Consider the following 178,132-nt stretch of genomic DNA (forward strand, 5'->3'; position numbering starts at 1 on the left):
ACTAAACCAGTTAACTGCGAAACAACGCACTAACCGGAACTTGTAAAACTGTTTAAACGAAGCCTCAAAGAACAACGTCATTGTGCCAACAAAGATTGCACCAAACCAACAAACTGGCGCACGTTAACTTTTGGCGCTGCCGTTAAGAAAACCAAACGTGAGCAATGCCAAAATAAAACTACAGACTAAAACCGTTAAAACCCGAAAACCTGCTAACGCCGCAAGCAGCGGCGAGCGTTAGCGAGTCCAGCACCGAAGGTGCGATGCTGACTTGCCTTGTTAGCAATGTTGGTCAAAGCATACTCCGATTACAGTAAGTTGCCTTTTCAAACTCACTGATATTCATAGCAATATTTAGAACATTCGGAAATATTGCCACTAACCTCTCAACAACCGATTGTGACAACTTAGCTCGCTGCTCAGTGGTGCGACCTTGCATAATGCTCGAGAATACGTGGATGAAAAGCTCACGTTTCCCACCCACCGAATATTTACTGTAGGGGTTTATCCGAACTTTAATATCACCGATATCAAACAAATCAGAGGCAACAGCAACCAAGTGAATTTGTTCAGCAATATATTCCTCAGAATGGCTTTCCAATATCTCAACTGAGCAATCGACTACAAAATGTGGCATCTATCTTCCTATATGCACTGAATTGCTAACGCCCGCAACAAACGCGAGCGTAGCGAGTCGAGGGCGACAGCCCGTTTTGATTGCGTTTGTTAGGCCACACAGCTTAAATGACCTGCGTACTTAGAGCTACCTGATGACTACCGGCCTTGTTTTCAGTAGCACTGATTATGATTTCGACAGTTTGACCGGTTGTAGTTTTGGCTTCGAGTCTAAATGTCTCAAGTTCAGTTTCCCCTGCGAAATCGGGAACAATACTCGGTGTGAACGACCAGCCAGTTTTCTTACTAATGCGTGAAAAACTATTGCTCACTTCTTCAACATATTTTTGTGTATTGACACGGCGGACAAATACGGTACAAAGACCAGAATTTAAATAGGTAAGTGCAAATTGCCCATTTGGCGAAGTAAACGACCATGCTTTCCCTGTATTACTTCCCAGGAAATGCAGCGCTTTATCATCAGTCAGCAACGCAACGCCCTGTTGCTTCATCAGAGATTCAATACCTTTTTCGTTTCCAGCATATCTAATACATGATGAGACAGAAAAATTTGCAGCAAAAAATTCGTCTGTAGGTTTACGCGAGTCAGAGCAAGCTACAGAGCTAAGTACTAATAGTGGAATTGCAAAAACTTGGGCTAACTTCATTGTTAAATAATATCCTCTTACGGCCTAACGCAAAGCACACGGGCGGAAAAACGCGTCAGCGTTTAACGTCCCAGTGGCCGCAGGCCACGAGTGATGCGCCTTGTTATGTGTTTTTACCATTATGTTTTTTACTAATCGTTGATTTAGCTAACATGAAAACTGCAATTAATCCCAGCCCCAACAGAGCAGATAGTAGAGGGAGACTAAACTGCTCCCGCGCTTTGAAGAGCAGTATTAAGTAGACAAATACTATGCAAGCCAAAAATATATTACTGATTAAACCAACGTATTTCTTCAAAGCAACTTTATCCATGATGTTTAGACTGGAACACATAACGCCCAAAGCAAGCGCGCGGTACGCGTCGCCGTGCCTTTGTTTGTTAGCAGCCTGCACCATACTTGCGCGGCTTGCCGCACTGGCAAACTTGAATAGCGTCACGGCTGCCTTTAATTAAAACTAAACCAGTTAACTGCGAAACAGTGCGCCAACCGGAACCTGTAAAACAATTTAAGCGAAACCACAAAGAACAACGCCGCTGTGCCAACAAAGATTGCACCAAACCAACAAACTAGCGTACTTTAATGGCTTGGTTTTACTGCTATGAAAAACGAAACGCGAGCAAAGCTAAAATAAAACTACAAACTGAAACCGTTAAAACTCGAAAACCTGCTAACGCCCAAATTTAGCGCGGAAATCCGCGCAGCGGGTTGACGTCGCAGCCAGCGCTTTTTGCTGGCGATAAAATTTGTTTGTTATGTGTTTTTACTTTTGTCTCTGCGACCTAGCCAACTCCACGTTAATTTGGCCGTAATCACTGACAAAATAAAACTGAATGGCACAATTACTAATAAACCCACCAATCCGAGCCCATAATCTTCAGAAAGCGCCTCTCTATTTGGCGCACCTACTTTTTCCATATGCAGCTCTATGTACCATTCACTAATCAAATGCTCAAAGCAAATGAAGCTAAATACCAGTACAGCCAAACTTATAAATATTCTTAGAATCATAGAAACACATAACGCCCAAAGCAAGCGCGCAGTACGCGTCGCCGTGCCTTTGTTTGTTAGCAGCCTGCACCATACTTGCGCGGCTTGCCACACTGGCAAACTTGAATAGCGTCACGGCTGCTTTTAATTAAAACTAAACCAGTTAACTGCGAAACAGCGCGCCAACCGGAACTTGTAAAACTGTTTAAGCGAAGCCACAAAGAGCAACGCCATTGTGCCAACAAAGATTGCACCAAACTCACAAACTGGCGAACTTTAATGGCTTGGTTTTACTGCTATGAAAAACGAAACGCGAGCAAAGCTAAAATAAAACTACAAACTGAAACCGTTAAAACTCGAAAACCTGCTAACGCCCAAAGCAAGCGCGCGGTACGCGTCGCCGTGCCTTTGTTTGTTAGCAGCCTGCACCAAACTTGCGCGGCTTGTCGCACTAGCAAACTTGAATAGCGTCACGGCTGCTTTTAATTAAAACTAAACCAGTTAACTGCAAAACAGCACGCCAACCGGAACTTGTAAAACTGTTTAAACGAAGCCACAAAGAACAACGCCGCTGTGCCAACAAAGATTGCACCAAACCAACAAACTAGCGCACGTTAATGGCTTGGTTTTGCTGCTATAGAAAACGAAACACGAGCAAAGCCGCAACAAAACGATAAACTAAAGCCATTAAAACCCAGAATACCTGCTAACGCCCCGCGCATGCGCGCGAACTTGTGAGCGTCGCAGGGGCCGCAGGCCCCGAATGACGCGGATTGTTAGGCTAAACTACTGCGGCTGCGCCTTAATAACTCGAAAAACTAATGGCTTTATACATACGTGAGAAAACCACGAAAACCCTGCTATTACCAATATTCCTATAAGCGGAATTATTGCTCCAGAAAAAACTATTGAGCCAAATACATATCCAAAAATACACTCCGCTTTGTATATAGGCAGGAACAAACCAACTACTAACAGACCTAAAGACAAGTACATTGCAACGTTCCCGTAGCCCAAAATAACACTGAGTGACTGGACAAGACTCAAGACCAGCATGCAAAAAAAACCAATAAGTACGAATCGTAAAATCTTTACCCTCACTGGCGCGTCACTCGGTTGACTAGGTTGAAGAGTTACACGCTTCTCTATCCGCACTGTTGAAAGCCAAGCTAAGAATGGGAGGATTAATAATCCCCACCAGTTTGATATTGAAGGATAATCAGAATGGTGCATCAAGTGATGGCTCACTATTCCACCATTCAAATGCTCCCACAACAGAAATCCAACTACGAATAATATGGTAATTGCAATCACGTAGTATTTTAATTTTTTGAACTGCTTGTCAGTCATGTTTCTTCTCGGATTACGATGGTCGAAATATTTAGCCTAACGCCCAAAGCAAGCGCGCGGTACGCGTCGCCGTGCCTTTGTTTGTTAGCAGCCTACACCAAACTTGCGCGGCTTGCCGCACTAGCAAACCTAAACAATGGCAGACTGCTTTTAATTAAAACTAAGCCAGTTAACTGCGAAACAACGCGCCAACTGGAACCTGTAAAACTGTTTAAGCGAAGCCACAAAGAGCAACGCCATTGTGCCAACAAAGATTGCACCAAACCAACAAACTGGCGCACGTTAACTTTTGGCGCTGCCGCTAAGAAAACAAAACATGAGCAATGCCAAAATAAAACTACAAACTAAAACCGTTAACACCCGAAAACCTGCTAACGCCCAAAGCAAGCGCGCGGTACGCGTCGCCGTGCCTTTGTTTGTTAGCAGCCTGCACCAAACTTGCGCGGCTTGCCGCACTGGCAAACTTGAACAATGGCAAGCTGCTTTTATTAAAAAACTAAACCGATTAACTGCGAAACAGCGCGCTGACCAGAACCTAAAAAACTGTAAAGCGAAGCCACAAAGAACAACGCCGCTGTGCCAACAAAGATTGCACCAAACCAACAAACTGGCGCACGTTAACTTTTGGCGCTGCCGCTAAGAAAACCAAACGTGAGCAATGCCAAAATAAAACTACAAACTAAAACCGTTAACACCCGAAAACCTGCTAACGCTCAAAGCAAGCGCGCGGTACGCGTCGCCGTGCCTTTGTTTGTTAGCAGCCTACGCCGAACTTGCGCGGCTTGCCGCACTGGCAAACTTGAACAACGGCAGACTGCCTTTAATTAAAACTAAACCAGTTAACTGCGAAACAACGCGCCAACTGGAACTTGTAAAACTGTTTAAGCGAAGCCACAAAGAACAACGCCGCGGTGCCAACAAAGATTGCACTAAGCCAACAAACTAGCGAAATTTATCTTTTAGCGCTGCCGCTAAGAAAACCAAACGTGAGCAATGCCAAAATAAAACTACAAACTAAAACCGTTAACACCCGAAAACCTGCTAACGCTTATTGGGCGGAAAAGTCCGTATTTAAACACGGACTTTTCCGTTTTTGTAAATTTATTGTGTGGAACATTACGTAATAATTTACGAATTTACAATAGATTAAATGCTTAGAATAACTTTTGTTTGGTGTGAAATACGGAAATTTCCATCTAACAAGGCACAAGTAACACTTTCAACTATACTGTTTATTTAAACAGCATATCTTAGGAGGTAAGTTATGCCTGCGTCGTCACCATTTTTGCAATATATCGCCGAAGAAATGCATACTCGCCGTTATGCGAAACGCACTATAGAAACGTATTTATATTGGATTAAATTTTTTATTTTATTCCATAAAAAGCAGCACCCCAAAGATCTGTCTAATGAGCATGTAGAGCAATTTTTAACTCATTTGACCGTAACGCGACACGTTGCGGTGCAAACTCAAGCTTTGGCGCTTAATGCGTTAAGTTTTCTTTATAAAGAGATATTGAAACGGCCGCTGGCGTTGAACCTTAATTTTAATCAGTCTACCAAAGCCCGAAAATTACCCGTGGTGTTAACCCAAACCGAAGTTAAGCGGTTATTGGCTACTATTGATCCGCAGTATTTGCTATTAACGCAGCTACTATACGGCAGTGGCTTGCGGTTAATGGAGGCTATTAGATTGCGAGTAAATGCCATTGATTTTGACTATTTATCGTTAATGGTATGGCATGGTAAAGGCGGCAATGCGGTGAAAAGCCCGTTGTCGCAATTAACGCTTTAACATGTAAGCAGTAAGAAATAAAACCAACTAGCATTTACACCAGCTGGTTTTTGTATATAAGAAAAAACGTTAAAAAGTAGGTATTAGCCTAACCACGGCTGATTGGCTTTACGCTGTTGCTCGTAACTGGCTATTTGTGGGTTTAACTGCTCGCTGCTGCCGATAAAATCTAGCCCTGATAACAGGCGCTGTTTAATATCGGGGTCGATATTAAAGCCCATAGCGGCATTGTTACCGAACAGTATTTCTTGGTTTTCTAAGTCAATTTGCCACTGTTGTGGCCCTTGTTCGCAGCGGTTAAATAGCAGTTCAATATCGGCTTTACTTAATTGAATTAATAACATGCCGTTGTTTACGCAGTTATTAAAGAAAATATCGGCAAAGCTTTGTGCAATAATAACGTTAAAACCAAATTGCTGAATAGCCCACGGCGCGTGTTCTCGGCTAGAACCACAGCCGAAATTAGCACGAGTTAGCAAAATAGAGGCCGCGTTATATTCGGGTTGGTTAACAACAAAGCTAAGGTTGGCGCTGCCGTCGGCTAGGTAGCGCCAGTCATAGAATAGCGCCTTAGCAAAGCCGTCGCGGCTAACACTAGTTAAAAACTGTTTAGGAATTATTTGGTCGGTGTCTACGTTGTTTTTATCTAACGGGCAGACTAAGCCTTGGGCGAAAAAGTGGCTCATGCTGGCTCTCCTTGTGGTTGTTCAATGGCGGCAATGTTGACAAACTTACCGGCAATAGCAGCAGCGGCGGCCATAGCTGGGCTAACTAAATGGGTGCGTGAACCGCGCCCTTGGCGGCCTTCAAAGTTACGGTTGCTTGTAGAGGCGCAGCGCTGGCCGGCCTCTACTCTGTCGTCATTCATACCCAAGCACATGCTGCAACCGGGTTCGCGCCATTCAAAACCCGCCTGTTGAAAAATGCGGGCTAAGCCTTCTTGCTCAGCTTGGCGCTTTACTACGCCAGAACCCGGCACCACTAATGCCCGCACCCCAGCGGCAACGGTTTTGCCTTGCACTACACTGGCGGCAGCGCGTAAGTCTTCAATACGGCTATTAGTACAACTACCGATAAACACCACATCGACCTGGCAGTCGGTTAACTTTTGCCCTGCCTTTAGCCCCATATAAGCTAACGCGCGTTCGGCCGCATCGCGCTTGCTGGCGTCGGCAAAGCTGCTTGGTGCTGGCACGGCTTGGTCTACGGCAATAACCTGCTCGGGGTTAGTGCCCCAAGTAATTTGTGGCGAAACGCTAGCAGCGTCTAAGGTGATAGCTTTATCAAACACGGCGTTGTCGTCTGAATACAGGCTTTGCCAATACTGCACTGCACTTGGCCAGTGTTCGGCTTTGGGCGCATGTGGTTTACCTTTTAGATAAGTAAAGGTTATTTGATCCGGGGCAATTAAACCGGCTTTGGCGCCCATTTCTATGCTCATATTGCACAGTGTCATGCGCCCTTCCATGCTCATGCCGCTAATGGCCGTGCCACAAAATTCGGCAACATAGCCATTACCGCCAGCGGTACCTAGCTTACCAATAACCGCTAAAATAATGTCTTTTGGCGTAACGTGGGCGCTTAATTTGCCGTTAATTTCAATTTTTAGCGTTTTTGCCTGTTGTTGCGGCAAAGTTTGCGTAGCTAATACATGCTCAACTTCTGAGGTGCCAATACCAAAGGCTAAGGCACCAAAAGCGCCGTGAGTTGAGGTATGTGAATCGCCACACACAATAATCATACCCGGTTGCGTTAAGCCTTGCTCTGGGCCAATAACGTGCACTATGCCTTGATCTGGGTGAGTAAGGTCGAACAGTTCAATTAGGTTTTCATCACAGTTTTTTGCTAACGCTTCTAGTTGCTGCCGGGCAATGTCGCCTGCGGCTTCTAACGTGCGAATTTGCGTAGAAACATTGTGGTCCATAGTGGCGAAGGTTAAGTCGGGCCGGCGCACGTTGCGCTTCGCCAGCTTTAAACCCGAAAATGCCTGTGGTGAGGTAACCTCATGAATTAAATGCCTATCAACATACAGTAAGTCGGTACTGGGGTTTATTTTGCCTACTATGTGGCTGGCATAAATTTTTTGAAACAACGTTTTACCCATATTAGCTTGACTCATATTAGTGTGATCCTACGGTTGGCACTGGCATGTTGTTTACTGACAAATTGTGTATGGCGGCAACTACCGCATCACCAACGGCGACGGTGTTGTAGCTAGAATTTGGCTCTATATCTGGTGTAACAATGCGCTGGCTTAGGCATTGCTGCACTGCTTGTTCAATTAATTGTGCGGCCTGTTCTTGGCCAAAACTAAAGCGCAACATTAACGCTGCGCTTAATATTTGCGCTATCGGGTTAGCAATGCCTTTACCGGCAATATCGGGTGCACTACCACCGGCGGGTTCATATAAACCAAAACCACTGCCATTTAAGCTGGCCGAAGGTAATAAACCTAACGAGCCGGCAATGGCGGCAATTTCGTCAGATAAAATGTCGCCAAATAAGTTATCGCACAGCAATACGTCAAACTGTTGCGGGCTGCGAATTAGCTGCATTGCTGCATTATCAATATACATGTGCTCTAAGGTTACGCTAGGGTAGTGCTGAGCCACGCGCTGCACCGTTTCGCGCCATAGCACGCTGGTTTGCAACACATTAGCTTTGTCGATTGAGGTAACCTTGTTATTACGTTTTATTGCCGCTTCAAACGCAACGCGGGCAATGCGTTCAATTTCGGTTATGCTGTAACGCTGAGTATCAAAGGCATCAGTGCTAGTGCGGCCTTTTTCACCAAAATATATGCCGCCCGTTAGCTCGCGCACGCACAAGATATTCATGCCTTTGCTGCTAATGCGCGGGTGCAATGGCGATAAGTCGGCAAACTCTGGATAAATATGGCCAGGGCGTAAGTTACAAAACAAATCAAAGGTTTTACGCAGTGGCAATAATGAACCCCGCTCAGGTTGTTGATCGGGCGCTAAGCCTGTCCATTTTGGCCCGCCAACCGAACCAAACAAAATGGCATCACTGGTTTTACACAGTGCTAAGGTGGCAGCGGGCAATGGCTCACCGCTCGCGTCTATGGCCGCACCACCCACTAAGGCCGTGTTTAGGTTTACGCTAAAACCACATTTGTCGGCTACCGCCGTTAATACCTTTACGGCTTCGGCCATTACTTCTGGGCCAATACCATCGCCCGCTAACACGGCAATATTGTAGTGTTTAGTCATTACACGCCCCCTGCTGCGCTAGTTAATGGTGCCGGCTCAGCGGGTTGCTGCTGTTGTTTATGTGCTTGTTTATACGCTTGCTTATGAACAAAAATGCGCTGTGCCCGCTGAATCATATTTAGCACATGCACATAAGCCAGTACCGAGCTACGTACTATATCGGTAGCTAAACCCGCGCCATGAAAACGCTGGCCTTCATGCTCGGCGGTAATGTCTACTTGGCCTAAGGCGTCTTCACCACTGCCTTTGGCTTGTAAGTTAAAATCGACCATTTTTATCTGTAACTTGCTAATACGGGTTATGGCATTAAATGCCGCTTCAACGGGGCCATTGCCGGTTGCCGCCTCGGTTAGCAATTCGCCGTTACACATTAAGCCGACAGTGGCGCTGGCAACATGGCCGGTATGGGTAGATGAGCTTAAAAACTCTAGCTGATAATAATCGTCAGCTTCTTTTAAGTTTTGAAAAAATACCAAAGCTTCTAAGTCGTAATCAAATACGCGGCCTTTTTCATCGGCCAGCGCAACAAAGCTTTTGTATACCGCTTCTAAATCGTAATCGTGCTGGCTATAGCCCAGCTCGGCCAAGCGATGTTGAATAACATGCCGGCCTGAGCGCGAAGTTAAATTCAGCTCACTTTGGCGAATACCCACTTGTTCTGGCGACATAATTTCATAGGTATTTTGCGCTTTTAACATGCCGTCTTGGTGAATGCCTGAGCTATGAGCAAAGGCATTTTCACCGACAATGGCTTTATTTGGCTGAATAGGCATATTGCAAATTTGGCTAACTAAATGGCTGCTACGGTATATTTCGCTGGTTTTTATATCGGTAAACAACGGCGCCATAACATCTTTTCGCGTATTAATAATCATCGCTACTTCTTCTAACGAGCAGTTACCAGCACGCTCGCCAATACCATTTACGGTGCACTCTACTTGCCGAGCACCGGCCTGAATGGCACTAATGCTATTGGCCACGGCTAAGCCTAAATCGTTATGGCAATGCACACTTAAGCGCGCCTTGTCGATATTGGGCACCTTAAGCCGTAACGCAGTAATAATGGCGGCAAACTCATTAGGAATGGTGTAACCGACCGTATCGGGAATATTTATTGTGGTGGCACCCGCGGCTATGGCGCGCTCGACAATCCAGCACAAATCATCAATCGGGGTGCGCCCAGCGTCTTCACAAGAAAACTCAATATCATCGGTATAACGGCTGGCTAATTTAATAGCCGCAACCGCTTGCTCTGTGGCCTGGGCCAGCGTTTTACGTAACTTATACTGTAAATGCAGAGGTGAAGTGGCAATAAAGGTATGAATACGCCGCCGCTCGGCCGCTTTTAAGGCTTCGCCACAGGCTTCAATATCTGCGGCAACTGCGCGGGCTAAGCCACAAATAATTGGCCCTTTAACTTCGCGAGCTATACGCTGCACTGAATCGAAATCACCCGGGCTAGATACCGGAAAACCCACTTCCATAACGTCAACATTAAGCCTAGCTATGGCCTGTGCCAGCTGGATTTTTTCCTTCTGGCTTAAACTGGCACGCAATGCCTGCTCGCCGTCGCGTAAGGTGGTATCGAAAATCCAAATTCTATTATCGCCGCTCATCTTGTGTATCCTGTTCCGTTAATTCGGTGTGGTTGCAGGTGACAATGGTGGCGGGGCTTAAATGCAAAAAACCCCGGCCAATGGCACGGGGTTTTGCTGTATCGGTTTGGTTACATTTTTACCAATAAGCACAGCCCCGCGCACCGCTACGGAGCACGAGGAGGTTAATAGTAAAAATGCGACGCGTTAAATTCATTTATTGCTCTTATGGTTTAATGCTGCAAATAGGTTTGATCAATTGCAGCCGAGTTAGCAAAGCGCTAATAGTAATAACATGGCTAATTTTTATCTGCAACAGTACAGATGGCTAAAACACTAAAAATGACCCTTTAGCAATAAATTCACATTTGACTCATTGGTACGAAACCCTGGGGTGTCGGCAATACCGTATTTATTCAGCCAATACACGTACTCAACACCAAGATAGAGTTTATTTTTTAAACCTAAAACCGGGTGCAGCGCCCACTTTAGCTGTGAGGTAAAGTTAAGATTTGCCCGTTGGTCAACGCTGCTGCTAGCCCAATCAATAAAGCCATCGTAAACAAACTGCTGGGTACCAACAGCAAAAGGTAGCGCCCAAGTGGTAGTAAGTTGCCAGTTATCGGCCACGCCGTCATTATTACGCCGATAAAAATTTAGGTTTAAATAACTAAAACCCGGTAGGTTGAGATCGGTGGCAATACCATACAAAACGTTAGTTTGCAGTGCCGACATCTCTATAGTGCTGGTAAACAGCACATCTTTTATCAGGCCAAATTGCCAGTCGTTGCTACTAAATTTGCTAAAACTTAGCCGCGGCGACCATTCTGCATAGTTGGTACGCTCACCGTTTTTACCGCGTAAATGATCAAGAAAGAAGAAGCTATCACCCCAACTCGCACCAGCGGCATGTTCAAATGTAAGCACCTGCTGCTTGGCACCGTCTACGCGATAGTTACTGCCATTTAAATAGGTTAGGCTAATGTCTTGCCATAACATATCCGCTTGCGCTTGCGCCGACACCAACAGCATTGTGCTTATAACTAATAATGACCGCATGGCTTATACCTTAAATTGAGTAACAAGCCGACGCAGTTGCTCTGCGCGTTGCTGCAACACACTAATCGCCTTAAGCTGTTGTTCTGCATTACTATGAATGCTAGATGCGCTGTCAGAAATTAAATGTGCCGATTCATTAATGTGCTCTACTACTGTGCCCTGCTCTTCTGTGGCTGCCGCAACCTGATGGTTACCTGCACTAATGGCTTCAAACTTCTGCTTAATATTAATTAGCGCCGCGACCGAGAGCTCGGTGCTATCGGCAACTTGCCGGCTACTGGCCGTGCCCTGTTGTATTGCTGCCGTAGATTGATTCGCAGTTTGTTGTAAGCGGGTAATTTGGTCGCGTATTTCTAAGGTAGACTCTTGCGTGCGTTTTGCTAGGTTTCGTACTTCATCAGCAACTACGGCAAAACCACGCCCTTGTTCACCCGCTCTAGCCGCTTCAATCGCAGCATTAAGCGCCAGTAAGTTAGTTTGTTCAGAAATAGCGTTTATCACTTCAACTACCGAGTTAATCGACGACGCCTGATTAGCAAAATCAACAATAGTGCGCTCTATATCACCCATAATACTGGTTAACTGCTGCATAGTACGCGACGTTAACGCCATGTTATCGTTAGTTTTATGCGTATCTTGCACCGCAAGCTCAGTGTCTTCGGCGGTGTTATGCGCAATACCCGATACCTCTGAAATAGTTTGGCCCATTTCAGTAATAGCAGTAGCAACTTGGTCGGTTTGGGCGCGCTGTAATTCAGTAGATTTAAAGGTGTCGTTCGCCAGCTGTGCAAGCTGTTCTATCTGCACCTTAATGGCTACTTCGGTTTGTTGAATTTCAGCAACCATTTCGCGAATTTTACCAATAATGGCATTAAAACCTTTAGCCAAGTGTCCCAGCTCGTTGTCGTGGCTTTGATCTAAGCGCTTAGTTAGGTCACCACCGTCGCCCGACATCTCAAGTAAATTATCGCCCACTTGGCGAATAGAATTACTCAGCGAATTAGCAAACACCACCGTTAAGCCTATAAAGACTAACGTAAGTAAAATGCTGGCAATGACAGAAAATAAAATAACGCTATTAATGGCACCACTTATTTCCGCCGACGGCAACACGGCGACTAACTTAAGCCCAGTATCGCGAATATCTTGCACGCCAATGTACATTGGCTCGCCTAATAGCTCAGCTTGCTGCAAGCTAAAACCGGTGCTGTGCTTTTGTATTTGCTGCGCCACAGCTTGATACTGCGGTAACTGCTGAATATTTTTTTCTGCTAGTGATAAATCGCGATGCACGACAATCATGCCGTTAGCATCAACTAAAAACAAAAAGCCGTCTTGCCCCAGTTTATAGCTAGAAATAAGACTAGCGATAGTGGATACGTCATAGCCTAAACCGGCTACGGCAACGGCTTTACCATCAACAATAACTTTCACGTTAACAAACAAAGTTAACTTACCGCTACGTTCGTCGGGGTCTAAACTTAACGAGCGTTTAGTATTGCCTTTTAGCATCGAAAAAAACCAATCATCACGCGGTTCAGTAGCAGACACCGTTTTGAATAAACCGGCCTCGGTATAGTAGTTTTTACTGAAATCTGATACCCAAAATAAGGTTGATGCGCCAGAATCTTGCTGTAACTGTTTAAAATATGCCATAACCTGCGCATGATTTGCCGCCGCGATTTCACCCTCTTTCATCCAATTATGTAGCATGCTATTTGCGGCTAAATTTTCAGATAGGTTTATTGATGGCATCAGCTCAGCACGAGTTTGTTCAGCAATACGGCCCACGCTGTTGGGTAAATATTCGTTGGCGGTTTGCTCATAATACAAGCCAGAAAATTGGTTAATATTAATTAAGGTTGCAACCAAGGTAAGTAACACTAGTGCCAAACCAACAAAAGCAATAAATACGGTACGTAGCTTAAACTTTTGCATTACAGCTCCATTTTATGCAGACAGCAAAATTAAGTTGTAGCATTAAGCGCAGATTAAGCAATGGTTACAGTAAAAAATAACAAATAACACCTTGATACATTGCAACAAAATAAACAGCACCAGAACAAAAACTGCAGCTTTTGACGAAAAGTGCTTGCATAATATGAAAAGGTTGCATAAGATGCGCGCCGTCTTACCAAGCGTATTTACGCGACAGCGACTCTGCCCGGGTGGTGAAATCGGTAGACACAAGGGATTTAAAATCCCTCGGGGGAAACCCCGTGCCGGTTCAAGTCCGGCCCCGGGCACCATTTATCTTCCATGTAACAACAAATCAAACTCTTTATAAATCAGTACTACCTAGAATGGCTAAGCGCGAGCTTGGGATCTGTTCCCATACCGCCTGAACCTGTGCTGTGGTTAGCTTATTTTGCTTACGATTTATAGCGAAAAATATTGGCTGACTGTAGAACATAATATCTAACTTCTTTATATTTGCCTGACTTTGCTGCGCGAGCATTTTATCACCGGCTTCTTCGGCTAACACCACACCGTCTACTCTACCACTGCCAAGTAACGATATGCTAGCATTAACACCATCTTGTATCGGTTGTAATACCCCTAACGTTTTTAGTTTGTTTTCTATGACAAAACCTTTGGGTGCGGCCAAGCCATATTTTACATTGTCAAACTTAACGCCGTTCCAGGTCAAAGCGCTGGTTCTCAGGGTATAAATTGGATAATTGACAAAATACAGCCTTAAAGACGCATTGACGCTATTGTCATCTGCGGTTGGAAAAATGAGGTTTTGACTACGCTCTTCGTCCCAGCCCACACCAATTACGCCATCGTATTCGCCATTCATTGTCGCCGACACACACCGACGCCAAGGTAAACGAACAAGAGAAAACGAGATGCCCTGCTGTTGTAACGCGTGTGCTGTTATCGCTGAATGCTGGCCAAAATAAGATTGGTTATCTACTTTGAACTCGGCAAGAAAGGGGTCTTCTGCGGCAGATTCTTGGCATAACTTTAATAGCTCTGCTTGGGCTGGCAAACACACTAAAAAAGTGAGTAGCATGATTCTTAAGTTCATCTGCTGGTTATTACCTTTAACCTAGGCCGCGTTAACAAATTAAAGCTAACGCCAATTGTACAATTAAGCAACACATTGTCGATTTTTGTCCTCATTATTAGCACTACAGAGTAGGTAAGGCTACTTATTTTGCAGTATTGCCCAGCGGCAAAGCGATACGGCAAAATAGACCAGCTGTAAGCTGAATTGCGCCACCCCACTGTAGGAGCCCCGATGACCGACCATATGCCTGATGATTTATCTATTATGGGCCGTGACTTACGCGCCTATACCGATGAATTGCGCCCTAAACATCCCGTGGTGCGAAATGCGTATGGCGAGTGGGTGCTGCTGCGGCATGCCGACGTCGTTACTGCGGCGTTAGATCATCAGCGCTTTTCTAGCAATGCGTCGCGTTTTCTCCAAATACCTAATGGTTTAGATGGTGACAAACATACGCAATACCGAACTATTATTGAGCGCCATCTAAGTCATGAGGCTTTAGCCCCCTTTATACCCGTGTTTAAACAGGTGGCCGCCACATTAGTTGCAGAACTGCCTAAAGGTGTAGTGCTAGATGCAGTACAAGATATTGGCGCGGTATTTGCGGTGCGTGCGCAATGTGCGTGGTTGGGTTGGCCCGCAGCGCTAGAACCGCAATTATTGGGCTGGATGGCGAAAAACCATGCCGCTACCCGTTCAGCAGATCACAATAAGATGGCTGATGTTGCGCATGAGTTTGATAATATTATTCGCTCAGTCATTATGCCAAGGCGCGAGCTAGCGAATGAAAAACAAGACGATGTAACCAGCAAACTATGTCAAGAACGCATTGATGACCGCTTATTAAGCGAGCCTGAACTAGTGTCTATTTTACGCAATTGGACCGGTGGCGATCTGGGCTCTATTGCGCTGTGTGTTGGGGTTATTGTCGCGCATATTGCTCAGAACCCCGAATGCATTCCTACTCTTCGCACAGCAACAAATAGCCAGATAGATGCGTTTATTGATGAAATATTACGCCTTGACGACCCATTTGTCTCAAACCGACGCATTACTACCTGCCCCGTTGATATTGGCGGTCAAACTATTCCCAGTGGCGCTAAGGTTAAATTAAATTGGACGTCAGCCAATCGCGATGAGTCTATTTTTAATAACAACAAATTTGATCCGTCTGGCAATGCCGACGCCAACCTTGTTTACGGTATAGGCAAACACGTTTGCCCAGGGCGACTACTTGCTACTTGGGAGCTGCGCATTGCGCTACAAGCATTACTGGATAGCACGCAAAGTATTAGCTTTGCGCTTAACCAGCCAGTAGAGCGAGAAACTGCACCTGTAGGTGGCTTTCATAAGGTGCCTGTAGTGTTGGGCTAATAGTATTGCGCTAATAGCTTTGCCAGTTAGCGTATAAACGCAGCACGACTAACCGTTAACGCACTAAATGCCAGCCAACGATTACCGGTAGCTAAAGCATCACGTAAGCCTTTTGGTGCCTCTGTTTCAGTATTTTTTAACACATAAGCCACTTACTAGGTGATTATTATTTTTAGCCGACGAAAGCCAGCATATTTGCGATACACTATTCACTGCACAACGTTAAAGGAGCGGTTATGCCACGTTATTCTGCTGAATTTATCAAAGACATGCCTAAGTCGGATTTACATCTGCACTTAGATGGCAGTTTGCGCTTAGAAAGCCTTATTGAAATGGCAAAACGCAGTGGTGTGCAATTACCTGCCGATACTGTCGCCGGTTTAAAAAAATTGGTATTTAAAGATAAATATCAAAACCTTGGCGAATACTTACATTGCTTCCAATATACCTGCGCGGTGCTGCGCGATATGGATAATTTAGAGCGTGCCGCTTACGAACTCGCTATTGATAACCAGCTAGAAGGCGTTAACTATATTGAAGTGCGCTTTGCACCACAGCTGCTGATTGACCTTGCCAAGGGTATTAACTTAGACAAGGTAATGCATGCGGTAAATAATGGCTTAAAACGCGCAATGCAAGAATATAACCAAAGCGCTGACGTTAAAAACGGCCACAAGCCGCCATTTGCTTATGGCATTATTAACTGCGCTATGCGCATGTTTGGTGATAAAGGCTTTTCACCTTATTACACTAATTTGTTTCAATTAATGCATGACTTTGCGCCTATGGACGTGATTAAGCTAGCGGCCATGGAATTAGTACGTGCCAGTGTACGCTTACGCGACACTGAGGGTATTCCAATTGTTGGCTTAGACTTAGCTGGGCAAGAATCAGGCTATCCCGCTAGCAAATTTAAAGAAGTCTATGAATATGCTCATCAACACTTTTTACTAAAAACCCTGCATGCCGGTGAGGCTTACGGTGCAGAAAGCGTATTTGAGGCGCTGACCGAATGCTACGCCGATCGCATTGGCCATGGTTATTCTATGTTTATTCCAGAGATGATTACCGAGCCAAGTATTACCGATAAAGCAGCGTATATCCGTAACCTAGCGTCCTATCTTGCCGACAAGCGTATCGCGGTTGAGGTGTGCTTAACCAGTAACCTACAAACCAACCCCGCGCTTGACGATATCAAAAAGCATAAATTTAAAGATATGCTTGAGCATCGCATTGCCACCGTTATTTGTACCGACAACCGACTAGTCTCGAATACTACAGTTTGCAAAGAATACCAGCTGGCGTTAGATAACTTTGATATTCCACTTAAACGCCTAAAAGATATCGTTGCTTACGGTTTTAAAAAAAGCTTTTTCCCTGGCAGCTATGTAGAAAAACGTGAATATGCTAAACGCTGTTTAGAATATTTTGATCTCGTTGCAAAGCGACACAATCTTACCTAATAAAAACAACAACTTAAACCAAGTGTCGCAAAAAGCATACACTGTAACCATCTGAAATATATAGCATATATTTACAAGCCAGATTAACTGTCGCAAATCAGCAACAGTTAATCTGCTTATCTTAACCCAGCCTAGCAACAACAAAACATAACCCAATGTAATTAAACAACTTAAAAATAAATTTCAGAGTTGGCCTGCGCTTTGCATTAGTAAAGATAAGCGACGTTACAGGAGAATGTCGCAAGTGCAAGTCTCAGAGTTTTAAGCTCAGGTGCCTTTGCCACATTCTCCTTTGAACTGTCTTAACGCAGCGCATTAAAGTAAGCAGGCTGCACTTACCGGAGGTTGTTATGGACTTTTTCTTACTGGGTACAATGCTGTTTTTGCTAGCCAACGTTGCTGTTGTAGTTAGCATGTTACGCCGGGTAAACCTGAACAACGATAGCGTATTAGCTTGGGAGCACGCTCAGTTTGCCGTTACTGCTCAACCAGTAACTATCGAGCTACCAGCACACGCTTATCAAGCCACTTATTTAGCTAAGGCTGCTTAGCACTCGTTACATATTCCCGTTAACTCAGCCTTTGTGCTGATTTTATAGGCCAGTACCCCACTGGCCTTTTTTTTTAATCAGCGAAATGGGTTATGCTTACTGGCCCAGTGTTTACGACAGATATTTATGCGCTTTTCAATACAAACTGCATCTTTGCGTCAATTGGTTTTATTAAGCTTTTTTCTGGCACTGATCCCAGTGGCCGTATTAATGTGGCAAAGCCACCGCGCGTTAAACGGTGTCAGCCAAAATGCCGTAACCGAGGCAGAATCGTCTATTGCCGCAGTGCGTCGTGCAGAAAACATGCAAAATCTCGTGGTCGATATTGAACGTGCAGTGCGCCAGCACGCCGTGGTCAAAACTGATGCGCTGGCCCGAGTAGCGCGTTCGCATCTAAATAACTACCAAGCCTTACTACAGCAGGTATGTGACAACGTCGGCCAACCACAATTATGCCAACAGCAGCAATATCAATTAAGTATTTTACTCGACACCTTTAGTGCGCTTAACAGCAAAGAACTCGAGCCGATAATGCAGCAGTTTCGTTTACAGCAGCAGCAATTAACCCAGCAAATTTGGTTAAGGCTAGAACAAAATTTACAGCATCAGCAGCAGTTTGTGGTTGAAAGCCAGCAGCTATTAGCTTGGCAAACGGTTGTGTTAGTGGTTTTAACTTTGCTATTAGTATTGTGGGCATCGGGCCGCATTACCGCACCAGTGCGCAAACTTGATAAAATGATCCGGGCTATAGGTCAGCAGCATCAGTTTCCTGATGAAAAGCTTACTGGCCCACGCGAGCTTACAGAACTTGGTGAACAATTACGCTGGCTTAGCTCGCGCTTACAGCAATTAGAGGCCCTAAGGCTTATTTTGCTGCGCCATGCTTCGCATGAATTAAAAACACCGTTATCCAGCATTCGTGAAGGTTGTTCGCTATTAAGCGAGCAGTTAGTTGGCCCGCTTAATGCGCAGCAGCTCGAAGTGGTCGGTTTATTAAATGGCAGTGCCGATCGCCTAAGCGTGCTAACCGAGCAGTTACTCGATTACAACCGACTGTTACAGCAAGCTAAGCCTGAGCCTGACTGGCATTCGCCACAGCAAATGTTAAGCGATTGCTTTAACGACCACGCCCTGTCGTTACAGCAACGTGGTCAGGCTATTGAGCTAAATTGCCCACTAAGCACAATTTACACCGACGCGACGCTATTCCGGCGTATACTAGATAACCTGATAAACAATGCCCAAGCCTACGGTAGCCAAGGCAGCCCGGTATGGGTTAAGTTGTATCAGCAAGAACACCAATTAATTTTGGATGTTGCCAATAATGGTAACCCGATACCTACCGCGTTGCGGGAAAAGCTATTTGAGCCATTTCAACGTGGCACCACACCTAGGTTTGACGCAGTGCAAGGCTCAGGCTTAGGTTTATCTATTGTCGCCGACTGCGCCCGCTTACTAGGTGGCCATGCCGACATTGTTGATGTAATTTATGCCGACGTTTGTATTCGGGTAAAATTACCGCTGTTAGAGGAAAAATCAGCATGAAAACCGGACTCATCATCCTGTTCAGCCTAACGTTAGCCGGCTGTCAGCTAACCCCACCCTTGGCACCTGAAACAGCACCGCAAGCTCTGCCACAAATAGAGCCAACAGCGAGCCATTCGCCAGCACTCGAACCCGTTAATACGCCGCTTAGCTTGCACGACGACGCTTTGACACTACAAGCTTGGATTAGCTACCGCGCCAGCATACTAAACCAAATGGACGAAGAGCGAGAACTGCTGGCAAATGACAGCGTGCAAGACGACGTATGGCAGTTAAAGCGCACTATATTGCAACTACACCCTGATACGCCCTACTTAACTCGGTTACGCATACAAATGCAATTGGCCGAACAACTAGCCGCCTTGCCTGCACCTTTAGCCGCATTACTAAGCTGGGATCTGGCTTTTAACCAAAAGTTGCTAGAAGCAGAGTCTGCCGTTAGTGCTCTTACTCGGCTAAATGCGCAGCAGCACGACAATATTGAACGCTTACAAAAAACCAATAAAGAGCTACAAAAGAAAATAGATGCGCTAACGCAAATTGAAGCCCAGCTAAACCAGTCAACCAAACTGCAAGAGGACCATAATGGCCAGCCCTAAGCCCCGCTTATTGCTTGTAGACGACGACCCCAGTTTACTGCGGTTGTTAACACTGCGCCTAGAAGGTGAAGGTTATCAGGTAATTAGCGCCGACAGTGCTGAAGCGGCCTTGCCGCTGCTGACTAAGCACAGTGTAGATGTGGTGCTAAGCGACTTACGCATGCCTGGGTTAGATGGCATGAGCCTATTTGATGAAATTGCCAAGCGTTATCCCGGTTTACCTGTGGTATTAATGACGGCACACGGCTCGATACCCGAGGCTGTTGCCGCAACCCAACGCGGCGTATTTGGCTTCTTAACTAAGCCCCTTAATACCGCAGAGCTGCGCGACATTTTGCAAAATGCGGTGCACTTATCGGTGCCAGAACAAGCCGAGTGGCGTGCAGAAATTATTACGCGCTCGCGCTTAATGGAAGAGGTATTAGAGCAAAGCTACCGCGTAGCTCAACGCGACGTTAGCATATTGATCACCGGTGCCAGCGGTACCGGTAAAGAATTGCTCGCTAAGGCCATTCATAAAGCTAGCCCGCGTGCGGCTAATGCTTTTGTTGCGATAAATTGCGGCGCCTTACCAGAGCATTTACTCGAGTCTGAACTGTTTGGTCATACCAAGGGCGCTTTTACCGGTGCCGTTACCGAGCATGGCGGGTTATTTCGTGAAGCCGATGGCGGCACACTGTTTTTAGATGAAATTGGCGACATGCCGGTATCATTACAAGTTAAATTATTACGCGCCTTGCAAGAGCGACAAATTCGGCCGGTTGGCAGCGCAAAAACCATTCCTATTAACGTGCGTGTGCTGTCGGCCACCCACCGCGATTTACAACAAGCTATGCAAGATGGCAGCTTTCGTGAAGACTTATACTACCGCTTAAATGTGGTTAATTTACAGCTACCGTCATTAGAAAAACGACCAGAAGACATTCCACTGCTGGCGCGCCATGTATTACAACAAAGCGTACGCCGGCATAAGGTCGATGTTACCCGTTTTTCCGACGATGCCATGCAATTGCTTGCCACTGCAAAATGGCCAGGTAATGTGCGCCAACTGGTCAACGTCGTCGAACAATGTGTGGCCTTAACCCATAGCCCCGTTATTGCAGCGGCGCAGGTAGAACAAGCGTTATCGCAAAACAGTAGCTTTTGGCCTACGCTAACCGAAGCGCGTGACCAATTTGAACGCCAATATCTAGTTCGGGTTTTGCAGATGACCGAAGGTAACGTAACCCGCGCCGCAGAGCTGGCTGGGCGTAACCGTACCGATTTTTATAAGTTATTGAAAAAACACGAGCTTAGCGCCGCGCAAATAACTGAACAAAACGATGAAGCTGAGTAATATTGATGACTGCTATTACCCCATCTGACGCACATCTAATTGATGACGAACACAACCCAGAGCTAATAAAAGCGAAAATTATTAGCGAAACCGCACGCATTAACTGGCGAGAACTGCAAAAGTTTTATGCTGCAGGTTCGGTTATTACCGTAGCGCCAAACTTAGATTTAGTTGAAGTGGCTTTTGCCTTTAACCGTGATGATAAAAATGCCGTGGCGAATTGGTTAGCAAGCGGTTTAGTGGCTCGCACTTCAGAGCAACAAGCCAATATGTGGTATCAACAACAAACCGAGCTATGGGCTGCTGTGGTATCACCGTGGATATTAGTGCAAGATAAGCCGTTAGCTAACACCTTAAATTAACGCCTAGCAGAGCAGTATAACAACATGAGCGATATCTATAAAAAAAGCAGTAGTTCGCGGGTTACCTTGTCGCAGTTAATGCTGCCATCACACTCTAATTTTAGCGGTAAAATTCATGGTGGCTATTTGCTGTCGCTAATGGACCAAATTGCCTTTGCTTGTGGCTCTAAATACAGTGGTAAATACTGTGTTACTGCCTCAGTTGATCGGGTAGATTTTCTTAACCCCATTGAAGTGGGTGAACTGGTCACGCTAAAAGCCATGGTTATTTTTGTCGGTAATAGCTCTATGGTGGTGGGTATTCGCGTAGAAGCGCAAAATATTCAAACCGGCAAGGTAAAGCATTGTAACTCCTCATATTTCACCATGATCGCCAAAGACGAACAGGGCAACAATGCGCGAGTGCCCCGGCTAATTTTAAACAGCAAAGAAGAAGTGCTGCGCTTTGTAAAAACCACGCAGCGTTTAAAACTACGTCAAAGCTATGCTGAACTTTGCACCGATTTTGATGGCGACATGCAACAAGCCATAGACAAAATTACCCAAGATTTTGGCGCTCAGGTGCAGCTGCCTTAATAGCTACCCGCAAAATTAACCCTAAACCAGCACGGGGCGGCCACTATCCGTGCTGTTTTGCCTACTTACTGTTAGTAACCGGCTGCTTGACCATCTTTACGTGATTCTGATGCACCTAGCCATACGCCATTTTTATGATCGCGCATAATGGCCTGATAACCACCATAACCGCCTAAACCGTAGCGAACATCATGGCCTTTTTGCATTAGGCCGCGCACTGTTTCATAGGGCACACCGCGCTCCACTTCAATATAACCGCCATTGTCTAAGTACATATCGGCGTTATCGGTTGGCTCGGTATTACCCAAATGTTGCCAACGTGCAGCGTCTCCGGCCTCTTGTAAGTTCATGCCATAATCGGCCATATTCACTACAATTTGTACGTGCCCTTGCGGCTGCATTGCGCCACCCATTACGCCAAAGCTGATAAGGGGTTTGTTATCTTTAGTCACAAAGGCCGGAATAATAGTTTGAAATGGCCGCTTACCCGGTTGGTATACGTTGGCGTGCTTTTTATCCATCGAGAACATTTCACCGCGGTCTTGAAAGACAAAACCTAAGCCCGGTACTACTACACCTGAACCCATACCACGGTAGTTACTTTGAATGAGCGACACCATATTGCCGTGTTTATCGGCGGTGGTCATATAAATAGTATCACCTTGATACAACGCAGGGTTACCGGCGTCTACTCGTTTTGCGGCTTTGTCGCCAATTAATTTTGCGCGTTCGCGGCCATATTCTGCCGAAATAAGCCCAGCTACTGGCACTTTGTTAAAGTCTTGATCGGCATAAAACTTGGCGCGGTCTTCAAACGCCAGTTTTTTTGCTTCAACTAATAAATGTAAACTTTCTACGGTATTAAAGCCTGCCGCCTTTAAATCAAAATTCTTTAATATTTGTAGCATTTGCAGCGCAGCAATGCCTTGGCCATTAGGCGGCAATTCCCATAACGTATAACCTTTGTAGTCAACACCCACGGGCTCTACCCAATCGGAGTGGTGGTTAGCAAAATCGGCAAAGCGTAAATAACCGCCGTTAGCGCGCATAAAGCGGTCTATTTCTACCGCAATATCGCCTTTGTAAAACGCATCACGGCCATCTTTAGCTAGTTTTTTTAACGTACTGGCTAGCGCAGGGTTTTTAAACATTTCGCCTTTGGCCGGCGCTTTGCCATTAATAGTAAAGGTGCCGCTAAAATCGCCCGGTTGCTTGCTTAGTACTGGCACGCTGCGATCCCAGTAATAGGCAATTAGCTCACTTACCGGAAAGCCTTGTTCCGCATAGCTAATAGCCGGTTGTAAAATATCGCTCATTGGCAGGCTGCCAAACTTTTTATGCAGCGCAAACCAACCATCTACCGCACCCGGCACACTAATAGGTAACATACCATGTGGCGGCAAGCTGGTGCGGTTTAGGGTTTTAAGCTCATGTGCCAGCATGTCGTAACTTAAACTAAGTGGCGAGCGGCCAGACGCATTTAAGCCGTGTAATTTTTGCGTTTTAGCATCCCAAACAATGGCGTATAAGTCGCCACCAATGCCGTTACCTGTGGGTTCCATTAAGCCTAATGCCGCGTTGGCAGCGATAGCGGCATCAATAGCATTACCGCCACGTTTCATTACGTCTAAGGCAATTTGTGTCGCAAGTGGCTGGCTGGTTGCCGCCATGGCAGTAGGGGCGATAACTTCAGAGCGGCTAGCAAAATCAGCACCGGTTATTCGGTCATAACTGTGCGCTTGGCCAGCGACGGCCAAGCCAACACTGGCAGCAACAGCAACAATAAGGCTTTTCATAGCAGGGTTCCTAGCATGAGTGTGTTAATGACACTACGTGGCAAGTGGCAAAGCCGCCATCACTTTACGACCAAATAATGGCTAATTGCGGTAGTTATACCGACAGTAAATGCTGATTAAGTAAACGTTTTTGCTCAACTGAGAGCGGTTTTGCTGTATTGGCAACATAATCGAACTGCACCATCACTGCTGTACCCGATACGGTTTTTACACCGTCTTGCCAGGCTTCTTGGTACACATCGAACGAACTACCGCCAATACGGCTAATATAAGTACGTACTTCAACTTCCTCGCCGTATTGGGTTTGGGCGTGATAATCAAGCTTAATACTGGCAATAATAAGCGGCCATTGCTGCAGGTTTAGCTCTGGCGTAAAAATTTTAAATACGCCTTGGCGCGCACCTTCAAACCACACGGCAAATACCGTGTTATTAATATGGCCCAAGGCATCGGTATCAGAAAAACGTGGCTGTAGTACTTCACTAAACATAATATCGTCCTATAAATCGCTAGATATAAATTCGACGATTATCATGCGCCAGCATTAAACTCGATACAAGTAACGCGGTTAGACAAATAATATTGCTAGGTTTGAGCCCACTGTCGCAGCAAGTTATGGTAAACACCGGTAAGCTGCACTATTTCTTGGCTATCGGCTACTTGTTGGCGTAACGACTGAATTGCCATATCCATATCAAATAACAGGCTACGCTTTTCATCACTGGCTACCATACTTTGTAACCAAAAAAATGAGGCTAAACGTCGCCCTCGCGTTACCGGTGTCACCTTGTGTAAGCTGGTTGACGGGTACAACACCATATCACCGGCGGCCAGTTTTACCTTGTGCGCGCCAAAGGTATCTTCAATAACTAATTCACCACCGTCGTACTCATCCGGCTCAGAAAAAAACAACGTCATCGATAAATCGGTGCGTACTTTTACTGGTGTGCCCGGCACTTGCCGAATAGCATTATCAACATGCACGCCAAACGACTGGCCACCTTGGTAACAGTTAAACAAGGGCGGAAATATTTTTAGCGGTAATGCGGCGGACATAAACAGCTTATTTACCGCCAGCGCCTGAAGCACCATATCGCCTAATTGCTTAGCTTCACGGCTACTTTCTGGCAGTTGTAAGTTATGTTTGGCCTGCGCCGACTGATAACCGGCAGTAACATTACCATCAGCCCAATCAGCTGCTAGCAATAACTCTTTGCCAGCAGCTACCTGCGCTTTAGTTAATACCTGTGGAATTTTTAACAGCATTTCAACTCCGGTGAAAATTAACGTGGTATTTAACGGAGAAAACCCCGCACACATTGCTGCTAGCGGGGCTTAACACTCGCGTGTATTTAGAAACTGTAACTTGCGGTTACACTAACATAACGCCCAGCACCAGGAATAAAGTGCCCGCCACCTAACTGCTCGATATAACGTTTATCGGTTAAGTTAACACCGTTTAGCTGTAGGCCTAACTTTTCTGTGGCTTGGTACGACAACATAATATCGTAGCTGGTGTAACCTGGGGCAACTTTGCGCGTTGCGGTAGAACCGTTATAACGCTCGCCCACGTATTGCGCACCACCACCAAAGGCCAGTTGGTCGTTAAAGTCGTAACGGCTCCAAACACTTAACGAATGTTTAGGCGTGCGAGCCAACTCCATTCCCACTTGGTTGGCAGCACTGCCTTCTGCGCTAATTACTTCGCTGTCTTGATAGGTGTAAGAACCAATAACTGTCCAGTTAGGCTGTAAATAACCTACTGCACTTAGCTCAAGGCCTTGCACTCGCTGCTCGCCATTTAGCGTATATTCACCGCTAAAGTCTGGATCTGGTGTGCGCGCATGGTTTTTATCGGTTCTAAATAGGGCCACGCTAGTTAATAGGCGTCCATCTAGCAAGTCCCATTTAGTACCAAGTTCAATACTACGGGTTTCCTCTGGGTCTAATTCCGACATATTGCCAGTAGCTGATACCGTTAAGCCTTCAGCCGATGGGTTAAACGAATTACCGTAGGCAAAGTAAATGCTGCCGTTAGCTGCAGGTTTGTACACTACGCCGGCGTTCCAACTTAAAATAGAATCTTTCGTATCAACCGTTAACGTAGGATCTGCGTAGTTATACTGATAATCAGTTTTAAAGTTGTCCCAACGCGCACCTAAGGTCAGCTCCCATTGCGGGTCTAACGTCAAAGTATCAAACACATATAGCGCAGTACTTTTGCCTTTAGCTTTGGTACTAGTGCCGTCTCGGCCATAAATACCGGTGTAGGCTTTACGTGGGTCTGGGTTATATAAATCGACTAAAACGGGCGTGCTATCTAAATTGTCGTCCACTAAATCAACCGTATTCCAGCGCTTAAAGGTTTCACTAGCCCACTCGACACCAGTGACTAGGTTATGTTTTACGCTGCCGGTTTGGTATTCACCAATTAGATCAAACTGCACTGCCGATAATGAATTTTTCGTATCACGAGTTTTTTCATCGCTTTGCCGCACGTCGGTACTGGTTTTCTGATTAATAAAACGCGGCGCGGTAACAATGCTTTCACGCGCGACTGAGCCTACCCGTGCTTGAACCCGCAAGGTTGTTGTATTGCTTATATCTTGTTCAAACCGCGCGGTTAGCGATTGCCCTTTTATATCTTCGTAATCACGAAATACGTTACCGTAAAAGTTATCAAAGCTTACCGGTGGTGCTTTATTAATATAGGGCGCCAACGCAGGTATTGCTGCCGCATCCGACACCCAAGGTAAGCCATAGTCAGATAAGTTATCTTGTTTTTGATATTCAGCATTAATGCTAAAGCGCTGCTCAGTACCTATGCCGGTTGCCAATGACAATGCTGCGGCATTTTTACTATTAAACACTTCGTTGCGACCAGCAACGTCAATATCGTCCGATAATAAGTTAAGCCGCAGGGCCGTGGTTTCGCCCACAGCAACATTACTATCAAGCATGGCACGATAATCAGACTCTGTGCCTAAACGCAGGCTAACATCGGTAAATTGGTCTAATTTCGCAGTTTTTGATTGTAAGTTGATGCTACCGCCTGTCGCGCCGCGGCCAGACACGGCAGAACCTGGGCCTTTTGCGACTTCAATGCTTTCTAAGTTGTAGGTGTCACGGCTATAACCGGCAATATCACGAATACCATCAACAAAAATATCGGTGCTAGCACTAAAACCACGAATTGACATGCTATCGCCGCTTGGCGCGCCACCTTCACCAGCCGCTAGTGAAATACCCGACACGTTACGCAGCGCATCACGCAAGCTATCAACTGAACGATCTTTCATTACCGCTTGAGGTATAACGGTAATGGTTTTTGCAGTGTCTAGTAATGGCTGAGTAAGTTTGAAATTAGCCGAACGTTCAACTTTTACGTCGCCTTCAGTACTGGTTTTTGCTTCAGCTACGGCCAGCTCTTGTACCGGTTCGGTTTGTTGCGCATGAGCTTGCGCAGCTAGTACAGCACAGGCTAGCGTAACGGCTAGGGCCAGAGGCGCCTTATTAAACTTGGTACCGTTATTGGCAGAATCAGCCTTTAATGTCATGTTTTGCTCCATGTTTTTGTCGTTCTAGCGCTCGAATAGCGCATCAATCCGGACGGTTGTATGCCGGCATTTATTTATCGGCGAATATGCTAGCACTGCGATAATGCAATGTAAATGAGAAAGATTATCAGTTGCGTTCAGTGCACGGTTTTGACATAATGCACCATCTGTTAACCTTGTGGTCACGACCCAAACGCTGGCAAAACATGCAAAAACTTTATCAAAACTCGAAAAATATCGCCTTAAAGCATTGTTTATTAGCTATTTTTCTTATATATCCACTCTCTAGCGCCGCGACTACACCGCAAGCTGTTCAGCAATTAGATGCGTTGGTACAGCAATGGTTAGCCTTAGAGCAGCAACAGCTACAAATTCAACAAGACGGCCAGCAGCGTAAGCAAAGCCTGCAACAGGGCATCAGTTTACTGCAGGCAGAACAAAAGCAGTTGCAACAAGTACTTGAGCGTAACAACAAGCAAAACAATGCCGTTGACGAAAAGCGCAACGAACTGCTGGCCCAGCAGCAGCAACTAGAACAGCAGCAACAGCAAGGCACAAAAAAAATTGCGGCGTTATTACAACAAGTACAAGTAATGCAACCGCAATTACCGCCACCGTTACAACAGTTATGGCAACAAGAGCTAGATAGCTTGTCAGATAGCGCTGATAGCTCAATTAAATTACAACGGGCATTATTTTTACTGGGTAAGCTAGCCGAGTTTCAACAGCGGCTTAGCCTAGATGATATGACGCTAACTACAGCAGAGGGCCAACAAGTACGAGTGCGCCAGCTGTATTTAGGCGCCAGCCAAGCTTGGTTTAGTAGCGCTGATGGCAGCTACACCGGCATAGGTTTCCCAGCCAGCACCGGCTGGACCTGGCAGTTTGATAACAGCATAGATAGCGCACCAATACTTAGTGCCATTGCCATACTAGAAAAGCGTGCCCAAGCTGAGCTTATTAGCCTACCTATTCAGCTTTCTGGCGAAACCTCTACTCATACCGGCGCGGCCGTACAGGAGAAAACGCCATGAAACCAAGCCGTTTTCTGCTTAGTATAAAACAGATTATTACCCTTACCGGTATGGCGTTACTGGCAACAACAACGCTAACTGCAGCGGCAGCCGATGTGAATGCCTCAGTACTAGCCGATATTCAAAAAGCCCAACAAACATTAAGCAGCACAGAAAAACAAATTAGCCAGCAACAACAGCAGCTCACTACGCAATATCAAGCGTTGCAGCAGCAAGTGCAGCAACTTAGAGAAAAAACCGCAGTGGCGCGACGGGCTGAAGATGAAAGCACGTTAGGCTTAAACCAGCTAACTGAGCGCTTAAAAGGTTGGCAAGATCAGCAGCAGTATCAGAAAAATCAGCTGGCCAGCTTTATTCGTCAGCATCATTTAGCCGTTACCGACACTAATCTGAATAACCAGTTACAAGCTGCCAGCGCTTATGCGGCACAGTTACAGCAAAGCCTTTATCCGCAGTGGCAAGCACGCGATATTATTCAGCCAAATGGTGAATTAATTAATGCCAAGGTGCTTAGCGCTGGGCCCATTAGTTGGTACTGGTTAGCACAACAACAGCAGGGCGGTTTATTAGCTCATCGCAGTAATGATGCAGAAGTACCTACCGTTGCGCTGCCATTTAGCGATAACTCGGCGCTAGCGCAATTACAACAGCAATCACGCGCCGAGCTGATGTTTGATCCCAGTTTAAACAAGGCGTTACTGAAAAGTACTCAGCATGAATCAGCGGTTAGTCATATTAGTAAAGGCGGCGTTTGGGCCCTGCCTATTTTAGCTTTTGCCTTGGTGGCCTTAGTTATTGCGCTGCATAAAGCGTGGCAACTTTGGCGCTTACCCGCGGTGCAAACGGCAAGCTTACCTAATGCTCGCGTACAACACACTAGTGGTTTTGCCCAGCAATTAGCCAGTTGTAGCGAAAAACATGCGATTGGCCATCAACGCGACGACGCACTATTTGCCGTGTTGCAACACAGCCGGTTAACGTTAGATGCGAGGTTAGGCGCTATTGCCGTAACCGCGGCTGTGGCACCGTTATTAGGCTTGCTCGGCACGGTTAGCGGCATGATTGAAACCTTTAATATGATGACGTTGTTTGGCTCTGGCGACCCGCAAGTGGTATCGGGTGGTATTGCCCAAGCGCTTATTACTACCGAACTCGGCTTAGTAGTCGCCATACCGGCGCTGGTATTACATGCGCTGCTGTCACGCAAAGCCCGTAGCTACTATCACCAGCTTGAAGCTTTAGCCTTAAGCCTATCGCAAAGCCCGCAGCCTCAGTCTGCCATTACTCAGGAGCATGCAGCATGATCTCAATGTTATTCGACAACCTTGTTTGTTGGTTAATTTTAGCCGCAGCGTTAGGTAGCTATCAGCTGTTATTACAAGAATGGCTATTGCTGCGCCAAGGTAACTGGCAACAGTGCGGGCAATGGCAACAATTTAATACCGTACTTATTGCTAGCATGCCGTTATGCGGTTTGCTTGGCACCATTGTTGGTTTGCTAAGTGTATTTGCTGGTATGGCATCGGGTGGCAGCGGTGCCGCTGATTTAAGTGCAGGCATTGGCGAAGCGCTATTTACCACGCAACTGGGTTTAACTTGCGCCATTCCAGCTTGGCTATTGCAGTCATCGGTAAGCAGCAAATTAAACCGTGCGCGCATTAATCATCTGTGCCTGCAGGAGGCATAATGCAGCAGCGATTAGGCCAACGCTTAGAGCAGCAACATCAGGGCATTGATATGTCGCCGTTGCTGGATGTGGTGTTTATTCTGCTTATTTTCTTTATTGTTACTACGGTGTTTGTGCGTGAAACCGGTGTAGACGTTGATAAGCCACAAGCCGTATCAGCCAGTCAACTTGAGCAATTGGTCATACTGATCGCTATTACCGATCAAGGCGCAGTATATTACGACGGCAGCAATATTGGTGTAGACGGCGTACAACCCACTGTTGAGCAGCTGTTACGTGAACGTACGCGCCCCGTAGTGCTGCAAGTAGACAAAACCGTACCCGCTGACTTATTAGTGAAAGTACTTGATGCCGCTAAACTTGCCGGTGCCAGCCAAGTAAGCCTAGCCACGGTAGCCGAGTAAGATGCACTCGCGTATACGTTTAATCGCCTTTGGTTTAAGTATTTTATTACTAACAGCCGCGCTCGGCATGATGTGGTATTCCCGCCAATTTCAGCCATTAGCCGAACAAAAATTACTGGTGCGGCCAATTGATCTTGCTAGCCTACCGGTACCACCACCACCGCCGCCACCTAGCCCACCGCAGCCAGTTACCAATACACCGGTATTAGATGTGCAAGTAAATACCCATAGCGCAGTGCAAATACCCACACCGGATATTACGCTAACGAAACCGCAATTAGAGCTCAACGCGCCTAAACCACAGGTGCAGCAGCTGCAATGGCAATCGTTACAGATGGAAATAAATGCCTTTAGCCTTGATCAACTAGATGCACTGCCTGTGCTACAAACGCCGCTTAATGCCGTATTTCCACGTAGTTTAAGCCGACAGGGCGTAAAAAATGTTCGCGTAAAACTAGATATACTGATTGATGAGCACGGCAAGATCACCCTGCTTGATATTGTCGAAAACCCGTACCCTGAACTTAAACCTGAAATTGAACGCATTGTACGCAATAGCCGTTTTAGTATGCCAACTAAAGCTAACGAAGCGGTAAGCGCTCGGTTTATTTGGCCAGTAGAATTTAAACCTTAACTGCGGAATGGTTAAACGATGACATCTTTTTATAAAATCGCCGTATTCAATACAAAAGTATTAAAAACAGCAGTAGTGGGTTTGGTTATATTTGCCAGTTCAAGCTGGGCTAACACTTTACAAGTGAAACTGGCCGAGCCGGTATGGCAGGTTATGCTAAATAATACCGCTATTGCTCAACGCACTGCCGCAGTTAGCCCAGTGGAACTTGGTTTTTCGCGCCAACTACAACCGTTATTACAGCAAAAAGATTATAAAGCCATTGCCGAGCTATTTAACCAGCGCCCGCTACAAACTGATAGCGCCGCACTGCAAGTGCTACGTGGTCAGGTATTGCTGTCGCTACAGCGTTATGACGACGCCGTAACGGCCCTGCAAGCCGCACTAAAGCAGCAGCCAGATTTAGCGCTAGCACATCAAGCCATTAGCTTAGTGTTTATGCAACAGCAGCAATATACCCAAGCCCGACCACATTTAGTCGCGGCCATTAATTTAGGCGTTGCCGATGCCCAAGTGTATGGCCAGTTGGCGTTTATTAACCTACAAACCGCCCAGCCGGCCAGCGCCGTCGCGGGCTATCAACAAGCACTAATGCTTGAACCCGATAACAACCAATGGCAGCAAGGTTTACTGTATGCGCTAATTCAAAGCCAAGCGTGGCCACAAGCACAAGCGATGCTTGAACAACTCTTGCAGCAACAGCCTGACAATAAAACGCTATGGTTGCAGCGTAGCCAACTGGCGCTCAGCCAGGGTAATTCAAACCAAGCTTTAAGCAGTATTGAAGTGGCGCTGCGTTTAGGTGAAAACAGCGCAGAAAACCTGCTATTAGCGGCGCAACTACACCTTGCCCACGGTAGCGCCGAGCATGGTGTTAGCTTATTACAACGCGCCATTATCGCTGGTGGTAACAAAAGCGATGCGTGGCATACGCCATTATTGCAGGCCGTACAGTATTTAACTTACCAGCAACAATGGTCGGCTGTACGGCGTTTATTACAAAAACCACACTTACCCACTGAACGCTTAACGGCAAAACAGCAGTCACAATTAGCCTTGGTACAAGCACAGCTAGCAACGGCAGATAAACAACCTAAACAAGCGCTAAAGGCCTTGCAGCAAGCGGTAGCGTTAGACCCACTAGCCGGTGATGCCATATTGGCTTTAGCCCAGTGGTACGAAACTCAGGGCAATATTGAATTAGCCAGCATTAACTACAGCCGTGCCGCTACCATTAGCGAAGTAAAATTGTCAGCATTACAACGGCAAGCGCAACTGGAAATTAATCGGCAACAATATCAAATTGCGCTGCGCTTATTACAACAGGTACGACAATTAGCCCCACAACGCCAAGACATTGCCGACAACATTCGCAGTTTGCAGCAATTGGTGCGGCAACAAAGTTAAAACGAGACTAAATAGTAAGTTAGGCCACTTTCACCCAAGCGCAGAATGCAGTAAGGTAACAGACCATTAACGCACATTGCGCTTTATATTCTACTGTTATTCTGCGCTCTACCTTGCTAAAAATCAGTCCTGAGTAACTGCAATGACCGACTTTATTGAAATTTATGACAATGCCCTATCAACTGATTTTTGTCAGCAACTGATCAACACTTTTGATGCCAGCCCACACACCACACAAGGCCGTACCGGTGGCGGTGTAGATTTAACGAAAAAGCACAGTACCGACCTGTATTTATTTCAACATGCTGAATACCAGCCGTTACTGCAGATTATTTTGCAGGCCACTACCCATTACGCCGCTGAATATTTCAAGAAGTACCATTTTGCCTTAATAGGCCCGGTTGGCTTAACTATTAGCCACCCGCAAACCGGCCAACCCGTGGCTATTACCCAAGATAATTACGCAGAGCTGGGGGCAAATAAAGCGGTTGATTTTATGCGCGCACTGTATCGGCTAGGGCCAATACAAGCGCAAAAATATCAGGCAGGTATTGGCAACTATGGTTACTGGCATAGCGAAGTTTACCCGCAACAAGGCAGCACCGAGCCATTGCATCGTGCCCTATTGTTTATGTTTTATTTAAACGACGTGGCCGAAGGTGGCGAAACCGAATTTTATTACCAGCAAAAGTCGATTAAGCCTAAAGCAGGCCGCATGGTAATTGCCCCAGCCTACTTCACCCACACCCACCGTGGCTGCATTCCCATATCAAACGATAAGTACATTCTTACCAGCTGGATTCTATTTAACCACGCCGAGCAAATTTACGGCGCAGCAACAGCCTAAAGCGGCGGCTGGCCACTTAACAGCCAGCCTTTTAATTCCTACCTATTTTTCAGTAAATTAACTACCCACTGTAATTCACTACTTATTCAACGATTAATTCCAATTGTTGTTGCTTTACTCAATGGTAATAATTATCATTCGCCACATTGTTTACATAGCGATTTATTTCAGCTTTAAGCTAAACCTTTCCCTCAAGGAGTTTCCATGTTGTTTCGTTTAACCACAGTTGCTTGTGCCATTGCTGCAGCTTTTTCGTTACCCTTTGCCCAAGCAGAAAGCGTAACTGCAGCCAGCGCGGCAGCAGCGGATCACAATATAGAAGTTATTGTAGTAACAGCGTCAGGTTATGAACAAAAGTTGGTTGATGCCCCTGCCAGTGTGTCAGTAGTAACACGTGAAGATTTACAAAATAAATCCTTTACCAGCTTAGCTGATGCGCTACGCGATATTGAAGGGATAGACGTCGGCAGTGGCCAAGATAAAAACGGCAACATTAGTATTACTATGCGCGGTTTACCCGCTGATTATACGTTGGTATTAATTGATGGCCGCCGGCAAAGCGACGTAGGTGATATTGGGCCAAATAACTTTGGCAACAGTCAGTTTATGTATATGCCACCGCTTGAAGCAATTGAACGTATTGAAGTAGTACGTGGGCCAATGTCTACACTGTATGGTGCTGATGCTATTGGTGGCGTTATTAATATTATTACGCGTAAACAGCTAGATAGCACCCACGGCAGTATTACCGTTAGTAGCAACCTACAGCAAGATAGCCAATACGGTGATGACAAAAAAGCTGACCTTTATCTAACTGGCCCAACTGGCGCGAGCAGCTTAACCTATGCACTGCGTGGTAGTATTTACGACCGCGATGAAAGTGCGCCAACCTATAGTGCAAACTTGCCTTTGCCTGATGGCTCTACTTGGGTAGATGAAGGTAGCTTTGGCGATAAAAAAATTGTTGCAGCAAAAAACTGGAACCTAGGCGGCACGTTAAACTACGCCCTTAGCGAACAACAATTTATTAGCCTTGAATACGATATTGCCAAACAACGTTACGATAACACTGAAGGTCAAACCGGCACCTTAGACAGTGCAACCAGTTTATGGCGTGCTAGCGGTGCAGGTGTGATCCAACCTCGGGTGGGCTACACGCCATACCAGCGCGTAGAGCGAGAGCAATGGATACTGGCACACGTTGGCCGGTTTGATTTTGGTACACTAACCAGCAGCATTACACAAAGCCGCAGTGAAAACTTTGGCCGCTCTTTACCGCTTACCGTAGAAGAGCGCGGTGAGCTGCAAACCATATGGAACCAGCAAGTTATTGCTCAAGGTAAGAGTAAACCCGCTTTAACGCCAGCATTAGCCGAGCAATTACAGGCGCAATTTTTACCGCGCCCTACCCGTACCCTGCAAATTGATAACTTAATTATTGATACCAAACTGGAGTCGCAATACCAAGATCATTACTTTGTGCTAGGCGCGCAGTACTTTAACGCCGAAATGGAAGATGGTGTATTTGGTATGTATGGCGACGGTTTTCGCGATGGTACCAGCCAAACCCATCGTCAAGTAGCCGTTTTTGCTGAAGATAGCTGGGAGTTTGATCCTGAGTTTACCGCTACCCTAGGTGCTCGCTTTGATAACCATAATATCTTTGGTAATCAATTTAGCCCGCGTGCTTACTTAAACTACCGACCAACTGAACAATGGACGGTTAAAGGTGGCGTAAGTACCGGTTATAAAGCACCTAAGCCTAACCAGCTATTCTCTGGTATTACCGGTTTTGGTGGCCAAGGCGTTAGCCCTTTTGTTGGTACGCCCGATTTACAACCTGAAACCAGCGTAAACTATGAGCTAGCCGCTTACTACAGCAATGATATGTTTAGCGGTAATATTACGCTGTTCTATAACGATTTTAGCGACAAAATTATTAATCAAGACAACCTGCCAAACTGCGAAACGGCCGCAGCAGGTACACCTTGCGTGGATATAGGCCCAGGCTGGGCAGAGCTTGGTTACAACAGCTTTACTCAAGCGGCTAACGTGGACAAAGCAGAAACGCGCGGCGTTGAGCTATCAGGTAAGCTTAACGTTACCGACAGTATTAGCCTAACGGCCAATTACACCTACACCGACAGTGAAGTTAAAAGTGGCCGTGATGCTGGCTTGCCCTTAGTTAGTACGCCAAAAAATATGCTTAATGCTACAGTTAACTGGCAGTTGCTGGACGATTTCAGCATGCAACTGATTGCTGAAGTGCGTGGTGAGCGTTTTCGCGGCACCGCTAATATCAGCGGCCCTACTGGCCCTGAAACCATAAGCCTGTATTACAAATCTTATGAATTACTGCACCTAGGTGCTAAGTATCAGTATTCAGATCAGTTAAGCTTTAGCGCGCGTATTAATAATCTGTTAGACGACGATTTATCTAGCCGTACCTGTTTATTGGCCGACACCCAAGACACTTATAACTGCACCGCCGATTACAATACAACAGAAAAAGCACGCAGCCTGTGGTTAGCATTAAGTTATAAGTTTTAATTCAGAAATAGCAGCACAACAAAACCGGTTAGCTAATGTTAACCGGTTTTATCATTTTTAAATGCGGAATATCGTCTTCTAAATAAGGCTCGCCGGCAGGCTTAAAGCCCAATTCTTGGTAAAACTGTTGCAGGTAACACTGCGCAGAAATATGAATATCGGTATTGGGCCATAAAGAATTTACCACCTTTAGGCTTTCACTCATTAGCACTTGGCCCAAACCTAAACGACGCGCGGTTTGCGCAACACAGACACGGCCGATAGCAGGAAAATCAGCAAAACCAATATCGGGTGCTAATACGCGAGAATAGGCGATAACTTTATCGCCTTTTTGCAAAATAATATGCTGGGTTTGTGGATGTACGTCTTTGTCATCCAGCTCGGGGTAAGGGCAATTTTGCTCTACCACAAACACATCTACCCGTAGTTGCAATAAGCTATATAGCGTGTAAATGTTTAATTCGTTAAAGGTTAATACCTGCCACTGCATTAATACTGGCTCCTTGGCTGCGTAAAATATTACTATACCAGAGCCAGCTAACCGATGCTGTATGTGTATTAGCTTGAACGTGCCAGCGGCCGCTGTCCGTCGCGATGGCCCGGTTTGGCTACCTTGGGTTTCTTCGGTTTATACGGCTTGGTATTAAGCTTTATTTCAGGCACGGTATTTACCGGCGCAAAACCTTCTAACAGCGCGCGTGGAATATGTTGCTTAATTAAGCGCTCGATACCTACCAGCTCTTTGGTTTCATCGGCGCACACTAGCGAAATAGCATGCCCGGCTGCACCAGCACGACCAGTGCGACCAATACGATGTACATAGTCTTCTGCCACGTTAGGTAATTCATAATTTACAACCTGCGGCAGCTGATCAATATCTAAGCCACGCGCAGCAATATCAGTCGCGACCAAGGCTCGCACTTTCCCAGCTTTAAAATCAGCTAAGGCTTTGGTGCGCGCATTCTGGCTTTTATTACCATGAATAGGCGCCGCATTAATACCGGCAGTTTCTAAATGCAGGCTAAGTTTATTCGCCATATGCTTGGTTTTGGTAAAAATAAGCACCTGTTGCCAGTTATTATCCAGAATTAACTTGGTTACTAATGCCGCTTTACGGTTTTTATCAACCGGATAAATAAGCTGCTCTACGCGCTCCGCCGTGGTGTTTTCTGGGCTAACTGATACTTCCAGCGGATCATTTACTAAACCTTTGGCTAATTTACGAATGTCCGCAGAGAACGTGGCCGAAAACAGCAGGTTTTGTCGCTTCTTTGGTAACAAAGCCAGCACTTTTTTAATATCATTAATAAAGCCCATATCTAACATACGGTCGGCTTCATCTAATACCAGCACTTCCAGTTGCGTAAAACGCACTGCATTTTGCTGATACAAGTCTAATAAACGGCCTGGTGTTGCCACTAAAATATCAACGCCGCGGCGCAGCGCCATCATTTGCGGGTTAATTTTTACACCACCAAATACTACCGTACTTTTTAACGGCATATATTTACCGTATACAGCGACACTTTCTGCAACCTGCGCGGCAAGCTCACGCGTTGGCGTTAAAATTAATGCCCGTACTTGGTTCGGCTGCACTTTAGGGCCGTCATTTAATAAGTGTAATAATGGCAATGTAAAGCCAGCAGTTTTGCCAGTACCGGTTTGCGCGGCAGCCATTAAGTCTCGGCCAGCTAACACCGCAGGAATAGCCTGCTGCTGAATAGGAGAAGGTGTAGTGTAGCCTTTTTCAGCAATGGCCTTTAACAGCGCTGGTGCTAGGTTTAAATCAGTAAATTGCATGCGATATCCCGCAGTTATTGCTGCGAAATATATCTGCCGCAGCTGCAGTTGTCTCTAAAACAGAGGGCGCGTATCTTACAGTAAATGTGCGAACACTGCGAGTAACCATTACGCCAGCACCAACTTTACACTGTCGACTTTGTTTACAATTGTATTTAAATGTAAGGCACGAAAGTTAAGCAAAACCAGAAAATACAGCCAGTTAAAACTCTGGCATTAATTATGCTCTATCACGCTTAGAGTACACAACGCATCACAATTTATACCGAGGTTTATATGAAAAGCTTTAAACGGATTTTACTAACAACAGCTGCCTTAGCCTGCTTTTCATCGCAAGCCACATTAATGGTTACCTACGGTGGCCAAGCCGCTACTGATGGCTCTGGCTTAACCAGCAACTATATCGACCCAAGTAATTTATTAGATCCTGCTAATGGCTTCTTTATTGAAACCTTTGACAGCGCTACGCAAATGGTAGGTTTTGGTGCAGGCAGCACCGCCTATAATGACGTTAAACAAAGCGGCCAAAGCGGCTGTGCGGTCAACTCATTATTTGCTGGCTCAGCAATTCAAGTGTCAATGTCGGGTTCAGATGCCTTTAACACTCGCCAGGGTTCTGCCGGTTATGCTGCTGCACCAGCTAACGACAACACCTGTTTTGGCTATACACCAGCCGAAGGTGGCAGCTTACCGTCATCAATTACTATTGATTACAGCAGCATTCTTGCCTCTGGCGCAGGTATTAATTACCTAGGCGTGTACTTTGGTTCTATCGACGTTTATAACTATTTAGAATTTTTTGATGGTAATGGCGATTTAATGGATACGCTGACTGGCCCACAAATTTTAGGCAACAACGGTGGTGTCAGTGGTAATCAGATCGCACCGGGTTCAAACGTGTATGTAAATATCGATTTTACCGGCACGGGTTTTACCAGTTTCCGTTTCACTTCAACCGGCGTCGCTGCTGAATTTGATAACATTGTAGTTGGCACGTCTAATCGCCCAACTCAAGTGCCAGCACCGGCGAGTTTATTATTATTAGGTGCAGGTTTATTAGGCCTTAGCCGTCGTAAAATTTTCGGCTAATCTAATTAGCTCAAAAAAAGCCAGCTTGCTGGCTTTTTTTGTTATTGCCTCGACAATAATGCGCAACGACAGCCACCGCTTAGCTAAAACACTGGTCGCTTTATTCAACTACTAAGATCAGGTATTGTAAGCACCTAACTTATCGCGGAGACGCCTGCTTGCGTTCATCAACTTTGTCTGCTGACAGCAGTTTTATGCGCGAATTAAAACGCTTGCTACAGGCACTTACTTCGGTAGCTGACGCGGATAGCTTAGTCAGCCTAATTAATGATATGCATCACTTTATTCGCATGACTAATAATATGCCGGTTAGTGATGCCGTGATCGCAAAACCAGAACTAATGCCGCAATTAACTTTTTTAGCTGAAAAGGTGTTGCGCTTAAGCGAAGGTAATAACCAAGCTGACACCTTAGTGCGCTCGGCACGTTTATTAGGTAGTCTGCAATTAACCGCCCCAGACTCACCGAGACGTTGGCGCGAACTGCAATTTGGTTACAAACTACTATACCGTGCGGCGCTAACACTACGTTTACTTGAGCATGCGCTTGAGCATAAACTACTAACCGATAACACGTTATTGCACCATTATACTGCTCGCCGCTTTGCCGACGATACCTGCCCCTTTCGTGTAAACGTGCAGCTACCACTAATAATAGCGGTGATGCTACTAGATTGTGGTCAACTGGATATTGATGCTATTACGCTACTTACTGGCTATGCTGGACAATATGACGCTAACCGCAGCATGCAACACCAAGAACGACAGCGCTACCTTGCAACGAGTAAGGTGGCAATGGCTCGATTACTGGATGAGGCTTTACAACTTGTGCCCTATCGCGGTAACAGTAAGCGAGAACAACAACTGCATCAGCTGCAACAACAAAATAATATAAAATTTATTAAACAGTTATTAAGCCAGAGCATTAACTCGGATGGCCCACTAGCCCCTTTACTTAGTCTCCCTCAGGTGTACAGCTCTATTGTGCTGCCAGGTAGAGACCGCTACCAATATGAAGCGCTACCTAAAGCCAGCTTATTATTAAAAGATGGGGTCAATCGTGGCCAATTTCCAGCTAACTGGGTTCAGCAGCTGATTAATATCGTCGGTATCTTTCCGCAAGGTTATGGTATTGCTTTTATACCTACTCAGCATGACAGCGGCTACGCAGAAAAATACGAGCTAGCAATAGTAAACCAGCTATACCCAGCCAAATTAGCTGAACCCTTATGCCGCATTGTCAGCCGCAACTTACAATATCGCCGCGGCGGCCATAATTGTCAGGTTAGCCTTGCGCATAATTTATATTTTAAACCCGCACGTGATCGGCTATCAGTTATTCCCACTGCGCGTTTAAAAGAAATTTTAATGCAGCTTAGCGCCGACTGGGAGCCCGGCCAAATTCGCCGGTTTTTACCGCGCTGCTGGCAACCACAGCAGTTTTTTAGCCAAAGCACACATCAAAATTTATGGAACCAAGCGCCAAACCCAATAACTTACGCCAAAACAAAGTATTAAATAAACTCCATAATATTGCACTAATTCACTTGTATTACTGTCGCCTTTTGCGCAGGATCCCACCAAGCTATTAAGGAGTCTTTGATGAGCAACATATTTAAACGCAGTAAAGCAGCCCGCTTAATTATGATGGTACCGGCAGCCGGTTTAGTATTAGCCGGTTGCAGTGAAAAGCAGGTAGAAGTGCAGGTATTTAATAGCCCTGACGAATGTGCAGCCTATTATAATCCGCCGGCAGAATGTAAAGCTGCTTTTGCTGAAGCACAAACTTTGCACCCGCAGGTCGCACCGCGCTATGCCAGCCAGCAAGAATGCGAAACAGATTTTGGCACTGGCCAATGTGAAAACGCCCCCGTACTGGCGGCAAACAATACTGAGCAGCGGTCACAAAGTCAGCAAAGCAGCGGTTTCTTTATGCCGATGATGATGGGCTTTATGGCTGGGCAAATGTTAAGCCGTGGCGGAATGGCAAGCGCACCAGCGCAACCAACAGCCAGTGCAGCACGCAGCGCTGTCGCAACACAGCCGCTATATAAATCTCGTGACGACCGCAATACCTTTCGCACCGCAAGTAATACTGCTGTAGCGTCAAAACCCGGTGCCACTAGTGTGCGCCCATCTGCGGTACAACCTAAACCGGCAACACTGGCAAAACGTGGTGGTTTTGGCTCTCAAGCAGCCAAGCGCAGTGCTAGTAGCACAGGTGGTTAATTAGCGATGAAACGAGTAAACAGCACCCCACGCCCTGGCTGGCAGGCGTTTGCCGAAAGTGTTGGCTTTAATTTCCATACTTTTGACGGTGAGCCATACTGGGATGAAAGTGCTTACTATCAGTTTAGTTTGCAACAAATAGAGCACGATTTAGAACAGCCAACTGAAGAGCTACATCAGATGGCGCTTGATCTGGTTGCCGACATTGTTACTAGCGAGCAACAGCTACAACAGCTCGCTATACCTGAACAATTTTGGCAGGCAGTGCGCGACAGTTGGCAAAGTCAGCAACCGCATTTATACGGCCGCATGGACTTTAGCTACAATGGCAGCGGCCCAGCTAAGTTGCTAGAGCTAAACTACGACACCCCAACATCGTTATACGAAACGGGCTTTTTTCAGTGGGTATGGCTAGAAGATCAATTAATGCGCGGCGCGCTACCTCAGGGTGCAGATCAGTTTAATTCATTACAAGACAAGCTACAGCAGGCCTTTGCCGAGCTTAATCTGGCACAACCCTTTTACTTTGCTAGCGTCGCCGACAGTACCGAAGATAGAGGCACTGTTGATTACTTAATGGATATTGCGCTACAAGCTGGCGTAAATTGCCGCTACATTCAGCTGGAACAACTAGGCGACATTGACGGCCAATTGGTCGATTTAGACGGCTTTCCTATTCAAGGTTTGTTTAAGCTGTACCCATGGGAATTTATGCTGCAAGAAGAGTTTGCCAGCACGGTTATCAGCAGCCAAACCCAGTTTATAGAACCGCTATGGAAATGCTTGTTGTCAAATAAAGGCATACTGCCAATGTTGTGGCAAAAGTATCAAGGCCACCCTAATTTATTACCAACATTTTTCGATGACGGCAGCACATTAAAACATGGCTGGGTGCGCAAGCCCTTGTTCTCACGCGAAGGGGCCAATATCGAATTAGTAACCAACAGTGGAAAATTATTCAAACAAGACGGGCCTTATACCGATAGCGGCTATATTCGCCAAGAGTTAGCGCCTTTACCAAAGTTTGCTGATAGTTATGCGCTAATTGGCAGCTGGGTAGTTGGCGACAGTGCCGCCGGCATTTGCATTCGCGAAGATAACAGCTTAATTACCAAAGACAGTTCGCGGTTTTTACCACATATTATTCTCGATTAACCTTAACTACCTGAGACAGCAGGTTGTTTTAACCTGCTGTTTACGGCTAACCACGATAACTTTTCTTATTTCCCTACAACTTAAAACAGCATATTTATGCGAAAAGCATGGATATAAAACCAACCGTATTTTAAAATGCAAAAACTATACTGGTGTTAACGTTGGCGTTTTTGCTTCAAGCTGCCATCTTTATATCTTACAAACCAACTCTCTTTGCTAAAAGGACACCTGCTACCCGTGCGAACTACTGAACTTGTTTCCGGTTTTCGGCAATCTGCCCCCTATGTTAACGCGCATCGCGGCAAAACCTTCGTGGTTATGTTGGGCGGTGAAGCCATTACCCAACCTGGCTTTCGCAGCATTATTAACGACATTGCCCTACTAAACAGTTTAGGTATAAAAATAGTCCTGGTTTACGGCGCGAGGCCACAAATTAATGCCGCGTTACTACAAGCGGGGCTTGAGCCGGCTTACCATAATCGGATACGAATTACTGATGACGACTCGTTTAAGCTAATAAAACAGGTTGCCGGCGCTTTGCAGCTTGATATAACCGCACGGCTATCTATGAGTTTAAGCAACACACCGATGCAGGGCGCACAAATAAACGTGGTTAGCGGCAACTTTGTCATTGCCCAGCCGTTAGGAGTAGATGAAGGGGTAGATTACTATCATAGCGGCAAGGTACGCCGGATTGATGCGGCAGGTATTCGCCGCCAGCTGGACAATAACGGCATAGTGTTAATGGGGCCAATAGTAGCGTCCGTAACCGGCGAAAGCTTTAACCTTACAGCCGAAGATATTGCCACCCATGTCGCAATAAAACTAAAAGCCGAGAAGATGATTGGCTTTAGTGAAATTGGCGGTATTTTAGATGAAAATGAAAAAATAACGGCTGAACTAATGCCAAATGCCGCTGAGCGTATATTACAAAATATGCAGCAGCAACCGATTGATTGCCCTAGCACTATGGCATTTTTACATGCCGCTATTACCGCTTGCCGCGCTGGTGTGCCGCGCTGTCACTTAGTAAGTTACGACGAGGATGGTGCCTTACTGCAAGAACTATTTTCTCGCGACGGTATCGGCACACAAATTGTCACTGAGTCGGCAGAAAAGTTACGCGCCGCTACTATTTCCGATATTGGCGGTATTTTAGATTTAATTCGCCCTCTAGAGCAGCAAGGCCTGTTAGTGCGCCGCTCTCGTGAGCAACTAGAAATGGAGATTGATCAATTTACCTTGATTGAACGTGATGGCTTAGTTATTGGTTGTGCCGCACTGTATCCCTTTACAGATGATAATGTCGGCGAATTTGCCTGCTTAGCCGTGCACCCAGATTACCGTGATGCCGATCGTGGTAGTTTGTTACTAAAAAGCATTATTCAGCAAGCGCGCCAACGCAAGTATGAGAAATTATTTGCTCTTACCACGCGCAGTATTCACTGGTTTTTAGAGCAGGGTTTTGAATTGCTAACAGTAGAAGATTTACCCGCACAAAAAAAGCAGCTGTATAACTATCAACGCCGTTCAAAAATTTTAGCAATTACCCTGTAGTTATTTAGTCAGCGTTTTAGCTACCTGCACGGCGACATTTTTACCCAGTGCCCGTGCTGTAGTCCATTTGCCACCCGATACGGTTAATAATTGCCCTTGCCAGTTTAGTTGGTATTCACGGCTGGCTCTGCTTGCGTCGGCACTACCACCAAGTAAAGGCCGCACACCAGCAAAATCGTCCAATACCGCTTCAGTCTGTTGCTGCGGCTGAAAGTAGTGGTTATATACCTTCAGTAAGTAATCTCGCTCTGCTGCAGAGCACTGTATCGGCTCATTTAGCTGTTGACGCACTTCAGTAGTACCTAATAAGGTTTTACCTTGATAAGGTAACACAAACACAATGCGCGCCTCTCCTGGCACTTCAAGCATATGGCCGTAACGGCTTATTGCGGGTAGTAGCAGATGACTGCCGCGCACCAAGTCTAAAGGCTGTTGCGGTAACGAAGATTGCTGTAATAACTGCTGGCTCCAAGGGCCCGCCACATTTACTACGCGATCAAACTGCTGCCAGCCGGTTGCTAGCAGAATTTTTGCCTCTGTTGTTACCTGCAGTACTGGGCTATGTTCAAATAACATTGCGCCCGCTTTAGTGCATTGTTCCGCCATCCACAAACCTAGCTTGGCGTCATCCATCTGACCATCAAAAAATAAGTAGGCACCCTTCAACCCCTCAGGCTGTAACTGCGGCGAACAGCGCAGTGCTTGTTGCGGCGTTAACCAACGATGCCGACCAATACCTTTGCGCCCAGCAAAACTGTCGTATAACCATAAACCTATTTTTAGTTGCCAACGGGCACGACGAGAATCTTGATATAACGGATATAGGATTGGCAGCCTGCGGGTAAGCTGTGGCGCTTTTTTTAGCCACCAGCGCCGCTCTTGCAGCGCTTCACGCACTAAACGAAACTCTCCCTGCTCTAAATAGCGCAAACCGCCGTGCAATAATTTAGACGAGGCTCGGCTAGTGGCCTGCATTAACTTGTCTCGTTCAAATAGGCTAACGTCATGCCCTGCCAAAGCCAGTTGCCACGCACTGCTTAAACCATTGATACCGCCACCTACAACTGCAATTTTCATTGGCAACCCACCTTAATTAGCTAACGCGATATCATCTCGATGCACCACGGCTTCGCTGGGACAAAAACCTAAAACGTCTGCAATTCTTTGGCTGTGCAGACCTTTAATTAACTGCAGTTCAGTGGCGCTATATTGGCTGATGCCTTTGGCTAATTGCTTACCGGCATTGTCGCATAACCAAATTGCATCACCCTTATCAAACTGCCCATCAATGCTCACTACGCCTTTAGCCAGCAATGAGGCACCTTTATGCAATAGTGCTTGGGTTGCGCCAGTATCAAGCATAATACTGCCTTGGCTTTTAAGGCTGTGTAATAGCCAGTGTTTTTTCGCGCTTAGCCGGTCCTGTTGTCGCATAAACAAGGTGCCGGCTGGTTTGCCATACAACAACGCATCAAAACTATCTGCCTTTTGCCCGTTTACTATTAACGTATCGATACCCTGGCGCGTCGCTTTGTCGGCCGCTTGAATTTTTGTTAGCATGCCGCCAGTGCCAATAGCATGGTGGCTACCTCCTGCCATGGCATATATATCGGCATTAATTTGGGCTACTTGGGCGATAAAACGTGCATCTGGCGTGGTACGCGGGTTTGCCGAATATAGGCCGTCAATATCAGAACAAATAATCAATGCATCAGCATCAACAACTATCGCTACCATCGCAGCCAAATTATCGTTATCACCCACTTTTAGTTCAGCCGTTGCCACGCTGTCGTTTTCATTAACAATCGGCAGCACTTCGTTAGCAAGCAAAGTACGCAAGGTATTATCAATATTTAGGTAACGTCGACGGTTAGCAAGATCATCATGGGTAAGCAAAATTTGCGCGCAGCGAAAATCAAATAAATGGCTCCAAGTTGCCATCATTTCTGTTTGGCCAACCGCGGCCATAGCTTGCTTAATATTAATCGGCAACGGTTGATGTGGAAATGCTATTGCGCCCCGACCAGCGGCAACACTACCTGATGACACCAGCACTACTTCGATGCCTTGCTGGCGGCATTCACTAATAAAGCGAGCAATAGCTAATAAATAACGAGTCGAACAGCCTTTTGCGGTAGGAGAAATTAGCGCACTGCCAACTTTAATAACAATACGCCGCCAGCCAGAATTTAACATAACACACCTAAATGCTACCCTTGTAGCAGCAGCTTAGAGCGTAGTTTTAGGTGTGTCTATTTAATTCGTTGTACTTGCCATAGCAATTTCACAATTGCCCGCGGTTAAATGAGTAAAACCACCATAAGCGGCAATAACTAGCTTATCTTCGGTTAATTTTTTCACCTGCCAACTTACTTGGCCACTACCAAAAGCCGGATGATCAATAACAAAAGAGCCGGGTGATTGCCTGATTTGATATTTAAAGGTATCTAAACGCTGACCTTGGGTAATATGCTGCACCATCTGTCGATCGCTAAAAATCCAGGTTTTACGTAGGGCATTGTCTTGTTGCACTAGTCCGTCTGCAACGTTGGACGTGCCTACTTCGCACCAACTTCCTGAAATCAAGTTATCGACAGCGCCTTTCGAGTTCTCAGCAAAACGGATATCTAGTTTTACTTCGTCACCTTCGCGGCACGGCTCACCTTGAAACACAACCTCGCCAGCTGCGTCGGTACACTTATAGACGTCGGCCAAAACCGGCTTGGTCATAAAAATTACACTTAAGGCGATGCCTAAGCCTAAAAACTTGTTCATTGCTAAATCCTTTTCCCACCTTGGCAGCACTGACAGATAACTAAACCCATGTACAATACTGAAAAACCGTTAAAAAGTGAACGAAAGCATTAGAAATAAACAAAGATTAACAGCGAAAAAGTCACTTGCTGATATAGTTCAGCGCAAATTCAGTAGACTTTACTAAAGTAGTGTCTAAATATTGCTAGGAGTTACATATATGCGCAGCTCAATTTTACTCGTTTCATTAGTTTCAGCAGGCCTTGTTCTTTCGGGTTGTGCCTCAACCGAATACTCAAATACCAGTAAGGGTGCAGCCATTGGTGCTGTTGCCGGTGCGGTAGCAGGTAAGGCTACAGGCAATCATAAAAACAAGCGCTTGGCTATTGGTGCCGCAGTAGGTGCTTTAGCCGGGGCCGCTGTTGGTAGCTATATGGATAAGCAAGAAAAAGCCTTAAATGATGAGCTTAGCGGCACTGGTGTTAAAGTTGTTCGTGACGGTGATAAATTACGTTTAGACATTCCAGCACAGCTAACGTTTGATATTAATCGCTCGGATATCCGCTCTAACCTGTTCCCCGTATTTAATGATATTGCTAAGGTATTACGTGATTACGAAAAGACCATGTTAGTTATTGCCGGCCATACTGATGACACTGGTGCTTATCAGTACAATATGAATTTATCGCAAGCTCGTGCCAATAGCGTAAAACAATATTTATTGGCGCAAGGCATAAAAGAAATTCGGGTTGAAACTCAAGGCTATGGCCCTAGTTACCCGATAGTATCTAACACTTCTGAAGCAAACCGCGCATTAAACCGCCGCGTAGAAATTCATATTGAGCCTATTGTTAATTAATATCGCTAAAACAATATAACTCGGTTTTAAATAAAAACAGCGCCCCAAGGCGCTGTTTTTTTATAGGCTTAATATTAGAAGCGGTAAGTTACTTTACCGTAAATATATTGGCCACGAGTATTGTGGACTTTTGACGCATAACCATACAGATCGCCATCACCGTCACCAATAACAAACGGTGGATCTTCATCCAACACGTTGTTCATACCCAGCACTAACTGTAGTTTTTCACTGACATTGTAGCGCCCTTGAATATCTAGCAGTGCATGCGCGTCAACACTACGTGTTTTTGTTGATTCAACTTCGCTAGGCGGAGCATAGTCTTCAAACTGCCCAACATAGCTCAAGCTTGTCGTAACACCCCAGTCACCGTAACTCCAGTCAGCCGACGCTAACCAACGGTTTTTTGGATAGTTATACTCACCAGCGTAGTCTATGCCATTTTTTTCAAATTTATTGATATAAGACCAGTCTAAGCTAAACCGAACCAAACCCATATCTTGCAGCGTTAAGCGATACGATGTAGATAAGTCTAAGCCGGTCGCTTCTTGCGAGCTAATGTTCACATAGCTGTTATACAACCGTGATAAATCACCTAAAGCTTGGCCAGGCAGCGCAGGTAAGCGCACGCAAACCGTGCTGTTTTGGTTATTACACTCAGCGTTATATACGTTTTGATAATCATTTTTATCAATTTTGTTATCTTGCGTAATACTCCAGATATCTGCAGTAATATCAAAGTCTTCTGTTACTTGCCACACCGCGCCTAAGTTATAGGTCTCAGACTCTTCCGGCTGCAAACCTTCACCACCAACAAATACAATAGTGTAGTCGGTAGATGAACAACCTGGGTTAGAGGCATCTGGCGTTGGACAGCGGAAAGTATCAACGAAGAACATGGATTCTTGTGACGGCCCTAAGCCAATTTGTGCCAATGACGGGGCTCGGAAACCTTGGCCAAATGAAGCTCGCAGCGTGAAGGTATCCAGAGGACGCCATTGCATCGTTAATTGCGGGTTAATTGTTGAGCCAAAATCACTGTAGTGGTCATAACGACCGGCCACTGTGAATTCAAGCACATCTGATATGGGCACTAAGAACTCAACATAGGCAGCATACTGATCACGCTCCGCCTGTGCTGACACTGATTCAGTACCAAAAATTAAGCCGCGCTGGAATTGGTCATCCGGTTGATCGAAGGCATCCTCTTTACGGTATTCAATACCCGCTGCCATAGACACCGTTTGCTCGCCCAGCGTAAAGGCTTCGCCACTAATGCTGGCATCATATGAGGTTAAATGTGACGCGCCACGACGCACTAACGACGTCGTAATAGCATCAATCACTTCTGGTGAATTATACGCGCCACCAAACGGGTTATAATTACCTAGGTTAATTTGTTCTTGCAGAAAATCTGTCCGCACCCAACCTTGCTGTTTACTACCGGTTTGCATTGATTCACTGCGACCTTTTTGCGCAGAAACATCCCAATCCCAATCATTAATAGTGCCGCGTAAGCCAACCACCATACGTAAGGTGTCAGACTCAATACTCCACTGCCGCGCGCCCGCATCAACCGTACGGAAACGATTAATACCCACATCAACACCAAACGGATTATTAGGATGAGCGGCAGGTACCGTTAAGCCGGCATCAGCATCTAAAGGGGTCGGAGCGCCCATAGCTTCAGAACGGTTATGCTGCACCGCTAGCTCAATATAACCCTGTATATCGTTACTGAAATTTTGGCTAGCTTGCAACATTGCACCAACACGCTCTGCAGCTGGGTTGGCATAACCATAAGGGCCATAATCAAACAAACAGTTGATGCCTGCTGCACTACCGGCAGGGCAACCTGGATCTATCGTTGTTACACCGTTAACCACAAAGTTACCCGGAAATCCGCGTGATGAACGGTTGTCATCACCACCATAGGGTTCTTGGTTCGCCGTGCCAAAACGGCCCATCTCACCTGCCGTTATTGAGGTGTTTTTAAAATAATCCAAAATTAGAGTAACATTCGAATCTTTACCCTGGGTGCCCCAAACAAAGCTACCTGCGGTTTCATCATAGCTTGGTCCTGTGGTGCCACCATGACTTAGGCTAACTTCTGCGCCCTCGAAGTCTTTACGCATAATAATATTAACAACACCAGCTACAGCATCAGAACCATACACTGCCGACGCGCCGTCTTTTAAAATTTCAATGCGCTCAATAGCCGCAACCGGAATCGAGTTAATATCAACAAAGGAATTAGCGATATTTTCCGCAAACGCACTTACCGCAACACGGCGGCCGTTAATTAGCACTAACGTTGCGTCTGAACCAAAACCACGCAGACTGATCGCCGCACCACCGTTAGCGGTTGAGTCTTGATTATTACCTCGTGTAGAAAATGTGCCTGTACCTGCAACCGGAGTGCGCTCTAATAACTGCTGTAAATTAGAAAAGCCTGACTTAGCGATGTCTTCACGACTAATAACATCAATAGGCGCAGCGCCTTCTAAATCGTTACGCTTAATACGAGAGCCGGTAACTTCAATGCGTTCAACTTGCTGTGCTTTTGTCTGGTCATCACTTTGCTGAGCCAGTGTTAATTGGCTGTAACACAGCGAGCTTACTGCTAGCGCACAAAGAGAATATCTAAATGACTTATTCATAATCATCCTTTCTTGTTATGTATTTGCTACTCACTGTTTTCTACAGTGTATCTGTAGCACCATTTCTTATTTTTAACATGTTCAGTTTTAAAGTTATCACAACGATAACCTAAAAGTTACTTTAAACTGAATTAAACAAAAAAGCCCCGCTAAGCGGGGCTTTTTTATACAAATTTATTAATTTTGTGCGTATTGTCGTTCTAACGTCACAGCTTTTGATTTTAGGCCGGCTAAGCTTATACGCTCAACACCAATTTTTTCATCATAGTGCTCAGTTAAGCGATCAATTTTTTGCTGCAATGCAGCCAACTCTTCAGATTTGGGAAAGCTACGGCGCAGTTTATACAAATCGGCCTTAAGCTCTTCTAAACGTTCTTGTTTTTCTTGTTCAAGTTTAGTTATTTGAAACTCAACAAAGCGGCTTTGGCGTTTAACCGCGTCAACTTGTTGCTTAAATTCACCGCGCGTACCACTCATCGCGGTGCCAATTGGGCGCATATCTACCTGCTCAGCCTCATCGGCACAAGGAAACTGGCTAAATTCGACTACGCCATTTTGTTCACACTTATACACCGCTGCTTGAGCCGAAAACACACCAAATAACAATAAGTAACTAAATTTCATCATTTGCTACCCCGCTAATGAACAGTAAATGTACAGAAAGCTTGCCAGCTTCGCAAGCTAACCATCGCATTTATTTTGAACTTTAACTTAATCTTATTGCTTTACGTGTTATTTTTGCAAAGCAACTTTCATAAAGTTAGGCCAAGCTGAGGCGGCTTTATGAATATCAACGTTATAATAATGTGTATTAAAAGATGCAGCTGCAGCATCGGCTTCGCGAAACCCTGTAAATTCACCATCTTTACGCGCTAAAGTGCACGTCCACCAACCCGATGGATACACCATTTGCGGAAACAGTAAGGTTTGTAAGGCTGCAAAACCAGCGTCTTGCATGGCATCGCGCATCGCTTTAAGCAGTGGCATATGAATAAGCGGTGATTCACTTTGCTGCACTAAAATACCACCCTGACGCAAGGCTTTACGGCAGCTATCATAAAATGCGCAGTTAAATAGACCTTCGCCGGGGCCAATAGGATCAGTAGAGTCAACAATAATGACATCGATAGATTCAGGCGCAGCTTCACGCATAAACTTAATGCCGTCAGCAAAAGCCAAGGTTGCACGTGGGTCGTTATTAGATTGGCATAGCTCAGGAAAATACTTTTCGGCCATGCGCGTAACTTGCTCATCAATATCAATTTGCGTTACTTGTTCGATATTTGGGTGTTTTAACACTTCGCGCAAGGTGCCGCAGTCACCACCACCAATAATAACCACATTTTTTGGCTTGGCGTGGGTAAACAACACGGGGTGACTTAGCATTTCGTGGTATAAAAAATTATCTCGGCTACTTAACATTATGACATCATCAATAACCATAAGATTACCGAAATGTGTGGTTTCATACATTTCAATTTTTTGAAATGGTGACTGCACTTCATCAAGCTTTTTAGTGACTTGCAGGCCAAAAGCGCTGCCGCTGGCAGCAAAAATTTCAGTGTACCAATTGTTATTAAAACCAGACATATTTCTTACCCCTACGGTTACAGGGCGCGTATTGTGCCTTTTACTGCGGTGACACTCAAATATTTCGTGTTTTTTGCTGTATCTTAGCTATATAAACTTTAAACTATACCCATATTAATTTTTAAGGAACAACAATGGCTGACTGGGGTACTGAAAAAGCACGCTCTATCTATAACGTAGCGGTATGGAGTGAAGGGTATTTTGACGTCAACACCGATGGTGATTTGGTTGCTTATCCAGATATGGATCATAGCAAAAAAGGCATCAGCTTTCCTGAGCTTACCGCGCGCTTTAAAGAAGAAGGCTTAACTCTGCCGGTGCTAGTACGCTTTACTGATATTCTGCAGCACCGTGTAGATACATTAATTAAGTCTTTTCAACTGGCGAAAGCCGAAAAAGAGTATCAAGGCGAGTATACGGCGGTTTACCCCATTAAAGTTAACCAACAGTTTTCTGTAGTAAAACGTTTAATTAGCCATGAGAGCGGTAAAGTAGGCCTTGAAGCCGGCAGTAAGCCGGAGCTTATGGCTATTTTGGGTGTAACTGAAACCCCACTACAAATTGTTTGTAACGGCTATAAAGACAGCGAGTTTTTACGCTTAGCGACTATTGGCCAAATGATGGGTCACACCGTTTATGTGGTAGTAGAAAAACTGTCAGAGCTAAAAACCTTGCTGCGCGAAATTGATAACCTAGGCACCGCACCACGCATTGGTATTCGTATTCGCCTCAATTCAGTAGGTAAAGGTAAGTGGCAAAATACGGGCGGTGAAAAAGGTAAGTTTGGTTTGACGGCCACGCAAGTACTGCAAGCTATTGATATACTGCGCGATGCCAATAAGTTGGATTTATTGCAGTTAGTGCATTTTCATATTGGCTCACAAATTGCCAATATCCGCGATATTCATAATGCTATTCGTGAGTGCGCTCGCCATTATGCCGAATTGCGCACCTTAGGCGTGCCTATTACAACGGTAGACGTTGGTGGTGGTTTAGGTGTGGATTACGAAGGGTCGAAATCGCGCTCAGCGTGTTCAATGAACTACACGATGTACGAATATGCTCGTAACGTAGTGAATGGTTTAAAAGAAGTGTGCGACGAGTACGACTTACCGCACCCGAACATTATTACTGAGTCTGGCCGCGCCATGACAGCACACCATGCCGTATTAGTAACGGATGCGATTGATATTGAACGTGCACCCGGCTTAGTAAATTTACCTGAGCCAAGCGAAGACTCGCCAATGGTAATTTTAGGTTTGTGGGAAGCTTACCAAAATGTAACACCGCGCACCGCTATAGAGGCTTATCATGATGCAGTGCATTACTTTACCGATGCCCATGCGCAGTATGTACATGGTTTACTTACGTTAAAAGATTGGTCGCTACTAGAGCAAATTTACTTTGCCACTATTAACAAAGTAAAAGCTAACCTAGATATGACCGCACGGTCACATCGCTCAATTCATGATGAACTGAATGAAAAGTTAGCGGACAAGTTGTTCGTTAACTTCTCACTATTTCAGTCAATGCCAGATGCGTGGGGTATTGATCAGCTGTTTCCAGTCATGCCATTAGAGCGCATGAACGAGCCGCTTGATCATCGCGCCATTATTCAAGACATTACTTGTGACTCAGACGGGCAGCTTAAAAGTTATGCCGATGGCAACGGTATAGAACCTAGTTTGCCACTACCACTATATAAAGAAGACGAGCAATATTTGCTTGGTATGTTTATGGTGGGCGCGTACCAAGAAATTTTAGGTGATCTACATAACTTATTTGGCGACACTGACTCAGTGCACGTTGAACTAACCGAAGACGGTGGCTATAAGCTTACTAATAGTATTAAAGGTGATACCGTAGCAGATGTACTGCGCTATGTGCAATTTGACGCTTTAAAACTGATTGCATCGTACACTAACCAGCTAGCTAAGTTAGATATGGCCGACAGCAAAAAAGATGAACTGTTAGATGAATTAAAAGCTGGCGTTTATGGTTACACCTATTTTGAAGATTAAGGTAAACTAATTACTGATCCGATGTGTTAACAGCAGGCTTGCCTGCTGTTATTATTTTTACGGTACCGTAATTTATAGCGGTTACACATATCAGGTATTATTATGCTGAATTTCTTACCCCACCCTGTTACGGGTACGCTGTCATTACTGCTTTACATTGCTAATACTTTATTTTGGTTTGTACCAATTATGCTGTTAGCTCTATTAAAATTGACACCTATTACTCGCTGGCAAAGCTGGATGACCTATCTATTAGATGCGTGCGCAGTCGCGTGGATCAGTGTTAATAACTTTACTACTCGCCTATTTACACGAATTCATTGGCAGGTATCTGGGCTAGAAAAACTGTCACGAAAAGACTGGTATTTGGTGTTGGCAAACCATCAATCATGGGCTGACATTTTAGTATTACAAAATGTGTTTAATCGTAAAATTCCATTTATTAAATTTTTTTTGAAAAAAGAATTAATTTACGTGCCTTTCTTAGGCCTGTGCTGGTGGGCGTTAGATTTCCCATTTATGAAACGCTACAGCAAAGCCTTTTTACAGCGTAACCCCCATTTGCATGGCAAAGATATTGAAACTACTCGTAACGCTTGTCGTAAATTTGCCTTTAAGCCTGCAGCGATTATGAATTTTGTCGAAGGTACTCGCTACACGCCACAAAAGCATCAACAGCAACAATCACCTTATACAAATTTACTAAAACCTAAGGCCGGCGGAGCAGCCTTTGTGCTGGGTGCAATGGGTGAGCAATTGCATAAAATTCTTGATATTACTATTTGTTATCCTAAAGGTACGCCCAGTTTTTGGGATTACATCTCCGGCAAAGTTCGCGATATCACTGTCCAAATTAATATTATTCCCATTACTCCAGAGCTATTAGGTGATTACAATGACAGCCAGTACCGAGAACGGTTTCAGCAGTGGATCAATCAACTATGGCAGCGCAAAGATCAGCAACTACAAGAATTAAAACCGGGAGTTAAGCGGTAATGTTAAGTTTTTTACCTGGTTGGTTATTACTACCTTTTAGCTTAAGTTTATTTGCTTTAAATTTAGCCTTATGGGGACTGTTAGTTACACCTCTGGGTATTATTAAACTCGTGCTACCATTTAAAATAGTGCGCCGCCTAACTGCGTTTGGTGGCAAAGGCTGCTACCGCGGCTGGACGCTATTTAACACTGCTTTAATTAATGTATTTAACAACGTTAGTTGGCAAATACAGGGCGCTCAAGCCTTAGATCAGCACAGCTGGTATTTGCTTATTTCTAATCATAAAAGTTGGTTAGATATTCCAGTAGTGAGTCGCGTTGCACATCGACGGATCCCTGAACCAAAATTCTTTTTAAAAGACGAGCTTAAATGGTTGCCCTTTTTAGGCACAGGCTGTTGGGCGCTCGATATGCCATTTATGAAACGCTACAGCGCAGCGCAATTGGCAAAAAAACCGCAGTTAAAAGGTAAAGACATAGAAACCACGCGGCGGTCGTGTCAAAAATTTAAAACGGTACCTACAACTATTATCAATTTTGTTGAAGGTACCCGTTTTACCGAGCACAAGAAATTACACAAACGCAGCCCGTTTCAGTTTTTACTGCCGCCTAAAGCCGGCGGTATTGCTTTTACCTTGGCAAGTATGGGCGAACAGTTCGATGCTCTGTTAGATTTCACTATCCTTTACCCCGATAATCAGCAGCACGCAGCATTAGACATGCTAATGGGTAAGTTAAAACGCATTGTGGTGCATGTAGATACGTTACCAATAGATGAAAATGTTATTGGTGACTATTTTAACGACGAATCGTTTCGTCAACGTTTTCAACTCTGGCTTAATCAGCGCTGGCAGCGCAAAGAGCTGTGGATCACGCATTATTATCAAGCTAATAGCACAAGGGAACCTTCGGAGCAATTACCATGTTAAACGATTTCTTAATTACACTAGCACAGCTGCTTATGCTGCCTGAGCAGTGGCATAACACCTTTATTTTTAGCTGTAATATCATTATTGCCATTACTGTCTTTTTTCTTAGTTTTATACTCGGACGTATTTGGATAAAGCCGATACTGGCACATATTTTAGATAAACTAGACGGCCGCCTGACTTATGAAACGGAAACAGAGCGGCGCAAGTTGTCCAGTTATATTACCCACTTACTGCCACCACTGGTATTACAAATGTTAATGCCGTTACTCTTTACCCAGTATCCACAATTATCTGCTGGGCTAAGTGTACTAATCTGGTTGTACTTGTATGTGTTTATTGGTTTAGTAGTTGCTGCTGTAATCGACTTTATTGCCAAAACCTACTCATTATTAGCAACTAATCCCACTATTCCTTATCAAGGCATCGCCCAGTTATTAAAATTATTAAGCGTTATGCTGTTTGGTATCTTAATTGTTAGTACCGCCTTAAATAAGTCGCCTACTTTATTGTTAAGCGGTTTAGGCGCGTTAACTGCAGTGCTGTTATTGGTATTTAAAGACGCCATTCTCGGCTTTGTAGCCAGTATTCAAATTGCGGTTAATAACATGGTAAATGTGGGCGACTGGATTGAAATGCCTAAATACGGTGCCGACGGTGACGTAGTGGAAATTGCCTTAACCACTGTAAAAATTAGAAACTGGGATAAAACCATCACTACCGTGCCTACTTATGCACTTATTTCTGACTCGTTCAAAAACTGGCGCGGCATGCAACAATCAGGTGGCCGACGGATTAAGCGAGCAATTAACATTGATATTAATACCATTCGCTTTATTAATGCCGAAGAGCTAGAAAAACTAGGCCAACAGCAACAACTGAAAGATTTTTTTCAGCTGCCCGATATTAAAACTTTGCTACACAGCAACGACGTAACTAACATTGCCTTATTCCGGCATTATGTGCGTTGGCGTTTAACCTTAAATAAAAACATTAACCAAGAAATGACTTTAATAGTACGCCAGTTACAACCAACAGAAGTAGGCTTGCCGGTAGAGATATATTGTTTTAGTGCTGATAAGCAATGGGCAAACTATGAGGGCATTCAAGCCGATATCTTTGATCGGTTATTTGCTATTTTGCCGGTATTTGATTTAGCGGTATTCCAACGCATTAGCTCACGGCAAGAAATGGTAGTAAGGCATTAACGCTGCTTTGTAGCGCTAAGCAGCAAGTTACGCGGCGTGATCTGGTAGTTACATAACTGGGTCACGCTGACATCATAGCCATGTTGCTGCAAATATAAGGCTCTATCTAATACCAGCCAAAGTTCTAATGGGCGGCGAAACAAATGCCTTACTAATTCTATGCGCTGCACCAACGCAGCGCGTTTTGTGCCACGCTGTAAATATAGTGCCCAATCAACCTCTGCTGGCAACCGCAATTGATGCTGCTGCGCCGCCCATGCGGCAAAATTGGCAAACTCGCCACTAAACCAATGCTTAGCCACTGACGCTAGCGGGCGATACTTTTTATCAGCGCTAATATCGGCGCGTAACTCGTCATAAGCTAGGCGCCACAGCACCTCGGTAAACCTTAACTTTTCAATCCGTTCACCCGCCGTTACTTGGCCTTGTACTACCAGCTTTAAATCATCTTTACTTAGCTGCAAATTAAGCTGCGTACCAATATTGGACATTGGCTGGTACTGCACTTCGCTAATCAAGTGATAACAACAAGGTACTAATTGCAGTTGTTGGCAACCATGCTGTACTGCTTGTTGCAGCATGGAAATATGTAACTGGCCACAAGCATGCAGCGCAACAATGTGCTGCTGGCTATGTAGTACGTTATTCAGCGGCGCTGTTAGTACATCCGCACAAACAAATTGCTGCGCTATGTGGTGTTTTTCTGCCAGCGCGGCACCGTCATCACAGAGCTGTTGTTGCCACTCAATGCTAGTAACTGCTTGGCCAAAGCGATGTGCCAGCATACGGCCTAAATGCCCTTTACCTGCGCACCACTCCAGCACAGGTAATTGGCTAGGACGCCATTGCCGGCATACGGCATCAATTTGCTCTAGCTTGCGCCCAGCAATACCATTTTCTAACCAAAAAGGCATTGCGCTTAGTGCAGTATCATTACTTGGTAAGCTAGGCAACTTAGCTAACTGATACAACTGTGGAAAGAGATCAGCAAAGTATTGCTGTTGTAATTGGCTACTTTGATCAATTGCGTTAACTTGCTCGGCATTAAGTGACAACAAGCGCTGTATTAAGTCTGGCTGCTGCCATGGTAAGACGTCACAAGTAAAAGGTAGCAGCTGCCAATAAGGCTTATATTGTTGTAGCACAGCGCTTAATTGCTGAAACTGCTGCACTAAAGAATTAGCCATAAATAACTGTCACCATTTTGTTAACGCCAAGCTTGAGTTTTATAGTAAGGCCGTTTGTAACAGTGCTATGATAGTTTATACCGCCAGCCACACCAGCAATTTATTACCGCTGCTCGTACTCAGGAATACACATGACAAAATTAGAACGTATTATGCACGTAGAGGACGACCTTTCCATTCAGCAGGTAGCAAAAATTGCTTTAGAAGCCGTTGGCGGCTTTACCGTTTTTACTTGTAGCAGCGGCCAGCAAGCATTAGCCGAATATCCATTAATCACGCCACAACTTCTTTTGCTAGACGTAATGATGCCTGGCATGGATGGCCCTACTACCTTAAAAAAATTGCAACAGCAATATGATTTAACCAAAGTACCAGCAATATTTATGACGGCAAAAGTGCAAGACGCTGAAATAGCATCGTATAAAATGCTTGGAGCGGTAGCTGTGCTAGTAAAACCATTTGACCCAATGACATTGTCAGACCAAATTCGCCAGATTTGGGCCGACTTTCACCACTAACTCGGTTAATACAACAAACTGTATAACTTACGACGATAGTGGCTAGCTACAGCATCCCCTTTGGGCAACGCCGCTAAAATATCTAAATACAGTTTTTTACTGGCACCAAAATTAAGGTCCTGTAGCAATATACTCAGCAATAATGCCAGCGCCTCTTCACTACGCTGCACCGCCTGATACTGCACGGCTAATTGTTCTTTTACTTCATTACTATCTGGCGTGGCCGCCAACGCAGCTTCTAACGCTTGAATTTCTGGCGTATCTGCCGCTTCTTTTGCTAGCTCTAACTTGGCAACAACCGACTTATATAAGCTATCTTGCTGGGCTAATTTAATTTCACCTAATAAGCTTTCAGCTTGCGTTAGTTGACCCAAACCAATTGAGGTATCAGCTAGCCACAGCTTTATTTCAACCCGTTCTGGTGCCAGAGCTAATGCTTCTTTTAGTAACGGATAAGCGCCAGCATAATCTTGAGCCGCCAATAGCTGCTCAGCTTGAGCCAGCAAGTTATCTTCTGGTTTGGGTAAATACGCGGCCAACTTAGCACGAATAGCTTGCTCAGTTTCTACGCCAGCAAAGCCATCAACTGGTTTGCCGTCTTTAATCATCATTACTGTTGGTAACGATTGCACGCCAAACTGCATGGCTAAATCAGGCTCTTTATCACAGTCGACTCTGGCTAATAACAGCTGTTGCGGATACTGTTGAACTATTCGCTCTAGTACTGGGCTTAGCTGCAAGCAGCCCTCACTACGCGTTGACCAAAACTGAAATAACACCAACTTTTGCATAGAAATATCTAGCACTTCGCGAGCATTATTAAGCGACACATCAACAATAAATTGTGACATAAAACAAATCCTGTACTGAGTAGCTAATAAACCTATTACTTAGCAATATGTGGGCTTAAGTGCACCTTTGCAACCCTTATTAAACCTGATGTAAAGTCGTGGTAACTCTGCCTCTGGTATTACTCGGGGTGAGAAAACGCTAGCGCTTTAGTTCAGCATATTGGCTAGCTAAATTACACCGCTAAACCACAGTAAAAATAGCAGCGCAAAGCCACTTAGGTACAATAAGCCCGCCCAGCTGAGCAACCTAAGTGGCCAGCTCAGCGTTATTGCGCCGTTGCCACGCATTAAACTGTAATTTAGCCAGGCAAATATCGGCGTGGTTAAAAAAGCTAAAGTCATAGCAAAGGTTAGCATTGGTGCCAGCGCAGCTTTAAAAAATAGTATCACCGCCATACCACAAGCCGCCTGTGCCAGTAACCAATAGTGTAATGCTGCCTTATGCGTTATCCAACCTAGCTGCGAAAACGACGCATGTAAGGTGCGCGCATAACCATCTAATACGGTAATAGTAGTACCAAACATACATAAGAAAGCGATCAACGCAACTAATGGCCGTGCCCAGTCACCAATGGTACTGGCATACATATCCATAAGTTGCTGGGCAAAAGCACCACCCGCCAAGGCAATACTTTGCTCGTTACCATATTGCACCAGCGCACCCAGCGATAAAAATACCAACGCCAATCCAGCGGTAAGCCAATAGCCTAAGTTAAAGTCGAGCAACCCCTGTTTACGGCTAATAGGCATATCTCGTTGTTTGGCTTGTAACCATAACGAGCTAATAGCAGAAATCTCGATTGGCGCAGGCATCCACCCCATTAGTGCAACTAAGAAGCCTAAACCAGCTAATGTCCATGGCGACGGGCCAATATAACCAACCGGTGCTTGCGCGCCATTTAATACCGCAATAATGGCGGCAATAACGGTGCTAACCGTTAACAGCAGCATAATAACCTTGGCCACGTTATCTAGTGCTTTGTAATGGCCCAGCAGCAAAATAAATAAGCAACTGCCTAAGATTAACCAGCATAATAAAACCACTGATAAATTACCCGGCAGCGCATATTGCAACAAGCTCGCGGTAAGCAGTAACACGCCGGCAGTATTAACCACCGCGGCAATAATATTTAACACAATAAAACTATAAAAATAGCCCCGGCCTTTGCGCTGATAACCCATTAATAGGCTTTCTTGCCGCGTTAGCGTGTATTCAACACCAAAGCGAAAAAACGGGTATTTAAGCACATTAACTAATAAAATTAGCCACGCCAACTGCCAGCCAAACAACGCGCCAGCTTGAGTAGATGCCACTAAATGCGAGCCACCAATAGCGGCGGTTGCCATTAAAATGCCAGGGCCAAGTGCTTGAATGCGGCTGCGCCAAACTGGTATTGCTGCTTGCATCGGGTTATCACTAAAAGAGTATTTCTATTGTGCCCCAGCTTAGCGAAAGCCTTAGCTAAATACTATCCAGCGCCGGTTTTTTCTGTTCAGCATTGGCAAGTTCAGCCAGATATTCCATACTGGTGCACGCACTATAATTAGGAGGCTCGCATGAGCGAAGAGCTACTCGACCAAGCAATGCTATTTGAAGTGGTAGAAAACCAATTAGCCGACAATTACCCAAAACAAGTAACTGAAACACTAATGCGGTTAAGAATGAAAAGCCACAGCAGAGAGCAAGCCATAGAGCTAATTGCCTGCGCTTTGGCGCCAGAAATGATTGATGTAATAGAGCACCAACAAGACTTTAACCTAGAGCGCTATGTTGCTCATTTAGCATTACTACCAGAAACCCCATGGCTTGGAGATGACGCATGACCGATATTACAATTAGCCACCAGCCGGAACAACAACGCTTTGTGCTAACCCAAGGCAACGCTGAAGCCGTGCTGGACTACACACTAAATGGCAGCAGTATTAATTTTCATCACACCTTTGTACCACCCGAATTTCGTGGCAAAGGCTTAGCCGAAAAGCTTGTGCGTCACGGTTTGGCCTGGGCCAACACACAACAATATCAGGTACATGCCAGCTGCTCTTACGTGCAACGGTTTTTGCGTTAGCGATGCCACCACGTATCAGAGTAGGCAAAGGCATTATGTCAAAATAATGCCTCCAGTTATCGCTATAAAGTAGTGATCTACCTTGTGGGCCGCCATCAACGAACGGCTGAGATCTAGCACAGCCCAATGTAAACAATTTGTTTTATTCTTTCTAGTTTCTTGAACAATACTTGTTGCCTGCTACCCTTAATGCAAAGAAACCATTTGAGTTTGGGTTATGCCGCAACGTCACTGGTACGAACCGTTTAAGCTATTCAGTTACGCAATTTTGTTATTAATGGCATTAGCTATTATTTATGCGTTTTCTATTTCATTACTTCACTGGACCGGCATTGCTGTGTAAGGCGACTTTTAGATGAATAATAGACAAGCTCGTATTTTTGCTATTGCCTCAACGGCATTGTCAGCATTGATATTTTTGGTACTAACGCTAGACAGCCACCGGCAATTTCCGACGCTAACCAATGCAGACACCATTACCCCAGAGGTTACTTTAGGTAAAGATGTTTGGCATAAATATAACTGTATAAATTGCCACACGCTGTTTGGCGAAGGTGCCTATTATGCGCCGGACTTAACCAAAATTACTCAACATCGTGGCGAAGCCTATCTCCAAGCTTATATGCGCGACCCGTCGCAGTTTTATGATGAGCAAAAACATCGTAGATTGATGCCCAAACAAGATTTGAGCGAAGCGGAAATTAGTAACCTAATTAAGTTTCTTGATTGGGTAAGTAAGGTTGATAATCAAGGCTGGCCACCTCGCCCTATTCTTGTTACCGGCAGCTTTAATCTGCCAACTAAAACGAGCACAGCTGTCACGTCATTAACGACAGAGACATCAAAACTTGATCCCATTGCTCAGGGTGAAATTGTATTTCGCTCGGCAACACCGGCCTGTAACGCTTGCCATTCAACCGCACCAGGTGCCGATATGGCGGGGCCGACACTTGCTGGAATTGCTAGTCGCGCTAAACAACTAGTGGGTTCACCGCAATATACCGGCGCAGCTAAAGATATTGAAGGTTATATACGTGAATCTATCATGACACCTAGTGCGCATATTGTACCTGGTGCTATGTATTCTGCCGCGGGTACGTCTTTTATGCCCATCGGTTATGAACAAAGTTTAACTAGTGCACAAATTGATCATCTCGTTGCTTACTTAGCAACGTTTAAATAGCAGGCGCAAAAATAACCCACTACTAGGTTGGCCTAAAGCAATGGCCGAACGCAAATAACGGAGAACAACAATGCGGTATAAATCGCAGTCTGTCGCTTATTGGTACTTTGCCGTGGCTATGGCACTTTTTGGCTTACAGTTAGTATTTGGTTTGTTATCAGCGGCAAAATATCTTGGGCCTGATCCTTTGTTATATATACTGCCGTTTGACGTGACAAAGGTAATTCATACCAACTTATTGATTGTTTGGGTATTAACCGGCTTTATGGGCGCAACGTACTGGATGGTTCCAGATGAATCGCGCACCGAATTACATAGCGTGAAGTTAGCGTATATACAGCTAGTTTTGTGGGTAATAATGGGCGTTTCTGCGGTTATTGGCTACCTATTTCGTTACGGCACCGGTAATAAGCTACTAGAGCAACCACTACCGCATAAAATTGTTATTGTGATCTGTATGTTGATATTTATCTATAACATTGGCATGACGATAAAAAAATCAGGCCGCTTTACCACTACTGAAGGTGTGTTAATGCTGGGTGTTGTTAGCTCGGCGTTATTGTTTATTCCTGCGTTGCTTCACTATGAAAATTACACAGTGTCTATTTTTTATCGTTGGTGGACTATTCATCTTTGGGTTGAAGGCGTATGGATGATGATAATGGCGGCTTTTTTAGCTTATTTACTGATTCGATTATCTGGCGCCGACCGAGAAGTAATGGAAAAGTGGTTATATGTTATTGTCGGGCTAGTGTTTATCGCTGGTATTCTTGGTACAGCTCATCATTATTATTGGGTTGGTGTACCAACATATTGGTTACCCATTGGCGGTTTCTTTGGCGCATTGGAGCCGGTGGCGCTCGTTGGCATGGCAATTTACGCCTATAGCGCTATCAAGCGCTCGGGCTTAGCTCACCCAAACACATTGGCGCTACACTGGACTGTAGGCAGTGCCATTTTTACTTTATTTGGTGCAGGTTTATTAGGCTTAGCCCATACCTGGCCAAGCATCAACAAGTGGACTCATGGCACCCTAATTACCGCCATGCATGGCCATGCTGCCTTTTACGGTGCCTATGCCATGATTGTTTTAGCAATGATCACCTACGCGTTACCCTCGTTTTGTAAAGATCGTCCGGAAGCAGGCACCAGCATCGGTTACTGGGCATTTTGGCTACAACTTAGTGGCATGCTTGGCATGACATTCTCTTTCGCTACTGCGGGTATTGGCCAAGTTTATCTAGAGCGTATTATGGGGATGGGGTATTTAGATGCTCAGTTAAAAATACAGGTACACTTTTTAATGTTAATTGCCACCGCTACAATATTTTCGGTCGGCGTTGGCTTATTTATTTATGACTTCTTCCGCTACCGGCCATCGTTTAACACCGCCGCAGAGCAAAACGCGCAACCCCCTTTAACCAGCAACGTGCACTCTAAATAGTATGCATTTACATAAATCAGCAGACGTAGTCACAACTTGCGAACCATTTTATCTACCAAGCGGGCAAGAGGTAGCAGTATTTGGTCAATGCCACGCCAATAATTTGGCCGTTATGCTAAAAGGGCCTACCGGCTGTGGCAAAACTCGCTTTATTGAACACATGGCTTGGCAGTTAAAAAGGCCATTAATCACGGTAGCCTGTCACGATGATTTGTCGGCAAGTGACTTAATTGGCCGTTACCTTATTCGTCACGATGGTACGGTCTGGCAAGACGGTCCGTTAACAACTGCCGTTCGCACTGGTGCTATTTGTTACTTAGACGAAGTGGTTGAGGCTAGGCAAGACACCATCGTTGTTTTGCACTCTTTAACTGATTACCGACGTATGTTGCCTATAGATAAAACCGGCGAACTATTAGAGGCCGCGCCTGGTTTTCAGCTGGTTGTTTCTTATAATCCCGGTTATCAACGGATGTTAAAAGATCTGAAACCCAGCACCCGCCAGCGCTTTGTTGCAATGGACCTAGACTTTTTACCATTTGACCACGAAGTTACTGTTATCGAAAGAGAAAGCGGCGTTGATCACGCTACCGCACATGCGTTAGTGTCACTGGCGCAAAGGCTTCGTAAATTACAAGATCGCGGCTTAAGCGAAGTGCCGAGTACCCGCTTATTAATAGCCGCTGCATTATTATTTAAAGGCGGTATAGCAATAAAACAAGCTTGTTACAACGCAGTAGTATCGCCCTTATCAGATGACGAGTTTTTAGTTGGCGCGATGCAAGATTTGATCGATGCTACCTTTGTTTAACATTATTCTTGTTGTTAAATTTTTATATTTAGTGATGTATGGCAGAAGCTGAAGACGTTCTAGTTGATGTAGCTAGACATGCTACTGTATATACTCGTAATTTATGGCGCCGTTATCGGCCCGCTGCCGAGCTTCCTAAAACCATTATGCTTGCTGATGTTGCATCTCGGCTTGATTTATTTATCACCTCAGTTTTTGGCCATAGTTACCCACTAAAAATAAGCCAATTACCGGCAAGGCCAACACTTTTGGCCTGCATGGTGGGTAAAGTACGAAAACCATACCAACAACAGGCATTACCTGCCACTAATGACCGCAATATTTGGTTGCCTGCCGACAGCAGTTTAACCAACGAAAACCAAGCACGAGAATATTATCAGGTAATGGCGTTACAACAAGCGATGCGGGCTAAACGCCTGTCGGCTACCGTATACGCAACACTCTCTTGCCCGCTCACTGCCGATATCTATTTATTACAAGAAGCGTTTTCTGTTGATGCGCTTCTTATTGATTTACTGCCCGGCATGGCGCGGCATATCTATAACTTTCGTCAACTGGTGCTTGAACGCCGCCCCGCACTAAGTACATTTTATACTCCACGATTACCAGTAGAGCATCTTTTACGCTTAATGTTAAAAGAATCGGCTGCAACAGCTTCCTTTATTGGAACTCCCTCAGCACACCACTCAGTAATAGAAGCACAACGGCTTATTAAGAAATTTAAACTCGGCTGCACTTATACAAAGCAGCAACCCGCCTTATTTAGAGACTGTTGGACCGGCGATTTGTTGCCGGTAGATATCGCCTCTAGTGCAGCTATCGACGCAGCCGCTTTAGCTGCAGAGCCTGATACCTCTGCAGCTCGGAGCAGCCGTATGCCGCGCCGACCTGAGGTGCGTAAACCCATTGATGACGAAGACAATACCGAACCTGGGGCATGGATGGTTCAAGCTGACGAGTCTCATGCGCATGCTGAAGACCCATTTGGTATGCAACGACCAACCGATAGAGATGAGGAGACACCTGCCGAGCAATTTAGCGAAATGGTGTCAGAGTTAGCCCAAGCGCGGTTGGTATCGACACCAGAAAAAACGAAGGAAATATTAATCAGTGATGACCCACCCGAGCTAAAGGCCCAAGCGGCAACCGCAACGTTAGCCGCAAAAGGAGAGATTAAGTATCCTGAGTGGGATTATCGTCAGCAAGCTTACCTACAGCCTGGCGCAGCGGTACATATTATGCCAATGCAATTAGGCTCTCAACAATGGGTAGATGCGACACTCACTCAACATCGCTTCTTGCTAACGGCAATAGCGCGGCAATTTGAAATGTTACGGCCACAGTGCATTATGCAACGCAAGCAATTAGAAGGCGATGACATTGATTTAGATGCATATGTAACTGGCTATGCAGATTATCGTGCCGGTTATACGCTAGCAGATCACATCTATCTACAACAACGCCCGCAACAACGTAATTTGGCAATTACGCTATTAATCGACATTAGCGGTTCAACCGACAGCTGGGTGGCAAAAAACCGCAGAGTTATTGATGTTGAACGTGAAGCCTTACTTTTAGTCTGTCACGCATTAGAAAGCTTAGCTGAGCCCTACTCAGTATTAGCATTTTCAGGTGAGGGATATCACGGTGTTACCGTGCAGCAAATTAAACAGTTTAGTGAACATTTTACTAATAATACGGCGTTAAAAATTAGCGCTTTAGAACCGCAACACTATACCCGCGCAGGTGCGGCATTACGCCACGCTAGTAACCAATTAATGACTATGCCAGCCGAGCATCGCTTATTAATACTGTTATCAGATGGTAAGCCCAATGATAACGACCATTATGAAGGCCGATATGGTGCTGAAGATATGAGAAAAGCGGTAATCGAAGCCAAATTACAAGGTATTTATCCGTTTTGTTTAACCATTGACCGTCAAGCGGCGGCATATCTACCCAAGGTGTTTGGCCCCACTCAGTACGCACTATTGGCTGAACCAGAAAAGCTACCCAGTGTACTTTTAGAATGGCTGCGAAAACTGATTGTATAACTCATATCGTCATAGCAATTTGCTAACAATGCCGAACACTGCCTTAACGCAGCAGCGAAAACTGCGCGCCACCTCGGCGCTGGGCATGTTGTAGTGCGGCAGTGGCTTTTTCTATTAATAAAAAGGCATCATTGCCATCTTCTGGAAACCGGCTAATACCAATGCTGCAGGCAATAACTATAGGTTGTATGCAAAGCTCATTTAGTAATGTCAGTCTTTGCAGCAGTTTTTCTGCCACTAATGCGGCGTCGTATATTCGTGATACGTCTGTGATTAATAATAAAAATTGATCTTCGCTTTGCTGACCAACCAAATCACAATCACGCACAAAGGTGCGCAAATGATGTAAGGTTAGCTCACTTATTTGCTTGGCAACCGGTGCACCGCAGCTATCTTGAATATGCTTAAAGTGATCTAATTGTAGGTGCATGATGGCAAAACCGCTGCTGTGCCGCTGCGCCTGCTTAATAATAAACTGCATCTGCTGTATGACTTGCTGTTTATCAGGCGTATCAACATGATGGCTAAATTGCTGGTTTTGCTTTAGTACCAACAGTTCAGTTAGCACCCGCTCGGCTAAATTTTCTGCGCGTTTAAGCGCCTGCTGTAATTCACTATAGCTGCGCCGAGGGGCCACTAATATCTGTTTATCTAACGGCAAGACGCTGTAAATATGGCTGACAACCTGATGTTTATTTTGCATGACCGCCTCAACCCCTACTTACTATATTCGACGGCCGCGTAGCAGCCTTATTGCTAAAACTACCAGCGCAACCACCAGTAAAATATGAATAAAGCCCCCTAGCGTATAAGACGACACCAAGCCCAACAACCACAATACAACTAACAGCACAATTATTGTTTCTAACATAGGTTCGCCTCTGACTGTGATGTGATAATGCTAACTGTAGGAGAGCAAGTTCAATTCGTATGTGCGCTAAGAAACATAGTAAATAAAAAAGCCCATGATTGGAGAAGGGCTTTGACCATAATGAAGAACTAGCTTGGGAGGTTATTCGATGTTGAAGCCGCATAATAGGTATCAATATCTTTTACCCAGGTGCTATCGGCCATATTCGGCCACTTGTCCTTATCAAAACCAGGGGCGCCACTTAACCGGTCTTTCTCTATATTCAAGATAAAACGCTTGTTAGTGGTATCAAGAGTTAATGCATGCCAAGGCACGGCAAATAGCTTTGCGCCCATACCCAAAAATGCACCGAAAGACAGTACCGCATAGCTAACTTTACCACTACGGATGTCCAACATTATTTCTTTGATATCGCCCAAGCTTTCTTCTTTATGATTGTATACGTCGTTACCAATTAACGTATTGGCCCCCATAAGGCTCGGGCCAGGCCCATGCATCGTGTTGTGCAAGGTATTTTTGTACATACCAAAGGTGTCTCGCGTTTCGTAATTCATTTTCAGCTCCTACCCAAGCATCAGTTACCAAACAGAGTTGTTGATACCGGCTTAGCCTTGAATATGAACTGACAATACTTCTTGCTCTGTACGATGACGCACAGAGCCTAAGTAAACATCGCTCTAAGCTTAAACTTCAACCTAACTGAGGATCGACTGATGATTTTACGTACCAGTATTACTGCGGTGTTGCTTGCGCTATTTCTGCTAACTTTAGCCGGGTGTGACAACATGTCTACGCAAAAGAGTGTGGTTAAACCACAAGATGACACTAGCCTAAACCTTACTATCACTGAAGCGCTGCAACGCGATTCACTGTTTGCGCACAGCAACATTGCCGTAACGTCGTCTAAGGGCCAAGTTAAGTTAAATGGCACCACCGCATCGATGGAGGATAAAAACCGCGCTACCGATATTGTGAAAAATATTAATGGCGTAGTCGGTGTGCAAAATAATCTACAAGTTGTTACGCCACCACCAGCAACCAACGTTAACTAATAAGGTAGCCGTATCATGAAAAACCGAAATATTTCTATGTTATTGTTTTTAGGTGTGCTCGGCCTGCAATTACCGGGCTGTGGTGCAACAGATACCAAGGAAGGTACAGGTGAATATATCGATGACACTGTTATTACCACTAAAGTAAAAGCGGCAATTTTTAATAATGCCTCACTTAAAGTTAGCGAAATTAATGTTGAAACCTTTAAAGGCGTGGTGCAGCTAAGTGGTTTTGTCCGGTCAAACGACGATATAAATACCGCGATGCGGATAACACGTGAGGTAACTGGCGTTATTTCAGTAAAAAATGCTATGCGAGTAAAATAGCCAGCTACAGTAAAGGATGTTGTGTACGCAAGCGTACAGAGTTAACATTTTATTTAATTATACTTGGTGGTTGTTAATATTTAATCAGGACGATAATTATGCTTGACCCAATACCGACAACGATGCATCAGCCGACGCAAAATAATTTGTTAAATGCGCTTTCTACCGACACGCAACAACGACTGTTTCCACATTTAGAACTAGTTGCCATGCCACTAGGTAAAGTACTTTATGAATCTGGCGATACGTTGCGGTACGCCTATTTTCCTGCTGATTGCATCATTTCCTTACTTTGCGTGTTAAAAAATGGCGCATCAGCAGAAATAGCCGTTGCAGGTTACGATGGCATGGTAGGTGTAGCGCTATTTTTAGGCGGCAATAGCACGCCCAACCGTGCGGTAGTACAAAGTGCCGGTTGGGCTTACCGCTTACTAGGTAAACGTTTAAAAGATGAGTTTAATCAATACGATGAATTGATGCAGTTATTGCTGCTATACCAGCAAGCTTTGTGCACCCAAATAGCACAAACCGCCGCTTGTAACCGACACCACAGTATTGATCAACAGCTATGCCGCTGGCTGCTATTGTCTTTAGACCGATTACCTGATCATCACCTAGTGATGACCCAAGAGCTCATTGCCAATATGCTAGGGGTACGTCGCGAGGGCGTAACGGAAGCAGCATGCCGTTTACATAAACAAGGGGTAATTGATTACAGCCGCGGTCATATTACGGTAACTAATCAGGCTAAGTTAGAACAATTAAGTTGTGAGTGTTACGGCGTAGTTAAAGCCGAAACCGAGCGCTTATTAGGCGTCCATAAAAAGCACAAGTCAGAATTCGGAGCTAATCGTGCAGCCGAACGTATTAGCTAAACCTTCATTGAGTAAGCGCCTTAGCGCACAGAGTACAAAATAGCGCGCGTCTATACTTACAACTCAAGGCTGCACAGCACCTGTCTTGTACCACAAGGTAACCTCGTGCTAAAGGCTTGCTTTATGCCAACATTATCTTACCCGCTGATTAGTAACTACCTAATTGATTTGCTACCAAACCACGAACAACTTTTACTATTACAACACACTGAACTGGTGCAGCTTAGCTTTGGTACAAGCTTGTGCGAGGCAAATCAAGCTTATGATTATTTATACTTCCCCCTTAGTGGCTTTATTTCACTGGCCATTCAACTAAAAGGGCATAAACCATTAGAAATGGGCCTAATAGGTAATGAAGGCATGCTAGGTGCAACGTTACTATTAGGTATAAACCTCGCGCCGACTCAAGCCATAGTGCAAGGCAACGGCAGCGCATTACGTATTAGCGTAGCGGCCATGCAACTGCAACTCTCACACAGCCCGCAATTACGTCATGTGATACAGCGCTACTTATTTGTTTTAATGTCACAGCTATCGCAAAACGCGGCCTGCCTACATTTTCATGAGTTAGAGCATCGTTTAGCGCGCTGGTTACTGATGAGCCACAACCGAGCGCACAGCAACAGCTTTCATTTAACACATCAATTTTTGGCAGATATGCTGGGCGTGCGCCGCAGTGGCGTAACTGTAGCGGCTGGGAATCTGCAGCAACAACAAATTATTAGTTACAGTAGAGGCGTGATTAGTGTTTTAAACCGGCGTGCGCTAAAAACTGTGGCCTGTGCTTGTTATCAAGATGGGATAATAAATTACGTTAAGATGCTAGGCCAACCCACCAAAGACAGCGCGCAGCGGTTGTTGGCCGAACAAGGCACACCCTAATAGAGTTAATGCCGATAATAATACTGCCGGCTAATATTGCAGAAGCCGCACCGGCATAGCCGGTGCGGCGAGTACTTAGTTAGTATTACGGCCTACAAGGCTGCGCGTTAACCAAATACTTAGCAGTGCTCCGCCAGCGGCGGCGATACCTAAAGTTATCAGCGGGTGACTACGCACCTGCCCGCGGGTACTTTCTGCTAGCTGCTGTTGCAAATGGTGCAACTGCGTGCCCTTTGTGGCGAGGGCATCAGCTGCATAATTAACGCCACTAGCCATTTTATCTACGGTGTTATGTGCCGACGCCGACATGGTTTTAATTGCTGGTGACGCGGCATCAGCAGCACCATCTATTGCTCGGTGCATACTGCCCGATGCTGCATCTACACCACGACTAAACGCACTGTTATCCGCATTTGAAACTGTTGGCTTTTCCATAATAGCTCCGCTAAGTTAACGACGACAAAATTGTCGCTGTGTAATACTTAGTATGCATGCTTGCCGTAACAGTGTCGGTGCGCCAGCGCGCTTAGCCAGCGTATTAACTTACTCAGTAGCATTAGCAATAATTACTTCTACTCGCCGGTTTTGTTGCCGCCCCTCTGCCGAGTCATTGCTTGCTAACGGGCTGCCCTCGCCTTTACCACTCGTTGCTAATCGAGCACCCATTACGCCCTGTGCCACCAGATAGGCTTTGACGCTCTCGGCCCGACGTTGTGATAACAGCATATTTGCGCCGTCATTGCCCACATTATCCGTGTGACCTTCTATTTGTGCAGTGCGCCCAGGGTAAGCCATTAAAAATACAGCTAATTTATTTAAATGGCTGCTACTGGCACTTTTTAAATTGGCTTTACCGGTATCAAACAACACATCACCCAAGGTTACAACTAAACCTCTATCGGTAGGCCGTGCATTTAATTCGTCAATTTGTCCGCGTAATTCTTCTGCTACGGCTTCTGCCGCACTGGCCTGTTGCATGGCCAGCCTAGTATCACCACGGGCAGCGGCGGCATCAGCTTGTGCGCTACTGGTTTGCATGCGCGCTTGCTGGGCATCGGTGCGAGCGCTAGCGGCTTCACGGCTGCGGGCATTTAGCCTAACTTCATCCCGCTTTTGGGTTAACGCTTCGCGTTGTTGTTCAAGCTGACGAGTTTGCGCTAGCGTTCTTGCCAACGTTATTTTGCGTTCAGCCATAATCACTCGATGCTCAGCTAATGCGCTATTTTTTTCTGGTTGCTCGGCAATTTTAACGGCTTGCTCAGCGTCTTTTATTGCCAAAGGCGCCTGTACCGCCAACTCGGGATCACTTTGTAACTGCGTCAGCTGTTGGCGTAAATTATCTGCGCCATCAGGGCGTTTCGCTGTAGAGCTGCAACCGACTACCAATACGCTTAGTAGCGCAGCACTGACTAATGTTCGTTGAAAACGCATTAAGCTACTCATAGTTTTACTCCTGACAAGTTATGCTGTATTTCCTGCTCTAAGGCTTGAATACTCTGTTGCATATCTTTATTTACTGCTTGTGCTTTAACCAGTTCTGCATGCGCAATGGCGAGCTCTGCGCTTAGCTGAGCCTGAGTAGCAAGTTGCTTGGCCTGCACCATGTTTTTTGTTGCTACAGCAGATTTAGCAGCCGCTAACTCATTTCTGGCCGTGTTAAGTTCAGTGCTGGTATAACGCACAACCTGCGCTCGGTCAGCATTACTAATGGCGAGTTCTGCGGCTTGTAATTCAGCAGTCGGTGCGAGGGGTGCACTAGCACAGGCGGTTAATATAACGGCAGCGCCAGTTAGTAACAGCGCTCGTTTAATCGCAAGCCGCCACAACAATGGCTGGATAGCACAGAGTAGTTTGGTATTAACTGTGATCATCTTTAACTCCTAATAAACCTAGGCGATAGCAAAGTGCTGCCTTATGTTTACTGTAGAGCGAGGTAGAGATATTATCGGTGCGCTAGCGCGCATAGCGCTAACCGGCAAAGCAGAATACTTGGTCTCCGCCCTGCTGCTTTGCTTGATACATGGCTGAATCTGCAGAGTTAATTAATGCAGCTGCGCTACTACCTTGTGCGGGGAATAACGCAATGCCAATGCTGGCTGAAAGCGAAATACGCTGTTCAGCAAGTTGATAAGGTTGCTTTAGCATATTAACCAGCTTAACCGCAAAGGCGATTGCTGTCTGAGTGCTTTTGACATTATTAACTAGCACGAGAAACTCATCGCCGCCATGTCGGCTAATTGCGTCACTGTCACGGATCGCCGCACTTAAGCGCGCGCTTACTTGTTGTAATACCGCGTCGCCCGCAGCATGGCCATACTGGTCATTTACCGGTTTAAAGTTATCTAAATCAATAAAGAGTAATGCAAACTGGCTTTTCTCACGCTTAGCGACACTGATATTATGGTTAATTCGATCTAACATAAAATTACGGTTCAAGGTTTGCGTTAAGCCATCACATTGGCTATCAAGCTTAAGTTGCTGTAACTCATCGTGCATGCTGGCATGTTGCATAGCGGCATGCCACAAATTGAGCAGTAAGTGTTGATTATAGTGCTGTAACTGACGTCGTTGTTGCTGCCATATATTCTGCTGTAATAAGGTATTACAGCGCAACTGCACCATATCAGCACTGAGCGCTTCAACGTGTAATTGCTGCGCCAAGTAATACGAATGTGGCTTAGCTTGCTGTGATTCAATCATAATGCACTCTTCACATTTACACGGCTATAACTAGAAATCGGGCTAAGTAAATAATGAACACCTAGCCCGAATAACCCATATCAATACCTATTATCAGTAATAGATAATACGGCGCTTAAAATATCAGCTGTTTAGCATTAACACTTTTAACACCTCTAATATTCTGAGCTAACTCAATGGCTAATGCTTGCTCTGCACCACTATCAACGTTGCCCGCTAAGGTAACTATACCTTTATCGGTATTAACTGAAATATCGGAGCTATTAACGTTGCTCGAATACATAAAAGTCGATTTTACCTTAGTTGTGATCCAACTATCGGCAATGACTGAACCGCCTTCAGCACTGGTTTTGCTGTAACTTTTACCGTTGGCCGCTTTATCACTAATTACGATTCGATTATCAACTGACCGTACACCTTTGGTATTCTTTGCTAAAGTTTCTGCATGTTTTTTAGCCTCTGCCGAAGTAACACTGCCCGTTAGCTCTACCTTGCCATTGTTAGTGCTTACTTTGGTATCCATACCTTCGGTATACTTACTCCATAGCAGTTTCGACTTAACCGCTGACGTAATGGTGGCGTCATCAACAACATCAGCATAACCGCGCGTATTACTGCGGTTTGGTGCCTTATAGTCGGCTTCGACTTTAATTTGGTTATCTACTTTTTTTATGCCGTTAACGCCCTCGGCAATGGCTTCAGCCAAATCTTTTTGCACATCTTCTGCCACGTTACCTGTTAGCGTAGCTTTGCCGTCTACAACACTAATACTAAGATCGGTAGCCCGTAAATAAGGGCTAAGTGCATATGTCGTCCAAATTTGTGCCTCTTGGCGCGCATTAACCACTGGCCCAGCTTGATCCTTATCATCGGCATACACTGCACCGCTGCTAAGAGCTAACGACACCGCCGCTGCTAGCAGTAACTTTGCATTTAACGTATTCATTTTATAGTCCTTTAATGAAGAAACAGCGTACACCGGTAACAAGTATTGTCGTGCCGGCAACCCTTTATGGCTATGCTGTGTGGCGGCAACTATCTAAAAAGGTTTTTACCTGTTTGTCGGCCGCATCGCTAGCAATGTGGTAGTGCTTTTGCACTAAGCCAGACAGTTGTGACGGATTGCCGTCGCTGCCTAAAATCTCTGCTTCGCTAAGTTTACCCCACTGCGTTTTTGCAGCTTTAACTTGTTGTGGCCATTTTTTTTGGCCAGCAACCGGTTGTGTTGCCTTATCGGTTTTTGCATCCATGCTGGTTTTATTTGCGGTTACATCAGTCTTAGCATGGCCATCTTGTTTCATGTTGGCTTCAGCTTTTATTTTCGTATCCGCTTTATCGGTATGGTCAGCTTTTTGTGGTTCGTTATACTTGTTCATATAAACCTCGTTGCTAGTAAGGCCGTTGCAACACTGCATTGGCTACCCACACACTTTAGGCGACTGTAACTAAGCTGTCGGTGCGCCAGCGCACTTAAAAGCTGCAATCACGTTTCAAGTGTGACAAATTACACGGTTTCAGCTATACAATGTTAACGTTAAGCTATTGAAACTTACGTAAACCTAGGTCAAAAAGAGCAAAACAATGAAGGCATTAGCTTTAGTCACTATTCATGGTATGGGTGAAACTACACCCGATTATGCAGATAGATTATTTGCTCAATTACAACGCACACTCGGCACGACCGCAGAACAGCTGTATTACAACAATGTGTATTACCAAGACTTATTGCAATATAACGAACAACGGGTATGGCAAGCAGTAGGTTCGCGTTTACGTTGGCGTGTGCTGCGTCGCTTTATGTTGTTTGGTTTTGCCGATGCCGCAGCGTTAGAACATAGAAAAGAGCAGCCACATAGTTTGTATCACTATGCCCAGCTTAAAATTGCTCGAGCGCTGTACCGAGCCAAGCAACAGCTAACAAACGACGGTAAGCTGGTAATGCTAGCGCATTCGCTAGGTGGGCATGTGCTGTCATGCTATTTATGGGACGCTCAACAAGCTAAGGCCGGCAGCAAACCTGCAGCGGGGATCTGGCGTGATATAAAGCGTTACCAAGCAGGTATTAGTGGTGACACGCCATTAACAGATGAAGATATTGCCTTTATACGCGGTGATGCAATGGTGGCACTTATTACTACCGGCTGCAATATTCCTATTTTTGTTGCCGCGCATGCAATGGAGCAAATTATCCCCTTTACCAAGCCTAACCCCAGCTTTAGTTGGCACAATTACTATGATAAAGATGATGTACTCGGTTGGCCGCTTGCTGAGTTGTCGGCCGAGTATGCCAACTTGGTAACCGATATTGAAATAAATGCCAGTGCGGGCTTTTGGGGGTGGCTATCAGCAAGTTGGAACCCGCTATCGCATAATCAATACTGGCAAGATAAAACTATGCTCGAAGCTATTGTTTCTCGATTACGACTATTAATTAAATCTAAATAATCATGCGCTAACGCAGAGGTAAATATACCGTGACCACTAGGCCGCCAAAGGCATGATTATGCAAGGTTATATCGCCATGATGCATATCAACAATCTTTTTAATAATCGCTAAACCTAAACCAGAACCGCCACTACCTCGGGCTACATCGCCTTGAGTAAAGGGTTCAAACATCGCCTTCATTTGCTCCTCAGGAATACCAGGCCCGTGATCACGCACTTGTAAGTACACACGCTTACGGTTGCGTTCAAAACCAGTGCTAATAGTGATATCACCATCGCTATAACGCAGCCCATTTTCTAGCAGGTTATTTAGCACTCGCTTCATTGCCACACGTCGCAAGGTTACTTTAGGCAAGTCATCCATTAACTCGGTGGTAATGCTACGCTGCTGCAAGTGTTCAGCCTGCACTAGTTCATGCACTAGCGTATTTAGGCTTTCTTTTTGTCCGGGTTCTTCTTTGTGATGGCGCAAATAATCAATAAACTGGTCAATAATGGCATTCATATCTTCAATATCGCTAACAATGCCATCGCGGATCCAGTTATCCGGTTCTTGCATCATTTCTGACGCTAGGCGAATACGCGTTAACGGCGTGCGCAAGTCGTGTGACACACCCGCCATTAACAAGGCGCGATCTTGTTCTAGCTGCTGAATGCCACGCGCCATATAGTTAAACGCCTTGGTTACGGCAATAACTTCGGTTGAGCCTTTATTTTCCGCCAGCGGCGGTGGAAACTCACCACGCCCAACTTGTAAAGCCGCCTGCTGTAGGCTCTTTAAAGGTCGGTTTAACTGCCGAGCAAACAGCCAACCACCAACCACACTTAGCACGCCTATTATCAATAAATAAAAAGTTAGCGGTGAAAAATCAGTTTCGTCTAGTCCGGTTAATGGCACTTTTATCCAATAGTTTGGCGCTTGCGGTGGCTGCACCCAAAAGGCATAAGAGTCACCTTGCGCTACCCGCACCTCTGCCGCGCCACCTAGCTCGCGCGACATTAAGTCAGAAAAGTATTTGTAATAAATTGCCTGCGCCAAACCTTTCTGTAGTGCTTGCGCCTCAGAATACACTTCAATACCAGTAACGTGTTGAAATCGCTCGGTAAGCTCGGAAGAAAGCAGTGGCTCGGTTTGGTTACTATCAATAAATACTACTTTAATTTGCTTGGCAATTAAGTGGTTAATTTGTTGGGTGCTGGGTTTAATAACGTAGAATGCCACCGACAAATACGACATTAGTTGGTTAATTAGCAACAAAAAGCCAATTAAAAAAACCGTTTGACCAAAGGCGCTGCGGGGCAACAAGCGCATTTAGGTAACGTTACCATCGGGTACAAACACATAACCTAAACCCCACACCGTTTGAATATAGCGTGGGCTGGCGGCGTCATCTTCTAGCATACGTCGCAAGCGTGATACCTGTACGTCGATACTACGTTCCATCGCAGAATAGTCGCGGCCACGAGCCTGGTTCATTAATTTATCCCGAGATAATGGCTCCCGTGGATGACTAACCAACACCTTTAATACCGCATACTCGCCGCTAGTAAGTGGCAATAGCTCATCACCTTTACGCATCTCGCGGGTGGCTAAATTAAACTTAAACGGGCCAAATTCAATCGTGCTTTCTAATTGGCTAGGTGCACCCGGTAACTCTTTGCTTTTACGGCGCATTACTGCACGAATTCGTGCTAACAGCTCGCGCGGATTAAACGGTTTTGGTAGGTAATCATCGGCGCCCATTTCTAGGCCAATAATACGGTCAACCTCATCGCCTTTTGCCGTAAGCATAATAATAGGTATTTCATTTTCTTGCTGGCGCAGCTTACGGCAAATCGATAAGCCATCTTCGCCGGGTAACATTAAATCTAATACTAGCAAATGAAAATTCTCTCGCTCCATTAAGCGCTGCATTTGCTCATAATTACCGACACTGCGCACAATATAGCCCTGCTCAACTAAGTAGCGTTCAAGTAAGTTACGCAAACGCACATCATCGTCAACAACGAGAATTTTCGGGGTTTCTAAACTTGCCATAATAAAGCTTCCATACTCTTTGATATGTTCTATCGTGTTACTATATCGCTGTACTATAAACAAAAATACAGCTTCGGCAAAATCAGCTCGGTATTTATGTCATTTGTTACTGCACCTTGGCAAAAACTGCTACCATCAGCAGCAAATTTATTTAGCTTTAATGAACTATGCGCACCAATTTAATTACCCGCGAGGGCTATGACGCTCTACAGCACGAACTTAACTATTTATGGCGTGAACAGCGCCCCGACGTTACGGCTAAAGTCGCTTGGGCGGCTAGCCTTGGTGACCGTAGTGAAAACGCAGATTACAAAGAGAACAAACGCTTATTACGCCAGATAGATTCACGTATACGTTTTCTGCGTAAGCGTATTGAAGCCGTTAAAATTGTTGAATACTCGCCGCAACAAGACGGTCGAGTGTTTTTTGGCGCTTGGGTCGACGTTGAAAACGAGCAAGATGAGCAGCTAAGCTTCCGTATTGTTGGCCCAGATGAAATATATGGTCGTAATGATTACATCTCGATAGATTCACCCATGGCACGTGCGCTGCTGAAAAAATCGGTAGACGACGAAGCTATAGTGCCCACGCCTACCGGCAATAAACTCTGGTTTATTACCAGCATCCGCTACAACAATACGGCAAGCTAAACGACAACAAATTGGATTTTTTGCCGCACAAAGGTGACAATCGGCTTATATTATTGCTTTTAGTCTGACGTTTCTCGCCTACGGGTACTTTTTAATTCAGGAATTTTCTTTTTATGTCTATGATTGTTAACCAGATCGCAGCAGAAATTGCCGCGCGTCCCGAGCAGGTATCTGCAACTATTAAATTGTTAGAAGAGGGCTCAACCGTACCCTTTATTGCTCGGTACCGTAAAGAAATTACTGGCGGCCTTGACGATACGCAACTACGCCATCTTGAACAGCGTTTAACCTACTTACGCGAGCTTGAAGACCGTCGCCAGGTAATATTAAAAACCATTGACGAGCAAGGCAAACTAAGCCCTGAATTAAAACAAGACATACTAGCAGCAGATAATAAAACCCGACTAGAAGACTTATACCTGCCCTACAAAGCTAAGCGCCGTACCAAAGGCCAAATTGCTATTGAAGCCGGCATTGCACCACTAGCCGATGCGCTACTGCAACAGCCCACACTCAACCCTCAACAAGCAGCACTGGCCTATATCAACGTTGATGCTGGTTTTGCTGATGAAAAAGCCGTACTAGATGGTGCTAAGTACATTTTAATGGAACGCTTTGCCGAAGATGCCAATTTACTAGCCCGTTTGCGCCAGCATTTAGCCCAGCATGCGGTACTAAAAAGCACGCTAGTAGCAGGTAAAGAGCAAGAAGGCGCGAAGTTCCGCGATTACTTTTCCCATACCGAAAGTTGGAAAAACATTCCATCGCACCGCGCATTGGCTATGTTTCGTGGTCGTAATGAAGGCGTACTGCAGTTACAACTTATTCCTGATGCTAATGAAGAAACTGCACATAGTTTGTGCGAGCAAATGGTCGCTAGCCATTTTCAAATAAAAGACGAAGGTCGTGCCGCCGATGGGTTTTTACGCACTGCAGTGCAATGGACGTGGAAAGTTAAACTACATTTACATTTAGAAAACGACTTACTAGGCGAGCTGCGCGAAAAGGCGGAACAAGAAGCTATTAAAGTGTTTGCGCGTAATTTAAAAGATTTATTAATGGCGGCACCAGCCGGCATGCGTAATACATTGGCGCTCGATCCTGGCCTTAGAACGGGTGTTAAAGTAACAGCAATTGATGAAACCGGTAAGCTATTAAGCCAAACCACGATATTTCCGCACGCGCCACAAAACTTATGGGATAAGTCGGTACGAGTGCTGGCCGCACTATGCCAACAACATAAAATTGAGCTAATCGCTATCGGTAATGGCACTGCTTCACGCGAAACTGACAAGCTGGCCGCTGAGGTGATGAAGTTATTACCTGAGCAGCATAAAATTCAAAAAGTGATGGTGTCAGAAGCCGGTGCATCAGTGTATTCCGCATCCGAGCTTGCCGCGCTAGAGTTCCCAAATTTAGATGTGTCATTACGCGGTGCCGTATCTATCGGCCGTCGCTTACAAGACCCACTAGCAGAGCTAGTAAAAATCGAACCTAAAGCCATAGGTGTTGGCCAGTATCAGCACGACGTTAATCAAAGCTTGCTAACCAAATCATTAGACGGCGTGGTAGAAGATTGCGTAAACGCCGTCGGTGTTGATTTAAATACCGCATCAGCACCGCTATTAGCACGAGTGGCAGGCTTAAACAAAACACTGGCACAGAATATTGTGGTTTATCGCGACACCAATGGCCGCTTTAACGAACGCAAACAACTATTAAAAGTACCAAGACTAGGGCCAAAGGCGTATGAACAAGCAGCGGGTTTTCTGAAAATTAACAATGGTACTAACCCGCTAGATGCCTCGTCGGTGCACCCAGAAGCTTACCCACTAGTTGAAAAAATTCTTAGCGCACACCAAAAAACGGTTGAGCAAATTATTGGTAATAGCAGCTTTTTAAAAGATATTGATGCAAAAGCATTTGCCGATGAGCATTTTGGTGTACCTACTATTACCGATATTTTAAAAGAGTTAGATAAGCCGGGCCGCGACCCACGGCCTGAATTTAAAACAGCCAGCTTTAAAGACGGTGTAGAAACCTTAAAAGATTTGAAGCCAGGTATGTTGCTTGAGGGCGTAGTAACTAACGTAACCAACTTTGGTGCCTTTGTTGATATTGGCGTACACCAGGACGGCTTGGTACATATTTCATCATTAACCGATAAGTTTGTTAGTGATCCACATCAGGTAGTAAAAGCCGGTGACGTAGTAAAAGTGAAGGTACTCGACGTTGAAGTTGAGCGTAAACGTATTGCACTAACGATGCGTATGGATGAACAACCAGAGCCTAAATCGCAAGACAAAGCGCCAACCCAACGTCATCAAAGCGCCAGAGCCGCGGCACCACGGCCAGCAAAGCCGGTAGATAACAACGCGGCTATGGGTAATGCCTTTGCCGATGCTTTTGCTAAATTGAAAAAATAAACTACCCGTCCACGCCAGTTATTACCGTTAGTAACTGGCGTTTTATTGTAATAATGGGTGGCTTAACTTATAAATATCTGCTCGCGGCTGCATGGGTAATTCTAAAAATAACCGATTATTATCAGGGTCATAGCTCATTACAGTAAGCAAACTCAGCATATCCAGTGGTAGCAGCATCATGTCCTGTGTGGTCGATGTTTTTATATTATAAAAACTCAACAGCATTTTTTGTGACTGTTGCTGCAAAAAATAAATACCGTTATTGGCATAAGCCCAAGCGATTCTGGCACTAAAAATATGACTAGGTAGTAACATTTTCTCGGTTTGGTCTGGTAGCAACTGCCACAAACCACGATTACGACCTTTACTAAAATAAAACTGATCTTTTGCAGGCATTTGTGCCCAGACACCACCATTAGTGGTTAGCTGGCTAACAGCGTTAGTTTTCAGCTCAAACTTAAATAAATTGTTGTTATAACTATAAATAATAGCGCTGTCGTCATACCACCAACTAAGCTGGCCATGCCAACTTACCCCCGTTGCTAGTTGACTTAATTTACCCGTTGCCACTTCTAAAAGCATTAGCTTATCATTTTGCTGTTCAGGTAAACGACCAACAAAAGCAATAAAGCGGCCATCATAAGACCACTGCGGATACTTAACCATACCGTTTAACTGGGTTAATTGAGTTCGCTGTACCATGTCAGGATCAGACATCCATATTTCCATGTTTCCCGACTCGTTACTCACATAAGCAATAGCTTTTTTTGCATGGCTGTAGTTAGGATGCTCATAACGTTCGTCTGCCGTTGTTAAGCGTACTATAGCGGCTGGTATGCCTTGGTTTACGGGTAAATAACCTAACTGAGGTACATAAGTGCTACTGAAAAAATACACGTCGCCATTTGCCGCTATTTTGCTTGGCTCGGCAAAGTTATCAATATCTAAGTTGTAATGTTGTTTATCGGTAAGATTAAACATAAAGGCTTGGCGTTTACCATGCAGCACAGAGGCATAAACTAATCGCTTGCTATCAGGGTGCCAAGATACACCTAAAATATCTTCTTGATCTTCTGTCAGTTTTTCTTCTTCATTGGTAGCCAAATTTAATAAATAAATATCTTCTGATAAACGATGCGCGCGACGCGTTAGGGCTAAATACTGGCCATCGGGCGAAAAGGCCACTTCACGCACGCGATACTGACAATTGGCATGACAGGGCAACAGTTTAGGCTCGGCCTCAGTGTTTTGTAAATCGAGCAAATAGACGTTTGTACCATCTGGCGCCACCTTGCCGCTATAAACCAAGTATCTGCCATCTACCGACTCATCCATATATACCTTACTATGCCGGCCGCAGGTTGCTATTTCTGTGGTAGCTAAAGTTAGCGTATCTAGTCGCATGATATGGCATTCGCCATACACCTCGGTTTTACTTGAGTAAAATATCGTGCGGTTGTCTTTGCTCCACAGCGCACTACTTTCGTCGTTACTGCTAAACGTCAACTGCTTAGGCGTATAGTTCGCGTCTTGTAAATCAATAAGATATAAATCAGAAGGTGTAGATAGCTTGCGCCAAGTAAAAACTAAATAGCGGCCATCAGGTGATAATGCCGGAAAAAATGCTCGGCCAACACTATTGGTTATTTTACTAATAACTGGCGCCGCTAGGCTTTTTTCAGAGAAAACCCAATGCTGACCGGCCAAAATGACTATTGCTGCAATGATAAACATTAATCCAAACCACACTTTACGCCATGAGCGTTGCTTGGTTGAGCCTTGGTTAGTGTTTTCACTAATTGTCGCGTTGTACTGCGGAGCTTCGGCTAGGCGATAGCCTTTTTTCCTGATCGTAGTAATTAAATCAGCAGCATTAAACTTTTGTAAGATATTACGCAGCTGCCAGATTGCATTAGTAAGGGCTTTTTCGCCAACGTAATTATTACCTAACCAGACATTATCTATCAGCTGTTCGCGACTAACCAAAGTGGGATAGTGCTGCGCTAAATACACCAGCACTTCCATTGGTTTTAACTGCACAGAAACCTGTAATTCTGAATTAGAAATGGTTAATTCAGCTGGGTTAATAAGTAACCCAGCTAAAGAAAATGTCTGCTGCATAATTAAAAACTACCAATTGGTTGTAACAAGTTATGGCTCTGTTACCAAATACTACCATAGTGAATAGTTAATAACGCGCATTAGCACATGCTACTGGCTATTCTGTCGAATTTTGCTGCATAGCCGGTGTTACTTTAAGATATTGTGCCAACCACTGTTGTTGCTCCCACAACAAATGTAATGCCGATTCCCGAGCTTGATAATGATGCCCTTCTAGCGGCAGCATAACGAGCCTTGATACCTTACCTAACCCCTTTAATGCATTAAACATGCGTAATGACTGCTCTGGATGAGTACCAGAATTTGCATCGGCTTGGCCGTGGATCATTAATAACGGGACGTTAATTTTATCAGCATGAAAAAACGGCGACATATCAGTATATATTTGCGGTTGCTGCCAAAAGTTACGCTTTTCTGATTGAAAACCAAAAGGCGTTAAACTGCGGTTATAGGCACCACTACGCGCAATGCCTGCAGCAAATAAATCAGTATGGGCCAATAAGTTTGCTACCATAAATGCGCCATAAGAATGCCCGCCTATGGCAATATTGCCGCGCTCAGCCACGCCCATTTTAACTAAGGTATTAATCGCGGCCTCAGCATTAGCAATTAGCTGCGGTAAAAACGTATCATTGGGTGCGGTGTCTTCATCAGCAATAATTGGCATACTAACCTGCGCAAATACCGCATAGCCTAAAGCGACATAGGCCTGGGCTCCTGAAGCAGATAACTCCATAAACCTATGACTGTTCGCTGTTTGCTGTTCGGCGATGGCAACAGAATCGTACTCTCGAGGGTATGCCCACATAAGTACAGGTAACGGCCCCATTGCGCTATTGTAGCCTGCTGGCAAATATAACCAGCCATTGAGTTTTACACCATCGGCACGCTGATAGTTAACCTGTTGTCGGGTTACGTGCTGATAACTCGGTGCCGGATGAGCCACACTCACTCGCTTAACCACGTTACTGGCGAGTTGCTGATATAACTCTGCTGGTTGCTGTAATTTTTGTTGCGAATAAAAAATATTGCCATCATCAATAAGATCAATAAAGCTATCTTGTGCATCTGACGCGGCGCGCCATAACAAAGTTTTGCTGTCGGTGGTTAATGACACGATATTAAGCTCTTGCGGTTGCAGCTCATTATCATCTGACAACAAGTACATCTCGCCACGTGCAGTTTGTTTAAGTACTTGGCGATAATATTGGTTAGTTGTTGTCAGTAGACGGCCCGGTAAACCGGATTGATCTTTAGTGTGCCGCTGATACCAAATGCGGCCAGGCTCAGCAAGGCCGTCAGGAAAAAACCAAGCCCGCTCTTGCTTTGTGCTGCTATCGGCTTCATACAGCACGGCTAACCGGTTACTTGACCACTGTACTTTGCTAAACCGCCAAGCTAAATCATGAAGCTTCTCGTGCTCAGCCTTAAAGGGCGCTGGCCATTGCCATAGCGCTTCTTTAAAAGCTTTATTGGTATGTGCGGCAACCCAATACAAAGTTGCCGGCTGGTCCGCGCGCCAGGCAATATGCTTTAATCCGGGCCGAGTTTTACGGCTCTCATGTACACCTTGTTGCTGTAAATTAACTATTTTATTTCCGCTAATACTGTAAATATCTTGGCTACGGCTAAAATTATCCGCTTGCACCAGATAAGAGTATGGCTGCAGTATTTGGTCAACTAACACATATTGATTATCGGGCGATAAGGCAAAGCGATATAGCGGTAATTGTAATAACGTTTTACTGCGTAAATTCGTGGACACTTGCACTAAACGTGATTGAATTAATTGAGAAAACTGAATGTTATCATTTGGTGAGCTAAGTAACATTTGATAAGTACGTTGCGGTTCTTTGTCTGTGTTACTTTCGTACACGCTGGGTAACGCAGTGGCTATTAGCTTCGTCTCGGCCTGATGTTCTGCCAGCATCACGATTGCTGAACTATCGGCTAACCATTGATATTGAATACCAAAAATGGCATTTAAGCGCTGCTTATCTTGGCGCTGCTTGCCATTTTTTAAATTTATAAACTTAATAAACAAGCCCCGTGGCTCGGCCATTACCACACTAAGCCAATTTTCATCTGGCGAAAGCTTAGGCGCATATAGGCGTTGCTTAGCTAGTGCATTAATTTCAAGGTGCTGTGCAGTAATATTGTGCTGCAAACTAATTTTTTTATAACCATTGCCTAAACCAACACTCAGTTGCTCAAGGTTAATACGTAAACCCGCAAGCTCTGCTGTGGCATAGCGTAATTCGGCGAGATCTGGCCGGTCGGCATTTTCAGTTTGTATTAACCAGTTGTTATTGGCTGATAATTGCCAGTGTAGTTGGCTACTATTAGCAACAAGCTGGGCCAAGCGGGTATCGGGTTGTTGATACGACAACGCCAGCAAAGAGCATGGCAATAATAAAATAATACTAATAATTAAACGAAACATTAAGCTACCCAAAAAATTAAGCTCCGAAATCGGAGCTTAATTTAATCTACAAGTTAGAAACGGTGCTCTAAAGCGACATAGAACGTGCGGCCAATAACGTCGTACCCCATATTGGTCGGATAATACGGATGGCTATTGCGATCTGGATGCCCCTCGGTAAACAATGGCGGCGTCGTATCTGTTAAGTTATTGATACCCAGCGTTAACTTAGTACCAAAGTCAAAGCGGTAGCTGCTGTTTAAATTTAAACGTTGCTGCGCAGCAACCTTGCTCCATACTCGTTCTTGATATTTTTTACCTGCTGCATCAACTAGGTTCCAAATATCGCTACCTTCGCCGGTGCCAAGGTAATACCAGCTTAAGTTAGTGCTAACACCATGAAATGCCCAGTTTAACGAAACGGTGCTTTTCCAAATCGGCAAGTAGTCATCTTTTGTTTCTTCTAACCGTTCACCACCAGCAAAAGCTTGGTAGGTTTTTTCCATGGTATAAGATAAGTTGGTTTTTAAACGAAACTTACCAAACTGATCTAAATTCAAGTTGTAGGTTAGTTCACCATCTACCCCTTGCGAAGATTCATACGCACTATTAATGGTGCCACGGCGCACACAAAAAATATCTTTATAATCTTGCCCTGGTAACTGCTGCATAATGTAACCAATCGAGTTTAAATCGTTACATGAACTTGCTTGACCGGTCATATCATAGGCGGGGTTGCCTAATATTCTATCAACAGTTTCAGTGTAAACTGCACCTTCTAACGAAATACGCCAAAAATCTAAACTAGAGCTTAAACCTTCGGTTATTTGCGCAACAACACCTAGGTTCCAAAACTTACCTTTCTCTTCTGCTAGCTTGATATTACCGGCACTAATTGATTCAAAGTTATCATCAATGCCATCTGGATAATTAGGATCAACTTTTATCGTCGTACTGCTGAAACTGCGGCTAACACCACCATACATTCGCTGCAGATCTGGCGCACGGAAACTGCGACCTGCGTTGGCTCTTAATAGGATGTCTTCATGCGGCTGATAGGTAATTCCCATCTGTGGTGTTAACGCGCCACCCACTTCAGATTTATCATCATATTTATCGTAACGCACCGCGATGCTTGCATCCATTTTGCCATAGCCAGAACTCGCTTCTAGCAATGGAATAGCGGCCTCGCCAGCCAGAGCATAACGTTTACGCTCTCCGCGTCCTTGGGTACCACCTTGGCCAGTTAAGTTGCCACTTAGGGTGTCTTCATCTTTAACGTCGAAAAACCAATCACGTGCCCACTCTGCAGACAGTGCAAATTGCACTGGGCCATTCGCCGTATCAATTAAATCGCCGGTTAGTACCGCTTGCAGTTGGTTCATGCCAGAGCCGGCATCGGTTAGTGTTTCAGCATACAAGTAATCTGCTTGTGCTGCTGTCATCTTATCCATTGGATACCATTTATCGGCATTAGCAGAATCAGCAGGGTTAAAACTGATAATATCTAACAAACGGTCTGCACGCATTTGGTTAACGCCGGTACGCTCAAAACGACTTTTACCATAAGCCCAGTTAATTTCTAAACCGTAATCACCTACATTACCGGCAACACCAAGTGACATATTTAAATTTTTCTCTTCACCAACGTAATCTCGTACTTGGCCATAATCATCTAACCGGCGGTACATCCGAAACTCTTTGGTGTTAGCAAAGTCGGTAGCGTCATAACTATACTCGCCAGGGTTATCCGCATTCATATAGAAGGTTGGTGTCACGCCCTTTTGACTATTGCCCTTCACCGTTTTTTTATCACTACCTTGCAATAACATACTGTATTGCCAGTTTTCATTTAAATCACCTGACTGATTTAGTACAAGGTTATATTCGGTTTTTGCCGTATGTAGGCCATCCTGATTATATAATTCATAGCGACATTTATAACGACTTTCGCTGCCATCCCACACGGCGTTATCGCCAAATAACTCATCACATTGCTGCTGATTCGCCATAACATAATCTTGCTTATGAAATACTTTACCGTAATCACGAATAAATGCAGAAGTAGAGCTATGTTTTTCAGTGCCATCAGGGCCACCTACTGTAGTAAAGTCACGCTGTCCAGCGCGTAAAATCTCAGCATCACTGTACTCGAACACAACCATGGTTTGACCCAGCTTGGTTTCAAAACCCGTGGTTAATGATGCCTTGGTTTTATCTCTGCCACCGTGCTGCGGGTTTTCATGTCGTACGTTTATTGTGCTACCGTCATAACTTTTCTTTAAAATGATATTAACTACGCCACCAATAGCGTCTGAGCCATAAATAGCTGATGCACCGCCAGTTAATATTTCAATGCGCTCTACCGCGCTAGTAGGAAAGGTTGAGGTATCGACGAAATTTGAAGACCCGCCCGTAGCTGCCGGATACTGAGGTACCCGCTTACCATTCACTAATACTAAGGTACGGTTAGCCCCCATGCCGCGTAAATTGATAGTGCTTGCGCCCTGCGTCCAGCTGCTTTCGTTACCTTCAATAGTACGGCCAGCATTGGCTACAGAAGCTTGTAATATTTCCTCTACATTACTAAAACCACTTAGTTCTATTTCTTCTGCCGTAATAACAGTAACAGGCGCAACACCTTCTAAGTCGGTGCGTTTAATGCGTGAGCCGGTAACTTCAATACGCTCAAGCGGGGCGACGGTATTATCTTGTGCATAAATGGAGGCAGTAAAACCGGCGCTGCCAAACGCTGTTGTTAATATTGCGGCCTTAATGGCCAGCGCCACTGGTGTGTTTTTATTCATTATTATAGTCCCGAGTATTATCGCTGAGTTAATCGTTAGTATTTATCGTGCAGTACCAAGCGCACCCTGTTAGCTGAAAGCTATTAACTTACCAGCACTAGGTTTATCTCTCTGCTGTACATCAGCACAATCACCACTAAGTCCTTTCTTAACCAGTTATAACTCTATTTAATATCTATTGATTACCAATCAACAGCTTACATTAAAATTCCATTGGTAAGAAAATTAGCTAATTAAGGCTAGCTTAACTTATTGCAGTGTTCGCATAGGCAGTTTTTTACCTAAAACTGTGCCGCGGCGTAACTCACCTTTTTGCCATAACAAAATCTCGCCAGCTTTACCGCGCTTAATATTGCTATCAACCGAGATAACCTTGCCGCCATAATGCGAAAACACACCGTCCATCGAGGTGTGTCCAACAACTATTTTACTCACATTCAAACGGGCTAACAGTTGTGTTAACTCAGTCTCCGTGAGACTATTTTCTTCGCGAAAATAACCGCGATACCACAGCGGGCCTAAAGAGCCATACAAGAAATTAAGCATCGGTTGCTGTTTTAATGCATCTTTAGCCATACCAAGAGATTGTCTAAACTGTTCGTTGACCTCGGCCAACGATAAGCCTAAAGCTAAGTAATCAGGGTGCATACCACCATGCATAAACAGCATATCGTTAACTTGCAGCAAAACAGGCTTAGTGCGCAGCCATTGTCCCAAAATAGTGTTTTCAGCATACAGCCCGGTATAATCAGTGCCTAACTGCTCCGCAACCTTCGTATATTTTTCATTTACATAGCGCAAGTCGTTATATAGCACCATCGTTTCATGGTTACCCAGCAACAGATGCACTTTACCCCCAGCAGCTTCAGCCTGCTGCTCTAGTTGATACAACCACCAAAAAATTTCTGTTACCTGAGGTCCTCGGTCCATAACGTCACCGACTACCACCAAATGCCCACTACCGAACGACCAGTTAAAATCGGCATCGACTATCGCATTAGCCTGCAGTAGTGTTGTCATAACACCATACTGGCCGTGAATATCACTAAGTACAGCCAGGCTATCAGCGGTAAATTGCACCTTGGGATCAACCGCTTTATGCTGACGAAGTGTAATATCTCTCGAATAACCACATACCGGTTTAATAACCTGGTTTATCGGTTGAATTTTTTCAACAGGTTGGCTATTGCACACCCATTGCACCTTCAATTGCTGTTTATTATCGCTGTAAAATACGTAAGGGCCGTCATCAGCTATAACCTGATGACTACTGAACAACCCACTAAGTATAAGCACCGATAAAGCGATAAACGTATTGGTTAACGGTTGAAGCATAGTTTTTTCCTATATAGTCAATAAAAATAACTGAGCACTGCAAACAGTTAATGCGAGACTGTTTTAAGCAGCATGCAGCAAGACTACTGCAGGAACAATCGACAGTCGGTGGCGGCAGCACTATTTTCGGCCGTTTTATTATCTTTTTTCACTCTATTAGGGGCAGTGCGAAAGAATATTTAGCGTGGCGGGTTAAAGCTTAAACTTGGTGTAGTGATTGACGCACTAAGGGCTCAGTTGCGCGCTGATAGAAACTTGCGATAACACCATTTCTTACTTGCATTTGCGTAGGCATAGCCAAGGTTTGTCGTACCTGGCTTTTTAACGTAATGTCACTTTGAGCGTCGTCAGCCATATTAGCGGCCGAGTCAGAACCATTATCTTGCTCGATTTCTGGTAGGCCTTTGCCCATACTGCTAGTTTGCTTTACAAGTTCAGCCTGTGCCTGAGCTTGTTGCTGCGCGGCTTGCACAGCAATACGTCGGTCGGCCGATGATGGCTCGCCTGGCGCTAGAGCGGCGGCTCTAACTTGCTGCATTTTTTGTATTGTCGCTTGCGGATCACCCGGTATCGGTGAAATGTCTATTTGCACTTCGCCATCTACCGCATATCGCTTACCATCAGGGCCAAGCTCGTAAGAATAACTTGGCGAACCGGCATGGCTACCGCCTAAAGCTGCGTGAGCCTGTTCATGTATTTTCACTTCTTGATCACGGCTTTTTAGCTGTTGAATTTTCTGTTGTTCTTGCTGTTCTGCTTGTTGCTGTTGTGTATCGCGCTGTGCTGCTTGCTCTTCTTCGCGTTTGGCGTCATCACCCTGTTGTTCTGGGTCTGGCTCACGCTCACCGCGACCATCAATAGCTTGCTGTGTTTCTGTTTCTTTACCCTTAGCATCGTACAAGCCGCCGGTAGAGGAACTATTACTGCTAGAACGGGGTTTGTCATCACTAACTACCGGTTTTTCTGCGCCGGATTTCTCTACTTGTTTTACTGGCGTAAATAAATTCTGACGTAGCGAATCGCTCCGCGCCATTTCGGTCGGCGGGTTGGCGGTGTTAATGCTAACGTTAGGATAATTAGATACCAGCATTTATCTACACTCGAATATCAATCACAGTGCCAAGCATTTCATCGGCTGCTTGGATGGTTTTTACGTTTGCCTGCGCATTGCGTTCTTCTTGGCCCAACTGCACTAAGCTATTGGTTAGCGATACTGGTTGCTGCGCGCGCAAACTACGTGCCTGATCTGGTGCGTCTGCTTGCGTCAGCGCTTGGTCAGTTTCTACTGCTCGATTAACTTGAGTTTGTTGATTAATGTTTAAGGTTGCATCGGTAACGCCCGCACTGGCGCGCGAGAAACCTTGCATACCAGAATATAACGCCGACTGAATGTTCATACTACAACTCCTGCAACCTTAGCAATACTGTCTAATTATTAACCATAATGAGACTAAATGAAAGGGCAGCAGCAATTTAGCTGTGTTCACCGCCGTTAACCGCTAATTTATCCAGTTGTAGCCAGCCATTAAGCCATGCTACAAACTCAGTTGGCGCAGAAATAAACGGCGCATGGGATACATGCTCAAGCACACTAAACTGCGCCTGCGGCTGCAGTTGCTGCAGCCGTTCAACTACCTTAGCAGGCACCAAGGCATCAAGCCGACCATAAAGACCAACAATAGGCTGAGTCAGTGCAGAAAATTCGTCTCGTAAATCAGTTCTCAGTAGTTGTAGCGCGCCCTCAATGGCTGCTAATTCCGGTGTTGGGTAAGCCATTATCGCTTGCTTTAACGCTTTAATATCCTGCCGTGCCGTAGCGCTGCCCATAGCTTGTATCGCTAAAAATCGCTCGATGGTTAATGTTAAGTTGTTACTTAGCGAATGAGCAAACTGCTGCATAATCGACGAAGCCATTCCAGGCCATGCTGGCTCAAAAGAAGCTGATGGCTCAATAGATGACGGCTGTGCCATAAAACACGGCGACGCAGCCACCAACCCTAGCTGCTGTACTTTTTCAGGAAAACGGCTAGCCAAACCAATAGCCAACAAACCGCCTAATGACCAACCGCAAACATAGCTGTTCGCCGGTATTTCTTGTGCTAATTGCTCAACAACAGCATCAAGTTGATACGGTTTAGGAAACGGTCTATTTAAACCAAAGCCAGGTAAGTCAGGGGTAAGTATCTGTAGCTTATTACCCAACAGATGCGTAATGCCTTGCCACACGCCTTGATTCAGCCCCCAGCCGTGCAGAAGCACCAGTGTTGGTTTGTCAGAACTCATTCTTGCTGCCATAGTTGTTAAATTGTAAATTAAAAGGACTTAATTTATTGCACCATTTTATTGTTTGGCTGCAAAAAATCTGGCATTGGCTGTTGCCGACACCTTGTTTGTGGTGCAGTTTACCGGTTCAGCATTTTAAGCGCCAGCTATGCAACGCCTGCCAACACGCCTTGCCAGAATTGCCTTATCAGCTATGCCATTATAATTTACTGTGGTTACCCAGTGTAGCGCGCGGTTTAGCAAAACCCGGTTTTAATGCTTTGCTTAGTGTTGGTTATTATCAACAACCTTACCAGCATTGGCTGCAGCGTTGGAAATTTGGTCAAGACTATGCGGCGGGTGATTTATTACAACAGCAATTTACTGCGCTAATGAGGCAGTACCAACAACATAATAATACCTTACCGGAAGCGATAATGTTTGTGCCTATGCACGCCAGTAAGCAGCGCAAACGGGGTTTTAATCCAGCACAGGTTTTGGCTCAGGCCGCGGCGGCACAATTACACATTCCACTTTTACCGTTGCTTACACGGCCAAAACGTCAACAAGCGCAAGTAGGTTTAGACCGCAAGCAGCGCCAGCGAAATTTACGCAATGCCTTTGTGCTGCTGCCTAATTCAGTGATACCAGCGCGCATTGCGCTGGTTGATGATGTAATAACTACAGGAGCTACTGCCAATGAACTATGTAAAATTCTGCGCCGCCATGGCGCAGAACATATCAGCTTATGGACCGTAGCCGTAACGCTGGCGCCCTAACGCGCTGACGCACTAAACGCTGTGCCTAGGTACATCGCATTAACTAACAACCGGCTTGAACCATAAAAGTAACCGCGAAATACCGGGTTATCACTCATCGCTATTACTCGGCCTTTACCAAGATTATGTGCCAACATTACTGCACTTTGGCTAATGCGCGGCACATATTCTGCTGCGGTATAGCCGGCTAATTGCGGGGCACTGCTGTATAAAGCTACGTTAACAAACGGCGTGTCGCTAGGTTGTAATAACATAGTGCCATTTTTAAATACCGGCAGCGTATTGCGGGTTAAACCAAACGTAAGTGGGTGACTTAAATCTAGTTCAGCCTGATAAATTGCTCCAGCAATACGCTGTTTACCCGCGAGTAACTCTTTATCTTGGTAGCTAAGATCATTACGCGGTATTAAACCTGTCATTTCATCACCTTGCCACACACCAGCTTGCAATAAACCTACTTTTGCCAACCAAGCTGCGCCGCGCTTATGGCCCCACAGCACACCACCACGCTCGGTCCAAATTTTTAGCTGGTTTATTTCTTTGTCTTGCCATTGATTATAATTGCCATCCGGTAACACAATATGGCTATAACGGCTCAAGTCTAAAGATCTTAGCTTTTCCGGTTCGGCTAAGGATGGTGAAATGCCCGCTAGTCGCTCTAAGTTGTACCAGGTTTCACCCGCCTCAATCGAGTTAACATCATTTCCCGCCAGCAATAGTACGGTAGGCATAGTCACTGGAACAAACTGGCTACTGCCTAAATCACTGCCTTTAGCCGTTAAGCCAGTGCGAATAGCATAAATAGGTAGCGCAAACCGCTGTTGTACTTTTTGTAACCGCGCAAACCAATCTGACTCTGTTTGTAAACCCGCAGCCAACACCATGGCGCCAGCTTTTAGGTTTATTTCACTATCATTGCTAGTCGCGGCAAAATCGGCCATTGCGGCACGCACTACCAGTTTTTCTGCTAATAACGCTTGCAGCAATAACGGCGCCTGTTGATCTTGCCAGTTAAAGGCATAAGCATAAGCACCGGCGGTTAATGGCTTGCTTTTTTCAGCATTAAGCTGCCACGACGCACTTAATTGTGCTTTAGCAGGTTCACGGTTAACTGCAGCAAACTGAATATTAAAGGCATAAGGTAATGTCCAAGCCGATACGTCATAAAACGTATTATCGTTAAAGCTTTTCTCGGTGCTAAACATGGCCTTTATTAACCGGTACTGCGGCTGTTGCAACGGAATATAGTAGCTGTTGCCAGCGCTATAGGTAATATCACCTTCTTGCCAGTCGCGGCTTAGTTGATAAATTTCTACATTATGGCGCTGCAACAACTCTAACAGCGATGCCATACGGCTTTTATCAGCCGTTTCGGTCAGTATGTAACCTTTGTTTTTACTGCTTTTTGCCTGGCTAGCAGCCGACTTATAAAAATCGTGCTGGTATGACAATAAATCCGCTCGTTTAGCTACCGCACCGCGAATGGTAGATAAAGACGCTGTCAGTTGGTTTTGAATGGTGTCGCTAAAGTTCAATAAACCATTAATTGAGTCTTGTGCATGGCCGCGGCTACTTGCTTGCTCAAACAAAATTCCTACACTACCTTGAACATCGGGGTAAGTTGAGCCTTTGCCGACATAAAAATCATCAAAACTTTCTTCGGTAAAATACAGCTGTTTAGCTTGATCAAAGGCTGCCGCATGAAATTTAGCCAGCTCCTGAGTTAGCGTAAAATTACGTTTTGGCGTTAGCGGATAATTGCGGCTAGGAATACCCGGCTGAAAGAAAAACGTGCTGTTAGTACCCATTTCATGGTAATCGGCAACGATATTTGGCAACCATTTTTGATACTGCGTAATGCGAGCACGACTTTCAGGATGTTGCAATAACAACCAGTCACGGTTTAAGTCAAACCAGTAATGATTTGCGCGACCACTTGGCCACGGCTCATTATGTTCGCGATGCTGGGTGTCGGCAACTGCAGCTGCACCTTTGTGCATATTTGCCCAATGCGCAAAGCGGTCAAGACCATCGGGGTTTAAACTCGGGTTAAGAATAATAACGGCATTATCTAGCCAATTACGCACCTCATCATTTTGTGCCGCAGCTAAATATTGGGCGACTAATAACGAAGAATTAGCACCACTAGGTTCGTTACCATGAATGCTATAACCCAACCAAATAATAACCGGCGCATCGGCTGCGGTTTCTTCGCCGCCGCGTGCCGCATCAATATGCTGTTTACGAATTTGCTCTAAACGCTGTAAATTTCGTTCTGAAGAAATAATCAACTGCAGTAACGGCCGCTGTTCGTGGGTATAACCAATAGTTTCAAACTGCACTCGCTTTGACGCGGCAGCAAGCTGCTCGGCATAACGCTGAATTTGATCATGGCGCACATGCCAGTCGCCAACGTTATAGCCCAACACTTGGTTTGGTGATGGCAGGGTTGAATTTTCAACACTGGGCACATATTTAGTATCTGCAACACTGTAAGCACTAAGCGCAAGTAGCGCTAATAAGGTGTAACTTTTCATAATTGATATCCTCTAAGCTGCGGCTAAATTAGCGAGAACAGACGCAAAACTCAAGCGGGGCTGGCATCACCGAAACAGGAGGAGTATCATAGCCATTAACCTAGTAATTTAGTCAGGTACTCTTATGATTATGATTTCTGAACAGGCACAAGAGCATTTTGCCAAGCTGTTATCTAAGCAAGCAGCTGGCACCAATATTCGGGTGTTTGTTGTTAACCCAGGCACGGCCCAAGCGGAGTGCGGCGTATCTTACTGCCCACCAGACGCAGTGGAAGAAGCTGATTTAACCTTAAACTTTAACGGGTTTAATGCGGTAGTAGATAGCGAAAGTAAACCATTTTTAATTGACGCGGAAATTGACTTTGTTACCGATCAAATGGGTTCTCAGCTTACATTAAAAGCGCCGAACGCCAAAGTACGCAAGGTGAGTGACAACGCCTCATTAATGGAGCGCGTGCAATACGTTATCGATAGTGAAATAAATCCACAACTAGCCAACCACGGTGGCCGTGTATCTGTAATGGAGCTGACACCAGAAGGTGTTGCGGTATTGCAGTTTGGTGGTGGTTGTAACGGCTGTGCTCAAGTTGATTTAACACTAAAAGAAGGCATTGAAAAAGAATTGCTCAATCGCTTTGTTGGTGAGCTAACGGCCGTAAAAGACGTTACCGAACACGAACGCGGTGAGCACTCTTACTACTAAGCCGAACGGTAACCCTGACTAAAAAGAGCCAGCTATTTACGGATAATAAATAGCTGGTTTTTGTTATATTGAGGTTGTGATGCTACGTTTCATTCTGCCTTTGTTGCTATTAACCTTGTTGCCGGCACAGGCGGCTGTAATGTTAATTTATCACCATGTTGCTACCGATACGCCGCGAGTTACTAGCGTTACGCCAACCGAGCTACGCCAGCATCTACAGCACTTAAAAGACAATCAGTTTCAGGTTGTCGCCTTAGATACACTTATCAGTCAATTGAAAAACAACCAGCCTATTGCCGATAATGCCGTGGTTATTACGTTTGACGATAGTTATGAGAACAACTTCACCACTGCACACCCAATACTGCAAGAGTTTGGTTACCCGTACACCATTTTTATTAGTCCTGGCAGCATCGACAAGGGTGATGGCCCGCTATTAAACTGGCAACAAGTAAAGCAAATGTCTGATGATGGCGTACTCGTAGCCAACCACGCTATGTGGCATGAACATATGGCAAAACCAGACGCTGGCGAAAGCCAAGCACAGTGGCTTGACCGAATGAAGCAAAGCATTTTAAGTGCAGAAGCAAGCATTGAACTGCACACCGGGCAACGTCATCAATGGTTGGCTTATCCTTACGGCGAATACAGTGCTGAATTGGAAAAACTAGTATTAGATCTTGGTTTTATTGGTATTGGTCAACACTCTGGCGCAATTGGTAATAATACGACACTAAGCAGTATTCCGCGCTACCCAGCGGCAGGCCAGTACGCCGAGCTAACTAACCTTAGCCAGAAACTACGCACGCTACCTTTTCATATTAGCGACTATCATGGCGTTAACCCAGTTAATAAGCAAAACCCGCCCACACTGACTGTTACTTTGAATACTGCAGACTTTAAACCACAGCAATTGCAGTGTTTTTCCGGTAGTGAATTAATGAAACCAAGCTGGTTAAATGATAATACCTTTAGTGTTACCGCAACAAAAACCTTAGCAAAAGGCCGCAGCAGGTATAACTGCACGGCGCCAGCATTAAGTAAACCGGGCTATTACTACTGGTACTCTCAACCTTGGCTTAATTAGCGTTAAGCTTGTTTAACACCAGAGGGAAATCAGCCCGCAACTGCTCAACATTAATAACCGGCAATTCGCCCTGTTGCATTGGCGGTTTAAACATTGCCACTAACTGGCCCTGCGGGTTAATAAGCGCAACCGATGCACTGTGGTCAACCAAGTAATCTTCTGCAGTAGTGCTACTAAGTGCATACATAAGCCCTAACTGACGCACAAAAGGAAACAACTGATCATGCCCTGCCGTCATGCCTAGTACGTTTGATTGGTCAAAGTAATTAACATAACGATTAAGCTGCTCAGTATTATCACGTTTTGGATCAACAGAAATAAACCATATTTTTAAAGGCTGCTTTACTAAAGTCGCTAATTCTGGTTGCGCACCAGCAAGCTTTGCCAATGTAAGCGGACAAATATCGGGGCAGGAAGTGTAACCAACAAAAGCCAGTGTCCACTGGCCGTATAATCGCTCACGATTAACCAACTCACCATGCTGATCGGTTAAATTAAAGTCGGCTAAAGCCCTAGGTTGCGGATAAACTAATGCTAGCTTGGGTTCGTTATTCATCTGCGACAGCTGGTACAACATAACACCAACAACCAGCGCTGCAGCTGATAATAAAACGTAAGTTAGGTTACGAAACATAGATCGGTGACACCTTAAAGTAATGGTCAACTAACAACAGCAGAAATAGTACCATTAGATGCACAATTGAAAACTTAAATGTCGCCATTGCGGTGCCGGTATCAGCATTAAACTTCAATTTCCATGCGTATTGCATAAAGCGGAAATTTAGCAGAGCGCTGCCGACTAGATAAATTGCACCACTCATACCGACTAAATATGGCATTAAACATACCAAGAATAAGATAACGGTATAAAGACAAATCACACTTTTAGTAAAGTCGATACCATGGGTTACCGGTAACATTGGCATATTTACTTTGGCATAGTCGTCGCGTCGATGAATAGCCAAAGCCCAGAAGTGCGGAGGCGTCCAAGCAAAAATTATCATCACCAGCAATAATGCGTGGCCATGAATTTCGCCGGTCACAGCAGTCCAGCCTAATAATGGTGGCATTGCGCCAGCCAAACCACCGATAACAATATTTTGTGGTGTAGCTCGCTTTAAAAACATGGTGTAAACCACGGCATAACCAAATAGGCTGGCTAGGGTTAACCACGCAGTTAACGCATTAACCACAACATACAGCACAACAAAACCAGCAACCGCCAAACCTATTGCAAAACTGGTTGCTTGAGTAGTACTAATGCGCCCTTTTGCCACTGGCCGGCTATAAGTACGCGCCATCTGGGCATCAATACGCTGGTCTACCACATGATTAATAGCGGCCGCCGCCGCCGACAGCAAACCTATGCCTAAGGTAGCAAAAAACAATGTTTGCACACTAGGTAAACCAGGCACGGCTAGCATCATGCCTACCCACGCGGTTAATACCAGTAGCGCTACAACTTTAGGCTTAGTTATTTCTAAATAGTCACGTAGCCGGTTATTGGCGGCTCTTGCTTTTAGTACTGCAGTCATAGTGTCTCCTTGCCTACGTTGGTATTACTATGGCGCAATTGCATATAAATTAGCACCAGCAGCATTAACAGGTTTGCCGCAACAAAGTTGTGCGCTACAGCGTTAGCTAGTGGTAAATGCAATACCACGTTCAACACACCTAAACTAAACTGTAGCAGCAATAATAGCGCTGCGGCTAAGGTCAGGCGTTTTAAAGTGCTGCTTGTCGCTCGACGCCATACCTGTAGCAAAAAGCTGGCCAGCACTAACAAGGTTATTACTGCGCCAAAGCGGTGAAACACATGCACGGTTTGCCGGGCTTCAGCTGACATCACACCGTATTCGTAATCGTCATGGCCAAGGTGTAACGAAAAAGCTTCACTGACATTTAGGCGTTGCAACCAGCCTTGCTCACATACCGGTAGCTCTATGCAAGCCAAAGCCGCGTAGTTTGCTGCAGTCCACCCACCTAAAGCGATTTGGCAAATTAATATCGCTATTACTAGCAAAGCAAAGGGCTGTAGGGATATTAGCTCAGGTTCAAACACGCGATATTCTGGATGCAATTTTAGCCAATGCACGGCAAGTAAGCTTAAAATACTAAAGCCGCCCAATAAATGCCCCATCACCACTAATGGCAACAGGTTTAACGTAACTGTCCACATGCCAAGCGCGGCTTGAAACACCACCAAAGCCAGCAACACACTGGGTATTACTTTGCCGCTATGCTTGCTAAATATACTGCTGAAAAAAATAGCAGCGATCAGCAAACCTAAGCTACCAGCAAAATAACGATGCACCATTTCGTTCCAAGCTTTATGTGCTACCACCGGTCGCTCAGGAAATGCCTGCTCAGCCGCAGTAATATGATGCTGCAGCTCTGGGACTTTTAAAAAACCATAACAACCTGGCCAGTCGGGGCAACCTAAACCCGCATCGGTAAGCCGAGTGTATGCACCTAATAAAATAACACCCATAGTAAGAAAAATAGCGATACCTGCCAGCCATTGTTGTGTTCTCATGCGCTAGTCCGGTCGTAATTAAGTAATTTAAGTAAGTCTTTTCGAATGGCCTTGGCTGTTAGTGCCATTTCACTCTCCGCCTCTGGCATCGGGTAGCTAAGTAGCACCAAGCCTTGTTGGTCGATCAATAAAATACGCTGTTCAAGTGCGGCAGGTACAGCTTGGCGTGGCGCACTTAATACAAACATCGCGTAGTCGTCAGGTACAGCTTGTTGGCTAATTAGCACTGGCTGAACTTGGTCTTGCTTACGGCCTAAACCAATATAAAGCTGCTTTAATGTAAATAGTGCCTGCAAGCAATGTTCGTTGCACTGCGCTTTTGATGTAACGGCCAAGCGCCAATGCGCTTGATCCTTGGTGGCGTCAAGCAAAAACACATCAGACTGCTGCCACTGCCCATTACTAGAGGCGCCACCGTTATACCAGCCCATTGCCAATACCACCTTAGCGGCTAATAATGGCAAGCCACAACAGAGTAAAAATAATAGCAAAAATTTGTTTTTATTCATGTTTTGCTTTTCCTTGATGACTAGCGGCTAGAGCCACGCCCAGCACGACAACTGCCAACAAAAACCATTGCAGTGCATAACCCCGGTGCTTTTCTGGTAGTAATACCACCGGCTTATAATGCGGTATAAAATCGGTATTATTTTGCTGATATAACAGCGCCGGATATAACGACAAATGGCTCATCGCAGACAGCTCTTCATAATTAACTTGTTGAATACGCATTGGCCAGCTGCCGGTTTGTTCTGCATTTTGGCCAAGCAGCATTAGGCCATCTACTTTGGTTCGTAACAAAGCCGATAGCGTAAATTCCGGCCGGATCGTCAGTTGGGGGAACTCATCACGCTGTGCTGTTGCTGCCAGCCAACCTAAATTAACTAATAAAGGTTGGGCTAAACCATCCGCTTGTACCGGAATAATTACGTCGTAACCTACCCGCCCATCAACAATTTGGTTATCTAGCAGCCAAATTGCTGGCGCTAGCCAACGCACTGATCCTTGTACCGGAATACCATCTCGGTCGGCACTATTAATAGTTTCAAGTTGTGATGGCGACAGTGCACCTGCTGTTTGTAGCACGGCCAACCTTGCTAGCTGCTGGGTTTTTTCTTCAGCGCGATTTAGCTGCCACAAGCTCAGGTTGATTAAAATAACAAAAGCGGTCAAAGTGAGACCAGACCACAGCGGATTAAGCGTAAAGCAATGATTTGCCAGCTTAACTTGCATGACAACCACGTTGGAGTTTGTAACCTATGTTGATTAAATTAATTATCATCGCGCTACTACTTTTTATTATTATTAATTTAGTTCGTGCTGGACTGGCCATGCTTAAACAGGATCAGCCCAATGTTAAAATGTCGCGTTTTATTGGTTGGCGAGTCGTGTTTTCTGCCCTTTTGTTGTTGTTACTTTTTATTGCGCAGGCTATGGGGCTGATAGAGCCCAACCCCAGACCATACTAAACGTCACAGTACATAAACAAACACATACAAACACAACCACACCACATCAACAAAGTGCCAATACCAAGCACCGGCGCGAAAGGCAAAATGCTTTTCTGGCGTAAAGTGTCCTTTTAATATCCGCAAAAACACAAAAATTAAGATAATTGTGCCCAGCGTAACGTGCATGCCATGGAAACCAGTCAGTAAGAAAAAGGTGCTACCGTAAAAACCTGAAGCTAAGGTTAGACCTAAGTCAGTATAAGCATGAATATATTCATATACTTGTAAACTAAGAAAGGTAATACCCAATACGATAGTGACAAACATCATCAGCTTTAGCGTGCCGCGTTTACTTTGCTCCAGTGCAACATGCGCAAAGTGCAACGTAACAGACGATATAACCAGTATTGCCGTATTAATTAGCGGCAAACCAAATGCCGGCATCGCTTGAGTTTCAGTGCCGCCTGGCGTTTTTAACAACGGCCACATCGCTTCAAACTCTGGCCATAGTAACTCAAAGGTCATGGCATTATTGCTGCCACCACTTAGCCAGTTCAGTGCGATAACTCGACCGTAAAATAAAGCACCAAAAAACGCCATAAAAAACATCACTTCTGACATAATAAACCAGCTCATGCCATAGCGAAACGAACGGTCCATTTGATCGCTATATAAGCCACTCATCGACTCATCGATAATGTTTTTAAACCAACCAAACAGCATTAGTATTAATACAGCAAAGCCGGCAGTAAGCATGTAGCCACCAAAACCCGGCTGTTGTTTAGTTACCTCGTTGACAAAGTTTCCAGCACCCACTGCGATTAAAAATAAGGCCACGGCGCCGACTATCGGCCAAGGGCTTTGCGCGGGAACATAATATTTTTCATAGGTTTTATTCATGTTATTCCCCTAATTGTGCTGATGCCGCTGTGCCTTCCCAAGCACTAGTGACATCATACAAAGTGTACGACAACGTAATAGTCGAAAATTGACTAGGCAGTGCTGGGTCGATATAAAACTGTAATGGCATCAACATGTTTTCACCACCAGCTAAGTGTTGTTGGGTAAAGCAGAAGCATTCTATTTTGTGAAAATATAACGCGGCCTGACCTGGCGAAACCGACGGTACGGCTTGGCCGATAATCAACCTTTGGGTTGGGTTCTCTGCTAAGTAATTCATAATATGAATTTCACCGGGGTGCACTTTCATCCGCGTAACTTCGGGCTTAAACAGCCATGGCATTTGCTTATTCGGCCGTGCAATAAACTCAATGACAATTTCGCGGCTAAGATCAACCACCGCAGCCTCAGCTGTTGCCGCCGTGGTCGCGGTTTTGCCGTTAATACCGGTAAGATCACAAAATACGTCGTATAACGGCACCAAAGCGAAGCCAAAACCAAACATGCCCAAGGCAACAATGGCCAGTTTTAGTGTTAATGGTGCGTGCTTCAGTGCCATACGTTGCTCCTACTTAATCTCTGGCGGTGTATCAAAAGTATGGTACGGTGCCGGTGAGGGTATCTCCCACTCCAAACCTTCCGCGCCTTCCCACACCCGTGCCGTTGCTTTTTGTCCACCACGAGCACATTTCACTAATACCCAGACAAAAATCAGTTGCGATGCGCCAAACAAGAAACCACCAACGCTAATAAGTGCGTTAAAGTCGGCAAACTGCAGTGCGTAGTCTGGAATTCGGCGAGGCATGCCGGCTAAGCCAACAAAATGCATAGGAAAGAACAGTAAGTTAACTGAAATAAGTGAGCACCAAAAATGCCACTGCCCTAGCTTTTCGTCGTACATATAGCCGGTCCATTTCGGCAACCAGTAGTAAGCGGCGGCAATTATGGAAAACACGGCGCCTGTTACCAGTACATAGTGAAAGTGCGCTACCACAAAGTAGGTGTCATGGTACTGAAAGTCAGCAGGTGTAATCGCTAACATTAATCCCGAAAAACCGCCGATGGTAAACAACACCACGAAGGCGAGCGCAAACATCATAGGTACTTCAAAGGTCATGGCACCACGCCACATGGTGGCAACCCAGTTGAATACTTTTACCCCAGTTGGCACCGAAATTAGCATGGTGCAGTACATAAAGAACAATTCAGCAAACACCGGCATACCGGTAGTAAACATATGGTGCGCCCAAACCAAAAATGACAATAAGCCAATACTGGCGGTGGCATAAACCATTGATGAATAGCCAAATAGCCGCTTACGCGCAAAGGTTGGTACTATGCTAGAAACAATACCAAAGGCCGGTAAAATCATGATGTACACTTCAGGGTGACCAAAAAACCAAAAGATATGCTGAAATAGCACAGGGTCACCACCACCTGCCGCGTCAAAAAAGCTGGTAGCGAAGTACTTATCAGTCAGCACCATAGTTACTGCACCTGCTAACACTGGCATCACCATAATTAGCAAGAATGCGGTAATTAACCAAGTCCAGACGAACATTGGCATTTTCATCCAGGTCATGCCGGGCGCACGCATATTGAAGATAGTAACAATTACGTTTATGGCGCCCATAATGGACGATATACCCATAATATGTACTGAGAACACAAACAACGCGGTGCTGTCACCACTAAATTTGGTAGATAGTGGAGCGTAAAAAGTCCAACCAAAGTTTGGCCCGCCACCTGGCATAAATAACGAACCAAGTAGAATTAAAAAGGCAAAGGGTAAAATCCAGAAGCTCCAGTTATTCATCCGTGGCAATGCCATATCTGGCGCGCCAATCATAATAGGGATCATCCAGTTGGCTAGGCCAGTAAAAGCGGGCATAACCGCACCAAACACCATAATTAAACCATGCACGGTGGTCATTTGATTAAAGAAATTCGGCTCTACAAACTGCAACCCTGGCTGAAACAATTCAGCGCGGATCACCATTGCCATACTGCCACCGATAAAAAACATAATCAGCGCAAATACTAAGTACATGGTGCCGATGTCTTTATGGTTTGTGGTATATAACCAGCGCTTTATGCCACTGGGTCGATGGTCATGATGCTCATGCTCGTGATCTGTCACTACTGCACTCATCCGTTATTCCCCTTTACCTTGCATAACCGCATACACGTCCGCAGCCTGTACCAGCTCACCGGTACTATTACCCCAAGCATTACGCTCATAAGTAATTACCGCTGCAATTTCTTTTAAACTTAATTGCTTAGCAAAAGCTTGCATTGCAGTACCGGCCTTGCCATGAAGTACAATATTAATATGGGCAGGCTGATCATTTAAGGCGATGGCACTGCCTCTTAACGCTGGGAATATACCAGGCAGACCTTCACCATTCGGTTGATGACAAGCTGCGCAATGGCCAACATAGGTGCGTTCGCCCACACTCATCAGCTCTTCTAAACTCATATTCATGGCCAAAAGTTCTTGTTCTTCTGCCTTAGCTTTAGCAATGCGTTCAGCTTCAGCATTAAGCCAGATGTCAAATTCGGCCGGCGTTTTGGCAATCACTACAATTGGCATAAAACCGTGATCTTTACCGCAAAGCTCAGCGCACTGGCCACGATAAACTCCGGGTTCATCAATACGTGCCCAAGTTTCATTAATAAAACCCGGGTTAGCATCTTTTTTTATCGCAAAGGCAGGCAGCCACCAAGAATGGATAACATCATCGGAGGTCATTAAAAAGCGTACTTTTTTGCCAGTCGGCAGCACTAATGGACGATCAACTTCCAATAGGTAGTTGTCGCCTTTTTGCCAGCGGTTTGAAATTTGTTCTTTGGGCGTTGCCAGCAAAGAATAAAACTCAACGTCATGTTCAAGGTATTTGTAATGCCACTTCCACTGCGAACCAGTAACCACCACAGTGATATCCGCTTCAGAGGTATCTTCCATGGCAATTAATGTTTTCGTGGCCGGAATGGCCATAAGAATGAGCAAGACTACAGGTATTGCGGTCCAGACTACTTCTACTTTGGTGCTTTCATGAAATTGAGCCGGCTGCACACCACGTGCTTTTCGATGGCGAACGATAGACCAAAACATGATCCCGAACACCACTGCTCCAATAGCACAACAAATCCAGAAAATTGTCATGTGTAGGGTATAAACCTTCTGACTTATTTCTGTAGCCCCTTGTGTCATATTAAGGGGCATTTCTTTAGCGCTAAGGGAAACAGCTGAAAGCAGGGTTGGCAGCGACCAACGAAGACTACGCGTTTTCGTCACTGGACTTCTCCTCTGTCATTTTGCAAAGCAAACTGCAGAAACTAAGTACACAGTAATTCACGGTTCCTACACACCCACACCGAATCTATGCGTTAAGTTTCATCAGCTAATTATTGTTATTATGGGTTTGACGATTGTCGTCGAAACCAAAACTGACCCTATTGTTATTTTTTAATCAGTTTCAGCTTAAGAATTGTCCAAATTACGCGAAGTGTAAACCCCAAAAACAAAAAAACGCGGGCAAACCAATGAGGTCATACCAGCGCATCTTTGAAAATAACCTTTTGACTCTAGTATAAATTATAGCCAAGAGCCATTGCGGATAACGCCTACAGCCAAACCTTCAACGGCAAAATGCTGTGCACGCAAGTCTACTTTAATTACGTCGAAATCTTTATTTTCTGGCTGTAGCAACACAGTACTGCCATCACGTTGGAAACGCTTTACCGTTACCTCTTCGTCAACACGAGCTACAATTACTTGCCCCGGCTGGGCTTGATTAGTTTTATGTACTGCCAGTAAGTCACCATCTAATATACCAATATCCTGCATACTCATGCCCTGCACCCGCAATAAAAAATCGGCGTGCGGCTTAAACAGGTTAGCATCAACCTGATAATGCTCCTGCACGTGCTCAGCAGCTAAAATAGGTTGGCCGGCGGCTACCTTACCTATTAAAGGTAAACCTAACTGTTCAGGTTCATTAGTGTCAATTAAGCGAATACCTCGCGACGTGCCAGGCATCATTTCTATCGCGCCTTTTTTTGCCAGTGCTTTTAAATGCTCTTCAGCAGCATTTGCTGACTTAAAACCTAACTGCTGCGCTATCTCGGCGCGTGTTGGTGGCATTCCGCTATCTTGTTGATAGGTTTTTATCAGTTGCAGGATTTCTGCTTGTCTTGGCGTTAGTGGTCTCATAGTGCTGGTTACCTGTACAGTGAATACTGTGAGTATATACAGGCGTATTGCAATTGCAAGTTTCTGGTTATACGCAATTTTCTGCGCTGCATTGCCATGTTATGCTATGCCCCTTTTTTGCTTAGGGTGAGATGGCGATGTTTCGGCCGATAAAATTATTTGCAGCCTTATTAAAATGGCCGATGTTGCCACTGTTGAAGTACAAAATTGTCCCTGAGCAACCAGTGAATGAGCTTGAGTTAGATAAAAACAGACCATTTTTTTATATTTGTGCTACCGAATCACCTGCCGATTTCGCCGCCATTCGCCGTGCCTGTAAAAAATTAGGCCTGCCTGATCCGGCAGATGACGTTAACCTAAACGGTAAGACGTACCTACGTACGCTCTTTCTGGAAAAGCCACATACCTTAGTGTTTAAACGTGGCAAAACCCAAGCATTAGCTCAAGGTAGAGCGTTACTACAAGCGCATTTAGATAACCCGCAACTAGACGCACAACTAGTACCTATAGCATTGTTGTGGGGCCGCGCACCGGGAAAAGAAAACAGTATCAGATGGCTGCTAGGTGAAGCTCATGCACCAAATTGGTTGGCCAAGCTGCTTATAGTATTAATTTCTGGCCGCCATACATTAGTACGCTTTAGTCGTGCGGTCGAACTACGACAAATGGCAGCACAATTTGGTGCTGAGGCAGAAACCGCACACAAGTTATTGCGTATGTCGCGCTTTCACTTTTACCGACAACGTTTGGCAGCTACTGGCCCTAAACTAGCGAATCGGGCGCAACTGTTTAACTCATTACTCGCCTCGCCCGCGTTAAAAAAAGTAATAGAAGATGAAGCCAAAGCGAAACGTATTTCGGTCGCTTCAGCTCGGCAAGAAGCTAAGAAACTGTTACTTGAAATAGCAGCAGATTACCGCGCATCTACATTACGCGTCGGCGACAGGGTTCTACGTTGGTTATGGAACAAACTTTATACCGGCATTAAAATAAATAATGCAGATATGCTGCGCGAGCTTGCACAAAAAGGCCATGAGGTTGTTTACATACCCTGTCATCGCAGCCATATGGATTACCTGCTACTAAGCTATGTTATCTATCAACAAGGCTTAGCTCCGCCACATATTGCTGCGGGTATTAACCTAAACTTTTGGCCCGCTGGGCCAATTTTTCGCCGCGGCGGTGCCTTTTTTATTCGGCGTAGCTTTAGTGGTAACAAGCTTTATTCCGCGGTATTTCGTGAGTATTTATGTCAGTTATTTAGTAAAGGCTACTCAATTAAATACTATACAGAAGGTGGACGAAGTCGCACCGGCCGGCTGCTACAACCTAAAACCGGTATGCTAGCCATGACCTTGCAATCGATGCTGCGAGGCATTGATCGTCCAGTAACCTTAGTACCCGTTTATCTAGGTTATGAGCATGTAATGGAAGTGAACACTTACCTGCGCGAGTTAAAAGGTTCTGGCAAACAAAAAGAATCGGCGCTTGGTGTGTTAAAAGCTATTCGTAATTTACGTGATTATGGTTATGGCCATGTGAACTTTGGCGAACCCATTACGCTGAACAGCTATTTGAATCAGCACGTGCCTGATTGGAAACAAGACATTGATCCAATAGAAGTGCAAAAGCCGCAGTGGCTTAATCCCGTTGTTGCTACATTGGCTGACACTATGATGCAGCGCATTAACCAAGCGGCTGCCATTAATAGTATTAATCTTATTGCTTTGTGCTTATTAGCGACCGATAAAAAAGCCCTAACGCGTACTGAATTAACACAGCAAATCGAGTTGTATCTCGGCCTGCAGAAAACTGTGCCTTATCATGCGCAAGTAACTTTACCCAACGAAAGCGCTGAGCAGCTAATTGAACATGCGCTTACATTACAAAAAGTGCAGCAGCAAACCGACACCTTTGGCCAGCTAATTAGCCTCAGCGAGGATAACGCTATTTTGCTCAGTTATTATCGCAATAACATCCTACATTTATTTATTTTGCCCGCCATTATCGCTAGCGCACTGCTACATCAACGTGAAATAAATCAAGCTCAGCTAATCACCATAGTGCGGCAGCTGTATCCGCTGCTACAACAAGAATTATTTTTGGCTGTTACTGATTTAGATGCTCACTGTGCCAGTTTGCTAAACTATTTTGTTGATACCGGCCTTGCTGAGCAGTATGGCGAAAACTATCGTTCAGCCACTCAGCGCAGCCAAGGCTACTTTATGTTAAGCCTGCTGGCTCATAACGCCGAACACACACTGCAACGCTATGCCATGCTATTACAACTAATAGAAAGCCAAGGTCCACAAAGTCGGATTGATTTAGAAAAACAAAGCCACGAGCTGGCACAGAGAATGCTCAATTTACACGGCATAACCGCACCAGAATATAATGACAAGCAGCTGTTTTCTACCTTAGTAAACGCACTTAAAGATAGCGCTTATATTCGCACTGACGAAACTAATCGCGTTCTTACTACACCACAATTATCGGAACTTAATACCACCATAAGTATGCTATTGCGTAATGATGTATTACAAAGTATCCATAATATTGTTCCGACCAGCATGCTTTAGCGGCTGGTCGGGTAAGCGCGAATAACACCTTCTTGCATGGTAGACGCAACCAGTTTACCAGATCGATTGAAAAACTGCCCGCGAACTAGTCCTCGGCCACCTGACGCACTTGGGCTATCAACAGCATATAATAACCAATCATCAAAGCGAAAGTCTTGATGAAACCACATGGCATGGTCAATAGTCGCAACTTGCATATTAGGCGCCATAAATGACTGGCCATGTGGCTGCAATGCTGTCGGTAAAAAATTAAAATCAGACGCATAAGCCAACATATACTTATGTACACGCAAGTCATCTGGCATTGGCCCGTTAGCTTTAAACCAAACATAACGTTTTGCTGGGCTAACTTCTGCTTTAAACGGGTTTTGAAAATCAACTGCTCGCATTTCAATAGCTTTTTCGCAGATAAATTTGCTGCGCAAGCTCTCGGGTATTAAATCAGCGTGCTGCTGATAAAATTCTAAATCTGAGACTAAATCTTCTGGCGCAGGCACCTCCGGCATAATGTCTTGGTGCTCAAAACCTTGTTCTTCAGCCTGAAAAGATGCTGTCATATAAAAAATGGGCTTGCCAAACTGTATTGCGCTTACACGGCGCGTGCTAAAGCTTTTACCATCGCGGATATTTTCTACTTCATAGACGATGGCTTTATCTGCATCGCCAGGCCGTAAAAAATAAGAGTGAAAAGAATGAATTTTACGATCTTCAGCAAGAGTTTCTTTCGCAGCCGATAGCGCCTGCCCCATTACTTGGCCGCCAAATACCGATTTAAATCCCAAATCCTGGCTTTGGCCGCGATACAGGCCCTGCTCAATAGTCTCTAATTTTAATAACGCGAGCAAATTTTGTAATACCTGACTCATTGCAGCTCCTTATATTGCGCTTGCCTAAAGTACAACGATATTCTGCCGCAAACAACCGCGATCAGCAAAGTCACTTTTCGTGTTTAACGCGGGGTTTTTGCCCTACCGTTAATTTGATACCGTGCATCTATGGCTGGCAAAATAATTACACTAGACAAATTTAAAAGTTCAACTAAGCTTTATGGGCATTATTTTATAGTGCAGTAATTAAATGTTGGTTATGTCTGTAACAATATGCAGAGCGAGAACGGGTTGCATAACTAACATAGCTGATTAAATAAAAACCAGTGATCCCTTGTGGTTGGAGCCAGTAATGTCAAACGAAAGGCGCCAGGTGGATAAGGATATACATTTTTTCTGGGATGATTTGAATCTAGCCCAAAAATTTTCAGTTGCCGAACTGCAACGCTTTGGGTACGACTTACTTTTTGTACGCCACATTGCCAACGGCAGTTTGGCTGTACTGTGTTCGGGTAGCAAAATGGCGGCAATAGATATTGAAGGCCAAATTAATACTGAACCTAGAGTAACAATAAGACATTAACAGCAGCCAATTGGCTGCTGTTTTTTGTTTGTGTTTATATTTTGCTATTTTTTTCAGCAATATAACGCCGCACTTGTTGCTCTAACACCGCCAGCGGTAAACTGCCATTGCCCAAGACTACGTCATGAAATTCGCGCACATTAAAGCGCTCACCCAACGCCTGCTCTGCTTCAACACGCAACCGCTTTATCGTGATCTCACCCAGTTTGTATGATAACGCCTGTGCCGGCCAACTAATGTAACGGTCTATTTCAGTAGTAACATTATGCATTGACAATGCCGTGTTGCTGGCAAGAAAATCTATCGCCTGCTGTCGGCTCCAGCCCATGCTGTGCATGCCGGTATCCACGACTAAACGAGCAGCACGCCACATTTCATAAGTTAAACGACCAAAGTTACTGTAAGGGTCTTGATAGAAACCCATTTCTAACCCGAGATACTCTGAATACAAACCCCAACCTTCACCAAATGCTGAAGTGTAGAAACTGCGGCGATAATCTGGTAATGCGCTCTGCTCACGCGCCAACGCGACCTGTAAATGGTGCCCTGGTACCGCTTCATGTAGCGTCAAGGCCTCCATTTCATACAAAGGCCGTCTATCTAGTCGATAAGTGTTAACCCAATAAAAGCCAGCTTGGTCATCACGCGATGGCCCTGAGTATCTGCCAGTAGTGTACTTAGGCGCTATTTCTAATGGCACGGGTATTACGCCATAAGGCGTGCGCGGTAAGGTTTTAAATAGTTTTGGTAGTTGCGCGTCCGATTTCTTGGCTAAAAAGGCAGCATAATGCATTAGCTCATCCGGGGTTTTGGCGTAAAATTGCGGATCAGTACGCAAAAATTGAATGAAATCAGCAAAGCTACCTGTAAACCCAGTATCTTGGATAACTTGCTGCATTTCAGCTCGGATCCGCTTTACTTCATCTAAACCTATCTGATGCACCTCGGCGGGAGTTAACTGCAGAGTGGTATAGTGTTGCAACCTGTTTTGGTAGTATTCAGCACCCTGCGGTAGCGCACTGGCCGCAATGGTATCGCGCGCGGCAGGCAGATATTCTTTTACCATAAAATCATAAAAGGCTTGGTAAGCAGGGTTAACTAAGTTGCTAATTTTCTCTGCGGCTTCATCGCTTAATTGCTGCCAATCCGCGGTGCTGACAAACGACGGCTGTGATAGGAATGGCTGAAAAAATACACTTTGACGCGGATCATTTACGACATACGAAATAATGCCCTGCTCAAAACCCGTTAATACAGCTTTAGGTTGAGTTACACCTTTTGCTATACCTTGTTTCATCCAATCCGTCTGTTGTTGCATATAGCGCGGTATTGCTGCTAATTGCTGAATATAAAGCTGATAGTCATTTGCACTACGATATTGCGCTCGTTGTGGTAAAAAGCCTAAATTAGCGTGAAAACCAGATTCTGACGTTAGCGGCATATAGTGAGCACCAAAGCGGTACTCATCAATATCATCGGCTAAGCGATAACTTAGAATGGCGTGGTTAATCTGGTTTTGCTCTGATAAAGCGTTAACATTAACTTGCTGTAACCGTTGTTGCCAACTCAAACGCTGCTGCTGACGCTGCTCTAACGCAGCTGGCGACATATCAGTAAGCTGCCCAGGCCCGGCTCTACTTATTTTTTGCTCTGCTTGCCATAACTGTTCGGCTAATTTCGTAAAACCTTGGTCAGCGTTATTATTACTTACCGCACAGCCTGATAACAATATAATTACACCAATCTTTAATATGGTTAATTTAGTGTTAAGCACTATTTTCATTTTAATTATTTCCACAAATAAAAAGACTAGTCGATTGTAATCAATTCATACACAGAATACAGTAAGCCCAACTGACAACACTTACTGTTAGTCGCTTTGCAGCAAAGTAATACTGATGCTTATATATTCATCAATACGCGGTAATTTTATAGTTACTATTTAACGATCGCCTTACCGCTGTTGCCTGTTACTTATATTCGCGTACTATTACATTGCATCGAAAGCATTAACATTCGTTAAGATAAACCCAAATCGCAACATAACCGGAGTTTTGTGTGGCCTTATGAAATATCAGGATTCACTACAACAAGCCAGTGATAAGGCAGCTCAGGTTAAATTATTCCTTCAACGCACTAATCTTGCGGCACACCCAATTAATTATGCGGTCAGCTATGAATATATAAGCGGCTATAATTCTGAGCTTTGTCACATTATTGAACATAAGTTATTAGCTAAAGCACCGCTTGATGATTTTGTTATGGCGGAGCTATATATTCGTTTTTTAGCACCGGCAAATCCACAACAGGAACAATTACTACAAGAAGCATCAAGCATGGTTAGCCGCATGGCTGCTTACTCTGATGTCGCTGCGGAGCAGTTAGATAACTATATCCAGCAATTAGATAGCAGTATGCTGCAGATAAAAAACTTAGGTGCTGATACGCCATTACTAAATATTGTGAACCAGTTACAACATTCCACTACAGAGTTTCGGCTTAGCCAACAGCAGATGCAACAACAGCTATTATTAGCTAATCAGCAAAGCCATCAATTACGCCATGAATTAGAACAACTTAAGCAGCAACGCCTACTCGACCCACTTACTGGTTTATATAATCGACTTGCGATGCAAAATCAGTTGGATATTTGGTTTAGTGAGCAGCCGGGCCGTCGTATTGCCGCTATTGCCGTAGATCTTGATCATTTTAGCCGTTTTAACTTAGAGTATGGCAACACTATCGGTGATGTTATTTTATCTAAAGTGGCGCGTAAAGTTAGCAGCTACGTGCAAAATAGCGGTCTGCCTGTACGATCGGGTGGCGAAGAATTTCTGATTCTACTGCCGGATGTTGATCTTCGTAGCGCCAGCGAAATTGCCGAACAAGTGCGCCGCGGCGTTGAAAAGCTGCGTTTTGTCTCCTCTCGCACCAAAAAAACGCTACCTAAGGTAACCATCTCGTTGGGCGTCTCTCTATACCAACAAACGGAAAATTGGTACCAGTTTTTAGGTAGAACGGCTGAAGTACTGCTACTGGCTAAACAGCGCGGCCGCAACCAAGTCGCTAACGAAACCATGCTCGCAACCTAACTCGATGGATAAAGCCAACAGATAAGTTGGCCTGAGCGCTGTTATCTTTTACACTAAGCATATTTCCTTGCCAACGGGCCCGCTGTATGACTGATCAAAATTCAAACACCACGCATTTTGGCTACAAAACGGTTGCCGCCGAACAAAAAGTATCTATGGTAGCGAACGTATTTCATTCTGTTGCAGCGAAATATGACTTAATGAACGATTTAATGTCATTGGGCGTACACCGACTATGGAAACGGTTCACCATTGACTGCAGTGGTGTGCGTCCGGGTCAGCAGGTACTCGATCTTGCAGGTGGCACCGGCGACATTACCGCGCTATTTTCTAAGCGGGTTGGTAGCACCGGTAAGGTAGTGTTAGCTGATATTAATGCCTCAATGCTGAATGTTGGCCGCGATAAACTGCGAGATCTAGGGCTGGTTAACAATATTGAATACGTGCAAGCCAACGCTGAGGCTCTACCCTTTGCTGATAATAGTTTTGATATTGTTAGTATTGGTTTTGGCTTACGCAACGTTACCGATAAAGATGCTGCACTACGTTCTATATTTCGCGTGCTAAAGCCGGGTGGTCGGCTGCTAGTGCTAGAATTTTCAAAACCAGAACAAGAATGGCTAAGCAAAGTATATGATCTCTATTCATTTAAACTGCTGCCAATGATGGGGCAACTTGTCGCTAACGATAAAGAAAGCTACCAATATTTAGCTGAATCTATTCGCATGCATCCGGATCAAGAAACCTTAAAAGCCATGATGCAAAGCGCGGGCTTTGCTGAAGTTAGTTACCATAACCTCACCGGTGGTATTGTCGCGCTGCATCGAGGCTATAAATTTTGATGTTTCCACTACTGCCTCAACTGTTTTGTGCTGTTGCAGAGAAAGTGCTGGCAAAACTTATTGCTATGGACCCAGAAGCTGAATCAAGGCTGGCACGTCTGCGCGGTAAGCAATTATCGTTTCGGCTTAAAGAGTGGCCAACCACGTTGGTAATTAGCGCAAGCAGCGATGCTATATTATTTAACCAGCACGATGAGCCAGTAGACTGCGCAATTCAAACCAATATTGCCAGTTTACGTTTACTACGAGAGCCAAGCCAACTAACCAAGTTAATTAAGGCCGATGTGTTACAAATTGACGGCGACATTCAAGTAGCACAACAATACAGTCACTTCTTTGAGCAGTTAAGCCCTGATTGGCAACAAACTTTATCAAATTATGTTGGTGATAGCACCGCGCACAAAATAGCCATAGGCCTACAGCAAGCTCTACAATATTTTAATGAAAAAAGCGCCACACTAAGTCAAATGAGCACTGAGCTTGCCCAAGACGAACTAAAGCTGACGCCGTGCTCAGTAGAAATGGCACAATTTAGTAACGACGTTAGCCAACTTGCCGCTAAAGTTGATGTATTGCAGCAAAAACTGCATACATTTCAGGAGTCCTAGTGCGTATTAGTCGCTTTTATCATATTCAGAAAACCTTACTGCAATTCGGCTTAGATGAGTTAATTCCTGCGCAATGGCAGCCTTGGTACGCTAGGTTATTTCGCCGCAGTTTATTTTGGTTACGCAATCGTCATCCAGACCAGCCAATAGGTGTACGTTTGCGCCTAGCGCTACAAAGCTTAGGGCCAGTTTGGATAAAATTTGGCCAAATGCTCTCAACTAGACGCGACCTTTTCCCAGCGCATTTAGCCGATGAACTTGCCAAACTGCAAGATAAAGTACCGCCGTTTGATGGTGCGCAGGCGCAATACCTCATTGAACAAGCGTTAGAACTGACTAGCATTGACCAGCTGTTCATCGACTTTGAGCAAACACCGCTCGCCTCCGCATCTATCGCCCAAGTGCATTGTGCTAAGTTACTACAAGATGATGGCAGCCTTGCGGATATCGTTATTAAGGTAATACGCCCTGATATTAAGCAACAAATTTTAGCTGACTTAGCACTCATGGATACTCTAGCCGAAGCGGCGGCGCGTTTTTTACCCGATGGCAAACGGCTGCGGCCACGTGAAGTGGTATCTGAATATCGCAGAACTATTTTAGATGAACTGGATTTACAACGCGAAGCGGCTAACGCTATTCAGCTAAAACGTAACTTTGAAGGCTCTGAATCACTGTATATTCCTTTTGTTTACAGTGCTTACAGCCGACCCAACGTTATGGTTATGGAGCGTATTTATGGCATTCCAGTATCGGATATTGCAGCGCTGCAAGCTCAAGGTACCGATATGGAACTACTGGCAAAGCGCGGTGTAGAAGTGTTTTTTACACAAGTATTTCGCGACAGCTTTTTTCATGCCGACATGCATCCAGGTAATATTTTTGTTTCGCGAAACACGCCAGAAAACCCGCAATATATTGGTATCGACTGCGGCATTGTTGGCACTTTAAATGCGGAAGATAAACGCTATTTAGCTGAAAACTTCGTCGCGTTTTTTAATCGAGACTACAAAAAAGTAGCACAACTACACGTCGACTCTGGTTGGGTACCGGCGCATACCAAAGTAGAAGAGTTTGAAAGTGCAATTCGTACAGTTTGCGAGCCAATATTTCAAAAACCTTTGGCAGAAATATCTTTTGGTCATGTGTTACTTAATTTGTTTAATACCGCGCGACGCTTCGACATGCAAGTGCAACCACAGCTAGTACTCCTTCAAAAAACCTTACTTTATATTGAAGGTTTAGGCCGACAACTCTATCCGCAACTTGATTTATGGAAAACCGCCAAGCCGTTCTTGGAAAACTGGGTAAAACAACAAGTTGGCTTACCAGCAATTTGGCGCCAAGTTAAAGAAAACTTACCTTTTTGGGCAGAAAAATTGCCACAAATGCCAAATTTACTGCATCAGTATCTTGAACAAGGGCCAAAACAGCAGCGTCAACTACTTGTACAATTGCAACAACTCGCGCAGCAACAACATCAAGCTAAAGCACAAATTATTGCCGCAACACTGTCTGCAGCCAGCCTAATCAGTGCTAGTATAGTGTTTAGTTTTAGCAGCCATATTGTAGCAGTCGCCTTATTAACAGTGAGTTTTGGCTGCGCCATTAAAGCTTGGCGTTAAAAACCAAAGATTGCATTAAAAGTGATTTACTAATAAAGAGGATTACCCATGTTAGGCAATATCAGTATTTGGCAATTACTCATTGTACTGGCGATTATAGTATTGTTGTTCGGTACAAAAAAGCTACGAGGTATAGGCACAGACCTAGGCTCTGCGGTTAAAGGTTTTCGTAATTCTATGAAAGAAGAAGCGAAAACAGATGATACTCCGCCATCTGCTCAGCTATCAGAACACGCTAAAACCGATGCAGAACGAGCACACACCACTCAACCTGTTGACAAAGATAAAGTGTAAATGGGTTTCTGGGAGCTAGTAGTCGTTGCGGTTGTTGCCTTACTGGTGCTGGGGCCAGAGCGTTTGCCTGGCGCTATTCGTTCAGCAAATAAGGTGGTGCGCAACCTTAAACAATTTGGCCAACAGATGCAGGCTGAGCTGAGCGCCGATCTGCGGGCACACGACTTACATCAAAAATTAAAAGACGCTGAAGCCAAAGGGCTGTTAAATTTAACTGAATCAGAGCAAGCCGCACTAGCTGAACTAAAACAAGCAGCATCTGATGTAACTACACCTTTAAGTAGTAACGAAAAACAACATGAGCCGAAACACTAACCCCGATAGCCTATTAGGGCATTTATTAGAACTACGCAATCGGCTATTACGCTGTGTAGTAGCGATTATTGTAGTGTTTGCTGCGCTTGCGGCTTTTGCCCAAGATATTTACCACCTGTTGGCAAAACCACTCATTGCCGTGCTGCCGGAAAACAGCAGCATGATAGCCACCGACGTAGCCGCGCCATTTTTTGCACCATTCAAACTTACCTTTATTGTCGCCATTTGTTTGGCTATTCCTTACATACTATTACAAGTTTGGCAGTTTATTGCTCCTGCCCTTTACAACCGCGAAAAGCGTTTAATGGCGCCTTTAGTTATCAGTAGCACCTTATTATTTTATAGTGGTATTGCCTTCGCTTATTATATTGTATTCCCTATTATCTTCGGCTTTTTTACCAGCGTAGCACCTGAAGGTGTTACCGTAGCTACTGACATTAGTAGTTATCTTGATTTTGTACTTAAGCTATTTTTTGCCTTTGGTTTATCGTTTGAAATTCCTATCGCTATTTTATTGATTGTTTGGACCGGCGTAGCAACACGCGCCGATCTTGCAGAAAAGCGCCCCTATATTATTGTTGGTGCTTTTATTCTCGGCATGTTACTAACGCCACCAGATGTGTTATCACAAACCTTGCTGGCTGTACCAATGTGGTTATTATTTGAACTTGGTCTACAACTAAGCCGGTTTTATCAGCCAACTACTACTGACGACGCAGAACAACAGGAACCCAAACTATGAAACAACTTGCTGCTTTATTTTTACTTGCTGTAACAACCGGCGCTGCAGCGGCGGTTCCAATTGAACAAGCTGTTGAAGTCTGCCGCGCAGAAGCCAATGCCCTGCGCCGTCTTAGCTGCTACGATTCAATAGCAACAAACACCAACACAACGAGCTCTGCTATTACTGCAACCAATGCCACCATAGCAGAAAGTCCAGTACCGACTAATTCAGTGCCAGAAAATACCATTACCGAGCAAAATTCTGAAAATATATTTGGTATGGAGCATAAGCAAAATACAGAGCTAATGGTTGATAAAATTTATGCTACGGTCAAAACAGTATCAAAAACCATTCATAAAGAATTAATCATAGAGTTTACCAACGGCCAAGTTTGGCTACAAAAAGGTAATGATTACTATCCGGTTAAACCCGGTGATAAACACTATATTAAACGCGGTGCACTTGGTGCTTTTTTTCTTGGTAACGATGATAGTAACCGAGCAATTCGAGTAAAACGCGAGCAATAGTATGCTTATTTGGTGCGATATTGGTATAAATCTATTTAACAGTCAGTTTGATACTGACCGAGCTGGGATCTTGCACGCAGCAGCAGAGTCTGGGGTGCGCCAGCTTATACTAATAGGCAGTGATATTGCAGAAAGCGAACAAAATCGCCAGTTTTGCGCGCAACTTAAAGGCTGTTTTAGCACAGCCGGTGTACACCCTCATTATTCCGCAAATACCGAGCCTAATTGGCTTAATCAATTACAAGCTTTACTAAAAAACCCAGAAGTAATTGCAATAGGTGAATGCGGTTTAGATTTTAATCGTGACTTTTCGCCCAGAGCAACGCAGCAGCACGTATTTGCCGAACAGTTACAATTAGCCAGGACAACAACTAAACCCGTTTATCTACATGAACGCGACGCCTTTGATACCCAACTGGCCATGTTAAAAGAGGCGAATATTAAGCATGGTGTCGCTCACTGTTTTACTGGCGATACACAACAATTAAAAGCGTGGCTCGATTTAGGCTTATATATTGGCATTACCGGTTGGCTTTGCGATGAGCGTCGGGGTGACGCACTGCGACAAGCGCTGCATTACATTCCGTTAGATAGGCTACTACTAGAAACTGACGCCCCCTATTTACTACCCCGCAATGTAACCCCTAAACCTGCGAGTAGACGCTGTGAACCCAAGCATTTGCCGCATATTGCAGCAACCGTGGCGACATTGCGCCAGCTTGAGCTATCGACGCTTGCAGAAATCACGCTAAGCAATAGCCGGCGCTTATTTAATCTACCTGATCACCTAGTAGCCTTGGAGGCTTAGCATGACCGAGTTGCTGCTGTATTTTGCTGCCGGTTTGCTACTAGGTCTAGTTGTTGCTGGCTTGGCCGGTGCAAAAACGCTAAACCGCTGGAAAAAAGCCGCGGCTGAGCTAGAAGCTGAATTGCGCAGCCACAGCTTTGAGCTACAAATTACTTTAGATGAATTAGCGGAAAAAAATCAGCAACTACAACAACAAACCCAAGTTGATGCCTTATCCGGTATTTATAACCGCGCCTACTTTGATAGCCAAATGCGCGCCGAAATAAAACGCAGTCGTCGTGAGCAAAGAGTATTGGCTTTAGTACTGTTAGACATAGATCATTTTAAACGAATTAACGACACCCACGGTCACCTAGCTGGCGATGAGGCGATAAAACAAGTATCTGCGTTTATTCGCCAACAATTAAAACGCTCAGCTGATAAACTATTCCGCTATGGCGGTGAAGAATTTGCCTTAATTTTGCCAAATACTAACTTACAAGGTGCTTGGCAGCTGGCAGAGAAAATTCGCCAAAACTTAGAAACCGCACAGAAAACCACAGAGCAATCTTTCGAACTTAGATTAAGCGCAGGCTGCTATGCAGCGATACCTGGCCCAGAAAGCGATAACGATGACTATATTCGTTTTGCCGACTCGGCGTTATATCGTGCAAAAGAAGCCGGCCGTAATCAAGTGCACAGTTATCCTGCCACTGCAGCTGTAGCCTTTAGGGCATTATCAGGAGAAGTTAATGAACACTAACCGCTTTTTTCCCGCTAGTCGTTTACGCCGTATGCGCGAACACGATTTTAGCCGTCGCTTAATGGCAGAGCACCAGTTAACCGTTAATGATTTAATTTACCCAATGTTTATTATTGAGGGCGAAAATCAGCGTCAAGCTATTGCGTCCATGCCTGGCATTGAGCGCTTAAGTGTCGATTTACTACTAGCCGAGGCAAAAGAGCTGGTTGCGTTAGGTATACCGGCTATCGCGCTTTTTCCGGTAACCTCCGCCGATAAAAAGTCGTTGCAGGCCGAAGAAGCCTGGAACTCAGAAGCACTGCTGCAGCGCGCAGTACGTTTATTAAAACAGCAGGTGCCAGAGCTTGGTATCATTACTGATGTTGCCTTAGACCCTTTTACCACTCATGGCCAAGACGGCATTATTGATGAGACTGGTTATGTTATGAATGACATCACCACCGCAGCTTTAGTTAAGCAGGCGCTATCTCATGCACAAGCCGGTGCCGATATTGTTGCCCCCTCAGACATGATGGATGGCCGTATTGGCGCTATTCGTGAAGCATTAGAAGACGCCGGTTTTGGTAATACGCGTATTATGGCCTATTCGGCTAAATATGCGTCTAGTTACTATGGCCCATTTCGCGATGCAGTAGGCTCGGCGGGTAATTTAAAAGGCGGTAACAAGAAAACCTATCAGATGGATCCAGCCAATAGTAATGAAGCCTTACACGAAGTAGCGCAAGATTTAGAAGAAGGCGCTGATATGGTAATGGTTAAGCCCGGCATGCCGTATTTAGATATTGTACGCAGAGTTAAAGATGAATTTGGTGTGCCCACCTTTGCTTATCAAGTTAGTGGCGAATACGCGATGCATATGGCTGCGGTGCAAAATGGCTGGTTAGCTGAAGAACCGGTAGTAATGGAATCGTTGCTGGCGTTTAAACGCGCTGGAGCCGATGGCATTTTAACCTACTTCGCGAAAAAAGTAGCTATATGGTTGCAACAGAAGTAATAAGCTAAAGCCAGCAGCGCATCAAAAACAACCCGTTAAATTGAGCTAATTTAGCGGGTTATTTAAATACAAACTCCCAACCCGCTAATTGCTGATACTCTTGCTCTTGTTCAAGCTCAGCCCGCATTAGTGGGTGCTGCTCTAACCAGCCGTCCGCCATTTTCAGTGTTAGCGCTTCGCCTTTACTGCTAATGTTTACCTGAGGCATCACTTCATCACGACGGCGCATCGATAAAATAACGGCTAAGCGTAAAATTCGGGTTAAACGCACGGTAAGCAATACTGAGGTCATGGTTTGTCGCGCAATAATATCGCGACTAACGTCTGCCCTGTGGTTATGCACTAAAGCCATAACTAATTGTTGCTGCGCCCGCGTAAAGCCAGGCAAATCAGAATGGTTAATAATATAAGCGCCATGATGGTGATGGTTTTTATATTCTATTAATAAACCAAGCTCGTGCAATAACGCACTACAACGCAAAATACTTAGGCCTTCAAATTTATTAAGGTCCCAGCGCGATTGTAACTGCTGAGCTAGCTCGACCGCCATATCAGCTACGCGCTGCGCATGTTGCTCATCAATAAAATAACGCACCATTAAACTTTTTACAGTACGGTTGCGCACATCTATGTGCTGCAGCTGTGGCAACATGCTGTATAGCACACCTTCACGCACCGCACCGCCAGATAAGGTCATGCCGGTGATATTAAGGCAACGAAACAAAGCAATAAGTATTGCCAAGCCTGACGGGAATATTTGTTTGCGCTCTTGTGATAAGCCGGTAATAGTTAGCTGTTCCATACGGCCACAGGCTAACGCTTGCTGCATAATGTCTTCTAACCGGCTTAGGGTAATAACTTCATCCTTGCCCTGCGCTACCAAAATTTCCTGCATGGCCTGCACGGTACCGGACGCGCCCACAGCCAGCTGCCAACCGGTAGCTTGATATTGTTTAGCGATGGTGTGAATTTCTTGTTCGGCATACGCAATTGCTTGATTAAAGTTATCTTCGCTTAACTCGTCATCAGCAAAGTAGCGCTCTAAAAATGTAACGCAGCCCATGTTCAAACTGGCTAACAATATTGGATTAAAACCAGCACCAATAATCACTTCGGTACTCGCACCACCAATGTCGATAACTAAACGGTTACTGTCGCTATTTGAAGTATGGGCAACGCCCTGATAAATAATACGAGCTTCGTCTTCGCCGCTAATAACGGCAACTTTTTGGCCTAAAATAAGCTCGGCTTCTTTAAGAAAGGTTTGAACATTTTTGGCTAAGCGCAAGGTGGCAGTGCCAATAATACGAATATTTTCTGGTGGTATATCCTGTAAACGTTCAGCAAACAATGCCAAACATTCCCAGCCACGCTTCATGGCCTTGCGGCTTAATACCAGATCGTCATTTAATCCAGCGGCTAAGCGAACCTTGCGTTTTACTCTACCAATAACCTGTACTGAACCGCCAACAACTTTAACCATCAGCATATGAAAACTGCTGGAACCAAGGTCAATCACCGCATAAATATCTTGATGCGGTGATTGCTCGGCAAGTTGTTCCGAATTAGCGAGGGCGACGTGGGGCTCTTGAGGCATTACTACTACGTCCAGCGCCTGGGCGACTTCCAGTTCTAGCTTGGCCAGCACGACGACGAACGCGTGGTTTTGGCGTTTTAAGATCATCCAGCAAACCGCTGGCATCATACTGAGTTACAGTAATCGGATGGCGAATATAGTCTTCAATTGCTGTAAGGTTCAGTGCATAGCGCTCGCAGGCAAAGCTAATTGCCTTACCACTTTCACCCGCTCGACCGGTACGACCAATACGATGCACATAATCTTCGCAATCGTCGGGTAGGTCATAATTAAATACATGACTCACTTTAGGAATGTGTAAACCGCGCGCGGCAACGTCTGTGGCAACCAAGATATCTAATTTACCGCTAGTAAAATCTTCTAGAATACGCAGTCGTTTTTTCTGAATAACATCGCCCGTTAATAACCCAACGCGATGGCCGTCAGCTTCTAACCATGCATGCACTTCTTCACACCAGTGTTTGGTATTGGCAAATACAATGGCTTTATCTGGCCACTCTTCTTCCATTAACGTTAATAACAATGGCAGCTTATGCTCGTCTGAAGGGTAGAACAACTCTTCACTAATGCGGCTACCTGTCATTTCCTCTGGTGCAATATGGATATGTTCTGGCTGGTTCATTTTTTCAAATGCCAGCTCTTGTACCTTGTAAGACAAGGTAGCTGAAAACAATAAGCTTAAACGCTCAGTAGCCGGTGGCATACGATTGAACATAAAGCGAATATCTTTAATAAAGCCCAGATCAAACATCCGATCGGCTTCATCTAGTACTACAACTTGAATTTGTGAAAGGTCGTATAGACCTTGTTTTAAATAATCAATTAAGCGGCCAGTAGTGCCAATTAAAATATCTACGCCATTTTCTAACAGCTGGCGTTGAGTATCATAACCTTCGCCCCCATAAATCAAGCCAAGACGTAGGCCTGATTTTTCAGCCATCATTTTTGCATCATGATGGATCTGAACAGCCAACTCTCGCGTAGGAGCCATTATAATGGCGCGCGGCTGACCTGAACCCTTAGGTTCATGGGTAAGCAGGTAGTGAAATGTGGCGGTTAAAAACGCTAATGTTTTACCCGTGCCCGTTTGAGCTTGACCGGCAATATCTTTACCGGCTAATGCCAAAGGTAAACATTGTGCCTGAATGGGCGTACAATAGCCGTAACCTTGCGCGCTTAATGCGTCAAGAACCTGTGGTGCCAATGCAAAATCGGCGAATTTATGTGATGTTAAGTGTGTTTTATTCATACGGCGCTAAGCATAACCGTTACGCTTGCAATAAGGAACAGCCACGTTTAAATTGATAGCACTTTTTTGCAGCCATGCTGCGTACCACTAGCGGAGACACAAATGAGCGAACATATTTTACAGGTTTCTGATGACAGCTTTGAAACCGATGTCCTGAAATCTGAAACCCCGGTTTTAGTTGATTTCTGGGCAGAATGGTGTGGTCCATGTAAAATGATCGCTCCTATTTTGGACGATGTAGCCAAAGAATACACTGACAAAGTAGTCGTAGCGAAAGTGAATATTGACCACAACCCAAACACCCCACCTAAGTTTGGTATTCGTGGTATACCAACCTTGCTGTTGTTTAAAAACGGCCAGGTTGCAGCGACCAAAGTTGGTGCATTATCCAAAACTCAGTTAAAAGAGTTTTTAGACGCTAATATCTGATTTTTGTTAAAAGGCGTATTTTTATACGCCTTTTTTTGTTTCAACGCTGGACGCACCAGTAGTCAGCTGCTATTGTGTAGCAAATAATACGTTCTAAACTACGCTTGTCTGTCGAATACCACCTCCAATCTTATTTTATCGATCTGATAAGCATTACCCTGTTTTTATATCAACAAGAAACCCATCAATATGCATTTAACAGAACTGAAACTAAAGCCAATTAGTGAGCTAGTTGAATTGGCTGAGTCTATGGGCCAAGAAAATATGGCCCGCCTGCGCAAACAGGACATTATTTTCGCCATCTTAAAATCACATGCCAAAAACGGCGAAGAAATCTTCGGCGCTGGCGTGCTGGAAATCCTGCAGGACGGTTTCGGTTTTCTGCGCTCCGGCGATAGCTCATACTTAGCAGGACCGGACGATATTTATGTATCGCCAAGTCAAATTCGTCGTTTTAACTTACGTACTGGTGACAGTATTGCTGGCCTTATTCGCCCACCTAAAGAAGGTGAGCGTTATTTTGCCCTATTAAAAGTTAATGAAGTTAACTTTGGCCGGCCAGAACAAGCTCGTAACAAAATTTTATTTGAAAACTTAACGCCTTTACATGCCAATTCACGCCTGCGCATGGAGCGTGGTAATGGTAGTCGTGAAGATATTACTGCTCGGGTATTAGACCTAGCGGCGCCAATAGGCAAAGGTCAGCGCGGCTTAATTGTTGCACCACCTAAAGCCGGTAAAACCATCTTATTACAAAACATTGCGCAATCAATCGCGGCTAATCACCCTGACTGTGTGTTGATGGTATTGCTAATTGATGAGCGGCCAGAAGAAGTTACCGAAATGCAGCGCTTAGTTAAAGGTGAAGTTATTGCTTCTACCTTCGACGAGCCAGCTAGCCGGCACGTGCAAGTTGCTGAAATGGTAATTGAAAAAGCCAAGCGTTTAGTTGAGCATAAAAAAGACGTTATTATTTTGCTCGATTCTATTACCCGTTTAGCCCGTGCTTACAATACCGTTATTCCAAGCTCAGGCAAGGTATTAACTGGTGGTGTTGACGCTAACGCGCTACACAAACCAAAGCGTTTTTTTGGTGCGGCGCGTAATGTAGAAGAAGGCGGCAGCTTAACGATTATCGCTACCGCTTTAGTAGATACCGGTTCAAAAATGGACGAGGTTATTTACGAAGAGTTTAAAGGCACCGGTAATATGGAACTGCACTTATCGCGCAAAATTGCTGAGCGCCGCGTATTCCCAGCCATCGACTTTAACCGTTCAGGTACGCGTCGTGAAGAGCTATTGGCCTCTGCTGATGAGCTACAGAAAATGTGGATTTTACGTAAGATCATCCATCCAATGGATGAAACCGATGGTATTGAATTCTTAATCGATCGGTTATTAATGACTAAAACCAATGACGAGTTCTTTGATGCCATGAAGCGGCAAAAAAGTTAACCGACGAAACCGGCTTACTAGCCGGTTTTTTATTGCCTATAATTTACGCTTTAGCACCTTTTTCAGTAGAAGGACATAACCATGGAAAACCCACGTATAGTCGTTATTGGCGGTGGCGCTGGCGGTTTAGAGTTAGTTACTTATTTAGGTAATAAACTTGGCCGTAAAGGTAAAGCCAAAATTACGTTAATTGACCGCGGTACTACCCATATCTGGAAACCGTTATTACATGAAGTCGCTACCGGCACCCTAGATGTTGAAATTGATCAGTTAAGCTATCGTGCACATGCCGCAGCGCACGGCTTTGAGTTTCAGCTAGGTAATTTTTGTGCGCTAAATCGAGCCGATAAGCACGTTACGCTAGCTGCGGTACTAGACGATGACGGCAATGAAGTGCTGTCGGCTCGTACGCTTAATTATGACTATCTGGTACTGGCAATTGGCAGTATCTCGAATCACTTTAATACGCCGGGTGTAGCAGAGCACTGCATTTTTCTCGATAGCCCAGCGCAAGCACAACGTTTTCAGCGTCATTTACTTGATGCTTACTTAAAGCTTAACTCGCCAGCCCACCCTAAAGATAAACTAAATATTGCTATTGTTGGTGCAGGTGCCACTGGCGTAGAGCTTGCTGCTGAGTTATATCATGCCGCCGCCGAGCTAAACCTATATGGTTTTGCCGATTTAAGAAAAGACCGGCTTAATATCAGTATTATAGAAGCAGGCCCGCGCATTTTGCCCGCGCTACCCGAACGTATTGCCTCTGCGGCATTAAAAGAGTTACAAAAACTTGGTGTACATGTACGCACTAGCACTAAGGTAACGGCAGCCGATAATGCTGGCTTGCAATTAGGTGACGAACATCTAGAGGCTGAACTGATGGTTTGGGCCGCAGGCATTAAAGCCCCAGACTTTTTAGCTAATTTAGACGGTCTAGAGCATAATCGGCTAAACCAATTACTGGTTAATAGCAAATTGTACACCACGTTAGATAGTAGAATTTACGCTATTGGCGACTGCGCTGGGTTTGCTTTACCTGATAATAAATGGGTACCACCGCGAGCGCAGTCAGCGCACCAAATGGCCAGCGTAGTTGCTAAAAACATCATCGCCGAGCTTAACAATAAGCCACTTCGAGATTTCCATTATAAAGATCATGGCTCACTGATTTCACTCAGCCGCTTTGGTGCTGTTGGTAATCTAATGGGCAACTTGGTTGGCGGTACCATGATGATAGAAGGCCGTATTGCTCGAGTAGCTTATATTTCGCTGTATCGTATGCATCAAGTGGCGCTACATGGCTGGATAAAAATGTTGGTAATTAGCTTAGTAGCGCGCATTAATCGGATTGTTCGGCCTCGGCTAAAGCTGCATTAGGCTAATTCTGGCGCTTTGTGCTATCAAGCGCCGGCATAAATTAACCAATGCTATGGTGCACCAAAGGCAACGCGATAGAATTTGTACCAATATTTAGCGCGGCCAAATACTCTTTCGTTGCAACCGTCGCGGCCTCAAGCGTTGCAGCATGCACTTTAGCAATTACGTCACCTTGTTGCACTTTGCTACCGCAAGCTTGAATATGGCTAAAACCTACGGCAGGGTCAATTTTCTGGCTGGGGTGCGAGCGGCCGCCGCCTAAGCGCACTACTGCCATACCTAGGCCTACCGTATCGGTATAGTTTACATAACCGGTTTCTGGGGCTAAAACATCCTGTACTACTGGCGCACGAGCTAAGTATTGCTCTGGCTTTTCCAGTAAATCGCTTGGCCCACCTAAGGCTGACACCATGTTAGCGAATATTTCGGCGGCTTTGCCTGAACTTAAACTTTGCTCTAACGCCGCTATTGCCGCTGACTTCTCGTTAAATAAGCCACCGAGCATTAACATATTTGCGCCAAGCTCTAGCGTTATTTGATGCAAGCGCGGCTCACGATACTTACCCGTTAAGTAGTCTAATGTTTCAACTATTTCTAATGCATTACCGGCGGTGCAGCCTAAAATCTGGTTCATATCAGTTAGTAATGCTCGCGTTGGTACATTAGCACCGTTAGCCACATTTACTATGCTAGTGGCCAGCGCCGAGGCATCATCAATAGTACGCATAATGGCGCCATTACCAATTTTCACGTCCATTACTAACGCGTCTAAGCCTTCTGATAATTTTTTCGATAAAATAGAAGCGGTAATAAGCGGGATAGACTCTACAGTGGCAGTAACATCACGTATTGCATAAAGCCGGCGGTCAGCCGGCGCTAATTGGCTACTTTGACCAACAATAACACAGCCTAACTTAGGTAATAATTGCTGAATTTTATCCAGTGACTGCGTGCAGTTATAACCGGGTATGGCTTCTAGCTTATCAACTGTGCCGCCAGTATGGCCTAAACCACGACCGGCAATACTAGGCATAAAAGCGCCGCACGCGGCTACCATTGGCGCGAGCATTAGGGTAACTTTGTCGCCTACACCGCCGGTACTATGCTTATCAACCACTGGTCCATTTAATTTACCCTGCCAGTTAAAAACCGTGCCGCTGTCGCGCATGGCTAATGTTAAGGCCACTATCTCGTCAACGTTCATACCATTTAAGTAAATAGACATCGCCAGCGCGGCAACCTGACCCTCGCTAAAGCTATCGTCGGTTAAGCCACGAACAAACTGCTGGATCTCAGCTGTGCTCAAGGCACTACCGTTACGTTTTGTTTTAATGATTTCCTGTGGGATCATGTATTGCCATCCACTTTTGTGCTGTTCGCCAAATACGTAGGTGTAAATGCTGCAGGTAGCAGCTCAACTAGAGACCAAGTTTGTTGTTGCTGCAGATGATTACAGCTGGCTACTGGCGCATCCGGCATAAAAAACTCAGCAATAACCTGCCGACAAATACCACAAGGTGGTGTTAACTGTGCTTGCGGCGTATAGACCATTAAAGCGTCGAATTTGCGCTCACCGGCGACGATTGCTGCACCTATTGCGTTGCGCTCGGCGCACACGGTGCCGCCGTAAGAAGCATTTTCGACGTTACAGCCGGTATATATTTTCCCGCTTTGTGCTAACACAGCTACACCGACTGGGAATTTACTATAAGGTGCGTAGGCTTGTTCTGAGGCGTGTTTTGCCGCTAATTGTAGGGCTGCCCAGTTTATATTGCTCACTGGCTAAACTCTCGTTAGTTATGGGCATACAGTGTTACTGTGAATTAGCCTGCGGTCAAGCCTTCCGCTGCTTGTTGGATTACTTAACGCCAGCATAGTTACTGACGTTAGCTTAGATGCGCTTTATACTATAGCCAGTATTCTTAAGGAAAGAGCTCGTGTGAAACCGCTTAACTATCTGGCTGGCTACTCAGCGCATATTCAACAGCAAGCTACGGAACTGTTGCTCAATGGCAAATTAGCAGGCTATTTAAACCAAAAGTATCCGCTAGTACATCAAGTGCAAAGTGATAAAGCACTTTACAGCTACACTAACGAGTTGAAGAATCAGTATATGCGTAATAGCACGCAGCTAAGCCAAGTATGTTACGACAGCAAGCTAAATGTGTTGCAACAAGCGCTAGGCATGCACACTTATCAGTCTAGAGTGCACGGTAATAAGCTAAAAGCGCATAACAGTATTCGCATTGCAGCGCTGTTTAAACAAGCGCCTAGTGAGTTTTTACGTATGATAGTAGTGCATGAACTAGCCCACTTTAAAGAGAAAGAACACAATAAAGCGTTTTATCAACTTTGCCAGTATATGGAACCCGCCTACCATCAATTAGAGCTTGATACGCGGTTATGGCTGCTGTGGCGAGATCAACCAAGTTAGCGTTTTGGTAATATTAAAAAGGTGCTTTATGCCCCAGCTAAGCATAAAGCACTACATCCATTTACTATGTTTAATTTATTCAGTTTTTATTGTGGTATCGGCGTTTTTAACAAACTCGTCTAACCAGCTAACTGTTTCCCACAACATGTGCAATACCGACTCGCGTGCACGATAACCGTGCGACTCTAGCGGTAACATAACTAATCGAGTGGTGCCGCCTAAGCCTTTAACGGCTTGATACATGCGCTCACTTTGCATTGGAAAGGTGCCGGCGTTGTTATCATCAGTACCATGAATTAACAGTAACGGTGTTTTAATTTTTTCCGCGTGAAAAAACGGTGACAGCTGAGTATATAAATTTGTATCGTCCCATAAGGTGCGCTGCTCACTTTGAAAACCAAACGGTGTTAAGCTGCGATTATAAGCGCCACTTCTGGCAATACCGGCTTTAAATAACTTAGTTTGCGCTAGCAAATGCGCGGTCATAAACGCACCATAAGAGTGGCCGCCGACCGCAACCCTATTCGGATCGGTTACTTTACGGCTAACACCTGCGGCAATAGCGGCTTCAGCATTCATCACTAACTGCTGAATAAAGCTGTCGTTTGGCTCTTTATCGCCCTCACCGACTATTGGCATAGTGGCGTTATCTAATACGGCATAGCCTTGAGTGGCTAAAAACTGCGGTGTCCAATAGCTAATACGGTTAAAACGGTAAGGTGAATCACTTACTTGCCCCGCTGCAGCCGCACTTCTAAATTCACGCGGATAAGCCCAAATCATGGTTGGCAAAGGGCCGTCACGCTCTGGCTGATAACCTGCTGGTAACAATAAGGTTGCCGACATAGGAATGCCATCAGCACGCTTATAGTTAATTAGCTCGCGGCTTATACCTTTAGTTTGCGGCATAGGGTGTGGCGTTTGCGTTAGTGCAGTTAACTCACCTGATTGCAAATCACGTAAATAAAAGTCAGGTGGTACATCAGTTGATTCGCGCTGCGTTAATAGTTTACCGCTGGGCAGTAAGCTATAAACATACTCATAAAATGGTGCTTCAGAGCGCCATAAGCGTTCGGTTTTACCCGTAGTTAAAGTCATTTTATCAATAAATGGACGGTTACCTTCAGGCGATGCACCTACACCAGTTAAATATATTTGACCTTGTTCTAATCTTAGTAAGCGCTGACCATTTGCCGCGGCAGTAGTTAACGGTGAGCCGGGCGCATTGTAGCGATCTTCTGATGAGCGCTCCCACAATAAACTGGCGCTTTGATCAGGTGCTAGCTGCCATACTTTTTCTAGGCGGTCTTGCCACCAATTTTCCCATACCAACATAGTGCCATTGGCCGCGGTCATTAAACCTGAAAAGCGAAAGCTTAAATCAAGTAATTTTTGCGGTTCAGCCGTAAAAGGTGCCGCTAATTGAAACAACTGATCACGTACTGTGGCTTGTTGTGCCGGATCACCACCATCGGCCGCTTCAGCCCAGTATAGGGTTGCTGGCAAATCTGAGCGCCAACTAGCGTAACGGCGGCCGGTAGGCACCGCATCAAAGGCAATAGGCATGTTATCGGCTACTGGGTTTTGCGCCACGGTGTACACTAGCTTACCGCTGCTATTCCATACTTCGCTAGTATAGGCAAAACGAGACACCGGCACCGCATAAGAAAACGGCTGTTCTATACGGCTGACTAACACTAACTGGTTATCTGGCGACACTTCTACACTTCTAAACAGTGTTGGCTTGCCTATAGTTGTCAGTTTGTTTTTTAAGCTAATTTTTACTAGCTGGCTAGTAAAGTAATAACTAAATAAAATTTCGTCGTGTTTATCTTTTAATAAATCTTGATAAGTACGCGCCGGCGCAGTACGGCCACGCGCTTCGGTAATAATTGGTCCCGTAGGTATTTTAGACGCCACTGGCTCAGCGCCGCGTTTTGCTGGCACTGTTAATGCGTAAATAGCTTGGCTGTCAGCAGACCACTGTAAGCCTGCACCCCAAATCGCATTTAAACGGCTTTTTGACCATTGGCTAGCTTTAGCTTTTGCAATATCAATACGCCATAACGTAGCTTGGTTAGCATCTAATTGAATAAAGGCCAAATAACGACTGTCAGGCGACCACGTTAAATTAGTCGCTTTAAGATCAGCTGGTAAGCCCGTAATGGCGTTAGTTTTAGTTGAAGCTAAGTCAATTAACTGCAGGGCCGAAACATAACGTGGCATAGCTGGGCTGCTATTGGCGGGGTTAAACCTTACGCCCGCTAATCGGTATTCTGGCGCAGCTAAATCTGCTAGCACTGGCAACGCTGGATAAGTTAAAGTCAGCATGGTCTGCCCATTTGGGCTTAAACTCGCGCTCGGTGTTGGTGCTGCATCAACAATATCAACAATTTCTTTTACCGGCTGCTGATAGCCTATATCTACTGACGTACTGTGCGCATATCCAGATAGGCATAATGCCGCACCTAGTAGTACCACGCTGACAAACTTTTTCATTTTTCTAATCCCCTGTTAAATATCATATTTATTTATCACAGTTAGCCCTTAACTGTAACCTGTCTAAGCGACTAGCGCACCTAAACATGAGGTTAAGATCAAAAAGCTTTATGTTGTTTAGCGTTGCAGGCTGCGGCTAGCTTTGCGATTATACCATTCTGCTATTTTCAATATCGGTATAGGGCACCCTATGACTGAATGCCACAGTTTTACGAAAGACGATGCCATTCGCTTTGCTGATGAGCACAGCGGTTTATTTGGTGAGCATAGCAAATTGAGCTGCGACGAGCTTGGCGATAATAATTTGAGTTTACTGTTTCGTGTTAGTAACGACAAAGGCCGCAGCCTCATCGTAAAACAAGCTATGGGGCATGTTCATATTGCTAGCGAAAACTGGCAACTCACCCCCGATCGGGCGCGCATTGAAGCCGAAGTATTAATTAAACACCGTAAACTTTGTCCAGAACACACGATAGAAGTGCTGCACTGTGACTCTAAACTTGCAGCAATTTTGCTGGAAGATTTAAAAGACTATCGTAATTTAACTACCGAGCTAATTTCGACTAAACAATTTACCCATTTAGCGCCCCAGCTAGCCACTTATTTAGCGCGCACACTGTATTTCACTAGCGATTTCGCTTTAACTGGGCCCAATAAGAAACAACAGGTTGGTCACTTCTTAAACCCTGAGTTATGCCTAGTAACCGAAGATTTGAGCTTTACCGACCCTTACTGCAATCATGAGCGCAACAACGTACATGCTGAAATTAGTGCTGACGCACAACAGCTATGGCACGACGACATATTTTACAGCGCTATAATTTAGCCAATATTGACCAAGTTATTACCTTAGTAAATTACCTAGAAATATCATAATGCTAAAAACCTAGGCTGCCACAGGTTGTTACAATTTAACACCCGCCTTATAGCACTGATGTGTTTCAGTTAGCTAAGCCGTGTGGCATTCTGCGCTGCTAAAAACAATAGGGTGTATTAATGATATTTGCACAACAGCTTAGTCGTGTTTTTGGCCAAGGCGAAAATGCCGTGCACGCGCTACGCGACGTTAGTTTGCGTATTGCTGAAAATGAATTTGTTGCCATTATGGGTAGTTCTGGTTCTGGCAAGTCTACATTAATGAATATTCTTGGCTGTTTAGACACCCCTAGCAGTGGCAGTTATCAGCTTGATAACCAAGTTATTGGCCAGCTTGATGATATTAAGTTATCTGCCATGCGCAACCGCCATATCGGTTTTATTTTTCAATCATTTCACTTATTACCACGATTAACCGCAGCGCAAAACGTGGCTTTACCGCTTAGGTATACTGATACCGAGCCGTTAGAGGCTTTAGCTCGGGCAAATCTATTGTTAGAGCAAGTTGGTCTGGCACACCGCGCTGGACATAAACCGCACGAAATGTCAGGGGGCCAGCGCCAGCGCGTTGCTATAGCTCGTGCTTTAATAAATAAGCCTAAAGTTATTTTCGCAGATGAACCTACGGGCAACCTAGATAGCAAAACATCAAAAGAAATAATGCTGTTATTAGGTGAGCTGCACAGCCAAGGTAACACCATTGTGATGGTAACGCATGAAGATGAAATAGCGGCTTACGCGCACCGCGTAATACGCATGCGCGATGGGCAAATAATAGAGGACAACGGATGTTAGCCACACTTTACACCTTATTGCTGCTAAGCAATGCTGCCGAGCAGCCCATTCCGTTACTCTTAACTGGTACCTTACAATCTGCGGATAAACAAACTGTCGTCTCACCTATGAGTGATAGCTGGCGCGTGCAAGTACAATGGTTGCAACCAGAAGACCAACCAGTGAAACAGGGTGATTTAATTGCCGTATTTGATGCCGGTAATATTAAAGCACAAATTGAGCAGTTAAAAAGCAGCATAATTAATCACGACGAGCGGCTAAACCAGCTAAAAAGTGAACATAAACAAAAGGTCATGGAAGCGGAATACGAACTTGAGCGACGGCAATTACTGTTAGAAAAAGCCGGTATAGACGCTAATGTTCCCTTAGCAAACTTAAGCGCTTACGACTATGAAAAATATCAATTAGAATTAAAGCGTAGCCGCACTGAAGCCAATAAAGCTGCCGAACAACTAGCCGTAGCACGCATTGCTGCTAGTGCGGCTTTAACTAAACAGCAGTTACAGTTAGAGCAATCAAACGCTGAGCTCTTAGATGCTGAAACGCAATTAGGCCAAATGAGCGTTATTGCTACTCAAAATGGCACTATTAGTTATGGCACGCACCCGTGGTATGGCACCAAAATTTATGCCGGTATTACCGCACAACCCGGATGGGCAATTGCGGAACTTAATCGCACTAACTCTTTGTATATTGAAGCGTGGGTGCATGAAACCGACATGCCTAGGCTGCAGCAACATAAAGCTTTAACCGCCTATTTTGATATTGCGCCACAACTGGCTTTTCCACTAAAGCTTAGCTCGGTTGCTCGCCAAGGCGAAAAGCGCCAAAGTTGGGGCACTGCCCTTTATTACAAAGCCGTTTTTACATCAGATAACTTGCCCATTGCCGAACCAATATTGGGCATGGGCTTACTTATTGAGGTTAGTTTACCATAATGCCTAATTATGTATTTCGTATCTTGGTTAGCCTTACTTTACTAAGTATTACTGCCTGCCAGCCAGACGATATAGCGGATAAAATTACGCCAACTGCGGTTTTTGTTAAGGCCACAGGCGAGCTTACTGCGGCTAATTCGTTTAAGGCCTCGCCACCTAGCGTAAAAAGCTTATGGCAATACAATATTAAGCAACTTGCCCCAGAAAGCAGCTTATTACAAGAGCAAGATGTTGTGGTGGCGTTTGATGCCCAACGCTTGGTAGATGACTTAAAAAACAAAAGCATTGAGTTAAAAAGTGCTGAGCAAGAATTAGCTAACCGCTTGCGCAGTGACGAGCAACGCTATGAAGAGTTAAAACTAAGCTTGGCCGAACGTAAAATGGAATACGACCGAGACCAGCGCAAAGCCCAAATTGTCGATCAGTCTCGTTCAGCAAATGATCGCCGTAAAGCACAAATTGATTTCACTATTGCAGACAATCAAAAGCAATTAGCCGAAGCTCGTTTGGCTAGCCACCAACAACAGCGCCAAGCCGAAAAGCAAATGCTACTAGCAAAAGTTACTCGCTTACAAGCCGAGGTAAGCGACTTAAAACGCAGCATTAGCCAAATGCAGGTAAAAACGCCCTTCTCTGGCGTAATGGTATATAGCCAAAACTTTGAAGGCGAAAAGTTTTCTAGTGGCGATATGGTGCAGTTTGGCCAACCGGTTGCTGAAATCAGCCAACTTGACAGTTTATATATTAAAGCCGAAATAGATGAAATAGACCTAAAACAGTTAGTTACCGGGTTAGCGGTAGAAATTACTTTAGATGCATACCCTGAACGACGCTTTAGCGGAATATTACAAAGCTTAGGTAGTGCGGTGCGGGATAAATCGCGCGATAACCTGCGCCGAGTGGTAGATGCCACGGTAAAACTAGATGCACTAGATACCGAAATTATGCGGCCCGGCATGACGGCTAGGTTAAACATTAGCCTAACGAGCAGCGTAGGAGGCGTACATGCGCTATAAATATTATGGATACGGCGCGCTATTGCTAACTTTAATTACTGGTTGCAGCGAGGTTACACTACAGGTGCCCGTATATGCTGTCGAAAAAGAAACCTTAGTTCACTCAGTCAATGCCGAAGGTGAATTATTTGCGGTTAATTCGGTAAGTATTAGCGCACCTAAATCGGTACAAGGGCCACGCTTTATTGCGGCTTTAGCAAAAGAGTATGCTGAAGTACAGGCAGGTGATGTGGTGGTTACTTTTGATTCATCGCAGTTACTTAAAGCAAAAATTAAAGCTAATACCGGCTTAGGTACTGTAGTTGCTGACGAACAACAGAAGCGCGCCGAACAACAAAATGAGCAAAAAGCGATAGGTTTAGACCAAACCTTGATTGGATACGAGTTTTCTTTTGCTGATCGCTTTAGTGTTGATGATGTACAGATCCGCTCTAAGTTAGAAATTCTCGATTCAATGCAAAACAAAGAATATCTTGGCGACAAGCGCGACTATTTAGGTTGGCAAGAGCAAAGCTTTACTCAGCGTAGCAGCGGCGAGTTAGAGCTATTGCAATTACAACTTGGCCAACAGCAAAGTTTACTACAACAAGCAGAAACCGGTTTGGCTGAACTCGAAATTCGCTCGCCGCACAAAGGCATTTTATTATTCGAAACTAATTGGCGCGGTGAAAAACCAGAGGTAGGCGGCATGGTATTTCCGGGTTCACGTATTGGTAGCATCCCTGACTTAAGCTTACAACACGTTAAATTGCAGGTTATCGAACAAGAAGCTATAGGTTTTGCTGCAGGGCAACAGGTTAACTTTGCTTTAACGGCTTGGCCTGACGACATGTTAACCGGCGAGATTGTTTCGGTAGCTGCCGTAGCTCAATCACGTGATCGACGCGACCCGCGAAAATATATTGAAGTGATAGTAGCGCCAACACAACAAGACCGGCGTTTTATGCCTGGCAACAAAATACGGGCTCATATTTTAGTCGATAAAATCGACGATATATTTATGATCCCGCTACAAGCCATTTTCAGTGAACAAAAGCAACTTTATGCTTATAAACTAAACGGCACCTCTTTTGTTAAGCAGCCCATTACCATTGGTAAAAAAAGCCTAAGCCACGCACAAATTAGTGAAGGTTTAAAAGCTGGTGATCGTATCGCTCTGATTAATCCGGAACAATAACAGAATGAAATTAAACCCCTTAATAACCGACACTCTTGCCGAGCTGGCGCAACATAAACTGCGCACCTTTCTTACTCTGTTAGGAATGATATTTGGCGTGGGTGCCGTTATTGCCATGCTAAATATTGGCGAAGGTGCAGAGCGTGAGGCTTTAAAAACCATTGAAACGATGGGCTTGCGCAATCTTATTGTTGAAGGCCGACTTTTTGATGAAAAAGCCTTACAAGAGCAACGTAAACATTCACTAGGGCTTAACCAAAGCGATATTGATATTGCGGTGGCTACACTGCGCGATGTCACCGCTTATAGTGCTGAGCTAAAACTCGATACCCACAGCATTTATAGCCATCAAGGCAAAAGTGATGGTGTTGCTATAGCCGTTTCACCCAGTTATATGCAGTTAAGTAAGTTAAACTTTGTTGCTGGGCGTAATTTTACTGAACAAGAAAATCGCTATGCAGCTCAAGTAGCCATTCTAGGTGCTAGAGTAGCAAAAAGTTTATTTCCCAATGGCGATGCACTTGGTAAAACCGTGAAAGTAAACCATGTTTGGCTGCAAGTGGTAGGCGTATTAGCCGAGCCTTATGCCGGTAGCGATGATTTTCAGGGTATTAAATTAGGTGGAGAGCAAAACCAATTATTTATGCCCCTACTTAGTGCACAAACGCGCTTTAAACAGCTACCTATGAGTGCCGAGCTAACCTCATTTCGTTTGCAACTGGCCGAGCAAGCCAATAATGCGCTTACGGCTAAGGCGTTAGATGCACTGCTAAAACAACGACACAACGATATTGATGACTACACTATTATAGTGCCGGCAGCACTGTTGGCTCAGCAAAAACAAACTCAACAAATTTTCAATATTGTTATGTCTTGTGTCGCGGGCATTTCCTTGCTCGTGGGTGGCATAGGCATTATGAATATCATGTTAGCTACCGTGTTAGAGCGCACTAAAGAAATCGGTTTATTACGTGCTATTGGCGCAACACAACGCGATATTAAACTGCAATTTGTTGCCGAAAGCTTTGCTATTGCTATTCTTGGTGGTTTACTCGGTATTGTATTTGGTATTTTATTATCTGAGCTTATCGCTTTTTATTCCGATTGGGCAGTAAGCTGGTCGTTACTGGCAATAGGCTTGTCTTTTAGTATCTGCGCTCTTATAGGCATTGCTTTTGGTGTTTATCCGGCCATTAAAGCGTCGCAGCTCGACCCGATTACCGCCTTGCAAAGCGAGTAACTTAACCGAGAAAGGAGCACATTATAATGCAACTCATTGCAGCTCGTCGTATTTGGCAACAAGCGCCGCATAATGCGTTTACCGATCTCGTTTATTTTAATAACGCATTATGGTGTGTATTTCGTGAAGGTAGCGCCCACATTTCTACCGATGGCGCTTTTCGTATTTTACGCTCAACTGACAACGGTACTAGCTGGCTTAGCCAAGCGTTAATAAATGCCGTTGATGCCGATTTACGTGATGCAAAGTTTAGCATTGCCCCTAATGGTACATTATTGCTACTTGGCGCTGGGGCGTTGCACGATCGCAGTAGCTATAGCCATCAGTCCTACATTTGGCGCTCAAACGACGGTATTCATTGGTCGGCACCTGAGCCAGTTGGTGAAAAAAACGTCTGGCTGTGGCGCATGACATGGCAACAGCAAAAACTGTATGCCTTGGGTTACGGTATTGGCCAGCCGCGTTTTGTTCGCTTATACCAAAGCGACGACGCTAGACAATTTCAACCGATAACCGATGTTTATCAAGGCAGTTACGCTAACGAAAGCGGCTTATTATTTGCGCACGATGGCACAGCACTTTGCTTGCTTAGACGCGACCCAGACAATGGTTTATTTGGTAAAAGCGTACCGCCATATACACAATGGCAATGGCAGGATATTGGCTGTCGTATTGGTGGGCCGCAATGGTTGCAGTTACCTAATGGTAAGTTGCTGGCCTGTGTGCGCTTATATGATGAACAAGTGCGTACTAGCTTATGTTGGCTTGATGCCGTAAACGGTAGCCTAACTGAAGCCCTTACGCTGCCCTCTAGTGGCGATTGCAGCTACGCCGGCATGGTGTTGCAAGGTGATACGCTTTACGTTAGTTATTACTCATCGCATGAAGACCAAACAGCAATTTATTTAGCCATCGTTAAAACTAACTCGGCATAAACGGCAATATAGCGTTAAAATTACTTGCCACAAATTGTTAACTGAAGTCACAGTTCTGGCTATTTTCTAACGCTAAGTTCACTTAAGCCAGCAGAGCGTTTATACTGCCGCTGTTTTTTACTATTATTATTTGCTTGAGGCTTAATTAAGTTTGTCAACGCAGATTGTTACAAGGAGTAACAATACCATGCAACAGGATACCGGCCGGATAGATTATCTGGATGTTATGCGCGCAGTATTAATGATGCTAGGTATAGTGTTACATGCTGGCCAACTTTACAACCCGCAACAATCTTGGTTGCTACATGCACCAGAAAGCTCGTCGTTATTTACCTACCTAATTAGCATCATATCAACCTTTCGCATGCCGGCTTTTTTGGTGGTTTCTGGCTTTTTTTGCGCCATGTTTATTTTACGCTACGGTAATGCCGTTTTTTTCCGCTCACGTACAAAACGATTACTGATCCCGTTACTTATTAGCGCCATTACTTTAAACGTATTTCAAGCTTACCTGCTACAGCATTTTGGTTGGATATCAGAAAGCGTACCTAACTATTTAATAAGTGGCGGCTGGGTGCAACATCTTTGGTTTTTAATCGATTTGTTTATATTTATTTTACTGCTTTGTTTAGGCTACAGCGTGGCACCGCTACGCCGCCTATGTATTAAAATTAATACCTTAGCGGTTAACAGCCTGCCCTTACCGGTTTTTATCGCTTTAATTTCGTTATACCCCGGTGGTTTAATACTCTTAAAAGTGCTCGGCGTACCTATGTACGATAGCTGGCTTGGTATCACTGACTTATACGAATTATTATCGTACTTACCGTTTTTTCTGTTCGGCTTAACTTTATACAGCAGCCCTAAGTGGTTGAATCAATTTAGTAATATTAAACTAATTTATGCCGTTGTTGCTTTAGCGCTGATTGCCACAACGCATTATTTTATTAATCAAGGTACGGGTATGCTTTGGCAATCAGTATCTTTGTATAGCAGAGCATTATTGTGCTGGTTAAGCGTAGCCTTGTGCTTTAGCTTATTTAACTACCTAGTTAAGCGTGGTAGCCGGTTCTGGCGTTTTTTATCAGAAGCATCGTACAGCGTATATTTATTCCACCATCTTATTGTGGTGTTATTAGGTTTATGGCTAATAAATTACAATATCGCACCCATTATTGGCTTTAGCTTAATTGTTACGTTAACCATGCTAGTAACATTGCTAATACATAAATACGTGATCGCACCAAATAGCTTATTACGTTTAATGTTTAACGGTAAATAACCTTAGGTTAAATAGCGTGATTTTTTCACGATGAATGGCCTTATAGCGCAGTTTAATATGGCTAAATGCTTTAATTATTGAAAGCCAAATGATCGTTTCTCTGTCTATTAGCGTAGATAAGCCAATAGATGGGGAAAAGCCTTATGCCGATATTTAAATTTCTTAGCATAGTATGCGGCGGTGCAATGCTGCTAACTAGCGCTGTGCAAGCTAACCCAGAATCCATGCCAGCAACCAACCACTTAGACACTATTGTTGTTGGTGCCGGTTGTTTTTGGGGCGTAGAAAAGCGCTTCGAAGCCATTCCCGGCGTAATTGATGCTATTGCGGGCTACGCCGATGGCGACGGCGTAAAGCCGACCTATAAAGCCATTACTGAGCAACGTAATAAAAATAACCCAAAGAATCACGCGGAAGTAGTACAAATAAGCTTTAACCCAGCTGAAATTAGCCTAGAGCGGCTGCTACAGCACTACTTTGAAATGCATGACCCAACGCAGCTAAACCGTCAAGGTAACGATATTGGTACACAGTATCGCTCTACTATCTTAACTAACAGCAGCGCGCAGTTTGACACCGCACAGCAGGTAATGGCAGCGTACCAACAACTATTAAACCAAGCTAAGTTTGGTAAAATTACCACGCAAATTAAGCCGCTAAAGCAGTTTTTTCCGGCAGAGGCGTATCATCAGAATTATCTGGCAAATAACCCTAATGGCTATTGCCCAGACCATGCCACTGGCGTACGTTTTGCTAATACTACAGTTAAAAAAGCCGCACCCACAGACAACAGCAGCTTGCTTATTGGCAAACATATTTTAGTTATAGATTCTGAAAATTATTGCCCATACTGCGAAAAGTTTAAGGCCGATGTTGCCAGCAAATACAGTGGCGACATTCCGCTTAGTTTTCGCTTTGCTAATCAACTTAGCGGCCTTAGCCTTAAGTCGCCTACTTGGGCAACACCAACTATTATTTTGCTACAAGAGGGCAAAGAAGTATTTGGCCGCCAAGGCTATTTAAGCCCCAGCGATTTTTATTTACTGCTAGGCAAGTTTAAATTAGGTGATAGCGAGGCGTTTAATATTGCTTTTGACGAAGGTACTGATGGTCAGTTTTGTCAGCAATATGAAATTTTCAAAAATACTCCCGACGGTGTATTTATTGATAAGTTAAGTGGCGCAGCCTTATTTGATACGCGCGACCGTTTTGATTCAGGCACCGGCTGGTTGTCTTTTACCAAAAGTATTGACGGCGCAGTGAACGAGCGACCAGATAATCGCTTTGGTATGCAACGCACCGAGCTACGCTCAGCGACTTCAGGCATCCATTTAGGCCATGTTTTTGACGACGGCCCTAATGGCCAGCCAAGATATTGCATTAACGCCACAGTGCTGGATTTTGTGCCACACAGTTAATGCGTTTTATTCCGGCTTAGTATTATGCTTTAGCCGGTTTATATCGCAGCACCTCTATCAGAGGCTGTTTATCTTTCCATGTCTGACGGTTTAGGTACTACTGTTCTTGATATACCCACATCAATTAATTCACCGTTAAAATATGTGTATGTTACTGTAACAGTTATAATTGTGGTTGGTGTTTGGTAGGTAGTGCTGGACGATGAAGAGCAATTGCCAGCAGCGCAGGGAGCTGTAGGATTGGTATCACTGGAGGTTGTCAAGACTGAGCCAGAGCTGTAAAACGTGCGGCCCTGGACTGCCGAGCTATCCAAATCAAATGAGTAAGAGGTGATAATTCCCTTTTGCCCCCAAACCACTACTGTAGCCTTAGCCAATTTCTTGTTATGAAAAATATCGCTGCAGACTGTTTCTGTACAGTCAGGTAGTGGCATTGCTTCTGTTTTAGTGGCCGAAAAGCACAATAAGCTACCTAGCAATAAAAAAAATTTAGTTAGCTTCATGGTGTATTCCTTGATTATATTTTTAGATTTATAAATAGAATAACACTCAAAGTATCACCACAAAAACATGATGTCAATTATACTTTTTTATAACAAACCTCACCATCACGCCCCCTTGCTCTGTAACGCTAAATCCAATTATATAACAATAATCAACAATGCACCCACCAGTTGCAACAAAACCAAATACTCATTGAACAACAGCCAACCAGCCAGAATAACCGTAACCGGTTCCAAATAAGCCTGCGCGTGGCCCAGATAATATCATCCGACTTGGGTAAAATTATGCCGCTTAAAAACGGCAGATTAGGCGCGTTTTCTCAGTAACTAACGACCCCCTAGCCCGAATTTCGCATGCCTGCGGCAATACCGGCAATAGTCACCATTAGTGCACGGCTAATCATTGGGTTTACCCGCTCCGGCTGGTGCCGTACCCGATGCAACAATTCAACCTGTAAAATATGTAACGGGTCGATATAAGTATTACGCAATATAATAGATTCGCGGATCCAACTTTCTTTTACCATTAACGTTTCGCTATGAATTAACTGCAGCAGTAACTCTCGATCCGTCGCTAACTGTTGCCGCAGGCTTTCACCTAGGTGTTTTAGCTCAGCGCCGACCAGTATTTTATCGTAATAGGCCGCAATTTCGGCATCGGCTTTTACGTACACCATTTCTAGCATTGACATTCGGGTAGCAAAAAACGGCCACTGTTGCTGCATTTCATCTAGTAAAGCGGTTTTATTTTGTTGTACCGCCTTTGCTAGCGCACTACCAGCGCCAAGCCAAGCCGGTAGCATTAAGCGGTTTTGCGACCAAGCAAAAATCCACGGAATAGCACGCAGGCTTTCAACGCCTCCAGTAGGGTTACGCTTGGCTGGCCGACTACCTAATGGTAATTGGCCCAGCTCTTGCTCAGGTGTAGCAGCACGAAAATAAGGCACAAAATCTTTATTATGTCGCACCACTGCACGATACGCCTCGCAGGAATCATCGGCCAACTGCTGCATAAAATCGCGCCAGCTTTGCTTTGGTACTGGTGGTGGTAGCAACATTCCTTCTAACACTGCACTGGCGTACAGCGCTAAACTGCGTTCGGCCAACTTAGGTAAACCAAACTTAAAGCGGATCATTTCACCCTGCTCAGTTACCCTAAGCCCACCGGCTAAGGAACCGGGCGGTTGCGATAAAATAGCCGCGTGCGCTGGGCCACCGCCACGACCAATAGTGCCGCCACGACCATGAAATAACGTAAGCCGCACTTTAGCTTGCTGACAAATGGCTACTAGCGCTTCTTGCGCACTGTATTGGGCCCATGCGGCAGCAAACACGCCGGCATCTTTTGCCGAGTCAGAGTAGCCAATCATCACTTCTTGTTTGCCGTTAATATAACCGCGATACCAGTCAATACTCAGCAACTTACGCATACAATCTGGTGCATGTTGTAAATCATTTAAGGTTTCAAACAAGGGTGCTACTGGCATGCTGAAACTAACGTCTGCTTCTTTTAACAGCAACTGCACAGCCAACACGTCGGACGGTTTACCCGCCATAGAAATAACATAGGTGCTTAGCGCTTCACTACCATGGTGAGCGATGGTAGCGCAGGTATCTAACACCTCTTGCACCTCAGCCGACGGCTGCCATGTTGTCGGAAACAACGGCCGGCGATTAGCCAGCTCAGTTAATAGAAACGCTTGACGTGCAGCTTCATCCCAAGCGGCATAATCCCCCAAGCCAAGGTATTTGGTAAGTTCACTAAATACCTGCGCATGTCGGTCAGCATCTTGGCGAATATCTAGTTTTAACAACGTTAAACCAAAAGCATAGGCACGACGTATGGTATCCAGCAATTTGCCATTGGCTATTACAGCCATGTTGCAATCTAACAACGATTGATGACACAGCAACAGTGGCGTCAGTAATTGCTGATTATGCCAAATTAAATCTTGTGGGCGCTGCAAGCGGTCATGTTTTAACGCTTCTGTTAACCAATCTCGGGTTTGCAGCAAGCCTGTGCGTAGCTTATTTAATAGCAAACGATAAGGCTCACTGACATCGCCAATGACAGCTCGCAGAGCATCATTCGCCTGATACATCGACAATTCACTACTAAGTAAATCAATATCCTGCGCAAATAAATCGGCAGCTTTCCATCGGCTTAACAACAAAACTTGGCGGGTAACTTTAGAGGTAACAAAGGGGTTACCGTCACGATCTCCACCCATCCACGACGAGAACTTCACCGGCGCGGCGTTGAGCGCCAAACCTTTACCGGTTGCATCAATGAGTTTGGTATCTAGTTCGCGTAAAAAGTCGGGTACGGCAAACCACAACGAGGTTTCAATTACAGCGAAGCCCGATTTTGCTTCATCTACTGGTGTTGGCCGTTGTTCGCGTATTTCATTAGTGTGCCAAGCTTGGGCAATAAGCTCGCTTAAGCGCACTTCAACTTTTTGCTGCTGTTGCGTCGTTAAATCTTGCTCTAACTCGCTTAGACAGCCGGCAATCTCGGTGAGTTTATGAATTAACGTACGCCGCGACACCTCGGTAGGATGTGCGGTTAACACTAACTCAATAGATAAGTTGGCGGCGGCTTGCTCTACCGCTGCGCTATTTAACTGCTTACTGTCTAGTAAACTAAACAGCTCTTGCAAAGGTTCGGGTTTCTCAATACTGGCTTGGCCAATACGGCTAATGGTGTAGTGTTGCTCCGCTAGGTTAGCTAAATTTAAAAATTGCGCAAATGCGCGCGCTACCGGCAATAATTCGTCGTCCGTTAAACTACGCAGCACCTGCTTTAATTGCTCGGCTTGTAGTTCTTCGCCTTTACGCCCAGCTTTAGATAACAAACGAATTTGCTCTACCCGCTCTAGCACTGCATTACCAAGCTGGCCACGAATAGTTTCGCCAAGTTTAGTACCTAATAAACTTACGTTGGCCCGTAACGCTGCATAATGATCCATATCTGTGCCTTAGTTGTGAAATTTTCTCCACACTAACGCGTTATTTACTGGTACTCAATACTGTTTTATTACAACAGCGATAACGATATGCCGAAGAATAAATAGCTAAAAACAAAAAAGCCGCGACAATCGCGGCTTTTTTTATTTAATAGCAGAATTAGAACTTGTAGCTTACGCCAGCAAAGATTTGACGACCAATAGTATCAAATACTTCTGGTACAGTGCCGCCATCGCTACCATTAGCAACGAAAGATGGTTTTTCATCCGCTAGGTTTTTCACGCCGGCTGATACACTGAAACCGTCAGAGATAAAATAGTTTGCTGATACGTTATGGTATAACTTGGCATCAATTCTTGAACCGTCTGCCAAATAATCTGTTTTACCAATATAACGGTTAAAGTAAGTTACACTCCAATCGCCTTGGCCAGCTTGAATACTAAAGTTATTACGCAGTTCAGCATAACCACCGTAGTTACCATCAATAGTATTAGTATAATCGATACCGTCTTGCTTAAATTCTAACAACCACGTTGTGTCGTTATTGATATTCCAGGTTAAACCTAAGCCATCAAAACGGTAAGCAAAGTTAACATCAATACCACTGGTATCTTGGCTACCCACGTTAGTAAGTGGATTAGTAAAGTTAGACAAGTCACCCGCTAATGTAATACTAAAGGTTTCACAGGCAGTAACATCGCCGGCAAAACAGTTATCTAAACCGGCTTGTGCATCTAAGCGCGTTATCGCATTAGTGACTTTGAACCGCCAGTAGTCGACTGTCATCGACAAGCCTTCAATTTGCGCTGGTGATAACACAAAACCAGCAGTAAATGATTCAGATTCTTCAGGCTTGATATTGCTATCAGAGGTATAATTTACCAAGATTTGTGGATCTTGCTCATTACCCCATGGGTCGTCTAAATAATCGTAAGAACCGGTATTACCACCGTATAGCTCACTTACGTTAGGTGCGCGAAAACCTGTTGCCGCTACTGCACGCAGCATTAGTTCGTCATTCGCTTTGTAGGATAAGCCCACTTTCCAAGTACTGGCTTTGCCGAACGTAGAGTAATCATCAAAACGCAGCGCAAATTCACCGGTTAATTTATCGCTAAAAGGTACACTAACCTCTTGATAAAACGAAACAACATTGTAGCTACCGTTAGTTGGGTCTTGCTGCGCCGCTGTACCTTCACCCGCAACGATAACCGGATCTGGATTGAAGAAACCACTATCGCGACGATATTCTGCACCAATAGCAAAACCTACCGCGCCAGCTTCTAAATCAAATAAGTCACCGCTTAGAACAGCAGCAGCAATATGCTGTGCGTTGCCACCGTCAGCCTGCTCTAAATAACCAATATCGTTAATAATGGCGCCTGTTAGCGGTGCGCCACTAAACCATGCGGCTTGATTAGCGTAAATAGAGTTTTCCATTTTTACGGCGTTTATCGAGTTCGCAACTGAGGTATCAGCTTTATTTTTACCGTAGGTGTAAGACAGATCCCAGTTCATACCAGTATGTACATTTAGCTCACCGGCTAAACCTGCTGATAAACGCAAAGTGTCAGTATCTTGCTGATAAACGCGCGCGCCAACGTCATTCGTACGGCGACGGTAATTGATCCGACCGGTTTTATCAGCGGCTACGCCACCGGCAACCATTGCTGGTGTTAAACCAATACAATTAACGGCATCAACACCTGGCTCACCGCAAACACCCAGCATAATATCACCTGGCTGTGGAGCTAACTGTTGATCAGATTTACGCTTGGTGTACAACACATCAGCAGTAAACACTAAATCGTTATCAAATTCCTGTACCGCGTTTGCAAACAGGCTATAACGCTTGCTTGGTGTTTGATACCAGCTATCTTTGGTGAAGTCGTAACCAGCACCACGTGCAACCCAATCGCCATCGGCATTTTGTACCTTACCACCTAAAGTACCAGTAGGAATAAACGAGCTATCGCCCACTTCAGTCCAATCACGATCCGATTGAATAACCCCTTCACGCTGTGAGAACGCCGCACCTAAGGTATAATTACCACGCTTAGTGCTAAAACCATATAACGCACTAACTTCTCCCGTTTCGCCATCACCTTTGTCGGTGCTGCTGCCATTTAAGTCTAACTGAATACCGTCAAAATCTTTTTTGGTAATAATGTTTACCACGCCAGCAATAGCGTCAGAGCCATATACCGCAGATGCACCATCTTTTAGTATTTCAACCCGCGCAATCATAGCAACGGGTATGGCATTTAAGTCTACCGCACTATCGGCACCTGAACCCGAGTTCACCATACGACGGCCATTTAACAGCACTAACGTGCGCTGTGAGCCCATACCGCGTAAATCAACTTGCGCTACACCATCAGCACCATTATTGGTAGTAGAGCCAACAGCAGCACCGGCCATTGAGGTTTGTGCTTGCAGTAACTGATCAACTGAGGTGAAGCCCTCAATGCGAATCGCCGCAGCATCAATAACCGTAACGGGCGATGCGGTTTCCATATCCTGACGCTGAATGCGGGAGCCCGTAACCTCAATGCGTTCTACTTTGGCGGTTTCTTCCTGCGCGCGAGCAGTTGTAGTGAAACCCAGTGTGGCAATCGGTGCCGCAAGCACCGCAATGCGTACGGCATTGCTAACAAAAGACTTTTGCATATTGTTCCTCTTAGACGCCTTTGTGTGGACGAATATCGTTGTTATGGATTTTTCGTCGCTGACGCTACGAGTGTTTTCAACGTAAATCCATCACAAATACGTCAGTGCGGCTAATGCTGTGATAAAACGGGGGACAGCTGATTTCAGCAGTAAAACTGTATTTATTTGTTAAATACCTCAGCTATACATACATAACTGATGGTAAAAGCTATTCGCTTTGGTCTAAGTTTGCTAGAATATGGCCCCGCTTTGGTTATACCTAAGCCAAATCCAAAACTTAACCGCACATATAGCGCCACTCTGCGTTGTGAGTTTGAATTACTTTGAGTCGGATATGAAACTAAGCTGTTTAATAGTGGACGACGAACCTTTAGCCAGGGCTGGCATTAAATACCTGTTGAGCCAACAGCAGCAATTTGAAATAACGGCAGAAGCCGATAACGGTAACGATGCATTGCGTTTAGCAGAGCTGCATCAGCCTGATATTGTGTTTCTTGACATACAAATGCCGGGGCTAGACGGTTTAAGTGTGTTTAAGCAACTCACCAACAAACCCGCTGTGATCTTTTGCAGTGCTTATGCTGAGTACGCCGTAAACGCCTTTGAGTTAAGCGCGGTCGATTATTTACTTAAACCGTTCAGCCCCGAGCGCTTTCAACAGGCGTTACTGAAGGCCTGCGGTAAAATTATCCAGCGTTTAAATAGCAATCAACCGAACGACACTGCGCCGGAGTATGTTAGCCGCCTGACAATTCGCGATCCGGGCCGGCTACGCATAGTAGAAGTAAGCGATATTAGCTGGATTAGTAGTGCGGGTAATTACGTGGATATTCATGTGTATCCACAACAAAAAAACTATTTGTTGCGCGATACAATGGCGGCAATTGAGAAAAAACTCGACCCAGCGATATTTGCCCGTATTCACCGCTCTAGCATCGTACGAAAAAGCGATATCGTTGAGCTGCGACCTGGTGACAAAGGCGATGCCGATGTTATTTTAAAATGCGGTACTGTGCTAACTATGTCGCGGCGTAATCGTGCGGCATTGGCAGAGTTATTTGGTCAGTTATCGTGAGCAGTAAAACCTTAAGCAAAATACGCTTCCTTGTTATACTGCAGATATCCAGCTAAGGAACTATGCCTTTATGTCAGCGCAGCCAGAAACCGTAACCAAAAAGCCAAAAAAATCAGGTTTTTTTAGTAATTTACTACTTAACGTAATTATACCCGCGATTATTCTTAGCCGCTTTAGCGGTGAAGACATGCTTGGCCCCGTTGGCTCGGTAGTCGTAGCATTGGCGTTTCCACTGCTATTTGGTGTATGGGAATTAAAGCAGTCTGGAAAAGTAAATTTTTTCTCAGTACTAGGTATTGTTAGCGTATTACTGACCGGTGGCATAAGTTTATTGCAATTAGACCCAGCTTACATTGCGATTAAAGAAGCACTTATTCCGGCGTTAATTGGCATTATTGTACTTGCTAGCCAATACACACGGTTCCCGTTTGTAAAAAAACTTCTAATCAACCCGGAGCTACTGGATACCGATAAGTTGTATCAAGCCTTGGCAACGCAAAATAACAGCGCTGAGTTTGAACGTCGTATGGCCAAAGCGGGTTATATTGTCGCCGCATCTTTTTTTATGTCGGCGGTATTAAACTACGTGCTGGCGAAAGCTATTGTGGTTAGCCAACCCGGCACAACGGCATACGCTGAAGAGCTAGGGCGCATGACGTGGTTAAGCTATCCGATTATTGTGCTACCTAGTATGGTGATGTTATTTGGCGCTATTATTTATATGTTTCGCCAAATAAGTAAACTTACTACCAAACCGCTTGATGAGTTTATTTTGCAATAAAGGCTTATCATACAAAAGCTAGGTTGGTTTGATTAAAATTCGCTAGATTAGGAAACAGTTGTAAACTTTGCGCGGTGGTTAAGCCAAACCACTGCGCCAAGGTAGCAAAATACTGTTCATTGGCAAAATTAGGAATAATACGGCCAGCGCCAACGTCTCTATCACCGCCAAGCCGTTGTTGCGGCACTGCGCCATATATATCGCCGCCCTTTACCGCACCGCCCATAACCAGTTGATGGCCAGCCCAACCATGATCAGTACCGTTGCCGTTTGTACTAAGCGTGCGGCCAAAATCAGACATAGTAAAACTAGTCACATTATTACTATTACCGCTGGCTTCAATGGCCTGCTGAAACCCAGCCATTGCCTCAGCCACTTTAGCTAACAACACCGGATGTAACTGCAACTGATCACCATGGGTATCAAAGCCGCCCATACGGACAAAAAATACCTGCCGCTTAACGTCTAGGCTATCTTTAGCACTAATAAGTTGCGCGACCTTGCGTAGTTGTGCCGCCAGCGTATTACCGCTGGGGAATAACTCAGTAAACTCAGGTGCTTGTTGCAGTGCTTGGCGTATCACAATACTGCGCTCAACAGCGTTTTCATTTATTTTGCCATAATACTGGCCCAACGCATGTGTTTGCGAACCCATTAACGACCGTGACGCTTGACGTATAACATTAGACCTCAGGTCTGACTTTCGGCTCGCTTGCAACTCTGGTACACCCGCGCTGGTAAGGCCAAACGGATTAATAGCTTGCCCGCTCTGCCATAAATTACTGCCGGCTAAACTAATACAGCTAGCAAAATCAGGCTGCTGGTATAGCAACTCTAACATTTGCCCACCCCAGCCATGGTTGACAATTTCTGGCTCTCGACCGCGCATCCAAGTATTTTGCTGATCATTGTGCGAAAACAAATGTTGCGGCTTTACTGCACTCGCTGACAAATATTCAGCTTTTGTTATTGGCTGCACCAAGCTACCAACAGCAGACACTATGGCCAGATTGCGCTGCTCAAAATAGGGTAATAAGGGCGCCAGCGATGGGTGCAGCGCAATACCATCATCAACGCTATGCTTAGGCTGCAGCGCTAGTGCGCCCGATATCGCTAACTGTTGCCTAGCCTGTTGGTAAAACTGTAAACTTTCACCTGATTGCGGTATTAACATGTTAAGCGAGTCGTTACCACCAGACAAAAATATACATACTAACGCTTTGTAATCGTTAAAGGGCTGTTGCTCTGCAGCCAGCACCGACTGCATAAATCGCAACTGCATTGCTGATAGTGCCGCAACGCCTAGGCCACCGCGCAGGCATTGCGAAAGAAATTTACGTCGGCTATTTACTGTCATAACAGTCTCCGTTAAAGCTGTATCGCGTAATCGGGTGAAATAAACACTAGATACAATAAAGTAGCGGCGCGTTGTTCGGCATTTAATTCTTGCAACTGTTGTTCCGTACTAAGCAATAACGTGTTTAACGCGACGGGCATGTCACCTGCAAAAAAGAGTAAGCTGTATCTATCTAGCAATGCGCCCGTACCCCGCTCGGTTAGTAGTGCTGCCAGCGGGCCAAAATCTAATAACATCTGAAATTCATTAGGTTTAGCAACTTGGCCTTTAATACTTAGATTAATCGCAGTGTGAAAGAAATTTTGCATTTCTAATAGTAAATCATCGGTCAATATTTGTGCTTCTGGCACACTCATACCCAGCTGCTGCAGCTGGCCATTAGGCATATAATCTGGGCGAAAAAAATTAAATACCGATGCCGCCTGTTGTGGCGCCTGACCGTGTGTATCTTCTAAGGTTACCGTATTAAGTCGGCCGGTTATGGATTCAGCCTCTAAGGCTCGCCACAAATGGGTTGTTTTTAATAGTGGCTCTTTTAGTTTACCGAAATTTTCTTGCTGATATTGCGGCAGCTGCCGCGCTTCATCGTCAAGTAAAATGGCACTTACAACCGCGGCGAGATCACCTTTTATTCCTTGCCCATTGTTATTAAACACACGGCTAACTCGTGCAACATAATCTGGTGACGGATTAGAGGTAACTAAACGTTGAATAAGCTGTTTACTAATAAAGGGCGCGATATTTTGATGGGCAAAGATATTATCCAAGGCATCGGTTAAATCCTGTTGTGCACTTTGTCCTTTGGGTAAAAGTTGTCCGTTTAGCAACTGTTTTTCTGCTGTATCATGATGCGCTTCAAACGCTAACATCGGCTTAAAATAGTCCTTTTTACTGACATTCCAATAGGGGCTGTCACTGCTCCAACCGGTAAATACCCGAGCAAAGGCTTCAATCGTAGTTTGATCATAACTAGGTATCACTTGACCTTTGTTATTCAGTATTGGCGTACCGTCCAAATTCAAATCAACTAGGCCAATACTAAATAATTGTAATAATTCACGAGCAAAATTTTCGTCCGAACGAATATTACGTGCCGCATCCGGTTTTTCATTTGCCATGTGGCTAAGATACGTACCCATAATAGGTGATTTTGCCACATCTTCGAGTAAATCACGGTAGTTGCCAAAAGCATGGTTTACCAAAATATCGTAATAGTTAGCCAGCGCCAGCGGCTGTAATTCAATATTAGGGTGGTATCTTGAGGTAACCAGAATTTCGCTTAGCGCAAAGGCAACGCGTTGCCGCAATTGATCGGGGCTATGTAAGGCAACATTCAGCCAGCCTTCTACCCGAGTATAGTGAGAGACATGGCTTTTACCCACCACATCTGGCGTATTGGGCACATGTAAGGTTGCCGGCAACGCTAATTGTTCATCTAGCCACTGCTGTGTGGTTAACGTTGAGGTGTGCTTTATATCAGCAAATGTAGGGCCAAATGTCGCTTGCTGTAACAAACGAGCCGCATGTTTTTCGGCAGTAGAACTTGAAGAAACGGGAGGTGGAACCGGAACTACAGGTACAGAAATTGTCGGCGCATCAGTAACCGTGTCTACTGGCTCTGCCCCGCCACATGCAGCAAGTGCTAATACAATAGTAAGCAGCAGCCATTTCATCACACCCCCTTGTCTAATATGCTTCATTAGGTACGCTTTACATTTTACTCTCGCATAACTCAGTCTAGCATGTTAAAAAATCTAGTCAGTATAAAATGCGGCTGAATACCTTAACGCCTAACGTGCTGCTGTGTTTTTATCTAGTCGTTAAAGTCGGCTAAATGCCGCGGCAAGATCGCTAATTAAATCGTCTACGTTTTCTAAACCAATGTGTAGCCGTATTAGCGGCCCAGTATAGGGCCACGTTGTGGCGGTACGTAGCTGTTGCACGTCCATGCTGGCGGTAATTAAACTTTCATAACCACCCCAGGAAAAGCCCATTTTAAAGTGCTGCATGCCCTCAATAAAAGCTTCAACCTGCTGCTGATTAGCCTGCTTTAAGACAAAAGAAAATAAGCCATTACTGCCGTTAAAATCACGTTTAAAAAGAGCATGCCCGGGACAGGAGGGTAATGCTGGATGTAACACGGTTTTTACTTCTGGCCGTTGTGCCAACCAGTTAGCTACTGTTAATGCGCTGTGCTCATGCTGTCGCAAGCGCACACCTAGTGTACGTAAACCACGCAGTGCCGTGTAAGCATCATCGGCCGACGTGCAGTAACCGAGCAAATAACTATGCTCGCGCAACTGCGGCCAATGTTGTTCGTTCGCTGTAGCCGTGCCTAACATCACATCTGAGTGACCGACAATATATTTGGTTGCCGACTGCACTGATACATCAACACCCAAATCAAAGGGTTTACATAAAATAGGTGAAGCCCAGGTATTATCTAAAATAGTAACGATATTATGCTGTTTTGCTACCGCGCAAATAGCCGGAATGTCTTGCACTTCAAAGGTTAATGAACCGGGTGATTCAAGAAAAATAACTTTCGTATTAGGCTTAATTAGGTTGGCGATACCGGCACCAATTTGCGGGTCATAATAGGTGGTTTCAATACCCAGCCCAGCTAATAGTTTGTCGGACAATGACCGGCTAGGCTCATAAGCGCTGTCAACCATTAATAGGTGGTCACCCGTTTTTAAAAACGCTAATAATGCACCGCTAATAGCTGCAGCACCACAAGGGTAAAGCGCACAACCTGCGCCACCTTCTAGCTCGCACATTGCTTGCTGTAATGCAAAATGGGTATCGGTACCGCGTCGGCCATAAAACGGTACCCTATTTGCTCGATTAATACTGGCATGGTTTAGCTCAGCAAAAGTTTCAAATACAATGGTCGAAGCACGCACAACCGGAGGGTTAACGACGTTGCCGGTATACTGTTTATTGCGCCCAGCATGAATTAAACGGGTATCAGGTTTCATAGCTATTCTCAGGTAATTTCAAGATGCCTAGATGGCCAAATATACTGCCACATTCAGCTATCGCTGTCTGCAGTTATAATAAAACTAGAGAACCAGCCCGTGCACTTCATTGACGCCAACAAGCTGCTCTAATTGAGGTTCCGCGAAATAATAGCCTTGAAAATAACGAATCCCACTTGATGCCAAATAATCAAGCTCACTCTGGCTTTCAATACCTTCAGCCAACACCGTTGTCCCTTGTAATTCACACTGCGCAATGGCTTGCTGCACAATATGCTGCTTAGCAGGATGCAGCTCGATGTTACGAATTAGTTCCATATCTAATTTTAAGATATGTGGCCGTAGTTCAATTAACCACTCTAGTGTTGCATAACCAGAACCGTAATCGTCAATCGCCGTTTGAAATCCGCGCTTGGCATAACTGCGAAAAATACGGTTTAAATGGGCTTTATCTGGAATTTCCTCCCCCTCAGTAACTTCGAAGATAAGCTTATTAAGATCAAAGCCATATAAATCGGCTGCCTCAATAGTTGCCTTAATGCAGGTTTCAGGGTTATACACGGCATTAGGCAAAAAGTTAATATTTAAAAACGTGCTGCAATTGAGCCTCGCTGCCGTTTCTATTGCTTTTACACGACACGCTTGATCAAAATAATATTTATTGCTGTCATTAATACGCTGAAACACCCAACCCGCGCCCTCACCTTCGGGGCCTCGAACTAGCGCTTCGTAGCCAAAAATACTTTTCGTTTGCCAATCGATAATAGGCTGAAACGCCATACGAATTTGAAAGCCAAGTGATTGACCACTTAAGCAATCGCTGCAGGTTTGTTGCTTTACGCTGTCTGGAAAATCCATAGGTAGTAATAGTTCTGTCTAATTATTATCCGACTTTAACGCGCTTTATAACGCCTTACTAGTTTTTTCGACCAAGCCCTGCCATTCTGCGCTATAGCGAATTTTGATATGCTAGCGTCAGCACCAAGCAATCCATTATGAGCTTTTTGGCTTGTGTTTGCGTATAACGAGGTTTAGACAACATGTCGCTACTATCAACCGCTCTAGCAGATAATCTTAGCCTCAGGCAGGCTAAACTAGCAAGGGTGGCACAGAGCTGTATAATAGCCGGCAATAACGATATGGCTCGATGGCAAAGATGAAATATAAAGACTTACGTGACTTTATCGACCAGCTAGAACAGCGCGGTGAACTAATCCGTGTTAAAGCTGAAGTAGACCCAGTATTAGAAATGACCGAAATTGCTGACCGCACCTTACGCGCTGGCGGCCCGGCTATTTTGTTTGAAAACCCAAAAGGGTTTAAAACGCCAGTATTAGCTAATTTGTTTGGTACCACACAACGCGTGGCACTAGGTATGGGCCAAGAAGACGTATCGGCACTGCGCGAAGTAGGTAAATTACTGGCATTCTTAAAAGAACCTGAGCCACCTAAAGGCTTAAAAGACGCCTTTAGTAAATTACCACTATTTAAGCAAGTGCTGAATATGTCGCCCAAGCTGGTTAAAAAAGCCCCATGCCAAGAAATAGTGCTTACAGGCGATGAGGTTGATTTAACTAAGCTACCTATTATGACCTGCTGGCCAGGCGATGCCGCGCCGCTTATTACTTGGGGCCTCACGGTTACTCGTGGTCCACATAAAGAGCGCCAGAATTTAGGCATTTACCGTCAGCAACTATTAGGTAAAAACAAACTCATTATGCGCTGGTTATCGCATCGTGGCGGCGCGTTAGATTTTTATGAGTTTCAAAAAGCGCATCCGGGTGAACGCTTCCCCGTATCTGTGGCATTAGGTGCCGATCCAGCGACTATTTTAGGCGCAGTTACGCCAGTACCCGATACCTTATCTGAATATGGTTTTGCGGGTTTACTACGTGGTGATAATACCGAAGTGGTAAAATGCATTAGCAACGACTTGCAAGTGCCAGCCAGTGCAGAGTTTGTGCTAGAAGGCTACATTGAACCCGGCGAAATGGCGCCAGAAGGTCCTTATGGCGACCACACCGGCTATTACAATGAAGTAGATAGCTTTCCGGTATTTACTGTTACGCATATTACGCAGCGTAAAAACCCTATTTACCACAGCACCTACACCGGCCGACCACCAGACGAACCGGCTATTTTAGGCGTGGCATTAAACGAAGTCTTTGTGCCCATACTGCAAAAGCAGTTTCCAGAAATTACCGACTTTTACCTACCGCCCGAAGGCTGCTCGTATCGGTTAGCTGTGGTTACCATGAAAAAGCAATACCCAGGCCATGCTAAGCGCGTAATGATGGGCGTATGGTCGTATTTACGCCAGTTTATGTATACCAAATTTGTGATTGTTTGCGATGACGATATTAATGCCCGTGATTGGCAAGATGTGATCTGGGCCATTACCACCCGTATGGACCCAGCACGCGATACCACCTTGGTAGAAAATACTCCCATAGACTATCTAGACTTTGCCTCACCCGTTTCGGGCTTAGGCTCTAAAATGGGTATGGATGCCACTAATAAATGGCCAGGCGAAACCAACCGCGAATGGGGCGAGCCCATAGTAATGGATCCGGCAATAAAACAGCGGGTTGACGACATTTGGCACACGTTGGGCATTAACCTGCCGGCGCAGCCTTAATCTTGGCGCCAAGCATCAAGTATACTTGGCGAACAACTAAGCAACCTTGATATGCCAATTTATAATTACACCTTTATTTATCTGAGAATGCTATGACCCTAATTGCCTGTACTATTGATGCTATTGAACCCTTAACGCCTACTGTTAACCGCGTGCTATTAACGCCTACAACACCTATAAGCTATCAAAGTGGTCAATATTTACAGCTATGCTTAACCGCTGAAGATAAACGCCCTTTTTCCATAGCTAGCCATGCCGGTAGCAAGCAAATTGAACTCCACATAGGAGCATCAGTAGCAGATAACTTTTCCAGCCAAGCCTTAGCTCACTTACAGCAATTATTTGCCGCTAAGCAACCAGTATTAGCAGAAATTGGTTTAGGCGATGCTCAACTACGTACCGATAGTAAACGGCCACTCATTTTATTAGCCGGTGGCACGGGGTTTTCGTATATTTATAGCATTGCCCAAACGCTCGCTAAACAGAATATTCAGCGCCCGGTTTTTGCTTATTGGGGCGTACGTGATGTTGAAGCGCTGTATCATCATCCAGAAATGCAGCAATGGGCCAGCACCAATCAACTCTATCAGTTTATTCCCGTCATACAGCATTCAACCCCAGAATGGCAAGGCAGAACCGGCTTAGTGCACCAAGCGGTGTTAGACGATTTTGCCTCCTTAGCTGAGTATGACATTTATATTGCCGGCCCCTTTGCCATGGCGGGCGTAGTGCGAGACGCTTTTTTACAACAAGGCGCAAAACGAGAGAATATGTTTTGCGATGCCTTTGCGTATATTTAGCCTCATTTAACTGGTTGCCATGACGCAGCCAGATTATCCGATAATAAAAAAACTTAACTACGTTTAAACCTTTCGCTTTATCCTGCCGACTAACCTGACAGTTCATACAATAACTTGGGTAATTAAGGGCGTTTATGGCAATGGATATTGCGCAGGCAGTTACAGCTGCGCAAAAAGGTGACAAACAAGCCTTTTACTACCTGTACCAGCAGTATATCGGCCGGGTTTACGCTATTTGCTGGCGCTTACTAGCCAACAAGCAAAAAGCTGAAGATGCCTGTCAGGATATTTTTATTAAGGCATGGCAGCAACTAGCAGAATTCCGTGGTGATAGCAGTTTCGCTACTTGGCTACACAGTATTGCCACCCGCACCGCTATTAATATCTGGCGCCAAGAAAAATACCTGCGCTTAACGGACAGCAATGACGAGCAACCGGAGCTGGCTGAGCAAGCAACAATGTGCAGCAGTGAAATGGCTCCGCTAGAACAAGCCATACAACGCTTGCCCACACAGGCCCGAGCCGTATTTGTCTTGTTTGCTTTGGAAGGTTATCGGCACCAAGAAATAGCCACCTTGCTGGGTATAGCCGAAGGTACGTCTAAAGCACAATATTTCAGAGCCAGACAGTTGTTACAGGAGTGGTTAGCAGATGAATGATCAACAACTTGATAACGCCATTAGCAAGCTAGCAGCGCACATAGCCGTACAACGTGATTTATGGCCAGATATCGCCGCTCAGCTTGAAATAGCACAACCCCCACAAACCATAGCGCAACCGCCAAATACCATTAAATCCACACGCGGATATTGGGGGATTGCCGCCATGCTGGGGCTACTGAGTGTATTTGGTTGGCAAGCCCTATCACCCAATACAACCATTACAGCGGCTATGCCTACTGCAGAACTAATTTTACTGCAGCAATATGAACAACAAAAAGCTACCCAGCTAAGTCAGATAGTGGCCGTAGCTGAAGGCTTTGATAACTGGCAACAACAAATACGGGTATGGGATCAAGCAATAACCCAAGTACGCCAAGCGTTAACATTTTATCCAGATGAACCGCTGCTGTTAGCACAGTTACAACGTTTATATCAACAACAGCTGTCTTACCTGCAACAGGCGACAGTACAACAGCCTTTAATAATAAGTTAGGAGATAATACATGAATACAATTAAAAAAATTTGGGCCTTTAACCTTGTCAGTTTAATGTTGTTAGGGTTTAGTCAACTGGCCTTAGCTGATACCCGTATAGCTGTAAATGAAAGCCGAGCGGTAAGTGCTAACGAAAAAATTTATATAGAAGTGATGAGCGGTGAAATAACGATTAATGCCGTAAGTAATAGCCAGTTTAAAGCCAGCGGTAAACTAGATGAAAATGCCACTGGCTACACTCTGGATAGCAAAGGAGGCTTTACCCGCTTTGAAATGACTATGCCACGCCAGGTTAATTACAACGGGCAAGACCACGCCAACAGCGCAAAACTAGACTTTGCTGTGCCAACAGGCAGCAGCATTGAATTTAAAAGCGTAAACGGCGATGTTACCGTAAATAATATTCACGGCAGCAGCCAAATTAGTATGGTAAACGGTGATATTACAGCTTTTGACTTACGCAATAGTGTAAAACTAAGCACAGTAAATGGCGAAATTAAAATCAAAAATGCCAGCGGCACGGTAGAGCTAAGCTCAATTAACGGCACAATTAACGACGAAGGCTCCAGCGGGCGTCTGAGCTATGACGTAGTTAACGGCAAAATTAAGGTTAAAAGCCGCGCTGAAGAAGTAAGTGTCAGCACCGTAAACGGCGATGCCGAATTAGAGTTAAATGGCACTAAACACCTAAAGTTAAACACCGTAAACGGTGAAGTTGGCGCCAAATTAACAGGCTCAGCCAATCCACATGTCAGTGGCAGCAGCGTAAGTGGTGATATTAAATTAGAACTGGATAACAATGCCAGCGCCCGCATCAATATTAAAGCCTCTGCTGGTGGCAGTATAGACAACAAACTAAGCAGCGACAAAGCCAGTAAAGCAAAATACGGCCCAGCGCGTAGCCTGCAATTCACATTAGGCAATGGTGATGGCAGCGTGGAACTAAGCACAGTAAGCGGTGATATAGAGCTGAAGAAGTTATAAGCCGCGCTAATTAATAACATTTTTATTATCCAAAGGCTGCGAAAGTGGCCTTTGTTATTTGCAGCATTTTTTAACACTGGCTCTGAACATTTAACGCTTATTCAGTGTTTTCCTACCAATGCTTAAGTTTTATCCATTCTTGCCGATAACAGTGAAAACATTTATCTGGCTATCAGTTATGGTTTCATCTATTCCAACTAATCGCATATTGCAGGCTTATAAGGCAGGCAATAAAGCTGCTAATAGCACTTCGCAACAGCCTGAGCAGCGCGGCCATGCGGAAGCCATGCCAAAAAACAATGAATCTGTCCAGGTAAGTCTGAGCGAAGTTGCTCGTTCAAAGTTGGCTTTATCTAAGGCGGTAAGATCCAGTATGGATCAGCAACAGCAAGCTAAAAAAGCTAGAGCTCGCGAACGCGTTGCTGAGGTTAAAATGCGCATTGATCAGCTAAAAAAAATGCTGATGATGTTTGGTAGTATGGCATCTAAAGCCCTTATACGAGAGTTAAAACAGCTGGCTGGTGAATTAAAAGGGGCAGCTAAAGATTTGCAAGAAGGAGGGACAGCCAGTAGCTCAGCATCCGATATGTCATTTACAGCGCACCCTGATAATATGGAAAATACAGCAACAGCAGATGCAAGCGTTCCCGTAGTTGATGTACCAACCGAACCCAAAGTAGAGTCAGCTTTATCTGATGAAGCTGAAGCCGTTGAAGATAGCAACGCAGAAACAGAAACCGCAGACAAAGCCGCAAATTTACAGCAACCAACACCGGAGGCAGATAGTAAAATAGAACAACAGCAACGCCAAGCTGATCAACGGCTGCTGCAAGATGCCGTCAGAGAATTACAGTCACTGTTTAATATGCTAAAAGCCATGCTGCCTAAAGGCGATAAAGATACCGAAAAACAACTGGCCGAGATCAGCTCGCTGATTGAGGATACTAAGCAATCAGCTCAGCAACTTTCTACCGACTTTAGCTTAGGAGCTGTTCAGATTCAGGTTCAAATCTAATTATTATTACACGCTAGGATAATAGATGTATCATTCCCCCTCTTCATAAGAATAGAAATTAATACGTACAATTTACACTTATTACGCTTTATTAAATTTACAGAATGGGTCACGTTTATCATGCAGCATAAAACCCTAATTAAAGTTCGTGGTTATCATTTAGATATCTATCAACATGTTAACAATGCTCGTTATTTAGAGTTTTTAGAAGAAGCACGTTGGAGTTATTTAGAAGACCACGGCGATATCGTGTGGTTTGCTGAGCAAAAATTGGCTTGGGTAATTGTAAACATTAATATTAATTATCGAGAAGCGGCAACAGTAGGCCATAGTTTAGAAATTCAAACCCACTTTAGTAAAGTTGGTAGTAAAAGTGCAGTAATTCATCAAGCTATTTATATTGCCGGCACTAATAAATTGGTTGCCGACGCGGATATTACCTTTGTTTGCTTAGACCAAAAAACCGGTAAAGCCGCAGTGATTGAAGGCATGTTAAAACAGCGACTTGAACAGTATATATCAACCTAAGTGTTTAAATTGTTGATAACTGCTGGCTAGCTAAATCAATATCAGTACTCTCTGAGCTATTTAGCTGAGGTTAATTCCGCATGTGTGCATTAATTAATTTTTAACGATAAATGACTTAAGCTGCTGCCACTGCGCTAATTTTTCTGGAAAACCCATAGCCGCATGTGCTGGGCTGGTAGACGGTAATTGAAACAATATCAGTTTTGCTGGCAGCGGCTGCTTTGAAAGCACGTGCCGGTTAAAACTTTGCCACGCTTTAGCACCATTAAACGCTATAACCTGCAAATTAGGCTGAACGGTAAAGAAACTAGCGAAGTCATTAACTTGTTCATCACGAATCGCGCTGTCTAAACTACCACTACGCTGGCAATGGCCTATCACGTCCCACAACGCAACGCCTGCGGCATTTAAGGCCTGTAACTTGGCAGAGTAACTAGCCTCGGCAGAAAAGCCGACAAGATTAGCCATTATTGGCCAAAACAGATTACGAGGATGGGCATAGTATTGTTGCTGCTTAAGCGACACAGTGCCAGGCATACTGCCCAGCACCAACACCTTAGCCGTTGATAAACTGCTTGCTGCTAAGCCAGTTAATACGGTACTAGCCAAGCCGAGGCTCGTATTGGCGGGCTTTATGCCACGCTATTTCGGCTTGTTGCGGTTCGCCCTCTTGCTCGGCTAAATAAGCTAATAAGGCATAAACATAGCCATTGCTGGCGTGATCCCGTAACCAATGTTGTGCTTGTTTGCGCAACTTAAGTACCGATTTCCCTAATGGAATTTTACGAAGGTAAGGCAATACTAGTGGCAACTCGTCTAACTGTAGCTGACTAACCAGCAGCTTTTCAGCGGCTTCATTTTGGCCGCTTTGTGCCATTGCCCAAGCGCGACCAACATTAGCTGCGGTAGATTTACGTTCTTTAGCCGGCAGGTTAAGCCAATAGTCAGCATTTTCATCAAACCGCTGTTGCTGACTTAACTGGCTAATAGCCGCCGGATAAATATCAAAGCGTTGCTGACGCCATTTATCTTTATCAAACCATTGCTGTTTTATTGCTAATGGCACGACCTGCAATAACTGTTGCCATTGCCCCGCTTGCTGCAACGCATATAAATATAACTGCCCTAAGCCCTTATCTTCAGTGTCAGCCGTAACTTTGTCGCGTAGTAATACACAAGCTTGAGCCGCTTGATCTTGTTGTAGCAACAAATCTGCTTGTACAAATAGCGTACTGTTACTTTCAGCTGACAGGGCTGCAATGTAGCTGTTAGCCTGATTAATATCACCGGCATAAAATGCCGCATAAGCCGCAAATAAGCGTTTTTCTTCTAGCATAAAGTCGTCATGACAGGCTTTAGCCAAATGTTGACTAGCTAGTTTCCACTGTTGTTTAGCATACGCCTGTAAACCCAACTCATAGGCTTGCTGAGCTTTACGTTGCCGGCGCCAGCGGAAAAAGTTAAAGGAAATATGCTGTAAGCGCAGTAATTTACGCAGCACTATGCCAATAAACCATGTTACGGCGATTAGTGCCAAAATAAGCAGACTAAGGCCAAGCAAGGTGGTTTCAAATACGGTACCGGCAACAATAATTTTAATGTAGCCAGCATTATTCACCAGCATTGGGCCAAACCACATGGCTGCCGCTAGTATACCGATAAGCAGCAAGACACGGATCATAAGCTCTCTCCCGCTAGTTGTTGCTGATACTGCTTTAGCTGCGCTAAGCTGGTTAACACCTTCACACTTGGCAGCGAAGCTTCTACTTCGGCTAGCTCGGTTAGTACCGAACTGAACTGCTGCACGCCAACATCATCAGCATTAAAGTAGCGCTGCAATTTATCACTGGTTTGCTGCAATGCTGCAACATAAAGTGGCTGTTGCCGCTGCATTAGCGCTAACTGAGCTAGTTGTAATTGCTGCTGCAGTGCAATGCGCAACATAAGTTGCTGCTCGTGAGTTAAATCGAAGTAATCTTCTGGTACCGCACTTCTAGGGTTAAGCAAACCTTGCCAGGTATTGTGCCAGTGAAATGCTAGTGTTTCGCGCCAATTTTTCAGCTCGCTAGAGGGCGCGCTATTTTTGGTGTCCGCGGTTACTTGCAGTTTTAGCGGCAAGTTCATCGCCTGCTTTTGTAACTGCTGCAACTGCACGTAAGCCTTGCTTACATCGGGCACAGTAATACGGCCAAGCTGCTCTGTATCAGCGGCAATGGCTTGGCGAACTAACACTAATGACGGCTCGGCTAGCTGGGCTAACTTTTCATCAGCGCTGCTAAGCAGCGCACGAGCGGTTGAAAAATCTTGTTCTAACCATACTTTTTGCGCGGCTAAACGTAGCAAGTACTCTACTTCTGCCAGTACCCAATGCCGTGGCGGCGCACTATCTCGTTCCTGCACTAATTGGCGCAATGCTTGAATTTGTGCTTCGTTTTGCGTGAGTAACTGCTGCTGCTTTTGCTGTTGGCTACGCTCTAACTGTGTTTGCCATTGCTGCTGATCGCTCTGCAATTGCTGTAATAATTGCGTACTGCTATCTTGTTGCTGCCGCCCTTGCTCAACTAAACGCTGCTGGTTCTGCTGCAACGTTATTGTTTGCTGTTGCAGCTGCTGCCATTGCGGCCATAACCAGTAAGCGCCGGCGCCAATAGCGACGGCTAATATCAGCACCAGTAACAAGCTTAAGCCACCAGTAAAACCGCCGCGCCGACTAGGTACGGGCTCGGCTTCAATTTTCTGCTTTAGTTGCTGTAATGGTGCTTCCATTTCTGATGCACGCTCTAAGCTGTCGCTCATTGATATTCCCTCTGTAGCTGACTAATAGCCGCTAGTAATGCACTGTCGTTGGCATTATCTGCCAGTGTTATACGTTCGGCGTTAATACCTAGTGCAATAGCGCTTTCCTGCATACGTGGGCTGACCAAGATCCAGTCACACTGTTGCAACCAATACTGATGCTCGCTAGGCACTATGTTAAATAGCTGCTGTAAAATTTCGTTACTGGTAGCAACAATACAACGAATGCCAGCTAGCTGCCACTGCTGACAGAGCAAAATACCATCTAATAGTAGCGGCACACGTTTATAACTTTGCACATAGCGCACGGTTGCGCCACGCGCCGTTAATGTTTGCTTTGTGAGTTCACGCCCACCATTGCCGCGCACAGCAACAACCTGCTTCCCCGTCATTTGCTGTAGCTGGGGTAACTGCAACATACCCTCGCTGCGCTGGTCCTCTGGCACCGATACATCGCGGCCTAACCAGCGCTTTAATGCCAGAGCGGTGGTCTCACCCACCGCAAATAGCGGCGCAGTAAGTCGCGCACCATCAAACTGGTTTTGCAAACAACTTACCGCGCTAATACTAACAAAGACCACTGCGTCGGCTTGTTGCAACAATTGGTGATCTTGCGCAGTTATGCTTACCTGTGCGGTGGTAATTAGTGGCTGATACAAATAGGCAATACCGCTAGTATCTAACGACGCCAACAAGTTATCAGCTTTACCCGCCGGCCGCGTAATTAAAAACGGGATCTGCGCTGGCATTTGATTACTCATAACCCAGCCTGATAAACCGCCTGCAATATACGATCAGCACCTTGCTGTAATAAATATTCAGCCAGTTCCGTACCCAGCTGTTCAGCCTCGGCTACTGGGCCTTTTAGCTGGTGGCGAATAATTTCGCTACCGTCTAGAGAGCCAACTAAACCGCGTAGCCATAGCGTATCACCTTCAATTTCGGCATAAGCACCAATAGGCACCTGACAACCACCTTGTAGTTTGCGGTTCATTGCCCGTTCGGCCAGTACGCAACTGCGTGTTTCGCTATGCTCTAGTGGCTTAAGTAGTTGCTGTACTGCAAAGTCATCACTACGGCACTCTATGCCTACAGCACCCTGACCATTGGCCGGCAAGCTGGTTTCTACAGATAACAAACTGGCAATACGCTGCTGAAAACCTAAGCGAATCAACCCAGCGGCAGCCAAAATAATAGCTGCATATTCACCATTATCGAGTTTGGCTAAACGCGTATTTACGTTGCCACGCAGGTCGCGTACGGTTAAGTCGGGGCGCAGCGCTTTTAGCTGGCATTGGCGGCGCAAACTAGACGTACCCACTACGGCGCCATGCGGCAATTCATCTAAACAGGTAAATTGGTTTGACACAAAGGCATCTTGTGGGTTTTCACGCGGGCAAATGGTATGCAGCATTAAGCCGTCGGGAAACTCTACCGGCACATCTTTCATACTATGCACGGCAATATCGGCCAAACCATCTAGCATCGCCTGTTCTAACTCTTTAACGAATAAACCTTTACCACCAATTTTTGCCAAGGGGGTATCTAAAATTTTATCGCCCTGCGTCGACATTGGCACCAGCTCTACCGTTAATTGCGGATGATGACGCAACAGTTCCGCCTTTACATACTCGGCTTGCCACATTGCCAGTGCACTTTTACGGGTTGCGATACGAATTTTGTTCATATTAACTCTCTGCTTATGCCAATAACTGTCGCTGAATAAAGCTGCTGATATCTGCCACTTCTTGCGCGCATACACTGTGCGGCATTTTGTATTCATGCCAGTTCACGTTAAACCCAGCATTTTTCAGCGTATGATATACCTGCTGACCGGCAAAAATCGGTACCACAGGGTCTTGGCTGCCATGCGCTACCAGTACCGGTGTAGCTTTATTCACGCTATTAGCTTCGTCTTTTAATTTATCTGGTGCGCACATATACGTGGACAGCGCCATTACTCCGGCTAACTTGTAGGTTAGCCGCGGCAGTAAATGCAGCGCTATAACGCCACCTTGGCTAAAGCCGGCTAATATAATACGCTCACTGCTAATGCCGTCGCTAATAAGCTTATCTAGCAGCTGCTGCACTGCTGCGGCCGACTCGCGTACGCCATCTTCGTCAGCGCGATTGGTTAAGTCCATGGTTTTAATGTCGTACCAAGCACGCATACGCATACCGCCATTAACGGTAACGGGACGCTCTGGCGCATGCGGAAATAAAAATCGAATACCAGCATCAGCGGGCAAGCGCAGCTCAGGCACTATTGGCGAAAAACCATGGCCCGAATCACCCAAGCCATGCAGCCACACTACAACAGCACGGGTATCACCCTGTGCTTTAACATCAACAAAAGGAAGCAAAGCCATTACACTATTCCAAAAACAACTGCGCTTAAGGCGCTAAATTTAGCGGTACGCCAGCCTGTTTAGTGGCCGCATCGTTAAGTAACTGCCAAAACTCTGAACCGCTGCGGTTATCTATCCACTGACCATTTTTCCATTCAAAATGGTGGCCGTTAAATTTGGTAGCTACCCACAACTGATGCAGCGGTGATTGCTTGTTAATAATAATTTTACTGCCATCAGCAAAACTGATACTCAATAAGCCACCATGGGACTCATAATCTAAATCGGCATCGGCATTTTCGACTGCCTGTTCCACCGCCAGTAACACACTATCGGTCAAATCATCATATTCTAGGTCATTCATCTACTTCACCTGTTTGCTTTTATCGCTAAGGATGCGATTATAGAACGCAATCGCCATAAAAAAATAACATCATGCACGCTTTTAAAACCAAAGGTCCGCTATTAACTGTCGCCGCTGTCATTATGTTATGCAGCTTACTGAATGCGTGTGGTCAAAAAGGTCCGCTTACCTTACCACAACCGGCACCAGAAGTGGCAGAACCACAGCAAAACAACGCCGATCCTATTCAATCATTGGATGACTAACATGGACCATTTTAATTACCAAAATAAGCAACTTTTTGCCGAGCAATGCGCGCTAGCTGATATTGCCAATAACTTCGGTACACCTTGCTATGTATATTCACGCGCGACTATTGAACGACATTACCACGCGTTTGCTAATGCCGCAGCGGCGCATCCACAAAGCTTGGTGTGCTATGCAGTAAAAGCCAATAGCAACTTAGCTATTTTAAACCTACTCGCTAAACTTGGTAGCGGTTTTGACATAGTATCGGGCGGCGAGTTACGCCGCGTTATTGCTGCCGGTGGCGATGCCAAAAAAGTGGTGTTCTCTGGCGTAGCAAAAACTGAAGACGAAATACGCCTAGCGTTAGGCTTGGGCATTAAATGCTTTAACGTCGAATCTATAGCCGAATTAGACCGCCTACAGCACGTTGCTAGCAGCTTAAATAAACCTGCGGCTATTTCTATTCGGGTAAACCCAGATATCGATGCAAAAACACATCCGTATATTTCAACGGGCTTAAAAGCGAATAAATTTGGTATCGATATTCTGTTGGCGCGTGACATTTACCGCAAAGCCGCCAGTTATAGCCATTTAAACGTGGTGGGTGTTGATTGCCATATTGGCTCGCAGCTTACTGAAGTACAACCATTTTTAGAAGCGTTAGAAAAGCTGTTGGCGCTAATAGACCAATTAGCCAGCGATGGCATTATGCTAAAGCATATTGATATTGGCGGCGGTTTAGGCGTTACCTACGATAACGAAACTCCACCATCCACCGCTGATTATATTGGTAAAGTGGTCGAGCGCTTAAAAAGCTACCCACAGTTAGAGCTCATTATGGAGCCTGGTCGCGCCATTATGGCCAACGCAGGGGTATTGCTAACGAAGGTTGAGTTTTTAAAGCCAGGACAAGAAAAAAACTTTGCGATTGTCGATGCCGGCATGAACGATTTAATTCGTCCAGCACTGTATAGCGCGTGGCAAGCCATCATACCAGTAAATATGCACACCCATGCACCAAGCGCGATGTATGATATTGTTGGCCCAGTATGTGAAACAGGCGATTTTCTTGGCAAAGACCGAGAACTGGCGATTGCCGCTGGCGATTTGCTCGCTGTGCGCTCTGCCGGAGCTTACGGCTTTACCATGAGTTCTAACTATAATAGCCGCCCACGCGCCGCCGAACTGCTAGTTGATGGCGACAAAGTGCATTTAATCCGCGCCCGTGAACAATGGCAGGATTTATGGCGTGGCGAACACGTCGTTACCGACTAATTAAGGGCGCCGATGTTGCTACATTTCACTAAAATGCACTGCCTTGGCAACGACTTTATGCTAGTTGATGCAGTAAGCCAGAATGTGTTTTTAACCAAAGAGCAAATTAAAGCACTGGCGAATCGTAATACCGGTATTGGTTTCGATCAGTTACTAATGGTTGAGCCACCGTATGATCCTGAACTGGATTTTCATTACCGTATATTTAATGCCGATGGCTCAGAAATAGAGCAATGCGCCAACGGCATGCGTTGTTTTGCCAAGTTTGTTCGGGCGCGTGGTTTAACCAACAAGTATAAAATTAGCGCCAGTACTAAATCTGGTAAAGTTATTCTGTATGTCGAAGCCGACGGTCAGGTTACGGTTAATATGGGCATGCCACAGCTAGACCCCGCCAAAGTGCCGTTTAAAGCGCAAAAGCAAGAAGTTACCTATATTCTGCGGGCTGAAGAGCACACTATACTTTGCGGCGTTGTATCGTTGGGTTCACCCCACGCAGTGGTTGAAGTTGACGACCTCGTTACTGCGCAAGTGCTAGTACAAGGCCCGTTATTTGAACTACACGAGCGTTTTCCCGAACGCGCAAGTATCGGTTTTATGCAGGTAATAAGCCCAAGCCATATTAAATTACGCGTATGGGAGCGTACTTTAGGTGAAATAGCCGTATCCGGTAACGGTGCATGTGCGGCCGTAGTAATCGGGCAGCTACAAAAAAAATTACAGCCGCAAGTACGAGTAGACTTGCCCGGTGGTAGCCTGCATATTCGTTGGAATGGCCCTGGCCAACCACTAAAAATGACCGGCCCCGCAGAACACGTTTACGACGGACAAATAATGTTATGACAGATAGCCTGATCCAAGAAAAAGATTTACTTGCCGCGCACGTAATATGCGAATACTTGCAAGATCACCCAGAGTTTTTTCAGCAATACCCACAGCTGTTAAATAGCTTACGTTTACCACATCAGCAGCGTGGCAGCGTGTCGCTAATAGAACGTCAGTTAGAATTGCAACGGGAAAAAATCCAAGCATTAGAAGATGATATTACGCGTTTAATGTCTATTGCCAGACAAAACGAGCATGTTTTCTTGGCCTTTAATCAATTACAGGCACAGCTTTATCAAGCAAAAAATGTAAAGGATATTCAGGCGAGCTTGCAACAATTTACCACCGCGATGCCGCAGGTGCAGGAGTGCCGTTTACTACGCTTTACTGACGAGCAAAGTGCGGATGAGTTTAAGCTACTATTATCACGTCGCCTAAACCAGCAAGGTGTATATCTTGGCCGCTTAAATAAAGAAGAGCAGCAAGGTTTGTTTTCACCAAACATACATTCAGTAGCGCTTATTTTAATCAGTAATGAGCAAAAGCCCTTAGCATTATTGGCCTTTGGTAGTGAGCAAGACGACCACTTTCAACCGTCAATGGATAAGCTATTTATTAGCCATTTAGCGACTATATTAGCGCAATTACTGCCGAGCTATGACAACGTCTGACATAGAACTATCTCCGCAGTGGCAAGAGCCACTGCTAGCCTTTATTCGCTATTTGCAATATGAACGTGGCTATAGCAGCAAAACGCTCGACAGTTATCAGCGGCAATTAGAGCAACTAGCACTAAGCATTAGCGAAACCGATAGCCACTGGTTAAACCTAACTGACAACCAACTAAAACAGCATATTATTAGCCTGCGCCGCAGCGGTGCTAAACCTCGAACTATCGCACTAAAGGTTGCCGCGTTACGGAGTTTTTTCCGTTTTCTGCAGGCGCAGGGTAAGCGCAGTGATAACCCGGCTCAGTATTTATCAGTACCCAAAGCCGCGCGTATACTGCCAAAAAATCTTGGTATTGATCAACTTAACCATTTACTTAGCTTTGACAGCAGCGACGATATTTTAGCTTGCCGCGACAAAGCCATGCTCGAACTATTTTATTCATCAGGGCTGCGTTTAGAAGAGCTAGTAAATGCCAATATTAACGACATTGACTGGCAACAACAATTGCTGCGCGTAACCGGTAAAGGCAGTAAACAGCGTATTGTGCCGGTAGGTAAAATAGCCCTAGCCGCAGTAAAAGACTGGTTAGTACAGCGCCCAGTGTTTTGCTCTAACCTACCAGAGCCAGATCAGCAGGCGCTATTTCTAAGTAAACAACATAAACGTATTAGTACCCGACATGTGCGTGAGCGCGTTCAACTTTGGGCTAAGCAGCAAGGGCTTAACCAGCATGTACATCCGCATATGTTACGCCATTCCTTTGCCAGCCATATGCTTGAATCCAGCCAAGACTTACGCGCCGTGCAGGAACTACTCGGCCATGCTAATTTAAGTACAACTCAAGTGTATACCCATCTCGATTTTGCCCATTTGGCTAAGGTGTACGATAACGCCCACCCTAGAGCGAAGAAGAAATCTAATTAAACTACTGAATACAAAATAAGATTTTATACTTCAGCAGTTACTATACTGCTACACATATTGCTGATACAACTTACTTGAAGGCGGTCATACCTTATTGCGAGAGCGTCAAATTACTAGGATCTTCCGTTTCAATAAACACGGCCTTAAGCACTTTGTTTCCGCTCTCGTCTCTCGTGATATTATAAAAACTATAATTTGTTTCAAATAAATGTAACTGTTTAAGCTCAACGTCGCTTGTATCATCGCCGACCATTAACATAACACCACAAATACGACCAGAACAGGCATAGGATTCCTGATATATTTGTAATTTAGATTCTTGCAAAAACAGCTGTAGTTTATTTTCACGAGATAATGCTCTGCTACTGCGCTCCATATCTGTAATGCCAGATAAAAACTGATTAAAATCTGCACTTTTCATTGCATCAACAATTGCAGTCTGTATTACTGCGCCACTTTTGGTAAGAAAACTTTTGTTTAACGCCTCTTCCGATGACAAATTACTCGGTATTGTGACCGAATCATCCCTTACGGCTGTAGAATCATAAGTCTGCTCACCGGTATTTACGGCCTCTTGAAACGTATCAGTCTTCTCAAGAGATGCTGATTGATTTTTGCTATTTGAATTACTTGCGTTTGATTCAACTTCAGTAAATACGCTATTTGACAATAAACTAACTTCTTCTTGTCTTTGTCCTCCTATACTACTGACGGTTAACCAAACAATTGACAGCAGAGTTGCGACTGCCCCCCCTACAATAATTGACTTCAAGTATTTCCTCCCATACCGCTATAGTAAACGGCCTAATATCATATAAAAATGATATAGCGCTGCTCAAAACAGCACATATATCATTTACCCGTATAAAATGAAAATTCAAACCTATTTACTTATAAATATCGTTATTAAAGCTCACTATAAAATGGAATTTCACAAGAGACTCGACCACCGCCGGTACACGATATACTCGTTTTTCCATCTTTAAATTCGACAGTCATGCTGCCAGATGTACACGTACATGTCATTGCACTTAATGGTAATGACGCAAATACAGCTAAAATAGAAACAAATAATAATTTCTTTTTCATATAAACTTTCCTTTTTAAAAGTTAGTGAGTTTTTTCTCAATCATTACAAACAAACCGTTAGATTAAGGCAATATTAACTCAAAACTTATCAGGCAAATATAAGAGATTTATCAGTTAAAGATCGAAGATTAGCTCTCCAATCGGTTTTTTAATAAAATTTAGAAATTTAGACTTATTAATTTTACCCGTGCTATTTTAAGAACAAACCAAATCTATACTCATCTAAATTTTGCCCATTTGGCTAAGGTGTACGATAACGCCCACCCTAGAGCGCGCAAAAAATAAGGCCGTATCAATGCAATTATTTAAGGCACTGAGCCCAATCAGCGTACTGTCATTCGATTTAGACGATACCTTATACGATAACAAACCGGTGATTGCCGCCGCTGAGCAGGCCATGTTAAACGCATTGGCCAAACACGCACCGGTTGCGGCAACAACCGACAGCAATTTTTGGTGGCAGCAGCGTTTAAAACTGGCAAAAGTAACGCCCGATATCCGGCACGATTTAGGCCGTTGGCGCTTATTAGCTATTGATGCGGGTTTACAAAGCTTAGGTTTAAGCCTGTGTGAAGCCGGTGAAATAGCGCAATTGGCTTATGATGCTTTTATGCAGGCTAGAACCCGTATTACTGTGCAACCAGAAATAAAACAGTTACTGCAACAGCTGGCTAAACATTATCAGCTGATTGCCATAACTAACGGTAACGCCTGTATTGATAAGATGGGCATTGGCCATTGGTTTGAGTTTAGTTTACAAGCTGGGCCAGCTGGCAGAATGAAACCCTACCCTGATATGTATTTAAAAGCGGCGCAACGATTAAATATAGCACCAGAACAAATATTACATATAGGTGACAGCCACCGCGCTGATGTTATGGGGGCCTTAAGCGCCGGCTGCCAAGCGGCTTGGTTAGATCACCACAACAGCCGTGTAACGGTATTACCGCATATTAGGATGACTAATGTGCAAAGCCTGCAGCAGTTAATTAAGTAGTATTACAACAGCTATCGCAATAGCACTGGTTATTTATCCACTAAACACCCGAGTTAGCTTGGCGCTTGGCTTTTGCCTGTTATAATGGCGGTCATTATGTAAAGCGAGGCAAACTAATGGATGTATCTTACCTGCTAGATGGGTTAAACGATAAACAACGCGATGCGGTGGCGGCATCGCCGCAGCATATGCTGGTGCTAGCTGGTGCTGGCAGTGGTAAAACCCGCGTGTTGGTGCATCGTTTAGCCTGGTTAATGCAGGTAGAGCGCGTAGCGCCATTTAGTTTATTAGCGGTAACCTTTACCAATAAAGCGTCGCAAGAAATGCGTGGCCGTATTGAAAGCACCATTGGTGTTAGCTTAAATAACCTATGGATGGGCACCTTTCACGGGTTGTCGCATCGTTTACTGCGGGCGCATTATCAAGAAGCTGGCTTACCGCAGGGCTTTCAAATTATCGACTCGGACGATCAGTATCGGCTAGTGCGCCGGGTGCTTAAAGCGCTAAATTTAGATGAAAAACATTGGCCTGCTAAACAAATTCAATGGTTTATAAATGCGCGTAAAGATGACGGCCAACGCCCAGCAATGATTGATGCCGCCGGTGATTTCAGCCTACAGCAAATGACTAAAATTTATACCGCTTATCAAGATATGTGTGACCGCGCGGGTTTAGTCGATTTCGCAGAAATTTTGTTACGCAGCTTTGAGTTGTTAAAGAAGAATGACGAGGTACGCAACCACTATCAACAGCGGTTCCGCCATATTTTAGTTGACGAGTTTCAAGATACCAACGCTATTCAATATCAGTGGTTGCGCTTACTTGCTGGCTCACATGCTAAGGTAATGATTGTCGGTGATGATGATCAGTCTATCTACGGCTGGCGTGGTGCTAGAGTAGAGAACATTCAAACCTTCCTAAAAGACTTCCCCGATGTAGCAACAGTGCGCTTAGAGCAGAACTATCGCTCTACCGCTACCATTTTAAAAGCGGCCAATGCGGTGATCGCCAATAACAGCGGGCGCTTAGGTAAAGACCTATGGACTGATGGCGCTGCGGGTGAAACCATTTCGCTATATACCGCCTTTAACGAGCTAGACGAAGCGCGTTTTATCGTCGGCCGGATTAATGACTGGCATAAACAAGGCGACCGCTTAAGCGAGGCAGCAATCTTATATCGCAATAACGCCCAATCACGGGTATTAGAAGAAGCGTTAATTCAACAAGGTTTAAACTATCGTATTTATGGCGGCTTACGCTTTTATGAGCGCCAAGAAATTAAAGACGCCTTAGCCTATCTGCGTTTATTAAATAACCGCCAAGATGATGCAGCACTGGAGCGCGTTATCAATACGCCGGTGCGCGGCATTGGCGATACCACATTAAGCAAAGTGCGTGAATATGCGCGGGCTCAACAGCAAACCATGTGGCAAAGCTTACAACAGATGCTTGCACAAAAGCAGCTAACGGGTCGCGCTGCCACGGCTATTGATAACTTTATGCAACTGATTGAACGGCTACATAGCGATACATTAGAATTGCCGCTACATGAACAGTCTGAGTATGTCATTAAACAATCTGGCTTGTATGCTATGTATCAGGCAGAAAAAGGCGAGAAAGCCGAAACCCGTATCGAAAACTTAAACGAGCTAGTTACCGCCTGCCAAAACTTTGATGAACGCCGCGCTGAAGATATGACGCCCCTGGCAGCATTTTTGTCGCAGGCCGCGCTTGAGGCTGGTGAGTACCAAGCAGAAGAGCATTCGGACGCAGTGCAGTTAATGACGCTTCATAGCGCCAAAGGCTTAGAGTTTCCGTTAGTGTTTGTTTGCGGTATGGAAGAAGGCATGTTTCCTAGCCAACAAAGTGGTGATGACCCTACGCGTTTAGAGGAAGAGCGACGGCTCTGTTATGTTGGCATGACTCGGGCCATGAAAAAGCTGTATTTAACCCATGCTGAAAGCCGCCGAGTATACGGCCAAGAACAGCACCATAAGCCTTCGCGCTTTATTCGCGAGATCCCAGCCGAATATTTAGACGAAATTCGCTTAACCACTCAAGTAAGTCGGCCAACTCAATTTAATCGCTTTGGTAGCGCAGCATCACATGTTGCTTTTGAAAGTACCGGCTTTAAACTTGGCCAGCGCGTATTACACGATAAATTTGGCGAAGGCACGGTACTCAATTATGAAGGCACGGGCAGCCAATCACGTATTCAGGTAAATTTTGATGGCTTAGGCAGTAAGTGGCTAGTGACCGCTTATGCCCGTTTGCAAGCGATGGACTAATGCCAAATATGCCACCGTTACAGCAACTACGACAGTGGCAGCGCCAAGCTGCAGCACATCATATACGTTTGCCAATAGTGTGGCAGGGCGAGCAGCAGCAATTACTAATGAATGCATTGCAACTGGTCGATAATGCCGACATAAACACGCTGTATTGGATTGGCGATGCAGCACCAGATAACGCCATTAACTTAAGCAGCAAGCAGAATTATCAACTATTAGGTAGCGAGTGTGATGCGTTAATTATTAATGCCTTTTCCGGTTTTCCGGCAGACTTAATTGCCGCGTCAATGGGTTGCGTTAAAGCTGGCGGCATCTGGCTATTACTCTGCCCACCATTAACGCAGTGGCAAGCTCAGCCAAACCCGGCACACAAAAACGTATTACCCTACCCATTAGACGCCAAACTGCATGTCGGGCAATTTTTACCGTTCTGGCTACAACAGTTAGCACAGCAAAATATTGTTATGTTGCAAAACAATGAGGATACTCAGCAGCTAAACTGGCCGGCTCTACCCGAACCAGAACAAATTACCGCGCCCTATATTACCGGCGAACAACAACAAGCGGTAATGGCCATTTTACGTGTTGTTAGCGGTCACAGGCGTCGGCCACTAGTTATTACCGCTGACCGTGGCCGAGGTAAGTCTGCAGCTCTAGGTATTGCCGCAGCGCAACTCGCTTCAGCCGGTAAAACTATTGTTATAACGGCACCATCACCGGCTGCGGCGCAAACAGCATTAAGCCACTTTCAACAACTGTGTAACGCTGAAGATTATAGTCGATTACAGTTTGTCGCTTTTGATCAGTTACTCAGCAGTAATCTAGATACCGACCTGCTGTTAATAGATGAAGCGGCGGCAATTCCAACCCCCGTATTGCAACAGTTAGTCGCTCGCTATAGTCGTATCGTATTTGCTACTACTGAACACGGTTATGAGGGCACTGGCCGAGGCTTTCAGCTGCGTTTTCAACAGCATTTAGATGCACATTGCCCAGGTTGGAAGAAGCTACACCTACAGCAACCAATTCGTTATCAAACAGCCGATCCGTTAGAGCAGCTTAGCTTTAATAGCTTTTTATTAAAGCATGCTGACAACGATGTATCTTACGATTCCACTCAACCAGTATCCGTTAACAGCTATAGCAATAACGATTGGCAAACTCAGCCTGAATTATTACAACAGGTATTTAGCTTACTAAGCTTGGCACATTATCAAACTCAGGTTAAAGACTTAGCCGCCCTATTAGATAACCCGCACTTGCGGGTCATTACTTTGCAGCAACATAGCCAGTTACTGGCCTGTGCATTGATTAGTATTGAAGGTAATTTAGAAAGCGAACTTTGTACGCATATTTACCACGCTGAACGCCGCGTACAAGGGCACTTGCTAGCGCAAAGTTTGGCTTTTCATCTAGCGCAACCGCAACTAGCAACCTTGCCGCTATGGCGTGTAATGCGAATTACCGTGCAACCCGTATTGCAGCGGCAAAAGCTAGGTTCAGTATTACTACAACATATTTATCAACAAGCTAAATTGGCCAATATTGCCTATTTAGGCACCAGTTTCGGTTTAACTACAGAGCTGTTACATTTTTGGCATCAAGCAAAATATCAACCAATACGTTTGGGTCAAAGCAGTGATAAGGCCAGTGCGGAATATTCAATTTTAATGTTACGTGCGGTAAAGGGTTCAACCGACAAGGTAACCGAGCTATACCAGCAGTTTAGTTTACAACTATACTGGGCTTTGCCGCATTATCCACAGTTAAGCTGTGAATTAGCGCTAACCTTAGCTCAACCACCACAGCAATTAGCGCTTAATAACGCAGATCTGCAGCAATTGGCACTATTTAGCCAAGGTAAACGACCGTATGAGTTAGTGAGGCATTTAATGTTGCAATGGTTTAATCAGCAGCAGCCAATAGACGTTAAGACTCAGCTCATGTTATGTGGTTTATTATGGCAGCAACTTGGCTGGACAACGCTGTTACTGCGTTTTGCGTTACCTAATAAAAAAGTGTTTATCGAACACATAGCGGCAAATTTAAAAGCCGCACTGGCAGAAACATCTAGTTAACATTGCTGACAGTTCAAACCAGTATTTTCTTTCTTTTTATTCGTACTCAAGCTAAGGTGCGCGCAATATTTTATAGGTGTCTTTTATGTTAATTATTCTACCTCTTTTAACTGCGCTGTCATCAATGCCAGCGATGGCGAGTAGCTATTCATCTTCTGAACGCCGTACATTGCAATCTGCAATTAGCAGCGCCCTGCATTCTGCCGAGATTAATCGCTATTATCAGCAATGTAGAGAACAGCCAACAGAAGGCGAAATTGCAGTTATACAAACAGATAAAGAGCAAAGCAGAATGTTGGCTATGCTACAAAGCAAAGTGCATACCCAAGATTTAAACTTGTTGTTAGCAGCCGATAACAAGCTAACCAACCAAGTTAAGCACGGCATTAATACACCAACAGACTGCCAAGACACTAAAGCGCTGCAAACCTTGATCGACAACTACGAAGTCGCGCTATTCTCGTTAGACATTGCGATGCCGTTAGAGCGACAGCTAATTAGTAAAGCAAGCTCCGCTAAGACTCAAGCCAATGCACAACAGCAAGAAGTTAATAAAACTATTGCAGACAGTCATGCTATCGCATTAGTAACTGTAGTAAGTAAACAGCAACTTAATGCGGTACAACAGGCAAACTATTTACACCCTGATTATGAAAGTAATTATGTGTTTAAAGTAATGTATGGCTGGCAAGGTAATATTTCTCATTATTTGGGCATGCATATCTCAGTAGCAGACAACGAAATTAATACTATACCTAAGCAATGGCTAATTTTTCTTGATAAAAATGGCCATTTTATAAAAGCCATCAGCGCAGATAAAGCGATAACATATCTTAATGTATTGTCTGATGCGCAATGGCGTTACGACGTATACGGCAACCTACATCGCAATTAGTAACTGTCGTATAACTAGTTACTAGTATTTTAAATTAAGCCCGCGTAAGCGGTTTTTTTATTGGCTATTATTTCGCAGTATTTAGCCAAGTTACAGACGTAAAAAAGCCCGGCTCTTACGAGACGGGCTTTCTTGAATTGGGAGCCTGGCGGTGAACTACTCTCGCATGGCGAATGCCACACTACCATCGTCG

Annotated in this window: 168 protein-coding genes and 1 tRNA gene; 91 read left to right on the top strand and 78 right to left on the bottom strand. The window is 44.9% G+C overall.

Annotated elements, in window-relative coordinates; genetic code table 11:
* Nucleotides 1-292: 292 nt before the first annotated feature.
* From MN199_RS11860 to MN199_RS11875, 4 genes are all read right to left on the bottom strand, one after another.
* Nucleotides 293-637 (bottom strand): 5-carboxymethyl-2-hydroxymuconate Delta-isomerase, encoded by a 345-nt coding sequence (locus tag MN199_RS11860; RefSeq protein WP_335739550.1) that lies wholly within the window; start codon nucleotides 635-637, stop codon nucleotides 293-295.
* 103 nt (nucleotides 638-740) lie between these two features.
* On the bottom strand, nucleotides 741-1,283 hold the full coding sequence (locus MN199_RS11865) for an NMCC_0638 family (lipo)protein (protein ID WP_335739551.1): 543 nt from the start codon (nucleotides 1,281-1,283) through the stop codon (nucleotides 741-743).
* 103 nt (nucleotides 1,284-1,386) lie between these two features.
* Nucleotides 1,387-1,722: a hypothetical protein gene (locus MN199_RS11870; RefSeq protein WP_335739552.1), complete on the bottom strand. Its 336-nt coding sequence runs from the start codon at nucleotides 1,720-1,722 to the stop codon at nucleotides 1,387-1,389.
* 1,337 nt (nucleotides 1,723-3,059) lie between these two features.
* Nucleotides 3,060-3,623 carry a hypothetical protein gene (locus tag MN199_RS11875; protein ID WP_335739553.1) on the bottom strand — a complete coding sequence of 188 codons (564 nt, stop codon included), beginning with the start codon at nucleotides 3,621-3,623 and terminating at the stop codon, nucleotides 3,060-3,062.
* Nucleotides 3,624-4,887: 1,264 nt separating this feature from the next.
* Here MN199_RS11875 and MN199_RS11880 point away from each other — a divergent pair.
* Nucleotides 4,888-5,418 (top strand): phage integrase N-terminal SAM-like domain-containing protein, encoded by a 531-nt coding sequence (locus tag MN199_RS11880; protein ID WP_335739554.1) that lies wholly within the window; start codon nucleotides 4,888-4,890, stop codon nucleotides 5,416-5,418.
* 83 nt (nucleotides 5,419-5,501) lie between these two features.
* On the opposite strand, the gene leuD is transcribed toward MN199_RS11880, so the two are convergent.
* The 6 genes from leuD to MN199_RS11910 form a co-directional block, all read right to left on the bottom strand.
* Nucleotides 5,502-6,104, bottom strand: coding sequence for a 3-isopropylmalate dehydratase small subunit (gene leuD, locus MN199_RS11885; protein ID WP_335739555.1), 603 nt, complete (start codon nucleotides 6,102-6,104; stop codon nucleotides 5,502-5,504).
* Nucleotides 6,101-7,537, bottom strand: coding sequence for a 3-isopropylmalate dehydratase large subunit (gene leuC / locus MN199_RS11890; protein WP_335739556.1), 1,437 nt, complete (start codon nucleotides 7,535-7,537; stop codon nucleotides 6,101-6,103). The genes leuD and leuC overlap by 4 nt, the downstream gene beginning before the upstream one ends.
* 1 nt (nucleotide 7,538) lies before the next feature.
* Nucleotides 7,539-8,648 (bottom strand): 3-isopropylmalate dehydrogenase, encoded by a 1,110-nt coding sequence (leuB, locus tag MN199_RS11895; protein ID WP_335739557.1) that lies wholly within the window; start codon nucleotides 8,646-8,648, stop codon nucleotides 7,539-7,541.
* Complete coding sequence (gene leuA / locus MN199_RS11900; protein ID WP_335739558.1) at nucleotides 8,648-10,264, bottom strand: 2-isopropylmalate synthase; 1,617 nt, start codon at nucleotides 10,262-10,264, stop codon at nucleotides 8,648-8,650. The genes leuB and leuA overlap by 1 nt, the downstream gene beginning before the upstream one ends.
* Nucleotides 10,265-10,579: 315 nt before the next feature.
* Nucleotides 10,580-11,302 (bottom strand): outer membrane protein OmpK, encoded by a 723-nt coding sequence (locus MN199_RS11905; protein WP_335739559.1) that lies wholly within the window; start codon nucleotides 11,300-11,302, stop codon nucleotides 10,580-10,582.
* Nucleotides 11,303-11,305: 3 nt separating this feature from the next.
* Complete coding sequence (locus MN199_RS11910; protein WP_335739560.1) at nucleotides 11,306-13,240, bottom strand: methyl-accepting chemotaxis protein; 1,935 nt, start codon at nucleotides 13,238-13,240, stop codon at nucleotides 11,306-11,308.
* Between the two features lie 224 nt (nucleotides 13,241-13,464).
* Between MN199_RS11910 and MN199_RS11915 the strand changes: the two genes are divergently transcribed.
* A tRNA-Leu gene (locus tag MN199_RS11915) sits at nucleotides 13,465-13,551 on the top strand.
* A 32-nt stretch (nucleotides 13,552-13,583) separates the two neighbouring features.
* Here MN199_RS11915 and MN199_RS11920 read toward each other — a convergent pair.
* A complete protein-coding gene (locus MN199_RS11920; protein WP_335739561.1) occupies nucleotides 13,584-14,336 on the bottom strand; it encodes a substrate-binding periplasmic protein in 753 nt (250 codons plus the stop codon).
* 213 nt (nucleotides 14,337-14,549) lie between these two features.
* On the opposite strand from MN199_RS11920, the gene MN199_RS11925 reads away from it, so the two are divergent.
* The 8 genes from MN199_RS11925 (at nucleotide 14,550) to MN199_RS11960 (ending at nucleotide 22,124) form a co-directional block, all read left to right on the top strand.
* The gene (locus MN199_RS11925; RefSeq protein ID WP_335739562.1) at nucleotides 14,550-15,692 is read left to right on the top strand and encodes a cytochrome P450; all 1,143 of its coding nucleotides are present in this window, start codon (nucleotides 14,550-14,552) and stop codon (nucleotides 15,690-15,692) included.
* A gap of 236 nt (nucleotides 15,693-15,928) precedes the next feature.
* Nucleotides 15,929-17,155, top strand: coding sequence for an adenosine deaminase family protein (locus MN199_RS11930; RefSeq protein ID WP_335739563.1), 1,227 nt, complete (start codon nucleotides 15,929-15,931; stop codon nucleotides 17,153-17,155).
* A gap of 350 nt (nucleotides 17,156-17,505) precedes the next feature.
* Nucleotides 17,506-17,706, top strand: coding sequence for a hypothetical protein (locus MN199_RS11935; protein WP_335739564.1), 201 nt, complete (start codon nucleotides 17,506-17,508; stop codon nucleotides 17,704-17,706).
* 126 nt (nucleotides 17,707-17,832) lie between these two features.
* A complete protein-coding gene (locus MN199_RS11940; RefSeq protein WP_132581063.1) occupies nucleotides 17,833-19,251 on the top strand; it encodes a sensor histidine kinase in 1,419 nt (472 codons plus the stop codon).
* Nucleotides 19,248-19,850, top strand: coding sequence for a hypothetical protein (locus MN199_RS11945; protein WP_335739565.1), 603 nt, complete (start codon nucleotides 19,248-19,250; stop codon nucleotides 19,848-19,850). The genes MN199_RS11940 and MN199_RS11945 overlap by 4 nt, the downstream gene beginning before the upstream one ends.
* Nucleotides 19,837-21,186, top strand: coding sequence for a sigma 54-interacting transcriptional regulator (locus MN199_RS11950; protein WP_132581059.1), 1,350 nt, complete (start codon nucleotides 19,837-19,839; stop codon nucleotides 21,184-21,186). The genes MN199_RS11945 and MN199_RS11950 overlap by 14 nt, the downstream gene beginning before the upstream one ends.
* 5 nt (nucleotides 21,187-21,191) lie before the next feature.
* Entirely contained in the window at nucleotides 21,192-21,548 is a 357-nt protein-coding gene (locus MN199_RS11955) for a DUF2288 domain-containing protein (protein WP_335739566.1), read from the top strand.
* Between the two features lie 24 nt (nucleotides 21,549-21,572).
* Nucleotides 21,573-22,124, top strand: coding sequence for an acyl-CoA thioesterase (locus MN199_RS11960; protein WP_132581055.1), 552 nt, complete (start codon nucleotides 21,573-21,575; stop codon nucleotides 22,122-22,124).
* A gap of 71 nt (nucleotides 22,125-22,195) precedes the next feature.
* Here MN199_RS11960 and ggt read toward each other — a convergent pair whose 3' ends face one another.
* The 4 genes from ggt to MN199_RS11980 form a co-directional block, all read right to left on the bottom strand.
* Nucleotides 22,196-23,920, bottom strand: coding sequence for a gamma-glutamyltransferase (gene ggt / locus MN199_RS11965; RefSeq protein WP_335739567.1), 1,725 nt, complete (start codon nucleotides 23,918-23,920; stop codon nucleotides 22,196-22,198).
* 94 nt (nucleotides 23,921-24,014) lie between these two features.
* Nucleotides 24,015-24,410, bottom strand: a complete 396-nt coding sequence (locus MN199_RS11970; protein ID WP_132581051.1) for an acyl-CoA thioesterase — start codon at nucleotides 24,408-24,410, stop codon at nucleotides 24,015-24,017.
* Between the two features lie 95 nt (nucleotides 24,411-24,505).
* Entirely contained in the window at nucleotides 24,506-25,186 is a 681-nt protein-coding gene (locus MN199_RS11975; RefSeq protein ID WP_335739568.1) for a Fe2+-dependent dioxygenase, read from the bottom strand.
* An 86-nt stretch (nucleotides 25,187-25,272) separates the two neighbouring features.
* Entirely contained in the window at nucleotides 25,273-27,477 is a 2,205-nt protein-coding gene (locus MN199_RS11980) for a TonB-dependent receptor (RefSeq protein ID WP_335739569.1), read from the bottom strand.
* Nucleotides 27,478-27,635: 158 nt separating this feature from the next.
* On the opposite strand from MN199_RS11980, the gene MN199_RS11985 reads away from it, so the two are divergent.
* The 8 genes from MN199_RS11985 (at nucleotide 27,636) to MN199_RS12020 (ending at nucleotide 36,040) form a co-directional block, all read left to right on the top strand.
* Nucleotides 27,636-28,511, top strand: coding sequence for a DUF3450 family protein (locus MN199_RS11985; protein ID WP_335739570.1), 876 nt, complete (start codon nucleotides 27,636-27,638; stop codon nucleotides 28,509-28,511).
* Complete coding sequence (locus tag MN199_RS11990; RefSeq protein WP_335739571.1) at nucleotides 28,508-29,815, top strand: MotA/TolQ/ExbB proton channel family protein; 1,308 nt, start codon at nucleotides 28,508-28,510, stop codon at nucleotides 29,813-29,815. Before MN199_RS11985 ends, MN199_RS11990 begins: the two co-directional genes overlap by 4 nt.
* On the top strand, nucleotides 29,812-30,198 hold the full coding sequence (locus MN199_RS11995) for a MotA/TolQ/ExbB proton channel family protein (protein WP_335739572.1): 387 nt from the start codon (nucleotides 29,812-29,814) through the stop codon (nucleotides 30,196-30,198). Before MN199_RS11990 ends, MN199_RS11995 begins: the two co-directional genes overlap by 4 nt.
* Entirely contained in the window at nucleotides 30,198-30,602 is a 405-nt protein-coding gene (locus MN199_RS12000; protein WP_335739573.1) for an ExbD/TolR family protein, read from the top strand. Before MN199_RS11995 ends, MN199_RS12000 begins: the two co-directional genes overlap by 1 nt.
* A 1-nt stretch (nucleotide 30,603) precedes the next feature.
* Entirely contained in the window at nucleotides 30,604-31,236 is a 633-nt protein-coding gene (locus MN199_RS12005) for an energy transducer TonB (protein WP_335739574.1), read from the top strand.
* A gap of 18 nt (nucleotides 31,237-31,254) precedes the next feature.
* Entirely contained in the window at nucleotides 31,255-32,643 is a 1,389-nt protein-coding gene (locus MN199_RS12010) for a tetratricopeptide repeat protein (RefSeq protein ID WP_335739575.1), read from the top strand.
* 142 nt (nucleotides 32,644-32,785) lie between these two features.
* Nucleotides 32,786-33,490 (top strand): 2OG-Fe(II) oxygenase, encoded by a 705-nt coding sequence (locus MN199_RS12015; protein ID WP_335739576.1) that lies wholly within the window; start codon nucleotides 32,786-32,788, stop codon nucleotides 33,488-33,490.
* A gap of 204 nt (nucleotides 33,491-33,694) precedes the next feature.
* The gene (locus MN199_RS12020) at nucleotides 33,695-36,040 is read left to right on the top strand and encodes a TonB-dependent receptor domain-containing protein (protein WP_335739577.1); all 2,346 of its coding nucleotides are present in this window, start codon (nucleotides 33,695-33,697) and stop codon (nucleotides 36,038-36,040) included.
* A gap of 28 nt (nucleotides 36,041-36,068) precedes the next feature.
* On the opposite strand, the gene MN199_RS12025 is transcribed toward MN199_RS12020, so the two are convergent.
* Together MN199_RS12025 and MN199_RS12030 are read right to left on the bottom strand one after the other, a co-directional pair.
* On the bottom strand, nucleotides 36,069-36,530 hold the full coding sequence (locus tag MN199_RS12025) for a GNAT family N-acetyltransferase (RefSeq protein ID WP_335739578.1): 462 nt from the start codon (nucleotides 36,528-36,530) through the stop codon (nucleotides 36,069-36,071).
* A 68-nt stretch (nucleotides 36,531-36,598) separates the two neighbouring features.
* Nucleotides 36,599-37,840: a DEAD/DEAH box helicase gene (locus MN199_RS12030; RefSeq protein WP_132581026.1), complete on the bottom strand. Its 1,242-nt coding sequence runs from the start codon at nucleotides 37,838-37,840 to the stop codon at nucleotides 36,599-36,601.
* Between the two features lie 276 nt (nucleotides 37,841-38,116).
* On the opposite strand from MN199_RS12030, the gene MN199_RS12035 reads away from it, so the two are divergent.
* From MN199_RS12035 to argA, 5 genes are all read left to right on the top strand, one after another.
* Nucleotides 38,117-38,929, top strand: coding sequence for an Npun_F0296 family exosortase-dependent surface protein (locus tag MN199_RS12035; protein ID WP_132581024.1), 813 nt, complete (start codon nucleotides 38,117-38,119; stop codon nucleotides 38,927-38,929).
* 158 nt (nucleotides 38,930-39,087) lie between these two features.
* Nucleotides 39,088-40,446, top strand: coding sequence for a hypothetical protein (locus MN199_RS12040; protein WP_132581022.1), 1,359 nt, complete (start codon nucleotides 39,088-39,090; stop codon nucleotides 40,444-40,446).
* Nucleotides 40,447-40,530: 84 nt separating this feature from the next.
* Nucleotides 40,531-41,157, top strand: a complete 627-nt coding sequence (locus MN199_RS12045) for a DUF1190 domain-containing protein (protein ID WP_335739579.1) — start codon at nucleotides 40,531-40,533, stop codon at nucleotides 41,155-41,157.
* A 6-nt stretch (nucleotides 41,158-41,163) separates the two neighbouring features.
* A complete protein-coding gene (locus tag MN199_RS12050; RefSeq protein ID WP_335739580.1) occupies nucleotides 41,164-42,312 on the top strand; it encodes a glutathionylspermidine synthase family protein in 1,149 nt (382 codons plus the stop codon).
* A gap of 237 nt (nucleotides 42,313-42,549) precedes the next feature.
* Nucleotides 42,550-43,869: an amino-acid N-acetyltransferase gene (gene argA, locus MN199_RS12055; protein ID WP_132581016.1), complete on the top strand. Its 1,320-nt coding sequence runs from the start codon at nucleotides 42,550-42,552 to the stop codon at nucleotides 43,867-43,869.
* On the opposite strand, the gene MN199_RS12060 is transcribed toward argA, so the two are convergent.
* Genes MN199_RS12060 through MN199_RS12070 form a run of 3 tightly spaced genes read right to left on the bottom strand, consistent with a single transcriptional unit; the run spans nucleotide 43,870 to nucleotide 46,644 of the window.
* Entirely contained in the window at nucleotides 43,870-44,946 is a 1,077-nt protein-coding gene (locus tag MN199_RS12060) for a glycerol-3-phosphate dehydrogenase/oxidase (RefSeq protein ID WP_132581014.1), read from the bottom strand.
* 12 nt (nucleotides 44,947-44,958) lie between these two features.
* Nucleotides 44,959-46,065, bottom strand: a complete 1,107-nt coding sequence (gene proB / locus MN199_RS12065) for a glutamate 5-kinase (protein WP_335739581.1) — start codon at nucleotides 46,063-46,065, stop codon at nucleotides 44,959-44,961.
* A 60-nt stretch (nucleotides 46,066-46,125) separates the two neighbouring features.
* Entirely contained in the window at nucleotides 46,126-46,644 is a 519-nt protein-coding gene (locus tag MN199_RS12070; RefSeq protein WP_132581011.1) for a DUF4124 domain-containing protein, read from the bottom strand.
* 199 nt (nucleotides 46,645-46,843) lie between these two features.
* Between MN199_RS12070 and MN199_RS12075 the strand changes: the two genes are divergently transcribed.
* Nucleotides 46,844-47,482, top strand: a complete 639-nt coding sequence (locus MN199_RS12075; RefSeq protein WP_335739582.1) for a YiaD family glycine zipper/OmpA-like lipoprotein — start codon at nucleotides 46,844-46,846, stop codon at nucleotides 47,480-47,482.
* 74 nt (nucleotides 47,483-47,556) lie between these two features.
* Here MN199_RS12075 and MN199_RS12080 read toward each other — a convergent pair whose 3' ends face one another.
* The 3 genes from MN199_RS12080 to speE form a co-directional block, all read right to left on the bottom strand.
* Complete coding sequence (locus MN199_RS12080; RefSeq protein ID WP_335739583.1) at nucleotides 47,557-50,142, bottom strand: TonB-dependent receptor plug domain-containing protein; 2,586 nt, start codon at nucleotides 50,140-50,142, stop codon at nucleotides 47,557-47,559.
* Between the two features lie 177 nt (nucleotides 50,143-50,319).
* Nucleotides 50,320-50,769: a DUF4124 domain-containing protein gene (locus MN199_RS12085; protein ID WP_335739584.1), complete on the bottom strand. Its 450-nt coding sequence runs from the start codon at nucleotides 50,767-50,769 to the stop codon at nucleotides 50,320-50,322.
* A gap of 105 nt (nucleotides 50,770-50,874) precedes the next feature.
* Nucleotides 50,875-51,732 (bottom strand): polyamine aminopropyltransferase, encoded by an 858-nt coding sequence (gene speE / locus MN199_RS12090; RefSeq protein ID WP_335739585.1) that lies wholly within the window; start codon nucleotides 51,730-51,732, stop codon nucleotides 50,875-50,877.
* Nucleotides 51,733-51,866: 134 nt separating this feature from the next.
* Between speE and speA the strand changes: the two genes are divergently transcribed.
* The 4 genes from speA to MN199_RS12110 all read left to right on the top strand — a co-directional run bounded on the left by speA (nucleotide 51,867) and on the right by MN199_RS12110 (nucleotide 56,886).
* Nucleotides 51,867-53,753, top strand: coding sequence for a biosynthetic arginine decarboxylase (gene speA, locus MN199_RS12095; RefSeq protein WP_132581001.1), 1,887 nt, complete (start codon nucleotides 51,867-51,869; stop codon nucleotides 53,751-53,753).
* Nucleotides 53,754-53,855: 102 nt separating this feature from the next.
* On the top strand, nucleotides 53,856-54,749 hold the full coding sequence (locus MN199_RS12100; RefSeq protein WP_335739586.1) for an acyltransferase: 894 nt from the start codon (nucleotides 53,856-53,858) through the stop codon (nucleotides 54,747-54,749).
* Nucleotides 54,749-55,678 (top strand): acyltransferase, encoded by a 930-nt coding sequence (locus MN199_RS12105; RefSeq protein WP_335739587.1) that lies wholly within the window; start codon nucleotides 54,749-54,751, stop codon nucleotides 55,676-55,678. Before MN199_RS12100 ends, MN199_RS12105 begins: the two co-directional genes overlap by 1 nt.
* Nucleotides 55,672-56,886, top strand: a complete 1,215-nt coding sequence (locus tag MN199_RS12110; RefSeq protein WP_335739588.1) for a mechanosensitive ion channel family protein — start codon at nucleotides 55,672-55,674, stop codon at nucleotides 56,884-56,886. Before MN199_RS12105 ends, MN199_RS12110 begins: the two co-directional genes overlap by 7 nt.
* On the opposite strand, the gene MN199_RS12115 is transcribed toward MN199_RS12110, so the two are convergent.
* Nucleotides 56,883-58,073, bottom strand: a complete 1,191-nt coding sequence (locus MN199_RS12115; RefSeq protein ID WP_335739589.1) for a methyltransferase — start codon at nucleotides 58,071-58,073, stop codon at nucleotides 56,883-56,885. The genes MN199_RS12110 and MN199_RS12115 overlap by 4 nt on opposite strands.
* Nucleotides 58,074-58,204: 131 nt before the next feature.
* Between MN199_RS12115 and MN199_RS12120 the strand changes: the two genes are divergently transcribed.
* Complete coding sequence (locus MN199_RS12120) at nucleotides 58,205-58,591, top strand: response regulator (RefSeq protein ID WP_335739590.1); 387 nt, start codon at nucleotides 58,205-58,207, stop codon at nucleotides 58,589-58,591.
* A 5-nt stretch (nucleotides 58,592-58,596) separates the two neighbouring features.
* Here MN199_RS12120 and MN199_RS12125 read toward each other — a convergent pair whose 3' ends face one another.
* Complete coding sequence (locus tag MN199_RS12125) at nucleotides 58,597-59,442, bottom strand: co-chaperone YbbN (RefSeq protein ID WP_335739591.1); 846 nt, start codon at nucleotides 59,440-59,442, stop codon at nucleotides 58,597-58,599.
* 168 nt (nucleotides 59,443-59,610) lie between these two features.
* Entirely contained in the window at nucleotides 59,611-60,849 is a 1,239-nt protein-coding gene (locus MN199_RS12130) for an NRAMP family divalent metal transporter (protein WP_335739592.1), read from the bottom strand.
* 150 nt (nucleotides 60,850-60,999) lie between these two features.
* Here MN199_RS12130 and MN199_RS12135 point away from each other — a divergent pair, with 150 nt between their 5' ends.
* The 7 genes from MN199_RS12135 to MN199_RS12165 all read left to right on the top strand — a co-directional run bounded on the left by MN199_RS12135 (nucleotide 61,000) and on the right by MN199_RS12165 (nucleotide 67,003).
* On the top strand, nucleotides 61,000-61,266 hold the full coding sequence (locus MN199_RS12135; RefSeq protein WP_132580985.1) for a hypothetical protein: 267 nt from the start codon (nucleotides 61,000-61,002) through the stop codon (nucleotides 61,264-61,266).
* Nucleotides 61,263-61,511, top strand: a complete 249-nt coding sequence (locus MN199_RS12140) for a GNAT family N-acetyltransferase (protein WP_335739593.1) — start codon at nucleotides 61,263-61,265, stop codon at nucleotides 61,509-61,511. Before MN199_RS12135 ends, MN199_RS12140 begins: the two co-directional genes overlap by 4 nt.
* 217 nt (nucleotides 61,512-61,728) lie before the next feature.
* Complete coding sequence (locus tag MN199_RS12145) at nucleotides 61,729-61,854, top strand: hypothetical protein (protein WP_335739594.1); 126 nt, start codon at nucleotides 61,729-61,731, stop codon at nucleotides 61,852-61,854.
* Between the two features lie 12 nt (nucleotides 61,855-61,866).
* Nucleotides 61,867-62,694, top strand: a complete 828-nt coding sequence (locus MN199_RS12150; protein ID WP_335739595.1) for a c-type cytochrome — start codon at nucleotides 61,867-61,869, stop codon at nucleotides 62,692-62,694.
* Between the two features lie 70 nt (nucleotides 62,695-62,764).
* The gene (locus tag MN199_RS12155) at nucleotides 62,765-64,138 is read left to right on the top strand and encodes a cbb3-type cytochrome c oxidase subunit I (protein ID WP_335739596.1); all 1,374 of its coding nucleotides are present in this window, start codon (nucleotides 62,765-62,767) and stop codon (nucleotides 64,136-64,138) included.
* A gap of 1 nt (nucleotide 64,139) precedes the next feature.
* A complete protein-coding gene (locus MN199_RS12160; protein ID WP_335739597.1) occupies nucleotides 64,140-64,949 on the top strand; it encodes a CbbQ/NirQ/NorQ/GpvN family protein in 810 nt (269 codons plus the stop codon).
* A 38-nt stretch (nucleotides 64,950-64,987) separates the two neighbouring features.
* Nucleotides 64,988-67,003 (top strand): nitric oxide reductase activation protein NorD, encoded by a 2,016-nt coding sequence (locus MN199_RS12165; protein WP_335739598.1) that lies wholly within the window; start codon nucleotides 64,988-64,990, stop codon nucleotides 67,001-67,003.
* Nucleotides 67,004-67,046: 43 nt separating this feature from the next.
* Here the strand turns inward: MN199_RS12165 and MN199_RS12170 are convergent, their stop codons facing one another.
* From MN199_RS12170 to MN199_RS12180, 3 genes are all read right to left on the bottom strand, one after another.
* Nucleotides 67,047-67,706, bottom strand: a complete 660-nt coding sequence (locus MN199_RS12170) for a GGDEF domain-containing protein (protein ID WP_335739599.1) — start codon at nucleotides 67,704-67,706, stop codon at nucleotides 67,047-67,049.
* Nucleotides 67,707-67,727: 21 nt separating this feature from the next.
* On the bottom strand, nucleotides 67,728-67,874 hold the full coding sequence (locus MN199_RS12175) for a lmo0937 family membrane protein (RefSeq protein WP_335739600.1): 147 nt from the start codon (nucleotides 67,872-67,874) through the stop codon (nucleotides 67,728-67,730).
* A 128-nt stretch (nucleotides 67,875-68,002) separates the two neighbouring features.
* Nucleotides 68,003-68,428, bottom strand: a complete 426-nt coding sequence (locus tag MN199_RS12180) for a PRC-barrel domain-containing protein (protein ID WP_335739601.1) — start codon at nucleotides 68,426-68,428, stop codon at nucleotides 68,003-68,005.
* 159 nt (nucleotides 68,429-68,587) lie between these two features.
* Between MN199_RS12180 and MN199_RS12185 the strand changes: the two genes are divergently transcribed.
* The 4 genes from MN199_RS12185 (at nucleotide 68,588) to MN199_RS12200 (ending at nucleotide 71,010) form a co-directional block, all read left to right on the top strand.
* The gene (locus MN199_RS12185) at nucleotides 68,588-68,926 is read left to right on the top strand and encodes a BON domain-containing protein (protein WP_335739602.1); all 339 of its coding nucleotides are present in this window, start codon (nucleotides 68,588-68,590) and stop codon (nucleotides 68,924-68,926) included.
* Nucleotides 68,927-68,941: 15 nt separating this feature from the next.
* Nucleotides 68,942-69,253 (top strand): BON domain-containing protein, encoded by a 312-nt coding sequence (locus MN199_RS12190; protein WP_335739603.1) that lies wholly within the window; start codon nucleotides 68,942-68,944, stop codon nucleotides 69,251-69,253.
* A 98-nt stretch (nucleotides 69,254-69,351) separates the two neighbouring features.
* On the top strand, nucleotides 69,352-70,128 hold the full coding sequence (locus MN199_RS12195; RefSeq protein ID WP_335739604.1) for a Crp/Fnr family transcriptional regulator: 777 nt from the start codon (nucleotides 69,352-69,354) through the stop codon (nucleotides 70,126-70,128).
* Nucleotides 70,129-70,251: 123 nt separating this feature from the next.
* Entirely contained in the window at nucleotides 70,252-71,010 is a 759-nt protein-coding gene (locus MN199_RS12200; RefSeq protein ID WP_335739605.1) for a Crp/Fnr family transcriptional regulator, read from the top strand.
* Between the two features lie 75 nt (nucleotides 71,011-71,085).
* On the opposite strand, the gene MN199_RS12205 is transcribed toward MN199_RS12200, so the two are convergent.
* The 6 genes from MN199_RS12205 to MN199_RS12230 all read right to left on the bottom strand — a co-directional run bounded on the left by MN199_RS12205 (nucleotide 71,086) and on the right by MN199_RS12230 (nucleotide 75,086).
* Complete coding sequence (locus MN199_RS12205) at nucleotides 71,086-71,445, bottom strand: hypothetical protein (protein WP_335739606.1); 360 nt, start codon at nucleotides 71,443-71,445, stop codon at nucleotides 71,086-71,088.
* 108 nt (nucleotides 71,446-71,553) lie between these two features.
* Nucleotides 71,554-72,453, bottom strand: a complete 900-nt coding sequence (locus tag MN199_RS12210) for an OmpA family protein (RefSeq protein WP_335739607.1) — start codon at nucleotides 72,451-72,453, stop codon at nucleotides 71,554-71,556.
* A complete protein-coding gene (locus MN199_RS12215; protein WP_335739608.1) occupies nucleotides 72,450-72,881 on the bottom strand; it encodes a DUF4398 domain-containing protein in 432 nt (143 codons plus the stop codon). Before MN199_RS12215 ends, MN199_RS12210 begins: the two co-directional genes overlap by 4 nt.
* Nucleotides 72,882-72,978: 97 nt before the next feature.
* Nucleotides 72,979-73,710: a GGDEF domain-containing protein gene (locus MN199_RS12220; RefSeq protein WP_335739609.1), complete on the bottom strand. Its 732-nt coding sequence runs from the start codon at nucleotides 73,708-73,710 to the stop codon at nucleotides 72,979-72,981.
* Between the two features lie 115 nt (nucleotides 73,711-73,825).
* Entirely contained in the window at nucleotides 73,826-74,656 is an 831-nt protein-coding gene (locus tag MN199_RS12225; protein ID WP_132580977.1) for a BON domain-containing protein, read from the bottom strand.
* A 70-nt stretch (nucleotides 74,657-74,726) separates the two neighbouring features.
* Nucleotides 74,727-75,086 carry a CsbD family protein gene (locus MN199_RS12230; RefSeq protein ID WP_335739610.1) on the bottom strand — a complete coding sequence of 120 codons (360 nt, stop codon included), beginning with the start codon at nucleotides 75,084-75,086 and terminating at the stop codon, nucleotides 74,727-74,729.
* 205 nt (nucleotides 75,087-75,291) lie between these two features.
* Between MN199_RS12230 and MN199_RS12235 the strand changes: the two genes are divergently transcribed.
* Nucleotides 75,292-76,155 carry a hypothetical protein gene (locus MN199_RS12235; protein ID WP_132580973.1) on the top strand — a complete coding sequence of 288 codons (864 nt, stop codon included), beginning with the start codon at nucleotides 75,292-75,294 and terminating at the stop codon, nucleotides 76,153-76,155.
* A 7-nt stretch (nucleotides 76,156-76,162) separates the two neighbouring features.
* Here MN199_RS12235 and envZ read toward each other — a convergent pair whose 3' ends face one another.
* Complete coding sequence (envZ, locus tag MN199_RS12240) at nucleotides 76,163-77,467, bottom strand: two-component system sensor histidine kinase EnvZ (RefSeq protein ID WP_335739611.1); 1,305 nt, start codon at nucleotides 77,465-77,467, stop codon at nucleotides 76,163-76,165.
* Nucleotides 77,468-78,193, bottom strand: coding sequence for an osmolarity response regulator transcription factor OmpR (gene ompR, locus MN199_RS12245; RefSeq protein ID WP_132580969.1), 726 nt, complete (start codon nucleotides 78,191-78,193; stop codon nucleotides 77,468-77,470).
* Nucleotides 78,194-78,360: 167 nt separating this feature from the next.
* On the opposite strand from ompR, the gene greB reads away from it, so the two are divergent.
* Nucleotides 78,361-78,843 (top strand): transcription elongation factor GreB, encoded by a 483-nt coding sequence (gene greB / locus MN199_RS12250; RefSeq protein ID WP_132580967.1) that lies wholly within the window; start codon nucleotides 78,361-78,363, stop codon nucleotides 78,841-78,843.
* Between the two features lie 113 nt (nucleotides 78,844-78,956).
* Nucleotides 78,957-81,269, top strand: coding sequence for a Tex family protein (locus MN199_RS12255; RefSeq protein WP_335739612.1), 2,313 nt, complete (start codon nucleotides 78,957-78,959; stop codon nucleotides 81,267-81,269).
* A gap of 42 nt (nucleotides 81,270-81,311) precedes the next feature.
* Here MN199_RS12255 and MN199_RS12260 read toward each other — a convergent pair whose 3' ends face one another.
* The 7 genes from MN199_RS12260 to bioH form a co-directional block, all read right to left on the bottom strand.
* Entirely contained in the window at nucleotides 81,312-83,390 is a 2,079-nt protein-coding gene (locus MN199_RS12260; RefSeq protein WP_335739613.1) for a winged helix-turn-helix domain-containing protein, read from the bottom strand.
* A 97-nt stretch (nucleotides 83,391-83,487) separates the two neighbouring features.
* Nucleotides 83,488-85,833 carry an alpha/beta hydrolase family protein gene (locus tag MN199_RS12265; protein ID WP_335739614.1) on the bottom strand — a complete coding sequence of 782 codons (2,346 nt, stop codon included), beginning with the start codon at nucleotides 85,831-85,833 and terminating at the stop codon, nucleotides 83,488-83,490.
* A 53-nt stretch (nucleotides 85,834-85,886) separates the two neighbouring features.
* Complete coding sequence (locus tag MN199_RS12270; RefSeq protein ID WP_335739615.1) at nucleotides 85,887-88,619, bottom strand: TonB-dependent receptor plug domain-containing protein; 2,733 nt, start codon at nucleotides 88,617-88,619, stop codon at nucleotides 85,887-85,889.
* Between the two features lie 249 nt (nucleotides 88,620-88,868).
* Nucleotides 88,869-89,954, bottom strand: a complete 1,086-nt coding sequence (locus MN199_RS12275; RefSeq protein WP_335739616.1) for a metallophosphoesterase — start codon at nucleotides 89,952-89,954, stop codon at nucleotides 88,869-88,871.
* A 199-nt stretch (nucleotides 89,955-90,153) separates the two neighbouring features.
* Entirely contained in the window at nucleotides 90,154-91,044 is an 891-nt protein-coding gene (locus tag MN199_RS12280; RefSeq protein WP_335739617.1) for a putative metalloprotease CJM1_0395 family protein, read from the bottom strand.
* A gap of 4 nt (nucleotides 91,045-91,048) precedes the next feature.
* Nucleotides 91,049-91,351, bottom strand: coding sequence for a flagellar basal body rod C-terminal domain-containing protein (locus MN199_RS12285; protein ID WP_132580951.1), 303 nt, complete (start codon nucleotides 91,349-91,351; stop codon nucleotides 91,049-91,051).
* Between the two features lie 76 nt (nucleotides 91,352-91,427).
* Nucleotides 91,428-92,237, bottom strand: a complete 810-nt coding sequence (gene bioH, locus MN199_RS12290; RefSeq protein ID WP_335739618.1) for a pimeloyl-ACP methyl ester esterase BioH — start codon at nucleotides 92,235-92,237, stop codon at nucleotides 91,428-91,430.
* Nucleotides 92,238-92,284: 47 nt separating this feature from the next.
* On the opposite strand from bioH, the gene MN199_RS12295 reads away from it, so the two are divergent.
* Nucleotides 92,285-92,995 (top strand): ComF family protein, encoded by a 711-nt coding sequence (locus tag MN199_RS12295; protein WP_335739619.1) that lies wholly within the window; start codon nucleotides 92,285-92,287, stop codon nucleotides 92,993-92,995.
* On the opposite strand, the gene MN199_RS12300 is transcribed toward MN199_RS12295, so the two are convergent.
* Entirely contained in the window at nucleotides 92,992-95,532 is a 2,541-nt protein-coding gene (locus MN199_RS12300; protein ID WP_335739620.1) for a M14 metallopeptidase family protein, read from the bottom strand. The genes MN199_RS12295 and MN199_RS12300 overlap by 4 nt on opposite strands.
* Before the next feature lie 124 nt (nucleotides 95,533-95,656).
* Between MN199_RS12300 and nfuA the strand changes: the two genes are divergently transcribed.
* Both nfuA and MN199_RS12310 read left to right on the top strand, forming a co-directional pair.
* Nucleotides 95,657-96,235, top strand: a complete 579-nt coding sequence (gene nfuA / locus MN199_RS12305; RefSeq protein ID WP_132580945.1) for a Fe-S biogenesis protein NfuA — start codon at nucleotides 95,657-95,659, stop codon at nucleotides 96,233-96,235.
* Nucleotides 96,236-96,314: 79 nt separating this feature from the next.
* Entirely contained in the window at nucleotides 96,315-97,322 is a 1,008-nt protein-coding gene (locus MN199_RS12310) for a polysaccharide deacetylase family protein (protein ID WP_335739621.1), read from the top strand.
* Here MN199_RS12310 and MN199_RS12315 read toward each other — a convergent pair.
* Genes MN199_RS12315 through MN199_RS12335 form a run of 5 tightly spaced genes read right to left on the bottom strand, consistent with a single transcriptional unit; the run spans nucleotide 97,315 to nucleotide 101,091 of the window.
* Complete coding sequence (locus tag MN199_RS12315; RefSeq protein ID WP_132580941.1) at nucleotides 97,315-97,956, bottom strand: SCO family protein; 642 nt, start codon at nucleotides 97,954-97,956, stop codon at nucleotides 97,315-97,317. The two genes, MN199_RS12310 and MN199_RS12315, sit on opposite strands and share 8 nt — an antisense overlap.
* Nucleotides 97,946-98,857: a heme o synthase gene (gene cyoE / locus MN199_RS12320; RefSeq protein WP_132580939.1), complete on the bottom strand. Its 912-nt coding sequence runs from the start codon at nucleotides 98,855-98,857 to the stop codon at nucleotides 97,946-97,948. Before cyoE ends, MN199_RS12315 begins: the two co-directional genes overlap by 11 nt.
* Nucleotides 98,854-99,858 carry a COX15/CtaA family protein gene (locus MN199_RS12325; protein ID WP_335739622.1) on the bottom strand — a complete coding sequence of 335 codons (1,005 nt, stop codon included), beginning with the start codon at nucleotides 99,856-99,858 and terminating at the stop codon, nucleotides 98,854-98,856. Before MN199_RS12325 ends, cyoE begins: the two co-directional genes overlap by 4 nt.
* On the bottom strand, nucleotides 99,855-100,367 hold the full coding sequence (locus MN199_RS12330; RefSeq protein WP_132580935.1) for a hypothetical protein: 513 nt from the start codon (nucleotides 100,365-100,367) through the stop codon (nucleotides 99,855-99,857). Before MN199_RS12330 ends, MN199_RS12325 begins: the two co-directional genes overlap by 4 nt.
* Nucleotides 100,360-101,091, bottom strand: coding sequence for an SURF1 family protein (locus tag MN199_RS12335; RefSeq protein WP_132580933.1), 732 nt, complete (start codon nucleotides 101,089-101,091; stop codon nucleotides 100,360-100,362). The genes MN199_RS12330 and MN199_RS12335 overlap by 8 nt, the downstream gene beginning before the upstream one ends.
* A 26-nt stretch (nucleotides 101,092-101,117) precedes the next feature.
* On the opposite strand from MN199_RS12335, the gene MN199_RS12340 reads away from it, so the two are divergent.
* Entirely contained in the window at nucleotides 101,118-101,327 is a 210-nt protein-coding gene (locus MN199_RS12340) for a DUF2909 family protein (protein WP_132580931.1), read from the top strand.
* 3 nt (nucleotides 101,328-101,330) lie between these two features.
* Here MN199_RS12340 and MN199_RS12345 read toward each other — a convergent pair whose 3' ends face one another.
* From MN199_RS12345 to lexA, 5 genes are all read right to left on the bottom strand, one after another.
* Nucleotides 101,331-102,209 carry a cytochrome c oxidase subunit 3 gene (locus MN199_RS12345; protein WP_335739623.1) on the bottom strand — a complete coding sequence of 293 codons (879 nt, stop codon included), beginning with the start codon at nucleotides 102,207-102,209 and terminating at the stop codon, nucleotides 101,331-101,333.
* Nucleotide 102,210: 1 nt separating this feature from the next.
* Nucleotides 102,211-102,768 carry a cytochrome c oxidase assembly protein gene (locus tag MN199_RS12350; RefSeq protein WP_335739624.1) on the bottom strand — a complete coding sequence of 186 codons (558 nt, stop codon included), beginning with the start codon at nucleotides 102,766-102,768 and terminating at the stop codon, nucleotides 102,211-102,213.
* A gap of 9 nt (nucleotides 102,769-102,777) precedes the next feature.
* Nucleotides 102,778-104,361 carry a cytochrome c oxidase subunit I gene (gene ctaD / locus MN199_RS12355; RefSeq protein ID WP_132580925.1) on the bottom strand — a complete coding sequence of 528 codons (1,584 nt, stop codon included), beginning with the start codon at nucleotides 104,359-104,361 and terminating at the stop codon, nucleotides 102,778-102,780.
* Between the two features lie 3 nt (nucleotides 104,362-104,364).
* Nucleotides 104,365-105,435, bottom strand: a complete 1,071-nt coding sequence (gene coxB, locus MN199_RS12360) for a cytochrome c oxidase subunit II (RefSeq protein WP_132586618.1) — start codon at nucleotides 105,433-105,435, stop codon at nucleotides 104,365-104,367.
* A gap of 372 nt (nucleotides 105,436-105,807) precedes the next feature.
* Nucleotides 105,808-106,425 carry a transcriptional repressor LexA gene (gene lexA / locus MN199_RS12365; RefSeq protein WP_132580923.1) on the bottom strand — a complete coding sequence of 206 codons (618 nt, stop codon included), beginning with the start codon at nucleotides 106,423-106,425 and terminating at the stop codon, nucleotides 105,808-105,810.
* A 131-nt stretch (nucleotides 106,426-106,556) separates the two neighbouring features.
* On the opposite strand from lexA, the gene plsB reads away from it, so the two are divergent.
* A complete protein-coding gene (gene plsB, locus MN199_RS12370) occupies nucleotides 106,557-109,004 on the top strand; it encodes a glycerol-3-phosphate 1-O-acyltransferase PlsB (RefSeq protein ID WP_335739625.1) in 2,448 nt (815 codons plus the stop codon).
* On the opposite strand, the gene tesB is transcribed toward plsB, so the two are convergent.
* A complete protein-coding gene (gene tesB / locus MN199_RS12375) occupies nucleotides 109,001-109,870 on the bottom strand; it encodes an acyl-CoA thioesterase II (protein ID WP_335739626.1) in 870 nt (289 codons plus the stop codon). The genes plsB and tesB overlap by 4 nt on opposite strands.
* A 313-nt stretch (nucleotides 109,871-110,183) precedes the next feature.
* Between tesB and MN199_RS12380 the strand changes: the two genes are divergently transcribed.
* Nucleotides 110,184-110,414 carry a hypothetical protein gene (locus MN199_RS12380; RefSeq protein ID WP_335739627.1) on the top strand — a complete coding sequence of 77 codons (231 nt, stop codon included), beginning with the start codon at nucleotides 110,184-110,186 and terminating at the stop codon, nucleotides 110,412-110,414.
* A 34-nt stretch (nucleotides 110,415-110,448) separates the two neighbouring features.
* Here the strand turns inward: MN199_RS12380 and MN199_RS12385 are convergent, their stop codons facing one another.
* Complete coding sequence (locus MN199_RS12385; protein ID WP_335739628.1) at nucleotides 110,449-112,197, bottom strand: DUF885 domain-containing protein; 1,749 nt, start codon at nucleotides 112,195-112,197, stop codon at nucleotides 110,449-110,451.
* Nucleotides 112,198-112,480: 283 nt separating this feature from the next.
* Here MN199_RS12385 and MN199_RS12390 point away from each other — a divergent pair, with 283 nt between their 5' ends.
* The 11 genes from MN199_RS12390 (at nucleotide 112,481) to hemB (ending at nucleotide 120,985) form a co-directional block, all read left to right on the top strand.
* Nucleotides 112,481-113,506: a GGDEF domain-containing protein gene (locus tag MN199_RS12390; protein WP_335739629.1), complete on the top strand. Its 1,026-nt coding sequence runs from the start codon at nucleotides 112,481-112,483 to the stop codon at nucleotides 113,504-113,506.
* Between the two features lie 86 nt (nucleotides 113,507-113,592).
* Entirely contained in the window at nucleotides 113,593-114,348 is a 756-nt protein-coding gene (gene ubiE / locus MN199_RS12395) for a bifunctional demethylmenaquinone methyltransferase/2-methoxy-6-polyprenyl-1,4-benzoquinol methylase UbiE (protein ID WP_335739630.1), read from the top strand.
* Entirely contained in the window at nucleotides 114,348-114,956 is a 609-nt protein-coding gene (locus tag MN199_RS12400; RefSeq protein ID WP_335739673.1) for a ubiquinone biosynthesis accessory factor UbiJ, read from the top strand. The genes ubiE and MN199_RS12400 overlap by 1 nt, the downstream gene beginning before the upstream one ends.
* Nucleotides 114,956-116,581, top strand: coding sequence for a ubiquinone biosynthesis regulatory protein kinase UbiB (gene ubiB, locus MN199_RS12405; protein ID WP_335739631.1), 1,626 nt, complete (start codon nucleotides 114,956-114,958; stop codon nucleotides 116,579-116,581). Before MN199_RS12400 ends, ubiB begins: the two co-directional genes overlap by 1 nt.
* Before the next feature lie 48 nt (nucleotides 116,582-116,629).
* Entirely contained in the window at nucleotides 116,630-116,875 is a 246-nt protein-coding gene (gene tatA, locus MN199_RS12410; protein ID WP_335739632.1) for a Sec-independent protein translocase subunit TatA, read from the top strand.
* Nucleotides 116,876-117,190, top strand: coding sequence for a Sec-independent protein translocase protein TatB (gene tatB / locus MN199_RS12415; protein WP_335739633.1), 315 nt, complete (start codon nucleotides 116,876-116,878; stop codon nucleotides 117,188-117,190). It begins immediately after the preceding gene.
* Nucleotides 117,174-117,932, top strand: a complete 759-nt coding sequence (tatC, locus tag MN199_RS12420; protein ID WP_132580905.1) for a twin-arginine translocase subunit TatC — start codon at nucleotides 117,174-117,176, stop codon at nucleotides 117,930-117,932. The genes tatB and tatC overlap by 17 nt, the downstream gene beginning before the upstream one ends.
* The gene (locus MN199_RS12425) at nucleotides 117,929-118,441 is read left to right on the top strand and encodes a hypothetical protein (RefSeq protein WP_335739634.1); all 513 of its coding nucleotides are present in this window, start codon (nucleotides 117,929-117,931) and stop codon (nucleotides 118,439-118,441) included. Before tatC ends, MN199_RS12425 begins: the two co-directional genes overlap by 4 nt.
* A 1-nt stretch (nucleotide 118,442) precedes the next feature.
* Nucleotides 118,443-119,249, top strand: a complete 807-nt coding sequence (locus MN199_RS12430; protein ID WP_335739635.1) for a TatD family hydrolase — start codon at nucleotides 118,443-118,445, stop codon at nucleotides 119,247-119,249.
* Nucleotide 119,250: 1 nt separating this feature from the next.
* Complete coding sequence (locus MN199_RS12435; protein ID WP_335739636.1) at nucleotides 119,251-119,991, top strand: GGDEF domain-containing protein; 741 nt, start codon at nucleotides 119,251-119,253, stop codon at nucleotides 119,989-119,991.
* Nucleotides 119,981-120,985 carry a porphobilinogen synthase gene (gene hemB, locus MN199_RS12440; RefSeq protein WP_335739637.1) on the top strand — a complete coding sequence of 335 codons (1,005 nt, stop codon included), beginning with the start codon at nucleotides 119,981-119,983 and terminating at the stop codon, nucleotides 120,983-120,985. The genes MN199_RS12435 and hemB overlap by 11 nt, the downstream gene beginning before the upstream one ends.
* 58 nt (nucleotides 120,986-121,043) lie before the next feature.
* Here hemB and gppA read toward each other — a convergent pair whose 3' ends face one another.
* Nucleotides 121,044-122,669 (bottom strand): guanosine-5'-triphosphate,3'-diphosphate diphosphatase, encoded by a 1,626-nt coding sequence (gene gppA, locus MN199_RS12445; protein ID WP_335739638.1) that lies wholly within the window; start codon nucleotides 122,667-122,669, stop codon nucleotides 121,044-121,046.
* The gene (gene rhlB / locus MN199_RS12450) at nucleotides 122,551-123,831 is read right to left on the bottom strand and encodes an ATP-dependent RNA helicase RhlB (RefSeq protein ID WP_132580895.1); all 1,281 of its coding nucleotides are present in this window, start codon (nucleotides 123,829-123,831) and stop codon (nucleotides 122,551-122,553) included. The genes gppA and rhlB overlap by 119 nt, the downstream gene beginning before the upstream one ends.
* Before the next feature lie 102 nt (nucleotides 123,832-123,933).
* On the opposite strand from rhlB, the gene trxA reads away from it, so the two are divergent.
* The 3 genes from trxA to MN199_RS12465 all read left to right on the top strand — a co-directional run bounded on the left by trxA (nucleotide 123,934) and on the right by MN199_RS12465 (nucleotide 127,092).
* Nucleotides 123,934-124,260, top strand: coding sequence for a thioredoxin TrxA (trxA, locus tag MN199_RS12455; protein ID WP_132580893.1), 327 nt, complete (start codon nucleotides 123,934-123,936; stop codon nucleotides 124,258-124,260).
* Nucleotides 124,261-124,449: 189 nt separating this feature from the next.
* A complete protein-coding gene (gene rho / locus MN199_RS12460; RefSeq protein ID WP_132580891.1) occupies nucleotides 124,450-125,715 on the top strand; it encodes a transcription termination factor Rho in 1,266 nt (421 codons plus the stop codon).
* Between the two features lie 81 nt (nucleotides 125,716-125,796).
* Entirely contained in the window at nucleotides 125,797-127,092 is a 1,296-nt protein-coding gene (locus tag MN199_RS12465) for an NAD(P)/FAD-dependent oxidoreductase (RefSeq protein ID WP_335739639.1), read from the top strand.
* A 40-nt stretch (nucleotides 127,093-127,132) separates the two neighbouring features.
* Here MN199_RS12465 and deoA read toward each other — a convergent pair whose 3' ends face one another.
* Complete coding sequence (deoA, locus tag MN199_RS12470) at nucleotides 127,133-128,443, bottom strand: thymidine phosphorylase (protein ID WP_335739640.1); 1,311 nt, start codon at nucleotides 128,441-128,443, stop codon at nucleotides 127,133-127,135.
* On the bottom strand, nucleotides 128,440-128,871 hold the full coding sequence (locus MN199_RS12475; RefSeq protein WP_335739641.1) for a cytidine deaminase: 432 nt from the start codon (nucleotides 128,869-128,871) through the stop codon (nucleotides 128,440-128,442). The genes deoA and MN199_RS12475 overlap by 4 nt, the downstream gene beginning before the upstream one ends.
* A gap of 160 nt (nucleotides 128,872-129,031) precedes the next feature.
* Here MN199_RS12475 and MN199_RS12480 point away from each other — a divergent pair, with 160 nt between their 5' ends.
* A complete protein-coding gene (locus MN199_RS12480) occupies nucleotides 129,032-129,526 on the top strand; it encodes a M48 metallopeptidase family protein (RefSeq protein WP_132580883.1) in 495 nt (164 codons plus the stop codon).
* A gap of 75 nt (nucleotides 129,527-129,601) precedes the next feature.
* Here MN199_RS12480 and MN199_RS12485 read toward each other — a convergent pair whose 3' ends face one another.
* On the bottom strand, nucleotides 129,602-132,025 hold the full coding sequence (locus tag MN199_RS12485) for an alpha/beta hydrolase family protein (RefSeq protein WP_335739642.1): 2,424 nt from the start codon (nucleotides 132,023-132,025) through the stop codon (nucleotides 129,602-129,604).
* 190 nt (nucleotides 132,026-132,215) lie between these two features.
* Between MN199_RS12485 and MN199_RS12490 the strand changes: the two genes are divergently transcribed.
* The 9 genes from MN199_RS12490 to msrA all read left to right on the top strand — a co-directional run bounded on the left by MN199_RS12490 (nucleotide 132,216) and on the right by msrA (nucleotide 141,702).
* The gene (locus MN199_RS12490) at nucleotides 132,216-132,851 is read left to right on the top strand and encodes a hypothetical protein (RefSeq protein ID WP_335739643.1); all 636 of its coding nucleotides are present in this window, start codon (nucleotides 132,216-132,218) and stop codon (nucleotides 132,849-132,851) included.
* A gap of 170 nt (nucleotides 132,852-133,021) precedes the next feature.
* Nucleotides 133,022-133,696, top strand: a complete 675-nt coding sequence (locus MN199_RS12495) for an ABC transporter ATP-binding protein (protein WP_132580877.1) — start codon at nucleotides 133,022-133,024, stop codon at nucleotides 133,694-133,696.
* Nucleotides 133,690-134,634, top strand: coding sequence for an HlyD family secretion protein (locus tag MN199_RS12500; RefSeq protein WP_132580875.1), 945 nt, complete (start codon nucleotides 133,690-133,692; stop codon nucleotides 134,632-134,634). Before MN199_RS12495 ends, MN199_RS12500 begins: the two co-directional genes overlap by 7 nt.
* A complete protein-coding gene (locus MN199_RS12505; RefSeq protein WP_132580873.1) occupies nucleotides 134,634-135,650 on the top strand; it encodes an HlyD family secretion protein in 1,017 nt (338 codons plus the stop codon). Before MN199_RS12500 ends, MN199_RS12505 begins: the two co-directional genes overlap by 1 nt.
* Entirely contained in the window at nucleotides 135,640-136,827 is a 1,188-nt protein-coding gene (locus MN199_RS12510; protein ID WP_132580871.1) for an efflux RND transporter periplasmic adaptor subunit, read from the top strand. Before MN199_RS12505 ends, MN199_RS12510 begins: the two co-directional genes overlap by 11 nt.
* Nucleotides 136,828-136,831: 4 nt before the next feature.
* Nucleotides 136,832-138,067 (top strand): ABC transporter permease, encoded by a 1,236-nt coding sequence (locus tag MN199_RS12515; RefSeq protein ID WP_335739644.1) that lies wholly within the window; start codon nucleotides 136,832-136,834, stop codon nucleotides 138,065-138,067.
* A 26-nt stretch (nucleotides 138,068-138,093) separates the two neighbouring features.
* Nucleotides 138,094-139,002 (top strand): exo-alpha-sialidase, encoded by a 909-nt coding sequence (locus MN199_RS12520; protein WP_335739645.1) that lies wholly within the window; start codon nucleotides 138,094-138,096, stop codon nucleotides 139,000-139,002.
* 187 nt (nucleotides 139,003-139,189) lie between these two features.
* The gene (locus MN199_RS12525) at nucleotides 139,190-140,284 is read left to right on the top strand and encodes an acyltransferase family protein (protein ID WP_335739646.1); all 1,095 of its coding nucleotides are present in this window, start codon (nucleotides 139,190-139,192) and stop codon (nucleotides 140,282-140,284) included.
* Between the two features lie 143 nt (nucleotides 140,285-140,427).
* Nucleotides 140,428-141,702, top strand: coding sequence for a peptide-methionine (S)-S-oxide reductase MsrA (gene msrA / locus MN199_RS12530; protein ID WP_335739647.1), 1,275 nt, complete (start codon nucleotides 140,428-140,430; stop codon nucleotides 141,700-141,702).
* 68 nt (nucleotides 141,703-141,770) lie between these two features.
* On the opposite strand, the gene MN199_RS12535 is transcribed toward msrA, so the two are convergent.
* The 3 genes from MN199_RS12535 to MN199_RS12545 form a co-directional block, all read right to left on the bottom strand.
* Nucleotides 141,771-142,205 carry a hypothetical protein gene (locus MN199_RS12535; protein WP_335739648.1) on the bottom strand — a complete coding sequence of 145 codons (435 nt, stop codon included), beginning with the start codon at nucleotides 142,203-142,205 and terminating at the stop codon, nucleotides 141,771-141,773.
* Nucleotides 142,206-142,543: 338 nt separating this feature from the next.
* A complete protein-coding gene (gene ppc, locus MN199_RS12540) occupies nucleotides 142,544-145,174 on the bottom strand; it encodes a phosphoenolpyruvate carboxylase (protein WP_335739649.1) in 2,631 nt (876 codons plus the stop codon).
* Nucleotides 145,175-145,331: 157 nt separating this feature from the next.
* Nucleotides 145,332-147,842: a TonB-dependent receptor plug domain-containing protein gene (locus MN199_RS12545; protein WP_335739650.1), complete on the bottom strand. Its 2,511-nt coding sequence runs from the start codon at nucleotides 147,840-147,842 to the stop codon at nucleotides 145,332-145,334.
* Between the two features lie 334 nt (nucleotides 147,843-148,176).
* On the opposite strand from MN199_RS12545, the gene MN199_RS12550 reads away from it, so the two are divergent.
* Together MN199_RS12550 and MN199_RS12555 are read left to right on the top strand one after the other, a co-directional pair.
* Entirely contained in the window at nucleotides 148,177-148,917 is a 741-nt protein-coding gene (locus MN199_RS12550; RefSeq protein ID WP_335739651.1) for a LytR/AlgR family response regulator transcription factor, read from the top strand.
* Between the two features lie 70 nt (nucleotides 148,918-148,987).
* Nucleotides 148,988-149,698, top strand: a complete 711-nt coding sequence (locus MN199_RS12555) for a VC0807 family protein (protein WP_132580853.1) — start codon at nucleotides 148,988-148,990, stop codon at nucleotides 149,696-149,698.
* 7 nt (nucleotides 149,699-149,705) lie between these two features.
* On the opposite strand, the gene MN199_RS12560 is transcribed toward MN199_RS12555, so the two are convergent.
* From MN199_RS12560 to MN199_RS12575, 4 genes are all read right to left on the bottom strand, one after another.
* Nucleotides 149,706-151,055, bottom strand: coding sequence for a DUF1501 domain-containing protein (locus MN199_RS12560; protein WP_335739652.1), 1,350 nt, complete (start codon nucleotides 151,053-151,055; stop codon nucleotides 149,706-149,708).
* 11 nt (nucleotides 151,056-151,066) lie between these two features.
* A complete protein-coding gene (locus MN199_RS12565) occupies nucleotides 151,067-152,755 on the bottom strand; it encodes a DUF1800 domain-containing protein (protein WP_335739653.1) in 1,689 nt (562 codons plus the stop codon).
* Nucleotides 152,756-152,875: 120 nt separating this feature from the next.
* Entirely contained in the window at nucleotides 152,876-154,036 is a 1,161-nt protein-coding gene (locus tag MN199_RS12570; RefSeq protein WP_335739654.1) for a cystathionine beta-lyase, read from the bottom strand.
* 84 nt (nucleotides 154,037-154,120) lie between these two features.
* Entirely contained in the window at nucleotides 154,121-154,894 is a 774-nt protein-coding gene (locus tag MN199_RS12575) for an EAL domain-containing protein (protein ID WP_335739655.1), read from the bottom strand.
* A 298-nt stretch (nucleotides 154,895-155,192) separates the two neighbouring features.
* Between MN199_RS12575 and ubiD the strand changes: the two genes are divergently transcribed.
* The 7 genes from ubiD to MN199_RS12610 all read left to right on the top strand — a co-directional run bounded on the left by ubiD (nucleotide 155,193) and on the right by MN199_RS12610 (nucleotide 161,157).
* Nucleotides 155,193-156,674: a 4-hydroxy-3-polyprenylbenzoate decarboxylase gene (gene ubiD / locus MN199_RS12580; RefSeq protein ID WP_335739675.1), complete on the top strand. Its 1,482-nt coding sequence runs from the start codon at nucleotides 155,193-155,195 to the stop codon at nucleotides 156,672-156,674.
* Nucleotides 156,675-156,766: 92 nt separating this feature from the next.
* Complete coding sequence (gene fre, locus MN199_RS12585) at nucleotides 156,767-157,474, top strand: NAD(P)H-flavin reductase (protein WP_335739656.1); 708 nt, start codon at nucleotides 156,767-156,769, stop codon at nucleotides 157,472-157,474.
* A 134-nt stretch (nucleotides 157,475-157,608) separates the two neighbouring features.
* Complete coding sequence (locus tag MN199_RS12590) at nucleotides 157,609-158,133, top strand: RNA polymerase sigma factor (RefSeq protein ID WP_132580841.1); 525 nt, start codon at nucleotides 157,609-157,611, stop codon at nucleotides 158,131-158,133.
* A complete protein-coding gene (locus tag MN199_RS12595) occupies nucleotides 158,126-158,629 on the top strand; it encodes a hypothetical protein (RefSeq protein WP_132580839.1) in 504 nt (167 codons plus the stop codon). Before MN199_RS12590 ends, MN199_RS12595 begins: the two co-directional genes overlap by 8 nt.
* Nucleotides 158,630-158,639: 10 nt before the next feature.
* Nucleotides 158,640-159,614: a DUF4097 family beta strand repeat-containing protein gene (locus MN199_RS12600; RefSeq protein WP_313907692.1), complete on the top strand. Its 975-nt coding sequence runs from the start codon at nucleotides 158,640-158,642 to the stop codon at nucleotides 159,612-159,614.
* Nucleotides 159,615-159,792: 178 nt separating this feature from the next.
* Nucleotides 159,793-160,629 carry a hypothetical protein gene (locus MN199_RS12605; protein ID WP_335739657.1) on the top strand — a complete coding sequence of 279 codons (837 nt, stop codon included), beginning with the start codon at nucleotides 159,793-159,795 and terminating at the stop codon, nucleotides 160,627-160,629.
* A gap of 120 nt (nucleotides 160,630-160,749) precedes the next feature.
* A complete protein-coding gene (locus MN199_RS12610; RefSeq protein WP_335739658.1) occupies nucleotides 160,750-161,157 on the top strand; it encodes an acyl-CoA thioesterase in 408 nt (135 codons plus the stop codon).
* Nucleotides 161,158-161,250: 93 nt separating this feature from the next.
* Here MN199_RS12610 and MN199_RS12615 read toward each other — a convergent pair whose 3' ends face one another.
* From MN199_RS12615 to cyaY, 7 genes are read right to left on the bottom strand one after another with little or no spacing between them, the layout of a single operon-like run.
* Complete coding sequence (locus MN199_RS12615) at nucleotides 161,251-161,766, bottom strand: DNA-deoxyinosine glycosylase (RefSeq protein WP_335739659.1); 516 nt, start codon at nucleotides 161,764-161,766, stop codon at nucleotides 161,251-161,253.
* Nucleotides 161,759-162,838 (bottom strand): heme biosynthesis HemY N-terminal domain-containing protein, encoded by a 1,080-nt coding sequence (locus MN199_RS12620; RefSeq protein WP_335739660.1) that lies wholly within the window; start codon nucleotides 162,836-162,838, stop codon nucleotides 161,759-161,761. The genes MN199_RS12615 and MN199_RS12620 overlap by 8 nt, the downstream gene beginning before the upstream one ends.
* The gene (locus tag MN199_RS12625) at nucleotides 162,835-163,953 is read right to left on the bottom strand and encodes a uroporphyrinogen-III C-methyltransferase (protein ID WP_335739661.1); all 1,119 of its coding nucleotides are present in this window, start codon (nucleotides 163,951-163,953) and stop codon (nucleotides 162,835-162,837) included. The genes MN199_RS12620 and MN199_RS12625 overlap by 4 nt, the downstream gene beginning before the upstream one ends.
* The gene (locus MN199_RS12630; protein ID WP_335739662.1) at nucleotides 163,950-164,714 is read right to left on the bottom strand and encodes a uroporphyrinogen-III synthase; all 765 of its coding nucleotides are present in this window, start codon (nucleotides 164,712-164,714) and stop codon (nucleotides 163,950-163,952) included. Before MN199_RS12630 ends, MN199_RS12625 begins: the two co-directional genes overlap by 4 nt.
* Nucleotides 164,711-165,640, bottom strand: coding sequence for a hydroxymethylbilane synthase (gene hemC / locus MN199_RS12635; protein ID WP_132580819.1), 930 nt, complete (start codon nucleotides 165,638-165,640; stop codon nucleotides 164,711-164,713). The genes MN199_RS12630 and hemC overlap by 4 nt, the downstream gene beginning before the upstream one ends.
* Before the next feature lie 13 nt (nucleotides 165,641-165,653).
* On the bottom strand, nucleotides 165,654-166,322 hold the full coding sequence (locus tag MN199_RS12640; protein ID WP_132580817.1) for an alpha/beta hydrolase: 669 nt from the start codon (nucleotides 166,320-166,322) through the stop codon (nucleotides 165,654-165,656).
* Nucleotides 166,323-166,347: 25 nt separating this feature from the next.
* A complete protein-coding gene (cyaY, locus tag MN199_RS12645; RefSeq protein ID WP_132580815.1) occupies nucleotides 166,348-166,665 on the bottom strand; it encodes an iron donor protein CyaY in 318 nt (105 codons plus the stop codon).
* A gap of 71 nt (nucleotides 166,666-166,736) precedes the next feature.
* Here cyaY and lptM point away from each other — a divergent pair, with 71 nt between their 5' ends.
* The 5 genes from lptM to xerC are packed head-to-tail and all read left to right on the top strand — an operon-like array spanning nucleotide 166,737 to nucleotide 170,589.
* The gene (gene lptM, locus MN199_RS12650) at nucleotides 166,737-166,910 is read left to right on the top strand and encodes an LPS translocon maturation chaperone LptM (protein WP_132580813.1); all 174 of its coding nucleotides are present in this window, start codon (nucleotides 166,737-166,739) and stop codon (nucleotides 166,908-166,910) included.
* 1 nt (nucleotide 166,911) lies between these two features.
* Entirely contained in the window at nucleotides 166,912-168,168 is a 1,257-nt protein-coding gene (lysA, locus tag MN199_RS12655) for a diaminopimelate decarboxylase (protein ID WP_335739663.1), read from the top strand.
* 12 nt (nucleotides 168,169-168,180) lie between these two features.
* Complete coding sequence (gene dapF, locus MN199_RS12660; protein WP_335739664.1) at nucleotides 168,181-169,011, top strand: diaminopimelate epimerase; 831 nt, start codon at nucleotides 168,181-168,183, stop codon at nucleotides 169,009-169,011.
* On the top strand, nucleotides 169,008-169,664 hold the full coding sequence (locus tag MN199_RS12665) for a DUF484 family protein (protein WP_335739665.1): 657 nt from the start codon (nucleotides 169,008-169,010) through the stop codon (nucleotides 169,662-169,664). Before dapF ends, MN199_RS12665 begins: the two co-directional genes overlap by 4 nt.
* Entirely contained in the window at nucleotides 169,651-170,589 is a 939-nt protein-coding gene (xerC, locus tag MN199_RS12670) for a tyrosine recombinase XerC (RefSeq protein WP_335739666.1), read from the top strand. The genes MN199_RS12665 and xerC overlap by 14 nt, the downstream gene beginning before the upstream one ends.
* A gap of 91 nt (nucleotides 170,590-170,680) precedes the next feature.
* On the opposite strand, the gene MN199_RS12675 is transcribed toward xerC, so the two are convergent.
* Together MN199_RS12675 and MN199_RS12680 are read right to left on the bottom strand one after the other, a co-directional pair.
* On the bottom strand, nucleotides 170,681-171,361 hold the full coding sequence (locus MN199_RS12675) for a hypothetical protein (protein WP_335739667.1): 681 nt from the start codon (nucleotides 171,359-171,361) through the stop codon (nucleotides 170,681-170,683).
* 134 nt (nucleotides 171,362-171,495) lie between these two features.
* Nucleotides 171,496-171,678 (bottom strand): hypothetical protein, encoded by a 183-nt coding sequence (locus MN199_RS12680; RefSeq protein ID WP_335739668.1) that lies wholly within the window; start codon nucleotides 171,676-171,678, stop codon nucleotides 171,496-171,498.
* A gap of 295 nt (nucleotides 171,679-171,973) precedes the next feature.
* Here MN199_RS12680 and MN199_RS12690 point away from each other — a divergent pair, with 295 nt between their 5' ends.
* The 4 genes from MN199_RS12690 to MN199_RS12705 all read left to right on the top strand — a co-directional run bounded on the left by MN199_RS12690 (nucleotide 171,974) and on the right by MN199_RS12705 (nucleotide 177,939).
* Nucleotides 171,974-172,675 (top strand): HAD-IA family hydrolase, encoded by a 702-nt coding sequence (locus tag MN199_RS12690; RefSeq protein WP_335739669.1) that lies wholly within the window; start codon nucleotides 171,974-171,976, stop codon nucleotides 172,673-172,675.
* 116 nt (nucleotides 172,676-172,791) lie between these two features.
* Nucleotides 172,792-174,963, top strand: a complete 2,172-nt coding sequence (gene uvrD / locus MN199_RS12695) for a DNA helicase II (protein WP_335739670.1) — start codon at nucleotides 172,792-172,794, stop codon at nucleotides 174,961-174,963.
* Nucleotides 174,963-177,044, top strand: coding sequence for a tRNA(Met) cytidine acetyltransferase TmcA domain-containing protein (locus tag MN199_RS12700; RefSeq protein WP_335739671.1), 2,082 nt, complete (start codon nucleotides 174,963-174,965; stop codon nucleotides 177,042-177,044). Before uvrD ends, MN199_RS12700 begins: the two co-directional genes overlap by 1 nt.
* Before the next feature lie 85 nt (nucleotides 177,045-177,129).
* A complete protein-coding gene (locus MN199_RS12705; protein WP_335739672.1) occupies nucleotides 177,130-177,939 on the top strand; it encodes a hypothetical protein in 810 nt (269 codons plus the stop codon).
* Nucleotides 177,940-178,132 lie beyond the last annotated feature (193 nt).

Source organism: Rheinheimera metallidurans, assembly GCF_036983985.1.
In the GTDB taxonomy this organism is placed as follows: Bacteria; Pseudomonadota; Gammaproteobacteria; order Enterobacterales; family Alteromonadaceae; genus Alishewanella; species Alishewanella metallidurans.

What these genes read in the sequence shown, in the direction of transcription:
- MN199_RS11860 (WP_335739550.1), bottom strand. Translation starts at nt 637, where the DNA reads ATGCCACATTTTGTAGTCGATTGCTCAGTTGAGATATTGGAAAGCCAT.
- MN199_RS11865 (WP_335739551.1), bottom strand. Translation starts at nt 1,283, where the DNA reads ATGAAGTTAGCCCAAGTTTTTGCAATTCCACTATTAGTACTTAGCTCT.
- MN199_RS11875 (WP_335739553.1), bottom strand. Translation starts at nt 3,623, where the DNA reads ATGACTGACAAGCAGTTCAAAAAATTAAAATACTACGTGATTGCAATT.
- MN199_RS11880 (WP_335739554.1), top strand. Translation starts at nt 4,888, where the DNA reads ATGCCTGCGTCGTCACCATTTTTGCAATATATCGCCGAAGAAATGCAT.
- leuD (WP_335739555.1), bottom strand. Translation starts at nt 6,104, where the DNA reads ATGAGCCACTTTTTCGCCCAAGGCTTAGTCTGCCCGTTAGATAAAAAC.
- leuC (WP_335739556.1), bottom strand. Translation starts at nt 7,537, where the DNA reads ATGAGTCAAGCTAATATGGGTAAAACGTTGTTTCAAAAAATTTATGCC.
- leuB (WP_335739557.1), bottom strand. Translation starts at nt 8,648, where the DNA reads ATGACTAAACACTACAATATTGCCGTGTTAGCGGGCGATGGTATTGGC.
- leuA (WP_335739558.1), bottom strand. Translation starts at nt 10,264, where the DNA reads ATGAGCGGCGATAATAGAATTTGGATTTTCGATACCACCTTACGCGAC.
- MN199_RS11905 (WP_335739559.1), bottom strand. Translation starts at nt 11,302, where the DNA reads ATGCGGTCATTATTAGTTATAAGCACAATGCTGTTGGTGTCGGCGCAA.
- MN199_RS11910 (WP_335739560.1), bottom strand. Translation starts at nt 13,240, where the DNA reads ATGCAAAAGTTTAAGCTACGTACCGTATTTATTGCTTTTGTTGGTTTG.
- MN199_RS11920 (WP_335739561.1), bottom strand. Translation starts at nt 14,336, where the DNA reads ATGAACTTAAGAATCATGCTACTCACTTTTTTAGTGTGTTTGCCAGCC.
- MN199_RS11925 (WP_335739562.1), top strand. Translation starts at nt 14,550, where the DNA reads ATGACCGACCATATGCCTGATGATTTATCTATTATGGGCCGTGACTTA.
- MN199_RS11930 (WP_335739563.1), top strand. Translation starts at nt 15,929, where the DNA reads ATGCCACGTTATTCTGCTGAATTTATCAAAGACATGCCTAAGTCGGAT.
- MN199_RS11935 (WP_335739564.1), top strand. Translation starts at nt 17,506, where the DNA reads ATGGACTTTTTCTTACTGGGTACAATGCTGTTTTTGCTAGCCAACGTT.
- MN199_RS11940 (WP_132581063.1), top strand. Translation starts at nt 17,833, where the DNA reads ATGCGCTTTTCAATACAAACTGCATCTTTGCGTCAATTGGTTTTATTA.
- MN199_RS11945 (WP_335739565.1), top strand. Translation starts at nt 19,248, where the DNA reads ATGAAAACCGGACTCATCATCCTGTTCAGCCTAACGTTAGCCGGCTGT.
- MN199_RS11950 (WP_132581059.1), top strand. Translation starts at nt 19,837, where the DNA reads ATGGCCAGCCCTAAGCCCCGCTTATTGCTTGTAGACGACGACCCCAGT.
- MN199_RS11955 (WP_335739566.1), top strand. Translation starts at nt 21,192, where the DNA reads ATGACTGCTATTACCCCATCTGACGCACATCTAATTGATGACGAACAC.
- MN199_RS11960 (WP_132581055.1), top strand. Translation starts at nt 21,573, where the DNA reads ATGAGCGATATCTATAAAAAAAGCAGTAGTTCGCGGGTTACCTTGTCG.
- ggt (WP_335739567.1), bottom strand. Translation starts at nt 23,920, where the DNA reads ATGAAAAGCCTTATTGTTGCTGTTGCTGCCAGTGTTGGCTTGGCCGTC.
- MN199_RS11970 (WP_132581051.1), bottom strand. Translation starts at nt 24,410, where the DNA reads ATGTTTAGTGAAGTACTACAGCCACGTTTTTCTGATACCGATGCCTTG.
- MN199_RS11975 (WP_335739568.1), bottom strand. Translation starts at nt 25,186, where the DNA reads ATGCTGTTAAAAATTCCACAGGTATTAACTAAAGCGCAGGTAGCTGCT.
- MN199_RS11980 (WP_335739569.1), bottom strand. Translation starts at nt 27,477, where the DNA reads ATGACATTAAAGGCTGATTCTGCCAATAACGGTACCAAGTTTAATAAG.
- MN199_RS11985 (WP_335739570.1), top strand. Translation starts at nt 27,636, where the DNA reads ATGCACCATCTGTTAACCTTGTGGTCACGACCCAAACGCTGGCAAAAC.
- MN199_RS11990 (WP_335739571.1), top strand. Translation starts at nt 28,508, where the DNA reads ATGAAACCAAGCCGTTTTCTGCTTAGTATAAAACAGATTATTACCCTT.
- MN199_RS11995 (WP_335739572.1), top strand. Translation starts at nt 29,812, where the DNA reads ATGATCTCAATGTTATTCGACAACCTTGTTTGTTGGTTAATTTTAGCC.
- MN199_RS12000 (WP_335739573.1), top strand. Translation starts at nt 30,198, where the DNA reads ATGCAGCAGCGATTAGGCCAACGCTTAGAGCAGCAACATCAGGGCATT.
- MN199_RS12005 (WP_335739574.1), top strand. Translation starts at nt 30,604, where the DNA reads ATGCACTCGCGTATACGTTTAATCGCCTTTGGTTTAAGTATTTTATTA.
- MN199_RS12010 (WP_335739575.1), top strand. Translation starts at nt 31,255, where the DNA reads ATGACATCTTTTTATAAAATCGCCGTATTCAATACAAAAGTATTAAAA.
- MN199_RS12015 (WP_335739576.1), top strand. Translation starts at nt 32,786, where the DNA reads ATGACCGACTTTATTGAAATTTATGACAATGCCCTATCAACTGATTTT.
- MN199_RS12020 (WP_335739577.1), top strand. Translation starts at nt 33,695, where the DNA reads ATGTTGTTTCGTTTAACCACAGTTGCTTGTGCCATTGCTGCAGCTTTT.
- MN199_RS12025 (WP_335739578.1), bottom strand. Translation starts at nt 36,530, where the DNA reads ATGCAGTGGCAGGTATTAACCTTTAACGAATTAAACATTTACACGCTA.
- MN199_RS12030 (WP_132581026.1), bottom strand. Translation starts at nt 37,840, where the DNA reads ATGCAATTTACTGATTTAAACCTAGCACCAGCGCTGTTAAAGGCCATT.
- MN199_RS12035 (WP_132581024.1), top strand. Translation starts at nt 38,117, where the DNA reads ATGAAAAGCTTTAAACGGATTTTACTAACAACAGCTGCCTTAGCCTGC.
- MN199_RS12045 (WP_335739579.1), top strand. Translation starts at nt 40,531, where the DNA reads ATGAGCAACATATTTAAACGCAGTAAAGCAGCCCGCTTAATTATGATG.
- MN199_RS12050 (WP_335739580.1), top strand. Translation starts at nt 41,164, where the DNA reads ATGAAACGAGTAAACAGCACCCCACGCCCTGGCTGGCAGGCGTTTGCC.
- MN199_RS12060 (WP_132581014.1), bottom strand. Translation starts at nt 44,946, where the DNA reads ATGAAAATTGCAGTTGTAGGTGGCGGTATCAATGGTTTAAGCAGTGCG.
- proB (WP_335739581.1), bottom strand. Translation starts at nt 46,065, where the DNA reads ATGTTAAATTCTGGCTGGCGGCGTATTGTTATTAAAGTTGGCAGTGCG.
- MN199_RS12070 (WP_132581011.1), bottom strand. Translation starts at nt 46,644, where the DNA reads ATGAACAAGTTTTTAGGCTTAGGCATCGCCTTAAGTGTAATTTTTATG.
- MN199_RS12075 (WP_335739582.1), top strand. Translation starts at nt 46,844, where the DNA reads ATGCGCAGCTCAATTTTACTCGTTTCATTAGTTTCAGCAGGCCTTGTT.
- MN199_RS12080 (WP_335739583.1), bottom strand. Translation starts at nt 50,142, where the DNA reads ATGAATAAGTCATTTAGATATTCTCTTTGTGCGCTAGCAGTAAGCTCG.
- MN199_RS12085 (WP_335739584.1), bottom strand. Translation starts at nt 50,769, where the DNA reads ATGATGAAATTTAGTTACTTATTGTTATTTGGTGTGTTTTCGGCTCAA.
- speE (WP_335739585.1), bottom strand. Translation starts at nt 51,732, where the DNA reads ATGTCTGGTTTTAATAACAATTGGTACACTGAAATTTTTGCTGCCAGC.
- speA (WP_132581001.1), top strand. Translation starts at nt 51,867, where the DNA reads ATGGCTGACTGGGGTACTGAAAAAGCACGCTCTATCTATAACGTAGCG.
- MN199_RS12100 (WP_335739586.1), top strand. Translation starts at nt 53,856, where the DNA reads ATGCTGAATTTCTTACCCCACCCTGTTACGGGTACGCTGTCATTACTG.
- MN199_RS12105 (WP_335739587.1), top strand. Translation starts at nt 54,749, where the DNA reads ATGTTAAGTTTTTTACCTGGTTGGTTATTACTACCTTTTAGCTTAAGT.
- MN199_RS12110 (WP_335739588.1), top strand. Translation starts at nt 55,672, where the DNA reads ATGTTAAACGATTTCTTAATTACACTAGCACAGCTGCTTATGCTGCCT.
- MN199_RS12115 (WP_335739589.1), bottom strand. Translation starts at nt 58,073, where the DNA reads ATGGCTAATTCTTTAGTGCAGCAGTTTCAGCAATTAAGCGCTGTGCTA.
- MN199_RS12120 (WP_335739590.1), top strand. Translation starts at nt 58,205, where the DNA reads ATGACAAAATTAGAACGTATTATGCACGTAGAGGACGACCTTTCCATT.
- MN199_RS12125 (WP_335739591.1), bottom strand. Translation starts at nt 59,442, where the DNA reads ATGTCACAATTTATTGTTGATGTGTCGCTTAATAATGCTCGCGAAGTG.
- MN199_RS12130 (WP_335739592.1), bottom strand. Translation starts at nt 60,849, where the DNA reads ATGCAAGCAGCAATACCAGTTTGGCGCAGCCGCATTCAAGCACTTGGC.
- MN199_RS12135 (WP_132580985.1), top strand. Translation starts at nt 61,000, where the DNA reads ATGAGCGAAGAGCTACTCGACCAAGCAATGCTATTTGAAGTGGTAGAA.
- MN199_RS12140 (WP_335739593.1), top strand. Translation starts at nt 61,263, where the DNA reads ATGACCGATATTACAATTAGCCACCAGCCGGAACAACAACGCTTTGTG.
- MN199_RS12145 (WP_335739594.1), top strand. Translation starts at nt 61,729, where the DNA reads ATGCCGCAACGTCACTGGTACGAACCGTTTAAGCTATTCAGTTACGCA.
- MN199_RS12150 (WP_335739595.1), top strand. Translation starts at nt 61,867, where the DNA reads ATGAATAATAGACAAGCTCGTATTTTTGCTATTGCCTCAACGGCATTG.
- MN199_RS12155 (WP_335739596.1), top strand. Translation starts at nt 62,765, where the DNA reads ATGCGGTATAAATCGCAGTCTGTCGCTTATTGGTACTTTGCCGTGGCT.
- MN199_RS12160 (WP_335739597.1), top strand. Translation starts at nt 64,140, where the DNA reads ATGCATTTACATAAATCAGCAGACGTAGTCACAACTTGCGAACCATTT.
- MN199_RS12165 (WP_335739598.1), top strand. Translation starts at nt 64,988, where the DNA reads ATGGCAGAAGCTGAAGACGTTCTAGTTGATGTAGCTAGACATGCTACT.
- MN199_RS12170 (WP_335739599.1), bottom strand. Translation starts at nt 67,706, where the DNA reads ATGCAAAATAAACATCAGGTTGTCAGCCATATTTACAGCGTCTTGCCG.
- MN199_RS12175 (WP_335739600.1), bottom strand. Translation starts at nt 67,874, where the DNA reads ATGTTAGAAACAATAATTGTGCTGTTAGTTGTATTGTGGTTGTTGGGC.
- MN199_RS12180 (WP_335739601.1), bottom strand. Translation starts at nt 68,428, where the DNA reads ATGAATTACGAAACGCGAGACACCTTTGGTATGTACAAAAATACCTTG.
- MN199_RS12185 (WP_335739602.1), top strand. Translation starts at nt 68,588, where the DNA reads ATGATTTTACGTACCAGTATTACTGCGGTGTTGCTTGCGCTATTTCTG.
- MN199_RS12190 (WP_335739603.1), top strand. Translation starts at nt 68,942, where the DNA reads ATGAAAAACCGAAATATTTCTATGTTATTGTTTTTAGGTGTGCTCGGC.
- MN199_RS12195 (WP_335739604.1), top strand. Translation starts at nt 69,352, where the DNA reads ATGCTTGACCCAATACCGACAACGATGCATCAGCCGACGCAAAATAAT.
- MN199_RS12200 (WP_335739605.1), top strand. Translation starts at nt 70,252, where the DNA reads ATGCCAACATTATCTTACCCGCTGATTAGTAACTACCTAATTGATTTG.
- MN199_RS12205 (WP_335739606.1), bottom strand. Translation starts at nt 71,445, where the DNA reads ATGGAAAAGCCAACAGTTTCAAATGCGGATAACAGTGCGTTTAGTCGT.
- MN199_RS12210 (WP_335739607.1), bottom strand. Translation starts at nt 72,453, where the DNA reads ATGAGTAGCTTAATGCGTTTTCAACGAACATTAGTCAGTGCTGCGCTA.
- MN199_RS12215 (WP_335739608.1), bottom strand. Translation starts at nt 72,881, where the DNA reads ATGATCACAGTTAATACCAAACTACTCTGTGCTATCCAGCCATTGTTG.
- MN199_RS12220 (WP_335739609.1), bottom strand. Translation starts at nt 73,710, where the DNA reads ATGATTGAATCACAGCAAGCTAAGCCACATTCGTATTACTTGGCGCAG.
- MN199_RS12225 (WP_132580977.1), bottom strand. Translation starts at nt 74,656, where the DNA reads ATGAATACGTTAAATGCAAAGTTACTGCTAGCAGCGGCGGTGTCGTTA.
- MN199_RS12230 (WP_335739610.1), bottom strand. Translation starts at nt 75,086, where the DNA reads ATGAACAAGTATAACGAACCACAAAAAGCTGACCATACCGATAAAGCG.
- MN199_RS12235 (WP_132580973.1), top strand. Translation starts at nt 75,292, where the DNA reads ATGAAGGCATTAGCTTTAGTCACTATTCATGGTATGGGTGAAACTACA.
- envZ (WP_335739611.1), bottom strand. Translation starts at nt 77,467, where the DNA reads ATGCGCTTGTTGCCCCGCAGCGCCTTTGGTCAAACGGTTTTTTTAATT.
- ompR (WP_132580969.1), bottom strand. Translation starts at nt 78,193, where the DNA reads ATGGCAAGTTTAGAAACCCCGAAAATTCTCGTTGTTGACGATGATGTG.
- greB (WP_132580967.1), top strand. Translation starts at nt 78,361, where the DNA reads ATGCGCACCAATTTAATTACCCGCGAGGGCTATGACGCTCTACAGCAC.
- MN199_RS12255 (WP_335739612.1), top strand. Translation starts at nt 78,957, where the DNA reads ATGTCTATGATTGTTAACCAGATCGCAGCAGAAATTGCCGCGCGTCCC.
- MN199_RS12260 (WP_335739613.1), bottom strand. Translation starts at nt 83,390, where the DNA reads ATGCAGCAGACATTTTCTTTAGCTGGGTTACTTATTAACCCAGCTGAA.
- MN199_RS12265 (WP_335739614.1), bottom strand. Translation starts at nt 85,833, where the DNA reads ATGTTTCGTTTAATTATTAGTATTATTTTATTATTGCCATGCTCTTTG.
- MN199_RS12270 (WP_335739615.1), bottom strand. Translation starts at nt 88,619, where the DNA reads ATGAATAAAAACACACCAGTGGCGCTGGCCATTAAGGCCGCAATATTA.
- MN199_RS12275 (WP_335739616.1), bottom strand. Translation starts at nt 89,954, where the DNA reads ATGCTTCAACCGTTAACCAATACGTTTATCGCTTTATCGGTGCTTATA.
- MN199_RS12280 (WP_335739617.1), bottom strand. Translation starts at nt 91,044, where the DNA reads ATGCTGGTATCTAATTATCCTAACGTTAGCATTAACACCGCCAACCCG.
- MN199_RS12285 (WP_132580951.1), bottom strand. Translation starts at nt 91,351, where the DNA reads ATGAACATTCAGTCGGCGTTATATTCTGGTATGCAAGGTTTCTCGCGC.
- bioH (WP_335739618.1), bottom strand. Translation starts at nt 92,237, where the DNA reads ATGAGTTCTGACAAACCAACACTGGTGCTTCTGCACGGCTGGGGGCTG.
- MN199_RS12300 (WP_335739620.1), bottom strand. Translation starts at nt 95,532, where the DNA reads ATGAAAAGTTACACCTTATTAGCGCTACTTGCGCTTAGTGCTTACAGT.
- nfuA (WP_132580945.1), top strand. Translation starts at nt 95,657, where the DNA reads ATGATTATGATTTCTGAACAGGCACAAGAGCATTTTGCCAAGCTGTTA.
- MN199_RS12310 (WP_335739621.1), top strand. Translation starts at nt 96,315, where the DNA reads ATGCTACGTTTCATTCTGCCTTTGTTGCTATTAACCTTGTTGCCGGCA.
- MN199_RS12315 (WP_132580941.1), bottom strand. Translation starts at nt 97,956, where the DNA reads ATGTTTCGTAACCTAACTTACGTTTTATTATCAGCTGCAGCGCTGGTT.
- cyoE (WP_132580939.1), bottom strand. Translation starts at nt 98,857, where the DNA reads ATGACTGCAGTACTAAAAGCAAGAGCCGCCAATAACCGGCTACGTGAC.
- MN199_RS12325 (WP_335739622.1), bottom strand. Translation starts at nt 99,858, where the DNA reads ATGAGAACACAACAATGGCTGGCAGGTATCGCTATTTTTCTTACTATG.
- MN199_RS12330 (WP_132580935.1), bottom strand. Translation starts at nt 100,367, where the DNA reads ATGAATAAAAACAAATTTTTGCTATTATTTTTACTCTGTTGTGGCTTG.
- MN199_RS12335 (WP_132580933.1), bottom strand. Translation starts at nt 101,091, where the DNA reads ATGCAAGTTAAGCTGGCAAATCATTGCTTTACGCTTAATCCGCTGTGG.
- MN199_RS12340 (WP_132580931.1), top strand. Translation starts at nt 101,118, where the DNA reads ATGTTGATTAAATTAATTATCATCGCGCTACTACTTTTTATTATTATT.
- MN199_RS12345 (WP_335739623.1), bottom strand. Translation starts at nt 102,209, where the DNA reads ATGAATAAAACCTATGAAAAATATTATGTTCCCGCGCAAAGCCCTTGG.
- MN199_RS12350 (WP_335739624.1), bottom strand. Translation starts at nt 102,768, where the DNA reads ATGGCACTGAAGCACGCACCATTAACACTAAAACTGGCCATTGTTGCC.
- ctaD (WP_132580925.1), bottom strand. Translation starts at nt 104,361, where the DNA reads ATGAGTGCAGTAGTGACAGATCACGAGCATGAGCATCATGACCATCGA.
- coxB (WP_132586618.1), bottom strand. Translation starts at nt 105,435, where the DNA reads ATGCCCCTTAATATGACACAAGGGGCTACAGAAATAAGTCAGAAGGTT.
- lexA (WP_132580923.1), bottom strand. Translation starts at nt 106,425, where the DNA reads ATGAGACCACTAACGCCAAGACAAGCAGAAATCCTGCAACTGATAAAA.
- plsB (WP_335739625.1), top strand. Translation starts at nt 106,557, where the DNA reads ATGGCGATGTTTCGGCCGATAAAATTATTTGCAGCCTTATTAAAATGG.
- tesB (WP_335739626.1), bottom strand. Translation starts at nt 109,870, where the DNA reads ATGAGTCAGGTATTACAAAATTTGCTCGCGTTATTAAAATTAGAGACT.
- MN199_RS12380 (WP_335739627.1), top strand. Translation starts at nt 110,184, where the DNA reads ATGTCAAACGAAAGGCGCCAGGTGGATAAGGATATACATTTTTTCTGG.
- MN199_RS12385 (WP_335739628.1), bottom strand. Translation starts at nt 112,197, where the DNA reads ATGAAAATAGTGCTTAACACTAAATTAACCATATTAAAGATTGGTGTA.
- MN199_RS12390 (WP_335739629.1), top strand. Translation starts at nt 112,481, where the DNA reads ATGAAATATCAGGATTCACTACAACAAGCCAGTGATAAGGCAGCTCAG.
- ubiE (WP_335739630.1), top strand. Translation starts at nt 113,593, where the DNA reads ATGACTGATCAAAATTCAAACACCACGCATTTTGGCTACAAAACGGTT.
- MN199_RS12400 (WP_335739673.1), top strand. Translation starts at nt 114,348, where the DNA reads ATGTTTCCACTACTGCCTCAACTGTTTTGTGCTGTTGCAGAGAAAGTG.
- tatA (WP_335739632.1), top strand. Translation starts at nt 116,630, where the DNA reads ATGTTAGGCAATATCAGTATTTGGCAATTACTCATTGTACTGGCGATT.
- tatB (WP_335739633.1), top strand. Translation starts at nt 116,876, where the DNA reads ATGGGTTTCTGGGAGCTAGTAGTCGTTGCGGTTGTTGCCTTACTGGTG.
- tatC (WP_132580905.1), top strand. Translation starts at nt 117,174, where the DNA reads ATGAGCCGAAACACTAACCCCGATAGCCTATTAGGGCATTTATTAGAA.
- MN199_RS12425 (WP_335739634.1), top strand. Translation starts at nt 117,929, where the DNA reads ATGAAACAACTTGCTGCTTTATTTTTACTTGCTGTAACAACCGGCGCT.
- MN199_RS12430 (WP_335739635.1), top strand. Translation starts at nt 118,443, where the DNA reads ATGCTTATTTGGTGCGATATTGGTATAAATCTATTTAACAGTCAGTTT.
- MN199_RS12435 (WP_335739636.1), top strand. Translation starts at nt 119,251, where the DNA reads ATGACCGAGTTGCTGCTGTATTTTGCTGCCGGTTTGCTACTAGGTCTA.
- hemB (WP_335739637.1), top strand. Translation starts at nt 119,981, where the DNA reads ATGAACACTAACCGCTTTTTTCCCGCTAGTCGTTTACGCCGTATGCGC.
- gppA (WP_335739638.1), bottom strand. Translation starts at nt 122,669, where the DNA reads ATGATCTTAAAACGCCAAAACCACGCGTTCGTCGTCGTGCTGGCCAAG.
- rhlB (WP_132580895.1), bottom strand. Translation starts at nt 123,831, where the DNA reads ATGAATAAAACACACTTAACATCACATAAATTCGCCGATTTTGCATTG.
- trxA (WP_132580893.1), top strand. Translation starts at nt 123,934, where the DNA reads ATGAGCGAACATATTTTACAGGTTTCTGATGACAGCTTTGAAACCGAT.
- rho (WP_132580891.1), top strand. Translation starts at nt 124,450, where the DNA reads ATGCATTTAACAGAACTGAAACTAAAGCCAATTAGTGAGCTAGTTGAA.
- MN199_RS12465 (WP_335739639.1), top strand. Translation starts at nt 125,797, where the DNA reads ATGGAAAACCCACGTATAGTCGTTATTGGCGGTGGCGCTGGCGGTTTA.
- deoA (WP_335739640.1), bottom strand. Translation starts at nt 128,443, where the DNA reads ATGATCCCACAGGAAATCATTAAAACAAAACGTAACGGTAGTGCCTTG.
- MN199_RS12485 (WP_335739642.1), bottom strand. Translation starts at nt 132,025, where the DNA reads ATGAAAAAGTTTGTCAGCGTGGTACTACTAGGTGCGGCATTATGCCTA.
- MN199_RS12490 (WP_335739643.1), top strand. Translation starts at nt 132,216, where the DNA reads ATGACTGAATGCCACAGTTTTACGAAAGACGATGCCATTCGCTTTGCT.
- MN199_RS12495 (WP_132580877.1), top strand. Translation starts at nt 133,022, where the DNA reads ATGATATTTGCACAACAGCTTAGTCGTGTTTTTGGCCAAGGCGAAAAT.
- MN199_RS12500 (WP_132580875.1), top strand. Translation starts at nt 133,690, where the DNA reads ATGTTAGCCACACTTTACACCTTATTGCTGCTAAGCAATGCTGCCGAG.
- MN199_RS12505 (WP_132580873.1), top strand. Translation starts at nt 134,634, where the DNA reads ATGCCTAATTATGTATTTCGTATCTTGGTTAGCCTTACTTTACTAAGT.
- MN199_RS12510 (WP_132580871.1), top strand. Translation starts at nt 135,640, where the DNA reads ATGCGCTATAAATATTATGGATACGGCGCGCTATTGCTAACTTTAATT.
- MN199_RS12515 (WP_335739644.1), top strand. Translation starts at nt 136,832, where the DNA reads ATGAAATTAAACCCCTTAATAACCGACACTCTTGCCGAGCTGGCGCAA.
- MN199_RS12520 (WP_335739645.1), top strand. Translation starts at nt 138,094, where the DNA reads ATGCAACTCATTGCAGCTCGTCGTATTTGGCAACAAGCGCCGCATAAT.
- MN199_RS12525 (WP_335739646.1), top strand. Translation starts at nt 139,190, where the DNA reads ATGCAACAGGATACCGGCCGGATAGATTATCTGGATGTTATGCGCGCA.
- msrA (WP_335739647.1), top strand. Translation starts at nt 140,428, where the DNA reads ATGCCGATATTTAAATTTCTTAGCATAGTATGCGGCGGTGCAATGCTG.
- MN199_RS12535 (WP_335739648.1), bottom strand. Translation starts at nt 142,205, where the DNA reads ATGAAGCTAACTAAATTTTTTTTATTGCTAGGTAGCTTATTGTGCTTT.
- ppc (WP_335739649.1), bottom strand. Translation starts at nt 145,174, where the DNA reads ATGGATCATTATGCAGCGTTACGGGCCAACGTAAGTTTATTAGGTACT.
- MN199_RS12545 (WP_335739650.1), bottom strand. Translation starts at nt 147,842, where the DNA reads ATGCAAAAGTCTTTTGTTAGCAATGCCGTACGCATTGCGGTGCTTGCG.
- MN199_RS12550 (WP_335739651.1), top strand. Translation starts at nt 148,177, where the DNA reads ATGAAACTAAGCTGTTTAATAGTGGACGACGAACCTTTAGCCAGGGCT.
- MN199_RS12555 (WP_132580853.1), top strand. Translation starts at nt 148,988, where the DNA reads ATGTCAGCGCAGCCAGAAACCGTAACCAAAAAGCCAAAAAAATCAGGT.
- MN199_RS12560 (WP_335739652.1), bottom strand. Translation starts at nt 151,055, where the DNA reads ATGACAGTAAATAGCCGACGTAAATTTCTTTCGCAATGCCTGCGCGGT.
- MN199_RS12565 (WP_335739653.1), bottom strand. Translation starts at nt 152,755, where the DNA reads ATGAAGCATATTAGACAAGGGGGTGTGATGAAATGGCTGCTGCTTACT.
- MN199_RS12570 (WP_335739654.1), bottom strand. Translation starts at nt 154,036, where the DNA reads ATGAAACCTGATACCCGTTTAATTCATGCTGGGCGCAATAAACAGTAT.
- MN199_RS12575 (WP_335739655.1), bottom strand. Translation starts at nt 154,894, where the DNA reads ATGGATTTTCCAGACAGCGTAAAGCAACAAACCTGCAGCGATTGCTTA.
- ubiD (WP_335739675.1), top strand. Translation starts at nt 155,193, where the DNA reads ATGAAATATAAAGACTTACGTGACTTTATCGACCAGCTAGAACAGCGC.
- fre (WP_335739656.1), top strand. Translation starts at nt 156,767, where the DNA reads ATGACCCTAATTGCCTGTACTATTGATGCTATTGAACCCTTAACGCCT.
- MN199_RS12590 (WP_132580841.1), top strand. Translation starts at nt 157,609, where the DNA reads ATGGCAATGGATATTGCGCAGGCAGTTACAGCTGCGCAAAAAGGTGAC.
- MN199_RS12595 (WP_132580839.1), top strand. Translation starts at nt 158,126, where the DNA reads ATGAATGATCAACAACTTGATAACGCCATTAGCAAGCTAGCAGCGCAC.
- MN199_RS12600 (WP_313907692.1), top strand. Translation starts at nt 158,640, where the DNA reads ATGAATACAATTAAAAAAATTTGGGCCTTTAACCTTGTCAGTTTAATG.
- MN199_RS12605 (WP_335739657.1), top strand. Translation starts at nt 159,793, where the DNA reads ATGGTTTCATCTATTCCAACTAATCGCATATTGCAGGCTTATAAGGCA.
- MN199_RS12610 (WP_335739658.1), top strand. Translation starts at nt 160,750, where the DNA reads ATGCAGCATAAAACCCTAATTAAAGTTCGTGGTTATCATTTAGATATC.
- MN199_RS12620 (WP_335739660.1), bottom strand. Translation starts at nt 162,838, where the DNA reads ATGATCCGTGTCTTGCTGCTTATCGGTATACTAGCGGCAGCCATGTGG.
- MN199_RS12625 (WP_335739661.1), bottom strand. Translation starts at nt 163,953, where the DNA reads ATGAGCGACAGCTTAGAGCGTGCATCAGAAATGGAAGCACCATTACAG.
- MN199_RS12630 (WP_335739662.1), bottom strand. Translation starts at nt 164,714, where the DNA reads ATGAGTAATCAAATGCCAGCGCAGATCCCGTTTTTAATTACGCGGCCG.
- hemC (WP_132580819.1), bottom strand. Translation starts at nt 165,640, where the DNA reads ATGAACAAAATTCGTATCGCAACCCGTAAAAGTGCACTGGCAATGTGG.
- MN199_RS12640 (WP_132580817.1), bottom strand. Translation starts at nt 166,322, where the DNA reads ATGGCTTTGCTTCCTTTTGTTGATGTTAAAGCACAGGGTGATACCCGT.
- cyaY (WP_132580815.1), bottom strand. Translation starts at nt 166,665, where the DNA reads ATGAATGACCTAGAATATGATGATTTGACCGATAGTGTGTTACTGGCG.
- lptM (WP_132580813.1), top strand. Translation starts at nt 166,737, where the DNA reads ATGCACGCTTTTAAAACCAAAGGTCCGCTATTAACTGTCGCCGCTGTC.
- lysA (WP_335739663.1), top strand. Translation starts at nt 166,912, where the DNA reads ATGGACCATTTTAATTACCAAAATAAGCAACTTTTTGCCGAGCAATGC.
- dapF (WP_335739664.1), top strand. Translation starts at nt 168,181, where the DNA reads ATGTTGCTACATTTCACTAAAATGCACTGCCTTGGCAACGACTTTATG.
- MN199_RS12665 (WP_335739665.1), top strand. Translation starts at nt 169,008, where the DNA reads ATGACAGATAGCCTGATCCAAGAAAAAGATTTACTTGCCGCGCACGTA.
- xerC (WP_335739666.1), top strand. Translation starts at nt 169,651, where the DNA reads ATGACAACGTCTGACATAGAACTATCTCCGCAGTGGCAAGAGCCACTG.
- MN199_RS12680 (WP_335739668.1), bottom strand. Translation starts at nt 171,678, where the DNA reads ATGAAAAAGAAATTATTATTTGTTTCTATTTTAGCTGTATTTGCGTCA.
- MN199_RS12690 (WP_335739669.1), top strand. Translation starts at nt 171,974, where the DNA reads ATGCAATTATTTAAGGCACTGAGCCCAATCAGCGTACTGTCATTCGAT.
- uvrD (WP_335739670.1), top strand. Translation starts at nt 172,792, where the DNA reads ATGGATGTATCTTACCTGCTAGATGGGTTAAACGATAAACAACGCGAT.
- MN199_RS12700 (WP_335739671.1), top strand. Translation starts at nt 174,963, where the DNA reads ATGCCAAATATGCCACCGTTACAGCAACTACGACAGTGGCAGCGCCAA.
- MN199_RS12705 (WP_335739672.1), top strand. Translation starts at nt 177,130, where the DNA reads ATGTTAATTATTCTACCTCTTTTAACTGCGCTGTCATCAATGCCAGCG.